Source organism: Pseudomonas sp. CK-NBRI-02 (assembly GCF_008124495.1).
Classification (GTDB): Bacteria; Pseudomonadota; Gammaproteobacteria; order Pseudomonadales; family Pseudomonadaceae; genus Aquipseudomonas; species Aquipseudomonas guariconensis.
In genome coordinates, this window is record NZ_VSJH01000015.1 from 226,679 (window position 1) to 454,821 (window position 228,143).

213 protein-coding genes, 7 pseudogenes and 1 riboswitch (2 of these 221 running past the window's edge) are annotated in these 228,143 nt (G+C 63.0%); of the genes and pseudogenes, 138 read left to right on the top strand and 82 right to left on the bottom strand.

What is annotated here, in order from left to right; translation table 11 throughout:
• On the bottom strand, positions 1-418 hold the 5' end (the start) of the coding sequence (locus tag DQ397_RS12005; RefSeq protein ID WP_043210748.1) for an MFS transporter. The gene continues 887 nt to the left of window position 1, outside the view; only the first 418 of its 1,305 coding nucleotides appear in the window; the start codon lies at positions 416-418; its stop codon lies beyond the left edge, outside the window.
• Positions 419-692: 274 nt separating this feature from the next.
• Between DQ397_RS12005 and DQ397_RS12010 the strand changes: the two genes are divergently transcribed.
• From DQ397_RS12010 to DQ397_RS12020, 3 genes are all read left to right on the top strand, one after another.
• Complete coding sequence (locus tag DQ397_RS12010; RefSeq protein WP_043210750.1) at positions 693-1,568, top strand: AEC family transporter; 876 nt, start codon at positions 693-695, stop codon at positions 1,566-1,568.
• Positions 1,569-1,709: 141 nt separating this feature from the next.
• Positions 1,710-2,528 carry a polyphosphate kinase 2 gene (ppk2, locus tag DQ397_RS12015; protein ID WP_043210753.1) on the top strand — a complete coding sequence of 273 codons (819 nt, stop codon included), beginning with the start codon at positions 1,710-1,712 and terminating at the stop codon, positions 2,526-2,528.
• 12 nt (positions 2,529-2,540) lie between these two features.
• Entirely contained in the window at positions 2,541-4,295 is a 1,755-nt protein-coding gene (locus tag DQ397_RS12020) for a SulP family inorganic anion transporter (RefSeq protein ID WP_043210755.1), read from the top strand.
• Between the two features lie 9 nt (positions 4,296-4,304).
• Here DQ397_RS12020 and DQ397_RS12025 read toward each other — a convergent pair whose 3' ends face one another.
• Entirely contained in the window at positions 4,305-5,432 is a 1,128-nt protein-coding gene (locus DQ397_RS12025; protein WP_043210758.1) for an HlyD family secretion protein, read from the bottom strand.
• Entirely contained in the window at positions 5,432-7,078 is a 1,647-nt protein-coding gene (locus tag DQ397_RS12030) for an MFS transporter (protein WP_043210760.1), read from the bottom strand. The genes DQ397_RS12025 and DQ397_RS12030 overlap by 1 nt, the downstream gene beginning before the upstream one ends.
• Positions 7,079-7,279: 201 nt before the next feature.
• On the opposite strand from DQ397_RS12030, the gene DQ397_RS12035 reads away from it, so the two are divergent.
• From DQ397_RS12035 to DQ397_RS12045, 3 genes are read left to right on the top strand one after another with little or no spacing between them, the layout of a single operon-like run.
• Positions 7,280-8,383, top strand: a complete 1,104-nt coding sequence (locus DQ397_RS12035) for a polyamine ABC transporter substrate-binding protein (RefSeq protein WP_043210762.1) — start codon at positions 7,280-7,282, stop codon at positions 8,381-8,383.
• A gap of 36 nt (positions 8,384-8,419) precedes the next feature.
• Positions 8,420-9,838, top strand: coding sequence for an aminotransferase (locus DQ397_RS12040; RefSeq protein ID WP_043210764.1), 1,419 nt, complete (start codon positions 8,420-8,422; stop codon positions 9,836-9,838).
• 53 nt (positions 9,839-9,891) lie between these two features.
• Entirely contained in the window at positions 9,892-10,713 is an 822-nt protein-coding gene (locus tag DQ397_RS12045) for a helix-turn-helix transcriptional regulator (protein WP_080642099.1), read from the top strand.
• A gap of 30 nt (positions 10,714-10,743) precedes the next feature.
• Here DQ397_RS12045 and DQ397_RS12050 read toward each other — a convergent pair whose 3' ends face one another.
• Positions 10,744-12,129 carry an aldehyde dehydrogenase family protein gene (locus DQ397_RS12050; RefSeq protein WP_043210770.1) on the bottom strand — a complete coding sequence of 462 codons (1,386 nt, stop codon included), beginning with the start codon at positions 12,127-12,129 and terminating at the stop codon, positions 10,744-10,746.
• A gap of 106 nt (positions 12,130-12,235) precedes the next feature.
• On the opposite strand from DQ397_RS12050, the gene DQ397_RS12055 reads away from it, so the two are divergent.
• The 4 genes from DQ397_RS12055 to DQ397_RS12070 all read left to right on the top strand — a co-directional run bounded on the left by DQ397_RS12055 (position 12,236) and on the right by DQ397_RS12070 (position 15,387).
• On the top strand, positions 12,236-13,102 hold the full coding sequence (locus DQ397_RS12055) for a LysR family transcriptional regulator (protein WP_043210773.1): 867 nt from the start codon (positions 12,236-12,238) through the stop codon (positions 13,100-13,102).
• Between the two features lie 84 nt (positions 13,103-13,186).
• Positions 13,187-13,630 carry a hypothetical protein gene (locus tag DQ397_RS12060; RefSeq protein ID WP_043210775.1) on the top strand — a complete coding sequence of 148 codons (444 nt, stop codon included), beginning with the start codon at positions 13,187-13,189 and terminating at the stop codon, positions 13,628-13,630.
• Positions 13,631-13,795: 165 nt separating this feature from the next.
• Positions 13,796-14,539 carry a phytanoyl-CoA dioxygenase family protein gene (locus DQ397_RS12065; RefSeq protein WP_043210777.1) on the top strand — a complete coding sequence of 248 codons (744 nt, stop codon included), beginning with the start codon at positions 13,796-13,798 and terminating at the stop codon, positions 14,537-14,539.
• Between the two features lie 386 nt (positions 14,540-14,925).
• The gene (locus DQ397_RS12070) at positions 14,926-15,387 is read left to right on the top strand and encodes an acyloxyacyl hydrolase (protein ID WP_371906675.1); all 462 of its coding nucleotides are present in this window, start codon (positions 14,926-14,928) and stop codon (positions 15,385-15,387) included.
• A 188-nt stretch (positions 15,388-15,575) separates the two neighbouring features.
• Here the strand turns inward: DQ397_RS12070 and DQ397_RS12075 are convergent, their stop codons facing one another.
• Complete coding sequence (locus DQ397_RS12075; protein ID WP_043210780.1) at positions 15,576-16,466, bottom strand: universal stress protein; 891 nt, start codon at positions 16,464-16,466, stop codon at positions 15,576-15,578.
• A 177-nt stretch (positions 16,467-16,643) separates the two neighbouring features.
• Between DQ397_RS12075 and hisN the strand changes: the two genes are divergently transcribed.
• From hisN to DQ397_RS12145, 14 genes are all read left to right on the top strand, one after another.
• Positions 16,644-17,435, top strand: coding sequence for a histidinol-phosphatase (gene hisN / locus DQ397_RS12080; RefSeq protein ID WP_043210782.1), 792 nt, complete (start codon positions 16,644-16,646; stop codon positions 17,433-17,435).
• Positions 17,436-17,713: 278 nt separating this feature from the next.
• Positions 17,714-18,445 carry a hypothetical protein gene (locus tag DQ397_RS12085; RefSeq protein WP_043210784.1) on the top strand — a complete coding sequence of 244 codons (732 nt, stop codon included), beginning with the start codon at positions 17,714-17,716 and terminating at the stop codon, positions 18,443-18,445.
• Between the two features lie 302 nt (positions 18,446-18,747).
• Complete coding sequence (locus tag DQ397_RS12090; protein ID WP_043210786.1) at positions 18,748-19,704, top strand: AraC family transcriptional regulator; 957 nt, start codon at positions 18,748-18,750, stop codon at positions 19,702-19,704.
• A 159-nt stretch (positions 19,705-19,863) separates the two neighbouring features.
• The gene (gene benA, locus DQ397_RS12095) at positions 19,864-21,222 is read left to right on the top strand and encodes a benzoate 1,2-dioxygenase large subunit (protein ID WP_043210865.1); all 1,359 of its coding nucleotides are present in this window, start codon (positions 19,864-19,866) and stop codon (positions 21,220-21,222) included.
• Positions 21,219-21,704, top strand: a complete 486-nt coding sequence (benB, locus tag DQ397_RS12100) for a benzoate 1,2-dioxygenase small subunit (protein WP_043210788.1) — start codon at positions 21,219-21,221, stop codon at positions 21,702-21,704. The genes benA and benB overlap by 4 nt, the downstream gene beginning before the upstream one ends.
• 73 nt (positions 21,705-21,777) lie before the next feature.
• The gene (gene benC, locus DQ397_RS12105; protein ID WP_043210792.1) at positions 21,778-22,788 is read left to right on the top strand and encodes a benzoate 1,2-dioxygenase electron transfer component BenC; all 1,011 of its coding nucleotides are present in this window, start codon (positions 21,778-21,780) and stop codon (positions 22,786-22,788) included.
• Between the two features lie 95 nt (positions 22,789-22,883).
• Positions 22,884-23,645 carry a 1,6-dihydroxycyclohexa-2,4-diene-1-carboxylate dehydrogenase gene (locus DQ397_RS12110; protein ID WP_043210794.1) on the top strand — a complete coding sequence of 254 codons (762 nt, stop codon included), beginning with the start codon at positions 22,884-22,886 and terminating at the stop codon, positions 23,643-23,645.
• A gap of 54 nt (positions 23,646-23,699) precedes the next feature.
• On the top strand, positions 23,700-25,028 hold the full coding sequence (locus DQ397_RS12115) for an MFS transporter (RefSeq protein ID WP_043210797.1): 1,329 nt from the start codon (positions 23,700-23,702) through the stop codon (positions 25,026-25,028).
• Positions 25,029-25,057: 29 nt separating this feature from the next.
• Positions 25,058-26,179: a muconate cycloisomerase family protein gene (locus DQ397_RS12120; RefSeq protein ID WP_043210798.1), complete on the top strand. Its 1,122-nt coding sequence runs from the start codon at positions 25,058-25,060 to the stop codon at positions 26,177-26,179.
• A gap of 128 nt (positions 26,180-26,307) precedes the next feature.
• The gene (catC, locus tag DQ397_RS12125; RefSeq protein WP_043210800.1) at positions 26,308-26,598 is read left to right on the top strand and encodes a muconolactone Delta-isomerase; all 291 of its coding nucleotides are present in this window, start codon (positions 26,308-26,310) and stop codon (positions 26,596-26,598) included.
• Between the two features lie 38 nt (positions 26,599-26,636).
• Positions 26,637-27,563, top strand: coding sequence for a catechol 1,2-dioxygenase (gene catA / locus DQ397_RS12130; RefSeq protein WP_043210803.1), 927 nt, complete (start codon positions 26,637-26,639; stop codon positions 27,561-27,563).
• A gap of 160 nt (positions 27,564-27,723) precedes the next feature.
• Positions 27,724-28,923: a benzoate/H(+) symporter BenE family transporter gene (locus DQ397_RS12135; RefSeq protein WP_148921553.1), complete on the top strand. Its 1,200-nt coding sequence runs from the start codon at positions 27,724-27,726 to the stop codon at positions 28,921-28,923.
• A gap of 76 nt (positions 28,924-28,999) precedes the next feature.
• Positions 29,000-30,250 carry an OprD family porin gene (locus DQ397_RS12140; RefSeq protein WP_043210805.1) on the top strand — a complete coding sequence of 417 codons (1,251 nt, stop codon included), beginning with the start codon at positions 29,000-29,002 and terminating at the stop codon, positions 30,248-30,250.
• A gap of 123 nt (positions 30,251-30,373) precedes the next feature.
• On the top strand, positions 30,374-31,456 hold the full coding sequence (locus DQ397_RS12145) for a metal-dependent hydrolase (protein WP_043210807.1): 1,083 nt from the start codon (positions 30,374-30,376) through the stop codon (positions 31,454-31,456).
• Positions 31,457-31,512: 56 nt separating this feature from the next.
• Here the strand turns inward: DQ397_RS12145 and DQ397_RS12150 are convergent, their stop codons facing one another.
• The 3 genes from DQ397_RS12150 to DQ397_RS12160 all read right to left on the bottom strand — a co-directional run bounded on the left by DQ397_RS12150 (position 31,513) and on the right by DQ397_RS12160 (position 35,578).
• Positions 31,513-32,523 carry an aldo/keto reductase gene (locus DQ397_RS12150; protein ID WP_043210809.1) on the bottom strand — a complete coding sequence of 337 codons (1,011 nt, stop codon included), beginning with the start codon at positions 32,521-32,523 and terminating at the stop codon, positions 31,513-31,515.
• Positions 32,524-32,615: 92 nt separating this feature from the next.
• Entirely contained in the window at positions 32,616-34,148 is a 1,533-nt protein-coding gene (locus DQ397_RS12155) for an FAD-dependent oxidoreductase (protein ID WP_043210812.1), read from the bottom strand.
• Positions 34,149-34,249: 101 nt separating this feature from the next.
• Entirely contained in the window at positions 34,250-35,578 is a 1,329-nt protein-coding gene (locus DQ397_RS12160; protein ID WP_043210814.1) for an MFS transporter, read from the bottom strand.
• Between the two features lie 162 nt (positions 35,579-35,740).
• On the opposite strand from DQ397_RS12160, the gene DQ397_RS12165 reads away from it, so the two are divergent.
• A complete protein-coding gene (locus DQ397_RS12165; RefSeq protein WP_043210816.1) occupies positions 35,741-36,838 on the top strand; it encodes a sugar diacid recognition domain-containing protein in 1,098 nt (365 codons plus the stop codon).
• 118 nt (positions 36,839-36,956) lie between these two features.
• Entirely contained in the window at positions 36,957-38,093 is a 1,137-nt protein-coding gene (locus tag DQ397_RS12170; protein WP_043210818.1) for a glycerate kinase, read from the top strand.
• Between the two features lie 43 nt (positions 38,094-38,136).
• Here the strand turns inward: DQ397_RS12170 and DQ397_RS12175 are convergent, their stop codons facing one another.
• Entirely contained in the window at positions 38,137-40,467 is a 2,331-nt protein-coding gene (locus DQ397_RS12175; protein WP_043210820.1) for an EAL domain-containing protein, read from the bottom strand.
• A 176-nt stretch (positions 40,468-40,643) separates the two neighbouring features.
• Between DQ397_RS12175 and hchA the strand changes: the two genes are divergently transcribed.
• Positions 40,644-41,519, top strand: a complete 876-nt coding sequence (gene hchA / locus DQ397_RS12180; RefSeq protein ID WP_043210822.1) for a glyoxalase III HchA — start codon at positions 40,644-40,646, stop codon at positions 41,517-41,519.
• Between the two features lie 12 nt (positions 41,520-41,531).
• Here the strand turns inward: hchA and DQ397_RS12185 are convergent, their stop codons facing one another.
• On the bottom strand, positions 41,532-42,518 hold the full coding sequence (locus tag DQ397_RS12185) for an NAD(P)H-quinone oxidoreductase (RefSeq protein WP_043210867.1): 987 nt from the start codon (positions 42,516-42,518) through the stop codon (positions 41,532-41,534).
• Between the two features lie 152 nt (positions 42,519-42,670).
• Between DQ397_RS12185 and DQ397_RS12190 the strand changes: the two genes are divergently transcribed.
• Positions 42,671-43,537, top strand: coding sequence for a LysR family transcriptional regulator (locus tag DQ397_RS12190; RefSeq protein WP_043210825.1), 867 nt, complete (start codon positions 42,671-42,673; stop codon positions 43,535-43,537).
• A gap of 4 nt (positions 43,538-43,541) precedes the next feature.
• Here the strand turns inward: DQ397_RS12190 and DQ397_RS12195 are convergent, their stop codons facing one another.
• On the bottom strand, positions 43,542-44,288 hold the full coding sequence (locus tag DQ397_RS12195; RefSeq protein WP_043210827.1) for an enoyl-CoA hydratase: 747 nt from the start codon (positions 44,286-44,288) through the stop codon (positions 43,542-43,544).
• Between the two features lie 204 nt (positions 44,289-44,492).
• On the opposite strand from DQ397_RS12195, the gene DQ397_RS12200 reads away from it, so the two are divergent.
• From DQ397_RS12200 to DQ397_RS12255, 12 genes are all read left to right on the top strand, one after another.
• Positions 44,493-45,137, top strand: coding sequence for a TetR family transcriptional regulator C-terminal domain-containing protein (locus tag DQ397_RS12200; RefSeq protein WP_043210829.1), 645 nt, complete (start codon positions 44,493-44,495; stop codon positions 45,135-45,137).
• Positions 45,138-45,211: 74 nt separating this feature from the next.
• Complete coding sequence (locus DQ397_RS12205) at positions 45,212-45,928, top strand: response regulator (protein ID WP_043210832.1); 717 nt, start codon at positions 45,212-45,214, stop codon at positions 45,926-45,928.
• A 5-nt stretch (positions 45,929-45,933) separates the two neighbouring features.
• Positions 45,934-46,707, top strand: a complete 774-nt coding sequence (locus tag DQ397_RS12210) for an ABC transporter substrate-binding protein (RefSeq protein ID WP_043210834.1) — start codon at positions 45,934-45,936, stop codon at positions 46,705-46,707.
• Positions 46,704-48,959 carry a hybrid sensor histidine kinase/response regulator gene (locus DQ397_RS12215; RefSeq protein ID WP_043210836.1) on the top strand — a complete coding sequence of 752 codons (2,256 nt, stop codon included), beginning with the start codon at positions 46,704-46,706 and terminating at the stop codon, positions 48,957-48,959. Before DQ397_RS12210 ends, DQ397_RS12215 begins: the two co-directional genes overlap by 4 nt.
• 199 nt (positions 48,960-49,158) lie before the next feature.
• Entirely contained in the window at positions 49,159-50,571 is a 1,413-nt protein-coding gene (locus DQ397_RS12220) for an amino acid permease (protein WP_043210838.1), read from the top strand.
• Between the two features lie 310 nt (positions 50,572-50,881).
• Positions 50,882-51,673 (top strand): enoyl-CoA hydratase/isomerase family protein, encoded by a 792-nt coding sequence (locus tag DQ397_RS12225; RefSeq protein ID WP_043210840.1) that lies wholly within the window; start codon positions 50,882-50,884, stop codon positions 51,671-51,673.
• A 33-nt stretch (positions 51,674-51,706) separates the two neighbouring features.
• Entirely contained in the window at positions 51,707-52,867 is a 1,161-nt protein-coding gene (locus DQ397_RS12230) for an acyl-CoA dehydrogenase family protein (protein WP_043210842.1), read from the top strand.
• Positions 52,868-52,885: 18 nt separating this feature from the next.
• Positions 52,886-55,003 carry an acetate--CoA ligase family protein gene (locus DQ397_RS12235; RefSeq protein ID WP_043210845.1) on the top strand — a complete coding sequence of 706 codons (2,118 nt, stop codon included), beginning with the start codon at positions 52,886-52,888 and terminating at the stop codon, positions 55,001-55,003.
• Positions 54,996-56,603 carry a 5-guanidino-2-oxopentanoate decarboxylase gene (locus DQ397_RS12240; RefSeq protein ID WP_043210847.1) on the top strand — a complete coding sequence of 536 codons (1,608 nt, stop codon included), beginning with the start codon at positions 54,996-54,998 and terminating at the stop codon, positions 56,601-56,603. The genes DQ397_RS12235 and DQ397_RS12240 overlap by 8 nt, the downstream gene beginning before the upstream one ends.
• A 36-nt stretch (positions 56,604-56,639) precedes the next feature.
• A complete protein-coding gene (gene alr / locus DQ397_RS12245; protein ID WP_043210868.1) occupies positions 56,640-57,866 on the top strand; it encodes an alanine racemase in 1,227 nt (408 codons plus the stop codon).
• Positions 57,867-57,886: 20 nt separating this feature from the next.
• Complete coding sequence (locus DQ397_RS12250; protein ID WP_043210850.1) at positions 57,887-59,077, top strand: pyridoxal phosphate-dependent aminotransferase; 1,191 nt, start codon at positions 57,887-57,889, stop codon at positions 59,075-59,077.
• A complete protein-coding gene (locus DQ397_RS12255) occupies positions 59,070-60,485 on the top strand; it encodes an aldehyde dehydrogenase family protein (protein ID WP_043210852.1) in 1,416 nt (471 codons plus the stop codon). The genes DQ397_RS12250 and DQ397_RS12255 overlap by 8 nt, the downstream gene beginning before the upstream one ends.
• Before the next feature lie 125 nt (positions 60,486-60,610).
• Here DQ397_RS12255 and DQ397_RS12260 read toward each other — a convergent pair whose 3' ends face one another.
• On the bottom strand, positions 60,611-61,051 hold the full coding sequence (locus DQ397_RS12260; RefSeq protein ID WP_043210854.1) for an Rrf2 family transcriptional regulator: 441 nt from the start codon (positions 61,049-61,051) through the stop codon (positions 60,611-60,613).
• A gap of 162 nt (positions 61,052-61,213) precedes the next feature.
• Between DQ397_RS12260 and DQ397_RS12265 the strand changes: the two genes are divergently transcribed.
• The 6 genes from DQ397_RS12265 to hemB all read left to right on the top strand — a co-directional run bounded on the left by DQ397_RS12265 (position 61,214) and on the right by hemB (position 68,116).
• Positions 61,214-62,815, top strand: coding sequence for an ABC transporter substrate-binding protein (locus DQ397_RS12265; protein ID WP_043210857.1), 1,602 nt, complete (start codon positions 61,214-61,216; stop codon positions 62,813-62,815).
• A gap of 27 nt (positions 62,816-62,842) precedes the next feature.
• Positions 62,843-63,805, top strand: coding sequence for an ABC transporter permease (locus DQ397_RS12270; protein WP_232111562.1), 963 nt, complete (start codon positions 62,843-62,845; stop codon positions 63,803-63,805).
• A 3-nt stretch (positions 63,806-63,808) separates the two neighbouring features.
• Entirely contained in the window at positions 63,809-64,636 is an 828-nt protein-coding gene (locus DQ397_RS12275; protein WP_043210859.1) for an ABC transporter permease, read from the top strand.
• A 2-nt stretch (positions 64,637-64,638) separates the two neighbouring features.
• Entirely contained in the window at positions 64,639-66,285 is a 1,647-nt protein-coding gene (locus tag DQ397_RS12280; protein WP_148921554.1) for an ABC transporter ATP-binding protein, read from the top strand.
• Entirely contained in the window at positions 66,282-66,986 is a 705-nt protein-coding gene (locus DQ397_RS12285; RefSeq protein WP_043213957.1) for an NAD(P)H-dependent oxidoreductase, read from the top strand. The genes DQ397_RS12280 and DQ397_RS12285 overlap by 4 nt, the downstream gene beginning before the upstream one ends.
• A gap of 158 nt (positions 66,987-67,144) precedes the next feature.
• Complete coding sequence (gene hemB / locus DQ397_RS12290) at positions 67,145-68,116, top strand: porphobilinogen synthase (protein WP_043213955.1); 972 nt, start codon at positions 67,145-67,147, stop codon at positions 68,114-68,116.
• 83 nt (positions 68,117-68,199) lie between these two features.
• On the opposite strand, the gene DQ397_RS12295 is transcribed toward hemB, so the two are convergent.
• Positions 68,200-69,315, bottom strand: coding sequence for a polyamine ABC transporter substrate-binding protein (locus tag DQ397_RS12295; protein ID WP_052352496.1), 1,116 nt, complete (start codon positions 69,313-69,315; stop codon positions 68,200-68,202).
• Positions 69,316-69,630: 315 nt separating this feature from the next.
• Between DQ397_RS12295 and DQ397_RS12300 the strand changes: the two genes are divergently transcribed.
• The 8 genes from DQ397_RS12300 to DQ397_RS12335 all read left to right on the top strand — a co-directional run bounded on the left by DQ397_RS12300 (position 69,631) and on the right by DQ397_RS12335 (position 82,324).
• Positions 69,631-72,456: an ATP-binding protein gene (locus DQ397_RS12300; protein WP_148921555.1), complete on the top strand. Its 2,826-nt coding sequence runs from the start codon at positions 69,631-69,633 to the stop codon at positions 72,454-72,456.
• Positions 72,443-73,636, top strand: coding sequence for an EAL domain-containing protein (locus DQ397_RS12305; RefSeq protein ID WP_043213953.1), 1,194 nt, complete (start codon positions 72,443-72,445; stop codon positions 73,634-73,636). Before DQ397_RS12300 ends, DQ397_RS12305 begins: the two co-directional genes overlap by 14 nt.
• A gap of 81 nt (positions 73,637-73,717) precedes the next feature.
• Complete coding sequence (locus DQ397_RS12310; RefSeq protein ID WP_043213952.1) at positions 73,718-76,927, top strand: hybrid sensor histidine kinase/response regulator; 3,210 nt, start codon at positions 73,718-73,720, stop codon at positions 76,925-76,927.
• 37 nt (positions 76,928-76,964) lie between these two features.
• On the top strand, positions 76,965-77,612 hold the full coding sequence (locus DQ397_RS12315; RefSeq protein WP_043213950.1) for a response regulator: 648 nt from the start codon (positions 76,965-76,967) through the stop codon (positions 77,610-77,612).
• A gap of 102 nt (positions 77,613-77,714) precedes the next feature.
• Positions 77,715-78,320 carry a fimbrial protein gene (locus DQ397_RS12320; RefSeq protein WP_043213948.1) on the top strand — a complete coding sequence of 202 codons (606 nt, stop codon included), beginning with the start codon at positions 77,715-77,717 and terminating at the stop codon, positions 78,318-78,320.
• Between the two features lie 74 nt (positions 78,321-78,394).
• Positions 78,395-79,147 (top strand): molecular chaperone, encoded by a 753-nt coding sequence (locus DQ397_RS12325; protein ID WP_043213947.1) that lies wholly within the window; start codon positions 78,395-78,397, stop codon positions 79,145-79,147.
• Between the two features lie 84 nt (positions 79,148-79,231).
• Positions 79,232-81,763, top strand: a complete 2,532-nt coding sequence (locus DQ397_RS12330) for a fimbria/pilus outer membrane usher protein (protein WP_043213945.1) — start codon at positions 79,232-79,234, stop codon at positions 81,761-81,763.
• An 87-nt stretch (positions 81,764-81,850) separates the two neighbouring features.
• Positions 81,851-82,324, top strand: coding sequence for a nuclear transport factor 2 family protein (locus DQ397_RS12335; RefSeq protein ID WP_043213943.1), 474 nt, complete (start codon positions 81,851-81,853; stop codon positions 82,322-82,324).
• A 32-nt stretch (positions 82,325-82,356) separates the two neighbouring features.
• Here DQ397_RS12335 and DQ397_RS12340 read toward each other — a convergent pair whose 3' ends face one another.
• The 3 genes from DQ397_RS12340 to DQ397_RS12350 all read right to left on the bottom strand — a co-directional run bounded on the left by DQ397_RS12340 (position 82,357) and on the right by DQ397_RS12350 (position 85,914).
• Complete coding sequence (locus tag DQ397_RS12340) at positions 82,357-84,444, bottom strand: acyltransferase family protein (protein ID WP_052352495.1); 2,088 nt, start codon at positions 84,442-84,444, stop codon at positions 82,357-82,359.
• 205 nt (positions 84,445-84,649) lie between these two features.
• Entirely contained in the window at positions 84,650-85,285 is a 636-nt protein-coding gene (locus DQ397_RS12345; protein ID WP_043213942.1) for a ferric reductase-like transmembrane domain-containing protein, read from the bottom strand.
• Between the two features lie 137 nt (positions 85,286-85,422).
• The gene (locus DQ397_RS12350; protein ID WP_043213941.1) at positions 85,423-85,914 is read right to left on the bottom strand and encodes a DUF1543 domain-containing protein; all 492 of its coding nucleotides are present in this window, start codon (positions 85,912-85,914) and stop codon (positions 85,423-85,425) included.
• Positions 85,915-86,090: 176 nt separating this feature from the next.
• Between DQ397_RS12350 and DQ397_RS12355 the strand changes: the two genes are divergently transcribed.
• Genes DQ397_RS12355 through DQ397_RS12375 form a run of 5 tightly spaced genes read left to right on the top strand, consistent with a single transcriptional unit; the run spans position 86,091 to position 89,158 of the window.
• On the top strand, positions 86,091-86,630 hold the full coding sequence (locus tag DQ397_RS12355) for a chalcone isomerase family protein (protein WP_043213937.1): 540 nt from the start codon (positions 86,091-86,093) through the stop codon (positions 86,628-86,630).
• 2 nt (positions 86,631-86,632) lie between these two features.
• Positions 86,633-87,169 carry a DUF3833 domain-containing protein gene (locus tag DQ397_RS12360; RefSeq protein WP_043213935.1) on the top strand — a complete coding sequence of 179 codons (537 nt, stop codon included), beginning with the start codon at positions 86,633-86,635 and terminating at the stop codon, positions 87,167-87,169.
• The gene (locus tag DQ397_RS12365; protein ID WP_043213933.1) at positions 87,166-87,471 is read left to right on the top strand and encodes a DUF6482 family protein; all 306 of its coding nucleotides are present in this window, start codon (positions 87,166-87,168) and stop codon (positions 87,469-87,471) included. Before DQ397_RS12360 ends, DQ397_RS12365 begins: the two co-directional genes overlap by 4 nt.
• An 8-nt stretch (positions 87,472-87,479) precedes the next feature.
• Positions 87,480-89,006 carry a cryptochrome/photolyase family protein gene (locus DQ397_RS12370; protein WP_043213932.1) on the top strand — a complete coding sequence of 509 codons (1,527 nt, stop codon included), beginning with the start codon at positions 87,480-87,482 and terminating at the stop codon, positions 89,004-89,006.
• Entirely contained in the window at positions 89,003-89,158 is a 156-nt protein-coding gene (locus DQ397_RS12375; RefSeq protein ID WP_080642134.1) for a DUF2256 domain-containing protein, read from the top strand. The genes DQ397_RS12370 and DQ397_RS12375 overlap by 4 nt, the downstream gene beginning before the upstream one ends.
• Here DQ397_RS12375 and DQ397_RS12380 read toward each other — a convergent pair.
• The 7 genes from DQ397_RS12380 to DQ397_RS12410 all read right to left on the bottom strand — a co-directional run bounded on the left by DQ397_RS12380 (position 89,123) and on the right by DQ397_RS12410 (position 94,630).
• Positions 89,123-89,614, bottom strand: coding sequence for a DUF2878 domain-containing protein (locus tag DQ397_RS12380; protein ID WP_043213928.1), 492 nt, complete (start codon positions 89,612-89,614; stop codon positions 89,123-89,125). The genes DQ397_RS12375 and DQ397_RS12380 overlap by 36 nt on opposite strands.
• Complete coding sequence (locus tag DQ397_RS12385) at positions 89,611-90,873, bottom strand: cyclopropane-fatty-acyl-phospholipid synthase family protein (RefSeq protein WP_043213926.1); 1,263 nt, start codon at positions 90,871-90,873, stop codon at positions 89,611-89,613. The genes DQ397_RS12380 and DQ397_RS12385 overlap by 4 nt, the downstream gene beginning before the upstream one ends.
• Positions 90,848-91,657 carry a DUF1365 domain-containing protein gene (locus DQ397_RS12390; protein ID WP_043213924.1) on the bottom strand — a complete coding sequence of 270 codons (810 nt, stop codon included), beginning with the start codon at positions 91,655-91,657 and terminating at the stop codon, positions 90,848-90,850. Before DQ397_RS12390 ends, DQ397_RS12385 begins: the two co-directional genes overlap by 26 nt.
• Positions 91,654-92,901 carry an NAD(P)/FAD-dependent oxidoreductase gene (locus DQ397_RS12395; RefSeq protein ID WP_043213922.1) on the bottom strand — a complete coding sequence of 416 codons (1,248 nt, stop codon included), beginning with the start codon at positions 92,899-92,901 and terminating at the stop codon, positions 91,654-91,656. Before DQ397_RS12395 ends, DQ397_RS12390 begins: the two co-directional genes overlap by 4 nt.
• 6 nt (positions 92,902-92,907) lie before the next feature.
• Complete coding sequence (locus tag DQ397_RS12400) at positions 92,908-93,660, bottom strand: SDR family oxidoreductase (RefSeq protein WP_043213919.1); 753 nt, start codon at positions 93,658-93,660, stop codon at positions 92,908-92,910.
• Positions 93,657-94,079, bottom strand: coding sequence for a nuclear transport factor 2 family protein (locus DQ397_RS12405; RefSeq protein ID WP_043213917.1), 423 nt, complete (start codon positions 94,077-94,079; stop codon positions 93,657-93,659). Before DQ397_RS12405 ends, DQ397_RS12400 begins: the two co-directional genes overlap by 4 nt.
• Positions 94,080-94,183: 104 nt before the next feature.
• Entirely contained in the window at positions 94,184-94,630 is a 447-nt protein-coding gene (locus DQ397_RS12410) for a PAS domain-containing protein (protein ID WP_043213914.1), read from the bottom strand.
• 154 nt (positions 94,631-94,784) lie between these two features.
• On the opposite strand from DQ397_RS12410, the gene DQ397_RS12415 reads away from it, so the two are divergent.
• Positions 94,785-95,672, top strand: coding sequence for a MerR family transcriptional regulator (locus tag DQ397_RS12415; protein WP_043213912.1), 888 nt, complete (start codon positions 94,785-94,787; stop codon positions 95,670-95,672).
• A gap of 77 nt (positions 95,673-95,749) precedes the next feature.
• Here DQ397_RS12415 and DQ397_RS12420 read toward each other — a convergent pair whose 3' ends face one another.
• Complete coding sequence (locus tag DQ397_RS12420; RefSeq protein ID WP_090342816.1) at positions 95,750-96,703, bottom strand: GlxA family transcriptional regulator; 954 nt, start codon at positions 96,701-96,703, stop codon at positions 95,750-95,752.
• Between the two features lie 105 nt (positions 96,704-96,808).
• Between DQ397_RS12420 and DQ397_RS12425 the strand changes: the two genes are divergently transcribed.
• Both DQ397_RS12425 and DQ397_RS12430 read left to right on the top strand, forming a co-directional pair.
• Positions 96,809-97,600 (top strand): SDR family oxidoreductase, encoded by a 792-nt coding sequence (locus DQ397_RS12425; protein ID WP_043210482.1) that lies wholly within the window; start codon positions 96,809-96,811, stop codon positions 97,598-97,600.
• Positions 97,601-97,938: 338 nt separating this feature from the next.
• Positions 97,939-98,361 carry an organic hydroperoxide resistance protein gene (locus DQ397_RS12430; protein WP_043210485.1) on the top strand — a complete coding sequence of 141 codons (423 nt, stop codon included), beginning with the start codon at positions 97,939-97,941 and terminating at the stop codon, positions 98,359-98,361.
• A 136-nt stretch (positions 98,362-98,497) separates the two neighbouring features.
• Here the strand turns inward: DQ397_RS12430 and DQ397_RS12435 are convergent.
• From DQ397_RS12435 to DQ397_RS12445, 3 genes and pseudogenes are all read right to left on the bottom strand, one after another.
• Positions 98,498-98,820, bottom strand: a pseudogene (locus DQ397_RS12435) (EmrB/QacA family drug resistance transporter); the annotation flags it as partial.
• Entirely contained in the window at positions 98,730-99,038 is a 309-nt protein-coding gene (locus DQ397_RS12440) for a helix-turn-helix domain-containing protein (protein ID WP_306106458.1), read from the bottom strand. The pseudogene DQ397_RS12435 and the gene DQ397_RS12440, both read right to left, overlap by 91 nt.
• Positions 99,039-99,213: 175 nt before the next feature.
• The gene (locus DQ397_RS12445; RefSeq protein ID WP_043210490.1) at positions 99,214-100,044 is read right to left on the bottom strand and encodes an oxidoreductase; all 831 of its coding nucleotides are present in this window, start codon (positions 100,042-100,044) and stop codon (positions 99,214-99,216) included.
• A 128-nt stretch (positions 100,045-100,172) separates the two neighbouring features.
• Here DQ397_RS12445 and DQ397_RS12450 point away from each other — a divergent pair, with 128 nt between their 5' ends.
• Positions 100,173-101,102: a LysR family transcriptional regulator gene (locus DQ397_RS12450; protein WP_043210492.1), complete on the top strand. Its 930-nt coding sequence runs from the start codon at positions 100,173-100,175 to the stop codon at positions 101,100-101,102.
• A gap of 65 nt (positions 101,103-101,167) precedes the next feature.
• On the opposite strand, the gene DQ397_RS12455 is transcribed toward DQ397_RS12450, so the two are convergent.
• Positions 101,168-101,665, bottom strand: a complete 498-nt coding sequence (locus DQ397_RS12455) for a helix-turn-helix domain-containing protein (RefSeq protein ID WP_043210495.1) — start codon at positions 101,663-101,665, stop codon at positions 101,168-101,170.
• A 210-nt stretch (positions 101,666-101,875) separates the two neighbouring features.
• Here DQ397_RS12455 and DQ397_RS12460 point away from each other — a divergent pair, with 210 nt between their 5' ends.
• The 3 genes from DQ397_RS12460 (at position 101,876) to DQ397_RS12470 (ending at position 104,932) form a co-directional block, all read left to right on the top strand.
• A complete protein-coding gene (locus DQ397_RS12460) occupies positions 101,876-102,502 on the top strand; it encodes an isochorismatase family cysteine hydrolase (protein WP_043210496.1) in 627 nt (208 codons plus the stop codon).
• 12 nt (positions 102,503-102,514) lie between these two features.
• Positions 102,515-103,732 carry an MFS transporter gene (locus DQ397_RS12465; protein WP_043210497.1) on the top strand — a complete coding sequence of 406 codons (1,218 nt, stop codon included), beginning with the start codon at positions 102,515-102,517 and terminating at the stop codon, positions 103,730-103,732.
• A gap of 177 nt (positions 103,733-103,909) precedes the next feature.
• A complete protein-coding gene (locus DQ397_RS12470) occupies positions 103,910-104,932 on the top strand; it encodes a D-cysteine desulfhydrase family protein (protein ID WP_043210500.1) in 1,023 nt (340 codons plus the stop codon).
• 114 nt (positions 104,933-105,046) lie between these two features.
• On the opposite strand, the gene DQ397_RS12475 is transcribed toward DQ397_RS12470, so the two are convergent.
• Both DQ397_RS12475 and DQ397_RS12480 read right to left on the bottom strand, forming a co-directional pair.
• The gene (locus DQ397_RS12475) at positions 105,047-108,172 is read right to left on the bottom strand and encodes an efflux RND transporter permease subunit (RefSeq protein ID WP_043210502.1); all 3,126 of its coding nucleotides are present in this window, start codon (positions 108,170-108,172) and stop codon (positions 105,047-105,049) included.
• Between the two features lies 1 nt (position 108,173).
• Positions 108,174-109,265, bottom strand: a complete 1,092-nt coding sequence (locus DQ397_RS12480; protein WP_043210505.1) for an efflux RND transporter periplasmic adaptor subunit — start codon at positions 109,263-109,265, stop codon at positions 108,174-108,176.
• 145 nt (positions 109,266-109,410) lie between these two features.
• Here DQ397_RS12480 and DQ397_RS24515 point away from each other — a divergent pair, with 145 nt between their 5' ends.
• The 3 genes from DQ397_RS24515 (at position 109,411) to DQ397_RS12490 (ending at position 111,395) form a co-directional block, all read left to right on the top strand.
• Positions 109,411-109,548, top strand: coding sequence for a hypothetical protein (locus DQ397_RS24515; RefSeq protein WP_167358057.1), 138 nt, complete (start codon positions 109,411-109,413; stop codon positions 109,546-109,548).
• Entirely contained in the window at positions 109,545-110,744 is a 1,200-nt protein-coding gene (locus DQ397_RS12485; RefSeq protein ID WP_043210507.1) for an MFS transporter, read from the top strand. The genes DQ397_RS24515 and DQ397_RS12485 overlap by 4 nt, the downstream gene beginning before the upstream one ends.
• 222 nt (positions 110,745-110,966) lie before the next feature.
• Entirely contained in the window at positions 110,967-111,395 is a 429-nt protein-coding gene (locus DQ397_RS12490; protein ID WP_043210509.1) for a cupin domain-containing protein, read from the top strand.
• Between the two features lie 83 nt (positions 111,396-111,478).
• Here DQ397_RS12490 and DQ397_RS12495 read toward each other — a convergent pair whose 3' ends face one another.
• The 5 genes from DQ397_RS12495 to araD1 are packed head-to-tail and all read right to left on the bottom strand — an operon-like array spanning position 111,479 to position 117,557.
• Positions 111,479-111,931 (bottom strand): redoxin domain-containing protein, encoded by a 453-nt coding sequence (locus DQ397_RS12495; protein ID WP_372240763.1) that lies wholly within the window; start codon positions 111,929-111,931, stop codon positions 111,479-111,481.
• Between the two features lie 53 nt (positions 111,932-111,984).
• Positions 111,985-113,571, bottom strand: a complete 1,587-nt coding sequence (locus tag DQ397_RS12500; protein ID WP_043210513.1) for an aldehyde dehydrogenase (NADP(+)) — start codon at positions 113,569-113,571, stop codon at positions 111,985-111,987.
• Between the two features lie 30 nt (positions 113,572-113,601).
• On the bottom strand, positions 113,602-115,155 hold the full coding sequence (locus DQ397_RS12505; RefSeq protein ID WP_043210515.1) for a UxaA family hydrolase: 1,554 nt from the start codon (positions 115,153-115,155) through the stop codon (positions 113,602-113,604).
• Between the two features lie 27 nt (positions 115,156-115,182).
• Positions 115,183-116,502 carry an MFS transporter gene (locus DQ397_RS12510; protein WP_178113787.1) on the bottom strand — a complete coding sequence of 440 codons (1,320 nt, stop codon included), beginning with the start codon at positions 116,500-116,502 and terminating at the stop codon, positions 115,183-115,185.
• A 56-nt stretch (positions 116,503-116,558) separates the two neighbouring features.
• Complete coding sequence (gene araD1 / locus DQ397_RS12515; protein WP_043210520.1) at positions 116,559-117,557, bottom strand: AraD1 family protein; 999 nt, start codon at positions 117,555-117,557, stop codon at positions 116,559-116,561.
• Between the two features lie 108 nt (positions 117,558-117,665).
• Here araD1 and DQ397_RS12520 point away from each other — a divergent pair, with 108 nt between their 5' ends.
• The gene (locus tag DQ397_RS12520; protein WP_043210522.1) at positions 117,666-118,583 is read left to right on the top strand and encodes a LysR family transcriptional regulator; all 918 of its coding nucleotides are present in this window, start codon (positions 117,666-117,668) and stop codon (positions 118,581-118,583) included.
• Positions 118,584-119,528: 945 nt separating this feature from the next.
• On the opposite strand, the gene DQ397_RS12525 is transcribed toward DQ397_RS12520, so the two are convergent.
• The 3 genes from DQ397_RS12525 to DQ397_RS12535 all read right to left on the bottom strand — a co-directional run bounded on the left by DQ397_RS12525 (position 119,529) and on the right by DQ397_RS12535 (position 122,842).
• The gene (locus tag DQ397_RS12525; protein ID WP_043210527.1) at positions 119,529-120,182 is read right to left on the bottom strand and encodes an HAD family phosphatase; all 654 of its coding nucleotides are present in this window, start codon (positions 120,180-120,182) and stop codon (positions 119,529-119,531) included.
• A 72-nt stretch (positions 120,183-120,254) separates the two neighbouring features.
• Entirely contained in the window at positions 120,255-121,586 is a 1,332-nt protein-coding gene (locus DQ397_RS12530) for an MFS transporter (protein WP_043210531.1), read from the bottom strand.
• A 209-nt stretch (positions 121,587-121,795) separates the two neighbouring features.
• A complete protein-coding gene (locus DQ397_RS12535; protein WP_148921556.1) occupies positions 121,796-122,842 on the bottom strand; it encodes an AraC family transcriptional regulator in 1,047 nt (348 codons plus the stop codon).
• A gap of 209 nt (positions 122,843-123,051) precedes the next feature.
• Positions 123,052-123,259, top strand: a riboswitch (cobalamin riboswitch).
• Between the two features lie 108 nt (positions 123,260-123,367).
• On the opposite strand from DQ397_RS12535, the gene DQ397_RS12540 reads away from it, so the two are divergent.
• Genes DQ397_RS12540 through DQ397_RS12550 form a run of 3 tightly spaced genes read left to right on the top strand, consistent with a single transcriptional unit; the run spans position 123,368 to position 126,131 of the window.
• On the top strand, positions 123,368-124,144 hold the full coding sequence (locus tag DQ397_RS12540; protein ID WP_043210533.1) for an ABC transporter ATP-binding protein: 777 nt from the start codon (positions 123,368-123,370) through the stop codon (positions 124,142-124,144).
• Positions 124,141-125,109: an ABC transporter substrate-binding protein gene (locus DQ397_RS12545; protein WP_043210535.1), complete on the top strand. Its 969-nt coding sequence runs from the start codon at positions 124,141-124,143 to the stop codon at positions 125,107-125,109. Before DQ397_RS12540 ends, DQ397_RS12545 begins: the two co-directional genes overlap by 4 nt.
• Positions 125,109-126,131, top strand: a complete 1,023-nt coding sequence (locus tag DQ397_RS12550) for an iron ABC transporter permease (protein ID WP_043210537.1) — start codon at positions 125,109-125,111, stop codon at positions 126,129-126,131. Before DQ397_RS12545 ends, DQ397_RS12550 begins: the two co-directional genes overlap by 1 nt.
• A 2-nt stretch (positions 126,132-126,133) precedes the next feature.
• Here DQ397_RS12550 and DQ397_RS12555 read toward each other — a convergent pair whose 3' ends face one another.
• Entirely contained in the window at positions 126,134-126,598 is a 465-nt protein-coding gene (locus DQ397_RS12555) for a sterol desaturase family protein (protein ID WP_043210605.1), read from the bottom strand.
• 132 nt (positions 126,599-126,730) lie between these two features.
• On the opposite strand from DQ397_RS12555, the gene DQ397_RS12560 reads away from it, so the two are divergent.
• Positions 126,731-127,237 carry a GNAT family N-acetyltransferase gene (locus tag DQ397_RS12560; RefSeq protein WP_043210539.1) on the top strand — a complete coding sequence of 169 codons (507 nt, stop codon included), beginning with the start codon at positions 126,731-126,733 and terminating at the stop codon, positions 127,235-127,237.
• On the opposite strand, the gene DQ397_RS12565 is transcribed toward DQ397_RS12560, so the two are convergent.
• Genes DQ397_RS12565 through DQ397_RS12575 form a run of 3 tightly spaced genes read right to left on the bottom strand, consistent with a single transcriptional unit; the run spans position 127,223 to position 129,862 of the window.
• Positions 127,223-128,785, bottom strand: a complete 1,563-nt coding sequence (locus tag DQ397_RS12565; protein ID WP_043210540.1) for a sensor domain-containing diguanylate cyclase — start codon at positions 128,783-128,785, stop codon at positions 127,223-127,225. The two genes, DQ397_RS12560 and DQ397_RS12565, sit on opposite strands and share 15 nt — an antisense overlap.
• A gap of 43 nt (positions 128,786-128,828) precedes the next feature.
• Positions 128,829-129,623 carry an exodeoxyribonuclease III gene (gene xth, locus DQ397_RS12570; RefSeq protein WP_043210542.1) on the bottom strand — a complete coding sequence of 265 codons (795 nt, stop codon included), beginning with the start codon at positions 129,621-129,623 and terminating at the stop codon, positions 128,829-128,831.
• Positions 129,620-129,862 carry a hypothetical protein gene (locus tag DQ397_RS12575; protein ID WP_043210544.1) on the bottom strand — a complete coding sequence of 81 codons (243 nt, stop codon included), beginning with the start codon at positions 129,860-129,862 and terminating at the stop codon, positions 129,620-129,622. The genes xth and DQ397_RS12575 overlap by 4 nt, the downstream gene beginning before the upstream one ends.
• A 167-nt stretch (positions 129,863-130,029) precedes the next feature.
• Between DQ397_RS12575 and DQ397_RS12580 the strand changes: the two genes are divergently transcribed.
• Both DQ397_RS12580 and DQ397_RS12585 read left to right on the top strand, forming a co-directional pair.
• On the top strand, positions 130,030-130,530 hold the full coding sequence (locus DQ397_RS12580) for a DUF4142 domain-containing protein (RefSeq protein ID WP_043210547.1): 501 nt from the start codon (positions 130,030-130,032) through the stop codon (positions 130,528-130,530).
• 24 nt (positions 130,531-130,554) lie between these two features.
• Positions 130,555-130,806, top strand: a complete 252-nt coding sequence (locus DQ397_RS12585; RefSeq protein ID WP_043210548.1) for a hypothetical protein — start codon at positions 130,555-130,557, stop codon at positions 130,804-130,806.
• Positions 130,807-130,838: 32 nt separating this feature from the next.
• Here DQ397_RS12585 and DQ397_RS24520 read toward each other — a convergent pair whose 3' ends face one another.
• The 14 genes from DQ397_RS24520 to DQ397_RS12650 all read right to left on the bottom strand — a co-directional run bounded on the left by DQ397_RS24520 (position 130,839) and on the right by DQ397_RS12650 (position 149,913).
• A complete protein-coding gene (locus DQ397_RS24520) occupies positions 130,839-131,006 on the bottom strand; it encodes a DUF6021 family protein (protein WP_167358058.1) in 168 nt (55 codons plus the stop codon).
• Between the two features lie 85 nt (positions 131,007-131,091).
• Entirely contained in the window at positions 131,092-132,048 is a 957-nt protein-coding gene (locus DQ397_RS12590) for a DNA-binding protein (RefSeq protein WP_043210551.1), read from the bottom strand.
• Positions 132,049-132,195: 147 nt separating this feature from the next.
• The gene (locus DQ397_RS12595) at positions 132,196-134,115 is read right to left on the bottom strand and encodes a diguanylate cyclase domain-containing protein (RefSeq protein ID WP_052352450.1); all 1,920 of its coding nucleotides are present in this window, start codon (positions 134,113-134,115) and stop codon (positions 132,196-132,198) included.
• Positions 134,116-134,136: 21 nt separating this feature from the next.
• Positions 134,137-136,677 carry a fused MFS/spermidine synthase gene (locus DQ397_RS12600; RefSeq protein ID WP_043210554.1) on the bottom strand — a complete coding sequence of 847 codons (2,541 nt, stop codon included), beginning with the start codon at positions 136,675-136,677 and terminating at the stop codon, positions 134,137-134,139.
• Between the two features lie 96 nt (positions 136,678-136,773).
• Positions 136,774-138,351 carry an arylsulfatase gene (locus DQ397_RS12605; protein ID WP_043210556.1) on the bottom strand — a complete coding sequence of 526 codons (1,578 nt, stop codon included), beginning with the start codon at positions 138,349-138,351 and terminating at the stop codon, positions 136,774-136,776.
• Positions 138,352-138,462: 111 nt separating this feature from the next.
• Complete coding sequence (locus tag DQ397_RS12610; RefSeq protein WP_148921557.1) at positions 138,463-139,473, bottom strand: HAD family phosphatase; 1,011 nt, start codon at positions 139,471-139,473, stop codon at positions 138,463-138,465.
• A gap of 35 nt (positions 139,474-139,508) precedes the next feature.
• Entirely contained in the window at positions 139,509-140,816 is a 1,308-nt protein-coding gene (locus DQ397_RS12615) for a BatD family protein (RefSeq protein WP_043210558.1), read from the bottom strand.
• On the bottom strand, positions 140,813-142,399 hold the full coding sequence (locus tag DQ397_RS12620; RefSeq protein ID WP_043210560.1) for a VWA domain-containing protein: 1,587 nt from the start codon (positions 142,397-142,399) through the stop codon (positions 140,813-140,815). The genes DQ397_RS12615 and DQ397_RS12620 overlap by 4 nt, the downstream gene beginning before the upstream one ends.
• A gap of 1 nt (position 142,400) precedes the next feature.
• Positions 142,401-143,402, bottom strand: a complete 1,002-nt coding sequence (locus DQ397_RS12625) for a VWA domain-containing protein (RefSeq protein ID WP_052352451.1) — start codon at positions 143,400-143,402, stop codon at positions 142,401-142,403.
• Positions 143,389-143,895, bottom strand: a complete 507-nt coding sequence (locus DQ397_RS12630; protein WP_043210562.1) for a DUF4381 domain-containing protein — start codon at positions 143,893-143,895, stop codon at positions 143,389-143,391. Before DQ397_RS12630 ends, DQ397_RS12625 begins: the two co-directional genes overlap by 14 nt.
• On the bottom strand, positions 143,892-144,839 hold the full coding sequence (locus DQ397_RS12635; RefSeq protein ID WP_043210564.1) for a DUF58 domain-containing protein: 948 nt from the start codon (positions 144,837-144,839) through the stop codon (positions 143,892-143,894). The genes DQ397_RS12630 and DQ397_RS12635 overlap by 4 nt, the downstream gene beginning before the upstream one ends.
• 12 nt (positions 144,840-144,851) lie before the next feature.
• Positions 144,852-145,817, bottom strand: coding sequence for a MoxR family ATPase (locus DQ397_RS12640; protein ID WP_043210567.1), 966 nt, complete (start codon positions 145,815-145,817; stop codon positions 144,852-144,854).
• Between the two features lie 130 nt (positions 145,818-145,947).
• The gene (locus DQ397_RS12645) at positions 145,948-148,185 is read right to left on the bottom strand and encodes a tetratricopeptide repeat protein (RefSeq protein ID WP_080642097.1); all 2,238 of its coding nucleotides are present in this window, start codon (positions 148,183-148,185) and stop codon (positions 145,948-145,950) included.
• A gap of 99 nt (positions 148,186-148,284) precedes the next feature.
• Positions 148,285-149,913, bottom strand: coding sequence for a mechanosensitive ion channel family protein (locus DQ397_RS12650; protein WP_080642096.1), 1,629 nt, complete (start codon positions 149,911-149,913; stop codon positions 148,285-148,287).
• Between the two features lie 143 nt (positions 149,914-150,056).
• On the opposite strand from DQ397_RS12650, the pseudogene DQ397_RS12655 reads away from it, so the two are divergent.
• A pseudogene (locus DQ397_RS12655) lies at positions 150,057-150,224 on the top strand (electron transporter SenC); the annotation flags it as partial.
• A gap of 9 nt (positions 150,225-150,233) precedes the next feature.
• Here DQ397_RS12655 and DQ397_RS12660 read toward each other — a convergent pair.
• Positions 150,234-151,139: a helix-turn-helix domain-containing protein gene (locus DQ397_RS12660; RefSeq protein ID WP_043210571.1), complete on the bottom strand. Its 906-nt coding sequence runs from the start codon at positions 151,137-151,139 to the stop codon at positions 150,234-150,236.
• Positions 151,140-151,290: 151 nt separating this feature from the next.
• Between DQ397_RS12660 and DQ397_RS12665 the strand changes: the two genes are divergently transcribed.
• The 4 genes from DQ397_RS12665 (at position 151,291) to DQ397_RS12680 (ending at position 157,052) form a co-directional block, all read left to right on the top strand.
• On the top strand, positions 151,291-152,649 hold the full coding sequence (locus DQ397_RS12665; protein ID WP_043210572.1) for a glutamine synthetase family protein: 1,359 nt from the start codon (positions 151,291-151,293) through the stop codon (positions 152,647-152,649).
• A gap of 160 nt (positions 152,650-152,809) precedes the next feature.
• Positions 152,810-153,898, top strand: a complete 1,089-nt coding sequence (locus DQ397_RS12670) for a polyamine ABC transporter substrate-binding protein (protein WP_043210574.1) — start codon at positions 152,810-152,812, stop codon at positions 153,896-153,898.
• Between the two features lie 14 nt (positions 153,899-153,912).
• The gene (locus DQ397_RS12675) at positions 153,913-155,205 is read left to right on the top strand and encodes an FAD-binding oxidoreductase (protein WP_043210576.1); all 1,293 of its coding nucleotides are present in this window, start codon (positions 153,913-153,915) and stop codon (positions 155,203-155,205) included.
• Positions 155,206-155,390: 185 nt separating this feature from the next.
• Positions 155,391-157,052: an alkaline phosphatase D family protein gene (locus DQ397_RS12680; protein WP_043210577.1), complete on the top strand. Its 1,662-nt coding sequence runs from the start codon at positions 155,391-155,393 to the stop codon at positions 157,050-157,052.
• Between the two features lie 128 nt (positions 157,053-157,180).
• Here the strand turns inward: DQ397_RS12680 and DQ397_RS12685 are convergent, their stop codons facing one another.
• Positions 157,181-158,557, bottom strand: a complete 1,377-nt coding sequence (locus DQ397_RS12685) for an L-serine ammonia-lyase (protein WP_043210579.1) — start codon at positions 158,555-158,557, stop codon at positions 157,181-157,183.
• Between the two features lie 146 nt (positions 158,558-158,703).
• Between DQ397_RS12685 and DQ397_RS12690 the strand changes: the two genes are divergently transcribed.
• The 7 genes from DQ397_RS12690 to DQ397_RS12720 all read left to right on the top strand — a co-directional run bounded on the left by DQ397_RS12690 (position 158,704) and on the right by DQ397_RS12720 (position 164,522).
• Positions 158,704-159,642: a LysR substrate-binding domain-containing protein gene (locus DQ397_RS12690; protein WP_043210581.1), complete on the top strand. Its 939-nt coding sequence runs from the start codon at positions 158,704-158,706 to the stop codon at positions 159,640-159,642.
• A gap of 109 nt (positions 159,643-159,751) precedes the next feature.
• Positions 159,752-160,669: a DUF72 domain-containing protein gene (locus DQ397_RS12695; protein ID WP_043210583.1), complete on the top strand. Its 918-nt coding sequence runs from the start codon at positions 159,752-159,754 to the stop codon at positions 160,667-160,669.
• Entirely contained in the window at positions 160,666-161,439 is a 774-nt protein-coding gene (locus DQ397_RS12700) for an endonuclease/exonuclease/phosphatase family protein (protein WP_043210585.1), read from the top strand. The genes DQ397_RS12695 and DQ397_RS12700 overlap by 4 nt, the downstream gene beginning before the upstream one ends.
• Positions 161,436-162,638 carry a cardiolipin synthase ClsB gene (gene clsB, locus DQ397_RS12705; RefSeq protein WP_043210587.1) on the top strand — a complete coding sequence of 401 codons (1,203 nt, stop codon included), beginning with the start codon at positions 161,436-161,438 and terminating at the stop codon, positions 162,636-162,638. The genes DQ397_RS12700 and clsB overlap by 4 nt, the downstream gene beginning before the upstream one ends.
• Entirely contained in the window at positions 162,638-163,597 is a 960-nt protein-coding gene (locus DQ397_RS12710; RefSeq protein ID WP_043210588.1) for a lysylphosphatidylglycerol synthase domain-containing protein, read from the top strand. The genes clsB and DQ397_RS12710 overlap by 1 nt, the downstream gene beginning before the upstream one ends.
• A 28-nt stretch (positions 163,598-163,625) precedes the next feature.
• On the top strand, positions 163,626-164,054 hold the full coding sequence (locus DQ397_RS12715) for a hypothetical protein (RefSeq protein WP_043210590.1): 429 nt from the start codon (positions 163,626-163,628) through the stop codon (positions 164,052-164,054).
• Between the two features lie 90 nt (positions 164,055-164,144).
• Entirely contained in the window at positions 164,145-164,522 is a 378-nt protein-coding gene (locus tag DQ397_RS12720; protein ID WP_043210592.1) for a Rho termination factor N-terminal domain-containing protein, read from the top strand.
• 32 nt (positions 164,523-164,554) lie between these two features.
• On the opposite strand, the gene DQ397_RS12725 is transcribed toward DQ397_RS12720, so the two are convergent.
• Both DQ397_RS12725 and DQ397_RS12730 read right to left on the bottom strand, forming a co-directional pair.
• Positions 164,555-164,785 (bottom strand): metallothionein, encoded by a 231-nt coding sequence (locus DQ397_RS12725; RefSeq protein WP_043210595.1) that lies wholly within the window; start codon positions 164,783-164,785, stop codon positions 164,555-164,557.
• 2 nt (positions 164,786-164,787) lie between these two features.
• Entirely contained in the window at positions 164,788-165,255 is a 468-nt protein-coding gene (locus DQ397_RS12730) for a hypothetical protein (protein ID WP_043210599.1), read from the bottom strand.
• 158 nt (positions 165,256-165,413) lie between these two features.
• Here DQ397_RS12730 and ligD point away from each other — a divergent pair, with 158 nt between their 5' ends.
• The 6 genes from ligD to DQ397_RS12760 are packed head-to-tail and all read left to right on the top strand — an operon-like array spanning position 165,414 to position 171,102.
• The gene (gene ligD / locus DQ397_RS12735; RefSeq protein ID WP_148921558.1) at positions 165,414-167,909 is read left to right on the top strand and encodes a DNA ligase D; all 2,496 of its coding nucleotides are present in this window, start codon (positions 165,414-165,416) and stop codon (positions 167,907-167,909) included.
• Positions 167,909-168,157: a hypothetical protein gene (locus DQ397_RS12740; RefSeq protein WP_043214486.1), complete on the top strand. Its 249-nt coding sequence runs from the start codon at positions 167,909-167,911 to the stop codon at positions 168,155-168,157. The genes ligD and DQ397_RS12740 overlap by 1 nt, the downstream gene beginning before the upstream one ends.
• The gene (locus DQ397_RS12745; protein WP_043214489.1) at positions 168,154-169,197 is read left to right on the top strand and encodes an acyl-CoA dehydrogenase; all 1,044 of its coding nucleotides are present in this window, start codon (positions 168,154-168,156) and stop codon (positions 169,195-169,197) included. Before DQ397_RS12740 ends, DQ397_RS12745 begins: the two co-directional genes overlap by 4 nt.
• A complete protein-coding gene (locus tag DQ397_RS12750) occupies positions 169,194-169,949 on the top strand; it encodes a PIG-L deacetylase family protein (protein ID WP_043214491.1) in 756 nt (251 codons plus the stop codon). Before DQ397_RS12745 ends, DQ397_RS12750 begins: the two co-directional genes overlap by 4 nt.
• A 17-nt stretch (positions 169,950-169,966) precedes the next feature.
• On the top strand, positions 169,967-170,566 hold the full coding sequence (locus DQ397_RS12755) for a bifunctional 2-polyprenyl-6-hydroxyphenol methylase/3-demethylubiquinol 3-O-methyltransferase UbiG (protein ID WP_043214493.1): 600 nt from the start codon (positions 169,967-169,969) through the stop codon (positions 170,564-170,566).
• Positions 170,563-171,102, top strand: a complete 540-nt coding sequence (locus tag DQ397_RS12760; protein ID WP_080642142.1) for a glycosyltransferase family 2 protein — start codon at positions 170,563-170,565, stop codon at positions 171,100-171,102. Before DQ397_RS12755 ends, DQ397_RS12760 begins: the two co-directional genes overlap by 4 nt.
• Here DQ397_RS12760 and DQ397_RS12765 read toward each other — a convergent pair.
• The 3 genes from DQ397_RS12765 to DQ397_RS12770 form a co-directional block, all read right to left on the bottom strand.
• Entirely contained in the window at positions 171,026-171,868 is an 843-nt protein-coding gene (locus DQ397_RS12765; RefSeq protein ID WP_043214494.1) for a Ku protein, read from the bottom strand. The two genes, DQ397_RS12760 and DQ397_RS12765, sit on opposite strands and share 77 nt — an antisense overlap.
• 10 nt (positions 171,869-171,878) lie before the next feature.
• A complete protein-coding gene (locus tag DQ397_RS24825) occupies positions 171,879-172,022 on the bottom strand; it encodes a PSPA7_2676 family Cys-rich small protein (RefSeq protein ID WP_279614947.1) in 144 nt (47 codons plus the stop codon).
• Between the two features lie 83 nt (positions 172,023-172,105).
• Positions 172,106-173,011 (bottom strand): SDR family oxidoreductase, encoded by a 906-nt coding sequence (locus tag DQ397_RS12770; RefSeq protein ID WP_043214496.1) that lies wholly within the window; start codon positions 173,009-173,011, stop codon positions 172,106-172,108.
• Between the two features lie 172 nt (positions 173,012-173,183).
• Here DQ397_RS12770 and DQ397_RS12775 point away from each other — a divergent pair, with 172 nt between their 5' ends.
• From DQ397_RS12775 to DQ397_RS12785, 3 genes are read left to right on the top strand one after another with little or no spacing between them, the layout of a single operon-like run.
• On the top strand, positions 173,184-173,687 hold the full coding sequence (locus tag DQ397_RS12775) for a CinA family protein (RefSeq protein WP_043214498.1): 504 nt from the start codon (positions 173,184-173,186) through the stop codon (positions 173,685-173,687).
• A 14-nt stretch (positions 173,688-173,701) separates the two neighbouring features.
• The gene (locus DQ397_RS12780) at positions 173,702-174,208 is read left to right on the top strand and encodes a hypothetical protein (protein ID WP_043214501.1); all 507 of its coding nucleotides are present in this window, start codon (positions 173,702-173,704) and stop codon (positions 174,206-174,208) included.
• Positions 174,209-174,218: 10 nt separating this feature from the next.
• The gene (locus tag DQ397_RS12785; RefSeq protein WP_043214504.1) at positions 174,219-174,662 is read left to right on the top strand and encodes a DUF421 domain-containing protein; all 444 of its coding nucleotides are present in this window, start codon (positions 174,219-174,221) and stop codon (positions 174,660-174,662) included.
• A gap of 48 nt (positions 174,663-174,710) precedes the next feature.
• On the opposite strand, the gene DQ397_RS12790 is transcribed toward DQ397_RS12785, so the two are convergent.
• The 6 genes and pseudogenes from DQ397_RS12790 to DQ397_RS12815 form a co-directional block, all read right to left on the bottom strand.
• Positions 174,711-175,853 (bottom strand): carboxylate-amine ligase, encoded by a 1,143-nt coding sequence (locus tag DQ397_RS12790; protein ID WP_052352505.1) that lies wholly within the window; start codon positions 175,851-175,853, stop codon positions 174,711-174,713.
• 4 nt (positions 175,854-175,857) lie between these two features.
• Positions 175,858-176,811: a class I SAM-dependent methyltransferase gene (locus DQ397_RS12795; protein ID WP_043214506.1), complete on the bottom strand. Its 954-nt coding sequence runs from the start codon at positions 176,809-176,811 to the stop codon at positions 175,858-175,860.
• On the bottom strand, positions 176,811-178,136 hold the full coding sequence (locus DQ397_RS12800; RefSeq protein WP_043214508.1) for an iron-containing redox enzyme family protein: 1,326 nt from the start codon (positions 178,134-178,136) through the stop codon (positions 176,811-176,813). Before DQ397_RS12800 ends, DQ397_RS12795 begins: the two co-directional genes overlap by 1 nt.
• Positions 178,137-178,152: 16 nt before the next feature.
• Entirely contained in the window at positions 178,153-178,347 is a 195-nt protein-coding gene (locus tag DQ397_RS12805; RefSeq protein WP_043214511.1) for a hypothetical protein, read from the bottom strand.
• A gap of 61 nt (positions 178,348-178,408) precedes the next feature.
• A pseudogene (locus tag DQ397_RS12810) lies at positions 178,409-178,528 on the bottom strand (KGG domain-containing protein); the annotation flags it as partial.
• A 302-nt stretch (positions 178,529-178,830) separates the two neighbouring features.
• On the bottom strand, positions 178,831-179,712 hold the full coding sequence (locus tag DQ397_RS12815) for a Dyp-type peroxidase (protein ID WP_043214515.1): 882 nt from the start codon (positions 179,710-179,712) through the stop codon (positions 178,831-178,833).
• Between the two features lie 152 nt (positions 179,713-179,864).
• On the opposite strand from DQ397_RS12815, the gene DQ397_RS12820 reads away from it, so the two are divergent.
• From DQ397_RS12820 to DQ397_RS12885, 14 genes are all read left to right on the top strand, one after another.
• The gene (locus tag DQ397_RS12820) at positions 179,865-180,773 is read left to right on the top strand and encodes a bile acid:sodium symporter family protein (RefSeq protein ID WP_043214517.1); all 909 of its coding nucleotides are present in this window, start codon (positions 179,865-179,867) and stop codon (positions 180,771-180,773) included.
• A 181-nt stretch (positions 180,774-180,954) separates the two neighbouring features.
• Positions 180,955-182,019, top strand: a complete 1,065-nt coding sequence (locus DQ397_RS12825) for an enoyl-CoA hydratase/isomerase family protein (RefSeq protein ID WP_043214518.1) — start codon at positions 180,955-180,957, stop codon at positions 182,017-182,019.
• A gap of 16 nt (positions 182,020-182,035) precedes the next feature.
• Complete coding sequence (locus tag DQ397_RS12830; protein WP_043214520.1) at positions 182,036-183,187, top strand: acyl-CoA dehydrogenase family protein; 1,152 nt, start codon at positions 182,036-182,038, stop codon at positions 183,185-183,187.
• Between the two features lie 613 nt (positions 183,188-183,800).
• Positions 183,801-184,862: a 3-deoxy-7-phosphoheptulonate synthase gene (locus DQ397_RS12835; protein ID WP_043214521.1), complete on the top strand. Its 1,062-nt coding sequence runs from the start codon at positions 183,801-183,803 to the stop codon at positions 184,860-184,862.
• A gap of 78 nt (positions 184,863-184,940) precedes the next feature.
• The gene (locus DQ397_RS12840; RefSeq protein ID WP_043214523.1) at positions 184,941-185,222 is read left to right on the top strand and encodes a peptidylprolyl isomerase; all 282 of its coding nucleotides are present in this window, start codon (positions 184,941-184,943) and stop codon (positions 185,220-185,222) included.
• A gap of 16 nt (positions 185,223-185,238) precedes the next feature.
• Positions 185,239-187,161 carry an extracellular solute-binding protein gene (locus tag DQ397_RS12845; RefSeq protein WP_043214525.1) on the top strand — a complete coding sequence of 641 codons (1,923 nt, stop codon included), beginning with the start codon at positions 185,239-185,241 and terminating at the stop codon, positions 187,159-187,161.
• Positions 187,158-188,216, top strand: a complete 1,059-nt coding sequence (locus DQ397_RS12850) for a microcin C ABC transporter permease YejB (RefSeq protein ID WP_043214527.1) — start codon at positions 187,158-187,160, stop codon at positions 188,214-188,216. Before DQ397_RS12845 ends, DQ397_RS12850 begins: the two co-directional genes overlap by 4 nt.
• Positions 188,216-189,232: an ABC transporter permease gene (locus DQ397_RS12855; RefSeq protein ID WP_043214529.1), complete on the top strand. Its 1,017-nt coding sequence runs from the start codon at positions 188,216-188,218 to the stop codon at positions 189,230-189,232. Before DQ397_RS12850 ends, DQ397_RS12855 begins: the two co-directional genes overlap by 1 nt.
• Before the next feature lie 73 nt (positions 189,233-189,305).
• Positions 189,306-190,700 carry a sigma-54-dependent Fis family transcriptional regulator gene (locus DQ397_RS12860; protein WP_043214532.1) on the top strand — a complete coding sequence of 465 codons (1,395 nt, stop codon included), beginning with the start codon at positions 189,306-189,308 and terminating at the stop codon, positions 190,698-190,700.
• A 277-nt stretch (positions 190,701-190,977) separates the two neighbouring features.
• Positions 190,978-192,369: a GntP family permease gene (locus tag DQ397_RS12865; protein WP_148921559.1), complete on the top strand. Its 1,392-nt coding sequence runs from the start codon at positions 190,978-190,980 to the stop codon at positions 192,367-192,369.
• 10 nt (positions 192,370-192,379) lie between these two features.
• Positions 192,380-193,150 (top strand): 3-hydroxybutyrate dehydrogenase, encoded by a 771-nt coding sequence (gene hbdH, locus DQ397_RS12870; RefSeq protein ID WP_043211908.1) that lies wholly within the window; start codon positions 192,380-192,382, stop codon positions 193,148-193,150.
• A gap of 56 nt (positions 193,151-193,206) precedes the next feature.
• Positions 193,207-193,686 (top strand): serine protease inhibitor ecotin, encoded by a 480-nt coding sequence (eco, locus tag DQ397_RS12875; RefSeq protein WP_043211906.1) that lies wholly within the window; start codon positions 193,207-193,209, stop codon positions 193,684-193,686.
• Positions 193,687-193,795: 109 nt separating this feature from the next.
• The gene (locus tag DQ397_RS12880) at positions 193,796-195,754 is read left to right on the top strand and encodes an acetoacetate--CoA ligase (RefSeq protein WP_043211904.1); all 1,959 of its coding nucleotides are present in this window, start codon (positions 193,796-193,798) and stop codon (positions 195,752-195,754) included.
• A gap of 34 nt (positions 195,755-195,788) precedes the next feature.
• Positions 195,789-196,064: a peptidylprolyl isomerase gene (locus DQ397_RS12885; RefSeq protein WP_043211902.1), complete on the top strand. Its 276-nt coding sequence runs from the start codon at positions 195,789-195,791 to the stop codon at positions 196,062-196,064.
• A gap of 2 nt (positions 196,065-196,066) precedes the next feature.
• On the opposite strand, the gene DQ397_RS12890 is transcribed toward DQ397_RS12885, so the two are convergent.
• Positions 196,067-196,690 (bottom strand): LysE family translocator, encoded by a 624-nt coding sequence (locus tag DQ397_RS12890; protein WP_043211899.1) that lies wholly within the window; start codon positions 196,688-196,690, stop codon positions 196,067-196,069.
• 135 nt (positions 196,691-196,825) lie between these two features.
• Here DQ397_RS12890 and DQ397_RS12895 point away from each other — a divergent pair, with 135 nt between their 5' ends.
• Complete coding sequence (locus DQ397_RS12895) at positions 196,826-197,656, top strand: AraC family transcriptional regulator (protein WP_102082063.1); 831 nt, start codon at positions 196,826-196,828, stop codon at positions 197,654-197,656.
• Between the two features lie 109 nt (positions 197,657-197,765).
• Positions 197,766-198,377 (top strand): LysE family translocator, encoded by a 612-nt coding sequence (locus DQ397_RS12900; RefSeq protein WP_043211897.1) that lies wholly within the window; start codon positions 197,766-197,768, stop codon positions 198,375-198,377.
• Here the strand turns inward: DQ397_RS12900 and DQ397_RS12905 are convergent.
• A complete protein-coding gene (locus tag DQ397_RS12905; protein WP_043211895.1) occupies positions 198,355-199,050 on the bottom strand; it encodes a metallophosphoesterase in 696 nt (231 codons plus the stop codon). The two genes, DQ397_RS12900 and DQ397_RS12905, sit on opposite strands and share 23 nt — an antisense overlap.
• A gap of 78 nt (positions 199,051-199,128) precedes the next feature.
• Here DQ397_RS12905 and DQ397_RS12910 point away from each other — a divergent pair, with 78 nt between their 5' ends.
• The 3 genes from DQ397_RS12910 (at position 199,129) to DQ397_RS12920 (ending at position 200,705) form a co-directional block, all read left to right on the top strand.
• A complete protein-coding gene (locus DQ397_RS12910; protein WP_043211893.1) occupies positions 199,129-199,641 on the top strand; it encodes a DUF3016 domain-containing protein in 513 nt (170 codons plus the stop codon).
• Between the two features lie 81 nt (positions 199,642-199,722).
• On the top strand, positions 199,723-200,466 hold the full coding sequence (locus DQ397_RS12915) for a carbon-nitrogen hydrolase family protein (RefSeq protein ID WP_043211891.1): 744 nt from the start codon (positions 199,723-199,725) through the stop codon (positions 200,464-200,466).
• Entirely contained in the window at positions 200,463-200,705 is a 243-nt protein-coding gene (locus tag DQ397_RS12920; protein ID WP_080642107.1) for a hypothetical protein, read from the top strand. The genes DQ397_RS12915 and DQ397_RS12920 overlap by 4 nt, the downstream gene beginning before the upstream one ends.
• A 6-nt stretch (positions 200,706-200,711) precedes the next feature.
• Here the strand turns inward: DQ397_RS12920 and DQ397_RS12925 are convergent, their stop codons facing one another.
• A complete protein-coding gene (locus tag DQ397_RS12925) occupies positions 200,712-201,212 on the bottom strand; it encodes a methylated-DNA--[protein]-cysteine S-methyltransferase (protein WP_043211889.1) in 501 nt (166 codons plus the stop codon).
• Between the two features lie 287 nt (positions 201,213-201,499).
• Between DQ397_RS12925 and DQ397_RS12930 the strand changes: the two genes are divergently transcribed.
• Positions 201,500-201,814, top strand: a complete 315-nt coding sequence (locus tag DQ397_RS12930) for a hypothetical protein (protein WP_148921560.1) — start codon at positions 201,500-201,502, stop codon at positions 201,812-201,814.
• 63 nt (positions 201,815-201,877) lie between these two features.
• Here the strand turns inward: DQ397_RS12930 and DQ397_RS12935 are convergent, their stop codons facing one another.
• The 3 genes from DQ397_RS12935 to DQ397_RS12945 form a co-directional block, all read right to left on the bottom strand.
• The gene (locus DQ397_RS12935; protein ID WP_052352471.1) at positions 201,878-202,204 is read right to left on the bottom strand and encodes a hypothetical protein; all 327 of its coding nucleotides are present in this window, start codon (positions 202,202-202,204) and stop codon (positions 201,878-201,880) included.
• A gap of 129 nt (positions 202,205-202,333) precedes the next feature.
• Positions 202,334-202,549: a hypothetical protein gene (locus DQ397_RS12940; protein ID WP_043211886.1), complete on the bottom strand. Its 216-nt coding sequence runs from the start codon at positions 202,547-202,549 to the stop codon at positions 202,334-202,336.
• A 152-nt stretch (positions 202,550-202,701) separates the two neighbouring features.
• Complete coding sequence (locus DQ397_RS12945) at positions 202,702-202,998, bottom strand: hypothetical protein (protein ID WP_043211913.1); 297 nt, start codon at positions 202,996-202,998, stop codon at positions 202,702-202,704.
• A gap of 183 nt (positions 202,999-203,181) precedes the next feature.
• Here DQ397_RS12945 and DQ397_RS12950 point away from each other — a divergent pair, with 183 nt between their 5' ends.
• Positions 203,182-204,021, top strand: a complete 840-nt coding sequence (locus DQ397_RS12950; protein WP_043211884.1) for a lipopolysaccharide kinase InaA family protein — start codon at positions 203,182-203,184, stop codon at positions 204,019-204,021.
• A 296-nt stretch (positions 204,022-204,317) separates the two neighbouring features.
• Here DQ397_RS12950 and DQ397_RS12955 read toward each other — a convergent pair whose 3' ends face one another.
• Both DQ397_RS12955 and DQ397_RS12960 read right to left on the bottom strand, forming a co-directional pair.
• Positions 204,318-204,689 (bottom strand): hypothetical protein, encoded by a 372-nt coding sequence (locus tag DQ397_RS12955; protein ID WP_043211882.1) that lies wholly within the window; start codon positions 204,687-204,689, stop codon positions 204,318-204,320.
• A 196-nt stretch (positions 204,690-204,885) separates the two neighbouring features.
• Positions 204,886-205,143, bottom strand: a complete 258-nt coding sequence (locus DQ397_RS12960; RefSeq protein ID WP_043211878.1) for a hypothetical protein — start codon at positions 205,141-205,143, stop codon at positions 204,886-204,888.
• Positions 205,144-205,697: 554 nt separating this feature from the next.
• Between DQ397_RS12960 and DQ397_RS12965 the strand changes: the two genes are divergently transcribed.
• The 7 genes and pseudogenes from DQ397_RS12965 to DQ397_RS12990 all read left to right on the top strand — a co-directional run bounded on the left by DQ397_RS12965 (position 205,698) and on the right by DQ397_RS12990 (position 211,774).
• Positions 205,698-205,889, top strand: a complete 192-nt coding sequence (locus DQ397_RS12965; RefSeq protein ID WP_148921561.1) for a hypothetical protein — start codon at positions 205,698-205,700, stop codon at positions 205,887-205,889.
• A 164-nt stretch (positions 205,890-206,053) separates the two neighbouring features.
• Positions 206,054-206,824 (top strand): EAL domain-containing protein, encoded by a 771-nt coding sequence (locus DQ397_RS12970; RefSeq protein ID WP_043211876.1) that lies wholly within the window; start codon positions 206,054-206,056, stop codon positions 206,822-206,824.
• 260 nt (positions 206,825-207,084) lie between these two features.
• Positions 207,085-207,786 (top strand): annotated as a pseudogene (locus DQ397_RS25020) (PAS domain-containing protein); the annotation flags it as partial.
• 117 nt (positions 207,787-207,903) lie between these two features.
• Positions 207,904-208,335 (top strand): annotated as a pseudogene (locus DQ397_RS25025) (methyl-accepting chemotaxis protein); the annotation flags it as partial.
• Positions 208,336-208,605: 270 nt separating this feature from the next.
• A pseudogene (locus DQ397_RS24750) lies at positions 208,606-208,810 on the top strand (site-specific integrase); the annotation flags it as partial.
• Between the two features lie 20 nt (positions 208,811-208,830).
• On the top strand, positions 208,831-210,417 hold the full coding sequence (locus DQ397_RS12985; protein ID WP_043211874.1) for an ABC-F family ATPase: 1,587 nt from the start codon (positions 208,831-208,833) through the stop codon (positions 210,415-210,417).
• 178 nt (positions 210,418-210,595) lie between these two features.
• Positions 210,596-211,774: an MFS transporter gene (locus tag DQ397_RS12990; protein ID WP_043211872.1), complete on the top strand. Its 1,179-nt coding sequence runs from the start codon at positions 210,596-210,598 to the stop codon at positions 211,772-211,774.
• Here the strand turns inward: DQ397_RS12990 and DQ397_RS12995 are convergent.
• On the bottom strand, positions 211,742-212,782 hold the full coding sequence (locus DQ397_RS12995) for a dienelactone hydrolase (protein ID WP_043211871.1): 1,041 nt from the start codon (positions 212,780-212,782) through the stop codon (positions 211,742-211,744). The two genes, DQ397_RS12990 and DQ397_RS12995, sit on opposite strands and share 33 nt — an antisense overlap.
• 131 nt (positions 212,783-212,913) lie before the next feature.
• Complete coding sequence (locus DQ397_RS13000; RefSeq protein ID WP_043211869.1) at positions 212,914-213,525, bottom strand: FMN-dependent NADH-azoreductase; 612 nt, start codon at positions 213,523-213,525, stop codon at positions 212,914-212,916.
• Between the two features lie 134 nt (positions 213,526-213,659).
• Between DQ397_RS13000 and DQ397_RS13005 the strand changes: the two genes are divergently transcribed.
• Positions 213,660-214,562 carry a LysR substrate-binding domain-containing protein gene (locus tag DQ397_RS13005; RefSeq protein WP_043211867.1) on the top strand — a complete coding sequence of 301 codons (903 nt, stop codon included), beginning with the start codon at positions 213,660-213,662 and terminating at the stop codon, positions 214,560-214,562.
• Positions 214,555-214,917, top strand: a complete 363-nt coding sequence (locus DQ397_RS13010; RefSeq protein ID WP_043211865.1) for an MmcQ/YjbR family DNA-binding protein — start codon at positions 214,555-214,557, stop codon at positions 214,915-214,917. The genes DQ397_RS13005 and DQ397_RS13010 overlap by 8 nt, the downstream gene beginning before the upstream one ends.
• 35 nt (positions 214,918-214,952) lie before the next feature.
• Here DQ397_RS13010 and DQ397_RS13015 read toward each other — a convergent pair whose 3' ends face one another.
• A complete protein-coding gene (locus DQ397_RS13015) occupies positions 214,953-215,405 on the bottom strand; it encodes a DUF1294 domain-containing protein (RefSeq protein ID WP_043211864.1) in 453 nt (150 codons plus the stop codon).
• Between the two features lies 1 nt (position 215,406).
• The gene (locus DQ397_RS13020; protein WP_043211912.1) at positions 215,407-216,237 is read right to left on the bottom strand and encodes an undecaprenyl-diphosphate phosphatase; all 831 of its coding nucleotides are present in this window, start codon (positions 216,235-216,237) and stop codon (positions 215,407-215,409) included.
• A 389-nt stretch (positions 216,238-216,626) separates the two neighbouring features.
• Between DQ397_RS13020 and DQ397_RS25030 the strand changes: the two are divergent.
• From DQ397_RS25030 to DQ397_RS13070, 11 genes and pseudogenes are all read left to right on the top strand, one after another.
• Positions 216,627-217,298 (top strand): annotated as a pseudogene (locus DQ397_RS25030) (cache domain-containing protein); the annotation flags it as partial.
• 138 nt (positions 217,299-217,436) lie between these two features.
• Positions 217,437-218,171, top strand: a complete 735-nt coding sequence (locus DQ397_RS25035) for a methyl-accepting chemotaxis protein (RefSeq protein ID WP_372240764.1) — start codon at positions 217,437-217,439, stop codon at positions 218,169-218,171.
• A gap of 139 nt (positions 218,172-218,310) precedes the next feature.
• A complete protein-coding gene (pnuC, locus tag DQ397_RS13030) occupies positions 218,311-218,877 on the top strand; it encodes a nicotinamide riboside transporter PnuC (RefSeq protein WP_043211861.1) in 567 nt (188 codons plus the stop codon).
• Positions 218,874-219,425 (top strand): AAA family ATPase, encoded by a 552-nt coding sequence (locus DQ397_RS13035; protein ID WP_043211858.1) that lies wholly within the window; start codon positions 218,874-218,876, stop codon positions 219,423-219,425. Before pnuC ends, DQ397_RS13035 begins: the two co-directional genes overlap by 4 nt.
• A 298-nt stretch (positions 219,426-219,723) precedes the next feature.
• Positions 219,724-220,161 carry a hypothetical protein gene (locus tag DQ397_RS13040; protein ID WP_043211856.1) on the top strand — a complete coding sequence of 146 codons (438 nt, stop codon included), beginning with the start codon at positions 219,724-219,726 and terminating at the stop codon, positions 220,159-220,161.
• A gap of 1 nt (position 220,162) precedes the next feature.
• A complete protein-coding gene (locus DQ397_RS13045) occupies positions 220,163-220,735 on the top strand; it encodes a hypothetical protein (RefSeq protein ID WP_043211853.1) in 573 nt (190 codons plus the stop codon).
• Positions 220,736-220,783: 48 nt separating this feature from the next.
• The gene (locus DQ397_RS13050; protein ID WP_090342979.1) at positions 220,784-222,271 is read left to right on the top strand and encodes a heme utilization protein; all 1,488 of its coding nucleotides are present in this window, start codon (positions 220,784-220,786) and stop codon (positions 222,269-222,271) included.
• A gap of 65 nt (positions 222,272-222,336) precedes the next feature.
• Positions 222,337-223,017: a C39 family peptidase gene (locus DQ397_RS13055; RefSeq protein ID WP_043211848.1), complete on the top strand. Its 681-nt coding sequence runs from the start codon at positions 222,337-222,339 to the stop codon at positions 223,015-223,017.
• A 32-nt stretch (positions 223,018-223,049) separates the two neighbouring features.
• Complete coding sequence (locus tag DQ397_RS13060) at positions 223,050-223,793, top strand: hypothetical protein (RefSeq protein WP_043211846.1); 744 nt, start codon at positions 223,050-223,052, stop codon at positions 223,791-223,793.
• A gap of 46 nt (positions 223,794-223,839) precedes the next feature.
• Positions 223,840-225,120, top strand: coding sequence for a transporter (locus DQ397_RS13065; RefSeq protein WP_043211844.1), 1,281 nt, complete (start codon positions 223,840-223,842; stop codon positions 225,118-225,120).
• Between the two features lie 170 nt (positions 225,121-225,290).
• Positions 225,291-227,447 (top strand): LTA synthase family protein, encoded by a 2,157-nt coding sequence (locus DQ397_RS13070; protein ID WP_052352470.1) that lies wholly within the window; start codon positions 225,291-225,293, stop codon positions 227,445-227,447.
• Positions 227,448-227,527: 80 nt separating this feature from the next.
• On the opposite strand, the gene pgm is transcribed toward DQ397_RS13070, so the two are convergent.
• Positions 227,528-228,143: the end of a phosphoglucomutase (alpha-D-glucose-1,6-bisphosphate-dependent) gene (gene pgm, locus DQ397_RS13075; protein ID WP_043211843.1), read on the bottom strand. Its footprint extends 1,022 nt past the window's final position; only the last 616 of its 1,638 coding nucleotides appear in the window; its start codon lies beyond the right edge, outside the window; it ends in the stop codon at positions 227,528-227,530.

Consider the following 228,143-nt stretch of genomic DNA (forward strand, 5'->3'; position numbering starts at 1 on the left):
AGGCGATCATGTACAGCGCCAGCAGACGGCCACGTATCTTTGGATCGCCGGCCAGCAGCAGCCAGCTCTCGATGACCAGGAACACACCGACCGCAGCCCAGCCGTTGATCAGGCGCAAAGCGAACCACCAGGTGGTGTCGTAGAACAGGCCCTGCAGCAGGATGGTCGCGGCGATCAGCGAGGCGAAGCTGGTGTAGGCACGAATATGACCAATGCGCAGGATCAACCGGTCGTTGAAGATCGCCCCGAGTGTCAGGCCGATGAAGTAGGCCGACGAGACGATGCCGATCATGGTGGCCGATTCGCCGGCCGAGCCCAGGCGCAACGTGGTGAGGGAGGACAGGAAGCCGTTGCCCAGGGCAATGATGAACAGCCCGAGCAGGGGTGCCAGCGCCATGGCCAGCAAACGCGGAGACATAGTTACCTCTAGTTGGAAAACGCCGAAAGTATGCCTTTTCGGTGGGCGCAAGGGCTGCGCGGGTATGCCTGGCTGTCGGTGCGAGCGAGGTGCGGCTCAACCGTCTGCAATGACGGCATGGCCGGGGGCGAAAAGGAGGCGCGATTCTAAAGCCTGGGCGGTGGCCGGGCCCTGCGACCAGAAGCCGCACCGGACCGGGTATAGGCCAACGCGTTTTCACCGTTCTGGGAGGAAAACCGCATAATGTCGCTTCGACTTCTGGGGGATCCGCTTCATGCTGGCTTCGCTGTTCGCCGTCCTGGCGCCTGTCTTCATCGTTGCCGGCATCGGCTATGGCTGGGCCCGCCGTGGTCTGGACTACCCCACCGAATTCATCGCCCGCATCGTCATGACGGTCGGCACCCCATCACTGGTGCTCTCGACCCTCAGCCGCACGCAACTGGACCCCGCAGCCTTCACCAGCATGGCCGTCGCGTGCGTGCTGTGCATGTTGGGCATGGCGCTGGCCGGGTTTCTCGTCAGCCGCGCTTCGGGCCAGCATTGGCGCGTGCTGATGCCGGCATTCATGTTCCCCAACACCGGCAACATGGGCTTGCCGATCAGCCTGTACGCCTTCGGCGAACATGGCCTGGCGCTGGCGGTGGCGTTCTTTCTGACCTTGTCGATCTTCCAGTTCACCTTAGGCATCGCCATGTCCGGGGCCAGCGCGTCGTTCAAGGCCCTGCTGCGCAACCCGATCGTGATCAGCCTGGCCGGGGCCCTGCCGATCATCTTCCTGGACCTGGAGCTGCCGCGCTGGCTGGCCAACACCGCGGACCTGCTCGGCGGCATGACCATCCCCTTGATGTTGCTCACCTTGGGCGTGTCCCTGGCCAGCATCCGCCTGCACCACGTGGGCAGTGGCCTGTTACTGGGTGGTCTGCGCATCGCGCTGGGGGCGGCAGTGGGGTGGGGCGTGGGTACTGCGCTGGGCCTGGAATCGTTGGAGCGTGCGGTGCTGGTGGTGCAGTCTTCCATGCCGGTGGCGGTGTTCAACTATCTGTTGGCGGTGCGCGCCAACCGGTCACCCGAACAGGTAGCCAACCTGGTGATGTGCTCGACGGTGCTGTCTTTCGCCTGGTTGCCAGCGGTGTTGGCCTGGTGGCTATAAGCCCCGGCTGCGGCATCCTGTCCTGCCCACAGGCAAAGTGCCATGGCTCATCCATACTCCACTGACCTGCCGCACTCAAGCGCCAGGCTCAGGCGTCTCGGCGCTGCCGGGACAACCAACGGTTTGCGAGGGGAGTAGGCGATGGCCAAGGCTGTGAACAAGAAGCACAAGGACGAGCTGCCGGAGAAACTGGGACGCAAAACCTACGAACAAGAGCTCAAGCGCCTGCATGTGGAACTGGTCAAACTCCAGCAGTGGGTGGTGGCCAAAGAGCTCAAGGTGTGCGTGGTCTTCGAGGGGCGCGACGGCGCCGGCAAGGGCGGGACGATCAAGGCACTCACTGAACGGGTCAGCCCTCGCGTCTTTCGTGTGGTGGCGCTACCGGCGCCGACCGAGCGCGAGAAAACCCAGATCTATGCCCAGCGCTACCTGACCCACTTGCCGGCAGCCGGCGAGGTGGTGATCTTCGACCGCAGTTGGTACAACCGCGCCGGCGTCGAACGGGTGATGGGCTTTTGCACCGAAGAGCAGGCGCACAAGTTTCTCGCCGTGGTGCCGCTGTTCGAGCGGATGATGGTCGACTCGGGGATCATCCTGATCAAATACTGGCTGGAGGTGAGCGCCGAGGAGCAGACCCGCCGCTTGCAAGATCGCATCAACGATGGCCGCAAGCTGTGGAAGCTCTCGCCCATGGACATCAAGTCCTACACCCGATGGGACGATTACACCCGCGCCCGCGACGATATGTTCGCAGCCTCCGATTCGTCCTGGGCACCGTGGTTCATGGCGCGCTCCGAAGACAAGCGCAAGGCGCGACTGAACATCATCAGCCACTTCCTGCAGCAGATCCCTTACCAGGACCTGAGTGCCAAGCAGAAGATCGCCCTGCCCAAGCGCGGCAAGATCGGCAAGTACAAGGCGGTGCCGTACCCGTTCAAGATGGTCTCCGAGCGATACTGAGGCCAGGCGGGCATGGACACCTCGACACCACCGCCAAAGCCCTTGGCCTATGCGGCGCAGCCGGTCGACCGTGGCTTGCAGCGCTGGATACCGGGCTTGCGCGTGGTACGTCAGTACCCGATGGCATGGCTGCCCAAGGACTTGGTCGCAGGGCTGGTGCTCACCGCCATGCTGGTGCCGGTCGGCATCGCCTATGCGCAGGCGTCCGGCGTACCGGGCATCCACGGCCTGTACGCGACGATCGTGCCCTTGCTGGCCTACGCCCTGTTCGGGCCCAGCCGCATCCTGGTGCTGGGCCCAGACTCGGCGCTGGTGCCGATCATCCTGGCCGTGGTGTTGCCCTTGGCGGCGGGCGACCCGGGGCGGGCGGTCACCCTGGCAGCGGCCATGGCGCTGGTATCGGGGCTGATCTGCATCGGCGCGGGCCTGTTGCGCCTGGGCTTCATCACCGAGCTGCTGTCCAAACCGATCCGTTATGGCTACATGAACGGCATCGCCTTGGCGGTGCTGGTCAGCCAGGCGCCCAAGTTGTTCGGCATCTCTGGGCAGAGCGCCGGGCCGCTGCGCGATACCCTGCAATTGGTCAACGCCCTGCTGGACGGCAAGGCCAACTGGCATGCCTTCGCCCTGGGGGCGGGTACGCTGGTGATCATTCTGCTGCTCAAGCGCTGGGAGCGCTTGCCGGGCATCCTGATCGCCGTAGTGGCCGCGACTGGGATCTGCGGGCTGATGGGCCTGGAAGCCGCCCACGCGGTGAAGGTGGTCGGGTCATTGCCCCAGGGCCTTCCAGGGTTCGCGTTGCCATTGATCGGTTTCAACGACCTGGCCACCGTGGCCATCGGTGGCGCGGCGGTGGCGTTGGTGTCGTTTGCCGACACCAGCGTGCTGTCGCGCACCTACGCCGCCAAGACCCGCGCCCAGGTCGACCCGAACCAGGAAATGGTCGGGCTGGGGCTGGCCAACCTGGCGTCGGGGTTCTTCCAGGGCATTCCCATCAGCAGCAGTTCGTCCCGCACGCCGGTGGCCGAGGCAGCGGGGGCGCGCAGTCAGCTGGCGGGTGTGTTCGGCGCCCTGGGCGTGGCGGCGTTGCTGTTGTTTGCGCCTGATCTGTTGCGCCACCTGCCGCAAAGCGCCCTGGCGGCGGTGGTGATCGCCGCGGCTATCGGGTTGTTCGAGTTCAAGGACCTGGCGCGGATCTACCGCATCCAACGTTGGGAGTTCTGGCTGTCCATCACCTGCTTCGTCGGGGTGGCGGTGTTTGGTGCGGTGCCGGGCATCGGCCTTGCGGTGGTCATCGCGGTGATCGAGTTTCTCTGGGACGGCTGGCGGCCGCACTATGCGGTGCTGGGCCGGGTCGATGGCATCCGCGGCTACCACGATGTGTCCCGCTACCCCGATGCACGCCGGGTGCCGGGCCTGGTGCTGTTTCGCTGGGATGCGCCGCTGTTCTTCGCCAATGCCGAACTGTTCCAGCGCTGCGTGCTGGAAGCTGTCGCCCGGTCGGACGGCGAGGTGCGGCGGGTGGTGGTCGCGGCGGAACCGGTGACCAGCGTGGACGTTACCTCCGCCGACATGCTCGTGGAACTTGAGCAGACCCTGCGCGAGGCCGGTGTGGAGCTGCATTTTGCCGAGGTCAAGGACCCGGTGAGGGACAAGCTGCTGCGCCTGGAGGTGCTGAGCCACATCGGCAGCGACATCTTCCAGCCCACGGTGGGCGCCGCGGTGGACACCTACTTGCAGGACCACGCTGTGGACTGGACACCTTGAGCAAGCGCATCACTGGCGGGTATCGATGCTCACCACCACTGACATCCCTGGCCGCAGCCGCTTGGCATCCGGCTGGTCGGGATCGACGGTGATGCGCACTGGAATGCGCTGGGCAATCTTCACGAAGTTGCCGGTGGCGTTGTCGGCCTGCAACAGGGCGAACTCGGAGCCTGTGGCCGGCGAGATCTGTTGCACTTGCCCCCGCAGCTCGAGGTGGTCGAGCGCATCGACGGTGAAGGTGGCCGGTTGACCGATGCGCACGTGGGCCATCTGGGTTTCCTTCATGTTGGCGATGACCCACAGCGTGTCGGGCACCAGCGCCATCAACTGTGCCCCTGAGTTGACATAGGCGCCCAGGCGCGTACCGATCTGCCCCAGCTGACCGTCGCGCGGCGCGGTCACGCGGGTGTTGTCCAGGTCGATGCGGGCCAGCTCCACCGAGGCCTTGGCGTTTGCCACGGCCGCTTCCAGGGCTGCGCGGTTGACGACCACGGTTTCTTTATCCTGCCGGGCGATTTCCAGTGCCGCCTTGGCCTGTTCCAGGTTGGCGACTGCGCCAGCGTGGGTGGCACGGCTCAGGTCCAGTTCCCGGCGAGACACCGAGCCATCGCTGACCAGTGCCTGGTTGCGGCGCAGGTCCGCCTGGGCCTTGTCGGCCTGGGCGGTGGCATCGAGGATGGCGGCCTCGCGCTGGATGATGGCCGCCTCTGCACTCTTGCGCTGTTGCAGGTTGTTGGCCAGCGCCGCCTGTTGCTGTTGCAGTTGAGCGATGGCTTGAGCCAGACGCTGGGTGTAGATGCGATCATCCAGGCGCACCAGCAAATCGCCGCGTTTGACGAACTGGAAGTCGTGCACCGGCACCTCGACGATATAGCCGGGCAGTTGTGGGCCGATGATCGTCACCTGGCCACGGACCAGGGCGTTCTCGGTGCTTTCGATGGCGCTGCTGAACGGCGGCAGGCGCCAGGCATAGAGCACCAGCAGGATGCCGGCCAGCGCCACGCAGGCGAAGCTGAGTGAGGAAAGCAGGCGCACACGGCGCGTGCGGGTCTGATCGCCCGGCCCGCTGGGCGGGGCGGTGCCCTCCGGGGTTTCGGCGATGGCGGTGGTGGTCGTGGACTGGGTGGGTTGGGTCATCAGGTCGAAGCGCCACTGGAGGTGTCGGGGGAGGCCATCGGCTGCGCCGCGCGGCGCAGCCAGTAGCTGCGTATCAGAATCCAGATCATCGTCGCCACGGCAATGGCGCCGATGAGCATGAATACATCGTTGTACGCCAGGATATTGGCCTCGCGGGTCGCCGCACTGGCCAACAGACGCGTGCCGACTTCGGTGCGCAAGGCGGGGTCGGCGATCAGGCCGGCGTAACCGGCACCGCCGCCCTGGACCCTGGCATTGACCAGCGGTTCGAGCGCACTCAGGCGCTCGACCAGGTTGCTGGAGTGGAACTTTTCCCGCGCGGTCTGGAAGGTGCCGAGCAACGCTGCACCGATCAGCCCGCCGAGGTTGTTGCAGATCCCGAACATCACCGAGAAGCTCACCAGGTTGCGCGGGTTGGCCCGTACGTGACTGATGCCCAGGGCCATGGATGGGCCGAGGAAGAACGTGCTGCCGAAGGCCAGCAGGAACTGGCTCAGGTACATCTGCTCGGGCCGGGTCAGGTTGCTGGAACTCGAATCCATGAAGGCCCCGGTGGCCATCGCCGCCAGCGAGATGAACAGCGGTGTGACCAGGTGCGCTGGGTTGATGGTCAGGGCGCTGGTGGCAAGGCCCGTGGCTGCGCCCAGCAGCATGATCCAGTACAGGCTGCGCATCTGCTCGCTGCTCATGTTCAGGGCCTGCAGAAAGCCCACCGCGCCGGTGGATTGCTCGGACGTGACCATGCGGATCAGCACCACGCACAAGGCCAATCGCACCACCGCGCCACTGCCCAGCCAGCGCGTCATCAACAACGGGTTGGTGCGGTTGTGCTCGATGGCAAGGCCCGAGCACACCAGGGCGATGGAAGACGCCAGGGCCACGCCGATCCAGGGCGCCTCAAGCCACCAGTCGATGCGCCCGAGCGAAAGCACGGCGCAGAGCAGGGCGGTGCCGCTGGCCATCAGCGAGAAGGTCAGAAAATCCAAAGGTTCGAAGGTCTTGAAGCGATCGCCCGGTGGCAATTTGAGCTGCAGCACGCAACCCAGCGCGGCCAGCGCCAGGCCGAGTTCGAACATGTAGAGGCCCCGCCACTCGGCGATTTGCAACAGGTCTTCGGAAAACACCCGGGCCAGGGGCACCGCCAGTTGCGAGGCGCCAAGGCCCAACACCATGGCCTTGAGTCGCCATTGGGCGGGGAAGGCCTGGATCATGTAGTAAAGACCCAACGAGCTCAGGGCCGCACCGACCATGCCGTGGGCGGCGCGCACCGCTATGGCCGAGTTCAGGTCGTTGACGAACAAATGGGCGAAGGTGACCAGGGCGTAGAGCACCAGGAACACTTCGGTGAAGGCACGCAGGCCGAACTGCTGACGAAACTTCACCAGCAGCAGGTTCATCGAGACGTTGGTCATCACGAACGCGGCGGGCAGCCAGGCCATCTCGGCGCTGGTCGCGCCCAGGGCACCTTGTAGGAAGGACAGATTGGCCGTGACCAGGGCATTGCCCAGGCCACCGGTGATCGCCACCAAAAGACCGACCGCGCCATAGGCCAGGCGTTTGCCGGGTGCGTGCAGGGGGGTGGAGGGTGAACCTGGCAGGCTGGGCTTTTCGTGGGGGAGCCACTGGCGCGGCGTGTATTTGTCCATGAGTGATGCAGCCCTTGGTCGCTTGGAAAAACTCTACGCGACTCGCGGTGGGAATGAAAATACCGGTGCCACGCCTGCGATGGGCCGCGCAGCGCCCCCAGAATCCAGGTGACCCACACATTCGGGGTATGTTCCCCTTCGCCGATTGTCCCGATAGTAGGTCCACCGGCTCATCCCGAGCAGTCACACGATGGAGTTGCTATGGGCAAGGCACTGAAGGTGATTGGCAGTCTGTTGCTGACGTGCGCCGCTACCGCCACGCAAGCGGCGCAAGAGGACACCAGCAAGACGCTGCGGTTGTACAACTGGACCGACTATATCGGCGAAACCACCCTGGCCGATTTCGAGAAGGCCACAGGCATCAAGGTGATCTACGACACTTTCGATGGCTATGAGACCGTGCAGACCAAGTTGCTCACCGGCCGCTCTGGCTACGATCTGGTCATGCTCAATGCCTCCCTGGTGCCGCCCTTGATCCAGGCGGGGGTGTTCCAGCCTCTGGACAAGCGTCAATTGCCCAGTTGGCACAACCTCGACGCCAAGGTGGTCGATGAGCTGCAAGGCTACGACCCAGGCTTGAAGTACTCGGCGCCTTACACCTGGGGCAGCTCCGGGGTGACCTACAACGTCGAGAAGATCAAGGCACGCATGCCCGACGCGCCGATCGGCTCGCTGGCCATGCTGTTCGATCCCAAGATCGTCTCGCGCTTCGCCGATTGCGGTGTCACCTTGATGGACGCGCCCAGCGAAGTCATACCGCTGGCCCTGCAATACCTGGGCAAGGACCCGCACAGCGCCGCACCCGCTGACCTGAAGGCCGCCGAGACGCTGCTGATGGGCATCCGCCCCTACATCAAGAAGTTCGATTCGGTGAACTACCTCACCAGTTTGCCCAACGGGGATGTCTGCATGGCCCTGACCTGGTCCGGTGACTACGCCACCGCTCAGGCCCGTGCCGAAGAGGCGAAAAAGAACATCACCTTGGATTTCTTCATTCCCAAGGAAGGCTCGCTGATCTGGTTCGACAACCTCTACCTGCCCAAGGACGCGCCCCACGTGGCCAATGCGCACCGTTTCATCGAGTTCCTGCTGCAGCCGCAAACCATGGCCAAGGTGACCAATTACATTCACTACGCCAACAGCAATGGCGCCGCCACGGCCTTGGTGCAGGCGGACATCCGCGACAACCCGGCCATCTACCCCGACGACGCTACCCGTGGCCGGCTGTTTGCCCAGAAGACCCAAGCCCCTCGGGACATGCGTGCCATCACCCGGGTGTGGAGCACGGTCAAGACCGGCTACTGAGTTCTTTTTCTTCGTATTCTGCCAAGGAGCTGCCCTATGGCCATGCCCAGCAAAGCATTCGCTTCGACACCTGCCCAGGACGCATTGGTTGAGGCCGACAAGGCCCACTACATGCACGGCTATCACATGTTCGACGAGCACCGTGAGCAAGGCGCGTTGAACATCGTGGCCGGGGAGGGCGCCTATATCCGCGACACCGAGGGCAACCGCTTCCTCGATGCCGTGGGCGGCATGTGGTGCACCAACATCGGCCTGGGCCGTGAGGAAATGGCCCTGGCCATCGCCGACCAGGTGCGCAAGCTGGCCTATTCCAACCCGTTCTCCGATATGGCCAACGACGTGGCCATCGCGCTGAGCCAGAAGCTTGCCCAGCTGGCGCCCGGCGACCTGAACCATGTGTTTCTCACCACCGGCGGCTCGACCGCGGTGGACACCGCCTACCGGCTGATCCAGTACTACCAGAACTGCCGTGGCAAGCCGAACAAGAAGCACATCATCGCCCGCTACAACGCCTACCACGGCTCCACCACCCTGACCATGTCGATCGGCAACAAGGCCGCCGACCGGGTGCCGGAGTTCGATTACGCACACCCGCTGATTCACCATGTCTCCAACCCCAACCCTTACCGCGCCCCGGATGACATGGACCAGGCCGAGTTTCTCGACTTCCTGGTGGCCGAGTTCGAGGACAAGATCCTCTCGCTGGGCCCGGACAACGTCGCGGCCTTTTTCGCCGAGCCGATCATGGGCTCAGGTGGGGTGATCATCCCGCCCGAAGGCTACTTCCTGCGCATGTGGCAACTGTGCCAGACCTACGACATCCTGTTCGTCGCCGACGAAGTGGTGACCTCCTTCGGGCGCCTGGGCACCTTCTTCGCCAGCGAGGAGCTGTTCGGCGTGCAACCGGACATCATCACCACCGCCAAGGGCCTGACCTCGGCCTACCTGCCGCTGGGGGCATGCATCTTCTCCGAGCGGATCTGGCAGGTGATCGCCGAGCCAGGCAAAGGCCGCTGCTTCACCCACGGCTTCACCTACAGCGGCCACCCGGTGTGCTGTACCGCAGCATTGAAGAACATCGAGATCATCGAGCGCGAGCGTCTGCTGGACCACGTCAATGACGTGGGTGGCTACCTGGAGCAGCGCTTGGCTAGCCTGTGCGACCTGCCGTTGGTGGGGGATGTGCGCTGCCTGAAACTGATGGCCTGTGTCGAGTTCGTGGCCGACAAAGCCAGCAAGGCGCTGTTCGACGACGCGGTGAACATCGGCGAGCGCATCCACCGCAAAGCCCAGGCCAAGGGGCTGCTGGTGCGGCCGATCATGCACCTGAACGTGATGTCGCCACCGCTGGTGATCACCCATGCCCAGGTCGACGAGATCGTCGAGATCCTGCGCCAATGCATACTCGACACCGCCCAGGAGCTGCGCAGCGAAGGGCTGTATCACGGCCAATGACCCACCTGAGACAGGCTGTGCGCGAGCATGTCCGGCAGGCTAGACTGCCGGGCATGACCCAGCCTACCCCCGACACGCCCATCACCCTGACCTTCGGCGCCCTGCAGCAGTGGCATGCAGCCTTGCAGCACGCTTTCGCCCACAGCGACACGCCCGATGCCCTGGCCCACCTGGCCGCCGCTATCGGCCAACTGGTTTGCGTGGAGTCGATGATGATCAGCCTGGAATGCCGGGGGCGGGCGCCGCGCTTGCTGTACCAGCAGGGTATTCCCGAATGCCATCGCGATGCGGTGCTCAATCGCTATTTTGCCGCAGGCTACCTGCTCGACCCGTTCTGCCTGGCGGTGGAGAACGGGCTGGCTGAAGGCTTCTATCACCTGGAAGACATCGCGCCGGACAACTTCTTCGACAGCGACTACTACAAGGCCTACTACCTAGGTACCGGCTGCAGCGAAGACAGTTACTTCATCGCCGATATCGCCGAGGACCGCAAAGTCTCGCTGAGCCTGTTCCAAGGCTGCAGCGGCACACGCCTTAGCGCTGCGCAGCTGGACGTGCTGCGGGCGGTGGAGCCGATGGTGCGTGAGCTGCTGGGGCGCTATGCCCGCGCGCATCTGCTGGAAGCCCCGCACGCCGCCGAGCCGGGCGGTTTGCAGGCAGCGTTCGACAGCTTTGGCTGCCAGGTTCTCACCGACCGGGAGCGCGAGGTGGCACACATGATCCTGCGTGGACACTCGGTGAAATCCACGGCCATCGAGTTGGGCATCTCGCCGGAAACGGTCCGCATGCACCGCAAGAACCTTTACCTCAAACTCGAGATCAACTCCCAATCGGAGCTGTTCGCCCGCTTCATCGACTGGTTGCGCCGGGGCTGAACCGGCGCAACCCAAGGGAACGGCAAAGGATCAGTTGCGATCCAGCCACACCGTCTGCACGTTACAGAACTCGCGCACGCCGAAGTGCGACAGTTCGCGGCCGAAACCGCTCTTCTTCACACCGCCAAAGGCTACACGGGGGTCGGAGGCGCAGTAGCCGTTGATGAACACGCCGCCGGTGTCCAGGGCGGCCGTCATGCGCTCGGCCAAGGCGAGGTCGGCGGTGTAGATGGTCGAGGCCAGGCCGAACTCGCTGTCGTTGGCCAGTTCTACCGCATGCTCGGCATCCTTGGCGGTGATGATCGCCGCGACAGGGCCGAACAGCTCCTGCTTGAAGGCGGTCATCTCGGGGGTAACGTCGCCGAACACAGTGGGTGCATAGTAGTTGCCTACGCCTTCGATCTTGTTGCCGCCGAGCAGCAAAGTGGCGCCTTCGGCCAGGGTCGCCTGGACTTGGCCGTCGAGTTCGTCACGCAAGTCGAAGCGGGCCATGGGGCCGATGTAGGTGTCGTCGTCCTGTGGGTTGCCGATCTTCAGCTGCCGGGTGGCCTCGACGAACTTGCGGGTGAATGCCTCGACGACGCCTTGTTCGACGATCATGCGCTTGGCGGCAGCGCAGACCTGGCCTGTGTTCTGGTAACGGCCGATCACGGCCGCCTTGACCGCCGCATCCAGGTCGGCGTCGGCCAGGACGATGAACGGGTCCGATCCGCCCAGTTCCAGCACGCATTTTTTCAGCGCCGCACCTGCCTGGGCACCGATGGCCATACCGGCACGTACGCTGCCGGTGAGGGTGACGGCGGCAATGCGCGGGTCATTGATGGCTCGGGTGACGCCTTCTGGGGTCACGTTGACCACTTCGAACACGCCCTCGGGTAGCCCGGCCTGCTTGAAGGCGTCGAGCAGCAGGTAGGCACTGCCCATCACGTTCGGCGCGTGCTTGAGGACATAGGTATTGCCGGCCAGCAAGGCAGGCACCGCGCCGCGCAGGACCTGCCAGATCGGGAAGTTCCACGGCATCACCGCCAGAATCGGGCCCATCGGACGGTATTCGATGCGGGCTTTTTCGATCTGGGTGGGTTCTGGCGCGAGCATGGCCGGACCGTGTTCGGCGTACCACTGGCACAGGCCGATGCACTTGGTGACTTCGCCGCGGGCTTGGGTGATCGGCTTACCGATCTCGCGGGTGATCATGTGGGCGAAGGCTTCATGATTGGCTTGCAGGGCATCTGCCAAGGCGAGCAGGTATTCGCTGCGCTGACCCAGCGACACCTGGCGCCACTGGCCAAAGCCTTTCTTGGCGCGTTGCAGCGCCGCTTCCAGTGCGGCGTCGGTGTCGAAGGGGTAATGGCCGATCCGCTCACCGCTATGCGGGTCGACGGAAATGGCATGGGTCAGGCTGCTGATCTCGCTCATGGCGGGCTCCTCGTTGTTGTATCCGACTGGCGCCCAGACTAGTGGTGTGTGGTTTTAATGAAAACTGAATAATAATGAGCGAAACATTCACGAATGGAGAAAGACCGTGGACCTGGTGCAACTGGAAATCTTCAAGGCCGTGGCCGAGCACGGCAGCATCAGCGCTGCGGCGCAGCAGATCCATCGCGTCCCCTCGAACCTGACCACGCGCATCAAGCAGCTGGAGGAGGACCTGGGCGTGGAGCTGTTCATCCGCGAGAAAAGCCGGTTGCGGCTGTCGCCGGCGGGCTGGAACTTTCTCGAATACACGCGGCGCATCCTCGACCTGGTACATGAGGCGCGCCTGACCGTAGCTGGCGAGGACCCCCAGGGCACTTTTGCCCTCGGGTCGCTGGAGAGCACCGCGGCGGTGCGCATTCCAGGGCTGCTGGCGGCCTATAACCAGCGCTTTCCCAAGGTCGACCTGGACCTGTCCACCGGGCCGTCGGGCACCATGCTCGAGGGAGTGCTGTCCGGGCGCCTGGTGGCGGCGTTCGTCGACGGCCCGGTGCTGCACCCGACCTTGGAAGGCATGCCGGTGTTCGAGGAGGAAATGGTCATCATCGCACCGCTCAACCATGCCCCGGTGGGCAGGGCCCGGGATGTGAACGGCGAGAGCATCTATGCCTTCCGGGCCAACTGCTCCTATCGGCATCACTTCGAGAACTGGTTCGTCCAGGACCAGGCGGTGCCGGGCAAGATCCATGAGATGGAGTCCTACCATGGCATGCTGGCCTGCGTCAGCGCCGGGGCCGGCCTGGCCCTGATGCCGCGCAGCATGCTCGACAGCATGCCGGGATGCAGCACGGTGAGCGTCTGGCCGTTGTCCGAGGATTTTCGCTACCTCAAGACCTGGCTGGTGTGGCGCCGAGGAACGGTCTCGCGCAGCCTGAGCATGTTCGTCAAGCTGCTGGAGGAGCGGCGCGCGGCCTGACCGACGGCTGTCCTCTGCTCGAACACCCCTGGCCCTATGGCGTCGAACATTGTGTAGACCATCCCTCGCAGGGAGGAATGCACCATGCGCAAACATCATTACGGGCTATGCGCCGCCTTGCTGGTGGCCATGGCCTTGCCTTGGACCCTTGCGGCCGCTGCCGACCTGAATGCGCCAATCGATCCGCAAGCGGTGCAACTGCAACCGCAAGAGCAAAACGGCGTGCGCTACCTGCAAGGCGGGATCGGCCAGGATGAAGCCAATGCCTTGCGTCGCACCCCTGGCTATGACCTGCATGTCACCTTGTCTGTGGGCCCGGAGGGCAAGTTCCAGAGCGGCGCAACGGTGGATATCCAGAACGCCCAAGGCCAGCAGGTCCTGGCGTTGCAGGACGTCGGCCCGCTGTTGTTCGTGCAACTGCCGCCAGGGCAATACCGGGTCACCGGCAATGCCGACGGCCAAACCGTGCAGCAGCAGGTGAGCGTGAGCGGCAAATCCCCCGCCAATGTGAGTTTGCACTGGCGGTAAAACGTCCCTGAATACCCGGGAGTACATCTGTACTCCTGTCGGATCCAGACCACAGGCCTGATCGTTGCTTCCTGCATGAGGTACCGATCGGGCCTATATTTTTTTGAACGATCTTGATTCCGCGTCCTTCTGATATTTCAGCAGAGCGCCTGCCGGAGCATGGCCATGAACCTGGAAACTCAGTTGAAATCGCTGGATGAATACGGCTACGTGCTGATTCCGGGCGTCCTGGAGCCATTGCGCATTGCCTTGCTGCGTTGTGCCATCGACGACCTGCAGCCACTTCACTGGGACTACCAAGGCCTGTTGGAACACTACAAATGTGTGTTCAACCGCAATCCGCTGTGGTTGTCGTTTCTGGATCTTCCGCCCTTGATCGATCTGGCCGAGGCCGTCCTGGGACAGGATTGTCATGTGATTGGCCAGACCGCCTGGCGCAGTCATCCCGGTTACCCCGGCATGGAGCTGCACCTGGATTACCTGCCCATCGAGTTGCCGGACTGGATCCGCGCTCGGAAGGACTACAGCCAGCCAGTCCAGATTCTCACCGCGCAGTTGTACTTGTGCGATATCGATGAGTCTGTTGGCCCGACCCGGGTCGTACCGGGCAGCCATTTCGCCGGTCGCTCGCCCCAGGAGGGCGAGGACAGCTGGCAGGGGCAAGGTGCCAGGGATGTGCTGTGTCACGCCGGCGACGCGTTGGTGTTTCGCAGTGACCTGTGGCATGGCGGGGGTGCCAACCATAGCGCCGCAATGCGCGACATGCTGCAAGTGCACTACGGCCGGCGCATGGTTGCGCAGAAGTTCTCACCCTACTTGGCCTGGCACTTCAACCCTGAAGTGCTGGAAGAAGCGACGCCCAGGCAGCGGCGCTTATTGGGGGAACACGAGGAGTCGGTGTATGACTGAGCGGGGGGCGACAGCATTAGCGAGAGGGAAAATCGTCAGCATGTTTAAAGTATTTCTGAGCGACCTTCGGACGCTGGGATATTAGATTCCGTGCGACATGCTCAATTGTTTACAAATATGCAACAGAGTGTTTTATCAACAAGCGGCAAATAGCCTTTCAACTTTTTGTTGGGTTGGCCGATAATCCAAAAAGTATTGCGTCTTGTAACTTGGTTGGATGCACCCGGTTCAGGGCACTAAGAAGGAGGGGCATAAGCCCCCAATCTGGAATCAAGCTGGCAGGCATTGCGCTGGCTTGTCCGTGAAGACCATCAGGAGATTCATAGATGAAAACCCGTCTCGCCGCTTCGCTGGCTGCCGCCGTCCTGGCTTTCGCCGGCGCCAACATGGCCCAGGCCGCACAAGTGTCTGGTGCCGTTGGCGCCACCGGCCAAGGCGATATGACCTACCGTATCGGCCTTTCCTTCGACTGGGACAAGAAGTGGTTCGAAAGCAACACTGGCCACCTGACCGGTTACTGGGATGCGGCCTACACCTATTGGGAAGGCGGCGAGGCCAGCGGCGCACACTCGCTGTCGTTCAGCCCGGTGTTCGTCTATGAGTTCAGCGGCTTTACCTACACCCCCTTCATCGAAGCCGGTATAGGTCTTGCGGCATTTTCCAAGACCGATGTGGGCGATCAGCGCCTGGGCTCTTCGGTCAACTTCGAAGACCGCATCGGCTTTGGCCTGAAGTTGCCGGCCGAACAGAAGATCGGTGTACGCGCAATGCACTATTCCAACGCCGGTCTCAAGCAGCCGAACGACGGCATCGAGTCCTACTCGCTGTACTACAGCAAGGGCTTCTGATACCCGTTGAGTGAGAGTGCGGCTGTCGGAGCGCTAGGCTTTGCCTGGCACCGGCTGCGCCGGTGTTCGCGGGTAAACCCGCTCCTGCAGGGATCACCGCCAATCCTGTGGGGGTGGGTTTACCCGCGAATTGGCCAGCGCAGGCTCGCGAGACAACGGCTTCTGCACGCCTGCGACGTCTCTGCATGTCAGCGCACCGCCTTGATCGCCAGCACATTGCACAACGGATGCTCCACCACATGGGCGGTGGTGCCGCCGAGGAAGGTCTGCATCGCATCGTGACGATGGCTGCCCATGACGATCACGTCGATTCGGCTATGGCTGACGAACTGGGCAATCGCGCGCGTGGCCGGCCCCTCCAGAAAGTGTCGACGCTCAAGATCGATCTGATGGTGATCGCCCAGACGGTTGAAAGCGGCGCGTTGGGCCGTGCGCACGCTACCGTCAAAGCCTGGCATGGTCACCGTGCCGGCGCCGAAGTCGGCGATGTGGGTCTTGGCCGCGTCGCACACATGCAGCAGGTGCAGTTCGGCGTTGCACTGCAGGGCCAGGGCATGGGCGCAGCGGATGACCTGTTCATCCAGATGCTCGCCTGCGCCATGGCAGTTCAGATCGACCGCGGCGGCGATCTGCCGGGGCAGGGGCAGACGGATGTCGCTGACCAGGTGCACGGCGACAGGGCTGTCCTTGAGCAGTTGCCAGTCCAACGGCGTCACCAGCAGGCGCTTGAGCACCGGTTCGTGCTGAACGTCCTTGATCAAAAGATCGCATCCCAGGCGCTCCACTTGTTCCAACACACTGCCCAGCGGGTCGCGAGTCAGTAGCAGCTCGGTGGACACATCCAGCCCGGCGTTGCGCAGCTGTTCGACTTCGTCGGCCAGCCACTGGCGGTTGTGCTCGAGCAGCCGCTCACGCTCGCGGGTATCGCTCATCAAGCCAAAGGTGTCGACATCGTCAACGAACACGTTGATATCCAGCAGTGCGCCGCTGGATTCGGCCAGCGCCGCGGCCCTCTGTAGGGCGGGTGTATGGCGCATCTGCGGGCCGAGCATCACGAACAATCGCTTGAACTGGCTCATCTCATACCTCCACGTGTGGCGGCCCCCAAACCGCCCGTGCCGGTTTACGCGCCAAGCGGCGCCCAAGTTCCTTTCTCAGTCTAGACCTTGGTGGCTGGTAGGCCTTGTGTCGATGCCTCCGGTGCCCGGCGACTGGGGTATGATGCGAGCCTTTTCTCCTACATCGAGGCCCGATCCATGTCCCTGAGCGTTGAACAGATTGGCGAATTCCGCGCCTTCGCCGAGCAGTTGGCCGATGCCGCCGCTGCGGCGATAAAGCCGTATTTCCGTGCAAGCCTGGACGTCGAGGACAAGGGCGGACGCCTGTACGACCCGGTCACCGTGGCCGACAAGGCCGCCGAAGAGGCCATGCGTGAGCTGATCCAGGCGCGTTATCCGGCCCATGGCATCCTCGGTGAAGAGCAAGGTGTGGCCAAGGGCAGCAGCCCATTGACCTGGGTGCTCGACCCGATCGACGGCACTCGCGCATTCATCACCGGCCTGCCGCTGTGGGGCACGCTGATCGCCCTGAACGACGGCGAACGTCCGGTGGTCGGGGTGATGAACCAGCCGTTCACCGGCGAGCGCTTCGTCGGCACCCCGGAGGGCGCCTGGCGCAGCGGCACGCCGCTCAAGACCCGCGCTTGCGTCGACCTGGCATCGGCGACCTTGATGTGTACCACTCCGGACATGTTCGACACGCCCGCGCGCAAGGCGGCCTTCGAGGCGGTTGCCGGCAAGGCGCGGCTGATGCGTTATGGCGGTGACTGCTATGCCTACTGCATGCTGGCGTCGGGCTTTGTCGATGTCATCGTCGAAGCCAGCCTGCAGCCGTATGACGTGCAGGCGCTGATGCCGATCATCGAGGGCGCAGGCGGTGTGATCACTGCCTGGGACGGCACCTCGGCGCAGGATGGCGGTTGCGTGGTGGCTTGTGGCGATCCGGCGTTGCATGCCCGGGTTATCGAGATGCTGCGTCACGCCATGTGATCGCTTCGCGGGTGAACCCTCCACGGGGTGCTGCGGCGCTTTCAACAACGCGGCAGTCCCTGTAGAGCGGGATTACCGCGAACAGGCCATTGCAAGCAACACAAGACAGGTGCTGCCACGGCGCAGCGCTGTCTTTGAGTCTGCTGTTTGGCCTGTGAAGCGTCCCAGCACTACAAGCGTTTCGCTTACCCGCCGCACTTTTCTCCATTTGCACGCTCTATCGATGGCCAGGCTGAGCCGATGCCCGACCCAGCCGTTGATCCCAGACCCCGGTGCCGATGGTTGTTTCACTGCCCAGACTTTTATCCCGCCTGCTCCTGGCTGGCGCCCTGACGGCCCTGTGCGCCTGCACCCAGGAGCAGGGGCGCGATGTCCTCACCCAGCTCGGTGACGGCAAGCCCAGCGAGCTGTTCCAGACCAGTGTCGACCGCATGGCGACGATTGCCATGCGTGACAACCTGCAGAGCCTGTACTTGCTGATGAACAAGCTCTACCAGCGCAATCCCAACCAGTGGAAGCAATCGGGCTACCTCGACGCCGCTACCGCCGAGCGCCAGATCCGCCTGGCCATCGAGCAGCGCCAACCCTTGGCACAGCTTGGCAATCGGCGCGACCTGGCGGCCTTGAGCTACGCCTTGAGCCCGGAATTTCGCGGCGACCGGGTCGGCGCCTTCATCTACGCCATCGGCAGCATGCTGATCACCGCTCATGGCGGGCGCACCGAGTTCTACATGACCGACACCATCGACCCGCTGTTCGTCAACAACGCCGCCCGCAACATCGAGAAGGCCACCTGGATGCTGAGCCAGCGGCAGGACGCCAATGGCGTATTGTTGCTGTTTTCCAATGAAATCTCCGAAGAGGGCAGCAACCTGAGCTTTGCCGTGGAGTTCGGCAAGATCGTCGCGCGGTTGGACCTGTTGGCCCAGATGCTTGACGAACGCTACCGGCGGATCGGTCTGAACTATGCGCAAAGCTTGCTGTTGCTGAACTTCCTGCCGGTGCAGTAGCCGGCCTCTGAAGTCGACAAGGTCTGGCAACCTTCCGGGGGCGGGTTTACCCGCGTTGCGCTGTGCGATAACCGAACGCGTCTCGCTTGCGGGACGTTCGCTATCCGCACGTCGTTTGCTTAAGTCGCATTGCCCAAGGTCCCGCTTTTTGCTTAGTGTGTGGAGAGCACCACGCCGGTGGTCGCCTGCCTCCATGTTCCCTCCACCGGCTCGATAGACTGACCGTGAATGACCGTAACCACTGGCCCCAGTGCCCGTAGGACGCGGCGACCAGAACAATAACGAAGCCGAGTGCCTTGCCTATGGAAAGCCGCCTGTTGAGCGAGCGCAGCAGCGTGTTTCATCGCGCCGATCCTTATGTCGTGTCCGACTACGTCAACCGGCACGTGGGCCAGCACTGCATCGGCCTGTCCCGCACCACCCATCCCCAATCGAGCCTGAGCCACCGCAAGATGGCCGAGCTCGACCTGTGCCGCATCAGCTACGGCGGCAGCGTCAGGGTCACATCGCCGGCGCTGGAGACCATCTATCACCTGCAGATCCTGCTCAACGGCAATTGCCTGTGGCGAGGGCACCAGCGCGAGCATTACCTGGTGCCGGGCGAATTGCTGCTGATCAACCCGGACGAACCGGTGGACCTGACCTACTCGGAGGACTGCGAGAAGTTCATCCTCAAGGTGCCCACCCATCTGCTCGATTCGATCTGCGAGGAGCAACGCTGGCAGCGGCCCAGCGGCGGGGTGCGTTTCTTGCGCAACCACTACCGGCTGGAAGAACTCGACGGCTTCGTCAACCTGCTGTCGATGGTGTGCCATGAAGCCGAGGTGAGCGATTCGCTGCCCAGGGTACAGGGCCATTACAGCCAGATCGTCGCCAGCAAGCTGCTGACGCTGATGAGCACCAATGTCCAGCGCGAACCCTTGGGCGCGGCGGGTGCGAGCCTGGAGCGCATCCTCGAGCACATCGACCGCAACCTCAAGCACGAACTCACCGCCGAAGGCCTGGCCGAGCAGGCCTGCATGAGCCTGCGCTCGTTGTATGCGTTGTTCGACCGGCACCTGGGCACCACGCCCAAGCAGTACATCCGCCAGCGCAAGCTCGAGCAGGTGCATGCCTGCCTGCGCGACGCCAGCTGTTCGGTCCGCAATGTCACCGAACTGGCGATGGACTATGGCTTCCTGCACCTCGGTCGGTTCTCCGAGCACTACCGGCAGCGCTTTGGCGAGCTGCCATCGGAGACTCTCAAACGCCGCAATTGACCTGTGCTCGCGGGCTTGCCCGCGATTGCGCAAGCCCTGCACCCTGCGCACCGATCTGCCTGCACAAACTGGATAGCACTCTGCACGATCCGGATATTGCCCCCGCCGCCCAATCCCTAACCTGACCTGGCCTGAACAATAACAATGGAGACCCTGGCCATGTCCCTGGGATTCGACTACGTCAATGCCATGCTCGAGGACGATCGGGAAAAAGGTGTCTACCGCTGCAAGCGGGAGATGTTCACCGACCCGCGCCTGTTCGACCTGGAGATGAAACACATCTTCGAGGGCAACTGGATCTACCTGGCTCACGAAAGCCAGATTCCCGAGAAGAACGACTTCCTCACCCTGACCATGGGGCGCCAGCCGATCTTCATCGCGCGCAACAAGGACGGTGAGCTCAATGCCTTCCTCAATGCCTGCAGCCACCGCGGCGCCATGCTCTGCCGTCACAAGCGCGGCAACCGCTCAAGCTACACCTGCCCGTTCCACGGCTGGACCTTCAACAACAGCGGCAAGCTGCTCAAGGTCAAGGACCCGGCCAACGCCGGCTATCCCGACAGTTTCAACTGCGACGGCTCCCACGACCTGACCAAGGTCGCCCGCTTCGAGTCCTACCGTGGCTTCCTGTTCGGCAGCCTCAACGCGGACGTCAAACCGTTGAGTGAGCACCTGGGTGAGTCGGCCAAGATCATCGACATGATCGTCGACCAGTCCCCCGAAGGCCTGGAAGTGCTGCGCGGCTCGAGCTCCTACATCTATGAAGGCAACTGGAAGCTCACCGCCGAAAACGGTGCCGACGGCTACCACGTCAGCTCCGTGCACTGGAACTACGCCGCCACCCAGAACCAGCGCAAGCAGCGCGAGGCCGGGGAAGAGATCAAGACCATGAGCGCCGGCGCCTGGGCCAAGCAGGGTGGGGGGTTCTACTCCTTCGACCATGGCCACCTGCTGCTGTGGACCCGCTGGGCCAACCCTGAGGACCGTCCGGCCTACGAGCGCCGCGAGCAGCTGGCCGCCGATTTCGGTCAGGCCCGCGCCGACTGGATGATCGAGAACTCGCGCAACCTGTGCCTGTACCCCAACGTTTACCTGATGGATCAGTTCAGCTCGCAGATTCGTGTCGCCCGGCCGATTTCGGTGAACAAGACCGAGATCACCATCTACTGCATTGCGCCCAAGGGCGAAAGCGCCGAGGCGCGGGCCAAGCGCATCCGCCAGTACGAGGACTTCTTCAACGTCAGTGGCATGGCCACCCCGGACGACCTGGAAGAGTTCCGCTCCTGCCAGACCGGCTACGGCGCGGGCACCGGCTGGAACGACATGTCCCGGGGCGCGACTCATTGGGTGGAGGGCGCCGACGAGGCGGCCAAAGAAATCGAACTCAAGCCGTTGCTCTCGGGCGTGCGCACCGAGGATGAAGGCCTGTTCGTGCTGCAGCACAAGTATTGGCAGGACACCATGCTCAAGGCATTGGAGCAGGAACAGCGATTGATCCCTGTGGAGGCCGTGCAATGAGCATTTACGAGACCGTGCGCGACTTTCTCTACCGCGAAGCGCGCTACCTGGACGATGCCCAGTGGGACCAATGGCTGGAGCTGTACGCCGCCGATGCGACTTTCTGGATGCCTTCCTGGGACGATGACGACACGCTCACCGAAGACCCGCAGAGTGAAATCTCGCTGATCTGGTACGGCAACCGTGGCGGTCTTGAGGACCGGGTGTTCCGCATCAAGACCGAGCGCTCCAGCGCCACGGTGCCCGACACCCGCACCTCGCACAACATCAGCAACATCGAGATCGTCGAGCAGGGCGATGGCCAATGCCAGGTGCGCTTCAACTGGCACACCTTGAGCTTTCGCTACAAGACCACCGACAGCTATTTCGGCACCAGCTTCTACACCCTCGATCTGCGCGGCGAGCAGCCGCTGATCCTGGCCAAGAAGGTGGTCCTGAAGAACGACTACGTCCGTCAGGTCATCGACATCTACCACATCTGATTTCAGGTCACGGCGAGGGCCGTTCGGGGTGCCGCAAGGCGCGCCGCGGCCAGGCTCGCCCCGGAGGTACGCCATGAGCTTCCAGATCGCACTGAATTTCGAAGACGGGGTCACCCGTTTCATCCAGGCCGACGGCCACGAAACCGTCGCCGATGCCGCCTACCGCCAAGGCATCAACATCCCGCTGGACTGCCGCGACGGTGCCTGTGGCACCTGCAAGTGCCAGGCCGAGGCCGGGCGCTACGACTTGGGCGACAACTTCATCGAAGACGCCCTGAACGAGGACGAGATCGCCCAGGGTTATGTCCTGACCTGTCAGATGCGTGCGTTGAGCGAATGCGTGATCCGCGTTCCGGCGTCCTCGCAGCTGTGCAAGACCGAGCAGGCCAGCTTCGAGGCCACCATCGCCGATGTGCGGCAGTTGTCCGAAAGCACCATTGCCTTGTCGATCAAGGGCGAGGCGTTGAACCGTCTGGCGTTCCTGCCGGGGCAGTACGTCAACCTCAAGGTGCCGGGCAGCGAACAGACCCGCGCCTACTCGTTCAGTTCGCTGCAAAAGGACGGCGAGGTCAGTTTCCTGATCCGCAATGTGCCGGGTGGCCTGATGAGCAGTTTCCTCACGAGCCTAGCCAAGGCGGGCGACCAGATGACCCTGGCCGGCCCTCTGGGCAGCTTCTACCTGCGCCCGATCCAGCGGCCTCTGTTGCTGCTGGCCGGTGGCACCGGCCTGGCACCGTTCACGGCGATGCTGGAGAAGATCGCCGAGCAGGGCAGCGAGCACCCGCTGCATCTGATCTACGGGGTCACCAACGACTTCGACCTGGTCGAGCTGGACCGCCTGCAGGCCTTCGCCGCGCAGATTCCCAACTTCACCTTCAGCGCCTGCGTGGCCAACCCCGATAGCCAGTACCCACAAAAGGGTTACGTGACCCAGCACATCGACCCACGCCACCTCAATGACGGCGACGTGGACGTGTACCTGTGCGGGCCGCCACCGATGGTCGAGGCGGTCAGCCAGTACATCCGCGAGCAAGGCATCACGCCGGCGAACTTCTACTACGAGAAGTTCGCGGCGGCGGCCTGAGGTTTCACGGGGCTGCCCGCATCGTGCGGGTGAGGGCGGCCCCCTTTTTATTTCGTTCGCGAACGCTGTGGCAGCGGCGCATCGGAGAAGTGCAGATGAACAACAGATTCCAAGGCAAGGTCGCCCTGGTCACCGGCGCCGCCCAAGGCATCGGCCGTGGCGTGTGCTGGCGGCTCAAGGCCGAGGGCGCCCAGGTGGTTGCGGTGGACCGCTCCGAGCTGGTCCACGAGCTGGCCGGGGAGGGCGTGCTGACACTCATCGCCGATCTGGAGCAGCACACTGACTGCGCCCAGGTGATGGCTGAGGCCGTGGCGACCTTCGGCCGTCTCGACATCCTGATCAACAACGTCGGCGGGACCATCTGGGCCAAGCCGTTCGAGCACTACGCGGTCGAGCAGATCGAGGCCGAAGTGCGGCGCTCGCTGTTCCCGACCCTGTGGTGCTGTCATGCGGCGCTGCCGTACATGCTCGAGCGCGGCAGCGGCGCCATCGTCAACGTTTCCTCCATTGCCACCCGTGGCGTCAACCGCGTGCCCTATGGCGCAGCCAAAGGCGGCGTCAACGCGCTGACCGCCTGCCTGGCGTTCGAAACCGCCGGCCGTGGGGTGCGCGTCAATGCCACCGCTCCGGGCGGCACCGAGGCGCCACCGCGGCGCATCCCGCGTAACAGCACCGAGCAGAGCGAGCAGGAAAAGGCCTGGTACCAGCAGATCGTCGACCAGACCGTCGCCAGCAGCCTGATGAAGCGCTACGGAACCATCGACGAGCAGGTCGGCGCGATCCTGTTCCTGGCCTCCGACGAGGCCTCCTACATCACCGGCGTCACGTTGCCGGTCGGTGGTGGCGATCTCGGCTGAGATCGCCTGCGGCAAGGTTTTCTTCACACAACAAAAACAACAGAGATAGATGCCATGCGAACCCTCGACGTCCAAGCGATCATCGACAACGCACGCTTCACGCCCTTTCACTGGATGGTCATGGCCTGGTGCGGCCTGCTGCTGATCTTCGACGGCTATGACCTGTTCATTTACGGCGTGGTCCTGCCGGTCATCATGAAAGAGTGGGGCCTGACCCCGTTGCAGGCCGGTGCCCTGGGCAGCTATGCGCTGTTCGGCATGATGTTCGGCGCCCTGGCGTTCGGCAGCCTGGCCGACCGCATCGGCCGCAAGAAAGGCATTGCCCTGTGCTTTGCGCTGTTTTCCGGGGCGACCATCCTCAATGGCTTTGCCAGCAGCCCTGGCGAATTCGGTATCTACCGCTTTATCGCCGGGCTCGGCTGCGGCGGGCTGATGCCCAACGCCGTGGCGCTGATGAACGAATACGCGCCCAAGCGCCTGCGCAGCACCCTGGTGGCGATCATGTTCAGCGGGTACTCCCTGGGCGGCATGCTCTCGGCAGGCGTCGGCATCTACTTGCTGCCGCGCTTTGGCTGGGAGTCGATGTTCTTTGCCGCAGCGCTGCCGCTGCTGCTGTTGCCGGTGATCCTCTACTACCTGCCGGAGTCCATCGGCTTTCTGGTGCGCCAGGGCCGCGTGAAGGACGCACGTGCGCTGCTCAAGCGTGTGGATCCTGACTGCGATGTGCAGGCGGACGATGTGCTGCAGGTCTCGGAGCGCAAGGCCAAGGGCGCTTCAGTGGCGGCGTTGTTCCGCGAGGGCCTGGCGGTGCGCACCCTGGCGCTGTGGCTGGCGTTCTTCTGCTGTCTGCTGATGGTGTATGCGCTGAGCTCCTGGCTGCCAAAGCTGATGGCCAATGCCGGCTACAGCCTGGGCTCGAGCCTGTCGTTCCTACTGGCGCTGAACTTTGGTGGCATGGCCGGGGCGATCTTCGGTGGTTGGCTGGGGGACCGCTACAACCTGGTCAAGGTCAAGGTGGCGTTCTTCTTGGCTGCGGCCTTGTCCATCAGTCTTCTGGGCGTGAACAGCCCAATGCCGGTGCTTTATGGGCTGATCTTCATCGCCGGCGCCACCACCATCGGCACGCAGATCCTGCTGTATGCCGGCGCCGCCCAGCTTTACGGCCTGTCGGTGCGCTCCACGGGGCTGGGCTGGGCGTCGGGTATCGGCCGCAATGGCGCCATTGTCGGCCCGCTGCTGGGGGGGGCGCTGATGGGCATAAACCTGCCGCTGCAATTGAACTTCATCGCATTTGCCATCCCTGGTGCCATTGCCGCGCTGGCCATGGCCGTGCACCTGGCCAGCGGCCGGCGCCACGGCCTGACCGCGCCTGCCCAGGCCTGACCGTTCACTGACGCAACTGGAGGCCTTGCATGACAAGCCCGACTATCGACCGGCTGGAGGCGATCATCGTCGACCTGCCGACCATCCGCCCGCACAAGCTGGCGATGCATACGATGCAGCAGCAGACCTTGGTGATCCTGCGCCTGCGCTGCAGCGACGGCGTGGAGGGCATCGGCGAGGCCACCACCATCGGCGGGCTGGCCTACGGCTACGAAAGCCCCGAAGGCATCAAAGCCAACATCGACGCGCACCTGGCACCGGCGTTGATCGGCCTGCCGGCAGACAACATCAACGCTGCCATGCTCAAGCTCGACCAGCTGGCCAAGGGCAACACCTTTGCTAAATCCGGCATCGAGAGCGCGTTGCTCGACGCCCAGGGCAAACGCCTGGGGCTGCCGGTCAGCGAACTGCTCGGCGGGCGGGTGCGCGACAGCCTGGAAGTGGCCTGGACCCTGGCCAGCGGCGACACCGCACGCGACATCGCCGAGGCCGAGCACATGCTCGAGGCACGTCGCCACCGGGTGTTCAAGCTCAAGATCGGCGCCAACCCGGTGGAGCAGGACCTCAAGCACGTGGTGGCAATCAAGCGTGCCCTGGGCGAGCGGGCCAGCGTGCGGGTCGATGTCAACCAGTACTGGGACGAGTCCCAGGCCATCCGTGCCTGCCAGGTGCTGGGCGACAACGGTATCGATCTGATCGAGCAGCCGATCTCGCGTATCAACCGCGCCGGCCAGGTCCGCCTGAACCAGCGCAGCCCGGCGCCGATCATGGCCGATGAGTCGATCGAAAGCGTCGAGGATGCGTTCAGCCTGGCCGCCGACGGCGCCGCCAGCATCTTCGCCCTGAAGATCGCCAAGAACGGTGGCCCACGCGCCGTGCTGCGCACCGCGCAGATCGCCGAAGCCGCCGGCATCGCCCTGTATGGCGGAACCATGCTCGAAGGCGCGATCGGCACCCTGGCCTCGGCCCACGCGTTCCTCACCCTGCGCCAGATCACCTGGGGCACCGAACTGTTCGGGCCGTTGCTGCTGACCGAGGAAATCGTCACCCAGGCGCCGGAGTACCGCGACTTCCAGTTGCATGTGCCGCGCACCCCGGGCCTGGGCCTGACCCTGGACGAAGCCCGCCTGGCGCGCTTCGCCCGCCGCTGAAAAACGCACGACCCTGTGGGTGCGGCTTCAGCCGCGAAGCAGACAACGCGGTGGATGGCACCGGCTGTGCCGGTGTTCGCGGCTAAAGCCGCGCCCGCAACGACTTAACCAGACTCAAGGAGAATCCCATGCTGTTCCACGTGAAGATGACCGTGAAGCTGCCGGTCGACATGGACCCGGCCAAGGCCGCGCAACTCAAGGCCGATGAAAGGGAACTGGCCCAGCGTCTGCAACGCGAGGGCACCTGGCGCCATTTGTGGCGTATCGCCGGCCACTACGCCAACTACAGCGTATTCGACGTGCCCAGCGTCGAGGCCCTGCACGACACCCTGATGCAACTGCCGCTGTTTCCCTACATGGACATCGAGGTCGACGGCCTGTGCCGCCACCCCTCGTCGATCCACAGCGACGATCGCTGATTCGAACCCTTGCACAAGAACAAGATGAGGTACGCACCATGACCGTGAAGATTTCCCACACTGCCGATATCCAGAAGTTCTTCGAAGAAGCGGCCGGCTTCGGTAACGATGATGGCAGCCCGCGCATCAAGCGCATCATCCAGCGCGTGCTGCAGGATACCGCGCGCCTGATCGAGGACCTGGAGATCACCGAGGACGAGTTCTGGCTCGCCGTCGACTACCTCAACCGCCTGGGCGGGCGAGGCGAGGCCGGGCTGCTGGTGGCAGGCCTGGGTCTTGAGCATTTCCTCGACCTGCTGCAAGACGCCAAGGACGCCCAGGCCGGCTTGACCGGTGGCACCCCGCGCACCATCGAAGGCCCGCTGTATGTCGCCGGTGCGCCTATTGCTGAAGGCGAAGTGCGCATGGACGACGGTAGCGAGGAGGGCGTGGCCACGGTGATGTTCCTCGAAGGCCAGGTGCTCGACCCGAACGGCCAGCCGGTGGCCGGCGCCACGGTCGATTTGTGGCATGCCAACACCCGCGGCACCTACTCGTTCTTCGACCAGAGCCAGTCGCAGTACAACCTGCGCCGGCGCATCGTCACCGACGCCCAGGGCCGCTACCGCGCACGCAGCATCGTGCCCTCGGGCTACGGCTGCGACCCGCAGGGCCCGACCCAGGAATGCCTGGACTTGCTCGGCCGCCACGGCCAGCGCCCGGCGCACATCCACTTCTTCATTTCTGCGCCGGGCCATCGCCACCTGACCACCCAGATCAACCTGGCCGGTGACCAGTACCTGTGGGACGACTTCGCCTACGCCACCCGTGATGGGCTGGTCGGCGAGATCAAGTTCCGCGAGGACGGCGCGCGGGGTGTACAGGGGCGGTATGCCGAGCTCACGTTCGATTTCCAACTGCAGAAGGCTGTGGACAGCGAGGCAGAGCAGCGCAGCGGACGGCCGCGGGCATTGCAGCAGGGCTGATACCCCGAGGTGTCCCCTTCGCGGGTAAACCCGCTCCCACAGGGACGGTGGGCGGGCTTACTCGTGAAGAACGCATCGCACACGCAACGCCAGCCTGCGATGCAGTCAACACAAAACAAGTGCCAGCCATCAAGGCCGGCCAGCGCTTGCGAGAGGTCCCATGAAAGACCTGTTCAAGGATTGCTCCGTGTCGGCCATCGTCGCCGGCATGATCGCAACGATGATTTCCTATGCCGGGCCACTGGTCATCATCTTCCATGCCGCCGAGGCAGCCGGCTTGCCCCACGCGGTGCTGTCCTCATGGGTCTGGGCGGTGTCCATGGGCAGCGCGCTGCTGGGGGCGCTGCTGAGCCTGCGCTATCGGGTGCCGGTGGTGATCGCCTGGTCGATCCCGGGCTCGGCGCTGCTGGTCACCGCCTTGCCGCAGTTGGGCCTGGAACAGGCCATCGGCGCCTACCTGGTGGCGAACCTGGTGTTGCTGGTGATCGGCATCAGCGGCGCCTTCGACCGCATCATCGCTCGCCTGCCAGGCTCCATTGCCGCCGGCATGCAGGCTGGGATTCTGTTCAGTTTCGGGGCCGAGGTGTTCCGCGCGTTACCGGCACAGCCAATGTTGGTGCTGGCGATGTTCGCCACCTATGTGCTGATGCGCGCGCGCCAGCCGCGCTATGCGGTGGCGATGGTGCTGCTGGTCGGTGCGCTTGTCACGCTATTGAGCGGGCAGTTTCGCAGTGATGCGTTGGTGCTGGAGCTGGCCTCGCCACGCTTGATCGCACCGCAGTTCAGTGTTGCAGCCCTGTTCAGCCTGGCGCTGCCCATGGTGCTGGTGGCCCTGACCGGGCAGTTCATGCCGGGCATGGCGGTACTGCGCAATGCCGGTTACAGCGTGCCGGCGAGCCCGCTGATCAGCGCCAGTGCCGTAGGGGGGGCGTTGCTCGCGCCCTTTGGCTGCCATGGACTGAACCTTGCGGCGGTCACCGCGAGCCTGTGCACCGGGCGCGAAGCCCATGAGGACCCACGCAGGCGCTATGTGGCGGCAGTATCCGGCAGCGTGCTGTACCTGCTGCTGGGTATCGCCGGCGCTACCTTGATGTCGCTGTTCGCGGCCTTTCCCGCCGCGCTCATTGCCGCGCTGGCAGGCCTGGCCTTGTACGGCGCGATCAGTGAGGCCCTGGTCAGGAGCCTGTCCGAACCGGGCGAACGCGACGCGGGGTTGTTCACTTTCCTGGTGACGGCCTCCGGTGTGTCCTTCCTGGGGTTGTCGGCGCCGTTCTGGGGTTTGTTGTTCGGTCTTGCCGCCCACGTCTTGCCACGCCTGCGTCGCCCCCGTGTTCAAGCGGCCTTGCGCCGCGCCCGCTGAAGAGGAGAGGCATCACTCAAGACCCACGCGTTCCCAGCGCTTTACCCATAAAAACAAGATCAAAGAGAGCTTCGGAATGAACCACACCCCTTGTGTCGCCCTGGGCATCACCTTGCTCAGCCAACCCCTGCTGGCCGCGGAAAACGGCTTTTTCGAGGATGCCAAGGCCAGCCTGAGCGCCCGCAACTATTACTTCAGCCGCGACTATTCGGATATCGTCGGGGCCAATCAGCAATCGAAGGCCCAGGAGTGGGCCCAGGGTTTCATCCTCGACTTCAAGTCGGGCTACACCCCCGGCACGGTGGGGTTCGGCCTGGACGCCCTGGGCTTGCTGGGCATCAAGCTCGACAGCAGCCCTGACCGGGTCAATACCGGGTTGTTGCCGGTTCACAGCGATGGCCGCGCCGCGGACGAATACAGCCGCCTGGCGCCGACCTTCAAGGCGCGTCTGTCCAAGACCGAACTGAGGTTCGGCGAACTTCAGCCCAACCTGCCAGTGCTGACGTTCAGCGACATTCGCCTGCTGCCGCCGACCTACCAAGGTGTGAGCCTCAGCTCCGCCGAGCTGGCCGGCCTGACCCTGCAGGCCGGGCACCTGACCTCCAGCCACCTGCGTAACGAGGCCGGTGACGACAAGATGATCGCCATGCTTGGGCATGTGCCCATGCGCCAGGCACAAAGCGACGCCTTCAACTACCTCGGTGGCGACTATGCCTTCAACGACAACCAAAGCAGCGCCAGCCTCTGGTACGGCCAACTGCAGGACATCTACGAACAGGGCTTCATTGGCCTCAAGCACAGCAAGCCGCTCGGCGACTGGGTGCTCAGCGCCAACCTGGGCTACTTCACCGCCCGCGAGGACGGTGATGCGCTGCTGGGCAACATCGACAACCAGGCGTTCTTTTCGATGCTCACCGCCCGGCAGGGCGGGCACAGCTTCCATGTCGGCTATCAGGGGATCTATGGCGACAGCCCGTTCCCTCGGGTATTCGCCAACATCTCGCCGCTGGGCAATGAAGTGCCGACGTACGAGTTCGCCTACACCGACGAGCGTTCCTACCAGGTGCGTTACGACTACAACTTCGCCGCGATGGGTATCCCTGGACTGACGGCCACGGTGCGCTACATCACCGGCAACAACGTCGACACCGGCCAAGGCTACGAGGGCAAGGACCGCGAGCGCGACCTGGATCTTGGTTACGCGGTGCAGGGCGGGCTGTTCAAAGGCTTGGGGATTCGCGTGCGCAATGCCATGGCACGCTCCAACTACCGCAGTGACATCGATGAGAACCGCTTGATCCTGGTGTATACCTGGCAACTGCTGTAAGCCTTCTTGAGCCTCTACGACGCAAGGCCCAGGTGCAGCCTGCGATAGGCTGCGCAGCCGCCCCTTGGCGAGTACGGTGAATGAGGGTAGGTTCCTGAAAAACACCGATCAGGGACTTTCACCTTGGACTCACTGACCCAAGCTGTCCTCGGCGCCGCCCTCCAAGGCGCGGTGCTGGGGCGTATCCAGGGGCGTCGTTCGTTGTTGTACGGCGCGGCCCTGGGCACCTTGCCGGACCTCGACGTGCTGATCCGCTATGCCGACCCGGTGTCGCAGATGACTTACCACCGAGGCTTTTCCCACTCCCTCTTCGTCCTCACCGCCCTGGCGGCGGCCCTGGCCTGGCTGGTCAGCGCGGTCGCCCGAAGGCGCTGGCCCGACAAAGGCTACCGCCTACCGCGGGTGTTCCTGGCGTTCTGGCTAGTGTTGGTGACTCACCCGATACTCGATGCGTTCACCGTTTACGGCACCCAGTTGTTCTGGCCCCTGCACCTGACCCCGCAGAGTTGGGCGGCGGTGTTCATCATCGATCCTGTGTACACCTTGCCCTTGCTCGGCGCTGTGCTGTACGCGGCGTTCAAAGGCATGAGTGGCAAGGCTGTCACCGTGCTAGGCGTGGCCTTGGCGTTCAGCACCGCTTACCTGGGCTATGGGCTGGCCGGGCGCATGGCGGCCGAACAGCGTTTTGCGCTCGCCCTCGATGAGCAGGGCATTGCCGTGACCCACGTGCGCGCCGTGCCCATCGCCTTCAACAGCTTGGTCTGGGGGGTATTGGCCAAAACCCCGGATGGCCAGTACTACGAAGGCATCAGCAGCGCCTTTGACCAGGAACCGCCGGAAATGCAGCGCCAGTCGCTGAACCTGGAGGCCGCCCAGGTACTGCGTGGCATGCCGCTGCACGAGCGACTGCGTTGGTTCACCGATGATTGGCTGCGCTACGACAGGGTGGGCAATGCCTTGGTGGTGACCGACCTGCGCATGGGCATCCCAGGCAACTACACCTTCCGCTTCCAGATGGCCAGCCGGGACAGTACCGGGCGCTGGAACGCGGTGACGCCGACCCTGTGGCTGGGCGATGGCGTGGGCTCGATGTTTAACGGCGAGGACCTCGCGCTGATCTGGCGGCGCATTGTCCAGCAGCAGCCTCCGCTGCCGCTGGCGGCCTGGACCGAGAAATACCTAGGGCAACGCGAGGCGGGGCGTTGAGCCTTGCCATCGCCCGAGGCTGAGGGATTGCAGTGGGGGCTGCGCGCGCCCAACGCCTATGGGCGAGCCAGGCGCCCGGTGACGAAATGCGCCACATCGTTGAACCCGGGCGTCGAGGCATGCCCCGGGGTGACCAGCGAATCGATGAAGGCCTCGTCCTCGGCGGTGATCTTCACCTCCAGCGCACCGGCATAGGTGTCCCACTGCGCCTCGGTGCGCGGTCCGACGATCGCCGAACTGACCAGTTGGTTGTTCAGCACCCAGGCAATGGCGAACTCCACGATCCCGACCCCTTTGGCCTGGGCGTAGGCCTGGATTTTCTGGGCGATGGCCAGCGATTCCTGGCGCCACTCTACTTCCATGATGCGTTTGTCCTGGCGCGCAGCGCGGCTGCCAGCCGCAGGCTCGGCACCCGGCGCGTACTTGCCGCTGAGCACGCCTCGGGCCAGCGGGCTGAACGGCACTACACCCAGGCCATGGTAGGCGGCTGCAGTCAGTTGCTCGGGCTCGGCCTGGCGGTTGACGATGTTGTACAAAGGCTGGCTCACCACCGGCTTGGCCACACCCAGGCGTTCGGCCAGGTTGCACAGCTCGGCGATGCGCCAGCCGCGGAAGTTGGACACGCCCCAATAGCGGATTTTGCCTTGTTGCAGCAGGTCGCCCATGGCCCGCACCGTCTCTTCCAGGGGCACCTTGTGGTCTTCGCGGTGCAGGTAGTAGATGTCCAGGTAGTCCAGGTCCATACGCGTGAGCGAGGCCTCGATGGCATTGAACAGGTGCTTGCGCGAGAGCCCACTGCGGTTGGGCAAGCCTTCTGCCGGGCCGAAACCGGCCTTGGAGGCGACGATCCAGTCCTGGCGATGGCGGGCCACGGCCTCGCCGACGATCTCTTCGGAGCGCCCGGCGTTGTAAACGTCAGCGGTGTCGATGAAGTTGATGCCTTGGTCCCAGGCCTTGTCGATGATGCGCAGCGAGTCCTCGGTGCTGGTCTGTTCGCCGAACATCATGCTGCCAAGGGTGAGGGCGGAAACCTGAAGGCCACTGTGGCCGAGGGGGCGGTAGATCATGCGCGGCGCCTTGTGTCGAGGAGTGTAGGGCTGTTTTACACACATCCACCTGCCATTGAAAGGATCCGGCTGGCCACAGGGCACGTGCAGGCTCAGCCCGGCCAGGCATCGATCAGTTCCCGCGCCTCGCGACTGTTCAAGGGGCGTTTCATCCGTTGCGACAGTACCGCCATGACGCGGGCGTAGCCTTTGGCGATCACGGCTTCGACCTGATCGTCGATGCATTGCAGGGCAATGAAATCGCCTTTCTCCGGTTCACCCACATACTCGATACGGTTCCAGTGCTGCCCATGACCGAGCACTTCATAGGTGCGTCCGTGTTGGTAGGTCCAGAAGAACGGCACGTCGTCGTAACGGCGCTGCTCACCGAGCATGTTGGCGGCGGCGATCACGCCGTGCTGTTCGGCCAGTCGCCAGTGCTCGATGCGCACGGGGCGGCCGGCCAAGGGGAAGGTGACGATGTCGCCGGCGGCCCAGAGCCCTTCGGCGGCGTGCAGCTCGGCGTCCACCGGCAAGGACTGATCGTCTGCCAGCTCCAGGCCCTGCACGAAACCGGTGGCCGGTCTGACGCCCACTCCCAGCAGCACCAGTGCGGTATCCAGGCGCTCGCCATTGGCCAGCACCACGGTCTGGACGTGGTCGGTGCCTTCGAAGCGTTCGACCTCCGTCGGCCCATGGAACACCACGCCCTTGCGCTCGTGCAGCTCGCGCAGGGTGCGGCCGATACGTTCGCCGAGCTGCCTGGCCAGGGGGATTTCATGGCGGCTGACCACATGCACTTGCGCGCCGTACTTGCGCAGGGCCGAAGCCGCCTCCAGGCCGATAAAGCCGTCGCCGACGATGACCACCGGCTGGCCCGGTTCGGCGGCATCGAGCAGGCGTGCGGCGTCGTCCCGGGAGCGCAACAAGCAGATGCCAGGCAACTGGACGCCGGGAAGGTCCGGGCGTTTGGGTTTGCCCCCGGTGGCCACCAGGGCCGCGTCGTAATCCAGGCGCTTGCCGTCGGCCAGCAGGATCTGGCGCTTGGCGACATCCAGCGTCCGCACCTTGGCGTGCCAGCGCTCCAGATGGCCCTGGCGCAGGGCTTCAGGCTCGAGCAGGGCGGGGACTTCGTCGGGGGCCATCTGCCCGGCGATGACGAATTTGCTCAAGGACGTGCGGTCGTAGGCAGGGTGCTGTTCCTGGTCGATCCACACCAGACGGCCGCCGAAACCATGGCTGAGCAGGGTTGCCACCGCCGCGCTGCCAGCCGCACCCGCGCCTATCACGGCAAAGCAGCGGGCGTCGCTGTGCCGGGGAGGGTTGGCCCTGGGCAGCGGCTGGTCGTCGACCAGGATCTCGCCGTTTTTCACCTGCACGGGATAACGCCGCAGGTCGGCCAGGGCCGGAGGCTCGCAGACCGCGCCTTCGTCCACGGCGAACGCCGCCTTGTGCCAAGGGCACACCAGCAACCCGCCACACAGGGCACCTTCGTCCAGCGGCGCGCCTTCATGGGGACAATGGGCCTGGTAGGCATGCACCAAGTCGCCCTGACGGATCAGGATGACTTCTTCGCTGCCAGCCTGGACGCGCAAAGGCGTGTGGTCGTCGAGCTGTTCGAGGCGGGCCACGCTGTGCTGGGTCATGGGGCGTCTCCGTAGAACCGTTCAGGTTCATTTGACGCCTTCGCCGAGCCGGGGATGCAACAGACCGACGATCGGAGGCGCTGAAGCGCCCCCGAACAGCTTCAGTTGGCGCGGGCAGCGCTCAGCGCGCCGGCACGGGTCGCACGCAGGGCCACGAGGCTGCCGAACACGATCAGCGCGGCCAGCGAATAGAGCGCAGCGTCGGTGGAGCCTGTCTGGTCCTTGATGAAGCCGACCAGGTAGGGGCTCAGGAAACCAGCCATCTGGCCCACCGAGTTGATGATCGCAAGGCCCGCTACGGCAGCGCTGGCACTGAGCAGGGCGGTCGGCATCGGCCAGAACATCGGCAGCCCGGTCAGCGCGCCCATGGTAGCGATTGACAGGCCCAGGATGGCGATGGTCGGGCTCTGGGCGAAATTCACCGCGATCAACAGACCGAGCGCACCCATCAGCATCGGCACCACAAGGTGCCAGCGCCGCTCGTTGCGCAGGTCCGCCGAACGCCCGACGACGATCATGAACACACCGGCCAGCAGGTAGGGGATGGCGCTCAGCCAGCCGATCAGCAGCGGATTGTCGAAGCCCAGGTTCTTGATGATCGAGGGCAGCCAGAAGTTGATGGCGTACACGCCGCTCTGGATGCAGAAGTAGACGAAGCCGAAGGTCCAGACCAGCGGATTGGTGAGCACGGCCAACACACCGTCACCCTGGGTGGTGGGCTTGCCAGCGGCATCGGCCTTGAGGTCGGCCTCGATCACCTGGCGCTCGGCCGGGCTCAGCCAGGCGGCTTTCTGGTAACCGTCGCTGAGCAGCAGCACGGCGAGGATGCCCAGCACCACGGTAGGCACGCCCTGGATCAGGAACATCCACTGCCAGCCGGCCAGGCCGTGCTGGCCTGCGGCGAAGTGATCGAGGATCCAGCCGGAGAACGGCCCGCCCAGCAGCCCCGAGACCGGGATCGCCGACATGAACAGCGCCATGATGCGGCCGCGGCGGTCCGCCGGGAACCAGCGCGAAAGGTACAGGACCACGCCGGGGAAGAAGCCGGCCTCAGCGGCGCCGGTGAGCAGGCGCAGGGCGTAGAACTCCGTGGGCGTGGTGACGAACAGCAGGCAGGTCGAGAGCGTACCCCAGGCGATCATCATCAGTGCGATCCAGCGCCGCGGGCCGAAGCGGTTGAGCGCCAGGTTGCTGGGCAGGCCGCACAGCACGTAGCCGATGAAGAAGATCCCGGCACCCAGGCCGTAGACGGTCTCGCTGAACTTCAGGGCGTCGAGCATTTGCAGCTTGGCGAAGCCGACGTTGACGCGGTCCAGGTAGTTGAACAGGTAGCAGATGAAGATGAAGGGAATCAGCCGCACGGTGATACGCCGGTACAGCGCATCGCGGGTGATGTCTTTGCCTTGGTCAGGGGCGGGGCTGTGTGCCATGATCGGATTCTCTTTTTTTATGGTTGTCGCGGCGTCGCGGGTTCCGGCGCTCGCCACGACGAGTCTCGGTGAGCGCGGCGCGGCTGTCTTTGTGCTTTTGCACAGCTTCTGGCACGGGCCGCTGTGCCGGCGACCAAAGCCTACCACCGCAAGGACCCTTGAATGTTCGAACTGGACCACGACCTGGCGCAGGACATCGTCGACCGGGCGATGGCTATCCTGCCGTGCAACGTCAACGTCATGGACAGCCAGGGTTTGATCCTGGGCAGTGGCGAGCCGGAGCGTATCAACACCCGCCATGAAGGCGCGCAATTGGTGTTGGCCAACGGGCGGATCGTCGAACTGGATGTGGAGGCCGCCAAGTGCCTCAAGGGCGTGCAGCCCGGGGTGAACCTGCCGCTGATGCTCGATGACCGCCTGATCGGCGTGTTGGGGCTTACGGGCGATCCGCAGCAGTTGCGTACCTATGGCGAGTTGGTGCGCATGACCGCCGAAATGCTCCTGGCCCAGCGCCACTTGCAGGTGGAGCAACAGTGGCGGCGTCAGCGCTGCGACGACCTGTTGGCCTTGTTGCTCGGAGGCAGCAGCGATTCCCCACGGCTGCTCGATGAAGCCCAGCAATTGGGCCTCAAGCCCCAGTTGCCTCGGGTGCCGTGCCTGTTCGAACTCGAGCCTGGGCCGAGCGCGGAGACATTGTCCGGCTGGTTGATGAGTCGTTTTCCCGACAGTTGGTGCGTCAGCCCGGCCCGGCATTCGTTGTTGTGGTGTCGGCCTGCAGGCGTCGCGCTGGATGAACAGCGCCTGGTCGAACGTCTTCATCGCCATGGCTGGCAGGTCCAGCGCCTGGCCATGGGCAATACGGCGCAGAGCCTGGAGCAACTGCGCCGGGGTTATCGGCGGGTGCGCGACCTGCTCGCCTACGGGCGCGAGGTCCTGCCTCAGGAACGGCTGCTGAGTCTATCGCGCTACCGCCTGCCTGCCTTGCTCTGGCGCCATCGCAACGATGACGCGCTGGACGAACTGCTCGAGCCCTTGCAGCGCATCCGCGCCAAGGATGCCAGCGGGCAGTTGCTTGCGACCCTGCGCGCCTGGTGTGCCCACGACGGGCAGAGCCAGGCCTGCGCCGATGCCCTGGGTATCCATCGCAACAGCCTGAGGTATCGCCTGGAGCGGATCGCCGAGGTGAGCGAGGTCGATCCGTTGCGCCTTGAAGGGATGCTCAGCCTGTACCTGGGCTTGCAACTGCTGCCGACGCAGTGATGCCCCCTGGCAAAAAAGGCATTCGCCCAAACAACACCGCAACGCTTTTGTGCATTCGACAGAGGCCCCGCTGCACCACAACTGGCAGCATGCGGGGTATCTGGACAGGAGAATCCCCATGAAAGTCGTCATCGCCCCCGATTCGTTCAAGGACAGCCTCGACGCTGCCGGTGTGGCCCGCGCTATCGGTGCGGGCCTGGCCGAAGTGTGGCCGGACGCCGAACGGGTCGAATGCCCCATGGCCGATGGAGGCGAGGGGACCATGGACGCGATCCTGGCCGCCAGCCATGGCGAGCTGCGTCGCCAGGTGGTACGTGGGCCGCTGGGCCATAGCGTCGAGGCCGGCTGGGGCTGGCTGGCCGAGAGCCGTACGGCGATCATCGAGATGGCCCAGGCCAGTGGCTTGCAACGGGTGCCGACCGACCAGCGTGATGCGTGCCGCAGCAGCACCTGGGGCACTGGCGAGCTGATCGCCGCCGCGTTGGCCGCCGGTGCGACGCGCATCGTCCTGGCCATTGGCGGCAGCGCCACCAACGATGGCGGCAGCGGCATGCTGCGAGCCCTGGGCCTGCGCCTGCTGGATGCCGACGGTCAGGCACTGGAGGAGGGCGGGTTGGCCTTGGGCCGACTGGCCCGTATCGATGCCAGCGATCTGGACCCCCGCCTGGCGGAGGTTCAGGTAGAGGTGGCGGCCGATGTCGACAATCCTTTGTGCGGCCCCAATGGCGCCTCGGCGATCTTTGGCCCGCAGAAGGGCGCAAGCCCCGCGCAGGTGCAGGCACTGGACCAGGCCCTGGGGCATTTTGCCGACCTGTGCGCACAATTGCTGGGTGACGATGTGCGTGAGTTTCCCGGATGTGGCGCGGCGGGCGGCATGGGCTTTGCGGCCAAGGCCTTCATGGGCGCGCAATTCCGCCCTGGGGTTGAAGTGGTGGCAGAACTGGCAGGGCTCGATGCGCTGGTGCAGGGGGCGGATCTGGTGATCACCGGGGAAGGGCGCTTCGATGCCCAGACCTTGCGCGGCAAGACGCCGATGGGCGTGGCCCGGGTGGCCAAGCGTCATGGTGTGCCTGTGGTGGTGCTGGCCGGAACTTTGGGCGAGGGCTACCAGCAGTTGTATGCCCATGGCATCGATGCGGCCTTCGCCTTGGCCAGCGGGCCGATGAGCCTGGAGCAGGCGTGCGCCCAGGCAGCGCAGTTGTTACAAGCGCGGGCCACTGACGTCGCCCGGTTGTGGCAGGTGGCGCGGGGCTGAACGCGATTCGCGGCGATGGGTCGCCTGGACGCAGGAGACGCCGTCAGAGGCTGCAACAGGCGCTGTCCCGGGCGCCACTGAAGGGCGGGTATTCCAGCAGTTGCGCCGGTGACAGAGGCCGGCTGAAGTGGTAGCCCTGAGCGCTGTCGCATCCGGCGAGTTTCAGGCACACCACCTGCTCGCGGGTCTCCACGCCCTCGGCGATCACTTCCAGGCCCAGGCGTTTGGCCAGGATGATGGTGGAGGAGACGATCGGGCTGTCGTCGTGGCTATTGCACAACGGGGCGATCAAGGCACGGTCGATCTTGAGTTTGGTCAGTGGCAGCGCATGCAGGTGGGCAAAGCCTGCATAACCTCGACCGAAATCATCCAGGCTGACGCCCAGGCCTGCCTGGCGTAGGCGGTGCAGGTGGTCCAGCGCGGTGCCTTCGGGGTCGAGCACGGTGGTTTCGGTGATTTCCAGCTCCAGCCGGTGTGCGTCGATGGCATGCTCGTGCAGCGTGGCCAGCAAGCGCTCGCTGAAGTCCATCTGGCGCAGTTGCAAGGCCGAGACATTGACTGCCAGGCGCTCATCACGCCCTTGGGCTTGCCAGCGGCCGAGCGCTTCGCAGGCAAGGCGCAGCACCTCCCAGCCCAGCTCTACGATGAAACCACTGCGCTCGGCCATGGCGATGAAGCGATCAGGGTAAAGCAAGCCGAACTCAGGGTGGTTCCAGCGCACCAGCGCTTCGTAGCCCTGCACCTTCAGGGTGTCGAGGCGAATCTGGGGTTGGAAATGGAGCAGGAACTGGCGTTCGGCCAGGGCGATGCCGAAGGCTTGCTCGAGGGTGAAGGCCTGGATGTCGGAAAGGTTCAAGGACGGGTCGAAGAAGCGGTACTGGGCGCGCCCGGCCTGCTTGGCCGAGTACATCGCAGCGTCGGCGCAGCGGATCAGTGTGTCGATGTCCTGACCATCGCGCGGGCAGATGCTCACCCCGACACTGGGGCTGGTATTGACCTCCTGGCCGTCCAGGGCATAGGTGGCCGAGAGCTTGGCGACCAGCTCGCGCACCCAGGTGTCGATCTGCTCCTCGTCGCGTTCGCCGGCCAGCAGCACCACGAACTCGTCCCCGCCAAAGCGCGAGGCCTCGTCGCCGAGTTCCAGCAGGCGCTGGATGCGCCCGGCCACGGCCTGTAGCAGCAGGTCGCCGATCTTGTGGCCGAGGGAGTCGTTGATCGATTTGAAGCGGTCCATGTCGATGAACAGGATCGCCATCAATCGGCGCTTGCCCCGTTGCCAGGCCAGGGCCTGGGTCGCCACTTCGACGAATTGTCGGCGATTGTGCAAACCGCTCAGGTGGTCGGTAGCAGCGGCGTGGCTGCTGCGTCGATGTTCATCCTCCAGGCGGCCGATCAGTTGCTGGTTGACCCGTTGGGCGTGCTCCAGGGCACTGAAGGCCTCCTGGCGCTTGCCCAGCAGGCGCAGGCTCCAGGCGAGGCTGGCGAGAATCATCAGGGTCATGCTCAGGTTCAGCCAGAACTGGCGGGCGTAGGTCAGCGCCGAGGGGGCGAGGATCTCATCGTGCTGCTGGCTCACCACCACGCTGAACCCCCGGTTGGCCACGCGCCGGTACAGGCTCTGGTAGGCGCCCTCGACGCTGTACTGGGTGAGCAGGCCGGCCTCCTCACCGGTTTCGGGCAGGTTCGGCATCAGTCGGTCGCCGGTCATCACCACGCCGCTGGAGTCGATGCGCAGGCGCTCCTGGCCATCGTCCTGGAGCACACGCATCAACCCGGTGCGGCCTAGGTCGATGTGCTGGAGCAGGACAGCGAGATAGCCGACATCCAGCTGTACCACCAGGAGGCTGTCGATCTCCCGCCCGCGCACGTCGGTCAGCGGCAGAATGAACGGCAGGCGCCAGTGGAGCCCGGACGTTGGGGTGTATGAAGGCGCGAGGTGGGGCATGAAGGGTTTGAAGCCATCGTGGGAAACCCGCACCTTGAGCTGGTCGAGCCAATCCGGGGGCAGCGCCTGGGGTTCGTCGGCGTGGCTGGAGGCGAGCAGCCGGCCCTGGCGGTCATACAGGCTCATGCGCTTGAACGCTGGGTCTTCGACCAGGATCCGCGCCAGGCTCAGATTGCCCTGGCGCAGGGATTTCATATCGTGCTGTGTCACCCGGCCCACCGCTTGGGCGCGGTCCACCAATTGGCCAAGGTTCTGCGCGACGATACTGGCCAGGTTCATGTGCTCGGCGGCCTTGGCCGACAGCGCATCCTGGCGCGAGGCGGCCTTCTGGGTAACGTGCAGCCCCCACAGGAAGGCGAGGGTGATGGCGCAGAGCGTCAGTATCAGTAGGGGGAGCAACCCTGCGGACGATAAGAAACGGCGAATCACAGCTGATGGTCCCGACCTTGGGTAGTGATCGGAAAATACGACAGAAAGATGACAGCTGGATGACTGGTGGCACATAGCCTTTATTGACCGACGCACCGCAAGTCGCGTCCTGCGATAGCTTTTACTGGGCTGGACTAGACTGCCCGATTGTCCCCACCAGCCTGTTGGAGAACGCCATGGCACAGCCGAACGATGACAAACGCCCCACGCCTGACCCGGCCGAGGACAATGCGTTTTTCCCCTCGCCCTATTCGCTGAGTCAGTTCACTTCGCCCACATCCGACCTCAGTGGCGCCGATTACCCAAGGCCCTACACGGGAGGCCGCTGGAAAGTGCTGATGATCGGTGCCGACGAGCGCTACTTGCTCACCGACAACGGCACGATGTTCTCCACCGGCAACCATCCGGTGGAAACCCTGCTGCCCATGTACCACCTGGACAAAGCCGGCTTTGCCTTCGATGTGGCGACGTTGTCTGGCAACCCGGTCAAGTTCGAGTTCTGGGCGATGCCTTCGGAGGATGCCGAGGTCAAGGGCCTGTACGCCCGCTATCGCGATGCCTTCAAACAACCGCTCAAACTCGAGGATGTCGTCGAGCGTGCATTGGGCCCTGACTCGGACTACATCGGTGTGTTCATCCCCGGTGGCCACGGCGCGTTGATTGGCCTGCCCGAAAGCAAAGCGGTGAAACAGCTGCTGCTCTGGGCGGCCAAGCACGACAAGTTCGTCATCACTCTATGCCATGGCCCAGCGGCGCTGCTCGCCGCGGGTCTCGGCGAGACGCGCGATAGTTGCATCTACAACGGCTACCGCATCTGCGCCTTCCCGGACGATCTGGATGCCAAGACCCCGGACATTGGCTACATGCCCGGGCACCTGACGTGGAAGTTCGGCGAACAGCTCAAGGCCCTGGGCGTGGAAATCATCAACAAAGACATTTCCGGCGCCACCTTGCAGGACCGCAAGCTGCTCACCGGCGACAGCCCGTTGGCCGGCAATGCACTGGGCAAGCTGGCGGCCGCTGCGCTGCTCAAGGAAGTCGGCGCCGGGTGAGTTTCTTTGGTGTCAGGCGTCGACGGTCAGCACCACCTTGCCCATGTGCTGGCCGCTTTCCATCAAGGCGTGGGCCTGGGCCGCATCGCCCAGGGCGAAGGTGCGGAAGATCAGAGGCTTGACCGCGCCACTGCGCACATGGGGCCAGACGTGTCGTTGCAGGTCGGTGATGATCTGCGCCTTGTCGTCTGCGGTTCGTGCACGCAAGGTCGAGCCTGTGTGGGTCAGGCGCTTGACCAGCATCGGGAACAGGTCAACCTGCGGCGCCGGGCCCTTGATGACGCCAATCTGCACGATCCGCCCGTTCATGGCCGCGGCCTGGAAGTTACGCGCTACGTATTCGCCGGCGATGATGTCGACGATCACGTCCACACCCTGGCCCTCGGTATGGCGCAAGACCTCCTCGACGAAGTCCTGGCGGTTGTAGTCGATCGCAACGTCGGCACCCAGGGCCTGGCTGGCCGCTTGCTGTTCGGGGTTGGCGACGGTGGTGAAAATCCGCGAGGCACCGAGGGCCTTGGCCAGCATCGTCGCGGTGGTGCCGATACCGGATACGCCCCCGTGGATCAGCACTGACTCGCCGGCTTTGAACCCGCCTCGCTGGAACAGGTTGACCCAGACGGTCATGAACGTCTCGGGCAGAGCCGCGGCTTCGATCATCGACAGGCCCTCGGGCAGGTGCAAGGTGGTACGCTCGTCGGCCACGGCGTATTCAGCGTAGCCGCCACCGGTCACCAGTGCGATCACCGGATCACCAACGGCAAAACCTCGGACTTCGCTGCCAAGGGCAACGACTTCACCTGCGATCTCCAGGCCAGGGATGTCCGAGGCACCTGCGGGTGGGTCGTACAGGCCCTTGCGCTGGAGCAGGTCCGGGCCATTGACGCCTGCGGCGCGAACCTTGATCAGGACCTCGCGTGCGGCAGGCTCGGGAATCGTCCGGCGAGTGGGTTGGAGGACATCGGGTCCGCCCGGTTGGGTGATCTCGATGGCGGTCATGTTGGAAACGTTGTTCATGGGTACTGTGCCCTTGTGAGGTGAAGGTTGGCCGCGTTGGCGACTTGCTCCCAAGGGTACGGAACTCGTCGGCCCCGGGCGCGCGGCGATTTCGCGGCGCGCTGTTGCACAAGTGCTGTGAGGAAAGACCATCGATGAATTGGGATGACGCAAGGATCCTGCTGGCCCTGGGCCGCGAACAGACATTGCGCCGGGCCGCGCGCGTGCTGCGGGTCGACCAGGCGACCGTAGGGCGACGGATCGCTGCGTTGGAGGCCGACCTGGGGTCGACCCTGTTCCTGCGAACGCCCGCAGGCTATCAACTGACCGCCATTGGCGAGGAGGCGTTCGCGCTCGCGCAGAAGGTCGAAAGCGCGGCGCTTGAGCTCACCCGGCGTATTCGCGGGGTAGACAATGAAGGCGCTGGGGAGGTGCGGATTTCCACCACCGATTCCCTGGCCTGCGATTTCGTGATGCCAGCCCTGCGTCAGTTGCACCTGGCCCACCCTGAGATCCGCGTGGTGCTGCATGGCTCCTCGGATTTGGTCAACCTGTCGCAACGCGAGACCGATATCGCCATCCGCAACCAGCGTCCGGACAACCCGGACCTGATCCTGCGCAAGCTGGCGAGCTGGCCGATGGGCCTGTACGCCAGCACCGACTATCTGGCCCGCCAAGGCGAACCGGTGCCGGCCAGTGGTTTCGCAGGGCACGATTTGGTGATGTATGAGCCGTACTGGCGTGATCGGACAGTGCCGACGCTGGTCGATGAGGTGATCGACCAGGGGCGGGTGGTGGCAGCGGTGAACTCCAGCATGATGGTGCGCCGCGCCATCGCCGAAGGCTTAGGAATCGGCGAGATTCCCATTGCCCTGGGCGAGCGCGACGGCTTGGCGCGGGTCTGGCCGTCACGTGAACGCAGCGCGCCTTACGAGGTGTGGATGGTCACCCACAAAGATTTGCGCCACACGGCCCGGGTTCGTCTGGTCATCGACCAGTTGGTCCGAACCTTCGAGGGCTGAGCGGTCAGTCCTTGAGCAGGGCGCGCAAGGCGGCCTTGGCTTCAGGGGTTTGCAGGCGTTCGACGAACAGTTGGCTTTCACGCTCGACTGTGGCCTCAAGTTCGGCGCGATGGGCCTCTTTGATCAGGCGCTTGCTGATGAGCAGTGACTCACGGGGCATCGCTTGCAGGCGCCGGGCAAGCTTCCGCGCCGCCGCCAGGCATTGCTCGCCGTCTTCGTGCAGTTCGTTGGCCAAGCCCCAGTCCACGGCCTGCTCGCCGGACAGCAGTTCATTGGCCAGCAGCAGGCGAGCGGCGCGGGCATGGCCGAGCAGGCGAGGCAGCAGCAGGCTGGAGCCGAATTCCGGACACACCCCTAGCGGTGCGAAAGGCATGCGCAGTTTGGCCGAGCGGCTGACCAGCACCTGGTCACAGTGCAGCAGCAGGGTGCTGCCGATGCCGATGGCCGCGCCGTTGACGGCGGCGATCAGTGGTTTCTTCACACCCATGACCACACGCATCAGGTGAAACACCGGGCTGTCCCGGTCACGTGGCGGGTTATCGAGAAAGTCGCGCAGGTCATTACCGGCGCTGAAGCATTGCGGGCCGCCGGTGAGCAGGATGACGTCCACCTGCGGGTCTTCGTCAGCCGCCAGCAGCCGCTCGGCGAGCTGCTCGTACATGGCGATGTTCAGGGCGTTGAGCTTGTCCAGGCGGTTGAAGGTCAGGGTCAACAGGCCTTGGTCCAGCTCGCGTGTGATCAGGTCGTTCATGGCAGCCGCTTTTGTTGTTGGAATCGGGGTCTTGGCGCGAGGGCGCCGTGAGGGTTTATCACGGTGCTTGGCTTGTTGTACAGTCGTTCAGCCAGACTAGTCCCCTTGTGGGAGCCCCAGTCGCCCTGGCGCACAGAGAATGAAAGTCGCCGCTGCCAAAGGCGCGTGCCAACTCGATAACGCTGTTTTTCTCCAGGAGCACCGATGAGTCAGGAAGCCCGTTACAACCGCATGCTGCCGGAACTGCGCAAGGCCAATCTGGTGGAGGCGACCTTGGTGTGCCTGAAACGCCATGGCTTCCAGGGCGCGTCGATCCGCAAGATCTCCGCCGAGGCAGGGGTGTCGGTGGGGCTGATCAGCCACCACTACTCGGGCAAGGATGAACTGGTGGCCGATGCCTACATGGCGGTCACCGGGCGGGTCATGGGCCTGTTGCGCGAGGCCATGGCCAAGGCCGCGCCCAATGCCCGCGAGCGGCTGTCGGCGTTCTTTCGCGCATCGTTCGGATCGGACGTACTGGACCCCAAGCTGCTCGACGCTTGGCTGGCATTCTGGGGCGCGGTCAAGACCGCCGAGGCGATCAACCAGGTGCACGACCATTCCTACGGTGAATACCGCAACGAACTGAGCCAACTGCTGGCGTCACTGGCCACGGAGGAGGGCTGGGAAGGCTTCGATGCGGACCTTGCGGCCATCAGCCTCAGTGCACTGCTCGACGGTTTGTGGTTGGAATCCGGCCTCAACCCGGGGACGTTCTCGCCGGAACAGGGGGTGTTGATCTGCGAGGCCTGGGTCGATGGTCTCCAGGCAGGCGGTCGACGTCGCTTCAGTGTAAGTGGGGGCTGTTGATCGCCTGTTCAGTAACGAGTACGCTGCGGGCGCGGGTTCGATGAACAACACCTATAAAAAAGAGACAACACGCAATGACGCCTCGGGTACTGATCGTCGATGACGATCCGATTATTCGCGACTTGCTGCACGCCTACCTGTCCCAGGAAGGCTACGACGTCCACTGTGCCGACACCGCCGAACAGGCCGATGCCTTCCTCGCCAGCCAGGATGTCGATCTGGTGCTGCTCGACATTCGCCTGCCGGGCAAGGACGGTCTGACGCTGACCCGCGAACTGCGGGTGCGCTCGGAAGTCGGCATCATCCTGATCACCGGTCGCAACGACGACATCGACCGTATCGTCGGCCTGGAATGCGGCGCCGACGACTATGTGATCAAACCCCTCAACCCACGCGAGCTGGTCTCGCGCGCCAAGAACCTCATCCGCCGCGTGCGCCACGCTCGTGTCGCCAAGCCTGCGCCGGCCTGCGTGCAGTCGCTCAAGCAGTTTGCCGATTGGGCGCTCGATACCGATCGCCGTCGCCTGATCGACCCGCGCGGCGCCGAAACCCTGCTCACGCACGGCGAGTTCCAACTGCTCAGTGTGTTCCTGCGCAACAGCGGCCATACCCTGACCCGCGACCAATTGATGGACCAGATCCGCAATCGCGAGTGGGTGCCCAACGACCGCTCCATCGACGTGCTGGTCGGCCGTCTGCGGCGCAAGTTGCATGACGATCCGGCCGAGCCGCACCTGATCATCACCATCCACGGCACCGGTTACCTGTTCACCGCCAGCGTGGCGGCGTGACGTCCATGGGCCGCCTGTGCGCCCTGGCCCTGATGCTGGTGAGCCTGCACGGTGTGGCCGGCGAGCGCATCCGCTACTGCGACTACCCGGTGTACCCGCCGATTTCCTGGAGCGATGGCCGCCAGGTCCGAGGCCTGGCACCCACCGTGGTGCGCGAGCTGCTCGGGCGCTTGGGCTACGAGGTCGAGATCGTTGTGCTGGGCAACTGGAAGCGCTGCCTGATGGACGCCGCCGCAGGGCGGGTCGATGTGGTGCTGGCCTACAACAGCGACCAGCGCGACCAGAGCATGCGCTTTTCCACGGTGCCGGTGCTGCGCGAGGAGGTGGCGGTGTTCGTCAATCAGCGCCGGCCGGTGCGCTTCGAGCACCTGGACGACCTGGCCGGCTACCGGGGCGGTCTGCTCTACGGCGAAAGCTATGGGCCTGAGTTCGACCGTTTCGTGGCGCGGCACCAGAACATCGAATGGGTGTCCTCCAGCCAGCAGAACTTCGGCAAGCTGATCCGTGGTCGTATCGACTTCGTGATCCAGGAGCGGCGTACCGGCCAGCTGTTCGTGGAGCACCTGCCTGGGGCCAAGGATATCCACGCCTTGCCCACCGCACTGAGCGTGGATTATCTGCGCGTTGCGGTTTCGCGACATTCCCCTTTGAGCCGGCGCATGGATGCCATCGACCAGCAGTTGCGCAAGATGACCGAGGCTGGCGAAATCCAGCGTTGGCTGGAGCAGAGCGAAGTGACTTACCGCGACATGATCAACCTGCCGGTGGACGCCCGATGATCCGCCTGCACACCGACGGCCTGCTGCGCCGCCTGCTGCTGTTCATCTTTCTGTTCAGCCTGTGCTTTACCGTGCTGGCAAGCTCCGTCCAGCTGTACTTCGAGTACCGCCGGGAAATGCGCGACATCGAGGCGCGCATGGCGTTGATCCGCGCCGGCTACCTGGCGAGCCTGGAGCGCAGCCTGTGGGATCTGGACGAGGCGCAACTGGACGTGCAACTGCGGGGGTTGGTGGACTTTTCCGACGTGGCGCGGGTGCGGCTGATCAGCGAAGACTTCAGGCTGCTGCGCGGCGACGCCACGCCCAAGGGGCCGCTGCGCATCGAACGTTTCGCCCTGGATTACCAACCGCCGTCCGGGCCTGCGCGGCACTTGGGCGAGCTGGAGGTCAGCATCGACCTGGGCGCTGTGCATCGGCGATTGTTTGCCACGGGGCTGACCAGCCTGTTGTGGATGGGCGTGTTCCTCTGCGGCCTTGCGGTGGCGCTGTCCGGGCTGTTCTACCGCCTGGTGACGCGCCACCTGCAAGTGATGGCCGAATTCGCACGGCGTATCGGTGCGGGGCAGTGGCAGGAACCGCTGCGCCTGGCCCGGCGCCGCTCGGCCCGTCCGGACGAGATCGACACCGTGGCCCATGCCCTGGATGACATGCGCCGGGCCATCCTGCGGGACATCGAGCGCCGCGAATTGGATCGCCTGGCCTTGCAGGACAAGCGCGACGAGCTACAGGCGATGGTCGAGCGGCGCACCGCGAGCCTGGCCAGGGCCAAGGACGAGGCGGAGGCGGCCAACCTGGCCAAGTCCAGGTTCCTGGCGACCATGAGCCATGAACTGCGCACGCCGCTCAATGGCATCCTGGGCATGGCCGAGCTGCTGCGCGGCGGCAGCCTGGCGCTGCGTGACCGCGAGCGCCTGGAAGCGTTGTACAAGGCCGGCGAGGGATTGCTGGCGATTCTCAACGAAGTGCTCTATTTCGCTCGCCTGGAAGAAGGCGAGAGCCGTCCGGAAATGGTCGACTTCTCCCTGCGCCAGTTGTGCCAGGAAGTCATGACCCTGCTCGAGCCCAGGGCTGTCGACAACGGCAACCGCCTGCACTGCCACATCGACGAACAGCTGGCCGAGTTCCAGCACGGCGCCGAACAGTACCTGCGCCAGGTACTGAGCAATCTGTTGGCCAACGCCATCAAGTTCACCGAACACGGGCAGGTCACGCTGCAGGTGCAGGTGCTGGAGCCGCGGATGGACCTGCAACGGGTGCGGGTGAACGTGAGTGACGATGGCATCGGCATCGCCCCGGCCATGCAGGCGAAGATCTTCGATCGTTTCACCCAGGCCAGCGAAGCCGTGGCCAGGCGCTACGGCGGTACCGGCCTTGGCCTGGCGATCTGCAAGCACCTGGTGAAGAAACTCGGCGGGCGCATCGGCCTGGACAGCGTCGAGGGGCAGGGCAGCTGCTTCTGGTTCGAGCTGGACCTGGCATGTGGCCGCCAGCCTCAAACTCAGGCGCCGGTACGCCAGGTCCTGTCACCACTGAAAATTCTGGTGGTCGAGGACGTGGCGCTGAACCGAGAAGTCGCCGGGGGGTTGCTCACCCGAGATGGCCACCAAGTCAGTTTCGCCGAGCATGCCCAGCAAGCCCTTCAAGCGTGCGCCGAGTGCCGGTTCGACCTGATCCTGCTGGACGTGCACCTGCCTGGGATGAGCGGGGTGGAATTGTGCCGCCTCATCCGCGCTACGCCAGGGCTCAACCGTGAGACGCGCATCCTGGCTTTGACCGCCGGTGTGCAGCCGGCGCAGGTGCCCGGTTACCTGGAGGCCGGGATGCAGGGCGTGCTGGCCAAGCCCTTGAAGCTGGACAGCCTGCGCGAGGCCCTGGTTGACCTGACGCCGGTGGTGGACGCACAAGTGCCTGAGGCGTCGATGGACTGGGCCTTGCTGCAGACCCACCGCACGTTGCTGGGCGAGCAGAAACTGCAAGGTCTGCTCGTGGTTCTGCGCCAGGCGATCGATCAGCACGAGGCGGCGCTGGGGGAGGCGCTGAAGGCAGGTGACTGCACAGAGGTGGTCCACTTGACCCATCGTCTGGCGGGCAGCTGCGATTCGTTGGGCTTTGCGGGCCTGGCGACGACGTTACGACACCTGGAGAACGTCGGGTTGAAGGGAGATGCTGGGGCATTCGAAGCCTTGAGCGAACCGCTGGCCGAGCAGATCCGCCTGGCCCGCACCACCTTGGAACAGCTGATCCAGGGCTGACGTACAAAAAAGTTACGACTTTTTACATCTTCGATCCGTCCGTACAACGGCACCTTACATCCGTTTCCAATAATCGATGGCAACCGTGCTCCACACGGTCCATGAGGCTTATTGGAGATAAGAATAATGAAATGCCGTAAAGCTCAAGACCTCCTGAATTGTCTTCCCGCCCAGCGCGCCTGCCAGGTCGAGGTGCGCCATGTCTGAATCCACTGACCGCAAAGGCATCCAACTGACCCGTGCGCTCAAGAGCCGGCACATCTTCATGCTGTCGCTGGGCGGGGTGATCGGCACCGGCCTGTTCATGGGCTCGGGGGTCACGATCAACCAGGGCGGCCCGATGGGGGCGATCCTGGCTTATTTGGTCGCGGGCCTTCTGATGTACCTGGTCATGGTCTGCTTGGGCGAGCTGTCGGTGCAGATGCCCGTGTCCGGTTCGTTCCAGGCCCATGCCACCAAGTTCATCGGCCCGGCCACGGGGTTCATGATCGGCTGGGTGTACTGGATGAGCTGGGCCACCACCGTGGGCCTTGAGTTCACCGCCGCCGGCATGCTGATGACCCGTTGGTTCCCCGAGGTGCCGATCTGGTATTGGTCGGCGCTGTTCGTCGCCGTGCTGTTCGGGCTCAATGCCCTGGCCACCCGCGCCTTCGGTGAGGCCGAGTATTGGTTCTCGGGCATCAAGGTCGCGACCATCCTGGGCTTTATCGTGATCGGCCTGTTGGTGATCTTCGGCGGCATCCCGCTGAACAATGGGGCGCCGGCCCCGATGCTCGACAACCTCATTGGCGATTCGCTGTTCCCCCATGGGCTGTCGGCGGTGTTCGCGGTCATGATGACCGTGGTGTACGCCTTCCAGGGTTGCGAGATCATGGGCGTGGCCGCGGGCGAGACCGAGCATCCGGAAAAGAGCATCCCTCGCGCTGTGCGCAACGTGGTGTTCCGCGTCCTGATCTTCTATGTGCTGGCCATCGCCGTGCTCTCGGCCATCGTGCCGCACGAGCAGGCCGGCCTGATGGAAAGCCCGTTCGTGCAAGTGTTCGACATGGTCGGTATCCCTTACGCGGCGGACCTGATGAACTTTGTGATCCTCACCGCGATCCTGTCGGTGGGTAACTCGGGGCTGTATGCCTCCACGCGTATCCTCTGGGCCATGTCCAAGACCGGCATGGCGCCCAAGAGCCTGTCGCCGCTTAGCAAGCGCGGCGTGCCGCTGCGGGCGCTGAGCATCACCTTGTGCTTCGCTTTGATCTCGCTGATGACCAGTTTCGTCGCCGCCGACACCCTGTTCATGGTGTTGATGGCGGTGAGCGGAATGTCCGGCACCGTGACCTGGATCGTCATTGCCCTGGCTCAGTACCGCTTCCGCAAAGCCTTCCTGCGTGATGGCGGCAAGCTTGAGGAGCTCAAGTACCGCGCGCCGCTGTACCCCCTGGTGCCGCTGCTGTGCATCACCTTGTGCAGTTCGTTGTTCGTGTTCCTGGCCTTGGACGAGACCCAGCGTCCGTCGCTGTACTGGGGCTTTGGCTTCATTGCCGTGTGCTACGCGGCGTACTTCCTGATCAACCGTCGTCGGCAGGGGGCCTTCGAGCCGAGCGCGCCTGGCGTATGACGTGACAGTGGCGGTGCCTATTCGCGGGTAAGCCCGCTCCTGCAGGGTGTTGCACAAGCCCTGTGGGAGCGGGCTTACCCGCGAATGCTTTGGCGCCGTCAGTGCAAAACCGTAGTTGTGCGAAGTTGTAACAGCCGACGCATCAAAGCCTTTTCTGTTGGAGAAATACTCTTATAAAACAATTAGATATAGCGCTTTATTGAGTTGTTACAGTAACTCAGGCCCCGATTGCCGTCTTGTTGAACACTTGTTTAGTATCTCTCCCAAGTCGTCCCCCTCATACCCACCAACAACAATATCGAGGCCTCCCATGACTAGCCCGTCCTCACTGCTGAGCAAGGTCGAAGCCGGCGTTGCCTGGATCACCCTGAACCGCCCCGAGCAACGCAACGCGCTTCACATCCCCAGCCTCAAGCAACTGCACGCACTGCTGGAAGCCTTCAACACCGATCCGGCCGTGCGGGTGGTGGTGCTGACCGGCACTGGGCGCAGCTTCTGCGCAGGCGCGGACCTGGCCGAGTGGGCCGAGGCCGAAGCCCGCGGTGCCCTGGAAAGCTACGGCTGGACCGAGACCGCCCACGCCTTGATGCAGCGTCTGCACAGCCTGGACAAACCCACCATCGCCGCCATCAACGGCACCGCCGTCGGCGCCGGGATGGACCTGAGCCTGTGCTGCGACCTGCGTATCGCCGCCGCCTCGGCGCGCTTCAAGGCCGGTTACACCAGCATGGCCTACAGCCCGGACGCCGGTGCCAGCTGGCACTTGCCACGGCTGATCGGTACCGAGCAGGCCAAGCGTTTGTTGTTCCTGGACGAGCTTTGGGGCGCCGAGCGCGCCCTGGCTGCCGGACTGGTGAGTGAGGTGTGCGCCGATGACCAGTTGCCGACCGTCACTGCCGAACTGGCCGCTCGCCTGGCCAAGGGGCCGACTTTCGCCTACGCCCAGACCAAGCGCCTGATCCGTGACGGAGCCCAGCGCACCTTGAGCGAGCAGCTGGAAGCCGAGCTTGCCGCAGGCCTGCTGTGCGGGCGCAGCCAGGACGGCGCCGAGGCGCTACGGGCTTCGGTCGAACGACGCGCGCCAGAATTCGTTGGTAAATAACCCCTTACACGACCTTCTTCAGGACGATTCCAGATGAATTTCCAACTGACCCAAGAACAAGAAATGTTGGTGGAAGCGGTACGCAGCTTCGTGACCAAAGAGCTGCTGCCCTATGAGGAAGAGGTGGACCGCGCCGATGCGGTGTCGCCGGAGCTGGCGGCGCAGATCCGCGGCAAAGCGATCGCGGCTGGGTTCTATGCCTTCAACATGCCCGAGGAAGTCGGCGGCGGTGGCCTGGATTATCTGTCCCAGGCGCTGATCGAGCGTGAGTTGTCCAAGGTTTCCTGGGCCTTGCACGTGTTCGTGGCGCGCCCCTCAAAGATCCTCATGGCCTGTAAGGACGAGCAGATCAACGACTACCTGCTGCCGTGCGTGCAAGGCGAGAAGATCGATTGCTTCGCCCTCACCGAGCCGGGCGCCGGCTCCGACGCCAATGCCATCAAGACCCGCGCTGTACGCGACGGTGACGACTTCGTCATCAATGGCAGCAAGCACTTCATCAGTCACGCCGGCCACGCCGACTTCGCCATCGTCTTCGCGGTCACCGACACCTACGAACACAACGGCCGCAAGCGCAATGCCGTGACGGCCTTCTTGGTCGACCGCGGTACGCCAGGCATGACCATCCGCCGTGGCCCCAAGTGCGTGAGCAACCGTGGCTACCACACCTACGAGCTGTTCTTCGACGACTGCCGCGTGCCGGCCAGCAAGGTGCTGGGCGAGGTGGACAAAGGCTGGGAGGTGGCCAACGCCTGGCTCACCGCAGGTCGGGTGATGGTGGCCGCCAACTGCGTGGGCCAGGCCCAGCGCGCCCTTGACCTTTCCCTGCAGTGGTCCGCCGACCGCAAGCAGTTCGGCCAGGCCATCGGCAGCTACCAGGGCGTGTCGTTCAAGCTCGCCGACATGGCCACCCAGATCCGCGCCGCGGAACTGCTGACCCTGCACACCGCCTGGAAGATGGACCAAGGCAGCATGACCGACGGCGAGGCCGGCATGGCCAAGCTGTTCGCCAGTGAAGTGCTGGGCAAGGTGGCTGACGAGGCGGTGCAGATCTTCGGTGGCATGGGCCTGATGGACGAGGGACCGGTCGAGCGCATCTGGCGTAACGCGCGGATCGAGCGGATCTGGGAGGGCACATCCGAAATCCAGCGACACATCATTTCCCGCGAACTGCTGCGTCCACTGCTGCGCTGATCGGCCTGGAGATTGCCCATGTCGCACTCGATTCGTGACAACCTCAAGCGCCTGCTGGCGCCTCGGCACCTGGCCTTCGTCGGCGGGCGCAGCATGGCGCGGGCGCTCAAGCGCTGCGCCGAAGGCGGCTTCGCCGGCCAGATGTGGCTGGTGAACCCACAGCATGAAAGCCTCGATGGCGTACCGTGCGTGCCCAGTGTGGCCGAGTTGCCCTGTGGGCCGGACGCGGTGTTCATCGCCACCAACCGTGACCTGACCTTGCAATGCGTCAAGGACCTGGCCGCGATCGGCGCCGGTGGCGCCATCTGCTACGCCTCAGGCTTTGCCGAGAGCGGCGAGCAAGGGCGCGTGCTGCAACAGCGCCTGCTCGAGGCGGCCGGCTCCATGGCCTTGCTCGGCCCTAACTGCTATGGCCTGCTCGATTACCTGCATGGCGCAGCCCTGTGGCCGGTTGCCCATGGAGGCAAACAGGTAGAGAAGGGCGTGGCGATCCTCACCCAGAGCGGCAACTTCGCCTACAACCTGTCCATGAGCGACCGCTCGCTGCCGGTGGCCTACATGGCCTCGGTGGGCAACCAGGCGCAGTTGGGCGTGGCCGAGCTGATGGACGTGCTGCTCGATGACCCTCGCGTTACCGCCATCGGCCTGCACCTGGAAGGCCTGAAGAACGTGCCGGGCTTTGCCCGTGCCGCACACAAGGCGTTGGAGCGGGGCATCCCGATCATCGCTTTGAAGACCGGCGTGTCGCAGATCGGCGCCGAGCTCGCCCTGAGCCACACCAGCTCGCTGTCGGGCTCCGATGCCCTGTACGACAGCCTGTTCCAGCGCCTGGGCGTGATCCGCGTGAGCGGCCCGGTCAGTTTTGCCGAAACCCTCAAGGCGGCCGCCTGCGGCCACTTGCCCCAGGATGGCCGATTGATCGCCCTGGCGTGCTCTGGAGGCGATGCGGGCCTGATCGCCGACTACGCCGAGCGCAACCACCTGGCCTTGCCCAAGCTTGAGCAAATGCAGGTGGATGAGTTGGCCCAGGTGCTGCCGGCCTACGCCAACCTGGTCAACCCACTGGACTTCACCACGGCGATCTGGGGCGATGGCGCGGCGCTCGAGCGCATGCTCGACAGCGCCCTGCAAACCGATGCCGATGCGGCCATGCTGGTGCTGGATTACCCGGCGGAGTTCACCGGCGAGCGCAAGGAGTGCGACCTGCTGCTGGGGCTGTACTGCGATGCCTTGCAGCGCCACGGCAAGATCGGCTTCGTCACTTCGGCCTTCCCTGAGCTGCTGCCGGCCAGCGCACGTGAACGCCTGCATGCGCGAGGCATCGCCGCATTGCAGGGCGTGGAAGATGGCTTGGCGGCCTGGGGGCGGATCGTTGCCTACCAGCGCAACCGCCAGCGCTTGCTGGAGCTGGGCGAGTCGGCCTTGGTGCCACTGTGCCCGCAGGCCCTGGGTGGCCAGGCGCAACTGCTCGATGAATGGCAATCCAAGCAGGCGCTGCGTGCCTTTGGCCTGCCGGTACCTGGCGGTGTGCTGAGCACGCCCGAGCAGGCGCTCAAGGATGCCGCACGCGTCGGCTACCCGCTGGTGCTCAAGGCGGTCAGCGCACAATTGCCGCACAAGACCGAAGCCGGCGCGGTGGCCCTCAACCTGCGCGATGCCGACGCCCTGCAAGCGGCGCTCGAGCAGATGCACGGGCGCATCGCGGCCTACGCCCCTGGCGTGCCGTTCGACCAGGTGTTGCTCGAGCCCATGGCCCAGGCGCCGTTGGCCGAGCTGATCGTCGGCATCAAGCGCGAGAACGATTTTGCCCTGGCCTTGGTGATCGGTGCCGGTGGGGTGCTGGTGGAATTGCTCAAGGACAGCGTCAACCTGCTGCTGCCGACCACCGACGGCGCCATCCGCAACGCCGTGCTGGGCCTGCGCAGCGCCGGCCTGTTGCAAGGTTTCCGTGGCCGCCCGGCCGCCGATCTCGACGCCTTGGTGGCGGCGATCCGCGCGGTGGCCGACTACGCCTGCGAAAACGCCGGCCAGTTGCTGGAGCTCGACGTAAACCCATTGATGGTCGGTGCCCAAGGCACCACCGCGGTCGACGCGCTGATCCGCCTCGGCCAGGCGCAAGGAGAACAACATGCATGAACGTCCTATGACCGGCGGCCAAGCCCTGGTACGGCTGTTGAGCAACTATGGGGTCGACACGGTGTTCGGTATCCCCGGGGTGCACACCCTGGAGCTGTACCGGGGGCTGCCGGGCAGCGGCATCCGCCATGTGCTGACCCGCCATGAACAAGGCGCGGGCTTCATGGCCGACGGCTATGCGCGGGTCAGTGGCAAGCCGGGAGTGTGCTTCGTCATCACCGGCCCTGGTGTGACCAACGCCGCCACCGCCATCGGCCAGGCCTACGCCGATTCCATCCCGATGTTGGTGATTTCCAGCGTCAACCACACCGCAAGCCTGGGCAAAGGCTGGGGCTGTCTGCACGAGACCCAGGACCAGCGCGCCATGACCGCGCCGATCACCGCATTCTCCGCCGTGGCGCTGAGCACCGAGGACCTGCCGGAGCTGATCGCCCGTGCCTGGGCGGTGTTCGACAGCGAGCGTCCGCGTCCGGTGCACATCTCGGTGCCGCTGGATGTGCTGGCCGCGCCGGTCACCCGCGACTGGAGCAATGACGTGGTGCGCCGCCCGGGGCGCGGCCTGCCGGATCGCGACAGTCTGCAGCAGGCTGCCGTCAAGCTGGCCAACGCCAAGCGGCCGATGATCATCGCGGGCGGTGGCGCTTTGCACGCGGCGGCTGAGCTCGCGCAACTGAGTACGCGCCTGGCCGCACCGGTGTTCACCAGTGTCGCCGGCAAGGGCCTGCTGGCCCCGCAGGCGCCGCTCAATGCCGGTGCCAGCCTGTGCGTCGAGCCGGGCTGGCAAATGATCGGCGAGGCCGATGTGGTACTGGCGGTAGGCACCGAGATGGCCGATACCGATTTCTGGCGTGAACGTCTGCCATTGGCCGGCGAACTGCTGCGGGTGGACATCGACCCACGCAAGTTCAACGACTTCTACCCCTGCGCGATTGCCCTGCACGGCGATGCCCGGCAGACCCTGGCCAGCCTGCTGGTGCATCTGCCGCAGGCCACCCGCGATGCCGGTGCCGCCATCGCGGCCGTCAACAACCTGCGCCAGGCGATCCGGGCAGGGCATGCGCCGCTGCAGGCGATTCACCAGGCGATTCTCGACCGCATCGCCGCCGCACTGCCGGAAAACGCCTTCATCAGCACCGACATGACCCAACTCGCCTACACCGGGAACTACGCCTTCACCAGCCGGGCACCGCGCAGCTGGCTGCACCCGACCGGCTACGGCACCCTGGGCTACGGCCTGCCGGCCGGCATCGGCGGTATGTTCGCCACCGAAGACCGCCCGGGCCTGGTGCTGGTGGGTGATGGCGGCTTCCTCTATACCGCCCAGGAACTGGCCACCGCCGTCGAAGAGCTCGACCGCCCGCTGGTGGTGCTGCTGTGGAACAACGACGCCTTGGGGCAGATTCGTGACGACATGCAGGGCCTGGACATCGAACCGATTGGCGTATTGCCACGCAACCCGGACTTCATCGGCCTGGCCCGCGCCTTTGGGTGCGCCGTGCGCCAGCCGCGCAGTCTGGACGAGTTGCAATCGGATCTGGTCGACGGATTTGCCACGCCAGGCGTGACCTTCATCGAACTCAAGCACGCCTGTGCCCGTTGACCGCACCTTCAGGACAACAAATAGAGAACAAGCATGATGCCATTCCGTCGTACCCTTCTTGCCGCCTCCCTGGCCCTGCTGGCCGCCCAGGCCCCGCTGTACGCCGCACCGCCGTTGTCGATGGACAACGGCATCAACGCCCTGACCATCCAGAACAGTAACGCCTGGGTCGAGATCAGCAAGAGCGCCATCGAACACAACATCCGGACCCTGCAGGCAGAACTGAACGGTAAATCCAAGCTGTGCGCGGTGCTCAAGGCTGACGCCTATGGCCACGGTATCGGCTTGGTAATGCCTTCGATCATCGCCTTGGATGTGCCGTGCGTGGCGGTGGCGAGCAACGAGGAAGCCCGTGTGGTCCGTGCCAGCGGCTTCAAAGGGCAACTGGTGCGGGTGCGCCTGGCCAGCGTGAGCGAGGTGGAAGACGCCTTGCAGTACAACATGGACGAGTTGGTCGGCAGCGCCGAGTTCGCCCGCCAGGTGGCGGCGATCGCCCAGCGCCACGGCAAGACCCTGCGTATCCACCTGGCCCTGAACTCCAGCGGGATGAGCCGCAACGGCGTGGAAATGGCCAGTTGGTCGGGCCGTGGTGAAGCACTGGAGATCGCCGAGCAGCCGAACCTGGAATTGGTCGCGCTGATGACCCACTTCGCCGTCGAAGACAAGGACGACGTGCGCAAGGGCCTGGCCGCCTTCAAGGAGCAGAGCGACTGGCTGATCAAGCATGCCAAGCTCGACCGCCGCAAGCTGACCCTGCACGCGGCCAACTCCTTCGCCACCCTGGAGGTGCCCGAAGCGCGCCTGGACATGGTACGCACCGGCGGCGCGCTGTTCGGCGACACCGTGCCCAGCCACACCGAGTACCGCCGCGCCATGCAGTTCAAGTCCCGCGTGGCGGCTGTGCACAGTTACCCGGCCGGCAACACCGTCGGCTATGACCGCACCTTCACCCTGAGCCGCGATTCGCGCCTGGCCAACATCACCGTCGGCTACTCCGATGGCTATCGCCGGGTGTTCACCAACAAAGGCCATGTGCTGATCAACGGTCACCGTGTGCCGGTGGTAGGCAAGGTGTCGATGAACACCCTGATGGTGGATGTCACCGATTTCCCTGACGTCAAGAACGGCAACGAGGTGGTGCTGTTCGGCAAGCAGGCGGGCGGTGAAATCACCCAGAGCGAAATGGAAGAAATCAATGACGCGCTGCTGGCCGACCTCTACACGGTCTGGGGCAGTGCCAACCCGAAGATCCTCGTCGACTGACGCCTTCATAGGAGACGCTCATGCGCTTTGCCAAGCTGACCCAACGCATCGCCGGCGACGGCGCCGCCGCCTGGGACATCCACTACCGCGCCCTGGCGATGCAGGCCGAGGGCAAGGACGTCCTGTTGCTGTCGGTGGGAGATCCGGATTTCGACACGCCGGCGCCCATCGTCGAGGCGGCCATCGATAGCCTGCGCGATGGCCACACCCATTATTCGGATGTACGCGGCAAGCTGGCCCTGCGCCAGGCCATTGCCCGTCGCCACCAGCAACGCAGCGGCCAGGCGGTGAGCGCCGACCAGGTCACGGTGCTGGCCGGTGCGCAGTGCGCGTTGTTCTGCGTGGCCCAGTGCGTGCTCGATCCAGGCGACGAGGTGATCGTCGCCGAACCCATGTACGTGACCTACGAGGCCGTGTTCGGCGCCTGTGGCGCGACGGTGGTGCCGGTGCCGGTCAAGCCTGAGAACGGGTTCCGCGTGTGCCCCGAGGATGTGGCGGCACGTATCACCCCGCGTACCCGTGCCTTGGCACTGAACAGCCCGCACAACCCTTCGGGCGCGAGCCTGCCGCGCGCCACCTGGGAGGCGCTGGCCGAGCTGTGCATCGCCCATGACCTGTGGCTGATCTCCGATGAGGTGTACAGCGAGCTTTTGTATGACGGCGAGCATGTCAGCCCCGGCAGCCTGCCGGGCATGGCCGAACGCACGGCGACCCTCAACAGCCTGTCCAAGTCGCACGCGATGACCGGCTGGCGGGTGGGCTGGGTGGTGGGTTCGACCGCGCTGGCGGGCCATCTGGAAAATCTGGCCCTGTGCATGCTCTACGGCTCCCCCGACTTCATCCAGGACGCTGCGGTGGCGGCACTGGAGCAACAGCTGCCGGAGCTTGAGGCAATGCGCCTGGCGTACCGCCAGCGCCGTGACCTGGTCTGCGAGCGTCTGGCTGGTTGCCCGGGCATCAAGGCGCTCAAGCCTGATGGGGGCATGTTCGTGATGGTCGATATCCGCGAAACCGGCCTCAGTGCCCAGGCCTTCGCCGACCGCCTGCTGGATAGTCAGGGTGTATCGGTACTGGCGGGCGAGGCCTTCGGCCCGAGCGCTGCCGGGCATATCCGCCTTGGCCTGGTGGTCGGTGCACAGGCGCTGGAAGAGGCGTGCCGACGCATCGCCCGGTGCGCCGCCGAACTGATGAAGGAGCAGACCCATGCGTGAGTACGCGCGGCTGTACATCGACGGCGCCTGGCAGGTGCCGAGCGGGCAGGGGATGGCCGAGGTCATCGACCCGGCCAGCGAAGTTGCCATCGGCCGTGTGCCGCTGGGTGACGAGCAGGATGTGGAGCGGGCGGTGAATGCGGCGCGAAGGGCGTTCGCTGAGTGGTCGCATACGCCATCGAGCCGGCGTGCAGGCTATATCCGTGCCTTGGCCGAGCAATTGCGTGCGCGGGCCGGAGAAATGGCCGATGTGATCACCAGCGAACTGGGCATGCCGGTGCAGTGGTGCCAGATGGTGCAGGTCGACGGGCCTGTCGAAGGGCTGGAGCAGTATGTCGAACTGGCTGGCTTGATGGATGAGGTGCGTGAAGTCGGTAACTCGCTGGTGTACCGCGAGGCGGTGGGCGTGTGTGCCTTCATCAACCCGTGGAACTACCCGCTGCACCAGATGATCGGCAAGCTGGCACCGGCCTTGGCTGCCGGTTGCACGGTGGTGGTCAAGCCGAGCCAGGAGACGCCGCTGCACGCCTTCTTGCTGGCTGAGATGATCGACGCCATTGGGCTGCCGGCCGGGGTGTTCAACCTGGTCAGCGGGCCGGGGTCGAAGGTGGGCGAGGCGCTGGCGCGGCATCCGCAGGTGGACATGGTGTCATTCACCGGCTCTACCGGCGCTGGGGTGCGGGTGTCCCAGGCGGCGGCGCCGACGGTCAAGCGGGTATGCCTCGAACTGGGCGGCAAGTCGCCGCTGCTGATCACCGCCGACGCCGACCTGGAAGCGGCGGTGCGCCATGGCGTGCAGGACGTGATGATCAACTCCGGGCAGACGTGCACGGCGTTGACCCGCATGCTGCTGCCGGTCGAGCGCTACGCCGAGGCCTTGGAGATCGCCTTGGCCGAGACGCGTGCGCTGGTCATGGGCGATCCGCGTGATCCGCAGAGTTTTCTGGGGCCGATGTGTTCGGCAGGGCAGCGGCGCACGGTGCTCGACTACATCCGCCTGGGGCAGGAAGAGGGCGCGCGGTTGCTGTGCGGTGGTGATTCGGCGCCTGGGCTGGAGCGTGGATTCTACGTTGCGCCGACGCTGTTCGCCGATGTCGACAACCGCATGCGCATCGCCCAGGAAGAGATCTTCGGGCCGGTACTGTGCCTGATCCCGTATGCCGATGAGCAGCAGGCCATTTCGATGGCCAACGACTCGCCGTTCGGCTTGTCCAGCGCCGTATGGGCGGGCGATCGCGAGCGTGGGCTGGCCTTGGCCCGACAGATGCGTGCCGGGCAGTGCTTCGTCAACGGTGGCGGGTTCAACTACCGGGCACCGTTTGGCGGCTACAAACAGTCCGGAAACGGGCGCGAGTGGGGCGAGGAGGGGTTGGGTGAGTTCATCGAAGTGAAGGCGGTTCAGCTCTGAGACCGGAGGGCTGCTGTGCAGCCCATTCGCGGGTAAACCCGCTCCCACAGCAACCTCGCTGCTTTAGGGCAACGGTGAACCTTTGGGAGCGGGTTTACCCGCGAAGAGGACGCGAAGGGGAAGGATCACCCCACCGCCACATCCTCCACGGGCCTGTCGAACGCCACGAACAATTGATCGGCCGTGATCGCCCCCAGATCCAGGCGCATGTTCGCCTCGAGCATGGCGAACAGACGGGTGAACACCTCGTACACCTTGCAGTGATCCTCCATCCCGGAAAACGGGTTGTCGATCTTCTCGGCGATCAATGAGCTTTCCTGCACCGCGTCGTACACCTCGCGCAGGGTGATTTCGCTGGCCGGGCGGGCCAGGGTCAGGCCGCCATGAGCGCCACGCCAGGACTTGAGAATGTCGGCCTTGACCAGTTGCGAGGCCAGGCTGCGCACGCGTGCCGGATGGACCTTGACCCACTTGGCGATGGTCTCCGTACGCAGTTTCTGCGGTGCGTTGGCGGCCACGAACGAGAGGATGTACGAGGCGGTGATCAGGCGAGTCGACTGGCTCATCGGCAAAGGTCCCTGGGTAAAAACCGAAGTCTACACCCCTGTGAAAATCTCACTTGGCAGGGGCGTGGCATTGAGTCTAATGTATTTGTCACGATGACAATTACAAATATTTGGTCGTCGGACGAACAAGACCTTTCCTGGCGGTTCAACAGAGGCGATGCCATGAGCGATAACAAGAACAAGATCACTCAAGCGATGCCCGATAGCGGCCTGCCGCGTCGGGATTTCCTCAAGTACAGCGCGGCGGCGGCCACCTTCGCCGGCGCCTTCTCGCTGGGCCTGCCGATGTCGGGCTGGGCCGAGGAGGGCACCCCTAAGGCCGGCGGCGTCCTGCGCATGGGCCTGGCGGGTGGCAGCACCACTGATTCCGGCGACCCAGGCTCGTGGAGCGATACGTTTACGTTTGTCGGGTTCTCGGCCGTATACAACACCCTGAGCGAAATCAGCGTCGACGGCACGGCGATTCCAGAGTTGGCCGAGCGCTGGGAGTCCAGCCCCGACGCCAAGGTCTGGACCTTCACCCTGCGCCAGGGCGTCACCTTCCACGATGGCAAGACCCTGGACGCCAACGATGTGGTCGCCTCGATCCAGCACCACCTGGGCGAAAAATCCACCTCGGCGGCCAAGACCGTGCTCGGCGATGTCGCCCAGGTCCGCGCCCAGGGCAACGACACCGTGGTGTTCGAGCTGCATTCGGGCAATGCCGACTTCGCCTATGTAGTCGCCGATTACCATCTGGTGATCATGCCGGCCAAGGACGGTGTGGCTGACTGGCGCTCCGGCAACGGCACCGGCGGCTACCGCCTCAAGCGCTTCGAGCCAGGCGTGCGCATGGACCTGGAGCGCAACCCGAACTACTGGAAGCCCGGTCGTGCGCATTTTGCCAGCGCCGAACTGCTGGCCATCGCCGATGGCGCTGCGCGGGTCAATGCCCTGGTCACCGGCCAGGTGGACGTGATCAACAAGGTCGATCTCAAGACCGTGGCGCTGCTCAAGCGCAACCCGCAGTTGGTGATCGAAGAGACCAAGGGCGCCCAGCACTACACCTTCCCCATGCTCTGCGACAGCACCCAGTTCAAGAACAACGACGTGCGTTTGGCGCTCAAGTACGCCATCGACCGCCAGGCCTTGTTGACTTCAGTGCTGCATGGCTACGGCCAGATCGGCAACGACCATCCGATCCAGCCGGGCAGCCGCTTCATCAACCCGGCGCTCGAACAGCGCGCCTACGACCCGGACAAAGCCCGTTTCCATCTGCGCCAGGCTGGGCTGGACGCGCTCAAGGTGCGTTTGCAGGCTTCGGACGCCGCCTATACCGGCGCGGTGGACGCTTCGGTGCTGTTCAAGGAGCAGGCGCGCAAGGCGGGTATCGACATCGATGTGGTGCGCGAACCGGCCGATGGCTTCTTCACCAACGTATGGATGAAGCAGCCGTTCACCACTTCGTTCTGGTACAGCAGCCTGACCGCCGACCGCATGTTCAGCATCGGCTATGCAAAAGGCGCAGCCTGGAACGAGACGCACTGGGACAACGCCCGCTTCAACCAGCTGCTCAATGCCGCCCGTGGCGAGATGAACGCGCCGCTGCGGCAGGAGATGTACAACGAAATGCAGGCCCTGTGCCGCGACGACGGCGGCGCCATCGTGCCGCTGTTCGCAAGCTCGGTGGCGGCGCGTTCGCGTCGGGTCACCCACGGCGGGGTCACCGCGCCCTATGGCGAACTCGATGGCCTGCGGCTGATCGAGCGCTGGTGGCAGGCCTGATCCCTTTCGTCACTGCACGAGGAGCCCATGGTGAATAGTCTTGGTTCATTACTCGCGCGACGCCTGGCCTTGGGCCTGCTGTCGCTGCTGGCCGTCTCGGTGATCATCTTCCTGGCCGTGGGCATGCTGCCTGGCGATGTCGCCCAGGCCATGCTCGGCCAGGCGGCCACCCCTGAAACCGTCGCGGCGCTGCGGGCACAACTGGGGCTGGACATGCCGGCCTGGAGCCGCTTCGGCCACTGGGCCTGGCAGCTGTTGCACGGTGATCTGGGTGTGTCGCTGGCCAACCAGCGGCCGATCGCAGAGCTGATCGGCGCGCGACTGGGCAACACCTTCAGCCTGGCGCTGCTGGCGGCGCTGGTCTCGGTGCCGTTGGCCTTGCTATTGGGCATGCTGGCGGCGCTGTACCGCAACAGTTGGTTCGACCGGTTGCTCAACACCAGTGCGCTGACGGCGGTGTCGTTTCCGGAGTTCTTCGTCGCCTACATCCTGATCCTGGTGTTCGCGGTGAAGCTGGCCTGGCTGCCGAGCATTTCCAACCTGTCGCCTGATGCCTCCCTGGGCGAAGTGCTGGAGCGCTCGTTGCTGCCGGTGCTGACCCTGGCCCTGGTGGTGGTCGCGCAGATGATGCGCATGACCCGTGCGTCGCTGATCAACCTGCTGGCCAGCCCCTACATCGAGATGGCCCGGCTCAAGGGCATCTCGCCGGCGCGAATCATCTTCCGCCATGCCTTGCCCAACGCCTTGGCGCCAATCATCAACGTGGTGGCGTTGAACCTGGCGTATCTGGTGGTGGGGGTGGTGGTGGTCGAGGTGGTGTTCGTCTACCCAGGCCTGGGCCAACTGCTGGTGGATTCTGTCGCCAAGCGCGACATCCCGGTGGTGCAGGCCTGCAGCCTGATCTTCGCCGCCACTTACATTCTGCTCAACACCAGTGCCGATGTGCTGTCGATCGCCAGCAATCCGCGCCTGATGCATCCGAAGGGGTAGCCGATGAGCCTGTTCAAGCAATTGCAGCGTGCGCCGCTGAGCGCCAAGTTCGGTTTGCTGGTGATCGTCCTGTATGTGCTGGTGGCGTTGTTTGCTCCGGTACTGGCGCCATTCGGCGAGACCGAGGTGGTGGGCGAGGGCTTCGCGCCCTGGGGCGGGCAGTTCCTGCTGGGCACCGACAACCTGGGTCGCGACATGTTCAGCCGTCTGGTCTATGGCGCGCGCAATACCTTGGGGATCGCTTTTCTGACCACTGCCCTGGCCTTTGCCGTGGGCGGCTTTTGCGGCCTGGTCGCGGCGATCAAGGGCGGCTGGATCGACCAGGGCCTGTCGCGCCTGGTAGATGTGTTGATGGCCATCCCGCAGTTGATCTTCGCCTTGCTGATCCTGAGCGTGGTCGGCACCACGGCCACTTCGCTGGTGCTGGTGATCGCGCTGCTCGATGCCACCCGGGTGTTCCGCCTGGCACGGGCGGTGGCAATGACAGTGGTGGTACAGGACTTCGTCGAGGCCGCGCGCCTGCGCGGGGAGGGACTGTGGTGGCTGGTCAGCCGCGAGGTGCTGCCCAATGCCGCAGCGCCGTTGATCGCCGAGTTCGGCCTGCGCTTCTGTTTTGTCTTTCTGTTCATCAGTGCCTTGTCGTTCCTGGGCCTGGGTATCCAGCCACCGACCGCCGACTGGGGCAGCATGGTGCGCGACAACGCCGTGTTGATCACCTTCGGGGACGTCAGCCCGCTGCTGCCGGCGCTGGCCGTGGCGCTGATCACCGTCAGCGTGAACTTCGTCGTGGACTGGGTGCTGCACACGGCCAGTGGCCTCAAGGAGTGCTGAACATGAGCCAATCATTGCTGGAAATCCGTAATCTGCGCATCGACGGCCACCACGACGATGCCTGGCACCCGCTGATCAAGGGCATCGACCTGACCCTGGCGCGAGGCGAGGTGCTGGGGCTGATCGGCGAATCGGGGGCGGGCAAATCGACCTTGGGCCTGGCGGCCATGGGCTACGTCCGCGACGGCTGTCGCATCAGCGGCGGCTCGGTGCGTTTCGATGGCCAAGAGCTGGTGGGCGCAGCGCCCGAGACCTTGCGCCGTCTGCGCGGCTTGCGCATCGCCTACGTGGCACAGAGCGCGGCAGCATCGTTCAACCCGGCCCATCGTTTGATCGACCAACACATCGAGACGGCGGTGAAGAACGGCGGCATCGACCGGGCCAAGGCCGAGGCCGAAGCGGTGGAGCTGTACCGGGTGCTGCGCCTGCCGGACCCCGAGCACATCGGTCAACGCTACCCGCACCAGGTCTCCGGTGGTCAACTGCAGCGGGTGATGACCGCCATGGCCATGGCCTGTCATCCGGACCTGATCGTCTTCGACGAGCCCACCACGGCCCTGGACGTCACCACCCAGATCGAAGTGCTGACGGCCATTCGCGATGCCGTGCGCACCTATGGCAGCGCCGCGCTGTACATCAGTCATGACCTGGCGCTGGTAGCCCAGATCGCCGATCGCATCATGGTGTTGCGTCACGGCAGCCTGGTGGAAGAGGCCCAGACCCGCGCCATGCTGCAAACCCCCACCCAGGACTACACCCGCTCGCTATGGGCGGTGCGCAGTTTCCACACCCAGCCCAAAGCGCGCCCACCCCAGGCCCAGCCCTTGCTTGAGGTGCGCAAGGCCAATGCCAGCTACGGCGCCCAGCCGGTGCTGCATGAGGTGTCGCTCACGCTGCATCGGGGCCAGACCCTGGCGGTGATCGGCGAGTCGGGCAGCGGCAAGAGCACCACCGCGCGGCTGATCACCGGCCTGTTGCCGGCCAGTAGTGGGCAAGTGCTGTACGACGGCCAGGCGCTGCCAGCGGACTATCGCCAGCGCAGCAAGGAGCAGTTGCGGCGGATCCAGATGATCTACCAGATCCCCGACACCGCCTTGAACCCCCGCCAGCGCATCGTCGACATCATCGGCCGTCCGCTGACCTTCTACCTGGGCCTCACGGGCAAGGCCTTGCGCCAGCGCGTGGCTGAGCTATTGGAGATGATCGAACTGGACCCGGCCAAGTACATGGACCGCCAGCCCCGCGAGCTATCCGGCGGGCAGAAGCAGCGCATCTGCATCGCCCGGGCCCTGGCGGCCGAGCCTGAGCTGATCATCTGCGACGAAGTCACCTCGGCCCTCGATCAACTGGTGGCCGAGGGCGTGCTCAAGCTGCTTGATCGCATCCAGCGGCAACTGGGCGTTTCCTACTTGTTCATCACCCACGACGTGGCCACGGTACGCGCCATTGCCGACGAAGTGATGGTGATGCAACGCGGCCGAGTGGTCGATCACGGCAGCCGCGAGGCCATCTTCTCGCCGCCGTATCGCGACTACACCGGGCTGCTGTTCTCCTCCGAACCGGAAATGGACCCTGACTGGCTCGACCGCCTGCTGGCCCGCCGCGCCGGAGACTCCAACCTGCAACCTGTGCAAGGACAACCTTCATGAATGTACTGATCGTCCACGCTCATCCCGAGCCGCAATCCTTCACCGCCGCCCTGCGTGACCAGGCGGTGGAAACCTTCAAGGCCCAGGGGCACCAGGTGCAGGTCAGCGACCTGTACGCGATGGGCTGGAACCCGGTGGCCAGCGCCGAGGACTTCGGCAAACGCGAAAACCCCGACTACCTGGTCTATGCCTTGGAGCAGCGCCTGGGCGTCAAGAGCGGTTCGATCGCCCCGGACATCCAGGCCGAGCTGGACAAGTTGCTGTGGGCGGACCTGCTGGTGCTCAACTTCCCGATCTTCTGGTTCTCGGCGCCGGCCATGCTCAAGGGCTGGATCGACCGGGTGCTGGTGTCCGGTGTGTGCTATGGCGGCAAGCGTTTCTACGACCAAGGCGGGCTGGTGGGCAAGAAAGCGCTGGTCACCGTGACCCTTGGCGGGCGCGAGCACATGTTCGGCGAAGGGGCGATTCATGGTCCGCTGGAAGACATGCTCCGGCCGATCCTGCGCGGCACCTTGGCGTACGTGGGGCTGGAGGTGCTGCCGCCGTTCGTGGCCTGGCACGTGCCTTACATCAGCGATGAAGCACGCAAGGGCTTTTTGCGCGACTACCAGCAGCGCCTGGAGCACCTGTCGGACGACCTGCCGCTTGAGTTCCCCAAGCTTTCGCAATTCGACGAGGCGCTGTACCCGCTGGCCAAATGATTGCGACCGATTGTCGCTGAGCGGACGCCGGGGAGGGCGGCGCAGGCCGTCTGCCCCGGTTTGTTGCCCGGCGCGCAACAGATATTCTTTGCGTCAAGACTTTTCAGTGGCGGCCCTACGACTTAAGGTGGCAGCAAGCAAAACTGTCTGGAGCTCCAATGTCGAACTTCCCCACTGTCCGCCCTCGTCGCCTGCGGCAGAACGAATCCCTGCGTACGCTGTTCCAGGAGACCGAATTTCGCCTTGACGATTTGATCCTGCCGATCTTCGTCGAAGAGGGTATCGATGATTTCGTCCCGATCACCAGCATGCCGGGGGTCAACCGCATTCCTGAGAAGATGCTCGCCCGTGAAATCGAGCGTTATGCCCGTGCCGGTATCAAGTCGGTGATGACCTTCGGCGTTTCGCATCACCTGGATGCCACGGGCAGCGACACCTGGAACGAAAACGGCCTGGTGGCGCGCATGGCGCGCATCTGCAAGGACACGGTGCCGGAAATGGTGGTGATGTCCGACACCTGCTTCTGTGAATACACCAGCCACGGCCATTGCGGCGTGCTGCACGATCACGGCGTGGACAACGATGCCACCCTGGCCAACCTGGGCAAGCAGGCGGTGGTGGCCGCGGCGGCCGGTGCCGACTTCATCGCCCCGTCGGCGGCGATGGACGGCCAGGTCCAGGCGATCCGCAGCGCCCTGGACGGCGCAGGCTTCCATGACACCGCGATCATGGCCTACTCGACCAAGTTCGCTTCCTCGCTCTACGGCCCGTTCCGCGAGGCCGGCGGCACCGCACTCAAGGGTGACCGCAAGAGCTACCAGATGAACCCGATGAACCGCCGCGAGGCCGTACGCGAGTCGTTGCTCGACGAGCAGGAAGGGGCGGATGTGCTGATGGTCAAGCCGGCCGGTGCCTACCTGGATGTCATTGCCGACATCCGCGCCGCCTCGCGCTTGCCGTTGGCGGCGTATCAGGTCAGCGGCGAGTACGCGATGATCAAGTTCGGTGCTTTGGCCGGTGCCATCGACGAAGCCCGCGTGGTGCGTGAGAGCATCGGCTCGATCAAGCGTGCTGGTGCGGACCTGATCCTGACCTACTTCGCGATGGACCTGGCGCGCGACGGTATCTGAGCCCTCGGGGCCGCGCTGCGGCCCTTTCACAGGTTCGCGGCTCAAGCCGCTCTGCAGGAACGGCGTTGCCCTGCGGATTCGCATCAGGTCCCGTTCTTGATCTTGCTCCAGGTCCGTGTGCGCATCCGCTCGTATTTGAGCGGCAACGTCTCCAGGGTGAACAACGTGCCCATCACCTCAGCCGGTGGATAGACCGCCGGGTCTTTCAACAGCCGTGGATCGACCAGGGACAGTGCGTCCTTGTTGCCGTTGGGGTAGCCCACATAGTCGGATGACTTGGCCACCACCTCCGGACGCATCATGTAGTTGATGAAGGCGTGCCCCTGTTCGGGGTGCGGGGCGTCCTTGAGCACCACCATGTTGTTGATCCACATGGGCGCGCCCTCGCGGGGGATGCTGTAGGTCACCTGCACGCCATTGTTGGCCCGCTCGGCCGCCTGCTTGGCGCTGTACACCGAGCCGCCCCAGCCTACCACCACGCAGATGTCGCCATTGGCCAGGTCCGTGGTGAACTTCGACGAATCGAAATAGCGCACATAGGGACGGATGCCCTGCAGCAGTTCCTCGGCCTTGCGGTAGTCGTCCGGGTTGCGGCTGTTGGCGGGCAGGCCAAGGTAGTGCAGGGCGATCGGCAGGATCTCCACCGGCGCATCGAGCATGGCCACGCCACAGGCGCTTAGCTTTTCGATGTTCTCCTTGCGCAGCACCAGGTCCCAGGAATCCACCGGCGCGTCCTTGCCCAGCAGTCGGGTCACCTTAGCCTTGTCGTAGCCGATACCGGTGGTGCCCCACATGTAAGGCACCGCGTAGCGATTGCCCGGGTCGTTGGTGGCGAGCTTGCGCATCAGCTGCTCGTCCAGGTGCGAGCGGTTGCCCAACTGGGCGAGGTCCAGCGGCGCGAGCACACCGGCCTTGATGAAGTTGGGCAGCAGGTCGTCGGGCACCATCACCACGTCATACCCGCTATGGCCGGCCATCAGCTTACTTTCCATGACTTCGGCGTTGTCGAAGGCATCCAGCACCAAGGTCGTGCCGGTGGCCTGCTCGAAGGCCTTGGGCGTTTCCGGTGCCAGGAAGTCGGACCAGTTGTAGAAATGCACGGTGGGTGCACCGGCGGCGACGGCATCGAGGCTGAGGAGCCCGGCCAGGCCGAGCGTGGCCAGGCGACGGCCGAGGGCTGGGGGACGTACGAGCTGCATTTGTAATCCTTGTTATCGCGCTGCAAAAGGGGTAGGGCGAATGTAGGCGCGTACCGAATGCTTTCCTATCCCGTCGAAGGGTTAACCCCTGGGGTAGGGGAGACTGGCATTGTCCTCAGGCGAAGTCAGCACATTAGGATTCGTCTCATGGGGCGCCGGATGGCCTGGCCTTAACCTTGAGGCTTTGATCGACGCTTGCTCGAGCCGTGGACTGGCAAGAAGAGGAGCCAGACCCATGGGAGATGGCAGGCAGTATGCGTCGGAACTAAGGATCGTCTGATGTCCATTGGCCAGCTCGAATCTTAGATTCGGCGGATGAGATTAAAAAGCTACCTGTTGCAGATCAGCCCTTTGCTTTCCAGTCCCGAAGCCGTCCGCCGACTGCTTCGGGTGTTCGCGATGGTGCTGTCGGTCGGCATCCTCAGCGGTGCCTACAACTTCCTGCTGTTCACCTTCAATAACGACATTTCCCAACGCCGCGGCTACATGAGCAGTGCCATCGCCGAGGCGCACACCTTCTTCACCACCCGCGAAGCATTGCTCGAAAGCCTGAGCCTGTCGGCCGTGCGCAAGGGCTGGCAGGCCGAGCCGCTGGTCTACCTGCCGTCCTTCGAGGAGGTTCACCTGCAACTAGGCGATGCGGCCGGCAAGCAGTGGAGCATCTGGTTGACCCGACGCATGTGCGACTACCTCAGGGCACAGCAGGTCAGTCTTTTGTATGTGGGTAATGGGGCGCATGACCACGGCGTGCGCCTGTCCAGCCCGTCCGGCGCAGAGCCGGCGTTGCCTCGCCGCATCCTCGAGCAATTGCAGGCGTTGCGCGACGACGATGGCTCACCGCTACAAGAACTGTGGCTGACCGATCAGGATCAACAGGCCACGCACCTGTATATCTTCAAGCGCCTGGACGAAGAGGATGCCGATTCCGGCTGGCTGGGCCTGGAGATGGACAGCCGGGCCGTGTCGGCAGCGCTGAGCGACCAGAGCGCCGGCGAATTCATGATGCTCAACGCCGATGAAATGCTGGTGTTCAGCAACATGCCGGGCGCGCGCTTGAGCCGATCGCTGCTGGAGCGCCGGGGCGACAATTTTTTCGGTTTCGTCGGCGACGGCCTGTTTCCGGATCATCTGGTCATCCGCAAGAACCTGATGTCCTCGGACTGGCAGCTGGTCTATTCGATCGATCTTGTCGACGTATTGCAGGGGCTGTGGAAGCAGTTGCTCGGCACTTTGCTGTTCTGTCTGCTCAATATTTTATTGATCGTGCTGTTGCTGCGCCGCTTCGAGCAGCGCCTGATCACCCCGACCATCCATCGGATCCAGGCGCTGATCGAAAGTGAGGCGTTCAGCCGTGACGTGATCCAGGCCGCGCCGGTGGCGCTGTGCGTACTGCGCCGCAGTGACGGTCAGATGGTGCTGGAAAATTCGTTGGCCCAGCAGTGGCTGGGCAAGGGATTGGACCGGGAGATCCTCTGCCCAGGCTGGATCCGCCAGGCATTCGACGCGCCCGAAGCTCCCCATGGCGAGACCTTCGAGACCTCAAGCGGTCGTCACCTGCACCTTAGCAGTGTGCCCACCCGCTACAAAGGAGAGGATGTGCTGCTATGTGCTTTCAATGACGTCACCGCCAGCAAGCAGGTGGAGGCGGCGCTCAAAGCGGCGCGGCAATCGGCGGATGCGGCCAACGAAGCCAAGACACTGTTTCTGGCCACCATGAGCCATGAGATCCGGACACCGCTGTATGGCGTGCTGGGGACGCTGGAGCTGTTGTCGCGTACACATTTGGATGCCCAACAGCGCGACTACCTGCAAGCGCTCGAAGGCTCTTCGGCCACCTTGTTGCAGTTGATCTGCGATGTGCTGGATGTCTCGAAAATCGAAGCCGGCCAGTTGGCCCTCGAGGTCAGTGAGTTTTCCCCGCTGGAGCTGGTGCACGAGGTGATCCAGGGCTACAGCGCCGCGGCCCTGGGCAAGGGCCTGGAGCTCTATGCCTGCCTCGATCCGCAACTGCCGCTGCGGCTGTTGGGGGATCGTGCGCGCATCCGGCAAATCCTGAATAACCTGCTGAGCAACGCCGTCAAGTTCACCGACTATGGCCGCGTTGTGCTGCGTGTGCGCCTGTCGCACCGGGAGGGAGAGCGTTCCTGTCTGCTGTGGCAGGTCGCCGACACCGGGCGTGGCATCGCCGAGGAAGAACACCCATTGATCTTCGACCCGTTCTACCAGACCGCAGGCAACATCCAAGGGGTGGCGGGTACTGGCCTGGGCCTGCCGATCTGCCAGCGCCTGACGCAATTGATGAACGGCCAGATGCGTATGGTCAGCGAACTCGGCTTGGGCACCAGCTTCACCTTGCTGTTGCCGCTGGAGGAGTCCTTGCGCACCCACGAGGCGGCTTTGCCCTGCAACCTGTTGGCCGAGCGCATCCATGTGGTGTCGCCGCTGCGCGAGCTGGCCGAGAGCCTGGCAGGGTGGTTGCGGCGCTGGGGCGCGCGGGCCCAGGTCGGGCAGCCGGTATCGATGAGTGCAGGCGGGGTCCTGCTCGAGGCGCATCCCGGCAGGTTGGACACTCAGCTGGTGCCGCAATGGAATGGACGCCGGGTATTAGCCAGCGCCGATGGCTGCAGCGAACCGCGCCAGGACGGCGAAAGCTGGCACGTCAACCTCAGCCACCTGGTCGCATTACACCAGGCCATCTGCCAGGCCCAAGGGCTTTGGGTGGCAGGTGATCAGACGCGCAGCGCTGGCCCGCAGATCCGCCACCTTGGCCTGAGCATTCTGGTGGCCGAGGACAACATCATCAACCAGTTGATCCTGCGTGATCAGCTCGAAGAACTCGGCTGCACCGTAGTGCTCGCTGGCGACGGCGAGCAGGCCCTGCGCTGCTGGGATCAGGGGGCGTTCGATGTGGTGCTGAGCGACGTCAACATGCCCCGGGTCAACGGCTACGAACTGGCCAGAACCCTGCGCCGGCGAGGCTGCACCGTACCCATCGTCGGTGCCACGGCAAATGCCCTGCGCGGGGAGGAGGAGCTGTGCGTGGCCGCCGGCATGAATCACTGCCTGGTCAAGCCCTTCACGTTGCAGACGCTGTACCACTGCCTGGCCGCCTACCAAGGAAACGCCCATGAGAGCCTTTGAAATCCTCATCGTCGAGGACCACCCGTTCCAGTGCATGTACCTGCAGCACCTGTTCAATGAACTGGGCGAGCTGCGTGTGGACACCGCCCGGGACGGCACTGAGGCGCTGTTGCGCCTGCAGCAGCGCGACTATGACCTGATCCTTACGGACCTGTTGATGCCAGGCATGGACGGTGTGCAGTTCATCCAGCACCTGGCCGCACTGCCAGGCAGGACAGGCCTGGCGATCATGAGCGCGGCATCACGGCGGATGCTGATGGCCGCAAGCTTGGCGGCCAAACATCTTGGCGTGGACGTGGTGGGGTTGTTGTCCAAGCCTGTCACGCCCGAGGCGCTAAGGGCTGTCGTCGAGCAACTGCGCGAGCAGCGGCGAACACCCGCCCATGCCACACCGCAGGCAGTCGATTATGACCGCCAGACTTTGCTCGAAGCCCTGAACAACCGGGCGTTCCAGGCCTGGTTCCAACCCAAGAAGTCTTTAAGCACCGGCCGTATCGTCGCCGCCGAGGCCCTGGTGCGCTGGATACATCCCGAGCACGGTGTGCTGTTGCCAGGGGCATTTCTGCCAGCGCTCAGGGCCTTCGATCTGGAGGAGCGCCTGTTGTGGTCGATGCTCAAGCAGAGCCTGGACGCCCAGGCCCAATGGCGCGCCCGGGGTTATGACTTGCCCGTGTCGATCAACCTGCCGACCCACCTGCTCAACAGTCATGACCTGGCTGACCGTCTGCTGGAATTCGTATTGCACCATGGGGGCAACCCAGCCCGGATCTGCTTCGAGCTGATGGAATGCTCCGTTCCTGACGAGGTGAGCAACTACTACGCGGGCGCCTGCCGTCTGCGCATCAAGGGCTTCGGCCTTTCACAGGATGATTTCGGCAAGGGCTACAGCTCTTACATGAATCTGGTGTCTACGCCGTTCACCGAGCTCAAGATCGATCGCGCGTTGGTGCAGGGCTGCCACGAGAACGACAACCTGGCCTGCGCCCTGGCCAGCATTGTCGCCCTTGGCCGCCGGCTGGGCCTTAACGTGGTGGCCGAAGGTGTGGAGAAACCTGAGGAACTGGCTTTGCTGCGCCGGCTGGAGTGCAGCCATGTGCAGGGCTTCCTGATTTCCCATGCGGTGTCCCTGGACCAGTTCCTGCATTTGCTGAAGGTCGATGGACCGGCAATGAGCCATTAATCGGACCTGGCGCAACGCTCGCGCCTAGCTTAGGAGGTAGACTCCCACCCTTACGCGTATTGCTGGCCCACGGACCCTTTGATGAAACACTCCAACGCGCTTCTGGACAATCTCACCCGCAGCTCGTCGCGCCTGAGCAAAGGCATCATGGTGCTGCTCGGGGTGGCGGTGCTGCTGGTGAGCACCACCTATTGGTCGTTCCAGCGGCTGATCGAGGAGCACCACGACACGGTGCGTTTCCACTTCACCCGGCTGATGCAGAACATTCAGGAGCAGGAGCTGTTCCTGACCTCGCTGCGCCAGCGTAGCCTGCGCGGCGAGTTGATGCCCCGCGATGCAGCCCAGATGCCCGGGGTCGAGCCGCGTCAATGGGAAGGCGATGGCATGTACCGTGGTCAGGAGAATCCCTTCTCGATGCCGTTCAGTGTCAGGCTCGCCACTCATGCCGAGGACACTGACAAGGCCGCCCAGGTCGCCGTCCTCGCAGCGCATCTGAGCGCTTATTACAGCGCCTTCTGGGCCACTTCGCATTTCCAGTCTCCCCAAGCCTTCCTGTTCAATCGACAGGGCGATTTCGACGTGGCCGTGCCCGCGAGAGGTGAGCACAGTACAGGTACGGGCACACGGGAGCCAATCGGCCAGATGTTCGACATGGTTCGCGCCCAGGCACCACAGGGCGATGGCCCCGAGGTCAAGTGGCGCGCCTATGGCAGCCCCGGAAACGGGGTGGTTGCCGCGCGCGTGCTGGCCTATGCCAACCTCGATTTGCTGCCTGAACAGCTGCGCATCAAGGATTCCGGTCCGCAAGCCACGGCTGCGGTAATGCTCGACCTGACCCATGCCAATGATTTTCAGCGCACCATGGACTGGTCGGTGTATGACCGTTTCACCTTGGTAACCCCGTCGGGGCAAGTGCTCTCGGGCATCCTGCGTCCCGAGATGACGTTGCATGAGGGGTTCAACCTCAAGTCCGACGGGCTGGTGTTCAAGCTGGTCAACCACGACGGGCCAGCCTGGACGGCGATCTACACCATCGGCTTCAAGAGCTTTTTCCGCTATGCGCTGGGTTCGTTGCTCAGTCTAGGCGCGGGGCTGGCCGGCCTGGGCGGCCTGGGTTGGGCGGCGAGCCGCTGGTATCGGCGCCAGGTGATCCTGCCGGCCAACCAGGCCCACGCCGCCATTGCCGAGAGCGAGGCCTTCAGCCGTGTGGTCATCGATACTGCCCCCACAGGGCTGTGTGTGGTGCGCCGGGCAGATCGCAAGGTACTGCTGGAAAACCAGCGCGCAAGGCAGTGGCAAGGGACCGCGGCGTTGGTGGCAGCTTTGGACCGTTGGCAGGACAGCGGCGAGGGGGCCGAGCATGCGCTCGAGATCGAGGGACGGCATCTGCAGGTTGGTTTCGTCGCCACTCGCTACCAGGGCCAGGATGTACGGCTTTATGCCTTCAATGACGTGACGCGTCATGTCGAGGATGCCCGGGCGCTGGAAGACGCGCGGCGCACGGCGGCTGCGGCCAACGAGGCCAAGACACTGTTCCTGGCCACCATGAGTCATGAGATTCGCACACCGCTGTATGGGGTGCTGGGCACCTTGGAGCTGCTCGGCCTGACGCCGTTGGCGCCTCGCCAGCAAGCCTACCTACAGACCATCCAGCGCTCTTCGGCCACGCTGTTCCAGCTGATCAGCGACGTGCTGGATGTTTCGAAGATCGAGTCGGGGCAGATGGCCCTGGAGCCCGTGGAGTTCTGTCCACTGGAGATGATCGAAGACACCCTGCGCACCTATTCAGCCTTCGCCCAGCGTAAAGGGTTGCTGCTGTACGGCTGCACCGATGCCCGGCTGCCACAGCGGGTATTTGGCGACCCGATCCGGATTCGGCAGATCCTCAACAACCTGCTCAGCAACGCTATCAAGTTCACCGACAGTGGCCGCGTTGTGCTGCGTACCCGGGTGTTCGACTGCGCCGAGGGCCAGGTGCACCTGGAATGGCAGGTCGCCGATACCGGCATCGGGTTGTCCGACTCGCAGCAGGCCAGGCTGTTCGAGCTGTTCTATCAGGTGCATGGAGGCTCCAATGAGGGCGGCGCCGGCCTGGGCCTGCCGATCTGCGGATGGCTGAGCGAAATGATGGGCGGGCAGATGAAAGTGGTCAGCGAGCCGGGCCTGGGCAGCAGCTTCACGCTGCGGCTTGCCTTGCCGGTGGTGACGGACGCGTTGCCCTCGCTTACCGAAGGCGTGCCGTCGGCGATGCCGGTGTTCGTCCGCGCGCCGATTCCGGAGCTGGCGCAGCACCATTGCGACTGGCTCAATCGCCTGGGACTGCGTGCCCATCTGGCGCCCTCTACGTCCGCTGCAATTCCTGCGCGGGCGGTGCTGGTCGATGTGCTGCCCGATGAAACGGCGCCAGCTTGGCCTGGCCCGCGCATTCGTTGCCATGCTACCGACTCGGCGCAAGCCGGGCGCGGCGACTGGGACATGAGCCTGCACGATGTGCAGGCCATAGCCCGGGCGGTTTGTCGGATCAACCAGGGGCAGATGGAACCTGCTGTGCAGCGGCAGGCCGGCACCGATAACGAGCTAGGCTTGCACATCCTGGTGGCCGAGGATAACCCGATCAACCAGGCGATCCTCAAGGAGCAGCTCGAGGCGCTGGGTTGCAGTGTCGTGGTTGCACGCAATGGCGAACACGCCCTGCAGCTATGGCAGCCGGAAGTGTTCGACCTCGTGCTGACCGATGTGAACATGCCAGTCGTCAATGGCTATGAGCTGGCCACCGCACTGCGTGAACAGGACCCTGAGCTGCCGATCATCGGCGTCACTGCCAACGCGATGCGCGAGGAGGGCGCACGTTGCCTTGAGGTGGGCATGAATGCCTGGATCGTCAAGCCGCTGAGCTTGCAGACCTTGCGCAGCCAACTGCTCAAACTGTGCCGGCCACACTGGCAGGGCGACAAGCAGGAACCCGTGGTGCCGCAAGCCGACACCACGGATGAGCAGCACGAGGATGTGCTGGCGAAGCTATCGCCGGCCATGCGCGCCCTGTTCATCGAGACCATGACCCAGGACATCCAGGCACTGGAGACCGCCTTGGAGCAGGGCGACCTGCAGGCGCTCGGTAGACAACTGCACAGCATCGCCGGCGCGCTGGGCGCGGTACAGGCGAGCAGCCTGGCGCAACATTGCATCGCGCTTGAGGTGTTGCTCGCCGACCAGGCGTACGATGAGGCCGCACACCTACAGGTCCGAAAGGTCATTCAACGCTTGGCGGCAATGATCGACGCGCTCAAGTAACATTAACCAGACTGTTCATCCACTCGCCTGAGGCTTTATGGAAAAACTCAAGGTCATCATTGCCGACGATCATCCCATCGTGTTGTTTGGCGTTCGCGAACTGGTCGAACGGGACCCGCATTTTTGCGTGGTCGGGGAGGCGGTAAGTTCCAGCGCATTGATCGCATTACTGCAGGAACAACCAGTCGATCTGGTGATTACCGACTACAACATGCCGGATGACTCGCCCTATGGCGACGGCTTGAAGTTGATCGACTATCTCAAACGGCACTACCCCGCAGTTCAAGTGTTGATATTGACGATGATATCCAGCTCGATGATTCTTGAGCGCCTGCACGAGTTGGGTGTGGTGGGCGTCATTCAGAAGAATCACCTGCACACCGAGATCGAGCGCGCGCTCAAGGCGATTCGCGGAAAACGCCCGTACTTGAGCCCTCAGGCGCCCAGAGCCTCAGTGGTTGATTCGGGGTTGGACACTGACCAGCGCCTGGAAACGCTGTCGCTCAAAGAACGTGAAGTGTTGCGCTTGTTCGTGGCCGGCAAGACCGTGGGTGATATTGCCCTTAGCCTCAGCCGCAGCCCCAAGACAATCAGTGCGCAAAAAGTCTCGGCCATGCGCAAACTTGAAGTCGATAATGACCAGGCACTATTGGCTTATTGCCTGGAGCGGCGTCTGTTCAATTGACGCTCGGCGGAGCTTATCAGGATCGTCTTATGGGGATAGGTGTCCGGGTTTATTAATGTGTTCTGGCAGTTCACTGCAGCACATTTCAACTAGGACATCATCATGAAAAACTATTCACTCGCCGCTTTGGCACTGTCGACACTCGTTACTTCCATGGGCACTTTGGCCGCAGGAGAACCACCTGTTCCTGTACAAGGTGGCAGCGGCAAGATCAGCTTCAGCGGCGTCATCAACAATGACGCGTGCTCGGTCGACGGCGCCAATGCCGATCGCGTGATCTCTGTGGATATGGGCAACGTTTCGATCAAAGACATGGGTAGCGCCGAAGCTCCAGCCTCGGGTCGTGTCACCAGCAAGGACTTCAACCTCAACGTCAACTGCAACCTGGGCACCAAGGTTTCCATGGTCTTCGACCCGACCATCCTCGGCGGCTCCGGTATCGTCACCGGCAAGGGCGTGCTGGCACTGACTCCAGGCAGTGGCGCAGCCAAGAACGTCGGTATCGCACTGCTCGACAGCACTGGGGCGAAGATCGACCTCAGCAGCAAGACCACTGCCACTATCCAGAGCGGCATGCATGGTGTCGGCGCAGCGGGCGGCGATGCCACCTTGAGTTTCTCGGCCGCCTACGTGACCACCGGCGCCGAGGGCACTGCCACCGCCGGTCGCGGTGATGCCACCCTGCCATTCATCCTGCAGTACGAATAAGTCGTCACCCAGGGTTCTGTACGCGCGAGGCCTCAGGGCCTCGCCGTCCGCTTAGATAAACGGGGTGATTGCACATGTTGACTCCCAGACTCATTGCCTGCCTGGGCCTACTGGGCATGCTCCTAGCGCCTCCGGCGATGGCCGGCATTTCGTTGAGCGCCACACGTGTGGTGTTCGACGGCGCCCACAAGGAAGCCAACGTGACCGTGCGCAATGGTGGCCAGGACGTCTTGATCCAGTCGTGGATCGACAGTGACGACGACCAGTACCGTACGGTCCCGTTCGCGGTGACACCGCCCTTGGCCAGGGTCATGGCCAAGCAGCAGCAATTGCTGCGAATCCTCTATGAAGGGACAGGCTTACCTCAGGATCGCGAGTCGGTCGTGTGGCTCAATGTCCAGGAAATCCCTCAGGCCAGCGAAAAGGCCAACACACTGCAACTGGCCGTGCGCCAGCGCATCAAGGTGTTCTTCCGACCGGCCGGGCTGCCTGGCGATGCGTTGCAGGCGCCGACGGAGCTGGGCTGGCGCTTGACCCGCCAGGGCGCCTCCACAGTCCTGTCGGTGACTAATCCGAGCCTGTACCACGTGTCGATGGCCGACCTCACGGTTACGGCCAATGGTCAGCGAACGCTGGCGGCCGATTCGGCGATGATCGCGCCCGGACAGACCCGGACCTTTGCCTTGGCCAAGGTTTCGGCCGATGCACCGGCGAACCTGTCCTTTCGCAGCATCAACGATTATGGGGCGCAGAGCGAGTACCACGCGGCGCTGATGCCGAGCACTGTGGTCAAGGCCAAGGCTGTCGAGCCCGCCGCTTCTTCTTAACACCCTCAAATATCTTGGGCGCATGCCGGCGCACGCGCGGCATCGCCGTGCCCGGTATTTGCCACGGATGAAAGGTTTCCACGCATGTTTCTGCCGTTCGACAACCGGGGATGCTTCCGTGCACCCGCGCCGCTCAAGCTCGCCGCCTTGTCTTTGGCCATTCACAGCGCCTGTGTACACGCCGATGCAGCTTCCGAGCAGGTTGCCGACCCGCAGTTGCTGGCCTTCAATACCTCTTTCCTGCAGGGCGCGGCCTCATCGGTCGATCTACAACTTCTGTTGGCCGGCACTCGTGTGCTGCCCGGTAGCTACCGTGTCGACCTGTACAGCAACCAAGTATTGGTCGGGCGACGGGACGTCGACTTTCAACGCAACCCCACCAGTGGCCGCGTCGAACCGTGCCTGACCGTCGAGCTACTCAAGCAGTTGGGGATCGACCTGGACAAGCTCCAGGCCCAGGGCAAGCTTGATCTTGAAAATGTTCAGGCCTGCCAGGACCTCTCAGCGCTCATCGACCAGGCCGCCGTGAGTTTCGATGCCAGTCGCTTGCGCCTGGAAATCAGCGTGCCGCAGGTGGCCATGCAGCGCGGTCTACGCGGCTACGTCGATCCGCAGCTGTGGGACAACGGGGTGCCGGCGGCCTTCGTCAACTACCAGATGAGTACCAGCCGCAACGCTGGCAGCACCGACACCCGCTACAACACCAACCTGGGCCTGCGCAATGGCATCAACCTGGGCGGCTGGCGGTTGCGCAACGAGTCCAACTTCAGCAGCGGCACTGGCCGCCCGGACACCTTCAAGAGCAACCGCAGCTACTTGCAGCATGATGTCACGGCCCTGAAAGGACAGTTCAGCGCAGGGGACATCTTCTCCGATGCACAGCTGTTCGACAGCGTGCGCTACCGGGGCCTGAAGCTTGAATCCGACGACGGCATGCGCGCAGACAGCGAGCGTGGCTATGCGCCGATCATCCGAGGTGTGGCGCAGACTAACGCAACGGTGGAGATCCGCCAGGACAATTACCTGCTCTACACCACCAACGTGCCTCCTGGCCCGTTCGAGATCAGCGACATCTATCCCAGCGGCTCAAACGGCGACCTGCAGATCACCGTCATCGAGGCCGATGGCAGCCGGCGGGTGACCCAGCAGGCGTTCTCCAGCTTGCCGATCATGGTCCGTGAAGGGCAGGTGCGCTACAGCGTCTCGGCCGGTCGCTACAACAGCAACAGCGAAGGGCTGGCCACACCGCAGATGCTCAGCGCCAACCTGGCCTATGGCATCGACAGCAACCTGACCGGCATCGTCGGCGTCCAGGCCACCGATCAGTACAAGGCGCTGGCCTTAGGCGTAGGACGAAATACCTCGCTGGGCGCAGTGTCGCTGGACATCACCCATTCCAGCAGCCAGGCCCAGGGCGAGCGCAAGACGGGCAACAGCCTGCGTGCCCTGTATGCCAAGACCTTCACCGGCACGGCCACCAGTTTCACCCTGGCGGCTTACCGCTATTCCACCGAAGGCTACCGAACGCTGAGCAACCATATCGAGGACCTCAGTAGCGGCCCGCTGCTGCGCTCGGGGCACTCCAAGACCCGCACCGACTTGACCATCAACCAGAGCCTGGGCGCGGATCGACAACTGGGCAGCCTCTACCTGAACGCCAGCGACCAGCGCTACTGGAACCGTGGCGGATCGCGCAGCTTCTCGGCCGGCTATGGCAACAACTGGGGCGATGCCAGCTACAACCTCACCTGGAGCCAGACACAGGACCTGAGCAGCGGCGCTGGCGGCACCGACACCCAGGTCAGCCTGTCGGTGTCGTTCCCGCTCGGTACTCGCCCACGTGCACCGCGGGCGTTCGTCACCACCAGTTCGCAGAAAAGCGGCAACAACACCCAGGCCGGTATCAATGGCTACTTCAACGAAAGTGCCGACACGTTCTATTCGCTGCAGGCCGGCAGCAGCGATGGGGGCGGGCGTTCGGCCTCGGCCAACGTCAGCACGCGGACATCGGTGGCCGATGTCAGCGTCGGCTACAGCCAGGGCAGGGGGTACGACTCGCAGAGTCTGAACGTCTCAGGTTCAGTGGTGGCCCATCAAGGTGGCATCAACCTCGGCCAGACCGTGGGCGAAACCTTCGCGTTGGTGGAGGTTTCGGGTGTGCGTGGTGCCAAGATCAGCAGCTACAGCGGCGTCGAGACCGGGCGCAATGGCTATGCGGTGATCCCGAGCGCACAGCCCTATCGAGTCAACTGGATCAGCTTGGATACCCGAGAGTTGGGCGCCGATATCGAGATCGACAATGCCACCCAGCAACTGGTACCCCGGCGCGGCGCCGTGGTGCTGGCGCGTTACGCCGGCAAGACCGGGCGCCGCGTGCAGTTCGAGCTGTCCGACAGCCAAGGTGGCAAGATCCCGTTCGGTGCCGCGCTGGAAGATGCCGAGGGCAAGCAACTGGCGATCTCCGACCCGAGCGGCAAGGCGTTGGCCTTGGTCGAGCAAGAGCAGGGCAAGCTGACGATTCGCTGGGGCGACCAGCAATGTCAGGCATCCTATGCGTTGCCCGCGCGCGATAAGGCGCTGAACTATGAGCGTTTGCCATTGCGCTGCGGGCAGTAGGCGAGGGGCAGGTGAGAGGCGGCGCTCCACGCGTCGCCCATTTGAGCTATAGCTTAAGGCCTCTGAACGCCTCTGGAGGTCATCGAAATGAGCGAGTCATCACGCCCACCCTTGCCGCCTTTCACTCTGGAAACCGCCATCGAGAAAGTCCGACGCGCCGAGGACGGTTGGAATACGCGCGATCCTGCGAAAGTGGTGCTGGCCTATACGGAGGACACCTACTGGCGCAACCGCAGCGAGTTCATCGAAGGGCGCGACCAGGCTCAGGCGTTTCTGGAGCGCAAATGGCGCAGGGAGTTGGATTACCGCCTGATCAAGGAACTCTGGACATTCGCCGATAACCGGATCGCCGTGCGTTTCGCCTACGAATGGCACGATGATTCAGGCAATTGGTTCCGCTCATATGGCAACGAAAACTGGGAGTTCGGCCCGAACGGCCTGATGCAGCGGCGCTATGCCAGTATCAATGACCTGCCCATCACCGAGCAGGAGCGCAAGTACCACTGGCCGTTGGGGAGACGCCCGGACGACCATCCAGGCTTGAGTGAACTGGGCCTCTAGCGCTTGGCTGTTCATGGCGGGGCAGCCCGGCATCAAGGGTTGGATTCGTTAAAGGGATTGCCCTTGGCCTGCAAATACATCTTGCCCATCGCCGTGGATGCGAAATCGGTGATGTGGCCGATGTCCCGATAGATCGGCAGGCCGTCGATCGACAGCTTGCACTGGCCATCGACGCACTGCACGTCCTTGGGGTCGATGACCAGCAAGTCCGGGTGTGCCTGCTTGGCGTCCCGGAACAGCTGCGCAAGCCAGGGGTTTTCTTCCGGTTGCGCGACGCTCGTCGCGCAATGATGCTCCTCGATCGTGCCCCTGAGCTTGATGCTGCGGTACAGGCAGTCATTGGCGCCTTCGGGCATGACGATGTTGCTCTTGATCAGCACGGGCCTGGCGCCGGAGCGCTCGATGATGTCGAGGCTCTTGAGCAGGGCGGCCTTCATGCGTTCGCGCGACAGGGCCTGGGAGCGTTGGTCATCGATCGACAGCACCACGGCGCTGCTGTTGGCGTAGGTTTCCCAAGTCAGGCCGATGATCACGTAGTCATAGTGGCTGCGAGCGATCAGCTTGTGGTACTCGGCGGCGGCGTCATGGCACTTCTTGTAGAGGGTGTTCTTGTACTTCCACCAGTCGTAGAGATAGACATCCGGCAGAGCCAGGCACCCTGGGCTGCCCTGGGCCATGACGGAAAGGTTGGCGTCCTTGGCCAAAATGTCAATGAAGCCCCAGAAGTGGTTGGAGTAGGAATCGCCCATCAGCAATGCGGTGGTGCTGGCGTTGGCTTGCCCCAGCACACAACTGCTGTCGGAGCCGTCGCTGGCACCGCCCAGGCACGGCCCACGCTGGGGTATTTCGCTTGCCTTCAGACGCGGCAGGATGTGCGTCGGGCCATTGCCGAAGCGCTCCATCCAGCCGCCGGCGGACTTGCCCGCCGAGTGCAGCGCCGAAAACGCGATGGCAGGTACGACCAGCAGCATGAACAGCGATTTGCCAAAACCCAGCCGGGTACGGCGCAGGGGCTTTTCGATGAGGTAGTACGAGGCGATGCCCAGGGCAAACGAGGCGATGAAGTAGCCGGCAAGGATGGCTGGCGTCTTTTCAACGCCCAGGTACTCCACGATGGCGATGACAGGCCAATGCCACAGGTACAGCGAATAGGAAATCGTCCCGATGAATACCAGCGGTGACCATGACAGCAGCCTGGACGTGATGCCCACCCGGCCAACCTGGCCCGAGATCAGTACCGCCGTTGCCAGGCAGATTGCGATGGCAGGGTAGCCTGGATAGGCAGTGGTCGGTATGGATTGCGTTGCGCCATACAGGAGCACGCCAAGGGCGCCCAGGCCCAGTGCGCAGGCACTGACACGGCCGAGTCGTTGGCGGTCGTTGCCGAACACGGCTGCGCACGACCCGATCAGCAGCTCGAAGCTGCGCGCCAAGAACGCGTAGTAGCTTTTATCCGGGGAAGTTTTTGCGATGAACAGCGCGACAGCCATGAAGACGACGGTCAGCATCACGACAGCGGCTTTCAATCGATGGGGCGCCAGGTAGCGCGTCAGCGCCATCAACCCGAGCGGCAAGAAGATGTACCACTGCCATTCGATGGCCAGCGACCAGGTGTGCAGCAAGGGCAGGGTCGCCGCCTCGGCGGTCGCATAGCCGTCGGTGGCTTTGGAGAAGTACTGGTTTGACAGCAGCAGGCTGGTGTACTTCTCGCTTTTGAGAAAGTCGATGAAGTCCTTGGGCAGATACAGCACGCTGGCCGCGCCGAGCGTGACGATCAACAGCGCCAGTATCGCTGGCTGCAAGCGCCATAGGCGCTTGACATAGAACTGTCCAAGGTTGAAATCACCCCGGCTTAGCGCGCCCAGGATGATCGAGGTGGTGAGGTAGCCGGAGATCACGAAGAAAATATCGACGCCAATGAACCCGGAAGGGAACAGCGCCAGCCCACCATGAAAAATCAGCACCAGCAGGACAGCAACGGCGCGCAGCCCGTCGATATCGGCGCGGTACGAGGCCGGTTGCACACCGGTAGGGGCCCCGTGTGCCTTGCCGCGGTCGGCGGCAGCCTGGGCGCCGGTGGTTGCAGGAGCTTTGAATACCAGGTTCTGATCGGTTGACACGGCACAACATCCTATCGCGTTGAGACTTCTTTGACGCGGCAGGGCTCGCGAGCAAAAGCGGCGAGTTTATCAAAGGCTCTAAGGATCGCTCCTGGCAGGCTATCCGATTGGCTGGATAAATATTACCGAATGTTTCCATGTGAGGGGCTGTCGGCCAAGCGGCTGCTCCATGCCATCGGCGATGGCCAGGGCTTGGCCGACACGATCAGGCCCTGACCTCGGTGCGCGCACTGCGACGCAGATGCGTGGCCAACTTGGCCGTGAGCTTGAAGACGATGGCACTGAAAATCAGCGCGAATGCCAGCGGATACCAGGATCCCATGGGAATGCGTTTGTAGAACGACAGCACGAAAACCCCCGCGATCACCCACGTACCGGTGCTGTGCAGCGCCTTCCAGGTGCGCGCGCCGAGCAGCCGGACGGCCGCAGGAAACGAGGTGAGGGTCAGCAAAATGATGAAGAAGTAGCCGACCGAGCCGGGGATGTTGGTCACGGCCGTGCGACCCTGCCAGAAGGTGTCGGGGAACGAGTTGGCGTACACGATGATCAGCACCGCATGCACCGCGTGGGAAAAGGCGAAAGCCAATCCGAGAAACCGTCGCTCGCGCAGTAGCCCGCGCGTGAAGGCACTGGGCACCAGGGTCGCTAGCGAGGAGGCCAGGAACGTCGCCAGAAACAACAGGAACGATGTGCGCGCAGTCACCCGGATCGCACTGCGCAACGCCTCCACCAGAGGCGATTGAGCCATCAGCGCCAATGCCGTGATGATCAGAACCGAAACAGACAACACACTGAACAGACGCCAGCCATGCAGGCTGGCAGGTTGAGCATGATGGTGCATGGCAAACTCCGTCGTGGGGCGGCGTGCAGGGTGCCACCGCGGTCCGGAGCCATGGTGTCCGAGGTGTTTATCTCAGATGTGTCTGGGATCGGTCTTTATGTATCGCTTTGTAGAGAGGCAGAGCCAGGCAGGCGGCGTCAGAGCAGCAGATAGTCGCTGTATTGACCGATCCCGCTGTGCGCACCTTCGACCAGGTGCACGTAACGGCCATCCACACAGTCGATCGGCAGGCAGTCATCCACCTCGAGTACTGCGTCGGTGTGAGGCTTGAGCCAGTGGGCGTGCAAGCGCTGCTTGCCCAGTTGCCTTGCCTGTTGCTTGTTCCGAGCGACGACCAAAAGGTAGCGGTGCGCTTCACCGAAGACCGCTGGCTCATAGCCGCCGAGGTTAATGAAAAACAGCCTTGGATCGTCTGGCCCAGGCGCCAAGTGGCTGAACTCGACGCGGTAGGCATCGATGCCATCGACTTCCAGCCAGCCGTCGATATGCAGGCCCTCACGGCTACCGAACCAGCCTTGGCGCAATTGCGGGTAGGTCTGCTCCAGGGTCTGCGCCTGGGCGAACACCACATCGTGCACCTCGATGCTGGCGCGTGGGTGGCGACCTCCGAGCATGACTATGTACAACATGAAGGCTTCCTTCTCGGTGCGCTAAGGGCCGCATTCTGAAGGTCAAGGACACCTGTTGCAAAGGGACAGAGCGGACATATGGATCTACCGCGAGATTTTTAAAATCTATACACAGTTTGATTTAAGTTGTACATGTGGCTAGCCTTTGTATAGATTCTGGTACATACAGGCTCGTCATGGCATACCTGGTTCGGATGGTCTGTCTCTGTTTGCTGCTCGGCACGATGTCATCGGTCTCTGCGGACTGGCGGGCTGCGTTGCCGGCCGCGCAGCGGCTCGGCGAGGGGGAGTTCACCTGGTTCGGTCTGCGCCTGTACAGCGCTCGGTTGTGGGCCGCCGGACCGGTTCAGGACTGGAGCCAGCCCTTCGCCCTTGAATTGACCTACCACCGCTCTCTATCCCGGGACACGCTGGTGCAGGCCAGCCTTCAGGAAATGCGGCGCCTGGGAGGCGGCAGTGTGACGGACCGGCAGATCAGCGCCTGGTCCGACACCATGGCAGCGGCCTTCGTGGATGTACGTCCGGGCATGCGCATCACGGGGGTGTACTTGCCACAGGAGGGCTGCCGCTTCTATGTCGACGGACGGCTCGCTCGTGAGGTCGCCGATCCGGCGTTCGCCCGGGCGTTCTTCGCTATCTGGCTGGATCCGCGAGCCCGGGATCCTCAATTGCGCCAGCGCCTGCTCGGCCTGGCCGATGACGACCGAGGAAACTGAACATGTACAAAGCGCTATTGCTGACCGCCTGCCTGCTGCTGGGCAGTTGTGGCAACGTCGGGGTCGAGCGGTATGCCGCTGAGCAGCCCCGCCTTGACCTGGCGGCCTTCTTCTCGCGGCCGGTACAGGCTTGGGGAATGTTCCAGAAGCGCTCCGGAGAAGTGGTCAAGCGCTTTGTAGTGCGTATCGACAGCCGTCGGGAAGGCGAGCGCTTGATCCTAGACGAGCACTTTCTCTACAGCGACGGCACACGTCAGCAACGAACCTGGACATTGGTGCCGGACGGCCCTGGTCGTTGGCGCGGAACAGCCGGGGATGTAATTGGGCAAGCCCGTGGAGAAGTAGCGGGCAACGCCCTGAGATGGCGTTACCAGCTCGATCTGCCGGTCGATGGAAGGCACTGGAAGGTTGACCTGGACGACTGGATGTACCTGATAGATGACGACACCCTCATCAACCGCTCGAGCATGAGCAAACTGGGCGTGGAGATCGGCCAGATCACGCTGTTCTTCCGCCGTCTGCCGGAGGGCACACTATGAACCTGAACACACTCTCCCAGCGGGTATCGGCCGGCGAGGTCGAGTCACTTGAGCTGCTGTCGCTCGAAGGCGGGTTCTATGTCCTGCGCGCGATGACCGGGACCAGCCCGGTCACCCTGAGCGATGAGCGCGGGCAGGCCATTCGATTGCGTTCTACCACTGAGCTGCGCGAGCTTCTGGCCAACCTGCCGCCGGTGCCGTGCATGCTGGTGCAGCAGGTGGTACATGATGAAATGTGCGGACAAAGGGACGGCCCCGTCGCGCCGTTGCGGATGCCGCTGACCTTGGCCAGCCAGTGGTAGCCAGGAAGGTGCGCCTGGGGCTGGTTCTGGGTGATCAGCTGTCATTCGACCTGGCCAGCCTCGCCGCGCTGGACCCTGCCCACGATGCGATCCTGATGGCGGAAGTGGCGCAGGAGGCTCGCTACGTGCCGCATCACCCGCAAAAAATCGTGCTCATCTTCAGTGCCATGCGCCATTTTGCGCTCGCTTTGCGAGCGCGCGGCTGGCAAGTGCATTACGTGGCCTTCGACGCGGCTGACAACAGCGGGACCATCGTCGGTGAGCTGCAACGTTGGCGACAATCACTGGGCGCTACGCAAATACATGTGACCGAGTGCGGAGAATGGCGCCTGGAACAGGCGCTACGGGATGCTCAGCTGCCGCTGGTGTGGCACCGCGACACCCGCTTTCTCTGCTCGCGCGAAGCGTTCGCGCGCTGGGCCCAAGGGCGCTCTGGACTGCGCATGGAGCATTTCTACCGGGGGATGCGCAAACGCTGCGGCTTGCTCTTGGAGCCAGACGGCAGCCCCGCTGGAGGCGCTTGGAATTTCGATGGTGACAATCGCAAGCCATTGCCACGAGGATTGCGCGGGCCGTTTCCAGCCCACTTCGAGCAGGACGCCATCACTTCGGCGGTCGTGGCCTTGGTTCGCCAACACTTCAGCGACCATTACGGCGCCGTGGACGGCTTCGACTACCCCGTGACCCATGACCAGGCGCAGCAGCTGTGGCGCCATTTTCTGGACTACGGCCTGGCGGCCTTTGGGGACTATCAAGACGCCATGGCCGAGGGCGAACCCTACCTGTTCCATGCCCGCATCAGCGCAGCCCTGAATATCGGATTGCTGGATGTGCGGCGTGTGTGCGAAGACGTGGACACCGCGTGGCGGGAGGGGCGGGTGCCGTTGAACGCCGCCGAAGGTTTCATCAGGCAGTTGATCGGCTGGCGCGAATATGTGCGAGGCATCTATTGGTTACGCATGCCGGCGTACGCTGAGCTCAACCATTTGCACAACACCCGGCCGTTGCCGGACTTCTACTGGTCCGGACGCACCCGCATGCGGTGCATGGCGCAGGTCATCGAACAGACCCTGAAGTTGGGCTATGCGCACCACATCCAGCGCCTGATGGTGACCGGCAACTTCGCCTTGCTCGCGGGCATCGCGCCGACAGCCATTTGCCAGTGGTACCTATCGGTGTACCTGGACGCGTTCGACTGGGTCGAGCTACCCAACACACTGGGCATGGTGATGCATGCCGATGGTGGTTACCTGGGGTCCAAACCGTACTGTGCCAGTGGTCGCTACATCCAGCGAATGTCCGATCATTGCAAGGCCTGCAGCTACAAGGTCGAACAGGCGACAGAAGCCGATGCCTGCCCATTCAATGCGTTGTACTGGCACTTTCTCATCCGTCACCGCGCGCAGCTCGCGCATAACCCTCGCCTGGCGCTGGTCTATCGGAACCTCGATGGCATGGCACCGGCGCGGCGCGAGGCTGTATGGCGCCGTGGTCAGGCGTTACTGGCGCGTCTCGATGCGGGGGACTGCCTGTGAACAAGCGTTTGTTGCCAAGCAAGGTCTGCGTGGTCTGTGGCCGGCCTTTCAACTGGCGCAAGCGTTGGGCCCGATGCTGGGAGCAGGTGCGATATTGCTCCCAGCGATGCCGTCGGTCAGCGCCACGCCGCGATGCGTACCAGCAGCGGTAGGGCCAGCGCCCACACCGGTATCAGTAGAAGGCCTGTTGCCAACGGGCCCAGCGGCAAGCTGACCTCGGCCAGACGGGCTCCGCACAGATAGGCCAAAGGACCTGTCAGCGCACCGGCCAGCGCACCGCGCCAGAAAGGCCAGCCCGCCCACGCCAGGCTGTGTCGCAAGCCGCTGGCCAACACCAGCCATAGCAACACCAGCCACAGCGGGAGCGGCCATGCGTCGAACCTGAACACACCCATTGCGCCCAATGCGCTATCGAGCACACTGCCAGCCAGCGCTGTGCGTGCTACGGCTCTGACCTCTTCCCTGAAGTCCGGGCACAGGCACAGGTGAATGGCCAGGCCGATGGGCACCACCAGCAACCACCCAGGGGCCTTGGCGCCCAGCACGCAGGCCCACCAGCCGGCCTGCAACCATAGGGCATTGGCGATCACCCCGTAGCGCTTGATCATCGAAGTGCGGGCAAGGGCGCACGTCGGGCCTGAGGCGCCGCCCACAACAACTGCGCTACGCCGATGGCCCGTTCCTCGAAGCCGCCCTGGCAATAACACAGATAGAACTCCCACAGGCGCTGGAACGTATCGTCATAGCCCTGGTCGGCCAGCAGCGTTCGACTTTTGCGCAGGTTGTCGCGCCAGTGCTCAAGGGTTCGGGCGTAATCCAGGCCAAAGTCTTCCAGGTGTATGAGGTTGAGCGCAGTCTGGCGGCTGGCGGTGTCCAGCAGCACGCTCAGCGAGGGAAGGGCGCCGCCGGGGAAGATGTAACGCTGGATGAAGTCCACCGAGCGCCGAGCCTGGGCGTAGCGCTGGTCACGGATGGTGATCGCCTGCAACAGCATCAACCCGTCGGGCTTGAGCAACGCGGCGCACTGGCGGAAATAAACCGGTAGGTAGCGGTGACCGACCGCTTCGATCATTTCGATGGACACCAGCTTGTCGAAGGTACCTTTGAGGTCGCGATAGTCATCGCACAGGACCGTGATCTGTTGTTCCAGTCCGAGGGCCCGCACGCGTGCTTGCGTATAGGCATACTGCGCTTGCGACAAGGTTGTGGTGGTGACACGGCAGCCGAAATGAGTGGCGGCGTGGATGGCCAGGCTGCCCCAGCCACAGCCGATCTCCAGCAGATGATCCTGTGCACGCAGCTCCAGTTTCTGGCAGATGCGCTCGAGCTTGTGCAACTGGGCCTGCTCCAGGGACTGCTCGGGGTATTCGAACTGGGCGGCCGAATACATCATGGTCGGGTCCAGCAATTGTTCGAACAGGGCGTTGCCCAGATCGTAGTGGGCGAGGATGTTGCGCCGGGCTCCTCGCCTGCTGTTACGGTTCAATCGGTGCAGTAGCCGCAGGGCAGGTCGCCCTAACCGCGCAAGCCCGCCTTCGAGTGCGTCCAGCACGTCCAGGTTGGCCACGAACAGGCGGGTCACCCGCGCAAGATCCGGGCTGCGCCAATACCCATGGATATAAGCTTCGCCCGCGCCGATCGAGCCGTTACCGGCGATCAGGCTCCAGGTTGCGTCATCGAGCACTTCCACTTCAGCCTGCAAGGGGCTGCTGGCCTCTCCGAAGCTCCATTGCTGTCCATGGCAGAGCAGCCGGAGATGGCCGTGACGGAGCTTGCCCAGTTGTGCGAGCACGACTGTTCGGGCCAATGCGCCAAGCAAGGGTGCCAGGACCGTGGTCTTGCTAACGCTCAGGGTGGGATTCGACATGATCAGGGGCCTCGCAAGGTTGGCCGAGTGCCAGGCTGCCCCGGCTGGCGGTGTGGTCATGGATGGGAGTGCGCTTGAACAAAAGGCGCAGGGCCTGCCAATAGATGGCCGAGACGGTGCGCAGGCTCATCCAGGGAAAGCTCAGCAGGTATCGATGCAACGCTTTGCGATCCAGCGGTTGGCGCTGCAAGGCCAAATCGGCTTCGAACACCTTTTGGCAGCCTTGCCAGTTCTCCATATGGATGCGCACCGACTTGAGGTTCAGGGACAACTGCAGTCGGTAGTCCATGTCCAAGGGCATGAACGGCGATACATGAAAGGCCTTGGCCATGGAGAAAGGCCTGTCCAGGCGGCCTTGCACCGGCAGGACATAGTGAAACCGCTCATGCCATGGGGTGTTGCGCACCTCCAGTAGGATCGCCGTCAGGTGTCCATGGCGGTCGTGGCAGAAATAGAAACTCACCGGATTGAACGACAGCCCCCAGCAGCGCAATTGGGTCAGCAAGTGGACCGGGCCTTCGGGCCTGTGCCCCGTTGCCTGTTCAACGAGCAAGCGGGCAGCCTCGGCCAGCGGCTCCCCCTGGCGGGTCAGCGCTGGCAGGTAGTCGGTCTGGCGCCAGTTCAGCGGCGACAGTCGTCTGCTACCCAGCCAACGGGATAGGCTCATCAGCCAGGCTTGTTCATCCAGGTCCAGATAGAACATGCCGATGCGGTAGCGGAACGCGTGGTACCGCGGGGACAGTCGGCGATGACTGAGCCAACCCAGGCAAAGACCACTGTTCACAGTGTTTCTCCAAAGTGCCGGGCCACCTGCAGCGCGCTGACCACACCGTCTTCGTGAAAGCCGTTGCCCCAGTAAGCGCCGCAGAAATAGCTGTGCTTGTAGCCTTGAAGTCGTGCTTGGCGCGTCTGGGCTTCTGACGCTGCGAGGCTGTACTGCGGGTGGGCGTAGCAGAAGCGGGCGATGATCTGTGCAGGGTCGATGAGCGCGGTCTGGTTGAGGCTTACACAGAACGTCACCGGTGCCTGGATACCTTGCAGGATGTTCATGTTGTAGGTCACCGCAGCTGGGGCATGCGCGGGGCCACCCAGTCGATAGTTCCAACTGGCCCAGGCCTTCTTTCGCTGTGGCAGTAGACGCTGATCGGTGTGCAGTACCACGTCGTTCTGCGCATAGCCGATGGCGCCCAGCACGGCGCGCTCTTCAACGCTGGGGGTCTCCAGCAGCGCCAGTGCCTGATCGCTGTGGCAGGCGAAGACCACACTGTCGAACCGTTCGGTGCCGGCGGCACTGAGCAGCGTGACGCCTCCCTCGTCGCGTCCGACCCGATGCACCTTGCAGTTCAGGCGAATACGCTCGGCGAACGGTCGGCAAAGAGGGGCGATGTAACTTCTCGAGCCGCCCTGGACGACCCGCCACTGCGGACGTCGATTGACCGAGAGCAAGCCGTGGTTACGACAGAAGCGCACGAAGAACTGCAGGGGGAAACCCAGCATCTGCGTCCGGGACATCGACCAGATCGCCGACCCCATGGGCACGATGTAGTGCTCGATGAAGCGCTGGCCATAGCCTTGAGCCTGGAGGTAGGCGCCCAGAGTGGTGGAGGTATCGATCCGCCGTGCGTCCAGATCGTCCAGTGCCTGCCGGTTGAAACGCAGGATATCGCGCAGCATCGCCCAGAACGGTGGGCTGATCAGATTACGGCGTTGAGCGAACAACGTGTTCAGGTTGTGACCGTTGTACTCCAGCCCGGTGAGCGGATCATGGACAGAAAAGCTCATCTCGGTTGGCTGTGAAGCCACCTGGAGCTGATCGAGCAAGCGAATGTAGTTCGGGTAGGTCCAGTCGTTGAAGACGATGAAGCCGGTGTCTATCGCATGGCGTTCGCCGCACCAGTCCACATCGACGGTATGGGTGTGGCCTCCGACCCAGTCGCTGGCCTCGAACACCGTGATTTCGTGTCTGCGAGACAGTAGGTGGGCACAGGTCAGGCCCGCGATACCGCTGCCAATGATCGCTATACGCATGGAGTTTCATTCCTGTTCATGACGTGCCAGACGCCGGCCCAGCGCCAGACGGGCGCGTGGCGGGAGTAGACCCAGCACACGCAACACCCAGGTGAAAAGACCTGGGAAGTTGATCTCCAGCGGACGTCGGTGCAGGTGCCTGACGATGTGCCGTGCGGCGCGTTCGGCTGACCACAGCTGTGGCATGGGGAAGTCGTTACGACGGGTCAGAGGCGTGTCGATGAAGCCTGGGCTGACCAACGTGACATCGATGCCTTCGTGGGCCAGGTCGATGCGTTGAGACTCCACCAAATAACGCACGGCGGCCTTGGAGGCGCCATAGGCGCCTGCCCGGGGCAAAGCCAGCCAGGTAACCGAGCTGCCCACCACCACCAAATGAGGATGTTTGCCAGCGCGAAGCAAGGGCAGGGCAGCGGCCAGGCACTGGCTGACGCCCAGAAAGTTGGTGCGCATCACCCGCTCGACCATGGCCGGGTCGAAATGACCAGGTTCCAGGTACTCGCACGTGCCCGCATTGAGGATCACCAAATCCAGCGCTCCCCAGGCAGCCTTGATCTGCGCTGCGATCCGAGCGATCTGGATAGGGTCATCGACGTCGCCGACAGCCAGCAGAACCTGCCCGGGAAACTGCTCCACCAAAGGGGCAAGGCGTTGCTCGTGACGACCGCCTAGGGCAACGTGATGACCCTGCTCCAACAGGCATTGCGCAAGCGCAGCGCCCAGCCCGCTGCTTGCTCCGGTCAACCAGCAGCGGCTCATGCCAACCTGCCTTTGAGCCAGCGGATCGCGCAGCCCATGACCGGAAGATGCTCATAGAGCAGGGCACCGGCATCGAAGTAGTCCTGGTGAAAATGGACACGTTCACGCCATCGCAGGTAGCTGCATCCTTGCAAGTTGACCGGCCGGTTGCGGGCCAGTCGGGGGTGGCGAAACTGCAAGCTCCAGCGTAGGTAGCCTTCGCCGGGTGACACTTCATTAGCGCCGCAGAAGACATAGCGGATGTCGTGGGTGTTGGCATACAGCTGGGCGAAGTAGGCCCTCAGGGCCTCAAGCCCCTGAATTTCATGCAAGGGATCACGAAAGGTGATGTCGTCGGCGTACAGTTTTTCCAGCCCATGGAGACGACTGCCATCGAGTTGGGCGAAGCGCTCGGCGAACTGTTGCAGATAGGCTGACATGCTTGGCTCCAGAAAAACCTGTACAACCGCGATTTGTTGTACAGGTATAGCTGAAGCCTGCCATAAAAGCTATACACAAAATGATAGCTGTACAGCTTTTTCGATCAGGACTTGGCCTCGCTCAGTTGCCGGCGCAGGTCGGCGACTTCCGCTTCCAGCTCCCGGACCCGTTCCTCGGCGAAGACCTGGGCCGAGACGTCACGCTGGATGCCAATGTAATAGGTCAACTGGTCCGCTTCGTTGCGCACAGGCGTGATGGACAGTTCATTCCAGAACAGGCTGCCGTCCTTGCGGTAGTTGCGAAGGACCTGGCGGCAAGGCTGGCCTGCACGAATCGCCTCACGGATCGAGGCGACGCCGGGCTGGTCATGGTCCTGGCCCTGGAGGAATCGACAGTCCTGATAAAGGATGTCGTCCGCTCGATAGCCGGTCAGGCGCTCGAAAGCGGGGTTGGTATAGATGAGGATGCTGTCGTTGCCCTCTTGCTCGGCGACGACGATGCCATCGTTGGAGTTTTCGACCATCAGTTGCAGCAGTTTTGCATTGATCATTAGCCAGCCCACCCGAATCTTCATGTGCGGTAAGCGCAGCGTAGCTTCCGAGCGTAGAGCTACGGCACGATTCGCTGCATGATGACCTAAGGTTGCACGGCGCAGAAGGTCTGTATAGGTTTAGAGTAATCCACCGTTCAGATGACTGCTCGCAATGACTGAGTCCGTACCAACCGACCTACTGCCCATGCGCGATGTGGTCAGCCTGACTGGCATCAATCCGGTGACCTTGCGTGCCTGGGAACGTCGCCATGGACTGATCCGTCCGCAACGCACCGAGGGCGGCCATCGCCTGTACACGGCCAAGGACGTTCAGCGAATTCGCGACATCCAGCGCTGGACAGCCAATGGGCTGCCGATCAGCAAAGTCGGCGAAAGGCTCACCGGTGACCATCAGCCAGCCCCGGAGCCGAACAGCGTCTTCCAGCAGTGGCGCGATGCCGTGGCGCGGGCTGCACGGGCATTCGATGGACGGGCGCTGGAAGCCGTGCACGGTCAATTGTGGACTGTTCTGCCTAAGGTGACTGTGTTGCGCGAGGTGTTGTTGCCGGTCTGGCATGAACTGGCTTCAGGTGACGGCTTCGGCGAACGCAGCCAATGGCTGTATCTGGATAATTTCCTGCGCGCCCGCTTGTTGATGCGCCTTCAAATGAACCAGCCTGAGGTGCCGCCCGTATTACTGGCAGGTCTGCAGGAGCAAGCCGAGTTCGAGCTACTGTGCGCTGGCCGGTTGTTGAGCAGCGATCAACAGCGCGTCGAGGTGCTCGGCTGCGGCCAACCGTTTGAAGAGCTGCCTTTGTTGTGCGCAACGCTGCAGCCGGCTGCCTTGGTGGTTGTGGTGCAGGGAGTGATAAGCCCACAGCTGGCCAAGCGACTGCGTTGGTTGCATATGGAGATTGCCTGTCCACTGGCGCTCATGGGAGAGGAACTGGACGCTTCCAAGGCGCTTCTGCAGGGCACTCCGGTGGGCTTGCTGAATGCGCAACGACCCGATGTTGCCCAGACGCTCGGGGCGTTGATCAGAGGTGAGCTGGATCTGTAATCCGGTCTTGGGAGTTGCCTTGTCCTTCGGACCGGTTCTAACTGAAAGCTTGCTTGTGAATGCCAACAACCGAGTCCTCAAGAGGGCATCGGGCGACGGGCATCCCGGCGTATCGCTTGCGGTGGTATGCCGAAGCCCCGCAGGAACACCTCGCGCATATGACGACGGTCGCGAAAGCCGGTTTCCTGGGCGACCACGTCCAAGGGATGCCGGCTTTGCTCGATCATCAGGCGTGCCGCCTCCAGCCTTAGTCCCTCGATCGCCTTGGCTGGGGAGTGCCCGGTTTCGGCGCTGAAGACCCTGGAGAACTGACGTGGGCTCAGGTTCACCACCTCTGCCAGCTCCTCGACGCCCAGTGGGCGGTTCAGATGCTGGCGTGCATAGTCCAGCGCACGCTGGATCCGGTCGGACTTGGGGGCGAGGTGCAGCAGTTCGGAGTGTTGGGACTGTCCGCCGGAGCGGTACTGCTGCATCACCAGCTTGCGTGCCACCGACCGCGCGATGTCCGCGCCGAGGTCCTTTTCCACCAGCCCGAGCGCCAGGTCGAGCCCTGCGGTCATGCCCGCCGACGTCCAGAGGGTACCGTCGGCGATATAGATGCGGTCTTCCTCGACGCTGATATCCGGATAACGCCGTTGCATCTCGCGGGCGAATGCCCAGTGTGTCGTGGCTCTACGCCCTGACAGCAGCCCCGCCTCGGCGAGGATGAAAGCGCCAGTGCACAGGCCCACGGTGCGCCTGGCATGGGTGCTCGTCTGGCGAAGGAACTCCAGGGTCGCCGCCGAGGTGGGCACCTCCAAGGGGTTGGTGACTCCGACGATGATCCAGGTGTCGGTCAGGCGGGGCGTTTCGAGTGGCTGGGTATCGAGGGCCAAGCCCAGGGACGAACGCACCTTGCCGCCTTCGAGCGAGAAGTTCTCGACGGTGTAGAAGGTGTCTTGCGCGGCGATGTTGGCCAGTTCGAACGCGGCCTGGGTGGCCAGCGAAAGCACTTGGAACCCGTCTGCCAGCAAATAGCTGATGCGATGCATTGCCTACTCCCCAGTGTCCGGAAACAGTACCTTATACGTCATTTGAGATACCGTCATCCCCCTGCATCCTGTTCTCCAGACCCACCCCAACCCTGGAGATGCATCATGACTCAGTCCCATCCTGGTACCGCCCTCATCACCGGCGCCTCATCCGGTATCGGCGCTCTCTACGCCGAGCGTCTGGCCCATCGTGGCTATGACCTGATCCTGGTCGCGCGAAACCGCGAACGTCTGAATGCCTTGGCCAAGCGCCTGACTGACGAGACTGGCCGTTCCGTCGAAGTGGTGGCAGCCGACCTTGGCAACCCAGATGACCTGCGCCAAGTGGAATTGCTGCTGCGCACTGACGCCAGCATTACCTTGCTGGTGAACAATGCCGGAGTGGGGGCCACGCAGCCGCTTCTGGAGTCGGACGTCGACAAAATGCAAGACATGATCACGCTCAACGTGAACGTGTTGACGCGTTTGACCTATGCCGCGGTTCCAGGCTTGGTCGCGCGCCAGGGCACGCTCATCAATATCGCCTCCGTCGTGGCCCTTGCGCCTGAACGGCTCAACGGCGTGTATGGAGGCACCAAGGCGTTCGTGCTGGCATTCAGCCAATCCCTGCACCACGAGCTTGCGGACAAGCACGTTAGGGTTCAGGTGGTACTGCCTGGTGCGACGGCGACCGACTTTTGGGCGGCAGCAGGCACACCCCTGGATTACCTGCCGGGCGAGATCGTCATGAAGGCTGACGACATGGTGGACGCGGCGCTTGCCGGGCTGGACCAAGGAGAGTTCATCACGATCCCGTCCTTGCCCGACCTGGGTGACCTGGAGCGTTACGAGGCGGCGCGGCAAGCGTTGATGCCGAATCTTTCATTGAGAACTCCCGCGACACGCTACCGCAGCTGACGTTCGTCATGCCGTACGAGGTGAAGCGGCCCTCGCGAGGGCTGCCTCATTTTCGGAAACGTCCAGTCACAGAACCGTATCACTGTGTGTACAGCGCCGATGTCCGACGCTCTGGCATACAAATGCCGCCACCTTCGGATACATCGGCGATACAGGCGGGACGTGAAATGGCCCCACCTGGACGAGGCCTGCAGTTCCGCAAGCCCCCATCGCGGACAACGACAACCCATTTTCCGCACACCTGTGCGGCAAACTGAGCCAGGCCAAGCACTGATCGCAGCCAACGCCCTCCCTGTGTGCCTGGTCGGGGAGGGCAGCATGCCCTTTGGAGAACTACCATGCCCAATACCCTGACAACGATCCTCTACACCGCCCATACCCATACGACCGGTGGCCGCGATGGGCGCGGCCAATCTGTCGATGGCGAGCTCGACCTGCCGCTGAGCCCGCCAGGCTCCGGTCGCCCGGGCACCAACCCCGAGCAGCTGTTCGCCATCGGGTGGTCTGCCTGCTTCATTGGTGCCCTGCGCCGCGCGGGGCAGAAGTACAACATTCGCCTGCCTGACGATGTAGCAGTGGATGCCGATGTTTCCCTAGGCAATACCGCAGATGGAGGTTTCGCGCTGGCTGCCCAGCTGACGGTGCGCTTGCCTGGCCTGGCCGCCGAGGAAAAGGAGAAGCTGGTAGCTGAGGCGCATCAGATATGCCCGTACTCGAAAGCGACCCGCGGCAATATCGAAGTGGGTTTCGTGATGCTGTGATGGCGTTCAGATACACCCCAGCCCGCGTAACTGATTAGGTACGCGGGCTTCTTGTTGTACGGGCTGCGCTGCTGCGCATAGCGCAAAAACTGAAAGCCTGTACCCACAAAAGACGAAGAGGGCGCTTCGAGAGGGGTCAATGGGCGTCAGCCGACGGTTGTGCTGGGGGTTGTACCTTGCGCATCAACGGCACGAGCAGCGTGGCCAACGCGAAACACGCCATGATCACCAGGAAGGCGTCGGCATAGGTCAACGTTTGCGCTTCACGCCACGTCAGTGCCCAGAGCTGGCGCAGTGCGGTGTGGCTGGCGTCCAGGCTGTCCTGGCCGAGAGCCTGGGCGTTGCTGCTCATTGCTCGAGCCAGGCATTCATTGTCTCGTTTTGACCGTTAAGGTGCTCGGCAAGGCGCAGGAAATGCAGGTTGAGCACGGTGGCGCAGGCGGCGATAGCTTTGCGCCCCAGGCCATCAGCGTCAGGATCACAGGCCGCAAGTCACGCCCGACCTCGGTGAGCAGGTACTCGAAGCGTGGCGGGTTGCTCTGGTAGGGTCGGTGCTCGAGCAAGCTGGCGGTGACCAGGTCGGTCAGCCGACGAGTAAGCGTGTTGGTGGCGATGCCCAGGCTGCGCTGGAACTCATCGAACCGACGCAAGCCATAGAGCGCGTCGCGCAGGACCAACAGGCTCTAGCCATCACCGATGTGTTCCAGCGCTCGGGCTACAGGGCAGGGCATGGGTTGAAAGCTGGCTTTTTTCATGACGTTGACCTTGGGTTTCATGCTTGGATGAGCCCACTATCCGCCACAAAAAACCTGAGCCGGCGCGCCCGGTTCAGGTTTAGTGCCCCAACGAAGGTTACGAGGCAAAGTCAGTGGACAGGGACAGCGCTCGCCACCGTGCCAGCTCCTGCTCGACTGCGCTGTGCTTGGCCTCGATACGCGCGACGGCATCACTGCCCAAGGCCAGGCGCAACGGCGGATTGGCCGCGTTGGCCAAGGTCATCAGGGCTTCGGCCAGCTTTGCAGGGTTGCCCGGCTGGGCATGGTTGGCCGCTTCGGCATAATTGCGCATGACACCGACGGTGGAGGCGTAATCCGGCAGTTCTAGAGCCGTTTTCACCAGGGACTGCTCATCCAGGAAGTCGGTGCGGAAAAAGCCTGGTTCGACCACAGTCACCTTGATACCCAAGGGGGCCAGCTCCTGATGCATCGCTTCGCTGATGCCTTCGACGGCGAACTTGGTCGAGCCATACACGCCCCAGCCCATATAAGCCTGGTAGCCGCCGAGCGACGAGATGTTGATCACATGACCACTGCGCTGCCGGCGCATATGGGGCAATACCGCACGAGTGACATTCAGTACACCGAAGACGTTGGTGGCGAACAACCGCTCGGTTTCGCTGGCGCTGGTTTCTTCGACCGCGCCGAGCACGCCGAACCCGGCATTGTTGACCAGCACGTCGATTTGCCCAAAGCGCTCGATGCCAGCAGCGACCGCTGCGTAAGCCTCTTCTTCGCCGGTCACGTCCAGGCGCACGGCCAGCAGGTTCGGGTGCTGACCAAGACGGGCCTCGATGTCCTCCGGTTTACGCGCCGTTGCGATGACTGCATCGCCTGCCGCGAGGGCCTGCTGGACGATCAGGGTGCCGAAACCACGGGAAGCGCCGGTAATGAGCCAAGTACGCATGTCAACTCCTCCTGTATCCGACCCTGCACCGTGCGGGGCCTTCTCGATGAGTTGAGCGAACTTTAAGATTTTTGATTTACTGTGATAATCCCATGAATATCGCATGGGCCTTTGAGTAATTTTCATCAATGAAGCCAGCCAGTACCGCCGATCTGTCGCTCTTCCTGTGCATTGCCCGCCATCTGAATTTCAGTCGTGCGGCAGTCGAATTGGGGCTTACACCTTCGGCCCTGAGCCATGCGCTGCGGGCCCTGGAAACCCGCCTGGATGTGCGGTTGTTCAACCGCACCACTCGCAGCGTCGCCCTTACCGAGGCCGGGGAGCGCCTTTACCAGCGGCTGCAACCGGCCTTCCGTGACATCGCCGACGCCTTGGAAGATCTCAATAATTTCCGCGACAAACCGTCTGGCAACCTGCGCATCACCGCCGGACGCGCCGCAGCGGAACTTGCGTTGCTGCCACTGGCCCAGCGTTTCCTGGTCGCGTACCCGGACGTACACCTCGAAATTCTCAGCGACGATGCCTTGGTGGATATGGTGGGTACCGGTTTCGATGCCGGTGTACGCCTGGGAGAGCGGTTACAGGCCGATATGGTCTCATTGCCCATTGGTCCTTATCTGCGCTCGGTGGTGGTCGGTTCGCCCGAGTTCTTCGAACGCCATTTCATTCCGCAACATCCACAAGACCTGAAAAAACTACCTTGTATCGGACACCGTTTTCCCAGTGGCGCACTTTACCGTTGGGAGTTCGAGCGGGGAGGTGTCCAACTGGAGGTCGACGTCCAAGGCCCGTTGATACTGGGTGATGTCAGCCTGATGCTGGCGCCTGCCTTGCAAGGTATCGGCCTGGCCTATGTGTTCGAGGACATGGTCAAGGAACATCTGGAGCGAGGCGATCTGCAGCAGGTTCTGGGCGACTGGTGCCACTACTATCCGGGGCTGCATTTGTATTACCCAAGCCGGCGGCAGGTGCCAGCAGCATTGAAAGCCTTCATCGAGTTCGCACGCGAATATAGCGCGAGCCCGGCCACTACAGCGTCGCCGACTGGATCGGGGTAGTGATCTATACCCAGTAGACGTTTGCAGCTTGCACCGCCGCTCCAGGAACGTCGTCTTAGCCTCAGCTACTTCCGCTTGAAGGCTTCTCGGCGAGACTCGCGTTCGGCAATGAAACGATCGCTGACCAGCGCTTCCAGGTCCTTGCGTTCCACAGCGTCGCCGCAGTGAGGACAAACGCTGGCCACACCCACATCATGGCCGCAGGCGCGGTGCACGAAATGCACGGCCAACCCCTCATCCGGGTTCTTGCACCACTTCTCACCCCAGGCGCGCAGCGCGTAAATCACAGGATAGAAGTCCCAGCCCTTGTCGGTCAGATGATATTCGTAGCGCAGCGGCTTCTCGCTGTAGGGCCGGCGTTCGACCAGGCCATTCGCCTCCAGCGCTTTGAGGCGCGAAGTCAACATCTGGGGCGTAGCGGTGGTCTGGATCTGCATTTCCTCGAAGCGTGTCGCGCCCATGTACAGCTCACGCAGGACCAAAATGGTCCATTTGTCGCCCACCAATTCCATCGAGCGTGCCACCGGGCACACCGTATCGCTTGTCACGTCCAGCCTCGGCATCACGCTGTTTTCTCCGTAGAAACTATTGTTTTCATAGTAACGCAGCCAGGTTAAGCATGTCGCATGGATTAACGCTCAAAGCCTCATTCCCGTTGACACTATGATTATCATAGTTAATATGAAGCCTATGCGGCTTGCGCTGTCGCAGCGCGGCATTTGTCGGTATAGCAAACGTCCTAGATCGCTTCTCCTTTCATCTGGAGCACTATCATGACCCATCCTGTGTATGCCTCGGAGCGGACCGCTCTGCTGCTGGTCGATCCCTACAACGACTTCCTGTCCGATGGCGGCAAGCTTTATTCCATGCTCAGAAGCGTCGCGGATGAAGTTCGACTGCTCGACAACCTGCGCACGACCGTTGCCGCCGCGCGAGCACAAGCAATTCAGGTGTACTACGTACCTCATCGGCGCTGGCAGCCCGGCGACTACACCCGCTGGGATCACCCCAATCCCACCCAACGCCTGATCCAGGAACGTCACACCTTTGCCAAGGGGTCCTGGGGCGGCGAATGGCATCCTGACTTCGTGCCACAGGAGGGCGACATCATCATCCAGGAACACTGGGGACAAAGCGGGTTCGCCAATACCGACCTCGACTTCCAGCTTAAGCAGCGAGGCATCACACACGTGATCGTCGTCGGCCTGCTGGCGAACACCTGCATCGAATCGACCGCACGCTTCGCCATGGAGTTGGGTTATCACGTCACGCTGGTACGCGATGCGACAGCCGCCTTCAACAAGGAAATGATGCACGCGGCGCACGAGCTGAACGGGCCGACGTTTGCGCACAGCATCGTCGACACCCGCGGGCTCGTGCAGACTTTGCAGCAGCAGTGAAGGGGCTGCGTCATGTCTGCCTCTTGCGCATCGCCAATGGGAGTTTCCAGCCGCCTTGTCACGCTTATGGCCCTGTGCTGCGCGCTGGCGGTCTCGACTATCTACTACCACCAGCCGCTTCTGCCCCAGATGGCCGCGTCCTTTGGCCTGGCGCCGACACAGGCCGGCCTGATCGCCACGCTGACGCAGCTTGGCTATGCGCTAGGCCTGCTGTTCATCGTGCCGCTCGCCGATTGTCGACAACCACGCCAACTCGCGCTGCTGGCCATCGCGGGGAATGCCGTTGCCTTACTTCTTTGCGCTGTAGCGCCGACTTTCACAATGCTGTGCGTGAGCAGCTTTCTTGTCGGCGTGACAGCGATCACTGCGCAGCTCATCATCCCCTGTCTGTCGGGGTTGGCCACTCCAGTTGAGCGAGGTCGCATCGTCGGGAGCCTGCTCAGCGGCCTCTCGGCAGGTCTTTTACTGGCGCGCATGCTCGGAGGCTTCGCCGGCGCACATGCCGGGTGGAAAGCCGTGTTCGTTCTGGCCTCGCTCAGCGATGTCCTGTTGCTGGTCATCGTTGCCAAGCGCCTGCCCGCCACCAGCAGTCTGCAGACGATAAGCTACGGGCAGCTCCTGGGTTCGTTAGGCAGCCTGGTCAAACAGGAAGGCGTGCTGCGTTACTGCGCGGCGAGCGGCCTGCTGATGTTCGCCGCATTCAGTGCACTGTGGGCTTCGCTTGCCGCGCTATTGGCACAACCTCCATACGGACTCGACTCCGCCACCATTGGTCTGTTTGGGCTGGTCGCGCTGCTGGGCATCGTCGCGTCACCTCATATTGGCGCGCTGACCGATCGCGTGGGCGCACGCACCATGGTCCTCGCCGGCGCAATGACCCTCGTCCTGGGTTTCGCCTGCATTGCAGCGAGCGGGCGAGATCTTGGCTGGCTGATCCTCGGCATGGTGCTGCTCGACATGGGCAATCGTGCAGGGCTGGTTGCCAACCAGGCACGCGTATTCACTCTGAGGAGCGAGGCCAGAAGCCGACTCAATACCCTATTCATGGGGTCGTATTTTCTGGGGGGAGCGATCGGCGCCGCATTAGGGAATTATGGCGTGCACCGGGCCGGCTGGATCGGCCTTGCCGCTGTTGGCATCCTGCTGTCCACTGCGGCCGCCGTGATCAATGCGCTTGCACCCCGTGAGTCGAGCGCTACGATCGGCGAGGGACCGAGAGCTATCCGATGACAATTGCCAGTCGGCAGTGTCACCGTTGCGGTGTCTCACAGTACGTTGAATTACAAAGATGCGCTTTGCATCTCAAGCCGCAGTCCGATCGCCCGGCACTTTCCCAGGTTTCCGGGGATTGATTTTGTGGGGGCTGGATCCGCTATCAAAGTGAAATACCAACCGGAGCACATATCAATGAGGGATGCTCAAAAGGATGTACTGGACGCTTTCGAGAAAGTGGCGCTCATCGAGGCGGCCACTCCGATTCAGCGGCTACAAAAGCTTGAACTGCGACTGGGTATCAAGCGAGTCAATCTTTACATCAAACGTGACGATCACATGGCATTCGCCGGGGGTGGCAACAAGCTTCGCAAGCTTGAGTTCCTGTTAGGTGAGGCGATTGCACAAGGATGCGACACAATCGTCACGACTGGCGGACTCCAATCCAACCACGCACGACTTACTGCCGCTGCTGCTGCGCGATTCGGCTTGGACTGCGAACTGGTCCTCGGCAGGGTGGTGCCGCGGCATGATGCAGAATACGAAAGCAACGGCAACGTGCTGCTTGATCAGATCTATGGCGCCAAGCTCCATGTACTTCCGCTAGGGGAGAAGGCAGCCGAATTCGCAGATAAAAGAATCCAGCTGCTCAAAGAAGAGGGCAAGAAACCCTACCTGATCCCTATGGGGGGATCGTCACCTCTTGGCGCGCTGGGTTACGCCAAATGCAGTGACGAGATAATGCAGTATGAACGGGATAACGACATCCGCTTCGAGAAGGTTCTTCTGCCTAACGGCAGCTCGGGAACTCATGCGGGTCTAGCCGCAGGTTTCGTCACGCGTGGACGCTCCCCGACGATCATTCGATCCTATACAGTGTTGGGAGACCAAGAACAGGCGGTGCAGCAAACCTTGAAGCTCGCTAACGACGCACTGGCATTGGTCGGGTTCTCAGAGGTCGCGCCCAATCAGATCGATGTAGATGGGAATCACCGGGGAGAAGGCTATGGGATTCCGACGGCTGAGGCTCTTGAGACAATTGCATCCCTGGCTCAGGCCGAAGGTATCTTGCTTGATCCGGTTTACTCTGCAAAAGCCTTTGCCGGCATGCTTCATGACATAGCGGCGGGAGATTTCATCGAGGGGGCTAACCTACTGTTCCTGTTCACAGGCGGCGGACCAGGTGTTTATGCCTATCGCAGCGCATTCGACTTCTAAAAAACCAGACTCCACAGGGAATCTGCTCATCACCGGAATGTGCCGGTGATGAGCATTCTGTCAATCAATGGCCTGCGCTCTGACTACCGTCGACGTGCAGGATCTCGCCGGCGCTCACACACCTTGGTGTGTATCCAGAGGCGCCTGTTGCACGCTCAGCTTTTCCCACTCAGGCTCGTTGCTGGCGTTGGCCCCGCGATTGGCACGCAACACCAGAGCGCAGAGTGCCGGTAGATAAAGCAGCGTCAGCACCGTGCCCACCTGAATTCCACCGATCAGTACAAACGCCAGGGACGACCAGAACACCGAGAAGGTCAGTGGGATGAAGGCCAGCGCGGCGGCCAGTGCAGTGAGCAGCACCGGCCGGGCGCGGCGCACCGTGGCTTCGATGATCGCCTCGTGCAGGGGGCGGCCGTGGGCCTGCTCCTGCTCGATCTGGTCGGTGAAGATCAGGGTGTTGCGCATCAGGATGCCGCCGATGCCGATCAGCGCCAGGATGGCATTGAAACCGAAGGGCTGATCGAACAGAAGGAGCACAGGAACCGCCCCGATCAAGCCCAGCGGTGCGGTGGCGAACACCATGAACATCAGGGCGAAGGAGCGCACCTGGAACATGATCACGACCAGCGTCAGCATGATCATCACCGGGAACAGGACTGCCAGAGCCTTGTTGGCCTTGGCGCTTTCTTCCACCGGACCGCCGATAGTCACCCGATAGCCAGCCGGCAGTTGGGCGATTAGCGGCTGCAGATCAGCGTACACGGCCTTTCCTACGTCCGGCGGCTGCGTGCCTTTGAGGATGTCGGCTCGTACCTCGAAGGTCAGGTCGCGGTCGCGGCGTTTAAGGATCGGTTCCTCCATCACCGGCTGGAAGCGCCCCACCTGCTCCAGCGGAATCGAAACGCCGGCGGCGTTGGTGATGGTCAGGCCCTCGATACCGCCGAGATTCTCCCGCTGGACATTCTGTGCTCGCACCATCACCGTCACGGTGCGGGTGCCTTCGCGCACTTCGGTCACTGGGTTGCCGGTGAGCAGGGCATTGAGCTGGCTCTTTACCTCATCGGGTGTGAAGCCCAGCAGACGCAGGCGATCCTGGTCCAGTACCAGGCGATAGGCGCTGACTCGCTCGCCCCAGTCGATGAAGGTATCGCGGGTCATGGGGTTGGAGGCTACCACTCGGCGTACCTCTTCGGTGATGTGCCGAAGCTGTTCCAGATTCTGGCCGGATACGCGGAATACCACTGGGAAAGGCACCGGCGGGCCGAACACCAGTTGAGTGACTCGCACCCGCGCGGAAGGAAACTCGCCAGCGGCGATGCGTGCCTGCATGCGTTCGCGCAGGGCGTCGCGGGACTTGGAGTCCGCCGTCTGCACGATGATCTTGGCGAAGGCCGGGTCCGGCAGCTCGGGATTTAAAGAAAGGAAGAAGCGCGGCGCGCCGCCGCCCACGTAAGCATCTACCAGTTTCGTCTGGGGCTCTTCCAGCAGTGCGTTTTCCACCTGGGCGACCACGCTTTCGGTAGCCACGAACGCGCTGCCTGGCGGCATGTACACCTCCACCAGCAGCTCGGAACGGTCGGAGTTGGGGAAGAACTGCTTTTTCACTGCACCCATGCCCAGGCCGCTGACGAGGAAGGCCGCTACCACCAATGCGGTAACAGTCTTGGGGTGGTTCACGCACCAGGTAATCAGGGCGCGCAGGCGCTGATAAAGAACTGTGGCGTAGATCGCGTCATGACCGCCTGCGACTGGCTGGATCTTCGGTAGCATCTTCACTCCAAGGTAGGGCGTGAAAAATACCGCCACTAGCCAGGAGGCGAGCAGAGCGAAGCCGACGATCCAGAAGATGTTGCCGGCATACTCCCCGGCTCCGGATTTGGCAAAGCCCACCGGCAGGAAGCCGATCACGGTTACCAGGGTGCCGGTAAGCATGGGGGCTGCGGTGGAGGTCCAGGCAAAGGTGGCGGCCTGGATGCGGTCGAAGCCTTCTTCTAATTTCACCACCATCATTTCGATGGCGATGATTGCGTCGTCAACCAGCAGGCCGAGGGATAGAATCAGCGCGCCAAGGGTGATGCGGTCGAACTCGCGCCCAGTCATCAGCATGATGACGAAGACGATGGCCAAGGTCAGCGGCACGGCGGCGGCCACCACCAGGCCCACGCGAAAGCCCAGAGCCAGTAGGCTGATCAGCATGACCACGCCGAGGGCAACGAAGAACTTGAGCATGAACTCGTTCACTGCGATGCGAATTTTCTCGGCCTGGTCGGAAACCTTGTCAAACATCACACCCAGCGGCAGTTCGGCATGGATGCGGTCTTCTTCGGCTTGCAGCGACTTGTCCAGCTCCAGGCCGTTGAAGTGCGGCTCCATGATCACGCCTAGCATCAGAGCGGGCTTACCCTGGTGGCGAATGCGGTAGGTCGGCGGGTCTTCGTAACCACGCTTAACCGTTGCGACGTCAGCGATGCGCAGCAATTTGCCGCCCGCATTGATCGGCACATTCTCGATCAGCTTCAGGCTGTCGAAAGCACCGTCCAGACGGATGTAGGCGCGCGGCCCGCTGGTCTCGACGAAGCCGGCTGGGGCCACACCGTTCTGCTTGCCCAGGGCTTCAAAGATCTGCTCCGGCTTAAGGCCCAGGGTGGCCAGACGCTCGTAGGAGAATTCGACGAAAATGCGTTGGGCCTGTTCGCCGAGAATGTTGACCTTCTTTACACCGGGCAGGCGCAGCATGCCTTGGCGCAGATCCTCGGCCATCTGCACCAGTTGGCGGTGCGGCATTCGCCCGGCTTCCAGGGCGTAGAGGGCGAAATAGACGTCGGAATATTCGTCATTGAAGAACGGACCGATGACGCCACGGGGCAGGCGCTTGGCCTCGTCGGAGAGCTTCTTACGGGTCTGGTAGAACAGTGCCTGGATGTCGCCCGGGCGGGTAGAGTCCTGATACTGCAGTTTCATGGAGACGAAGCCGGGCTGGGCGATGGTTTCCACCCGATCGTAGAAGTCCAGCTCCTGCAGGCGCTTTTCCAGGCGGTCAGCAACCTGCTCCTGCATTTCTCGCGCGGTGGCGCCCGGCCAGGCAGCAGTGATGGTCATGGTCTTGACCGTGAAGGATGGGTCTTCGGCGCGCCCCAGCTTGCCAAAGGCTATGGCCCCGGCAACCAGGGTGGCGAGGATCAGGAATAGGGTGACTGCCTGGTTGCGCACCGCGAAAGCGGAGAGGTTGAAGCGGCTCATTTCAGTGCTCCAGGGCCAGGGAGGGCCCTGGCAGTTGACGCACGCTGTCGCCGGGGCTGAGCAGGTTTGCACCGAGGGCGACTATGCGTTCACCCGGCTGCACGCCGCCCTGCAGTACCGCTTCTTCTTGTTCCAGTCGCACCACCTTGACGGAGCGCAGATCGATCTTGTCGTCGTTACCAATGACCCAGACGCCAGTGCCTTGGCCCCTGTCATGCAGGGCACCTAGTGGGACACGCATCAACTGCTGCTCGCTCGTGCTATCGAGGCGCAAGGTGATGGTAGATCCGATAGCCAGGGTTGTAGATTCATCCCCTAGGGTGTACCGGGCACGGAAAGTCCGCGTGATGGTATCCGCTGCGGCGGAAAGCTCTCGCAGGGAGGCAGATATGGCGACTCCGGAGGCGCCGTAGGGATAGGCCCGGGCCGGATGATCGGCTAGCGCTCGCTGGGTCTCCGGAATATCTATCACCGCCTCGCGGGCACCGTCGTGGGCCAGGCTGGCGACGATCTGGCCTTCGGCGACAACCTGACCCCGGTCCACCCGTACATCGGTGATCACCCCGTCTCCGTCGGCCTTCAGGGTGGAATAGGTTCTACGATTTTCAACCTGGGCCGCTTCCGAGGTGGCGGCGGCGTGCTCGGCTTCGGCCACCCGAAGACGAGTATGGGCCTGGTCATAGGTCTGCGCAGAGACCGCTCCGGTTCTAATCAGGCGACGGTAGCGTGCTTCATCATCATGAGCCTGGCGCAACTCGGCTGCGGTGGCGGTAACTCGGTTACGTGCTGTACGCAGAGCCAGCTCGAAGTCGGTGTTATCCAGCTCCAGTAGCACGTCACCTCGCTTGACACGAGTGCCCGGGTCGACCTTGCGGGCGATGACCTTACCACTAACCCGAAAGCCAAGGTCGCTGATCGTGCGAGCGGCCACCACACCGGTGTAGAGCGAGTCTTGCTGGGAAGCCGGTTGCACATGCGTTGCGATCACTGCCCGTGGTTGGGCAGCGAAGGCCAAGGTGTCGGCTTGGCTGTCGCAACCGTTTAAAGCCAGCGCAGATACAGAAACCAGGGCAAGTAGGGCAAGGTGTTTCATAGTGCGATCCTTGGGTGTAGGGCGGTCGTGGGGCTGAGCACCACGCGTCCAAAATATGATAGGCATAATAAAATTTCGTGTATATATTATGGTCATCATATTTTCCGACCCACCGGGTACGGTACGACCAATTGAGGTGTGCTCGATGAGTAATGAACGACAAGCGGTGCAGTGCGATGCGAAAAGCGTTTTGACGCTCGCCCTTAGCAACGACGGCAGGAATGCCATGGAATGGCAGCTGATTATCCTGGAATTGAAAGCCGCAGAAGGAACCAAGCCATGAACCCGTCCCGCCTGCTGCTTGCAATCCTGGTGGTGCTTACTGCGCTGGGGGAAATCTCCACACAGTTGTTGATCCCTGCCTTGAGCAGGATTGAACAGGGCCTCGGTGCGATGCCTGGAGCCAGCGTTGCGGCGTTGTCCGGTTTTGTCGCTGCATTTGGTCTGGGACAGTTGCTGCTCGGACCTCTATCCGATCGGATTGGCCGGCGACCGGTTCTGATCGGCGGTCTCACGCTCTACTTGGCCGCCACTGGTTTGATGCTTCTGGCCGACAGCATGATCGGCTTCATCGTCGGACGTGTGGCCCAAGGTCTTGGAGCCTGCGCCGCTTTGGTCCTGGCCCGAGCTATCGTCCGCGATGCTTGGAAGGCTCAGGCCGCGCCGGCCTTGGCGCTGACGGTCATTGGTATGCTCAGCGCAATTGCCCTGGCTCCGGTGGTCGGTGGTCTGCTGACCCAATGGGGGGGCTGGCACGCCCCCGTTCTGGCGTCGATGACTATAGGTAGCACTGCGTTGCTTTTGGTTATAGCGTTTTACCGTGAGTCCAATCTCAGCCTTGATCCTACAGCGGGGCATCCTGCGACCTTGGCACGTGACTACTTCTCCCTGCTAAAACAGCGTTCCAGTCGTGCCCTGGCCTTGACCCTTGCGGGCACCTACGGAGCGATGTTCGCTGTGATAGCAGGCTCATCCGCGGTCTACATTCATTTGCTGGGACTGAGCTCGGCGCAGTACGGAATGGTGTTTGGGATAACCATTTCGGGCCTGATCGCCGGTGCCCTGTTCACCCAGCGCAAGATCATGCAATTGGGGCCGCAGCGCATTGTGGGGTTTGGCATCAGTCTGGTTGCTGCCGGCGCCGCACTCTCTATTCTGGTGCACTCTGTACTAGGTCTGTCGGTGCTGGGCGTCTCCCTGCCGCAGGTACTGGTGACGCTGGGGGGTGGCATGCTGATCCCTGCGTCGGTCGCTGGCGTTGTCATGCCCAATGCTCATCGTGCTGGGCTTGCGGCTGGTCTCATGGGCTTTTCTCAGATGCTCGGTGCTACCTGCAGTGGCTTACTGCTGAGCGCGCTGCAAGATGGCACTGCGTCGCCGATGTTAGGCCTGCAGGGTGCATTCGCTATAAGTGCCTTTTGCTTGTTCCATCTGATGACCCGCAAGCCGCGTAGCGCGGATTTGACATCAGCGATTTAGACCTTGTCGAAGTCGAAGGGCTACTCAGTGAATACAGTTAAAGAGCGCGAAAGCCGCTGTAGTCAGTGCGCGGGTAGAAGGTCAACTTGCCGACTGTACCCTTATGTATCTCAAGTCCTTGCGCACACTCAGGCATATAAATCTGCACCCTTTCGAAATATCGACGCTACGGCGACTGGTTAGAGTAGCGCCTCCCTATGACTGCTCTGAAAGGAGACGACCATGCGTTATCCCCATGTGCTCGCCGCCGTCGTGACGTTCACTGCATTTGCCGCGCTTGCCCAGGCCGACCAGCACCAGACCGAAAGCGCTAGGAGCGCCAACTGGAAACAAGGTATCCAGCGCACGGATCTGACTCGCGATGATCTTGGCGACTCGGTTCACGAAGTGATTCAGGCGCGGGTCGATTTCGACCCGGGAGTGGCGTCGCCGAATCATTCACATCCGGGAGTGGAGGTCGCTTACGTGATCGAGGGCACCTTCGAGTATCGGCTCAAGGGGCGGGCGCCGGTGATTCTCAAGGCCGGCGAGTCCCTCTACATCCCAGCCGGCACGCCGCATATCGCCACCAATGTCGGTGGGGGCAAGGCCTCTGAGCTGGCGACTTACATCGTCAATAAAGGCAAACCGCTGCTCGTGCTGGAGCAGTGATCCCTGCCCGGCGAAGGGCATGACATGAGACCGCCACAGGGCGACGGGATGGCATATCCCGTCGCCCGGTTTCTATTCCTCTCTCAGTGTGTGACCTGAAGCAGTTGCCGAATCTTGGTTTCGGTTTCGGCATAGGCACCTTCGCCGAAGTGCTGGTAGACGATCCGACCGCCCTGGTCGATCAGGTAGAGGGCCGGCCGGTAGCGATTGCCGAAGGCGTTCCAAGTTCTGTAGTCATTGTCCTGGGCGACCGGATAGGTGATGCCGAGTCGGCCTACCGCCTCATCGAGATTGGCCGTTACCTGTTCATGTGCATACTCGGGCGTGTGCACACCAATGACGACCAGCCCCTGATCGCGATAGCGTTCGTGCCATTGCTGCACATGGGGCAGGGCGCGCTGGCAGTTGACGCAGTCATAGGTCCAGAACTCGACGAGAACGACCTGTCCGCGCAGCTGTTCCAGGGTCAGGGGCTCGCTGTTGATCCAGTGGGTGATCCAACGTGGGACGCGCGCTGCATAATCGCGCCGTCGGATCGAAACCCCGCCAACTGGCGGGGTCTTTTCATGATGGCTCCTGAAAGCGCAGGCTAAACTGCCACCGCTTCCCGACTATATTCCCCATCGATCAGTCGCAAAAGGCCCAATGGGTTGGCATTTTGCAGCGCAGGGGGCAGGAGGTCATCGGGGTAGTTTTGGAAGCACACTGGCCGCAGGAAGCGATCGATGGCCAAGGTCCCTACAGAGGTACCGCGGGCATCAGAAGTGGCGGGGTAGGGGCCGCCGTGTACCATGGCGTCGCAGACTTCCACACCGGTTGGATAGCCATTGAGCAGCAGTCGGCCGACTTTTTCCTGCAACAGATCGCTCAACCAGCCATAGGCCAGCAGCTCGGACGGTTCGCCGAGGAGGGTCGCAGTCAGTTGGCCACGCAGGGCCTTGATAGCATCGGCCAGCTGAGCCTGGTCTTCGATTTCGATCAGCAAGGTCGCGGGGCCGAAAACCTCCTCCTGCAACAGCTCATCACCTTCAAGCAGCAGGCTGACGTCAGCTGTGAACAGCTGTGGCGAGGCTTGTTGCATCCCTTGCGACGCGCCGGCCAAGTGCTGGATGCCTGGGTGGGCGTGTAGGTGCTCCAAGCCTTGACGGTAGCTGGCCAGGGTACCGACATTGAGCATGGTCTGCGCCGGTTGGTCGGCCATCTGGGCTTTGAGCTGCTCGACGAAAGCGCTGAATGCAGGGGAGCGCAGGCCGAGGATCAGGCCTGGATTGGTGCAAAACTGCCCACATCCCAGAGTGACCGAGGCGCTCAGCTCGCGTGCGATCGCCTCGCCGCGTACGCGCAACGCCTCGGGCAGAACGATCACCGGGTTGATGCTGGACATTTCGGCGAAAACCGGGATTGGCTGCGGCCGCTCGGCGGCCATCCGGCACAAGGCGTTGCCGCCCTTGAGCGAGCCAGTGAAGCCGACCGCCTGAATCGCCGGATGTTTCACCAGCCATTCACCTACGCCGCCTCCATAGACCATATTGAACACGCCCGCTGGCATCGAGGTGCGCTCAGCAGCACGCAGAATGGCATCGGCCACCCACTCGGCGGTGGCCATGTGGCCGCTGTGGGCCTTGAACACCACCGGACAACCAGCGGCCAGCGCCGAGGCAGTGTCGCCGCCGGCGGTGGAGAACGCCAATGGGAAGTTGCTGGCGCCGAACACCGCGACCGGGCCAATGCCGATGCGGTATTGGCGCAGGTCCGGGCGAGCTGCAGGTTGGCGTTGGGGTAGCGCACGGTCGATGCGGGCGCCATAAAAGTCGCCACGGCGCAAGACCTTGGCGAACAGGCGCATTTGCATGCTGGTACGACCACGCTCACCCAAGATGCGACCGTTGGGCAGCGCTGTTTCGCGGCACACCGTGGCGATGAAGTCTTCCCCCAGGGCGTCGAGTTCATCGGCAATGGCCTCCAGGAAGTCCGCACGTTTCCAAGCGGGCAGGCTGCGATAGGCCGGGAAGGCGGCCGCAGCGGCCTTGGCAGCGGCGTCCACCTCCATTTCGGTGGCCTGGCTGAACAGGCCTGGCAAGGGTTCGCCAGTAGTGGCGTCCAGGCTCTCGAGCTGGATGTTGCCTTGGGCCGAGCGTTGGCCGCCGATGTAGTTGTGACCGAGGATCCGGGTCATGAAAGGCTCCTGTAAGCGTAAACAAGGAAATCAGGTGATAGCGCCGATCTGCCACGGCACGAACTCGTTCTGGCCATAGCCGTGCTGCTCGCTTTTGCTGCGCTCGCCTGAGGCAATGCGCAGCATCAGTCGATAGATGTGTTCGCCACGCTCCTCGATGGTCATGCTGCCGTCAGCGATGCCGCCGCAGTTCACATCCATGTCTTCTTCCTGGGTTTCCCACAGACGCGTGTTGGTGGCCAACTTGATCGAGGGGGAGGGCGCGCAGCCGTAGGCCGAGCCGCGTCCGGTGGTGAAGGCGATCAGGTTGGCACCACCTGCGACCTGGCCGGTGGCGGAGATCGGGTCGTAGCCGGGGGTGTCCATGAACACCAGGCCATGGGCGCGTACCGGCTCGGCATATTCATAGACATCCACCAGGTCACTGGAACCGGCCTTGGCCACAGCACCGAGGGACTTTTCCAAGATGGTGGTCAGGCCGCCGGCCTTGTTACCGGCCGAAGGGTTGTTGTTCAACTCGGCGCCCATGCGCTGGCAATAGGCTTCCCACCACCGGATGCGGGCGATCAGTTTTTCGCCGACCTGCTGGCTCACCGCGCGGCGCGTTAGCAAATGCTCGGCGCCATAGATTTCCGGAGTTTCCGAGAGGATCGCGGTGCCGCCAGCGGCCACCAGGCGATCCACGGCATTGCCCAGTGCCGGGTTGGCGGTGATGCCCGAATAGCCATCCGAGCCACCGCATTGCAGCCCTACAGTGAGATGGCGAACGCTGACAGGTTGACGCTCGACGCGGTTGGCTTCCTCGAGCAGCGACTTCACCTGGGCGATACCGCTGGCGATGGTCTTGGATGTGCCTCCGGTACCCTGGATGGTGAAGGTGCGCAGCGCATTGCAACTCTTGAGGCCTTGGGCAGCGAGCAAGTCAGGAATCTGGTTGGTCTCGCAGCCAAGACCGATCAGCAGCACTGCAGAGAAGTTGGCATGTACGGCGTATCCGCCCAGGGTCCGACGCAGCATCGCCAACGCTTCACCACCGGGGTCGACGGCACAGCCGACACCATGGGTCAGGGCGACCACGCCATCGACATTGGGGTAGGGCGCCAGAGCTTCGGGATGGATGTCACGGCGGAAATGATCAGCGATCGCTCGGGCTACCGTGGCCGAGCAGTTAACCGAGGTCAGGATGCCGATGTAATTGCGCGTAGCAACCCGGCCATCCGGGCGCACGATTCCCATGAAAGTGTCTTCTACGGGGGCTTGCACGCCCCGAGCATCGATACCGAAGGCATAGTCACGGGCGAAGTCGCCCATCGCCAGGTTGTGCACATGCACATGTTCTCCAGCTTCGATGGCCTGGCTGGCGAAGCCGATGATCTGCCCGTAACGGCGCAGGGGCTGGCCGGCTTCGAGATCGCGAGCGGCCACCTTGTGGCCGGCGGGGATCAGTTCGCGCACCCGCACGCCTTCTTCCAGTTGCAAGTCTTTGGGCAGCGCCTGGCGGGCGATCAGCACGTCGTCCAGCGGGTTGAGTCGAATCACGGCATTGGCAGCACTTTCACTGCCCGTCTTTGTAATCAATTGCATGACATTTACCTCAAGGGGACGCGGCACTCAGGCCAGGCCGCGTTCGCGATAGTCGATCAGCCCCGAGAACAGCATCAGGCCGAACGCCATGACCACGAAGAAGATCAGGGCCAGGAAGTAAGAACCGGTGAACTGCACGATCAGGCCGATCAGGATCGGCACCAGAACACCGACCATGTTGCCGCAGAAGTTCATGCTGCCGCCCAGCACGCCCGCCTTGGACTTGCCGCCAAGGATCGCCGGCAGGCACCAGTACATGCCGCACCAGCGAATGAAGAACAGCGCGACGCAGAGCAGGGCGATGACCTTCACGGCATCCGGGGTATAGGCGACCAGAAGGATGCACAAGGCAGCCACGGCAGCAGAACCTGCGAACATGCTGCGCATCACGGTGTTCGGCTGGCCACCGTTGGTTTTCCATTTGTCGGCGATCCAGCCGCCGACCAACTCGCCGACGAAGCCGCACATGAAAATCAGGAAAGTCGCGCCGCCCATGGCCTTGATGTCGAGGTTGTGAGCCTTGTGCAGGTAGCTCGGCATCCAGGTCAGCAAACCGTAGAACACGCTGTTGTAGCAGGCATAGCCGGCAAACATGCACAGCACCGAACGGCTCTTGAGCAGTTCCCTGAGCACGGCCTTGCGGTTGCCGTTGTGCTTGCTGGCAGCTTCATTGGCCTGGGTGATGTAAGACAACTCGGCGGTGTTGACCTGCGGGTGTTCGCTTGGATGGTTGCGGATGTACCACCAGGCCCAGACACCCACGACGATGGTGCCGACACCCGCGATGATGAATGCGATGCGCCACGAGTCGAACCAGGTGATCAGGCCTGCGATGATGATCGCCCCCAGCGCGGTGCCCAACGGTGCGCCGCCATCAACCAAGGTCGCACCACGGCCGCGTTCGTTCGGGGTCAACCAAGCACCATTGAGCTTGGCGCCTGCCGGCATGATCGGCGACTCGGCAACGCCCAGGCCGACACGGGTGATCAGCAGGGTGATCCAGTGGTGGGCAAAGCCGCCTAGCGCCTGGAAGGCCCCCCAGCCGACCGTGGCCACGCCGATGATGTTGCGCACCTGGAAGCGGTCCAGCAGCATGCCGCTGGGAATCTGCATCAGAGCGTAGGACCAGAAGAAAGCGCTGAGTATCAGGCCCTCCAGCGCCGGGGTAAGTTCGAATTCGGCCGAAATCAACGGCAACGCTACCGACAGCGAGGCGCGGTCGATGTAGTTGATGGCAGCGAGCAACAGGAGAATCAGGAAGATCCGCCAACGTACGTTGGTCGGGCGGGCAGTGTCGGCACTCGCCAGGGACGACGAGGGTGACGCCGTGTAAGGGCTATTCTTCATGCTCATCTCTCTCTTATGGTTCTTATGAAATGCCGGCGCAGCTAAGCGCCGCTGAATCAGAGCGCCGTCACCTGTCCAGGTGCGAAGGTCGCTGGCGACAGGGCAATGCCGTTGCGCAGCGGGGCACCGAATTCCGGCAGGCTGATTTCGAATACGTCACCGACAGCTGTCCTGACGTGGTCGGCGAACGACAAGGTCGCGGTGCCGAAGAAGTGAATGTGCACATCGCCAGGGCGCAGGAACTGCGCATACTTGAAGTGGTGGTACTCCAGGTTTTCCAGGGAGTGACACATGTTGTCCTCGCCACTGAGGAACGCCTTTTCCCAGATCACGCTGTTGCCCCGAAGGATTCGGCTGACACCATCCAGGTGGCGCGGCAACTCGCCTATCCGCAGTTCCGGGCCGAACGAGCAGTTTCGCAGTTTGGAGTGAGCCAGGTACAGGTAGTTGCGCCGCTCCATCACATGATCGGAAAACTCGTTGCCGATGGCGAAGCCCAGTCGATAGGGGCGGCCATCGTCGCCGATGACATAAAGCCCGGCGAGCTCCGGCTCCTCACCTGCATCCTCGGCAAAGGCCGGGCTCTGGAACGCTTGGCCTGGACGGACCACTATCGAACCGTCGCCCTTGTAAAACCATTCCGGCTGCACGCCAGCAGTCCCAGGGGTAGGGCGCCCCCCTTCGATGCCCCACTGGAAAATGCGCGCCGTGTCGGTCAGAGCAGCGGCATCGTCGATTTTCTGCTGATGCATCTTGTCACGCGTCGAGGCGCTGCCCAGGTGGGTCAGGCCTGTTCCGCTGACCAGGCAATGGGCGGGATCTTCGTGGTCCAGCGGTGGCAGTACGCGACACTCCGCCAGCATCTGGGCGTAGCACTCATCGCTGTGCTCAAGGCCTCGCGCAATAACTTCGTCGCCCAGGCTGCGCCGGTTGCGGATGGCCGCCAGGGCCAGTTCGCGCATGTGTGTGGTATTGCGTACGACCTGAATTACGTCGCCTTCGACCACCCCGACACGGCGCTGGGCATGGCCAGTTTCAAATTGGATCAGACGCATACTGACTCCTGTTGTTCTTGTGAGATCAATTGCTGGCCACTTTATTTCTCCCTGTCGATGCTGCCTAATGAGAGCTGCTGACACCGCGATAACTTTTAGTGATCCCCTATGCTCCCATCTTTGACTTCCATGGCTTCGCGACTACGCCTTCGTCAGTTGCGCCTCCTGATCAGCCTCGATGAACTTGGCTCGATCCACAAAGCAGCCGAGGCAATGTCCATAACCCAGCCTGGGGCCACCAAGGCCCTGAACGAGATCGAGTCGACCCTGGGTGCAGTGCTGTTCGAGCGGACCAACAAAGGGTTGGAGGCCAATGACTTGGGTCGTTGCGTGGTGCGCTACGCACGTTTGATCAACACAGATCTCGCCCACCTGCGCGAAGAGATGTTGGGGATCCTCCAGGGGCACGGGGGGCGTCTCTCGGTGGGTACCATCATGGGGGCGGTGCCGATGCTGGTGGAGGGTTTAGCGCGCTTGCGCGAGGCCCAGCCGGATCTGTCGGTCACGGTGGTAGAGGACACCAGCGACCGCTTGCTCAGCTTGCTCGATCAGGGACGACTGGACGTGGTGATTTGTCGAACCAGCGTCAGCCATCGACCGGCAGCTTACGAAAGCCGGGTCAAGCACCAGGAACAACTCGTGTTGGTGGCCAACCCGGCACACCCCTTGGCTGGCAGCCAGTCCCTGAACTTGTCCCAGCTGACTGACTCGCGCTGGGTGGTGTTTCCGGTGAACATGCCCCTGCGCCTTACGCTCGAGCGTGAGTTTCGTGAGGCCGGGTTGAGCTTTCCGCAGTATCCCATCGAAACCTCATCGACCTTCACCACATTGTCGATGCTGCAGCAGGATGCCGGACTGCTCGCCGTCATGCCGTGGGATGTGGCGAAAGTGGCCGTGGAGCATGACATGTTGGTACGGCTGCCATTGCAACTGATGTCGCGAAGTGAACCTTACGAAGTAGTCACACGACGCGACGTGGAACTGAGCAGTCCTACCCAAGTGCTCATAGATATCTTGATGGACTGAGCTTCTTTGCTTACACGCTGCCACACGCAACTTAAAAAAGAATCAGGGTAGGGCAGAAAGAGTAAATACCAGCAGCCCGCAATAGCTTGCATGGCCGGTGGAGCCTCAATCTGCCGAAGATTAGAAAACGCAGGCATATATGGCTATCGCAAAATTCACGATTGCCTGAAAGCTGGGATGAATTGGAGGCAGCATCCATCTGGAATAAATACAATTTAACATAATACACATTATGCGCACTATCGTATTGACTGGCGAGCATCAATGGAGGCCAGATCTAAATCTCCACCATAGCCCTGACGGTCAGTCCAGTTCATCGGGTTGAATGTGTTCGTCGTCGACTTGCCTTCGATATCATCACAATCATCCTCTGCCAGGGTTCGCTTTTTCTCGCCGAAATGCCCGGTACAGAACCATCCCAATCGCCTTGGCTCTCGCTGACAACCATTTCGGCCAGAATCTCGCGCAACTGCGAACCGTCGCTCACGTACAGACTCAGGGTTTCGCTGCTGAACGGATTGACCCGTAACAAGCCTGTGTACCTGATACGCACGCCAAATGCTCGCAGCCCTGGAGCCAACTGATATCGCGCAGTATCCAAGTCACTCCTGAAAACTTCAGCGCGTCAGAGACAATCGCAGCCTCATGGCAACTGCGGGCAATGACTTTGCCGCTCACAGCATCGGCCACCAGCACATAGAGGACGTAATCGCCTTGCCCGTACTCATCGACGTTACCCTCACGGGCAAGGCAGCCAAGACCTGGCTAGCGTCTGCAGGATTGGTCTTGCAGGCGGCAAAATCGTTTTTGAAAGTCGGCCATGCTAATTGAATGAGGCGCAGCATTAATGAGTTCGGGACACCCTTCCCCATATATAACTACAGGATATAACTACACTAAATAGTCATTTTGTTGAGTTATATAAATCACCCATCATACTTTGCACTACCGCCACCGCAAAACCGGCCATCCCGTCGCGTCAGCGTGCGCTCGCAGCACTGGATCCGGATTGACGGTATGCGGTTTGGCGACCAGCGAAAGCAACGGCAGGTCATTGCGAGAATCCGAATAAAAATAAGCTCCTTCTAGCCCTTCGCCATGCTCCTGCAGCCAGCTGTGCAGCCGCGCCACTTTGCCTTCTCGATAGGTCAAGATCCCGCAGGTATTGCCGGTATAACTGCCCTGCTGCTGTTCAAGATCAATCGCCAGCACTTCTTCGACCCCCAGTTGCTTGGCAATACGACTCACCAAGAAGTGTGCCGATGCTGAAATGATCAACACCCGGTCACCCTCCTCTCGATGTCTCGCCAGGCACGCCATGGCGTCGTCGTGGATACGCGGGGTGATGATGTCCTCCACGAAGGGGTCCACCGCTTCGGCCACCTCCTCTATCGTTCGGCCGACCAGCGGGGACAGGCTGAACGTCATATACGCTTCCATCGCCAACTTGCCCTGCGCATAGAGCGCCATGAGTTCGCGATCGCGTTCGATGAAGCTGGGCCCGTCAACCCAGCCGAGCGCTGCCATATGGCTGCTCCACAAACTGGCGCAGTCGCCATCGATAAGGGTGTCGTCCAGGTCAAAAAGTGCGAGGGCCATTGGCCACCTCCAAGATACAGGTTCGTGGTGCGAAGGCCCTTCCAGCCTTCGCCCGGTGAAATGTCAGCGGCATCAGCGAGACGCGACGGTGGCAGGCGCTGCCAGGGGTTGGGCGTCGGCCGCCTGGTTTGCCGGGCGACTGTTCCAGAACGGGACCAGCAGCAAGCTTGCAAGCAGCGCCGCGCCCGTGAAGACGAAGAACACGGTAATGGTGTCGAAATAGCCAGGCAGCAGCCCGCCAAGGATGGCGCCAACCGAGCCACACCCGTTGACGAAGCCTGTGGCGGTACCCGCGGACTCGCTAGTGCCAAAATCGATGGCTGCGGCGCCGCTGATCATCGAGTCAGGGCCGTACAGGGTCACACCCATCATGAACAGCAAGCCGACGACCAGATAGATGTTGCCGCTTTGCATCGTCGGCACGAACAGTATTAGCCACAAGGTCAGCGCCATCAGGCTGAGGACGCAAGCCGGCATGCGCCGAGCGCCGAACAACTTGTCAGAGACGATGCCGATCAGGATTGGCCCGACCAACCCGGCGACTTCGAATGCGGACGGTACGATGGCCGAAGCCACTTTGCCGATGCTTGGCATGCGCTCGTAGACGATCACCGGCCCCCACATCAGGATTGCATAACGAGCAGGCTTGAGCAGGAAGTACGCCATCCCCAGTACCAGGACCGTACGATTGGCGAGCACTTTGCGCAGCGCAGTCCAGTAGTTCTCCCGGGGGACGTCGTCTCGACCGGTCGGCTGGACCTGCGCCTCGACCGCAGGCAACCCCACATCCTGCGGGCGATTGCGCTGCAGCAGGAAGAACAGCACGGCAACAACGATAACGACACCGGCCGAAGATACGAACGCCATGCGCCAGTCATGGGAGATCTGATAGGCCCACCACCCGGCGAACGGCGTGGCGACCAGGCCGCCAAAGGCATAACAGGTGCTCCAGTAGCCCAGCACACGTCCTCGCTCGCGTGTGGCGAAGAAGCTGCCGATGTTCTTGCACAACCCTGACCAGCCGGTGGATTGCGCCAGCCCCTGGATCACCATGCAGCTGGCGAAGATCGGCAACGTCGCGAAGGTGCCCATGGCCAGCGCGGCCAGGGCCGACACCACGAGCCCGCCGAGCACGACGACGCGGGTACCGTAGCGGTCGGCGAACACACCCCATGCGAACTGGCCGACGGCGTAGGCAGCCAGGTACAGCGCGTCGAGGTTGGCCATAGCCGCTTTGTCGAGCGTGAAAGTGGGGTCTTCGGCGATGCCCAGTTTGGCAACTGAAAATGCCTTGCGGGTGAAATAGAACGCGGCATAGGCCAGCCACGTGATGATGAATATCTGGACGCGCCAGCGTTGAAGGGATTTCCAGTAATAGCGGGCGTTCTCAGGACTCTTGTACATGTTGTTGTCCTCTGGTGATTACCGCAACGTAGGCCTGCCACCCTGCACTGCTCGATCAAGGCGCCGGCCGGGAGGTATCCGGAGCTTGCGACCTTGATGTTAACAACTGGTCTAGACCAAGAATTGACCCTGCGAGTGAGTTTCTACGTACAAAGTCAATTCGGGGCTTAGCGTGACTGGATTCAAGGCATGAGCCTGCGAACAAATCGTCAAGGCTTTTGGCTACGCCATTGTCGCGGGCTAACGCCAAACCAACGGCGAAAAGCCCGGGAGAACGCACTGGTTTCGGAGTACCCAAGCAACGCTGCCAGGTCAGACACTGGCCGCTTGGGCTGTCGTAGGTAATGCACCGCCACTTCGCGGCGCACCTTCTCCACCAGTTGGCTGAAGCTCACGCCTGCTTCGCGCAGATGGCGCTGCAATCCGGCGCCGCTGAGCTGCAGCGACTGCGCGATCGTTTCCAGGCACGGCTCTCCGCCGCTCAGGGCAAGGCGTACCTGAGCGTCCACCTCGTCCAGCAGGTTGCGCCGTTGATCGCGTGCGCCCAAGCGCCGGAGCACGTCCTGGACCAGAAACAGCAGATTGGCATCGCGCTCCGGCATGATCTGGTCCTTCAGGTCGATCTTGGGTACCAGCATCGAATTACAATTGCGATCGAAATAGACAGGCGCGCCGAACGCCCGCTGATGGGCTTGCCCGTCTAGTGGGCGCGCGTGCTCGAAGCTGACTGCAAATGGCGCCCAGTCCTTGCCCAATACGTGGCGCATCAGGTTCAGCACCATGCCCATGGTCAATTCGGCATCCTGCCGGCGCTCCAGGATGGCGCTGTGCCGAACCTGATAATCGAAGCGATAGCACTCGCCGCAGTCGGCCAGCCGTATCAAGGTATCGTGCTGATGATAAGGAAACGCTGCTGCGAAATTGCGCAAGGCCTCCTCCAACGTACTGGAAAACAACCCGACATAGCCCAGCAGCCCTAAGGCTTGAGGCTGAAACTGCAGACCGTAATGCAAACCGAAATTGTCGCAGTGCGATTGGCGGGCTGCCTCCTCGAGCACCTGGCAGTAATTGGTGAGCGGCAGGCTGAGTGTGGGTTGGCGCAGGCTTTCAGGATTGACGCCGGCACGTCCCAGCACCAGGTCGATGTCACCCCCAACTTCCGTCACGAACCCCTCCAGCCCACTGGCAGCAGCCGACAGGACGCCGAGGTTGCCCGCGACTGGCGAAACGGTGCAGCAGTGCAGTGGAGAACTCATGGTCTATTCCAGTCCGAATTCGTAGATTCGGTAATGCAAATGCTGTGCCCTTGTATCGCCCTCTCAAACAGCCCCTTGCAGTCGAATCAGCTTTCAGAGACCGCCCTGTACTTGGGGCAATGGGTAACATCGCGTAACAATCAGTCACGCAAGAAAGCCGGCAAAGCCAGAACGCCCTGTTCGGTTGACTGACCCGTCCATTAATGCTCAGATGCGCCCCAGTTTCAGGTGTCCCCTGCCGCCGTGCCGGGGATTAAACGGGAAGCCGGTGCCTCGCCTTGCGCGATCAGTCCGGCGCTGCCCCCGCAACGGTAAGCGAGCGATGCATTCGATACACCACTGTGCCGCCGGCATGGGAAGGTGAATGCCTCAAGCCCCTCGCAAGCCCGGAGACCGGCCTGTCACCTCTGTTGGCAACACCCGCGGTGGGCGGGCGCGGGCCGTCTTGGGCAGGCCACTGTCCGCGATTTCCTTGCGCGCCGTCTCCAGTCGGGCTTCATTCACCCCCCGGTACGGTTGGTCTGCATGTCATCCCCTACCCTACGTCTGGAAAGCGTGCACTGGGCTCCCTCGCCCGGCGGTCAACGCCTGCTCGACGACATCGACCTGCAAGTCCACCCCGGTGAATTCGTCGGCCTGATCGGCCCCAATGGCAGCGGCAAGACCAGCCTGTTGCGCTGCGCCTATCGCTTTACCCGACCCGATGGCGGGCGCGTGCTGCTGGAAAACGAAGACATCTGGCAACGGTCCCCACGCTGGGTCGCCCAGCGCGTGGCAGTGATGCTGCAGGAGTTTCCCGAAGATTTCGGCCTGAGTGTGCGCGACGTGGTCGCCATGGGCCGAACCCCGCACCAAGGTTGGTTCGACAGCCATGACGACCAGGCATTGATCGATGCCTGCCTGCAGCGACTAGGCCTGCATGCCCGAGCCGACCAGGGCTTTGCGCCGCTATCCGGCGGTGAGAAGCAACGTGTATTGCTGGCTCGGGCACTGGTGCAGCAACCGCACTTGTTGATCCTGGACGAGCCGACCAATCATCTCGACCCACGTTACCAACTGGCCTTGCTCGAACACCTGCGTGGTACTGGTCTAGGCCTGTTGGCGAGTTTCCACGACCTGAACCTGGCCGCAGCCTTCTGCGATCGCCTGTATGTGCTCGATGCAGGTCGCATCGTCGCGCAAGGGACACCGGAGCAAGTGCTGACCGAGCACCGCCTGGCGCAAGTCTTTGGTGTTCGCGCCCTGGTCGATCGCCACCCATTGGCGCCCCACCCACGTATTACCTGGATCACCCCCGCATGAAGCGACGCCTGACTCATCTGGCCCTGCTCGCCGCCCTGCCCTTCGCAGCCTGGGCTGACAGTTACCCCGTCACCGTGCGCAGTTGCGAGCGCGACATCACCTTCACCCAAGCGCCCCAGCGGGCTGTGAGTCACGACATCAACCTCACCGGGATGCTGCTGGCACTGGGGCTGCGCGAGCGGATGGTCGGCTACAGCGGTGTCAGCGGTTGGAAGACCCTCGACCCGTCCCTGCGTGAGGCCTTGACCGGCCTTCCTGAACTTGCACCGCGCTATCCGTCGCCGGAGAACCTCCTTGATGCCCAGGCCGACTTTCTGTTCGCTGGCTGGGGTTACGGCATGAACGTGGGCGGCCCGCTGACGCCGCAGACCCTCGCACCGCTGGGCATCCCCGTGTATGAGTTGAGCGAATCCTGCTCATGGATCATGCCCCGGCGCCAGGCAAGCCTGGAGGACCTGTACCAGGACCTGCTCAACCTGGGGCGCATCTTCGACGTTCAACCGCGGGCCAACGTGCTTGTCGAGCATCTGCAGCAGCGCGTTGCGCAGGTCCACGCGCAACTGGCCCCAGTGCAACACAAACCCCGCGTCTTTCTCTACGACAGCGGCGAAGACCGCCCCACCACTTCTGGCCGACTCGGCATGCCCCAGGCACTGTTTGAGGCCGCCGGTGCCGACAACGTGATGGCCGACGTGAATGCCAGCTGGACCCAGGTCAATTGGGAGAGCGTCGTGGCGCGGGATCCGGAAGTGATCGTCATCGTTGACTACGGGCCGACGAGTTGGGCGCAAAAACGCGATTTCCTGCTAAATCACCCCGCCTTGAGCGAGGTACAGGCCATTCGAGAGCGACGCTTCGTAGTGCTGTCGTACCTGCAGGTCACCCCATCGGTGGACAACGCAAGTGCCATCGAGCAATTGGCTGCGGCCCTGCATCCTCAACTGTTCGCCAAGGCAACGCACTGATGCCGGTTCGTAGCCCAGGGGGCTATCGCCTGCTGATGTCGCTGCTGCTGATCGGTGTGCTGTTCTCTTGCCTGCTGTCCCTGGGCTTTGGCGCGGCCCATGTGCCGCTGGCGAAGGTCACGGGCATCACGCTGTATCAGTTGGGTATGACCGATATGGGCGACTGGAGCCGGGGGCAGGCGCAAATCGTCTGGCAGATCCGCGCCCCACGGGTACTGCTCGGGGCATTGGTGGGGGCAGGCCTGGCCCTGGTTGGTGGTGCCTTGCAGGCCGTCACCCGCAATCCGTTGGCCGACCCGCACCTGCTGGGCGTCAGCTCTGGTGCGGTACTCGGAGCGGTGCTGGTGGTGCTTTTCATCGGCACCTTTGCAGGCCCTTTCAGCCTACCCCTGGCAGCCTTCGTCGGCGCCTTGGGCAGCATGTTGCTGGTCCTGGCAGTGGCTAGCCGGCGCGGTCGACTGGACAGCGACAGGCTACTGCTGGCCGGGGTGGCTGTGTCGTTCCTGGTCATGGCGCTGGCCAACCTGCTGCTGTACACCGGCGACCCTCATGCAGCCAGTTCGGTGATGTTCTGGATGCTCGGTGGCCTGGGCTTGGCACAGTGGCCGCTGCTTTGGCTGCCGGCGATCTGCGTGCTGGCTGGGTTTGTGCTGCTGATGAGCCTGGCCCGGGCATTGAACGGGTTGATGAGCGGTGAACAGACTGCCGTCAGCCTTGGCTTCGAGCCGCGCCGTGTGCGAGCTCAAGTGTTCGTTGGCTGTGCCCTGCTGACGGGGGTGCTGGTATCGCTTTCCGGCGCCATCGGTTTCGTCGGCCTGATGCTGCCCCACGTCGCCCGTCGCCTGGTCGGTGCCGAGCACCGTCGACTGCTGCCTGCCTGCGCCCTGCTCGGCGCGTTGTTCGTGGTGTGGGTGGATATCGGTGCGCGCACACTCATCGCGCCTCAGGACCTGCCCATCGGTATTGCCACGGCCGCCATCGGCGGGCTGTTCTTCATCGTCCTGCTGCGCCGCAAGGCCTGAACCTAGCGATGTTTGCGGGCCTGCACCTGACGCTTGAGTACACGCAAGGGTGGCGCGTAGAAGAATCCGAACGACACGCTTCCCTTGCGTCCAGGCATCGCATGGTGCAGTCGATGCGCCCGATACAGGCGCTTGAGGTAGCGGTTCACAGGTTTGGGCGCGCAAGGCCAGTGACGATGAAAGAGCCCATCGTGGGCCAGCACATACAACACGCCATACCCCGCCACACCGCCGCCAACCCACTGCAGCGGCGCGTAGCCCGCCTTGCCCAGCGCCACCAGGCCCGCTGCGACCAGCGCCAGGGCCACCAGGTAGACATCGTTGGTCTCCAGCATGCCCAGGTGCGGCTCATGGTGCGATCGGTGCAGCCACCAGCCCCAGCCATGCATGATGTACTTGTGAGCCAGCGTGCCGACGCCCTCCATGGCCACTAGCGTGCCGAACAGGATGGCGAGATTGAACAACATGTAACAGTCCGAGATGAGCAACGAGGTGGGCAAGGTTACCATTGCCGGCCCTCCCTTCGGAGGTTTTTCCATGAAGCTTGTGTCGGCCTGACAGACACTTTCAGCCGACTCTTTTTCGCCAAGGACAGCCCCATGCGTATCCGTCTCACACACTGCCACGACCTCGCCCAGCTCGCAGCGGTCGAACGCTCCGCTGCTCAAGCCTTCAAGCGCTTGCCTGAACTGGCCTGGCTGGCACAAGCCGATGTGCTGGAAGACGCCACGCATCAGTGCTGCATCGCGCAGCAGGCCAGTTGGGTCGCGGTGGACGAGCAAGATGTGCCGATCGGGTTCATCTGTGCGCAAACCACCGCCAGCGAGTTGCACATTCTGGAGCTCTCGGTACAAGAGCACGCCCAAGGCAAAGGGCTGGGCCGCCGCTTGTTGCAGACGGCTGTCGAGGCTGCTCGCAGCCGTGGATTGCAAGGTGTCACGCTGACTACCTTCACTGATGTACCGTGGAATGCGCCGTTCTACGCCCGCCAGGGGTTCACCATCCTGGAGCCTGCGCAGTTGGATGAACGCTTGCGGGGCATATTGCGCAGTGAACAGGCCTATGGCCTGTCCGGGCGTTGCGCCATGCGGTTAGCAATTGGCTAGCGCACTGCTCGCCAGGCTGTAGCGGTCACGCCCTTGGCGCTTGGCCTCATACAGGGCGGCGTCGGCGGCGGCTGTCAGGCTCTCTGGTGTGATCGCCTCCGCCCCCGGAGAGCCCACTGCGATTCCGGCGCTGGCCGATACCTGCCCCAAGGGGCTGCCAGCATGCTCGATCACCTGCCGACGCAGCAGCATGAGTATCTCCTGCACGATCGCCACCGCACCTTGGGCGTCGGTGTTGGGCAGCAACAGCGTGAACTCTTCGCCGCCGTAGCGCACCGCCAGGTCGCCAGGGCGCTTCAATGCGTGGCCCAGCAACTCGCCAACGCGCCGCAGGCATTGGTCACCCGCCAGATGGCCGTAGCGGTCGTTATAGGCCTTGAAGTAGTCCAGGTCGATCATCACCAGGGCCAAGGGATAGGCCTGACGCCGGGCTCGACGGATCTCCGCCTCGAACACCCCATCCAACCGACGGCGGTTGCCAAGGCCGGTCAGGCTATCGGTCAGGGCCAAGGATTTGAGCGTCTGATGCGCCTGGTGCAGTGCGCGCTCGATGGCAATGCGCTCGCGCAGCTGGCGCAGCACCACCCAGCCGAAGGCCGCGAGTCCCGACAGCAACAGCAATAACACCGCGGCCGACTTGAGCATGTCGTGGCGCCAAGGCGCGATGATCGACTCACGCGACAGTCCAGCCTCGACCACCAATGGATAATTGGCCAACGCCCGGTAGGCATACAGACGCGGCGTGCCGTCGACCACCGCGACGGCTTCCACCACACCCTGGTCGGCGTAAGGCAGGTGGTTGCGAAAGATCTCGCTGTCGGCCAGGCTGCGCCCCACCACCTGCTCCACGAAGGGCCGGCGCACGAGAATGGTGCCATCGCGCATGGCCAGCACGAGCGCACCGCGTTCGTCTATCTTGAAGTCGCCGTAATAGCGCACGAACCAATCCACCTTGATCGAACCCAGCAGCACGCCGGCGAAGCTGCCGTCGGGGTTGTTCAGCCGCCGTGAGATCGGAATGATCAGATCACCTGTGGAACGACTGCGCACCACCGAGCCAACGCGCACGCCTCGGTCGGCGTGGGTGCGGTGATAGATGAAGTAATCGCGGTCAGCATTGTTGGCCCGCGGGGCGATGGTCAGTTGATCGGTGACGATCCAGCGCCCATCGGCGCCGTAGACGAACAACCCATGCAATTGCGGCATGATCGCTTTTTGTTGCCTGAGCAGCGCATGCAGCCGAGGCCGGTCCAGGTGGTCGAAGCCATCACCCTCGATGCGCTCGGCCAGTGCGGCCGTAATCGCATCGACTTGGCGAATGGCATCTTCGGCATGCTGGGCTGTCGCCCGGGCCAGGTTGGTTACCGCATCTTCGGCGTTGAGGAAGGCATGCCGATAGTCGCGCCAGATCCGCCAGCCTTCGATCAGCACGAAGGCCAGCATCACGACCGCCATGAAGCTCAGTACCAGGCGGAACAAGGCAACGGCGCGGCCCTCGCCAGTCACGGCGAACGGTCCCTCCTCGTCCTGCCTCCTGCTTGCTGCCATTACAGTCCCTTGTGTCCAGCACCCTACCGCCCTTGACTATAGATCAGTGACGCGGGGGTGCGGACAGCTCGATCCAGGCCGGCGCATGGTCGCTGGCCTTCGGTTCGTTGCGCACCCAGGCGTGAACACCGGCGGCCAGGAGCCGCGCAGAAAGCGCTGGGCTGAGCAACAGGTGATCGATGCGCAGGCCCGCATTGCGGGGCCAGTGATTACGAAAGTAATCCCAGAACGTGAAAACCTGCGCATCAGGATGCAACTGGCGGATCGCATCGCTCCAGCCTTGTTCGAGCAGGCGTTGGTAGCACGCCCGGGATTCAGGCTGGAGCAACGCGTCCTTGAGCCAGGAGCGGGTGTTGTAGATGTCCTGGTCGGTGGGCACCACATTGAAGTCCCCCGCCAATACTGTCGGGTGGCCGCTGTCGAGCAGCGTTCTGGCGTGGCCGATCAGGCACTCGAACCAGCGCAGTTTGTAGTCGAACTTGGGGCCCGGCTGAGGGTTGCCATTGGGCAGATAAAGGCAGGCGATCAGGACGCCATGCACTGCGGCTTCCAGGTAACGGCTCTGGCTGTCGTCGTCCATGCCTGGCAGACCTCGGCGCACTTCGAGCGGTTCGCTGCCTCGGGCCAGGATGGCCACGCCGTTCCACGACGCTTGCCCGTGGTACAGGCAGCCATAGCCCGCCGCCTCCAGCGCCTCGCGCGGAAAGTCCTTGTCTGCAGCCTTGAGTTCCTGAAGGCAGGCCACATCCGGCTGCTCGCGCTCGAGCCAGGCCAGCAAGCCTGGCAGGCGGCTGCGGATACCATTGATATTGAACGTGGCAATTTTCAATGTCTTCATGCGTCAGGGTCGTCCACATGGGCCTGCACGGCTTCCTCGAGGGCGCGCACATGGGCCTGGTCGGCCAGGGCTTTGAGCGCCAGCCAGTCGTCCCAGTCGATCGCGCCGTCGTCACGCAGCGCCTCGGCGGTACGCACCAGCTCATGATGGTAGGCGTCTGGCGATTCGCGCCGATAGCTCGCGTCATCGTACTGGGCGTACCAGGCCTCAAGCTCCGGAATGCTACGTTCGATGCTCATGGACCGCTCCTCGATGCAACCTTTGAATCTCTGAGCCTCGTCTTGCCCCAATGTTCAAACCAATGACCGTTGGTGCCGCCACGGCACAGAAAAATCAAACCTTTGCCCATAGGCTGCGCTCAACCATAAGCGACACTGAGGTCGCGCCAATGGATAAGGAGTGACACATGAGCAATCTGTTCCTCAAGCGCGTCGGGTTGACCGTCGCACTCGGCATGGCGTCGATGCACGTGCTGGCCGCCAGCTCCAATGACTTTGTCGACGATGCGACCGAAGCCGGCATCGCCGAAGTCGTGGCCGGCAACCTGGCCCAAGAAAAAAGCAAAAGCCCTGAAATCAAGGCCTTCGCCCAGCAGATGGTTACCGACCACACTAAAGCCAACCAGAAGCTCGGCGACATCGCCCGCTCCCTGGACCTGAGCACACCGGATGAAGCCGCGCTGACCGACAAGGTCAAGAAAGTGATCCTGGAATGGCGCGACGAATCCTTCGACAAGTCCTACATCAACAACCAGGTCGACGCCCACGAGAAAGCCGTGAAGCTGTTCAAGGAAGAAGCCAGCACCTCCGACAAGGCCGAGCTCAAGGCTTTTGCCAGCGAAACCCTGCCTAAGCTCGAGCATCACCTGGAACAGGCCAAGCAACTCCAGGCCAAATACGGCAAATGACCTGCAACGAACGTGAGGCGCATCATGAGTAACGATGCATTGCGATCAGAAATCCTCACCCGCCTGCTCCATGCCCACCCGCAAGGGCTGGGCAAGGAGCTGCTGGATAACTATCGCGGCGAAAAGGCCGTGGCGGGGATGCTCAAGACCCTGCAGGAACAGGGCCTCATCCAGGACGGCAGTGTCGATGTGGACGCTGAGCACCAATTGAACGTCGTCTACCCGATCAAGCTATCGTCCGCGGGGGTCGAGGAAGCCAAGAAAGTAGACCAGTAATGAGCTAGGGGCCGCCTTGCGGCCCTTTGCGCTCACGCTTTCTTTTCGTCATCCCGGGGCGGCTTGGCCGGCCCTTGCGGGTCTACTTGTGGATCTTCGAGATCAGGTGAGTCCGGGTCGAAGCCCAGATCGTTCTTGTGGGTGGCGTTTTCGGAGGAATGCGGCCCCTGGTCGGGCTTGCGGGAATCAGACGGGTTCATGGCGAGTCTCCAGGCGAGTGTCTAGGGAAGAACCCGCCCTGGCGGATAAGTTTGATTCGTCTGCCGGTTCCCATGCCCAGCGGCATCACTGCTTGGCTTCCCTCTGCGCCAGCCGGGCCTCGCAGGCCGATAGTGCCTCGGTCCGCGCATCAAGCATGCCCTGCAGACGCTCGAGTTGGCGTGCCTGTTCGCCGCACAGCTCGCGCTTTTGCTCCAGTTGCACTGTCTGGCTCTGCAACTGACGGCGTATCTCGTCGCTTGCGCCTTGGGCCTGGGCTAGGATCGAGCGCAGCCCTTGCACTTGGGCATCGCGCTGCTCCAATTGCGCCTCCAGCGCCGTGCGCTGCTCCACAGTCTGACGATGCTCTGCGATCAACCGCTCGTTGTCCCGGTGAAGATGTGTGGCCTCTTCCTGGCGTACCTGCAAGTCCTGCTGCAGTTGATGCAGCTCCCTCTGCAATTGCTGTACCTGCGCCTCATGGCGGCGCTGATCCTGTTCGCGCTGTTCGCGGGCGTGGCGGTGCTTCTCTTCCAGTGAACGCACCTGCTCGTGCTTGTCGGCCAGGCGCACCTGCACCTCTTCCAGTGCCTGGTTAAGGCTGGCGCTGCGCAATTGTTCCGCTTGCAAGGTGCTTTGGGTCGTCAGCAGTTTTTCGGATTCGGCCTGCAGCGCACTCGCTTGAATCTGCAACTGTTGCTGCGCTGCCGCCAGTGCCTGCTGCGCCATCTGTACTTGGTCTTGCAGCTGCTCGCGCTGCGCCTCGAAAGCCGCTTCAGCCTCGCGCAGACGTGCCTGGGCCTCGTCGTTGAGCTGCTCGGCCAATTGCTCGACCAGGCCGCTCAGTTGGGCGCTCAGGCTCGCAGTGTCCAACGGGGCTGGAGGCTGCCCGTCCAACTCTTTGAGATACCGGTGGATCGTGGTCTTGGAACCGGTGTTGCCGAGCTCGATACGTACTGCGTCGATACTCGGGTGCTCTCCCCTGGCCAGTAGTGCCTGTCGCGCCTGCTGCACTGACGCCTTGTTGATGCCGACCCGGGCCATGTCCACTCCTAAAATCGTACCGTGGTACATACCACGTATTACGTAGGAATTCTGCCCTTATCCACAGCGACAATCAACCTGCCAGCTTGATCTCACAGCGCATCAGACATGGCGCGGTCAGTATCTGGAATGAGTCAGAGGACCTTTTCAGCGCGAACGCCCCTGTTGTTCAGGCTCGATAACGTTCGCCAAAGGCTGCGACTGGAACAAGCACACCTGATTACGCTGGCGCTTGGCCTCGTACATGGCCTGGTCGGCGGCCTTGACCAGTGAATCCAGATCCCGCGCATGCTTCGGATAGAGCGCGATGCCAATGCTGGGGGTGACGAAATCGATCACCTGCTCATCGAGCTGTACGGGCTCGCCCAGCACCTGCAGCAACCGCTGCGCCAGGCGCGCCGCATCCTGCTCGCCGGTGCCCGGCAGGATCAGCGTGAACTCATCCCCGCCCAGTCGATAGGCGCGGTCCGGTTTGCGCACCGCATCACGCAAGCGGTTGGCCGTGTGCACCAACAAATCATCACCGGCGTCATGGCCAAAGGTGTCGTTGACCTGCTTGAAGCGGTCCAGGTCGATGAACAACAACGCTAGCGGCCCTTTGCTATCGGCCAGGCTACGTTTGAGGTGTTCGTAGAACGCCTTGCGGTTGCCAAGTCCCGTCAAGGCATCCAAATAGGCCATGTCGTACAACTGGTTCTGATATTCGACGTGGTCGCTGACGTCATGCAGGATGCCGCGATAGCCCTGCAGCTGTGCCTGGGAGTCCAGGATGACCGACAGGTGCGTTTCGTAGTGGCCAACACTGCCATCGGCGCGGTACATGCGGCCCGCGAATGCCGGTACCTCGCCCTGCCCGTGCGTCTCGAACAGCGTGTGCAGTTGGCCCTCGTCGCACTCCTCAAGCCATTCACTGGCATTGCGCCCGGTGATGTCCTGTGATGACAGCCCCAGCAGCCGGCAGAATGCGGGGTTCGCCGATTGCAGCCGTCCTTGGGTATCGAGCTCGAAGTAGCCTTCCTGCATGGCTCGTAGAATGGCGCGGTCGCGGGCCTCGCTTTGTTCGAGGCGATCGAGCATGCGATTGGCCTCCTGCGCGAGCGACCCCAGCTCATCCTGGCCGCGATCACTCAAGCGTTGGCCGGCCGTGTCCGGGCCGATGCCTAAGAACTGTTGATGCATGCGCGACACCCTGCGCAACACGAACCGCTCCAGCCCAAGGTAGATCAGCAACCAAGCCAGTACAGCCAGCAGGGCTGACACGCTGAGGAACAGATGGATCTGCGCTTTGCCCTCCACGTAGAGGGACCGATCGCGCGTCAGCTCCAGTGCAGGCCTGCGTTTGTCGGTGGCATTGTTGAACAGCAGGAAGATCCGCTGACGGGTGTCATCGAGCACCTGACGCGCACTGATGGCGATCTGTTGCTCACCCTCGACGGGTTCGGAGGGCAACAGATGCAGCACGCCTTGGAGTTGACGTTGCAAATCGGCGATGCGGGTGCCGTTGAGAAGGTGCCCGGCATACAAGACCCCAGCGCTTGTCGATCCTGCTGGATCGACCGGTACCCCGACCAGAATCATCGGCACCCCCTGCACGGCCAGCAACTGCCCAGGCCCGGACAGCACCTCACCGCCTTGCGCCAGACGCTCGACCCTATGCAGCACATCAGCGCGCAACGTCTGTTGGCTCGGGTGCAAACCGGTATCGAGGTAGACCAATGAGCTCATGTCTACCGGTAACCACTGCGCGGCGCTGACGTGGCCTTGCGCGTCAAGGCGCACGAGAAAATCGACATTCATCCGGCCCAGAGTCACCTCCGGCACCGGCAGGATTGCGCCAGTCGCCGCCTCTGGCGCCAAGGTCTGCACAAAACTCTGCAGACGGTCATGGTCACGCTCGAACTGGTTGTTGAGCAATGCACGCATCTGCGCGGCTTCGGCAATCAATCGTTGCTCATCCTCCAGATCCAACCGGCTCAACAGCAGGCCATGGGCCAAGACGTAGATCAGCGCCAGCGCCACCACCAGAGGCGGCGCCAGCAGCCAAAGCAATCGCTTGCGTAGGGTCATCTAAACCTCCTGTCCATGGGGTCAACGCGGATTTCCGATAAACCAACGGTAGTAAGGGTTATCCCCGTCCTCGCGGACGACCGCACGTACCTCCCTGGCCCAGCCCTGACGGTCACCCCGGTAGGCCATGAGGCTCACATCATAGAAACGCCTCAGACGCTTCCACTGGTCATTGACGTCCGCCTGCAGCGAAGGCGGTGCATTGAGTAAAGGGGGATCTCGCCGCAAGGCCAGCAACGCAGGCAGTACCCGAGTGATTTCCTTGGCTCGTACCCAGGCGGCGTACTCGATGCGCGGTTGGTCATCGGTCACGGGGCGTGCACCGCCGGCATAGGTTTCCAGGCCCTCGCGATCGGTGATCCAAGTCGCAAGCAGGGCTGCCGCTGAGTCGATCCCGACTTCGCCCAGGGCGTCTGCCACTTGCGGCTGGGCAAAACGCGCCTGGATGCGCGACGCATCAAGTTGCAGCGGCTGCAAGGAGCCGATGAGCAGCATCTCGTGGAACTCGGTGGTCCACAGCGATGCATAGGGGAAGGTATCGATGAAGCTGCGCACCAGCGAGCGGCTGTCGTCGTCGTTCTGGGTCGGCAGTGGCAGCCACTGGGCAACGAGCCCGTTGTCGGCCAGTCGACTGGCGGCCAGGTCATAAAAGTCGCGTGAGTACAGGTTCACGACGCCTGCTGCTGACGGCGGTGGCGGCTCCAGCGTGATCATGTCGTAACGGTTGCTGTTACGCAGCAACTCGCGGCGGCCATCACGCAAGCGGATATCCAGGCGAGGGTCGTTGATGGCGTCGAAGGTCCCACGAAAATAGGGCGCAGCCTTCAGCACCTCGGGCAATAGTTCAGCCACTACGGGGTGTTGCAGATCCTGGTAGCGCAGCATCGCGCCTGCGGTGATGCCGGTACCAAAGCCGATGACCAAGGCCGAGCGTGGCTCGCCCCGGTGAATCAGCAGGGGCAGCAAGGCCTGCAGACGCATGTAGCGCAACGAAGGCATCGCATCCCCGGTGTTCGACACACCTTGGATGTACAGCCGGCTGAACTGCCGTTGGCCCGTGCCCTGGCGCACCACTGCCACGGTGCCACCGCGCCCTTCCTGATAGAACGCGAGCTGGCCGCTGCGGGTCGCCGGCATCAAGTTCGCCAAGTGCTGTGGGGGTGTAAATATTCCGCACGCCAGGGTCGCCAAGCCCATCAGGCTGACACTCACACGCATCCCGCGGCTCACCTGCACGCCCCGCCAGACGGCCAAGCCAGCCACCACCGCCGCGAGCAGTGCCAGCACCGCCAAGCTGCGTACCAGGCCCAGCACCGGCACCAGCACGAAACCGGTTAGCATCACGCCCAGAATGCCGCCGAGGGTGTTGAGGGCGACAACCACGCCGACATCGCGGCCGACATGGTCGCTGTCAACGGTCAATCGAACGACCAAGGGAAACGCGGCTCCCAACAAAGTCGTCGGCAACAGCACCACACTCACGCCGGCAACCGCAAAGCGTGCCGACATGCCCGCAAGTTCGTTGCCACCCATAACGCGTACCCACCGCTCGGCCAAGCTTTGCGCATCGACCAGCCACTGCCCGAGTCCAGCGACCTGAAGGATTGCCAACAACCCAGCGGTGGCGATCAGCAGGCCGAACATACCCCAAGGGTCACGGATCCGATCGGCCTGCCGGGCATATAACGCACTGCCGATCACCAAACCACACAGGTAAGTGGCCAGCACCACAGCGAACGCGAAGGCCCGCGTGCTCATGAACTGCACGATCGATTGGGTCCAGACCACCTCATAGCCGAGCGCTACGCCACCGGCGATACAGTAAAGAGCGATAGCCAAGCGGGCCGGACCGCTATGGGCTCGGCTGGCCATGGCTGTATGCGGCGCCGGTGCGATGCTCAAGCGTGCGACGCGCAGCGCCACGATGGCCGCCAGGACATTGAACAGTGCTGCGACACATGCACTGGCCAGCACGCCGAGACCCGGCAACAAGATGAACGCGGCTGCGAGGGTCCCTGCGATGGCTCCTGCGGTATTGGCGGCATAGAGTCCCCCGCCGGCACGCCCCGTCTGGTCCGAGTTTGGCGCCAGGGCCCTGACCAGCACCGGCAGTGTTCCGCCCATGAAAAAGGCAGGGAACCCCACCAGCGCAAAAGGCAGCATCCAAGCCAACGCCCCAACGCTCGCCTCCAACTGGGCAAACGCTCCGGCAGCTTTCCCCAAGCAAAGGGTCGCACCAAGGCCGAGCGCCGCGACCAGCAGTTCTAGTCCCGCATACAGCATCACTGGACGGGACAAGCGGTCAGCCCAGCGCCCGAAAGCCAGGCCGCCGAGCGCCAGGCCTGCAAAAAACGCACTGATGGCCGTGGTGACGGCATATACCTCCACCCCCACCACCAGGGACAATTGTTTGACCCAGAGCACTTGATACACCAGTGCCGCACCGCCGGACAGGAACATCAGCAAGGCCGGCAGCCAAAACTTCAGACGGGCCCGGGCGCGCACCTGCGCAGCAGCCGGGCGAGGTGTGTGCGAACGAGACGAACTGGCGGCTGAGGGCATTGGAAAGCCTTATTGTACGAAAGAGGCCTGCGTCGAAACTTCGCCGCAGGCCGAAAGACGGACGCAGGCGACGCCTGCATCCAGTTCCGTTGAGGCCTACTTGGCGCCCTTGCTCATCTTGGCCTCGATCTGCTTGTCCACATCGGCCCGGATCTGGTCGATGCTGAAGCTGGCCGGGCGTTGGCTAGGCGGGTAATCGACGAACGTCTGCAGGAAGGCTGCCGCTCGGCGGGTACCTTCAAAGATCAGGTAGTCGTTCTTCGCCACCCAGTCGTAGTACTGGTCAGATACCACGTCGGCCCGCTCATATGGGTCCATGCGCAGGTTGAACAGTTTCGGCACCCGCAGACAGGTGAAAGGCTCGCTCCAGACCTTGAAGCCACCGGGCGCGCGCTGCTCGCAGAACACCAGCTTCCAGTCGTTGTAACGCATGGCCACAAGGTCACCGTCATCGCTGAAGTAATAGAATTCCTCGCGGGCACTCTTGTCCTTCTTGCCCGTCAGGAAGTCCAGCTGGTTGTAGCCGTCCAGGTGCACCTTGAAGTTCTTGCCGCCCACATCAGCCCCTTTGAGCAGGCGCTCCTTGATGTCCGTGCTGCCTGCCGCTGCAAGCAAGGTGGGGAACCAGTCCAGCCCCGAGAACATCTGCGTGGTCACTTCACCTGCCTTGATCTTGCCCGGCCAGCGCACCATGGCCGGAACCCGGTAGGCGCCCTCCCAGTTGGAGTTCTTCTCGTTACGGAACGGCGTGGTGGCCGCATCCGGCCAAGACCACTGGTTTGGCCCGTTATCGGTGGTGTAGACGACAATCGTGTTGTCGGTCAGCTTGAGATCATCCAGCGCTTTGAGCAACTTGCCGACATCGCCGTCGTGCTCGAGCATGCCGTCGGCATACTCGTTGCCCACCATGCCGCTCTGCCCTTTCATTGCTTCGCGCACGTGGGTGAAAGCGTGCATGCGCGTGGTGTTCATCCAGACGAAGAAGGGTTTGTCAGCCTTGGCCTGTTTGTCGATAAAGTTGATTGCGGCCTGGGTAGTGTCGTCATCGATGGTTTCCATGCGCTTACTGTTCAGCGCACCGGTGTCTTCGATTTTGCCGTCGGCCGTGGAATGAATCACCCCGCGCGGAGAGGCAGCCTTGACGAAGGGGTCGTTTGGATCCTTCGGCCAGTAGGGGCGCTCGGGCTCCTCCTCGGCGTTGAGGTGATAGAGGTTGCCGAAGAACTCGTCAAAACCATGGTTGGTCGGCAGGTACTCATCGCGATCGCCCAGGTGGTTCTTGCCAAACTGGCCGGTCGCGTAGCCCAGGGCCTTGAGTGCCTGGGCGATGGTCACGTCGCGGTCCTGCAGGCCGACCTTGACGCCAGGCATGCCGACCTTGGAAAGGCCGGTACGCAAAGCCGACTGGCCCGTGATGAATGTCGACCGCCCCGCCGTGCAGCTGTTTTCGGCGTAATAGTCGGTGAACATCATTCCTTCCTTGGCGATGCGATCGATGTTGGGCGTCTGATAGCCGACCACACCATGCGCATACGCGCTGATGTTGGTTTGGCCGATGTCATCGCCAAATATCACCAGGATGTTCGGTTTGTCCGCTGCCGAGGCCATTGAGCATCCCACTATCGCGGTCGCCGCGAGGGCGAGACGCGATAACCACCGTCCTGAGTGTTTCATTGGTGCTTCTCCGTTCTGGTTGCTTGTCGTGTTCCACGACTACCTGAGCATCGAGACGCCGACGGCCTGACAGGTTTTCTCGTTGCACCGCTGTGGTTATGGGTATTGGCGTTATGGATGTGTTTCCTGATCGAAGGGGTAGATCCGATTCCATTCCTTGGCCATGTCCACGATTACCCACTCCTTGTGTCTTGCTTCATCGAGGGCCTTGTCCAGCCTCCCCACCCCGCTTTGCCGGTCGTATGCCCATTCCCGGCCCGCGTCGGTGTGGTGCACCAGGCCTGCCAGACGTCGGCCCGGTCCGGCCATGGTCCACTGCAGCATCTGCAGGTCTCCGTCGGAGTTGCCGAAAGCCAGGATCGGCCGGCGGCCGATATAGGCCTCGATACTCTCCGGCTTGCCTGGACCGTCGTCATTGTGGGTCAGCGGCGCAAGACGCTGGATGGTCAGTTCGCCGTCCAAGTCCTGGAAACGGCTGGCGAAGGTGGTGCCGATGACCTGCTCGGGCGGGATGCCGTAGACCTCTTCGGCGAAGGTACGCATGAACGCGACTTCGCCACCGGAAACGATGTAGGTCTTGAACCCATTGGCACGCAGGTAGGCGAGCAGTTCGAGCATGGGCTGGAAGACCATCTCGGTGTAGGGCCTGTGGGTACGAGGGTGAACATTGCTGGCGAGCCAGCGCTGGGCGTTCTGCCTGAAGGCTTCTGTGCTAATGCCGGTGTGGGTGGCGGTGACGATCTGCATCAGCCCTTTCATGCCACTGGCGGCCAAGGTCTTCTGGTCGTTTTCAAGCACCGCCTTGAACGGCTGCTGGCTTTTCCACTGCGGGTGGTGCGCAGCCAGGCGTCTGACTTCGGCCATGGCGAACAGCACCTGGAAATACATCGGTTGTTCGCTCCACAGCGTACCGTCATTGTCGAACACCGCGATGCGCTGGGCCGGGGCCACGTAGTCCTTGCTTCCCTCGGCACTGACTGCCTCGACAAAATCGATGATCGCCTCACGCGATGGCCCATCATTCCATGATGGCAAGGCCTCTGCCGCCCTCGCCAGCGCCGGCAGGAACAGCGCCAGGACCAACAACCAGTGAATCGAACGCGAGGTGGTCTTCAGATGCATACGCTTTCCTTGATGAATGCAGGGTCTGACACGTTTCAGGGATTCAGTGGTTTCAGCGCATGGCGATCAGGCGACGATCGCTGCGGCGGGTCCACTGCGCTGCGCAGCTCAGGCAACACCTGGGCAAGCTCGGCAGTGGCTTGTGGGTCAGCCGGACCGCTGCCATAGCGCGATCTAAAGAAAGCTAGCAAACATTCGGAAACAGCAAGGGGTAGCGGACGGGAAGCCGTTCTCATTTCACGACATCCCGTGACACGGCGGTACCAGACATACAATGCACTGAGCTGGGGTGGGTCCTGGGACAGCTGTCCAGCGACCTGGCGCCAGGCGTAGTCGGCCGAGGCCAGGCGAGCCTGCTCCCGCAGCTCGGACCACAGCCGCCAGCGGTTGCGCAGCGCCACTGCCCAGCGACGTCCGAAGCAGCCCACCCCTGCAAGCAGGACCAGTGCTGACAGCACCAGTAACCAGTGCCCTGCGACCCGTACCTGGGCTTTTTGCCCCAAGGCGCGCAGATCGTCGCTGATAGAAAAGGGTGCCTGGTAGGTAGCAGCGCCGGTCGCTTCGAGCTCTAGGGCAGGCACCGTGGCGGTCCGAGGTTGTGCCGTGGCAGCATCCCACCACTGCAGTTCGATGGCTGGCAACTGGTAGCGACCTGTCCGTGTCACCACATAGGTCACGGCATCCTCCCGCTGCCCGCCACTGACCCCACCTCGTCCATCGCTCAGCTCACTGACCAACGGCGTTTGAAGGTAACGCTTGAGCCCGTCGATCTGGGCAAATTCCGGAGGCGGGATCAACATCGCCTGGGCCGCCAGGGCCTGCACGTGCAGGCGCCGGGTGACGCTGTCCCCCACCCGCAGTGGTGTGTGTGAGCGTTCCAGGGTCTGGCTGAACTGGACGTGGCTTGCCACCAGTCGTTGCAGTTGGTCGCTGCCGGCAGGTTGGCTTGCGACGAAGTGCAGCGCCTGGCTGTGCACCGTGAGTGGCCCACTGCTTTGACCTGGCTGCACTTCGATCGCCAAGGGAGGAATGTCATACCCTCCCGCTTGCTCAGGGATGATCTGGTAGCTAAGGCGCAGCCCGAAGAATGCCTTGCCGTCGATCTGTTCATTCAAGTGCGTGGCTTCGCCACTGGGCCCGGAAACCACAGCGCCTTCCAACGACAGCTTCGGTAAACGAGGAGCCGCGTTGAACCAAGTATCGACCAGCAGATCGATCTGCAACACCACGGTACCGCCCACCAGTACCTTTTGCGCCGGCAGCAGTTGGCTGCGAACCTTGACTTGGGGTTCAGCGGCTTGGGCCAGCAGTGGAAACAGCATGACCAACAGCAGGTATTTCATGGGGTGGCCTCCCTGGCGGCATCCTGAAGAAGGAACTTGCGCTTGAGGAACTGGGCCGGCGAGGTATTGAGGTTGTCCAACCACACTTGATCGGAGCTGGCCTGCCCGGCGCTGCGCTGGATCGTCTTGCCTTTGCCTGAGGTGTTATCGAATTCGATCTTGTCAGCCTTCTCGTTGGGCGGTCCGGCCTGCTGTTGTTCGTCGCGGTCCTTCAGCAAGGCCTGCGCCAGGGCCAGGTTGGCGCTGGCCTCGGGAAAGGTCGCCTGCCGTTTCAGTGCCTGCTGGTAGGCGGCGATTGCCTGGTCGAACCGAGACAGACGCACATACGTATTGCCTTGGTAGAAGTACGCTGATGCGGTGTCCAAGCGGGCGAAATGTTCCAGTGCCACATCGAACTGCGCCGCGCGGTAGGCCGCCAGGCCTTTCCAATAAGGGTCGTTGAAATGGCGTGCGGCGTCTGGGTAGTGGCGATGTTCGAAGGCCCAGCGTCCCTGTTGGTCGGGAGTGAAGAACGCGTCGGCTAGGGGCCCGGCGTGGGCGGTTTGCCCAGTCGCCCCGACCAGCAGCGCCAACAACCATCCGCCTAGCCAGTGAACCCGCCAACCGCGGCGCACGGCCAGCAACGCCAATACCAATAGCGGCCAGCACAGCCAGTAGCCGGCGTCTTTCCAATGCGGCGGCTGCCCGGCCGCTTGTACGGACTGGAAATGCCGCTGGGCATGCAATTCGATCCAATCCAGATCTTCATCGCTCAAGGTCAGGCTGCCCAGCGGCGCATCAGCCGCCTTGGCCAGGCCTTCGAGGCCTACACGGTCGAACGGCGCGCGCTGAGTCTGGCCGTGCGCGTCGGTTTTGGGCCGGCCCTGGGCATCATGCACCACGACGCCGTCCTGACTGCCGACTGCCAGGACCAATACCTGCAAATCGCTGCCTTGCAAGTGTGTGCCAATGGCATCGAACTGAGTCGCATCGGCCCCGTCGGTCACCAACACCAGCGTGCCCGGTGCTTGTTCGGCGGCCAGCAAGCGCTTGGCCAGGACAATCACCCCCAAGGCATCCTTCCCCGGACGATCGATCAAGTCGCTCGACAACACTCGCAGAAAGCTGTCGAGCAACGCCACATCGTGGGTCGCCGGCAGTACCAGGTGGGCACTACCGGCGTAAGCGATCAACGCCACGCGACTGCCTGCGCGTCGCTGGATCAGATCGTGCAGGGTATGCCGCGCCGCGGCCAGACGCGAAGGCGGCACATCGTCCGCATCCATCGAAGGCGAAAGGTCCACGGCCAGGATGAGCGGCGCGCGGTTGTCCAGAAATGCCGGCGTATCCTGTTCCCACGTCGGCCCGGCGGCGGCCAGCGCACCGAGCACCAACATTGCACCGAGCACGTGTACCGGTCGTACTCGGCGACGGTCCTGCGGGGCAATCACCAGATGCTTGACCAGATGCGGCGCGATGATCCCATCAAGCTGGTGAATCAGGTCATGACGGCGCGCCCACAGAACCGGGAGCAGCACCCCAGGGATAATCATCAACAGCCACAGCGGACGCAGAAAGTGAAAAGCCGTCAGGTCGATGTTCATATCAGCCTTGCGCCTTCGCATCGGATGAGTGGGATGTGGCGCGCAGGCCCGCCCCTGCCGCCAGACCGTGACCGAACAGAAGAAACATCAGCGCAGCCCCCAGTGGCCACCAGAACAGATCGCGTTTGGGTTGATGGCTCAAGGTTTTGACCCGATGCGCCGTGATGCGATCGAGCGTGGCATATACCTGTCGCAATGCATCGCTGTCGCCGGCGCGAAAGAATTGCCCACCGGTCACCTGGGCTATGTGCTGCAAGGCCTGCAGATCGACCTTGGCCTCCCCGCTGGCCTCAGGATCGCCAATGCCGATCGTGTGCACCCGGATGCCCCGGTCGTGTGCCATGGCTGCGGCATGGTCCGGTGTGATGGCGCTGCTGGTGTCATTGCCGTCGGTGAGCAGGATCAGCACTTTTTCCTGCTCCGAGGCGCCATCAAGCAGCTTGATCGAAAGGCCGATAGCGTCGCCTAGGGCGGTATTGGGTCCGGCCATGCCAATACCCACTTCATCGAGCAGTATGCCCAAGCTGGTGTGATCGAGGGTCAGCGGGGCCTGCGGATATGCACCGGTGCCGAAGACGATCAGCCCGATACGATCGTCTTTGCGCCGTTGGATGAAGTCACGCACGACGTCCTTCACGGCGTGGAGACGATCGATCCGTTGCCCCTCTGGGGTGCTGTAGTCGGTGGTTGCCATGGATTGGGAGATATCGATCGCAAGCATGAGGTCGCGGACCGGCTGCTCCCGCACGATCGGCTTTTCCACCCAGACAGGCCGAGTACAGGCAAGCAACACCAGCACCCAGACCAGCCAAGCCAGAAGCAATTGCCAGCGACCACCGGCAACGGTGACGCGCCCGGGCTCCTGGCCCACGGCACGGCTCATCGCGGCGAAGAATGGCACCCGCATCGCGCTGCGCGACTCATGGTAGGCAGGCAGGTAGCGGTAAGCCAGCCAGGACACCGGCAGCAACAGCAACACCCAGGGGTATTCAAGCTGCCACATGGTGCACCTCGATCCACTGACGGCACGCATTTAACATTGCCTGGACCTCTTCGTCAGCCAATGCCATCAGGCGATCGGCCGGTGCATACGCCAGCAGGGCCAGATGCTGGGCGAAGGACGCAGGCAGCGGCTTGGAACTGTGGCGTTGCAGGAATGCCTGCCATTGGGCGTCGCGCAAACCGGTAGCGCGCGCACCGTCAGGCATCGACAATGCGACCCGTTTGAGCAATGGCGGGATCTCGCGTAACGCCGCCAGGCGCCGGGCTGGGTCTTGCACAGCCTGTTCCAGGCTCGCCAGACAAGCCAATGCTTCACGCCGGTAACGATTTCGCCGCCAATGCAAATAGCGCCAAGTGGCCAGCGCCCCCAAGACCACCACCACCATGCCCAGCAAAGCCAACCAGCCCCATGTCTGGGGCCAATAGCTGGTGGGCATGGCCGGCAGCCCAAGCTCGCTCAGTTGGTCGATGCTGGGGCCCGGTGTACGGCTCATCGCGGCACCGCCGATAACCGGCCCAGCTCCGCCCTCAGTTGCACAAGGCTGTCCCGACCAGTGCTGAACATCATCAAGGGAACCTGACTGCGCCGCAGCAAAGTGGCGACCTCCTTGAGCCTTGCACTAAGAAAGTCACCCAACGGGCGATGAACCTGGCGACGGGCGATTTCCAGCTCTACCTGCAGCTCCCCCTGGGTCACCCTCACCCTGCCCTTTTCAGGCAGTTGCAAAGCAATGGGATCGAACACCTGCAATGCCAGGACATCGTTATGGGCACGCAGCTGGCGCAGCAGCTGCAAGGTCTGGTCAGTCGTTCCGGAAAAATCGCTGATGACCACGATCAGGTGATCGTGCCCGGCAATGCCCAGGCACTGACGCAATACACGATCAAGCTGTTCCGGCTGCTCGTCATCGACGTGGCCGGCATGCAGCGCCTGGTTGTGACGGACCATGGCCGAGCACAGCGCCTCGACCCGGGCGCGGCTGCGCAGGGGACGCACTGTTTCGATGTGTTGGTCATTGAACACCAAGCCGCCCACCCGGTCCCCGGCACGAAATGCCATCCATGCGCCAATCGCCCCCAACTGCGCGGCCGTGACGGACTTGAAGCACTGCCGCGAACCGAAATACATGCTCATGCGCTGATCGACCAGCAATAATGTCGGACGATCGCGCTCTTCGGTGTAGCTACGTACGAACGGCTTGCTATAGCGCAGCGACGCTCGCCAATCGAGATGACGCAAATCATCTCCCGGCGAGTACTGTCGCAACTCATCGAAGCTCAGCCCACGGCCGCGCAAGCGCGAGGCATGGCTGCCGGACAGCACGCTGGACAACGGCTGTCGCGCGAGAAAACTCAGGTCGCGCACGCGGTACTCCAAGAGCATCAGCTGTTCGAGCGACACATACACCGAACCATCGGCGATAACGGGCCCAGACATGGCTGTCTCCTGTCAGGCCGGGACTGCGACCTTGTCCAACAAGCGGTCAAGCACCTGGTCGGCGTCAATCCCGTCGGCCACGGCGTCATAGGAGAGCAGCAGCCGGTGACGCAGCACCGGATGCAGCACTGTACGGACATCGTCCGGTGTCACGTAGTCGTTGCCCTGCAGCCAGGCATGGGCACGCGAGACCCGGTCCAGGCTGATGCCTCCCCGAGGGCTGGCCCCGACCTTGATCCAGCGTGCCAGGTCGCTGTCATAGTCAGCGGGATGGCGGGTGGCGTTGATCAGGTCCATCACATACCGGTCGATTGCCTCGGATACATGCACACCACCGACTTCACGGCGAGCGGCGAATATCGTCTCCTGAGGCATCGGTACCACCTCGCTCTGAGGCACGCGGTGCGAGTCCTCGCTTCGCACCATGCGCAACACCTGGGCTTCATCCTCTACTTTGGGGTAGTCGATCAACAGCTTCATCAGGAAGCGGTCCATCTGCGCTTCCGGCAAGGGATACGTGCCTTCCTGCTCGATAGGGTTCTGGGTCGCTAGCACCATGAACAGCCCGGACATCGGGTGGGTCTGGCCTGAGACGGTGATCTGACGCTCTTCCATCGCCTCTAGCAAAGCTGCCTGCACCTTGGCCGGTGCGCGGTTGATTTCGTCAGCCAGGATCACGTTGCCGAACAGTGGCCCTGGCTGGAAGCGAAGCTGGTTGCCATTTTCCGTCTGCTGGAGGATCTCACCACCGGTGATGTCGGAAGGCAGCAAGTCGGGCGTGAACTGGATACGGCTCATGCGCGCATCCAGATGGGTTGCCAAGGCCTTCACCGTGCGCGTCTTGGCAAGCCCGGGCAGGCTTTCGAGCAGCACGTGCCCGTTGGCCAACAGTGCCAGCATGATATGGCCGATGGTCTGCTCCTGGCCAAGTACCTGTTGGCCGACCCGAGCTTGCAGCTTGGCAATCTCATCACGCATGGTCCCGGTCCCTCTCCTTGACGTCCTGGCAATCGCTGCGCTGAATCGGTGGTAACTCTAGCGCACAGGCCATCGTTCGCCATTGAAAAGCCCGCCGATGCCTGTCGTGTAAAGCTTATGCAGTGACCTATCACTGCTTGGTCGGCGGTAGTCTCGGATCGTCCGGCACCACTTGGCGCATGCGCTCCACATAGTGTTCGACCTGGTCAAGTTCCCCTGCTTTGGAGTGCAGGTAGATCAAGGCATAGAGCAGATCGGGGTTGTCCGGTGACGAGGCCAGCCCTTGATGCAAGGCCTGCAATGCGTCATCGCGGCGATCCAATTGAGCCAGCAACAACCCTTGGTTATAGAAGACCCGCGCGTTGCCTGGCATTTCCCTCGCCGCCACGTCCAGCCATTTCACGCTCTCCTGAGCCTGGCCTTGCTCCGCCAGCAGCAAGGCCAGCATGTAGGCGAGGTTGCCATGATCCCCGGCGGGCATTCCCTCCAACGCCAGACCCTCGCGCAGTTGCCGCTGGGCGGCATCGAGTTGCCCCGTGTTGGAATACAGCGTCACCAGGTTCACCCGGGCAGGCGTGAAATGGGTATCCAGACGTAGAGCCTCCCGGTACTGGGCGATCGCTTCCTGCTCTCGGCCTTCGCGCTGCAGCAATACGGCGAGGTTGAGCCGGCCACCCGGCAAGTCGGCATTCTCACGCAGACGCCGCTCATAGTCGGCCAGTTGTGCCTTGAAGCCTGCGCGTCGCTCGGCAGGCAACGCGTCAAGCGGAACATCGGCCAGGCCTCGCAGCGCCTCGTCGCGCACGGCCAGTAGCGGATCATCCAGCAAGGGAAGCAGCTGTCTGATCCGTGCCTGAGGGGGAAGGCGAGCAAACCCGGCAGCGGCATAGGCGCGAACTACCCCATCTTTTGCGTTCAGGGCCCACCCCAGTGGAGTGATCGCAGGCGGACCAATCTCCGCGAGTTGCTGGGCGGCCGTCGCACGCACAATGGCAGGCTTGCCGATGTCGGCAATCACGGCGGTCAGCAGGTTGAGTCGATCGCCCTGCCCTGTTCTGGCGGAATGGAACGCCTCACCGTAATGGGCCGGTCGCTTTGGCGCGCCGAACCACCCTTCGATGGCCGTCGCGGCCCATCGCGGCGGTTTGTCAGCGTGGCAAGCGGTGCAGGCATCTGGGCTAGCCGTCTTGTCTGCCAAGTCTGGTCGCGGCAGGCGGAAGCTATGGTCGCGACGTGGGTCTACGACCATGTAGGTCTTGCTGGGCATATGGCAGTTGACGCATTGCGCGCCTGGAGAGCTTTGGACATGGTGATGGTGCTCTGGGGTGTCGTAGTTGCGAGCCTGCAGGCTGGGAAAGCGATTGGTGGGTGGATGTTGGTTGTGGCATTGCTGGCACAGCGCGTTGCCCTCGAGCTTCACCCGGGTGGTGTGAGGGTCGTGGCAGTCCGTGCAACTGACCCCTGCCGCATACATCTTGCTTTGCGTGAAGGACCCGTAGACATACACCTCACCATCGATCTGGCCATCGGCGTGGTACAAGCCTTCACGCAAGGTTGCAGGTAGCGAGGCGTCGAGCTGTGGCTTGCCCGGCTGTTGCCCTGTACCGAGTGACTGCCTGCGGCTGTGGCAGAACGCACATTGCTCGATCAACCCTTTGCCATCCAAGGCCTTGAAGTCCACGCTCAGTTGCATGTCGCTTGCCGTGGCGCGTGGCTTGTCGGTGTTCGCCTGCTTCGCCCAGTCCACATGAGCCTGCCCAGGGCCGTGGCAGCCTTGGCACCCCACCGTCTGCTCCTGCCAGGTGGTGGCGTAGCGGTCGTGCTGGTCATCGTAGTGTTTGAGCAGGCGCGTGGAGTGGCAATCGGCGCACATGCCGTTCCAGTTTTGGTAGCGCCCTGTCCAGTGTAGGGCGTCGTCCGGCGCAAACCGTTGGCCTGGGTACAGAGAGAACCAGCGCTGTCCTGCGTCCTGCTTGCTGCGACTGTCCCAGGCGAGGGTCAACGCCTGCAGGCGCCCCCCGGGAAATTCCACCAAATACTGCTGCAACGGTCGGTGGCCAAAGGTGTAGCGCACGCGAAAATCCGCCATCTTGCCATCAGCGCCTTCAGTCGTGACGTAGTAATGCTCGCCCTTGCGCCAGAAACGCGCCTTGACCCCTGCCTCGTCGAAGCTGCGGCCGTCGAAAGCGCCGAGTACATTGCCTGGAGTTGCATCGCGCATCGCCCAGGCATGGTCGGAATCCTTCCACAGCGCGGCCTGTGGGGCATGACAGCCTTTGCAAGAGGACGCATCGGCATAGCCCTCCCGTTCGTTGGCAGGGCCTGGAACGATATCCGAAGCCTTGGCCAAGGCCGGCATGGGGCCCATCACCAACAGAAACAGCGATAACAGCAGAAGGCGAAAATACACGTGGCGTCCTTACTCATGCGTGCGATGAGGTGTGTGAAGGCAATACGCGTTGCTGATTTATTCATCCAGCCTGGGCGCCGCCGGCGCGGCATGCCAGCGCTCCGGGGGGACGAACTTGGCCTGGTCTGGGTCCGCCAGGTAGTGCGGCGACATGATCTGTACACCGTACTCGTTGAACACGTCCTGGATGTTGGCGTGCAGCATGCTCAGCAGTTCAGCCCGGGGCCTGGGCTCGCTGGGGATCGCCTGGGCGACCAGGCGATACTCGGGATAGAAGTCGCTCAGCGCCGTCTGGAACACCTGCGGGCTGGGCTGCTCGACAATACCCGGCGTACGCCGCGCCGCCTCGATCAACATGGCGTGGACCTGGCGCCAAGGTGTGTCGTAGCCGATCGTGACCACGGTGTCGACCACATAGCCTTGGCCCTGGACGATGCGTGAGTAGTTCTTGGTCACCGCGCCTGTGATCATCGAGTTGGGCAAGGTCAGCACCTCCCCAAGGCCGGTGCGAATGGTGGTGGTGAACATGCCGACTTCCATCACCGTGCCCTCGTGATCGGCGATGCGCACGAACTCGCCTGCCCGCAGCGTGCGAGTGTACGTAAGGATCAAGCCCGCCATGCCTTGCCCGATAACGCTGGTGGCTCCCAGCGAGATCATCAGCCCGAGCAGCACCGACAGGCCTTTGAACGCATCGGTGTCGGACCCTGGTAGATACGGGTAGGCCATGACCAGAGCGAACAACCAGATTCCCAGTGACGCCAGGCGTGTGGTGGGTTTGAGCGTCTCGGCGGTCAGCCAGCGCAAGGTGCCGGGACGCGACATGCGCTCCAGCACACGCTTGGTGAAGCCGCTGATACCACGGGCGATGAAGAAAATCGAGATCGCCACCGCGATGCCAGGGATCGCGTCGAGCACTCCACCGAGCAGGTGTTCGACCAAGTTCCACAGGTACACGTTGAGGCTTTCGCCCCAAGGTCGGGTGTAGGGAAACCGCGAGAGCACAAAGCTCATCCATTGGTAGCTGAACAGCAGCAACAGCAGCCAGTACAGCAACCAGAGCAAGCGATCCACCAGGTAGTAGAGGTTTTGCAGGTCGAACAACGGCACGTGCCCCACCCGCAACACTTGGGAATGCTTGCCCATTAACGGCGGCAGCAGGCCCAGCAACTTGCGCCGCGCACCACGGGTGCCTTTGACCAGCGCCAGGTAGAGAATGGTGGCCAGTGCCGAAAAGCCCGCGGCCTTGAGCAGGTAGTCCAGGCTGCGTGCCTGCCCGGTTTCCTCGACCACCAGGCGCAAGGTCTGCGCAGCCTGTTCGGCGGTCTCACGCACCGACCCACCATCCTGGGCCACATCCAGGGGCGCGACGATGAACGCCCGGCGATTGCCCAATAGCACCAGGTAACTGTGCAAAATGGGCTCGATACTGACCTGCAACTCGGCCGGCTCTTGCAAGGCCTCGTCGATTACACCTTGCGCCCGCTTCACGCGCGCCGCCGGTGTCTCCCCCAGCAACGTGGCGCGGAACACCACGAGCGTGCGATTGGCGACCTTCAGCTCAGCGGGAGACGCCAAGACCCCTTCCACCGCTACGGCTGTATCATCGCTGGCGGCGTGACAGAACATCGAAAGCGACAGCAAGATTCCCAGCACCAACGATTTGCAGAGGGTCCAGCCCTTCATTGCCACGGCTCCTTGTGCCTCGACCGCGTTTCGATCGCGCGATTGGCTCTAGCGTAGACAATTTTTCAAGCCCGACTGCCTTGCACCTTGTTCACGTCACGACAGCCGCGAATCGCACCGGGATTGGGGCACCCTCCCCCGGGATGCTGGCCGAAAAAGACCCGCTGGCCCTGCTGCTGTACGCACAATACAAAAGCCTGGCGATGCCCAACCTGCGCCTGGGCGACACAGACGTCACGGCATTGCTGACCTTCATCGAAGAGCAAACCCGCCGCTTGCAGACACCTGCCACGGCAAAGAACGGTGACTGACGCCCGAAACTACCCGCGCCCGCGCTTGAGGGTTTCGCTCGGCAGCTCCTGAAACAGCTGCCGATAACTCTCGGAAAACCGCCCCAGGTGCCAGAATGACCAGCGCATGGCCACCTCGGCCACGGTGACACCCCCGGCCCCATGACGCAGCAGGTCGCGCCGCGCGCCATTGAGCCTGCGCAGGCGCAGCCACTGCCCCGGCGGCATGTCGGTGAAGGCCTTGAAGGCCTGCTGTAACTGGCGCAGGGAAACCCCGGCCACTTGGGCCAGTTCCATCAGATTGAGGGTTTCTTCCGGGCAGTCGGCGGCCCATTCGCTGACCCGGCGCATGATCGCCCGCTCCTCGTCGCGTCTGCCCAAGGCGTCGCCTTGCAGGCGCTGGCAGGCATTGTCGAGGATGAACAGACAGTCTTCGAGCAGTTGCTCGGCCAAAGCCTGGCCTTCGAGCGGGCTGTCGGCATCGGCCAGTCGCGTGAGGGTGGCGCTCAGCCAACTGCCGAACAGCGCGTTCTGGCCGCTGCCCAGCGGCACCATGAACAGCCCGTCGAGGCGTTTCACATCCAGGCCGTGACGGGCCATGAACGCCTGGTCGAACACCACGGCCACCTCTTGGTAGTTCTCGGGGGTGATCCAGATGTTGCGGCTGTCCTCGTTGAGCAGGTACAGGCTGTTCTCGCTGCGGTCGAAGCAGAACGCCAGCGACCCGCTCGGAGCGCGGAAGAACTGCTCCACTCGAGTATTGAGGCGTTCTTCGTAGACCTCCACGCCATCGAGCCCCAGGCAGCGCAACTGACCGTTGAAATGCCCTGGGGACATTTGCCGGTATTGCTGCTGCCAGCCAGGGGTCGCGCGCACCTGTTCGGTCACATCGTTGGTGTGGAAAGCCTGGACCTGCAAGGCATTGGGCGTTGTCACGCGCGTGTCCCTTATGCACTCTTTTGGTGCATTTGTTGCCGAAGAAAATGGATAGATCACCCCTGGGGGCTGCGACCAAGATAGTCCTCAGCGCGTCGCCTGGGAAGATTCCAACGCGGACTCGCCCATAAAACCCAACCAAGAGGTCTGTATGAACGCCCCCTTCGATCAGCTGTCCACCTGGCTGAAAGAACACCGGATCACCGAAGTCGAATGTGTGATCAGCGACCTGACCGGCATCGCCCGCGGCAAGATCGCGCCGACTGCCAAGTTCCTCCACGAGCGCGGTATGCGCCTGCCGGAGAGCGTGCTGCTGCAGACGGTCACTGGCGACTACGTCGATGACGACATCTACTACGACCTGCTCGATGCGGCCGACATCGACATGGTTTGCCGCCCCGACCCTTCGGCGGTGTACCAGATTCCGTGGGCCATCGAGCCGACTGCTATCGTCATTCACGACACGTTCGACAAGCACGGCAACCCGATCGAGCTGTCGCCGCGCAACGTGCTCAAAAAGGTCCTGAAGCTGTACGCCGACAAGGGCTGGCAGCCGATCGTGGCACCTGAAATGGAGTTCTACCTGACTCAGCGCTGCGAAGACCCGGACCTGCCGCTGCAAGTCCCACTGGGGCGTTCGGGGCGTGCCGAAAGCGGCCGCCAGTCGTTCTCCATCGACGCGGCCAACGAATTCGACCCACTGTTCGAAGACGTCTACGACTGGTGCGAAATCCAGGGCCTGGACCTGGACACGTTGATCCACGAAGACGGCCCGGCGCAGATGGAAATCAACTTCCGTCACGGCGACGCACTGGATCTGGCCGACCAGATCACCGTGTTCAAGCGCACCATGCGTGAGGCCGCGCTCAAGCACAACGTCACTGCCACGTTCATGGCCAAGCCGATCACCGACGAGCCGGGCAGCGCCATGCACCTGCACCAGAGCGTGGTCGACATCGCCACCGGCAAGCCGATCTTCGCCAATGAAGACGGCAGCATGAGCGAGCTGTTCCTGCACCACATCGGCGGCCTGCAGAAGTACATCCCCAAGGTGCTGCCGATGTTCGCGCCGAACGTCAACTCGTTCCGCCGCTTCCTGCCGGACACCTCGGCACCGGTGAACGTCGAGTGGGGCGAGGAAAACCGCACCGCAGGCCTGCGCGTACCGACCTCCAGCCCCGAGGCCATGCGTGTGGAAAACCGCCTGCCGGGTGCCGATGCCAACCCGTACCTGGCGATCGCCGCGAGCTTGCTGTGCGGCTACCTGGGCATGGTCGAGAAGATCGAGCCGAGCGCGCCGGTGCAAGGCCGCGCCTACGAGCGGCGCAACCTACGCCTGCCGATCACCATCGAAGACGCCCTGCAGCATATGGAAGACTGTCAGACCCTGCACGAATACCTGGGACGTCAGTTCGTCCAGGGCTATGTGGCGGTCAAGCGCGCCGAGCACGAGAACTTCAAGCGTGTGATCAGCTCCTGGGAGCGTGAGTTCCTGCTGCTGAGCGTCTGATTCCTGTCACGTCCGTGGGCACGGGGTCACCTGCGAAGGCACCGGTGTGTGTGCCATCGCATTCACGGGTGCCCCCGCGCCCACGGGACTACGTGCTGCCCTTGGGCAGTGAAACCTTTGTTACACCGCATTCAAAGAACAAGACCAACGAGGTGTCGACATGCGTCATTTGCAAACCCTGATTCCCGCTGCATTCGCCCTGGTGTTCGGCGCCGCCGCCCAGGCCCAGCCGAGCGTCAGCGTATACAACTGGACCGACTACATCGGTGACACCACCCTGGCCGACTTCCAGGCCAGCAGTGGCATCAAAGTGGTCTATGACGTGTTCGATTCCAACGAAACCCTCGAAGGCAAGCTGCTGGCCGGACGCACCGGCTACGATGTGGTCGTGCCTTCCAACCATTTCCTGGCGCGCCAGGCCCAGGCCGGCGCCTTCATGCCGCTGGAGCGCGACAAACTGCCGAACTGGAAACACCTGGATCCCGTGTTGCTCAAGCAACTGGAGCAGAACGACCCGGGCAACCGTTACGCGGTGCCCTACCTGTGGGGCACCAACGGCATCGGCTACAACGTCGAGAAGGTCAAGGCAGTGCTGGGCATCGACAAGGTCGATTCCTGGGCGGTGCTGTTCGAGCCGGAGAACCTCAAGAAGCTCAAGCAGTGCGGCGTGGCCTTCATGGACTCGCCTGACGAACTCTTTCCAGCCGTGCTCAACTACCTGGGCATGGATCCCCGTAGCGAAAGCGCCGCCGACTATGCCAAGGCCGAAGCGCGCCTGATGCAGCTGCGCCCTTATGTCACCTATTTCCATTCCTCCAAGTACGTCTCGGACCTGGCCAACGGCGATGTCTGCGTGGCCTTCGGCTACTCGGGCGACGTGTTCCAGGCCGCCAGTCGCGCGGTGGAGGCGAACAATGGCGTGAAGATCGCCTACAGCATTCCCAAAGAAGGCAGCAACTTGTGGTTCGACCTGCTGGCCATCCCCAAGGACAGCAGCAACCCCGAGCAGGCCCTGGCCTTCATCAACTACCTGCTCGACCCGCAAGTGATCGCCAAGGTCAGCGCCACCGTCGGCTACGCCAACGCCAACCCGGACGCCAAGGCCTACATGGACGCCTCCCTGGTCCACAACCCCGAGATCTATCCGTCCCAGGACGTGCTGGACAAGCTGTATGTCTCCAGCACCCCGAGCCCCAAGATCATGCGCGTCATGACCCGCTCCTGGAGCAAGATCAAGTCCAACCGCTGAGCCGAGCACGAGCCATGCCTACTACCCAACACACCGCGTCCTACTACGCTGCCACCGCACGCAGCTCGACGCCCTACCCCACGCTCGAAGGCGAGCTGAGCGCAGATGTCTGCGTGGTCGGCGGCGGCCTGACGGGGGTCAACACTGCGCTGGAGCTCGCCGAGCGTGGCCTTTCGGTGATCCTGCTCGAAGCCCGGCGCATCGGCTGGGGCGCCAGCGGGCGCAACGGCGGGCAATTGATCCGCGGCATTGGCCATGACGTCGGCGGCTTCGCCCGCTTCGTCGGTCAGGATGGCGTGCGCTACCTCAAGCAGGCCGGCATCGATTCGGTAGAGCTGGTAGCCGATCGCATTGCCCGCTACGGCATCGAGTGCGACCTACGCTGGGGCTTCTGCGAACTGGCCAACACCGCCGCGCAGTTCGCCGCCTTCAAGGACGAGCAAGACGATCTGGCCGCGCTGGGCTACCGCCACGAAACCCGCTTGGTCGGCCCCGAGCGAATCCGCGAGGTGGTCGCCAGCGACCAGTACGCCGGCGGCCTGGTGGACATGGGCTCGGGTCACCTGCATCCGCTTGACCTGGTCCAAGGCGAAGCCCGCGCGGCCGAGCAACTGGGCGTGCGCATTTTCGAGCAGAGCCCAGTGCAGCGCATCGAGCACGGCCCCACCGTGACCCTGCACTGCGCGCGCGGCAAGGTACGCGCCAACAGCCTGGTGCTCGGCTGTAATGCGCACCTGGACGAGCTGGAACCGCGCCTGAGCGGCAAGGTGCTGCCGGCCGGCAGTTACGTGGTCGCCACCGAACCCCTGCCCGAGCACGTCGCCAAGGCGCTGATCCCGCAGAACATGGCGCTGTGCGACCAGAAGGTCGGCCTGGACTACTACCGCCTCACGGCCGACCGCCGCCTGCTGTTCGGCGGCGCCTGCCACTACTCCGGCCGCGATCCCAAGGACATCGCGGCCTACATGCGGCCCAAAGTGCTCAAGGTGTTCCCGCAACTGGGCGAGGTGCGCATCGATTACCAGTGGGGCGGCATGATCGGCATCACTGCCAACCGCTTTCCCCAGGTCGGCAGGTTGAACCAGCATCCCAACGTTTACTACGCCCAGGGATATTCCGGCCATGGCCTGAATGTCACCCACTGGACCGCCAAACTGCTGGCCGAATCCATCGCCGTGGGCCACAGCCAGGGCCTTGATGTGTTCAGCGCCGTGCCCCACCTGACCTTCCCCGGCGGCAAGGCCCTGCGCTCGCCGCTGCTGGCCCTGGGGATGCTGTGGTACCGGTTGCGGGAAGTGCTGGGTTGACCGCCCTCTAGAGCCCCGCAGATCAGGTGCAGGCCTGGGCGACTTGCACCCGATCTGTGGGCTTGCCCATGACGTGAGGGGGCTGGCATTGAACATTGGCATGACACCGGCCAGTTCCGGAACAAGCGAAACGGCAAAACTCGGCTTTACTGGCCGGTAACACCGTGAGAACCCAGGATGGATCCATGCCCCTGCTTGACCCCACCTCCAACGAAAGCAAATACCCCAAACTTTCCAGCGCCGCCCTGATCGGCGCCACCACACCCAGCAGTACCCGCCTGTGGGTACGCCTGTACCGGCCAGGCACTTGGTACCTGGCGGTCACCACCGAGCCGATGCGCGGCGACATGGTCCGCCTGGGCGAGTTGCCCGTCCCTCGGTATTTCAAAGACCAAGGCGTCACGCCTGTTTATCTGCAGGCCAAGACGCTGAACTTCGACACCGATGTCACCGGCGTCTTCGACGTCACTGGCCTCAATCCCGGCACCACCTATTACTACGCGCTGATCAGCGACGAAACCGACGCCGGCAAGATCGGTCGGCGCACCGAGATCGGCGGCGATCGGCCCCGCTTCTTCGTGACCCCTCCGAAGGCGTCCGACACCCTCACCTTCGGGTTCTATAGCTGCCACGACCCGATCAGTGCCGACGGCAGTGCCGGTGCCTGGCCGCTGATGCATCAGCAACTGGCCGACCAGCGCGCCAGCTTCGTCATCGGCGGTGGCGACCAGGTGTACGTGGACACCAACAAGAAGAACGGCTTCCTGGATATCTGGGAATGGCTCAAGGACAACAAGGACGAACTGCTGCAGGCGTACAGCAAGGGCAAAGGCAAGGGTTACGACAAGGCGGGCATCGAGCGCTACCTATGCAACCTTTACCGCTGGTTCTACCGGGTCTACTGGAACGTGCCGGCCCAGCGGGAGATCTATGAACGCCTGCCCCAGTACATGATCTGGGACGATCACGAAATCATGGACGGCTGGGGCTCGCTGACCAAAGTCGAACGGCGCAAGCGCATCTCGCTGCTGTTCGAGCGCAGCAACAACACCACGACCAACCAAATGCTGGTGGATCTCATGTGGCGCGCCGCTTGCCGGGTGTACTACGAGTACGAGCACAGCCACAACCCACCCACGCCGATCGACTTGGACAATCCCGACGCCTGCCAGTGGGACTATGCCTTCGAGCAAGGCAAGTCGGCGTTCTATGTGCTGGACATGCGCGGCCATCACGACATCGAGGCCAAAGACCCCTGCAAGTTGCTTGGCAGCGAGCAGATGGCGCGCTTTGCCACCTGGCTCAAGAGCGCACCGGTGCAAAAAGCAGACGCAGTGTTCGTGGTGTCACCGGTGCCGGTCATGCACTGGCGCAACGCCGTGACCAACTACGCCGACATCGGATCGTTCAAGGACGATTGCATGGACGAATGGGACCATGAAAGCAACCAGGGCGAACGCAAACGCTTACTGGATGCGGTGTTCGAGGCCTTGGGCAACAGCGCAAAGCCGGTGGTGTTCCTCAGCGGCGATGTACATTGCGCGGCGGTGTTCCGCTTGCTGCACAAGCGCTATCCGGCTGCCAAGGTGTTCCAGGTCACCTCCAGTGCCATCTCTCGCATGCCGGCCCCTGGCGTGCTGAAGCTCGCTATCAGCGCAGGCGGCAGCATGCCCGGCGTCAAGGACATCGTCTGCGAGCGCTGGTACGCCATGGCCGGCTCGAAGAACTTCGCCATGCTTCAGGTGCGGCCCTCGTTGGACGGTAGCCAGACCGAGGTGTTGGTGGGGCTGCACTGGCCGGGCGGGGACGACGGGGAGCTGACCAAGCGCCGGGTATTGCTCAAATAAGCCCGTATCTGGGAGAGCGAACGGTCGCAGGTAAAGCTAGGCTCACCGGGATTGCGCCGCTTTCTAGACTTGCGCAATCCCTGTGGCGGCGGGTTTACCCGCGAACAAAGCTGGATGCAGGGTTTGCCTCAGCACTCGACAAACGCCACGGCCAGCCCGCCGCGGGAGGTTTCCTTGTAGTTGGCATGCATGTCAGCGCCGGTGTCACGCAGTGTGCGGATCACCCGGTCCAGGGAGATGAAGTGCTCGCCGTCGCCACGCAGGGCCATCTGTACCGCGTTGATCGCCTTGACTGCGGCAATGGCGTTGCGCTCGATGCACGGTACCTGGACCAGGCCACCGACCGGGTCGCAGGTCAGCCCGAGGTTGTGCTCCAGTGCGATTTCGGCGGCGTTCTCCAGTTGCGCGGGCGTAGCGCCCAGCACTTCGGCCAGGCCCGCTGCCGCCATGGAGCAGGCTGATCCGACCTCGCCCTGGCAGCCGACTTCCGCGCCGGAAATCGACGCGTTCTTCTTGCACAGGATGCCCACCGCCGCGGCCGCCAGCAGGAACGCGACCACATCGTCATCGCAGGCGCCTGGGTTGAATTTCATGTAGTAGTGCAGAACCGCCGGAATGATCCCCGCCGCGCCGTTGGTGGGCGCGGTGACCATGCGCCCGCCTGCGGCGTTTTCTTCATTGACCGCCAGGGCATACAGGTTGACCCACTCCATGGCGCTCAAGGTCGAGCCGATGACATTCGGCTTGCCCAGCTCCTGCAGGCTGCGGTGCAGCTTGGCCGCACGGCGCTTGACCTGCAGCCCGCCTGGCAGGATGCCTTCGTTGCGCAGGCCGTTGTTCACGCATTCGCCCATCGCTGCCCAGATCTTCAGCAGCCCCTCCCGGACTTCGGCCTCAGGCCGCCAGGCACACTCGTTGGCCATCATCAGCTGGCCAACGCTGAGTTGGTGGGCCTTGCACAGGGCCAGCAGCTCAGCCGCGCTGTTGAATTCGTAGGGCAATTTGACCAGGTCGGTATCGCCTTGGGGCGCATCGATTTCGGCCTGTTCGACGATGAAGCCACCGCCGACGGAGTAATAGGTCTGGGAGAACAGGCTGCCCTGTTCGGTGAACGCCTCCAGACTCATGGCATTAGGGTGGTAAGGCAGGCTCTCGTCGAGCAGCAGCAGGTCCCGGGCATACTCGAACGCTACGGGATGGCTGCCATCGAGTATCAGACACTGCTCCTGCAACACCTGTGCGATGCGCGGCTCGATGCTCTGCGGATCGATGCGATCTGGCCATTGGCCCATCAGTCCGAGCAAGCAGGCGCGGTCGGTGGCATGGCCGACGCCCGTCGCCGACAGCGAGCCATACAGCCGCACCTCGACCCGCGTCACCTGCGTCAGCACACCCCGTTCGCGAAGCGCCTGGGCGAAAGTCGCCGCCGCGCGCATCGGGCCCACGGTGTGGGAACTGGACGGGCCAATGCCAATTTTGAAGAGGTCGAAAACACTGATAGCCATGCTAATACCTGGGCGTGACGGGCCGTTTAGCCGTCGACCGCCCCTCCGAGAAAATTGAACGAGACTGCGATATTGCGTGATACTGACTCGTCCGTCGGGTAATGACCAACGAAAGTTCCTAAGCAAGGCTTTAGCAAGGCTAAACGATGAAGCGACAACTCAATGGCCAGATGTTCGTCTGGCTGCATGTGTTCTCCTGCGCGGCACGGCATCTGTCGTTCACCCGCTGCGCGCAGGAGTTGCACATCACCCCCGGTGCGGTGAGCCAGCAGATGCGCCAACTGGAAGAGCGCCTGGGCTATCGGTTGTTCCTGCGTCGGGCTCGGGGCGTGGAGCTGAGCGCTGAAGGCCAGCGCCTGGCGCAGACCGTGGCCGAGGCCTATGGCAACATCGAGGCCGAACTGCTGCGCCTGGACGCCGGCGAAATCCGCGGCACCCTGCGCCTGCGTTCGATCCCCTCGTTCCTGGCCAAATGGCTCACCCCTCGCCTGCCCCGCTTCCAGCAGCGCTACCCGGACATCGAATTGCGCCTGGTGGCCGAGGACAGCAACCAAGCCCTGAACCCAGAGGATTTCGACCTGGCCATCGACCTCAACGATGGCAGCTACCCCGGCATGCTCTCGACACCCCTGCTCGACGAGCAGATCTTTCCGGTCTGCTCCCCCGCCCTGCTGCGTGGCCGCCCGCCGCTGCATGGCCCAGCAGACCTTGTGCACTACCCGTTACTGCACGACATCACCGCCTGGCGTGGCAGCTCGGAATATGCCGAATGGGAGTTCTACCTCGAAGGCATCGGCGCCGGCAGCCTGGATGTGCGCCGTGGACACACCTTCAATCGCAACCACTTGACCATCGAGGCCGCCATCGCCGGCGTCGGTGTGGCCATTGCCCGGCGCACCCTGCTCAACGACGAGCTGGAGCGGGGCGCACTGATCGTGCCCTTCGGCGTGCCGATCGCCAACCACAAGCGCTACATGCTCCATTACCCGCCTGGCGGGCTGAGCCAGCCAGGCGCACGCGCCGTGCATGACTGGCTGGTCGAAGAAGCCGAAGGGTTCCGCGCCCTGCACCCTTTGCTGAGCTAGCGTGCGCCACTCGTCAAACATCCTGAACCCTCGCCAGGGCTTGCCGGTCGCACATCAAGAGTGATGCGGCACACGTCGCGCAAAACCACCCTGAGCGAAGGAAGGCACCGTGAGCGATATCCGTATCGGTATTTCCGGCTGGCGCTATGGCCCATGGCGCAAGGACTTCTACCCCAAAGGCCTACGTCAGGACGACGAACTGGCGTTCGCCTCGCGTGCGGTCAACAGCATCGAGATCAATGGCTCGTTCTATGCCCTGCAAACGCCCGAGCGTTATTGCAACTGGCGCGACGAGACACCTGATGACTTCGTCTTTTCAGTCAAGGCGCCGCGCTACATCACCCATGTACGCAGGCTCAAGGAGATCGAAGAGCCGCTGGCCAACTTCTTCGCATCAGGCCCATTGTTGCTGGGCGACAAGCTCGGCCCGGTGCTTTGGCAGTTCCCTGCGAGCATGAAGTACGACGAAGCACGTTTTGCCGAATTTTTCCAACAGTTGCCCCACGATCGCGCCGCAGCCCGTGCCTGTGCCAAACACTGCGCCGAACGCCTGCGCGACAACGGCGGCACCGATATCGACGGCAATGCACCGCTGCGCCACGCGGTGGAGATCCGTCACCCGAGTTTTCTCTGCGAAGGTTTCGTCGAATTGCTGCGCGCCCACAACGTGGCGCTGGTGGTGGCCGACAGCGCCGGCAAGTGGCCCTATGCCGAGGATGTCACCGCCGATTTCGTCTACATGCGCCTGCACGGGGACGTGGAGCTCTACAGCAGCGGCTATACCGCCCGAGCCTTGCGGCGCTGGAAGACACGCATCCTGGCCTGGAGCCAGGGTGGCCAGCCCGATGACGCCGAGTTGATCGTCCAGCGCGCGCCGCACAAGCGAGCCTCGCGGGACATCTACTGCTATTTCGACAATGACCAGAAAGTCCATGCCCCCTACGACGCCCGGCGGCTGCTGGAAAAGCTCGGCCTTGCCGGCGAGCTGGTGACCGAGCCCGGGGTGGAACCGGAGGTCGAACTGTGAACAAGACCATGCCTGCTCCCCGCTGCATCATCGACAAGGTCACTGCCGTGCGCCAGCTGAACGTGCTGACGATCAACGTGCACAAAGGCTTTACCCTGTTCAACCGGCGCTTCATCCTGCCCGAACTGCGCGAGGCGGTGCGCGCCACCGGTGCCGACCTGGTGTTTCTCCAGGAAGTCCACGGCAGTCATCAGCACCACGCCGAGCGACACCCCGCCTGGCCGGTGACACCGCAATATGAATTCCTCGCCGACAGCATGTGGCCGCAGTTCGCCTATGGTCGCAACGCGGTTTACCCCCATGGCGACCACGGCAACGCGTTGTTGTCCAAATTCCCCATTACCCGCTACCACAACCTCGACGTCTCCATTGCCGGCAACGAACAACGCGGCCTGCTGCATTGCCAGCTGGAAGTGCCCGGACACGAAGAGGTGCATGCCGTGTGCGTGCATCTGGGGCTGCGCGAGGCCCATCGGCAGAACCAAGTACGCCTGCTGCTGGAGCTGCTCGACAGCCTGCCGCCTGATGCCCCGGTGATCGTTGCCGGGGATTTCAACGACTGGCGGCGCAAGGCCGATGCGCTGCTCTCGCAGCGCCTGGTGGAGGCGTTCGGTACACCCGCCCGCAGCTTCCCGGCGCGCCTGCCATTGCTGCGCCTGGACCGCATCTACTTGCGCAACGCCACCTCGAGCAAAGCCCAGGTGTTGTCCAAATACCCGTGGTCGCATCTCTCCGACCACGCCCCACTCGCCGCGCAGATCAGCCTATGAAGCGGCCTTGGGTGGATGGCAACCAGGTCGAGCTGCTGATCAACGGCGAGGCCTACTACGAACGGGTGTTCCAGGCCATGACCCAGGCCCGGGAAGAGATCCTGCTGGAGACCTTCATCATCTATGACGACAAGGTCGGCCAACGGCTTCAGCAAGTACTGATCGATGCCGCCCGGCGCGGTGTTCGCGTGGAAATCGCCGCCGATGGCTACGGCACGGCCGACCTGCCGGACGCCTTCATCTCGGCGATGACCGAAGCCGGTGTCCGCTTTCATGCCTTTGACCCACAGCCGCGCCTGGCGGGCATGCGCACCAACCTGTTCCGCCGCCTGCACCGCAAGATCGTCGTGATCGACGGTGAGCGGGCGTTCATCGGCGGCATCAACTACAGCGCCGATCACCTGGGCGACTTCGGCCCCATGGCCAAGCAGGATTACGCCGTGGAGGTCACAGGCCCGGTGGTCGCCCAGGTGCATGCGTCGAGTCGTCGTTTGTTGTCCCCGGTGCTGGAACCACCGAGCCAGGTACGGCCTGTCACCGACCCTTGCGGTCCGGCCAGCGCCGTGCTGGTGGAGCGCGACAATGGCCGCCACCGCAACGACATCGAGGCCTACTACCTCGAAGGCTTTCGTCTGGCGCGTCAGCGTATCGTGGTGGCCAATGCCTATTTCTTCCCCGGTTACCGCTTGATGCGCGAGCTGCGCAATGCCGCCCGGCGTGGCGTCGAGGTCAGGCTGATCCTGCAGGGTCAGCCTGACATGCGTTGGGTCCGGGCCTTGTCGCGCCTGCTGTACAACTACCTGCTGCGCGACGGCGTGAAGATCCACGAGTACTGCCAGCGCCCGCTGCATGGCAAGGTCGCGCTGGTCGACGACCAGTGGGCCACGGTGGGTTCGAGCAACCTCGATCCGCTGAGCCTGTCGTTCAACTTGGAAGCGAACCTGCTGATCCGCGACCGCACCTTCAACCAGCGGCTTTACCAGCACCTTGACGAACTGGCCCATCAGCACTGCAAGGCGGTGACGTTGGAGCGCATGGTGCGAGGCTATTGGTGGCGGGCACCGCTGATCTTCCTGTGCTTCCACGTGATCCGGCGTTTCCCGAAGATTGCCGGCTGGTTCCCTGCCCACCGCCAGAAACTGCAATCGGTGACACCGGGCGCGCAGGCTTCAGGCACCTATCACGAGGGCAACACCTGATGGAACGCAAAGCCTGGCACACCTGGGGCAAGCGCCTGCTGACCCTGTTGTTCGTCGTCCTGATACCCGTGCTGCTCTACAGCCTTGCGCGCAACCTGGACTGGAACGAAGTGCGTCAGTCGCTGTTGGCCTACAAACCCGGCACTTTGGCCGTGGGCCTGGTGCTGGCGTTCACCAGCTACCTGGCGTTCGCCAGCTATGACCTGCTGGGCCGCGCCTACACTGGGCACCACCTGCCGGCGCGCCAGGTGTTGCCGGTGGCGTTCGTGTGCTACGCCTTTAACCTCAATTTCACTACCTGGGTCGGCGGCGTGGCGCTGCGCTATCGGCTGTACAGCCGGCTGGGCCTGGACACACCGACCATTACCCGAATCCTCACCTTGGGCCTGCTGACCAACTGGGTCGGCTACATGCTGCTGGCTGGCAGCGTGTTCGCCCTGCGCCTGGTCAAGCTCCCGGAAAACTGGGCGGTAGGCGCCACCGGGCTACAACTGATCGGCATCGCCTTGCTGGCTCTGGCGCTGGGCTACTTGCTGGCCTGCGGCTTCGCCAAACGCCGCACTTGGAGCCTGCGTGGCCACGAGCTGACCCTGCCCTCCCTGCGCCTGGCGCTGTGCCAGGTGGCCTTGGGCATGAGCAACTGGGCGTTGATGGCGGCACTGATTTACTGGCTGCTACCCCATGACCTGTTCTACCCATCGATCCTTGGCATTCTGCTGATCAGTTGCGTGGCTGGGGTGGTCGCGCACATTCCCGCCGGGCTCGGTGTGCTGGAGGCGGTGTTCCTCGCGCTGCTGCATGGCCAGCTCGGCCAAGGCAGCCTGGTGGCCGCACTGCTGGGTTATCGCACCCTTTACTACCTGATTCCCTTGTTGTTGGCGTTGGTCATCTACCTGGTGCTGGAAAAACGCGCCAAGACCCTGCGCCAACGTGGCAAGGCCGCCTTGCGCAAGACCTGACGAAGGCCCCCGGGCCGGGAGGTGTCCGATGCGTTTTCCCTTTGTGCTGTTGATGCTCGCCAGCCTGGCCAGCACCCAGGCGCTGGCCGAGGCCTGCGACGTGCTCACCCGCTCCTCCAGCGACGCGGTAAAGCCTGTGGAGCGGCACACCTGCTACAGCTACAGCAACATGCCCGCCGAAGCCATCGCCTGGTCGTGCAGCAACGAGAGCAAGGACATGCTCAGTACCCAGAAGCGCTCCGTCGCCCGCTGCGCCGATGGCAGCGTCGGTAGTTGCATCGCGCCGCTGACTCAAGAGTCGCTGGCCAACCCCAACGCTGCCGGGCGCGACCAACCTTCGACACGCCCGGCCCTGCCCAAGGACGCCCGAGTGATCACCTACTACTACGACACACCGAGCCTGGGCCAGGCACGCGCCGACTGCGAACGCAATGACGGGATCTGGCAAACCCATTGACCGTCGGTCGAAACCGAGGAACGACGGGGCTTGGCGAGCGTTCAGCCGTAGTAGTCGACAGCGATTTCCAACACCAGGGAGATAACCGCCATGCCACGTGGAGACAAAGACAAATACACCGACAAACAGAAACGCAAGGCCGAGCACATCGAGGAAAGCTACGAAGCCAAGGGCGTGTCCAAGGACGAAGCCGAGTCCCGCGCCTGGGCCACGGTCAACAAACAGTCGGGCGGTGGGGAGCGCAAGGGCGGCTCCGGCCAGAAGAAAAGCCCTCAGGCCAAGCAAAAGTCCCGTGAATCGTCGGCCAAACGCGCTGCGGCAACGCGCCGTGGCGTGCCTCGGCCTGGGCAGCAGTTGGAAGACATGACCAAGACCGAACTGATGGACCGAGCGCGCAAGCAGCACATCCCGGGGCGCTCGACCATGCGCAAGGCTGAGCTGATCGACGCGTTGCGGCGGGCGGCCTGAGCAAGGGGGCCGCCTGGCGGCCCCCACGACGGTCAAGGCGAGATCGGATCGCTGGCCGGGAAGGTTTCGTCCAGCGCGTTATCCACGTTGGTTTCTTTGGGCTGGACCATCTCGGCACAGTTGCAATCGGCCATGCGGCATGGCTCGCCATTGCGGTGACCGGTGGCGCAGGCTTCGCAGCAGTAGGCTTTGTCATCCTGCAGGATCGCATTGGCATCCACGGTGCAGGAACAATGATTACAGGCACAACGTTGCTCGGTCATGGTCAGCTCCTTTCATCGTCTTCATCGGTAGGCGAAACCTCGTCGGTCCACGGCTCGCCATCCAGGGGTGCGGAGCGGGCCAGTTCGGCCTCGTCCAGGCCAATGCCGCCACCGATCTCGTGCTCTTGCACTCTGCGCAGGGTCTTGTCTGCCGGGCCGCCGGCACCGGGTTCGTGCGGGTCACGGGCGCCGGTCTGGTCGTAGAGCGTGTCCGGGCTCAGGTCGTCGAGGGTGACGTTGTCTTCATGGAGGCTGTCGCTCAGGGCTTCGCCGCCGGTCATGCCGCTTTCGGCCACGCGTTCTGGTGGGTATTCCTGGGCGACTTCTTGGGCCGGGCGCTCGTCCCCCGCGCGGCCTTCGCGCTCGTCTTGGCGGTCGCTGAAATCCAGCTCACGCACACTGCCCATCCGGTCCTCGGTATCGTCGATTTCAACCGGGGTCCTGGTTTTCGGATCGTCTGGCTGGGGCATCTGGGCTCTCCGTCAGGTGGGTTCATGCGGTCGACTGCCGGGGCTGGACAATGATTCAGACTTTCTGCCCGGCGGCGCAGCCGCGGTAAAAAATCTGAACTCTCAAGCGTAACGCTCCCTCCCACATCTAGAGACCCGCGAACCTCCCGGAGCCCGCCATGGCCAAGCCCCTGCAGGAGTACCAGCGCAAGCGCGACTTCAACGCCACGCCCGAGCCGGCCGGCACCCGACGCCGAGGCAGGCCGGCGCATGCCTTGCAGTACTGCATCCAGAAACACGACGCCAGCCATCTGCACTATGACTTTCGCCTGGAGCTGGACGGCACCCTCAAGAGCTGGGCCATTCCCAAGGGCCCCTCGCTGGACCCAAAGGTTCGGCGCCTGGCCATCCATGTGGAGGACCACCCGCTCGACTACGCCGATTTCGAAGGTCATATCCCCGAAGGGCACTACGGGGCCGGCGATGTGATCGTCTGGGACCGGGGTGTCTGGGAGCCGGAGGGTGATCCTCGCAGTGCCTATGCCAAGGGCAAGCTGCGTTTCCGCCTGCAAGGCGAGAAGCTCGCCGGGGTCTGGAACCTGTTCCGCACCCACCTGGCCGGCAAGAAAGAGCAGTGGATGCTGGTCAAGTCCGACGACGACCAAGCCCGCAGCGAAAGCGACTACAGCATCGTCGAAGCCCAGCCCGACAGCGTGCTCAGCGAGCGCACATTGCTGCCGCGTCGGGCCAAGGCCCAGGCAACGCCAGCCAAGCGCGCGGCCAGCCCCCGAACACGGGTAGCCAACGCCAAGAAAGCCGAGTTGCCCGAGCATCTGCAACCGCAACTGGCGACGCTGGTGGATGCTCCGCCGTCCGGCGACTGGCGCTACGAGGTCAAGTTCGACGGCTACCGCATCCTCGCCCGTATCGAGGGGTCGGACGTGCGCCTGTTCACCCGCAATGGCCACGATTGGAGCGCGAAGATGCCGCACCAGGTGCAGGCCCTGCGCGATCTAAAGCTCAAGTCCGCCTGGCTCGATGGCGAGGTGGTGGTCGCCGGGGAAAACGGCCTGGCCGACTTCCAGGCCCTTCAGAACGCCTTCGATACCGAGCATGACGAGCGCATCACCTATTACGTGTTCGACCTGCCCTTTCTCGGCGGCCAGGACCTGCGCCAAGTGCCGTTGCAGGATCGACGCGAGACCTTGCGGCAATTGCTGGAGGGCCGTGAGTCGGAGCAGGTGAAATATTCGGCCGACTTCGACCAGCCCGTCGACTCGCTGCTCGACAGCGCCTGTCGCCTGGAGCTGGAAGGCCTGATCGGCAAGCGCGCCGACAGCCCCTATAGCGGCCGGCGCAGCAGCGACTGGATCAAGCTCAAGTGCAAGCAACGCCAGGAGTTCGTGATTGTCGGCTATACCGAGCCCAAGGGCAGTCGCAACGGCTTTGGCGCGCTGCTGCTTGCCCTGCACGACAACGACAGCGGCCAGCTGCGTTACGCCGGCAAGGTCGGCACCGGCTTTAGCACCACCACACTGGACAGCATCCACGCCCGACTCAAGCCGCTGGAGGTGGACAAGCCCGCCCTGGCCAAGCCGCCGACCGGTGCCGATGCCCGCGGGGTGCACTGGCTCAAACCCCAGCTGCTGGCCGAGGTCGCCTATGCCCAGATGACCCGTGACGGCGTGGTGCGCCACTCGGTGTTCCATGGCCTGCGCGATGACAAACCCGCCACCGCCATCGACCTGGAGCGCGCCATGCCCAAGACCCGCGTCGCCAAGCCCTCACCCGAGCCCACGCTCGGTGACCTGCGCCTGACCCATCCGGACCGGGTGATCGATGCCAGCAGCGGCGTGACCAAGCGCCAGGTCGCCGAATACTACGCCCAGGTCGCGCCGTGGATCCTGCCGCAGCTCAAGGATCGCCCCGTGGCCCTTGTGCGTGCCCCAGAGGGCCTGGGCGGCGAGCTGTTCTTCCAGAAAAACGCCGGGCAACTGCACATTCCAGACGTGGTGAGCTACAGCAAGGCCCAGGCTGGCCAGGCGGCGATGATCCTCAACAGTGCCGAAAGCCTTCTGGGGGCGGTGCAGATGAACATGCTCGAACTGCACACCTGGAACGGCACCGACAAGGACTTCGACAAACCCGATCGCTTCGTTCTCGACCTGGACCCGGACCCGGCGCTGCCTTGGAAGGCCATGCTGGAAGCCACGCAACTGACCCTCACCCTGCTCGACGAACTGGGGCTGAAAGTGTTTCTCAAGACCAGCGGTGGCAAAGGCATGCACCTGGTGGTGCCGCTGACGCGCCGCGCAGGCTGGGATGAGGTGAAAGACTTCAGCCACGCCATCGTCCAATACCTGGCCCGGCTCTTCCCCGAGCGCCTGAGCGCAGTGTCCGGCCCCAAGAACCGGGTCGGGCGCATCTTCATCGACTACCTGCGCAACGGCAAAGGCGCGACCACGGTCAGCGCTTATTCCCTGCGCGCCCGCGAGGGCCTGCCGGTGTCTGTACCGATCTGGCGCGAGGAGTTACCCCAGCTCAAGGGCGCCAACCAATGGCACATCGGCAACCTGGCCGAGCGTCTGGCGGAGGTGGACGACCCTTGGGCGGATCTTGCCAAGACACGCCAGTCGATCACCGCTCGCATGCGCAAGCAGATGGGGCTGAACTGATGGCGGTACTGCTCGACCTTCTGCAATGGCCCGCCATGCTGCTGACCGTGCTGGCCGCCTGGTGCATCGGTTCCCGTCAGCCACGTCGACGCCGGGCGGGCTTCTGCTGCTTCATCAGCAGCAATGTGCTGTGGGTGATCTGGGGTTGGCAAGTACAGGCCTGGGCCTTGATCGTGCTGCAGTTCTGCCTATGCGCCATGAACCTGCGCGGATGGAAGAAAAACACCACGGGGGAGCCCAGTACATGAGCATCGTCCAGGATTTCGACCTGACCAACCTCGACCGCCTGCTGCGCACGTTCACCGAACGCCCCCAGGCGTTGAACCTCGATACCCAGTTGCCTGTGCTGATGCAGGCCTTGCAGGCCGATCATCTCGACCTGCTGCCACTGCCCGGTCAAGGACACACGCTACAGCGCTGGCAGACACTCGCCCGCATTGCCGGCTGCGACCTGGCCCTGGCCAAGCTCTACGAAGGGCACACCGATGCCCTGGCGATCCTCGCCGAATGTGGTGCGCCGCACCTGGTCGGCGACGGCGTCTGGGGCGTGTGGGCCGCAGAGCCGCCGGATGCCCGGGCCCGTATCCTCGCCCGTCATGACGATCAGGTACGACTGGGTGGATGTAAAGCCTGGTGTTCCGGTGCGTTGCAGATCGACCGGGCACTGATCACGGCCTGGGGTGATGACGGCCAACCGCAGCTGGTAGCGATCGAACTGGCCCATCCCAACCAGCGTATCCAGGTGGAACAATGGCAAGCCGTGGGCATGGCCACCACGACCAGCGTGGAGATCAGGTTCGACGATGCACCGGGGATTGCCGTGGGCCGCCCCGGGCAATACCTCCAGCGTCCTGGGTTCTGGCACGGCGGCGCGGGGATCGCCGCCTGCTGGTACGGCGCAGCCGAGGCCTTGGCGGATTACCTGCGCGAGCATTGCCGCAAGCCGACACCGGACGCCCACGCCCAGGCACACCTGGGTGCGGTGGATGCCGCGCTATACGGTGCTCGCGCTGCGCTGCGCGAATGCGCCGGATGGATCGACCGGCAGCCGACCGCCGACGCCAGCTTCGAGGTGCGCCGCACCCGCGCCCAGGTCGAGCATGCGGTCGAGCAGGTCATCCACCATGTAGGCCGAGCGTTGGGTGCCACACCCTTTTGCCGCAGCAGCCACTTCGCCCGGTTGAGCGCCGACCTGCCGGTGTACCTGCGCCAGAGCCATGCCGAACGGGACCTGGCAGCGCTCGGGCAACAACTGGCCCAGGTGCCGGCCGGAGCATGGCAGCTATGACCGACGACCCGATCAGTAACAGCAGCGGCACACCCTGGCGTCAGTGGCAACAGGCCGCGCATCTGGCCCGGGCCACGTGGATCGCGCCCGATCAACTGTGCCCACCCGGGCGACGCCTGGTACTGGTGGCCCCTCACCCGGACGACGAAATCCTAATGGCCGGTGGCCTGCTCGCAGGTTTCGCCGGGCGCGAGCACGACTTGCTGTTGATCTCCGTCACCGACGGCGAGGCCAGTCACCCCGGCTCCAGCCAGTGGACCGAGCACCGCCTGCGCCGGCATCGGCCGCTGGAAAGCCGTCAGGCTCTGCAGCTGCTGGGCCTTGATCTTGCACAGCTGGACTGGCAGCGCCTGCACCTGAAGGACGGTGCAGTGCCCCGCGACGAAGCCTTTCTGGTCAATCACCTTAGCCAGCTGCTCAAGGCCGACGACCTGCTGTTGACGACTTGGCGCGGTGACGGGCATGCCGATCACGAAGCGGTCGGTCGCGCTGCCGCCCAGGCCTGCCAAGCCCGCAAGGTACAACTGGCCGAGGTGCCTATCTGGGCGTGGCATTGGGCACGCGCAGACGATCCTAGCCTGCCTTGGCCGCGTGCTCACCGCATCGCACTGGATGAAACCCGCCTGGCCCGCAAGCGCCAAGCGCTGTCCGCGCACCTGAGCCAACTGCAGCCTGACGGCGAACGAGCGCCAGTATTGAAGCCCACCTTGCTGGAGTGCCTGTTGCAGCCTTTTGAACTGGTTCTGCTTTGAATGGAAATGGAGTCGCCATGAGCCTCGATGCGCAGTATTTCGCCGACCTGTACGCCACCAGCGACGACCCTTGGGCCTTCCGCACCCGCTGGTACGAGCGGCGCAAGCGCGAGCTGGTGCTCGCCAGCCTGCCGCAACAGTGTTATCGGCGCATCTTCGAGCCCGCCTGCGCAAACGGCGAGCTGAGCATTCTGCTGGCTGAGCGTTGCGCCACGCTCCTGTGCCAGGACATCGACGCCACGGCCGTGAGCCTTGCACGCGAACGCCTGGCGACTGCCACCCACGTTCAGGTCGAACAAGGCCGCCTGCCGGGCGATTGGCCCGGCGGCCAGTTCGACCTGATCGTCCTGAGCGAGATCGGCTATTACCTGGACCCGACCGACTGGCTGCAGGTAATCGAACAATCGGTGGCCAGCCTCAGCCATGACGGCGGCTTGCTCGCCTGCCATTGGCGCCACCCGATCGTCGGCTGCCCGCAGGATGGTCGCGAAGTGCACGAACTGATCGCCCGTCACCTGCCGCTGTACCCAGTGTTGCGTCATGAAGAGGCGGATTTTCTGCTCGAATATTGGTCGTGCCAGCCCAGCGTGGTGGACCTGGACGAGACCTGCCCATGATCGGCGTAGTCATCCCCGCCCACAACGAGGCGCGGCGCCTGGGGCATTGCCTGCGCGCGGTGAAACGCGCCGCCCTCGAGGCCGAACGCACTGGCCGCACGGTGCAGATACTGGTGGTGCTCGACCGTTGCAACGACGCCAGTGCCGCGATTGCGTTCCGCCATGGTGTGGCAACCCTGGCGGTGGATGCGGGCAACGTCGGCATCGCCCGCCGCACGGACGCGGCATGGATGCTCGAACGTGGCGCGCAATGGCTAGCCTTCACCGATGCCGACAGCCGGGTACCGGCGCACTGGCTACTGTCTCAACTGCAAGGATTACCTGGCGAGCCTGGAGGGTTCGGTCCCAGGATGACGAGGGCCACTTCGCGCACCATCTCAGGCCTCGCCACGAAGGTGCGCGAACTCAGCTGTCGTGGGCGCTGGCGTAGCCTGCGATGGACCGCGATGCGGCCCTCGTTCAGGAGGCCTTGCGCGAACGCTTGGCCGGTTTTTTCTCCGGTGCGGCTTTCTTGCCACCACCGAGGCTGCGCTTGAGCAGTTCGGTAAGGTCGACGATATCGGCCCCCTTCTGCACCGCCGCGCCTTCGCCCTTCTCCACCACGCTGATCTTGCCCTTGGCGGCTTTTTCCTCGACCAGGTCCAGGATGGTCTGGCGAAACGCATCGTGATAGTTCTCAGGCGTCCACGGCCCGCTCATGTCTTCGACCAGGCGCTTGGCCATGTCCAGCTCGCGCTTGTCGACCTTGGCATCGGTGACGCTTTTGTCCAGTTCCAAGGTCTCCAGGCCACGGACCTCTTCAGGCCAGCGCAAGGTAATCATCACCAGTGCCTCGTCCAGCGGCCGCAGCAGTGCCAGGTGCTGACGGGTATGCAGCACCACGGTGGCCAAGGCCACTTTGCCGGTGCTCTCCAGGGTCTCGCGCAACAGGGCGTAGACCTTACCGCCGCGCCGGTCGGGGCTCAGGTAGTACGGGGTGTCGAAGTGTTGCAACGGGATGTCGGAGGCATCGACGAACGAGAAGATGTCGATCGTCTGGGTCGCCTCGGGACGGGCGTTACGGATTTCCTCCTCGCTGATGATCACATAACGGCCTTTTTCGTATTCCACGCCCTTGACGATGTGTTCCTTGTCGATTTCCTTGCCGGTGACCTTGTTCACGCGCTTGTAGCCCACCGGCTCCATGCTGCGTTTGTCCAGCCAGTCGAAGTCGACGCGCTCGGTGCGCACCGCCGTGTTGAGGCTGACCGGGATGTGCACCAGACCGAAACTGATCGCGCCTTTCCAGATTGCCCGGGCCATGGCTTAGCTCCTAGGTTCCAGGTTCAAACGGTTGACCGGGCCGGCAGTAGCGCAACGCGCCACAGCGCTCGCAGCATTGGCACTGCAGCCCGGGGAATTCACAGGTCAGGACGGCGCCCCACTGGCAGCCGCGCAACAGGCAGATGAAGCTCATCAGCCACCTCCTTGGCCCTAAGCACCTACAGGGCCCTTACTTTCAAGGACTGCACGGCGCCGGGAAGGTTTACTCGCGCCGGCTCATGGAAGCGGGTTGCCGCCAGTGACACCGAACACCTCACCTGTGATGTAGCTCGACTCCTGGGAAGCCAGCAGCACATACAGCGGCGCGCACTCCGCTGGCTGGCCGGGGCGCTTCATCGGGGTCTGCGAGCCGAACTCTGGGATTTTCTCCGGGGGCTGGCCACCGCTGGGTTGCAACACGGTCCAGATCGGCCCAGGGGCGACGGCATTGACCCGGATGCCACGCTCGATGACCTGCTTGGCCAAAGCCTTGGTGAAGGCCACGATGGCGGCCTTGGTGGTGGCGTAGTCCAGCAAGGTGGCCGACGGCTGGTAGGACTGGATCGAGGCGGTGTTGATGATGGTCGCGCCGGCCGGCATCAACGGCACCGCTGCCTGGCACAGCCAGAACAACGCATAGACATTGGTCTTGAGCGTGTGATCGAACTGCTCGTGGCTGATCTGGCTGATGTCCTTGCGGGCCTCCTGCTTGCCGGCGACGTTGACCAGGATGTCCAGGCCGCCCAACTGCTCGTGGGCCTGATCGACCAGTTCGCTGCAGAAACGCTGGTCTTTCAGATCGCCCGGCAGAGCGATGGCCTTGCGCCCTTCGGCCTCGATCAGCTTGATCACTTCGCGCGCGTCGGCCTGCTCGATGGGCATGTAATTGAGTGCGATATCAGCTCCCTCGCGGGCAAAGGCGATCGCCACGGCGCGGCCGATCCCAGAGTCGGCACCGGTGATCAGCGCCTTGCGTCCGGCCAGGCGGCCGAAGCCTTTGTAGGTGTCCTCGCCGTGGTCGGGCTTGGGCTGCATGTTCGCATCCAGCCCCGGTGGGGCCTGGGTCTGGTCGGGGAATGGCGGGTGCGGATACTGAGTCAGCGGGTTCTGCATGCTGAACTGGTCGCGGGGTTTGTTGGGCATGGTGCGCCTCCTCACTTGGCCAATCGATGGGTCACTAAAGCTTTCGAGACGGCGTCAGGATCGAAGGTTTGTTCGGCCCGTCATACGCACCGACGGGTGGTAAGGCGCAACGGTCTGAACCATTTGCCCGAGCCCGGCGTCCATCGCAAAAGGCCCCAACGAGGCAACCCCGATGCGCGAAGACCCTGTGCAGCACGTATTGGATTACCTGAAACGACACGCCCTGGTGCTGACCACCGCCGAATCCTGCACCGCCGGGCGCATGGTCGCGTTGCTAGCGGAACATCCCGGCGTGGGCGAATCGCTGGAAAGCGGCTACGTGGTCTATTCACCCAAGGCCAAGCAACGGCTGCTTGGGGTGAGCCCGGTGACCATCGAACGCTACGGCCTGACCAGCGAGGCCGTGGCCTGGGAAATGGCCCTCGGCGCGCTCAAGGACAGCACTGCCAACGTGGCCATCGCCACCACCGGCGTGGCCGGCCCGGACGGCACCGACGGTATCGCACCAGGCACCTTGTGCTTTGCCTGGGCGTTTCAGGATGAATCGATTGCCGTGTTCACCCGCAGCCAGCGCTTTTTCGGCGATCGCACCGAAGTGTTGCGCCAGGGCGCGCTGTATGGCCTGACGCGGCTGCTGCACTACCATGAACGCTGGTTGCGCGGCGAACGCGCCTGAGCGGAGTCTTGACCATGACCGAGGATGAACAGCGCTCACGGCACCAGCCGGTCGAGGAAAACATGGCCATGCAGCAGCGGGTCTGGCGCTTCGAGCGGGTCGGCTGGTACGTGTTGTCCTTGGTGATGCTGCTGGCCCTGGCGGGGCTGTTTGGCCGTGGCCCGTTGAGCCAGGGCCAAGCCAGCAGCGCCGACGGACGTGTGCAGGTGCAATACGCGCGCTTGAGCCGCAGCGGCGTGACGGAACACCTGAAGATCACGGTACGTGGCCCGCACAACGGGCAGGTACAGGTCCTGCTGGATGGAGAGCTGTTTCGCGAAGCGAGCCTCGAGACCCTGCAGCCCCAACCGTTGCGCTCCCGGTCCGAGGGCCAGGGGCTTGCGCTGCAGCTGGAGACCGGCACCGACGGCACCGCGACGTTGTATCTGACCCTGCGCGCCGACACGCCTGGCAGCCTGGAAGGCCGTGTGAGCCTGGGGCCGGACAGCGTGGTGCACTTTTCCAGTTTCATCTATCCCTAGGGGGGCAGCCATGGACTCGATTCTGCGCGCCGCTGGCATGTACCTTGCCTTGATGCTGCTGTTTCGCATCGCCGGTCGCCGCTCCCTGAGCGACCTGACCACCTTCGATTTCGTCTTGTTGATGATCATCGGCGAAGCGACCCAGCAGGCCTTGTTGGGCGAAGACTTTTCCTTCATCAATGCCATGCTGGTGATCGCCACCTTGATCGTGCTGGACGTCGGGCTGTCACTGGCCAAGCTCAATTCCAGGCGCCTGGCCCGGGTGCTGGATGGCCATGCCACGCTGGTGGTCGAGCACGGGCGTTTTTTGCATGGGCGAATGCGCAAGGCCCGCCTGACCGAGGATGATGTCCTCGAATCGGCGCGCGACAGCCAGGGTATCGAGACGGTAGAGCAGATCCGCTACGCCATTGTCGAACGCAACGGCAAGATCTCGATCATCAAAGAGCAATAAGCCAGATCTCTGGCGTTTGCTTAGACATCCAGCGTCTTCTTCGCAGGTTTACTCGCCAACGGGGTTCGAAGCGCTCTGCTGGGCGCCTTCTGCCAACACCTGATCGACCACCGCATGCAGGGCCTGGCGCACATCGCGCCCGCCACTTCGGGCCTGCTCCAGGCAATGGAGCTGGCGGTCGGCGCTGGTGCCTTCGCGCAGGATGCGCTGGGCCTCAAGCGCTGCACGCTGGGCATCCAGCGTGTCCGCCGGGAACTGCGCCAGCAGCTGGGCCAGCCAGCCCTCGGCAGTCACCTGCGCCTGATCGTGGACGCCAATGAACTGCCCGTGCCGACCATGGCGCTTGGCCCGCCAATAGTTTTCCTGGGTGATCCAGCGCACTTCACGGTTGACCGGCGTGGCGTCGTAGTGGTCCACCGCCAGGCCTTGTACCAGGTGACGGAACAGGCCAGCGATACACAGCACATCCTCCAGCCGTGGACAGGCGTCGCAGATGCGCAACTCCACCGTGGGAAACCGCCGCGACGGGCGAATCGCCCACCAGAAGTCCCCTTCCTTTGCCAAAGCACCGGTACGCTCCAGCAAAGCCCGGTAGCGCTGGTACGCCTCCCAATCCGCCAGTGGCTCCGGCAGCTCCATGTGCGGCCACTCGGCGCAGATCACCCGTCGATAGCTCATGAAGCCGGTATCCTGGCCGCCCCACAAGGGCGATGAAGTGCTCAGCACCAGAAACAGCGGCAGCCAGTACAGCAAGCGATTGATCAACTGAATCCGATCGCACCCGGGGGGCACGCCCACATGAACATGCAGCCCGGACAACAGGCTGCGCCGGGCCACGTGCTGGTAGTCATCGAACACTTGGCGATAGTGCGGTGTGGTCCGGGCGCGCTGGCGCAACCACTGGGCGCTGGGATGGCTGGCGGCGCAGTAAAGGCCAACACCTTCCTGGGCCAATGCCTTGCCAAGGCGCTGCCGGCTGTCGAGCAGAAAGCCCTGCGCCTCGTGCAGGTGGGTGAACACCGGCGAGGCGACTTCGATCTGGCTGCGAAACATCTCCTCGGCAAAATACTTGCCCATGACTTCTCGGCAGCGCCTGGCCACCGCTAGCGAAGGGGTGGCCAGCACCCGCGCGCTGCGCAGGTCCACCAGCAGGTATTCCTCCTCGATGCCAAAACTCAAAGGCTGCTGCACGCCCTCACCCATTGCGTGTCACGGTCAGGGCCACCGCGGCGATACGCTCGACCCGTTCGTAGCCCGGTTCCAGCAATTGTTCGCCGAACACGTCCGGATCCACTTCCCGGTATACCCAGCTCCATTGCGGCCCTGCCAGGCGCAGGCGGATGGCTTCGAGCAAGGCATCGCGTCCCTCGACGATGGCCACCCCCGTATAGAGCAGCAAAGTGCCTGCTGGACTGAGGCGCTCACATGCCTGTTCGACGATGCGCAAGGACAACTGCGCGCCCAGCGCCCCGCCACCATGGCGATACACGCGTTCGCTGGCATCGAGCATATAAGGCGGGTTGGCCACGATCAGGTCGAATGTGCCGCTGATACCGTCGAGTAGGTCGCTCGGCTCCACCGAGAGATTGCCCACACCGGCCAGCGCCGCGTTGATGGCGGTGTAGCGCAAGGCCAGCGGGTTGATGTCCACCGCGCTGACCTGCGCATGCTGCGCGGCACGGGCGATGAGCAAGGCGCCGACGCCGGTGCCGCAGCCGATGTCCACGGCATGTTGCACGGGTTTCGGGGTGCGCTGTAGGTGGTCATGAATGACCTGGGCGAAGCGGTAGCTGTCCGGGCCGAAGAACACCGCATCACTGGCGTCGGTGGGAAACGCCGAATGCACCAGCAGCAAGTCGTCCAGGCTCGACCAGCGCACGGTGCTGCGCAGCAGATCACCCTCGCCCGTCAACACTTGGGCCGCCTGCAACTGCTGCAACTCATCGGCCGAGATCAACCCAGGCGCAAATGGCCGGCTCCAACCGAAGACGTCGCGCAGCGTGCGGGCCCGCTCGCTGCCTTCACGGGCGTTGTTGCGGGCATGGGTTGCAGGGGTCACGCAGGTGAAGCGATAACCGTCCGCGCGCAGGCGCCGCCCCAATTGCAGCAGGGCTTGATCGGCCTGGACCTGTTCCGGGTTCAGTTGCATCAGTAGGGCTCCTCCTGGGCAAGGCCAGTGGCCTGGATGTAGGCGCGGGTGGCGCGCAGCCCCTCGGGCGAGGCGTGGCCATTGCCGGCCATGCGCGCGATCAGGTCTTGCACCGGCGCCTGGTCGAGCGACGCATCATCCGGAGCGAAGTCGAGCTGCCAACTGCCTGGCAGTACGCGACGCACAGCGTTGCCTTCCCAGTGCTGGGCGATCCAGTCGTGCCACAGTTGCTTCTCGTAGGCGCTGAACACGCCGAACATGGCCGCGTCAGGCCCCTCGATCAATTTCCACAAGCGGCTGTTGGCTGGATCTTCGCCGCGGCGCACCCAACCGTGCTGCTCGAACGCTTTGAGCAAGCCCGGCATGGCGCCCGGAGCGCTCAGCCACTGGTTGAGGGTGCGCCCCTGTAACCGGCAATGGTCTGAATGCATACGCTGACCGAACAGGCGCTTGCGCTCCAAGGCAGCGAGCAGTTCGCCCTCCAAGTCGAAGCTGGCGATCAGGCTGGGCGTGTCGGTGTCCAGGTCGTTCAGGCGATAGCCACGCCGGACGCGTCGGTAGAACGCCTCACCCTCTTGCCCCGGCCAGAGTTGGCGTAGCGCATGGATCGCCTTGCGGGCATGACCGCTGGCGGCATTGTCGATGGTCACATGCAGCTGAAAATAGTGGCCATCGATGCCCAGTTCCGCCAGTTCATGGGTGGTGATCAACAGGTGCAACGGGGGTTGCTCGTAGCCCAGGTTGTAGCCGATCACCTCAGGCAGGAAGGCATCGAAGTGCTGTCCCAAAGCCAATTGCAAAGCGCCCTGCAGATAACGCGCCGAGGGCAAGGGCAACAGCTCCTGACACCCCACACGACTGAGCAGCCGCTGGTAGATCAGCACGTGATTGCAACGCGGGTCGCCCTCGCCGAGTTCTTCGAGGTAGGTACGAATGAGGCCGTGGTAGCGCGGGTCATGCCAATGATGCAGGACACCCTGCAGCCAAGCACCGTCGACAGCCTTGGTTGGCGCAACCTGTTGCAAAAACCACAAAGCCTGGGATCGATTGGCAAAGTATCGGCGCGGCCCCCCTTGACGCCGTGCCTGAAGATACAGCGCGTACTGCTCGGCCACGCTGGCGGCACGGCAGGCGGACCAGTGGTCCAGCTGCGCAGGAGAAGCAGGCAGATCATCCGACAGCGCGTCGGCGCGATCGAGTTGGTCTTCCAGCCACTGCTGGCCATCGGTGCATCGCCCCGCCAACAAGGCCTGGTAGCGCCGCTCCAGGCTCTGGCTCGGGGCCGGCATCACCGGGACGGTGGTCTCGCAGGTCATCACCCTCATGCCTTACTCCTCGCGATCAATTGTCTGGATCCTGGGATGGCATCGGTTGCGATTGGGGAGCAGGCTCGGTGGCCGACTTGTCAGGTTGTTGCATTTGCAACGAAGGCTTGCTGGGGTCAGCATCCTTCGCCGGGTGGTCGTCGTCGCGATCGAAACAGCCGCCGAGCAGCGTCAGGCCGCCCAACAGGCAAAGCATTGGAGCTATTCGCATGGCGTGTCCTCCTGGCCAGTTGATCGCAGTGCCAGGCAGGCCCGGCACTGCGTTGCCTTGCTTACGAGCGGCCGCCCTTGCGGCTGGAGTCGCTCGACCGGCCACCGCCGGATTGCTGCCCGCCTTTGCGGCCGGCTTCGGAGGCTTTCTCCCGGTCGTTAGCGAAGTTGCCTGGGTTTTTCGATCCGCCCTGGCTGCCGCTTTTGCTGGTCTCTTTGTTAGCCATGGTCTTTCACCTTTTGTGGCTGAAGGGATGCACGGCGCCGGGCCGTACATAACGTGGGAGTACGGCCACTTAAGGGGATTCGCTTTATTAGGACACTTGCCAGACCGGTGGCATTAAATAAGCGGCGAGCGCTTATTTGGCGCGCCAAGCTTGTTTCTGTGCAGGGGGAAGCCGCTAGAGAGTGCGAAGAGGCGCAATTCACCGATGGAGGATGCGCGTAACGAAAGGCCGCCGGGCTTCGCCGGCGGCCATTGCCGTCAGGCCTGCAGCAACAGGCTCAGATCCAGCCCCGCCTCGCCCATCGGCGGGCACCAGTAGTAGCCACCGGTCAGCGGACGGCTGAAGCGGTACAGGCCATCGATGATGCCATCCTCCAGCCCGCTCATGCGTCGCAGCTGCACCTCGAAGGCATCCAGCGAATGGCCCAGGGCCACGAAGGCAAGGCCGGCGCCACGCTCGTCCGCCCAGGCCACCGAGCGACGCACGACGAACGCTTCGGGGGCGAAGCTTTCCTGGGCGGTGCGCTTGACGTGGGCCGATGCGGGGGCGTCATCCAGCTCTTCGTTGTCGCTCATGCGACGGCCAATGATGTTGTCCTGCTCTTGCTGGGGCAGCGACTTGAAGTAGTTCAGGTCGTGCTTCCACAGCTGGAACGCAGCAAAGCTGGAGCCGGCAAGACCCGGCTGCTCGCTGGCGACGATGGCAGCCTCGACGGCGTCGTCATCCACCGGGTTCTCGGTGCCGTCTTCATAGCCGCTCAGGTCATGGCCACCGCGGTGCAGGAAACCGTCGACGCTATCGACCAGGCGCAGCGCCGGGGCCAACGTCTGCTCCAACGCCTGGGCCTGCAGGAACAGCTCGCCTCGCTCCGCGCCGCGCAACCACAACCACAGGGCGTGCTGGGTGCTGGGGTTCTCGACCACGGCATCCAACTGCGGGAAGGCACGCAGGCCCGGTACGTCGCGGCCCAGCGCCTTGACCAAGGGGGTACCCACACCAAGGATCAAGCTCTGGCCATCGACTTGCGGCAGCAAGGCATCCAGCACGGCGGGCAGCGCCTCGACCGAGTGCAGGGAGAAGAACAGGTGACGGGCGTGGGCCGGCACGGGTTTGGCGAGCAGACCTTGCTGGAACGGCATAGGGGGCTAATCCTCGGTAAAAACGGGCATGCTAGAGGGGCGGCAGGCAAGCTTCAAGCGGCAAATCGCCTCGGTGATCGCCGTTTGGCCTGCAATCGGGCTGTCGCCAACTTGCGGCTAGACTCCTTTGAACTTGCCAAAGGAATGCCGCCATGACCGCCTCGCCGTTGCTCACCGCTATCCTGCCCATCGCCCTGGGGATCATCATGCTGGGTCTGGGGTTGTCGTTGACCCTGGCCGATTTCACCCGGGTGGTGAAATACCCAAGACCTGTGATCATCGGCCTGGCCTGCCAGATCGTGCTGCTGCCGCTGGTGTGTTTTCTGATCGCCAATGGTTTTGGCCTCGAGTCGGCCCTGGCGGTAGGCCTGATGCTGCTGGCCGCCTCCCCGGGCGGGACCACGGCCAACCTGTTCAGTCATCTGGCCCACGGCGATGTGGCATTGAACATCACCCTCACGGCGGTCAACTCGCTGATCGCCATCCTGACCATGCCGCTGCTGATGAATCTGTCGCTGGCCTGGTTCATGGCCTCGGACCAGGCCATTCCCCTGCAATTTGCCAAAGTCATGCAGGTGTTCGCCATCGTCCTGCTGCCGGTCGCCTTGGGCATGCTGATCCGCCGCGCCGCGCCCACATTCGCCGCCCGCATGGAAAAGCCCATGAAACTGGTGGCAGCGCTGTTTCTGGCGTTCACCATCGCGCTGGCCTTGGCCAAGGACTGGCAGACCGTCGTCCAGTACGCGCCGGTGGTCGGTGGCGCGGCGCTGCTGTTCAACCTGCTGAGCCTCGGCGTGGGCTACTGGGTCCCGCGTCTGCTGAACATTCCACGGCGTCAGGCGATCGCGATCGGCATGGAAATCGGCATCCATAACGGTACCCTGGCCATCGCGCTGGCCTTGAGCCCGTCGCTGCTCAACAACCCGACCATGGCCGTGCCTGCAGCGCTCTATAGCCTGATCATGTTCTTCACCGCCGCCGTGTTCGGCTGGTGGGTCAGCCGCACACGGCCGCAAACCGAGGTTGCAGGCAACACCCCGAAGCAAGCGACCGGCGACTGAGACGGCCCTGCTTGCTGTGGAGAAACGCCTCTGGAAGCAGCGCATCAGGTAAAAATGCAGAAACCCACTGCAGATTTACCAATTGTGCATGGCATATTCGCATGACAGGATCCTGCGATCCTCCAGCGCAACTTCCAGACTTCACTTGGAAAATCAATAACAAAGCAGGGAGACCGCGATCATGACCGCGCACGCTCATTCCGAGGCCCATGTCCTGGCCGAAATCCGCAATCACATCGGCCATCTGACGCTCAACCGCCCTGCCGGCCTCAACGCCCTCACCCTCGACATGGTGCGCAGCCTGCAGCATCACCTGGACCAATGGGCGGCCGATCCCCAGGTCCATGCCGTGGTGCTGCGCGGCGAAGGGCCCAAGGGCTTCTGCGCCGGCGGCGACATCCGCTCGCTGCACGACAGCTACAAGGCCGGCAGCAGCCTGTATCAAGACTTCTTCGTCGAGGAATATGCCCTCGACCTGTGCATCCACCACTACCGCAAGCCGGTGCTGGTTCTGATGGACGGCTTCACCCTCGGCGGAGGCATGGGCCTGGCCCAAGGCGCCGACATGCGCGTCGTCACCGAGCGCAGCCGCCTGGGCATGCCGGAAGTGGCCATCGGTTATTTCCCCGATGTCGGCGGCAGTTACTTCCTTTCGCGCGTACCCGGCGAGCTGGGCACCTACCTGGGCGTGAGCGGCGCACAGATCCAGGCCGCCGACGCGCTGTACTGTGGCCTGGCCGACTGGTTCCTGGAGAGCGACAAGATCGCCGCCCTGGACGCTGGCCTGGACAAACTGACATTCGGCGACCACCCCCTCAAGGACCTCCAGGGCCTGCTGGCCAAGCTCGGTACCCAGACACTCGACGATGCCCCGCTGGCCCGTTTGCGCCCTGTGATCGACCATTTCTTCGCCCTGCCCGACGTGCCCAGCATGCTCGAGCAACTGCGCACCGTGAGCATCGGCGACAGCCACCAATGGGCCTTGGCCACCGCCGATCAGCTGGAAAGCCGCTCGCCCCTGGCCATGGCCGTTACATTGGAGATGCTGCGTCGCGGCCGCCACCTGAGCCTGGAGGAATGCTTTGCAATGGAGCTGCACCTGGACCGTCAGTGGTTCGAGTATGGCGACATCATCGAGGGCGTGCGCGCCCTGATCATCGACAAGGACAAGCAGCCACGCTGGAACCCGCCGACCCTCACCGGGCTCGATCCCAAGCGGGTGAACCAATTCTTCGAAGGCCTGTGAGCCGGGGAGTACACAGATGCAAGACCTGGAACTGAGCGAAGAGCAGATCATGATCCGCGACATGGCCCGGGATTTTGCCCGTGGCGAAATCGCGCCCAATGCCCAGGCCTGGGAAAAGGCCGCCTGGATCGACGATGCCGTGGTGCGCAAGATGGGCGAGCTGGGCCTGCTCGGCATGGTCGTGCCGGAAGACTTCGGTGGTAGCTATACCGACTACGTGGCCTATGCCCTGGCCGTGGAAGAGATCGCCGCTGGTGACGGCGCCACCGGCGCGATGATGAGCATCCACAACTCGGTTGGCTGTGGCCCGCTGCTGGCTTATGGCACGCCCGAACAGCAACAGGCCTGGCTGCCGCGCCTGGCCAGCGGCGAGGTGATCGGCTGCTTCTGCCTCACCGAGCCCCAGGCCGGTTCCGAAGCCCACAACCTGCGCACCCGCGCGGAGCTGGTCGACGGCCATTGGGTCATCAACGGCGCCAAGCAGTTCGTCAGCAATGCCCGCCGCGCAGGGCTGGCCATCGTCTTTGCCGTGACCGACCCTGAGGCTGGCAAGAAAGGCCTGTCGGCCTTCCTGGTGCCGACCGACAACCCGGGTTTCAAGGTGGACCGCAGCGAGCACAAGATGGGGATCCGCGCCTCCGATACCTGCGCGGTGACCCTCGACAATTGCCGTATCCCCGCCGCCAACATCCTGGGCGAACGGGGCAAGGGCCTGGCCATCGCATTGTCCAATCTCGAGGGCGGACGCATCGGCATCGCAGCGCAGGCGCTGGGTATCGCCCGGGCGGCATTCGAAGCGGCCCTGGTCTATTCGCGCGACCGCATTCAGTTCGGCAAGCCGATCAACGAACACCAGAGCATCGCCAACCTGCTGGCGGACATGCAGGTGCAGATCAACGCTACGCGCCTGTTGATCCTGCATGCCGCACGCCTGCGCAGTGCCGGCAAGCCGTGTCTGTCCGAAGCCTCCCAGGCCAAGCTGTTCGCCTCGGAAATGGCCGAGCGCGTGTGCTCCATGGCCATCCAGGTGCATGGCGGCTACGGCTATCTGGAGGACTATCCGGTTGAGCGTTACTACCGTGATGCGCGGATCACGCAGATCTACGAGGGGTCGAGCGAGATCCAGCGAATGCTGATTGCGCGGGAACTCAAGCATTACGCCCTTTGAGTTTCATCGAGGGATGCGGCCCATCGCAGGCTTCGCCAGCTCCGCTTGCTGACCGAGCCTTGGATGGGCTGCAAAAATGATCGGAGCCATAGCATTTAGTCATTGAACATCCTGTTTGAGGTGCAGTAAGCTCGGGCTCATTCATTGGAGAGCAACATGACCCACAGCATCCGCAACCACGCCAACCTCACCGGTCGCACCGCGCGCCCAGTGCTGGCCGTTGCTGGCTGCCAGGCCGTTGCCAGCTTTTATTTTGGGTATTGGTTTAGCCACTAGGCGCCGCTGATACCCACACGGCGCCCACCTTCGAGGGGCCGCCGAACACGAGAATACTCAAACCCCCGGTCGGCCCCCCGACCGGGGGTTTTGCGTTTCAGGCTTCTGGAAAACACCGATTCACATTGAGGAAACAGACATGAACACCATCGCTTATTACTACGCCGACACCTACGCCTGGCGATTTAGCCAATCCCGTTCGGGCCAGCCTGCCGCCTCCGTTCGGTCGTCCACTGGTGGCAATGCTGCACGCAGTCATAAACCGAATATCTGTCGAACACCTCGATAGGGCCGACCACGCGGGCCTGAACCCGCCGTCCGCCCAGGGAAAAACGCCATGCAATCGTCGAACCTCGCCCTGCCCCTGACCCAACCCCAGGCTGCCAACACCGCCGTCAGCCAACGTCTGCCCTCACCGCACCTGCTCAAGCAGCAAATGCCGCTGAGCACTGCCCTGACCCAGCAAGTCCAGCAACATCGCCAAGCCGTGCGCGCCATCCTCGACGGCCTCGACCCGCGCCTGCTGGTGATCGTCGGCCCATGCTCGATCCATGATCCACGTTCGGCCCTGGAATACGCCGACCGCCTGGCCGCCCTGAGCCGCGAAGTCGATGACAAACTGCTGCTGGTGATGCGCGCCTACGTCGAAAAACCCCGTACCACGGTCGGCTGGAAAGGCCTGGCCTACGATCCGCACCTGGACGGCAGCGATGACATGCATGGCGGCCTCGCGCTGTCCCGCGGGCTGATGCTGAACATGATCGAGCGTGGCCTGCCGATCGCCACCGAGTTGCTGCAACCGATGGCCGCCGGCTACTTCGACGACCTGCTCAGCTGGGCCGCCATCGGCGCGCGTACCACCGAATCGCAGATCCACCGCGAAATGGTCAGCGGCCTGGCACTGCCCGTGGGCTTCAAGAATGGCACCGACGGGGGCGTCGGCATCGCCTGCGACGCCATGCGCAGCGCTGCCCACCCGCACCGCCATTTCGGCATGGATGCCCAAGGCTACCCGGCGATCATCGAAACCTTGGGCAACCCTGACACCCACCTGGTCCTGCGCGGCGGCCACCAGGGCCCGAACTACGATGCCTCGAGCATTGCCCAGGCACGCCAGGGCCTGTCCAAGGCCGGCCTGACCGGGCGTGTCCTGGTCGATTGCAGCCACGCCAACAGCGGCAAGGACCCGGCCCGCCAGCCCGCGGTATTCGAGGAGGTGCTGGAGCAGCGCCTGCAAGGTGACCGGGCGATCATCGGCATGATGCTCGAAGGCCACCTGTTCGATGGCTGCCAGACGCTGGGCAAGGGCCCGCTCAAGTACGGCGTGTCGATCACCGACGGCTGCCTGGGCTGGGACGCCACCGAGGCGCTGCTGCGCCGGGCGGCCGAGCGTTTGTGACCGGTACACCAAGCCTGGCGAGACATTTGCCGAACAAGTGCGCTAGGCTTGTTTTTTTCACCCAAGGAGTAGTACCCCATGGCCCGTGCCACCGCCCGCCACATCCTGGTCAGCAGCCTCGAGAAGTGCAACGAACTCAAAGCACAGATCGAAGCTGGTGCCGACTTCGCCGAAGTCGCCAAGGCCAACTCCACTTGCCCATCCAGCCGCCAAGGCGGCGACCTGGGCTCCTTCGGCCCAGGCCAGATGGTCAAGGAATTCGACACCGTCGTCTTCAGCGCCCCGGTCAACACCGTGCAAGGCCCGGTCAAGACCCAGTTCGGCTACCACCTGCTCGAAGTGACCAGCCGTCAGGACTGAGCCTGCGGTCCCGGTGATGTCCTCTGTGGGCGCGGGCTTGCCCGCGAACGTCGTCCCGTCGGCAACCGGGTTGCCAGCACGGACGCCTTCGCGGGCAAGCCTGCTCCCACAGTGCATGTGGGGTCTGCTCTTGCTGTGCACGGCCCTCGCAGCCCACGCCGCCCCCACCCACGCACTCACCGCCTACGGTGAGGCCCCGCGTTATCCCGAATCCTTCCGCCACTTCGACTACGTCAACCCCGATGCCCCCAAGGGTGGCAGCCTGCGGCGTTCAGCCCTGGAGATCGGGCAGTTCGACCATGTCCTGCCGTACATCGATAAAGGCATCGGTGTCAGCGAAGTCGATGGCTGGCTGTATGCGCCTCTGGCGCAGCGCTCATTCGATGAGCCCTACACCGTCTATGGTTTGATTGCTCGGCGCATGGAGCGTGGTCCAGAGGACGCCTGGCTGCGCGTTGAGATCGACCCGCGCGCGACGTTCGCCGATGGCAAGCCGGTGCGCGCCGAGGACGTGCGCTTTACCTTCGACCTGCTGATGAACAAAGGCAGTCTGCGCTATCGCACCCAGTTCGCCGAGGTCACCCAGCTCACGATCGAGGGTCCGCGGCAGGTGCGTTTCGAATTCAAACAACCCCATGGCCGCACCTTGGCCCTGGACCTCGCCACCCTGCCGGTGCTGCCCGAGCACGACTGGCAGCACCGCGATTTCGCCAACGGCGCCGGCTTCGACAGACCCGTCGGCAGTGGGCCCTACCGCATCGGCCGGATCGACAATGGCCGCAGCATCACGTTCGAGCGCGACCCCACCTGGTGGGCCGCCAGCCTGCCGGCCAGTCGAGGCCGCTACAATTTCCAGAGCATCCGCATCGAGTATTTCGGCGACACAGAAGTCGCCCGCCAGGTGTTGCGCGGCGGCGGGTTCGACTACAACCGCGAGTTCTCCGCCACGGCCTTCACCTTGGGCTACAAGGGTGACGCGCTGGACGATGGGCGCCTGCAACGCGCCCACCTCGGCCCGTCCAAGCCTCAGACGGCCCAGGGCTTCGTGTTCAACCTGAAGCAGCCGATGTTCCAGGATCGGCGCGTGCGCCAGGCACTGGCCATGCTCTGGGACTTCGAATGGAGCAACCGGCAGATGATGCGCAACCTGTACATCCGTCAGCAAAGCGTGTTCTCCAATACCCCGCTGGCCGCCCGCGCCTTGCCCGACGCCCAGGAACTGAAACTGCTCGAACCGTTGCGCGGCCAAATCCCCGATGAAGTCTTCAGCCAGGTCTATAGCGCGCCGGTGACCGACGGTTCGGGCATCATCCGCCCCCAACAGCTGCAGGCCCTGGCCCTGCTCGAGGCCGCCGGCTGGCGCCCCGACGGTGATCGGTTGGTGAACGCCAACGGTGAGCCGCTGAGCTTCACCTTTCTCAATGGCCAGTCGGGGCTCGAACGCCTGCTGCTGCCCTGGAAACGCAACCTGGCGCAGATCGGCATCACCCTGAACATCCGCAATGTCGACTCCGCCCAGTACGTCAACCGCCTGATGGCCCGCGACTACGACATGATCGTCACCGGCTATCCGGTCACGCTCTCCCCGGGCAGCGAGTTGTACAACTACTTCGGCTCGGCCTCGGCCGAAGACCCCGGGTCGAACAATTTCATGGTGCTGCGCGACCCGGCCGTCGATACCCTGCTCGACGGCCTCGTGCGGGCCGACACCCAGCCCGACATGCTGCGCCACGCCCATGCTCTGGACCGGGTGCTGCAATGGAATTACTACTGGATTCCCAACTACTACCCACCGGGCAGTTCGACCGTCTGGTGGAACCGCTTCGGCCTGCCCAAGGTCCAGCCGGCCTACGATGAAGGCCTGGATACTTGGTGGGAGATCAGCCCGACGCCGCTGACCAATGCACAGATGGCCGAGCGCCAGAAGGCCAGCCCATGACAGCCTATATCCTGCGTCGCCTGTTGCTGATCATCCCGACTTTGCTGGCGATCCTGCTGGTCAACTTCGTGATCGTCCAGGCCGCCCCCGGCGGGCCGGTGGAACAGGCCGTGGCGCGTCTGCAAGGTATCGGTGGCGGCACGCCGGGGGCGCGGGTCGAGACTGTGCATGGCGAGTCCCGCGCAAGCCGCGGCCTGGACCCCAAACTCATCGAAGAGATCAAGCGCCAGTATGGCTTCGACAAGTCGGCCCCCGAACGCCTGTGGCTGATGCTGGGCCAATACGCTCGACTGGACTTCGGCCAAAGCTTCTTCCGCGGCGCCAAGGTCACCGACCTGATTCTCGACAAACTGCCAGTGACGGTCTCGCTCGGCCTGTGGGCCACCTTGATCACTTACCTGGTGTCGATACCGCTGGGTATCCGCAAGGCCGTGCGCCACGGTAGCCGCTTCGATGCCTGGAGCAGCGCGCTGATCGTCATCGGTTATGCCCTGCCCTCGTTCCTGTTCGCCTTGCTGTTGATCGTGCTGTTCGCCGGTGGCACCTCGCTGAACTGGTTCCCGGTGCGCGGGCTGGTCTCGGAGAACTTCGACCAGCTCAGCCCGCTGGGCAAGGTCGCCGACTATTTCTGGCACTTGGTGCTGCCGGTCGGGGCGTTGGTGATCGGCGGCTTCGCCACCCTCACTTTGCTGACCAAGAATGCCTTTCTCGACGAGATCTCCCGCCAGTACGTGATCACCGCGCGGGCCAAGGGCCTGAGCGAGCGCCGGGTGCTGTACGGGCATGTACTGCGCAACGCCATGCTGCTGGTGCTGGCCGGGCTGCCCCAGGCGTTGATCACGGTGTTCTTCGCCGGCTCCTTGCTGATCGAGGTGATCTTCTCCCTCGATGGCCTGGGCCGACTGAGCTATGAGGCCGCGGTCTCGCGGGATTATCCGGTGGTGTTCGGCACCCTGTTCATCTTCACCCTGGCAGGGCTGTTGATTCGCTTGATCGGTGACCTGAGCTATACCGTGCTCGACCCGCGCATCGATTTCGATGCAAGGGGCCGCTGATGTTTTCGCCCGTCGCGCTTCGTCGTTGGCGCTGTTTCCGGCGCAATCGCCTGGGTTGGTGCTCGCTGTGGCTGTTCGCCGCTATCCTGGTGCTCAGCCTGGGCGCGGAACTGGTGGCCAACGACAAACCGCTGCTGCTCGTCTACAAAGGCGAGCTGTACACGCCGGCACTCAAGCGTTACACCGAGCAACAGTTCGGTGGCCAGTTGCCGTTCCAGCCCGATTACCGCAGCGCTTACGTACGCCAGTTGATCGCAGGACAGGGCGGCTGGATGCTGTTCGCACCGATCCCTTTCAGTGCCGACACGCCCAACTACGACCTGCAGGTGCCTACCCCCAGCCCGCCCAGCACCAGCAACTGGCTCGGCACCGACGATCAAGGGCGCGATGTGCTCGCCAGGGTGCTGTACGGCACACGGGTATCGCTGTTGTTCGCCTTCGCCTTGACCGTGCTCAGCGTACTGATCGGCATTGCCGCTGGGGCCGTGCAGGGGTACTACGGTGGCTGGGTGGATTTGTTGGGCCAGCGTTTGCTGGAGGTCTGGTCGGGTTTGCCGGTGCTGTACCTGTTGATCATCCTCAGTGGCTTTGTCGAGCCGGACTTCTGGTGGCTCCTGGGGATCATGGCGCTGTTTTCCTGGCTGACCTTGGTGGATGTGGTACGCGCCGAATTCCTGCGCGGGCGCAACCTGGAGTACGTCAAGGCCGCGCGTGCCCTGGGGCTGTCGGACGGGCAAGTGATGCTCAGGCATATTCTGCCCAACGCGATGACGGCCACGCTCACCTACGTGCCGTTCATGCTCACCGGGGCTATCACCACCCTCACCGCCCTGGATTTTCTTGGCTTCGGCATGCCGGCGGGCAGCGCTTCGCTGGGGGAGCTGGTGACCCAGGGCAAGCAGCATCTGGAGGCGCCATGGCTGGGCTTTACCGCATTCTTTGCCCTGGCGTTGATCTTGTCGTTGCTGGTGTTCATTGGCGATGCGCTGCGTGAGGCGTTCGATCCACGGGCCTAGCGGTCGATGGGTCTTCGCCAGTCTGGCCGACAGTCGTCATAATCACCGCCACTGCATTTCAAAGGCCCAGCCCATGCAAGAAAGCGACAGCCTCAAGGACTATCCCCAGGTTCGGCAACTGGCGATCCGCTCGCTGTTCGAGATCATCGAGCAGTCCAGCGAAGGCACGGTGATCGTCGATCGCCAGGCACGGATCGTCTGGATGAATGAGCGCTACGCCCGGCGTTTCGGCCTGCCCGATGCGGCCAGCGCCATTGGCCAGCCCTGCGAGGCGGTGATCCCGGGCAGCCTGATGCGCGATGTGGTGAGCAATGGCCGGCCGATCCTGCTGGACATGCTCGACACACCCAACGAGCCGCTGGTGGTGATGCGCCTGCCCATCCATGACGATCGCGACGAGCTGATCGGCGCCATCGGCTTTGCCCTGTTCGATGAACTGCGCAGCCTCTCCCCGCTGCTCAAGCGCTACGCGAGCATGCAGCAGGAACTGGCCTCGACCCGCTCGCAACTGCGCGCACGCCAGGCCAAGTACAGCTTCGCCCAGTTCGTCGGCACCAGCGCCGCGAGCCTGGAGGCCAAGCGCAGGGCGCGCCGTGGTGCAGGCAGCGATTCCCCGGTATTGCTACTGGGCGAAACCGGCACCGGCAAGGAGCTGCTGGCCCATGCCATCCATGCTGCCTCGGCCCGGGCGCACAAGGCGTTCGTCAGCGTCAACAGCGCGGCCATTCCCGAAACGCTGCTGGAGGCCGAATTCTTCGGCACCGCTCCTGGCGCCTTCACCGGGGCCGACCGCAAGGGGCGCAGCGGCAAGCTGCAATTGGCCGAGGGCGGTACGCTGTTTCTCGACGAGATCGGCGATATGCCATTGGCCCTGCAAAGCAAGCTGCTGCGGGTATTGCAGGAGAAGGAATACGAACCGGTCGGCTCAAACCAGATGCTGCGCAGCGACGTACGCATCATTGCCGCCACCTCCATCGATCTGCAGGCGGCCATGGCCAGCGGCGCGTTTCGCGCCGACCTGTACTACCGGCTCAACGTGCTGCCCATCGAGGTACCGCCCCTGCGCGAACGCCTGGGCGATCTGCCGGCGCTGTGCGAGGCAATCCTGGCCGAGCTTGGCACTCAGTACGAGCTCGAGCCCGACGCCCAGGCATTGCTGGCACGCCACGCCTGGCCTGGCAATATCCGTGAACTGCGCAATGTGCTGGAGCGTGCGACGCTGCTGGCGGATCAGCCGCGCCTGGGAGTGGACGATGTGCGCTCGGCGCTGGGGCCGTTGAGCCCCGTCGCGCCAGCGGGTGCAGTACCTCAGGGGTATCGGGAGGCGTGCGAGGCATTCGAGCGCAAATTGATCGCCGATGCCCTGGCCAGTTGCGCCGGGAATGTACCGCAGGCCGCGAAGGCGCTGGGGTTGGGGCGGTCTACGCTGTACAAGAAGATGATCGCCTTGGGGGTTCAGTCTCTATAAAGAGACCTAAGTCTCCAGCTAGAGACATTGTTGTAGGACCGTTTTTGCGGTCCATTGCAGGCCTCGCCAGCGCCTGCAGAGAGAGACGAAGCGCCACCTGTTGTGGGCGTTGGCAACGCCTGCGACAGGCTGTGCAGCAGCCCCAACCGTCTCGATTGTGAGACACCTGCAGGCAATAATTCGATAAAACCCTTACAAATCAATACGTTACAAATCTGGCACGAATCCCGCTATCTCCTCGGTCAACCATAAAAACAACGACTTGGAGACACCCTCGATGACTGTGCTCATCGCCCTCGCTGCCCTGGCCCTGTTGATGTTGGCTGCCTATCGCGGCTACAGCGTCATTCTCTTCGCCCCCATTGCCGCCCTCGGCGCTGTCCTGCTCACCGACCCTGCGGCTGTGGCCCCGACCTTCACGGGCGTGTTCATGGAAAAAATGGTCGGCTTCATCAAGTTGTACTTCCCGGTGTTCTTGCTCGGTGCTGTGTTCGGCAAGCTGATCGAGCTCTCCGGCTTCTCGCGCTCGATCGTCGCCGCCGCCATTGGCTTGCTGGGCACACGCCAGGCCATGCTGGTGATCGTTCTGGTGTGCGCGCTGCTCACCTACGGCGGCGTATCGTTGTTCGTGGTGGTGTTCGCGGTGTACCCGTTCGCGGCCGAGATGTTCCGCCAGAGCAACATTCCCAAACGCCTGATCCCGGCGACCATCGCCTTGGGCGCGTTCTCTTTCACCATGGACGCCCTGCCCGGCACCCCGCAGATCCAGAACATCATCCCCAGCACCTTTTTCAACACCACGGCCTGGGCCGCGCCCTGGCTGGGGCTGATCGGCACACTGTTCGTGTTCAGCGTCGGCATGCTTTACCTGCGCCGCCAGCGCAACAAGGCACAGCGCGCCGGCGAAGGCTATGGCAATGACCTGCGCAACGAACCGGAAACCGCCGACGACCTGGCCCTGCCCAACCCTTGGCTGGCGTTGTCGCCTTTGGTGATGGTGGGCGTGATGAACCTGGTGTTCACCCACTGGATTCCTCACTGGTATGGCGCCACGCATACGTTGCAGCTGCCAGGCATTAGTGCGCCGGTGCAAAGCGATGTGGCCAAGCTCACCGCGATCTGGGCAGTGCAGGCGGCCTTGCTGGTGGGCATCCTGATGGTGCTGGTATGCGCCTTCGGCGCCATCCGCCAACGCTTGGCCGAGGGCACCAAGAGCGCCGTCAGCGGTGCGCTGTTGGCGGCCATGAATACCGCCTCGGAGTATGGCTTCGGCGCGGTGATCGCCTCGCTACCGGGCTTTCTGGTATTGGCCGATGCCCTGCGCGCCATCCCCAATCCGCTGGTCAATGAGGCTGTGACCGTCACCTTGCTCGCCGGCATCACCGGCTCCGCCTCCGGAGGCATGAGCATCGCCCTGGCGGCCATGAGCGAAAGTTTCATCGCCGCAGCCCACGCCGCGAACATCCCGCTGGAGGTCCTGCACCGTGTGGCCGCCATGGCCAGCGGCGGCATGGATACCTTGCCGCACAACGGCGCGGTGATCACCTTGCTGGCGGTCACCGGGCTGACCCATCGCGAGGCCTACAAGGACATTTTCGGTATTACCCTGATCAAGACCCTGGCAGTTTTCGTGGTCATCGCCACCTTCTACGCCACCGGCATCGTCTAAGGAGATCTGCATGACGCTCAAAGGCAAGACAGCACTGGTCACCGGCTCCACCAGCGGCATTGGCCTGGGTATCGCCCAGGTGCTGGCCGGCGCTGGGGCGAATATCCTGCTCAATGGCTTCGGCGACCCGGCCCCGGCACTCGCCGAAATCGCCCGCCACGGGGTCAAGGTGATCCACCACCCCGCGGACCTGTCTGACGTGGCCCAGATCGAGGCGCTGTTCGCCCTGGCCGAGCGCGAGTTCGGCGGCGTGGACATTCTGGTCAACAACGCGGGCATCCAGCACGTGGCGCCGGTGGAGCAGTTCCCTGTGCAGACCTGGGACAAGATCATCGCGCTGAACCTTTCGGCTGTCTTCCACGGCATCCGGCTTGCCTTGCCGGGCATGCGGGCACGTGGCTGGGGGCGGATCGTCAACATCGCCTCGGTGCACGGCCTGGTGGGGTCCACCGGCAAGGCCGCCTACGTGGCTGCCAAGCACGCAGTGGTTGGCCTGACCAAAGTCGTAGGCCTGGAAACGGCCACCAGCAACGTCACGTGCAACGCCATCTGCCCCGGCTGGGTACTGACCCCTCTGGTGCAGAAACAGATCGACGACCGCGCCGCAGCCGGTGTCGACCCTCAGCAAGCGCAGCACGATCTTTTGGCCGAAAAGCAGCCTTCCGTGGCCTTTGTAACGCCCCAGCACTTGGGAGAGCTGGTATTGTTCCTGTGCAGCGAGGCCGCTAGCCAGGTCCGTGGCGCCGCCTGGAACGTCGATGGCGGTTGGCTGGCCCAGTGAGGGGCAGCCGGGATCTGGCGCGGTCTTGCATTCGTTTTCAATTGCAAGGAGGCCCTATGCGCCCATTCCCACTGACCGCGATTCTTTCCCTGACCTTGGCCGCCGCCGCGCCTGTGATGGCCGCCGGGCTCAAAGACGTCGCGCCCTACCCTGAGGCGGAAAAAGGCTTCACCCGGCAGGTCATCCACCTGCCGGCCCAAACCGACGAGTCGGCCTACCAACTGGAAATCCTCGCCGGCAAGACCCTCACCGTCGATTGCAACCGCCAGCGCCTGGCCGGCAGCCTCGAGGAACACAACCTCGAAGGCTGGGGCTACAGCTACTACCGGCTGGAAAAAGTCGGTGGCCCCGCCAGCACACTGATGGCCTGCCCGGACGGCAAGAAGACCGAGGCCTTCGTGCCGGTGGTCGGTGAAGGCTTCATGCTGCGTTACAACAGCAAGCTGCCGGTCGTGCTGTACGTGCCCAAGGACATCGAAGTGCGTTATCGCATCTGGTCGGCATCGCCGGACGTACAAAAGGCTAAAGTGGAGTAAAAGCCAAAGCCATTTGGCTGCGCATCGGCACTTTAGGCGCAGCCCCTGCAGGAGCGGATTCGCCCGCTCCTACAGACTCTGGATTCCATCGAAAGTGGGAGGTTTCGGCATGAACGATGTGCTCTGGCGCCCCTCCACGGCGCAGATCCAGGCCAGCCGGATGGACGTCTTCCGCCGCCAAGTAAACCTGCGCTACAACCTCCAGCTCAATGACTACGCCGCGCTGCACCGCTGGAGCATCGAGCAACGCCCGGCTTTCTGGCAGACCCTTTCCGACTATTTCCACGTCCAGTGGCACACCCCGCCCGCCCAGGCCCTCAGCGAAGGTCCACAGATGCCGGATGCGCACTGGTTCCCCGGCGCCACCTTGAACTACGCCGAACACCTGCTGATGCGGCGCGATGACCGCCCCGCCGTGGTCGCCGTACGCGAGGACGGCCAGCGCCAGGTGCTGAGCCACGCACAATTGGCGGCCCATGTGGCCGGCATGCAGAAAGCCCTGCAGGCCCTGGGCATCCAGGCCGGCGACCGAATCGCTTCGGTGATGCCCAACACCTGGGAAACCTTGGTCGCCATGCTCGCCTGCACCAGCCTCGGCGCGATCTGGTCCAGTTCGTCACCGGAGTTCGGCCTTCACGGCATCATCGACCGCTTCGGTCAGATCGCCCCAAAGCTTCTGATCGCCTGCGCCGGCTACCAGTACGCCGGCAAGACCATCGACCAAGTCGAAAAGATCAACCAGGTCACCGCCCAACTGCCCCAGCTCGAACACTTGTTGGTAGTGCCCTACACCCGCTCACACACCCACTGCGAAGAATTCACTGCCCCGCGCGTCAGCCTGTGGGGCGGCTTCTACCAACCCGGTGGTGAACCGCGCTTTACCGCCCTGCCGTTCGACCACCCGCTGTACATCCTCTACTCCAGCGGCACCACCGGCGTGCCCAAGTGCATCGTCCACCGCGCCGGCGGCGTACTGCTGCAACACCTGAAGGAGCACGGCCTGCACAACGACCTCAAGGCCGACGACGTCTTGTTCTACTACACCACTTGCGGGTGGATGATGTGGAACTGGCTAGCCAGCGGCCTGGCGGTCGGGGCCACCCTGGTGCTGTACGATGGCTCGCCCTTCCACCCAGGCCCACAGCGTCTGCTCGACCTGATCGACGCCGAACGCATCCACGCTTTCGGCACCAGCGCCAAATACCTGGCCGCCCTGGAGCAGGAAGGCCTCGAGCCTGCCAAAAGCCATCGCCTGAACAGCCTGCGCCTGATCATGTCCACCGGCTCACCGCTCTCGCCCCACAGCTACGACTACGTTTACCGCAAGATCAAACCCGACCTGTGCCTGGCTTCGATGTCTGGCGGCACCGACATCGTCTCGTGCTTCGTGCTCGGCAACCCCGTGCTGCCGGTACGCCGTGGCGAGATCCAGTGCAAAGGCCTGGGCATGGCTGTGGAGGTGTGGAACGAGCACGGCCAGCCCGTGATCGGCGAGAAAGGCGAGCTGGTCTGCACCCGCAACTTCCCGTCCATGCCAGTGGGCTTCTGGGGTGACAACGACGGCAGCCGCTACCACGATGCCTACTTCAGTCAGTACCCCGGCGTCTGGGCCCAGGGCGATTACGCCGAGCAGAACGCTGAGGGCGGCATGATCATCCATGGCCGTTCGGACGCGGTGCTCAATCCCGGCGGTGTGCGCATCGGCACGGCGGAAATCTACCGCCAGGTGGAAAAGGTCGAGGAAGTGGTCGAAAGCGTCGCCATCGGCCAGGACTGGCACAACGACGTGCGCGTAGTCCTGTTCGTGCGCCTGCGCGAGGGGCTGCAACTGGACGATGCCCTACGCCAGCACATTCGCCAGGTGATCCGTCAATACACCACGCCCCGTCATGTTCCGGCCGTGATCGTTCAGGTCACCGACATCCCGCGCACCATCAGCGGCAAGCTGGTGGAGCTGGCGATCCGCAACGTGGTCCATGGCCTGCCGGTGAAGAACACCGACGCCCTGGCCAACCCCGAAGCCCTGGCGCAATTCCGAGACCGCGCAGAGCTGCGCGATCAGGCATAATGGCGCCCTTTTTTGCCCGAAGCACAGGTGTCCCATGAAAGCCCAAGCCCGCCACATCCTGGTCAAGACCGCTGCCGAAGCCGAACAGCTCAAGCAACGGATCGCCAAGGGCGAAGCCTTCGATGTGCTGGCCAAGAAATTCTCCACCTGCCCCTCGGGCAAACGCGGGGGCGACCTGGGCGAAGTCCGCCCAGGCCAGTTGGTAGGCGCCATCGACCAAGTGATCTTCAAGAAGGCCCTGCGCGTGGTACATGGGCCGATCAAGACCAAGTTTGGGTATCACCTGGTGCAGACGTTCTATCGCGACTGACCTCAGCGCCGCGCCGCCAAAAGCCCCAACCCCGCACACCCCAACAACGACGCACTGACCCGGTTGAACACCCGGCGCGGCCCTGGGCGCTCGAACCAGCGCTGCATGTACGCCCCAAGGCCCGCATAAATCGCGATGGCCGCCCATTCCAGCAGCAGGAACATAACGCCCAGCCAGAGGAATTGCTCGGCGACCGGCATGGCACTGCCCACCGAGACGAACTGCGGCAGGAATGCGGTGAAGATCAGGATGGCTTTCGGGTTGCCCGCTGCCACCCAGAACTCCTGACGGGCCAGGCGCCAGGTACCACGTGGATGGTCACTCGCCACGACCGCCTCACCCACCGGCGCCCGCCACAGCTGCCAGGCGATGTAGAACAGGTACGCTGCGCCCAGCACCTTGATGATCAAGAACAGGTATTCGCTGGTGTGCAACACCACCGCCAGGCCCATGGCAGCCAGGGCGATCATGCCGCTGAAGGCGAGCAACCGGCCGATGCCGGCCATGCAGGCGGTGCGCAGGCCATAGCGGCTGGCGTTGTGCAGCGACAACAGGTTGTTGGGGCCAGGCGCCATGTTCAGGGCGAAACAGGCGGGGATGAACAGCAGCAAGCTCGACAGGTCCATTTTTCTTCTCCTTCGGGACCTCGGCAGCCTCGCGCCGGGTGTGCATTGCGTCAAGTACAGTGGCGCAGTGAATGGCCGGAACAGTGGCCAGCAGTTTAGACTGCGTGCTCCGGCACTCGGCGAAGCAGGCCCTGCATGACCCTCTCGAACAGCGAAATCTGGCGCGACCCGGCCCTGCCCTTCGTGGAAAGCCGGCGCGCCTGCCATAGCCGCGCCTGCTACAAGGCCCATAGCCATCCGACGTTCTCCATCGGTGCGGTAGATGCCGGCCTCAGCTGGTTCACCGGCGCGGGCGACGGCCAGGCGCGCCTGACGCCCGGCACCTTGGTACTGGTCCCGGCGCAGCGGGTGCATGCCTGCAACCCCGAGTCAGGCCAGGCCTGGAGCTATCAGATGGTGCATGTGGATGCGCAGTGGCTGGGACGCCTGCGACTGGAGTCAGGCGTTAGCGCTGCCGAGCCTGGAGCGCCTGCGCGAATCACGCGTTCGGCTGAAGTGTATCGGCAGTTCTGCCAGCTCAATGCATTGTTGTTTTCCGACGCGGCACCCTCGCAGAAGGAAGCCGCGTTGGTGGCCTTCATCGGTGACCACGACTTTGCTGCGCATGCGACGCTGGATGCTGCCCCGCCCCCTGCCTTGAGCGCCCCAGCCCTGCGCGAGCTGATTGCCATGCTGCAGACGTGCGAGCTGGCCGAAATCAGCCTGGAGCATCTGGCCGGGCACGTCGGGTTGGGGCGATACCAGTTGATCCGGGCGTTCCGCGCCGCGACGGGGCTCACACCACACGCCTACCTGCTCAATGAGCGGGTCAACCGGGCGCGGGGGTTGCTCGGCCAAGGCCAGGACCTTGCGCAGGTGGCTTATCGCCTGGGCTTTGCCGACCAGAGCCACTTCCAGCGGGTGTTCAAGGCGCACGCGGGCATGACCCCCGGACAATATCGACATGGCGTCGGGGCACGCGGGTAAACCTACCCACCCGCTCCGCGCGCTGGAGCACACGCCGTGCAATTATCTTCAATACCGCCCAAGGCTTGGGACGACAGACTGCGGCTTTCCTTGCCACAGAAGCCTACCCATGGAGCAATTTCTCGTCGTCGCCGCAGCCCATTTCCTGGCCCTGCTCTCCCCTGGTCCCGATTTCTTCCTCGTCGCTCGCGCCTCGGCCACCGCCGGCTGGCGCACCGCGAGCGGTGCTTGCCTGGGGATCGCCCTGGCCAACGGCGTATTCATCGCCATAGCCTTTACCGGCGTCTCCATTCTGCAGGAGGGCAGCGCGCTGTTCATCGCGTTGCAACTGGCCGGCTGTGCCTACTTGCTGTTTATCGGCGGGCTGTTCCTGCGCCATGCCGGGCGCAGCGACCTGCAATCGGCCGAGGTCGGTATTGGTCACGGCTGGGTACAGAACCTGGGAATGGGCTTCACCTCGGGCATCCTCAACCCGAAGAACGCTCTGTTCTATGCAAGCCTGGCAAGCATGCTCGCAGCTAGCAGCGCGGGCTGGAAGCTCGTCTATGGTGTGTGGATGTTCACAATCGTGCTGGGCTGGGACCTGCTGGTGGCGGTGGCCATCGGCAATCGCCGGGTGCTGCGGCGCTTCGCCCAAGTCTTGCCGTGGCTGGAGCGTGCTTCCGGTGTGCTGTTGATTCTGCTGGCCAGCGCGGTGCTCATGCGCCTGGCCTGGGGTTGATCACGCTCAGCGTCCTGAGGTCCACCACACTGAAAAAGCCGCTGGCCCAGCCGCCGGTGTCCAGGTGCCAGACGTTGCCCAACTGCTTGACCCGCAGCACTGGGGTATGGCCGACCAGCAAGGCGCGCAAGCCACCGACCGGCTCGGTGTCGCCCTCACGCAGGCGTCGACGCGACCATTGGCAGACTTCTCGGACTTCAGGATCGTCCATAGCCTCTAGAAAAGCCTTGAGCGTCGACCATTCGGGAAATGGACTATCGGCATGCAAGAGGCCGATCAGCCCAAGCGACGTCTGCACCTCGATCGCCAATGGCATCTGCGCGAAGCCTTCGACGTAGCGTTGTTGTTCGGCACGAGGAAGGTCGAGAAACCAGCCCCCGCCTGCAGAGCGGTACATCTCCAGATCGACTCTGCCACCGCGCAGGTGGGCGATGGCGAGCGCCTCATGGTTGCCCTGTACCGCGTGGAACCAGGGTTGCGCCAACCAGTCCAGCGCCTGCTCGCTGGCCGGCCCCCGGTCCACCAGATCGCCCACGCTGAACAGCCGATCCACCTCAGGATCGAATCCCACCTCGTCCAGGCATCGCTGCAACCGCTCGAAATGACCATGGATGTCGCCCACGGCCAGATCGCGGCCACGGTTATTGGCACTCACCCGCCGAAAACGGCTCATTGCTTCCACCCTCTGCTGCTGTCCCAGCGGCAGGCGTAAAATAGAGAGGCGATCCGTCCGTGCCCGTGGAGGTGCATCATGCGTACCACCCTCTCCTATGTCTTGATGCTGCTGGCCTCCAACAGCATGGCACAAGGCGCACCAACCGCGCAGGTGGACGTGCATTTCGATCATCCCGAGCAGTTCCGCGATGCCAGCCTCGATAGCCATGGCTACGAAAGGGGCGCTGATGCGTACGTCATCAAGACCCTCACCGAGCATCTGCACAGGCTCGGCCAGCGCTATCTGCAACCTGGGCAGCAACTGCGCATCGATGTGCGCGACATCGACCTGGCCGGGCGCTTCGAGCCGTGGCACAGCCGGGCCTACGATGTGCGCTTCATGCGCGAGATCACCTGGCCCAGCATCGACCTGAGCTACACCCTCGTCCAGCCCGGGCAACCGGAAAAACACGCCCAGGAGCGCGTCAGCGACAAGATGTACCTCAGCCGCCCCGGCCGCCAGGCCAGCAGCAGCGATCGTCTGTATGCGGAAAAAGCCATGCTCACCGACTGGTTCCGTCAGCGCTTCGCCCCGCACCCGGCCTCCTGAATCACTTCAGCGCGGGGTGGCCTGGGCGGGCTGGCCGATAGTATTCTCAGCCTTCCCGCTTTCTCCATGGATGGAATCGCCATGAAACTGTGTGCTGTACAACTGGCCTCCGGCAAGGGCGACCTGCCGGGCAATCTGGAGCGTCACCGCTACTGCGTCGAACAGGCAGTCGCACGCGGGGCGGAGTTGGTGGTATTCCCCGAGCTGTCCTTGAGCGGCTATGAACCCACCCTGGCCCAACAATTGGCGCAACCATCGGACACTTCCCTGCTCGATCCGCTGCAAGCGCTCTGTGACCGCCATGGCATCGCGGTGGCCGTCGGTCTACCGTTGCTGGCCCCCACCGGGATTTGCATTGGCATGCCCATCCTGCGCCCTGGCGCCCCGCCCCACTTCTATGCCAAACAGCGCCTGCACGATGATGAGCTGCCATTCTTCATCGCTGGCGAGCATCCGTTGGTGTTCACCGTGGGCAACCAGCGCATCGCACCGGCCATCTGCTACGAATCGATGTTCATCGAGCATGCCGAGCAGGCTCGTTCGGCAGGGGCAGACATCTATATGGTCAGCGTGGCCAAGACAACCAAGGGCATAGACGAAGGCTTTCGGCATTACCCGGACGTTGCCCAGCGTCTGGGCATGCCGGTGTTGCTCGCCAACTGTGTAGGGCCGGCCGATACCTTCGTCGGCGCCGGCCATTCCGCCGCCTGGGACCCCCAAGGGAATCTCTTGGCAGCATTGGATGAACACGCCCAGGGGCTGGTGCTGCTGGACACCACGTCGATGACTGCCCAAGCCATAACCTTGGGCGCGCTGGCGCCATGAAGTACTTAGCCACGGCGCTGGCCTGCTACGCCTGCACTCATTACCTGGTCGGTCTGTTGATTCATGGCCGAGTGGCCGAGATGGCCGAAGGACTACGCCACCGACCGGACGCTCCTACACCTGGAGAGTTCCTGCGAGAAACACAACCCTACGCGCGGCGTGCTCATCGGCAGTACAGCCTGGTGGTCGGGACGGCGGCGGCGGTGATTGGTTGCCTGATCGTGCTCTGGATGAGTTGAACGGGCTCAAAGATCCAACGCGAGGCTCTCTCGTCCTTCAAGGGCCAACAGGTACTGTTTGGCCTGCAGCCCACCGGCGAAGCCGGTCAGACCACCAGATGCGCCGATCACCCGGTGGCACGGAGCGATGATCGAAATCGGGTTGCGTCCGTTGGCCGCTCCCACTGCCCGCACGGCGCTTGGGTTGCCGATCTGCCGGGCAATATCGCTGTAGCTGCGGGTCTGCCCGAAGGGGATGGTCAGCAGCGCGGCCCAGACCTGGCGCTGGAAGTCCGTGCCGACAAAATCAAGCGGCAGCTCGAAACCCTGGCGGCTGCCGGCAAAGTACTCGCCTAACTGCCGAGCTGTCTCCCGTAGCGTCGGATGTCCATCGTCCCGGTGCAGTGCGCCCAGACGCACACGGTTTTCCCGCTCCTGCTCCCACAACACCGCAGCCAGGCAATCGCCTCGGGCAACCAGCGTGAGGGTCCCAACGGGAGACTGAATGAAGGTAAAGGCGCAGGACATCGGAGCTGCTCGCTTGAAAAAACTGGTGCAAGGCACTCTACCCTTCGAGGTTGCTTGGTGCATCCGCTTTCTTGCCCTGGGAATTACCGCTGGACTGGTTAATTGGATATCTGTAACGACATCAGTCAATTACAGTCCCCGATTGGCCACTGTCTGAAAACTGGCACATACCAAAGTAATAGCTATTCTGGGTTAAACATCGCGTTTGTTGTTGCAGGGTCATCGGCAGAAAGGCGCCTGACCCAAGGCAAACCGAAACCCACCGTATGCCGACAAACGTGGCCGCCATGGCTGAGTTTCTGCGTCAATGCTGGTTTCTGCTGCTAAGCCTCTACCAGACCATCCAAAGCCATGGCCTGATCGGTTGCGTGGTCGCGTTCATCCTGGCGTTGCTGATGAGCAAGATCGGCAGCAGGCTTACCGGACGCACCGAGCGTCTGAGTACCCTGCCAAGCGGTGAAGCGCACGTGCCGCCTGCTCCGGCCATTGAAAGCACCCTCAGGGCCTGGATCGGTCGCGTGGTCGGGACGCTGCTACAAATAGCGGCGGGCGTGCTGTTTCTGGTCACCGTGATCGCCACGGTGAATGTGCTGTTGTACTGACCTGCGTGACGGGACGTCACCGTCTGCCCAAAGACGGTGACGCTCCCAATGCGCGTGGACCACTCAACGCCCCCCGCAGACTGCTACGACTGCGGGCTTGCTGGCGCGCCCACCGGACTGCAATGCCGGGTCGCTTGCCACCCTCCTGGCGCGTCCGACACCCCAGGCCAGCGCCCGGGTCATCGATTCGCCTGGACGCGAGTCGAACGCCTCCTCATGCAAGGCCATGCCGGACGGTGCGTAAAGGCCGATGAACATCTGCGTCGCACCGGTTCGTGACAATCGAACCTGCACGTCAATACACGAGCCGCTGTCGAGCGTTTCGTCATGCGTTCGATGATGAAGAGTGGGGTCTGCCCAGGACCAGAACACGTCACCGCGAATTCTCATGCCGCCTCCTACGACTTTAGTCTTATGTGTGTTGGTAGTGGCACCATAGCGGATGGTTGCCAGCACGCAACCACGTACGACTGGTCAAGGGGGAGAATCGGACAACCGGTGCTGCACCTGCCGTGAAGGTCAGGAAGAGTCCGGGGTTTTGTCGCTGCCCGGTTCGAGCAACGATTCGGCGAACGTCATCCAATCCTCGAAGGCTTTGCGGTGTGCCTGGCACATCCCTTTCCACTCGGCGCCGCCCACACGACCGTAGGCGATCTGGTTCATGGTCGAGGAGGTCAAGGAATCGAGTTCTCTCAAAAGGTGGTAGGCACGGTAGCGCTTTTCTCTTTCAGGCATGGCTTTGTCTTCCAGCGGTGCACGACAGGGCAATACGAAGCCTTATGTAATGGATTTGACGGCTTCCTGGGTCTGGACCTCCAACGGCTCGAAAAGGTTCGCGCCGTGTTGTGAGCCTCCCGTCAAAAAGCCAGTATCGCACTTGTCACGGCTCACGTCCGGGTGCGAATCACGCCACTGATGGCCCAGCCGGCGAACACGAAAAAGGCATCGAGATAGAACAGCCCTGCATAGTTAGGTAGCAATGCTCCGCCAGTGGTTTGCAAAGGAGGAGCAGCGACGGCATGAATGCCGTTGGGGACCACTGCCAGCAGCACCAGGGCTGCATAGGTGGCGAGCCGAAGCGCATTCGTTCGCTTGCTGGAAACCTCGGCCATTTTCAATCCGAAATAGGCGATAACAGCCGCCACTGGCAGAACCCAGATATGCGTGGGCAGGCTGAAGAACACTTCGGCCATCAAGCTTTTCGTTTCCACGGATACAACACCTTGTCGTTGAACGGCCGGATTATCCATGGCCTGGCTGGGTTGTGGCTAGACAGGTAAAACCAAAGTGTTCCAGGGATAGGAAAAATGTGAAAGTAATGTGAAAATCGAAAATTGATAGCCTATTGACACCATCAAGGAAGAAGCGTGTTACGCAATGCTCAGTTTTGTTTCAACGAGTTCTGCCACAGCGTGAAACATCAGCGCACGACGCTGTATTTTCGCTCACCCGTCCCGTCACCCACTCGACAAGCGCTGATACGCCTGATTGAGCAACCCTCTGGCGCCAAACGGATGAGCGCCCCGCTCGAGTGCACCGATAGCGCGTTGTTCTTCAAGCGCGAGCCGCTTGATTCGTTCAAGAAAAAGTGGCGCATGCAACGTTTCACGGCCAAGCGCAATGGCATGTACGACTGGCCCCTGGAAGAGCTGATCAACACCCGCGAGGCAACCCGTCGCGGCGCCCGGGTTCCGCCTCTGGTTGGCTACGGCTACAGTCGTTGCAAGCTCGGCCTGATGAAGGACTTTTTCATCATCAGCCGATCCCTGGCCGACCATATCGATGGTATGGCGCTCATCCGGGCCAACCCACAAGCCGTTCGCACCGTCATCGAGGCCACCGCCGAGCTGTTGCATGAACTACACAACCACGGCATCTCCCACATGGACCTATGGGCGGCTAACGTCATGCTGCCCTTGCACGGCTCTGGACCTGCCCAGGCGATCGATCTGGAAAACGGCTTCTTCACACCGACTGCATACTTCAGTGAAACCCTGGGCTTTCAGTTTGGCTTCCTGTATCTGCGCCATATCTACCGCTACATCACAGAATCGGCTTTTGACGACCTCGTAGCGCACTGCCTTGCGAAGTACTTTCCACACGTGGACCGCAAGGCATTTGACCAGACCTATGAAGTTGCCAAGCATCAGGTGATTGATCGACTCGAACGTCGGGCGATTTTCACCAAAGGTATAGTGACGCGGTAAGTTGCCGCCAGGCCTGTGTGATGACCGCTCCACCTTTTGACGGCCGATGGTTTGGATCTTTCCCCGGACCTGGGTAATGGGATACCCAGGTTCATTGAACGAACAGCCCCTACGGTCTGCGCTTGAAATAGACGTACAGAGCCATCAGGTCGATGGCCAGTACGATCGAGACCACCACGACAGTGAAATAGATCTCCTCCCGAAGCATCGCGCAGCCCCCACGGCAAGATGTGTTCGAGAAGGAGCAATTCGCATTCCAGGTCCGCCGGACACTCGCTCGAAAAATCAGGAACCGCTTAGGCTGGCTTCGGATGCTCACTGGACACCGCATTGTTAGCGTCCACATCCTTCATCTCCTGCTCTACCGGAGCATCGTCATCCGCCGCCAGCGGTACTGAATCGCTGCTACGCGGCGCGGGGCCGCCCTGCTTTTCGTCGACTTTCGCCGTGTCGTCATCCTGCGAAGCCCCAACACCTTGGCCAGCCCCAGGGTCGCCAGGGGGAGGATTCCAATCTTCAGGCCGGTTATCCGACCATGCCTCGCCCACCCCTTGCTTGGGCTCAGATTTGGCCTTCTCCAAACCCGATCCATGGCCTTCTCCCGAGTCGGGAACGCTGTTGGGAACAGGTGGACGTGTCACGTCTGGATCGTTGCTTTCGATTGCCATGATCATTCTCCCGTTGGTGGCACAGGAAGCCTGTGCCTAAAACTGAGAATGATCGGTGCGCATAGAGTGCCCCGCGTTAGACGAGTGGCTTCAACCACGTTCGGTCTCACGGATGACTGTGTAGGCACCTAATATTGTCGTGGGGCCAACGTGTCGCATCTGGCGGTACACCGTATTGGGTTGCCCGGCGACCGCGTTACCCTCGGATCGCCTGCAGCCGCTCCCGGCCAGCCTCTGTAATCGCATGCTCCCCTTCATCGCTGATGCGATAACGACCGGACACCATCTTGGTAATGGAGAACCGGACCAGCCCGCTCTTGGAAAGCGCTTGCCCCGCTTCGAAGCTCATCGCCTGCTCTAGATCGAAGATCTTTATTTCTCCAATCTTGTATCGGGCAAACGCTACCAGGGCAGCATCCAATTCTGTTTGATTGATCTTTCGAGCGACTTCCATTCGACCCTCCAGGTCATGAGCGCCCCGGTCCATGGGCGTGAACGCAACGAACCGGGTGGTTTGTTGAAGGCGGACCGTACTACGGCCCGGCGGAGGTCGCCACTGGCTTTCCATCCATGCTGGATGGGCGGGCAGGTTGTCAGAGCGCCCTGCCGCATGAGCTCAGCAAAAGCGGTGCATGGTCGCGCTGAGGTGATTGAAGAATGCTGTTGCCAAGCAGCACGGTTTCGAAATCAGAGATCGCCAGGAAAGCGCAACGGTCGACGGCGTGACCGGCTCCGCCCATCAGGGCCACGTCCACTGGTCAGCCTCGGGGCAAACGTCATGCAATTAGGCGTTTACTGGTGATCAAGCCCTCTGGCTCACCAATAAAACGCCTATAGAGGGAGGCCCATCATGAGACCTCTGAACAAACTGGCGCAGCAGCGGCGCCACCAACTGCATGTCCACATGCCGCCCAGTGGATTGAAGGAGGATGCTCATGGCAATGGATCGGACGCCCCATTACCGCCCATAACGCGAGAACTCGACCAAGCTGGTGGAAGAAAACCCACGTGGCTGGCAAGACCAAGGCATTGATGCTTGAGAGAAGAATCGCCTTGTCTGATGAACGACGGCGCTTTGCTGCGAAATCGCCAGAGCTTATGCGAAGCGCCTTAGGTCACCAGGCATCAGTCGGGCCGATTTGTACAATAACTGACTTAAGTACAACAAAAAAAGCCATGACCGGCATTTTCACTGCCTGATTTGTCATATTCACCCCCATGAAATGTGAAAATATCTATACACTTGACTTACTTTTGTATAGGTATTGGCGCAATACTGCCGACACTGAGAAGCGCTTTTGAGCTCTCCAAGATGCCGGCATGGAGCCCTACCACCCCGTTCCCCTACCTGTGAGGCTCCAAAGATGTCTATACAACTCATATCTATCGAACCTCAAAGGCCCCATGGTTGCCGCAGCTGCCGGGATAAATCACCCATCGGTTTCGACTTCACGATGGCGTTCCAACCCATTGTCGATACGAGTAACAACAGCGTTTTTGCTTATGAATCATTGGTGCGGGGCGAGAATGGGGCGGGTGCAAACGCCGTCATGCAGCAGATAAATGACTCAAACAGATACAAATTTGATCAGGCGTGTCGGGTTAAAGCTGTCGAGCTCGCGGCCAAAACACGCATATCCGAACACTTGAGCATAAATTTTCTGCCCAATGCAGTTTATCAGGCAGAGGCCTGCATACGCACAACACTGATAGCCGCGGAAAAGTACAACTTTCCCATCGAAAAAATAATATTTGAAGTTACAGAGAACGAAAACATAACCGATAAAGCCCACATTAAAAAAATCATGGAATCTTACAAAAAACAAGGCTTCAAAACTGCAATTGATGATTTCGGTGCTGGATATTCAGGCTTGAACCTACTCGCCGACTTCCAACCAGACATCATCAAAATCGACATGGAATTGATTAGAAACATTCACAGAAGCCGAGCCAAGCAAGCGATAACCAGGAGCATAGTAACGCTGTGCAAGGACCTAAACATACAGGTGATAGCCGAAGGGATCGAGCACATTGAAGAACTGCAAACTCTACAGGAAGCCGGAATACACCTATTTCAAGGCTACCTGTTTGCGAAGCCGGAGCTCGAAACGCTCCCTCGTATAGCATGGCCTTAGGTCGAATATGGACGGCACTATAGGCTTCAATGCAGCACTCGAACTGACATCAGGCTAATTGAACTGCCACTCCTTATTCGTAATGAAAAGAAACGCCATAAGCGCAACTCTACGATTGAGCGCATTTGAGAACACCGCTTTACGCTCGACCACCCAACGGTCTGATTTAGCCATCCACATAACGGTGCGCCATGTTCAACAAACGTTTAAAACGCGAACTTGAAGAAACCTTGTCAACGCTCTACGCACAAGACGCGAGAATGTCAGCAGTGAACCGATCCACTGCAATCATTGAATTTACGCCAGCGGGACTCGTAACCACCGCCAATCAAAATTTTTTAGACGCGCTGGGCTATCACCTCGAAGAGATCATCGGAAAACACCACAGTATATTCTGTCTAGAACGTCACACCACAAGCTCTGAATACAGAGACTTCTGGAGAAGGCTTGCCGAAGGAGCGTCGATCCGCGACCGCGTCGTCAGAAAAAACAAGCTAGGGGAAGCGGTATGGCTGGAGGCAAGCTACAACCCAATCAGAGACAGCAACGGACGCATTATAAGCATTTTAAAATGCGCCACCCTCGTCACAGATCAGGTGAAAAACGAACAGGAACAGCGAAGCACAATCGAAGCCATAAGCCGATCGATGGCAATGGTTTCGTTCACCCCGGAAGGATATGTATTGGACGCCAATGAGAACTTTCTACGCACACTAGGCTATAGCCTGCATGAGGTTCTAGGCCAGCATCATCGACTGTTTTGCCCTCAGCAAGAGGTCGCGTCGCCCGAGTACAAAGAGTTCTGGAGAAACCTGAACAAAGGCGAGTTTTTCTCGGGTCGCTTCCAACGCGTCAACCGATCCGGCAATACGGTATGGCTGAGCGCCACTTACAACCCTGTATTTGATGCCAGCAACAAACTTTACAAGATCGTGAAATTTGCTCGCGACATTACCGCACAGGTTGAACAACAAACCATCGAATCCGACGCAGCCAAACTTGCCTACGAAATATCTTTAAAAACCGACCACAGTGCGCAGCATGGTGCATTGGTCATCAATGAAACCGTTGCCGTGGTACGCGGTATCGCTGATGAGATCACGAAAGCAGCAGACAATATAGCAGCGGTGAGCAAGCAGTCCGACATGATTACTGGCATTATCCAGACCATACGTGAAATCGCTGATCAAACAAATCTTCTGGCATTAAATGCAGCCATCGAAGCAGCGAGAGCCGGAGAGCAAGGTAGAGGGTTTGCTGTCGTAGCGGACGAGGTTCGTCATCTAGCAGTGCGCACCGCCCAGGCCACCGTAGAAATCAGGGACGTAGTAAAGCGCAATCATGAGTTATCGCAAGAAGCCGTGAAAGGTATGCAAACCAGTCAGCACAAGGTTGATGTCGGCGTAGGATTGGTCGGTGAAGCGGGAGAAATAATTGAGAGAATCCAAAGCGGTGCACGTCAAGTCGTGGAGACAGTTAAGCAGTTCAGCGAAACCATGAATAAAACCTGAAAATGTATTGCGATCTATGGCGCGGACCTCGGCGTCTAATATCTGCATCAACTAAAGCAATTGCCAATGATCGTCACTCACCCGCCCGCCAAGCGTGTCATGAAGTGCTTGCTGAGCGGAGTATTGTGCGCCTGACTGGCGTGGATTCATGGGCTGTTCATCCGCGGCTTGGCCACATCGCGCGATCACGGGGAGAGCAGCGGCGGCGAGGACCGCGAGGAGGCGGATGTTTGGTAGACAGGCTGTCGTTCAGACGCAGTAAAGGGGACGGCCCCGTATAACTGCCGTCACACCTATGCGACAATAGGCGCAATGTCTGGTCTGAACCCCACATTCATCGCCCAACAGCTCGGGCAAAGCGTGCAGATGCGCTCATCGACATGCACGCTGGATTAATTCGGCCAACGCCTGGCAGGAGCTCGAAAAGCTCTCGATTGGTCCGAAACGCGTCCGCAGCTGCGAAGAAGCCACGTAAGTTATTGATAGGTAAGCTCCTTGATCTCCACCGCTAATATCACCATGCAATTCGGCGCCAAGCCGCTCTTCGAAAACGTCTCGGTCAAATTCAACAACGGCAACCGCTACGGCCTGATCGGCGCCAACGGCTGCGGCAAATCGACCTTCATGAAGATCCTTGGCGGTGACCTGGAGCCGTCCGCTGGCCAGGTGATGCTCGAGCAGAACACCCGCCTGGGTAAACTGCGCCAGGACCAGTTCGCCTACGAGGCCTTCAGCGTGATCGACACCGTGATCATGGGCCACGAGCAGCTCTGGAAGGTCAAGGCCGAGCGTGACCGCATCTATTCCCTGCCAGAAATGACCGAAGAAGACGGCATGGCCGTCGCTGAACTGGAAACCGAATTCGCCGAGATGGACGGCTACACCGCCGAGTCGCGCGCCGGCGAACTGCTGCTGGGCCTGGGCATTCCGTTGGAGCAGCACTTCGGGCCGATGAGTGAAGTGGCACCCGGCTGGAAGCTGCGCGTGCTGTTGGCCCAGGCGCTGTTCTCGGATCCGGACGTGCTGTTGCTGGACGAACCGACCAACCACCTAGACATCAACACCATCCGCTGGCTGGAAAACATTCTGACCGCGCGTAACAGCACCATGGTCATCATTTCCCACGACCGCCACTTCCTCAACAGCGTCTGCACCCACATGGCTGACCTGGACTACGGTGAGCTGCGCCTGTTCCCAGGCAACTACGACGAGTACATGACCGCCGCCACCCAGGCGCGCGAGCAGTTGCTGGCCGACAACGCCAAGAAGAAAGCGCAGATCGCCGAACTGCAGACCTTCGTCAGCCGCTTCTCGGCCAACGCCTCCAAGGCCAAGCAAGCGACCTCCCGTGCCAAGCAGATCGACAAGATCCAGCTGGCCGAGGTCAAGCCGTCGAGCCGGGTCAGCCCGTTCATCCGCTTCGAACAGACCAAGAAGCTGCACCGCCAGGCGGTGACCGTGGAGAAGGTATCCAAGGGCTTCGAGGGCAAGACCCTGTTCAAGGACTTCAGTTTCGTGGTCGAGGCTGGCGAGCGCGTAGCGATCATCGGCCCCAACGGTATCGGCAAGACCACCCTGCTGCGTACCTTGGTCGGCGAGATGGCACCGGATACCGGCTCCGTGAAATGGACCGACAGCGCCGAGGTGGGCTATTACGCCCAGGACCACGCCCACGACTTCGAGGACGACCTGAGCCTGTTCGACTGGATGGGCCAGTGGACTCAAGGCGAGCAGCTGATCCGCGGTACCCTGGGCCGCATGCTGTTCTCCAACGACGAGATCCTCAAGTCGGTGAAGGTGATCTCCGGTGGTGAGCAAGGCCGCATGCTGTTCGGCAAGTTGATCCTGCAAAAGCCCAACGTGCTGGTGATGGACGAACCGACCAACCACTTGGACATGGAGTCGATCGAGGCGCTGAACCTGGCGCTGGAGAACTACCCGGGAACGCTGGTGTTCGTCAGCCATGACCGCGAGTTCGTGTCGTCGCTGGCCACGCGCATCATCGAGCTGACGCCGGATGGCGTGGTGGACTTCAGCGGCACTTACGACGACTACCTGCGTAGCCAGGGTGTTGTGGTCTGACAGCCTCCGCCTGAGCGCTCGATCCGATTCGCGGCTAAAGCCGCTCCTTCAGGTACCGCGCCGTTCTAAAGGACGGCACGGTACCTGCGGCTAACGAACAACTCGTTAGCCTGCTTTCTTTTATCCCGCGCAGACGCCATGATGGGCGACGCCCCACCGCCTGCCCGCGAACGTGCTTATGACCGCGCAACAACCTGCCTCCAGCGTCACCCTGCAGATCCTCTCGATCGTCTTCTATACCTTCATCGCCTTTCTGTGCATCGGTCTGCCGATCGCGGTGCTGCCCAGCTATGTCCATGATCAGTTAGGCTTTGGCGCAGTGATCGCCGGCCTGACCATTGGCCTTCAGTACCTGTCCACGCTCCTGAGTCGGCCATTCGCCGGACGGGTGGCCGATGGCCTGGGTGGCAAGCGAGCGATTCGCTATGGGCTTTACGGCATCGCCGGCTGCGGCGTGCTGACCTTGTTTTCGGCCTGGACCCTTGCCCTGCCTTGGCTGAGCCTGCTCCTGCTACTCGCCGGCCGAGTGCTGCTGGGCATCGCCCAAGGGTTAATCGGGGTGGCCACCTTGAGCTGGGGTATCGGTCAAGTCGGTAGCGAGCACACCGCAAAGGTGATTTCCTGGAACGGCATCGCCTCCTACGGCGCCATCGCCATTGGCGCGCCGGCTGGCGTGCTGCTGGTGGACGGGATCGATTTCAGCGTACTAGGCCCTGCATTGCTGGTGCTGGCACTGCTTGCCTTAATGGCGTTGCGCACACGCCCGGATGCCGTGGTGGTGCGGGGTGAACGTCTGCCGTTCTGGTCCGCCTTCGGGCGGGTAGCGCCTTTTGGCCTGGGGCTGACCCTGGCCTCGATCGGCTACGGCACCCTCACCACCTTCATCACCCTCTTTTACCTGGAGCGCGGCTGGATCGGCGCGGCCTGGTGCCTGAGCGCCTTCGGTCTGTGCTTCATCGTGTCCCGGCTGTTGTTCGTCAATGCGGTCAACCGCTTTGGCGGCTACAACGTGGCGATCGCATGCATGGCCACCGAAGTGCTGGGGCTGACCCTGCTCTGGCTGGCGCCCTCGCCTGCCTGGGCCCTGGTCGGCGCGGGCCTGACGGGGTTCGGGTTGTCTCTGGTGTACCCGGCGCTCGGGGTTGAGGCGATCCAGCAGGTACCGAGCAGCAGTCGTGGCGCGGGCCTGGGTGCCTATGCGGTGTTCTTCGACTTGGCCTTGGCCATCGCTGGGCCAGTGATGGGTACGGTGGCTGCGCACCAGGGCTATGCGTCGATCTTCTGCGTGGCCGCCTTGCTGGCACTGTCAGGGGTGGGTCTTGTGCTACTGCTCGCCCGCCGCGCCCATCGCGGCTGAGCGCTCGGCCGGCTGCGGCGCCCCTAGGGCTTGGCTGAAAAACAGCGCGGCCTCACGCTGCAACGAATGGTGAATATGGCGACGGTCGACGCCATCAGCGTCCTTGCACAGCGCAGGCATTCGGGCATGTTGCTCCTCGTCGCAGGGCGCCATGAACACGAAATGGCCGGCACCGGCCAGCAGGCGATAGTCAGGCGTTACCGGCAGTTTGCGCGCCAAGGCTTCGGCGTTGCGGTCCAAGGCCAGCAACTGGTCGCGGTCGCCGCTGTAGATCAATGCGGGGACCCTCACTCCGGCCAAGGCATGACGGCCGAACATCAGGCTCAGGGGCGCCATCAACATCACGGCCCCCACACGGGCGTCGGCCTGTGGCGTGAGCTCGGCGCGGTCGGCGATCAGCACCCCATGGGTCTTGCAGGCATCGGCATCGCTGGGGCGCTCCAGGCAATACCGGTGCAGACGGTCCAGGTCCGGTTGTGCTCCAGAAAGGATCAACGCGGTTTCCCCTCCTGCCGAGTAACCGACCACCCCAACCTTGCCCTCGTTCAGGTAAGGGCCAAGCAGGGCGTCGCCACGGGCTGCGCTGATCGCCGCGCTCAGTTGCAAGGGGCGTCCGTAGAGGTTGCTCAGGGTACCCAGGCGGCTGTGGTCACGGTTGTTGTCGCCGGGATGGATCACGGCCACGACGATAAAACCCCGGCGCGCCAGGGCGGTGGCCAGGTCGTGCAGTGCCAGGGGGCTGCCGGTATTGCCGTGGGACAACACCAGCAAAGGGAACTGCCCCATGGCGACTGGAGCCTCCTCTGCCACGGTCAGTGGGTAGCCTTCCAGGCGCAAGGCGCGTGTCGGGCCATTGGCCGGGTAGAACGCCAGCGCCTGCATGGGTCGAGCATCCAGCGGATCGGCCAGTTGCATCCGGTGCAGGCCACTGACCCAAGGTGCTGCCTCGGCGCGGGCCATCAAGCTGCCGAGCAACACCAAGGCCAACAGGGCATAGGTTCGCTTCATGGGCGGGGAGCTCCGCACAAGGCCGAAGGACAGCGCCAGCATAAAGCCAGCCAAACGGCAGGCAGATGAAACCTGAATGAAAAAAAACCGGCTGGCGCCCAGGGCGTCAGCCGGTTTTTTTCAGGCACCGATCAGGCAGCTGCGAACAGCTCGTTGGCGATCTGGGCCTGAGCGGCGTCGATGGCCTTGCTGCGGTGTTCCGGGCCGTAGGCCAGGCCGTGGGCGCGGACGATCTCGAGGTCGGTGATCCCGATGAAGCCAAGGAACACCTTGAGGAAGTCCTCATGCCCGACGCCAGTCGGCTGGCCGTGGTGCAGACCACCGGCGGTGGACACCAGAATCACTTTCTTGTCGCCGCACAGACCTTCAGGGCCGGCTTCGGTGTAGCGGAAAGTCTTGCCGGCGACGGCGACGCGGTCGATCCAGGCCTTGAGCTGAGTCGGCACGGAGAAGTTGTACATCGGCGCGCCGATCACCACTGCATCGGCAGCCAGGAACTCTTCCAGGGTCTCGGCGCTGAGCTTGGCTTCGTGGGCTTGAGCGGCGTCGCGCATTTCATCCGGGGTGCCGGCAGCAACCAGGGTCGCGGCGGAGAAGTGGCTGATCGCATCGGCGGCCAGGTCGCGGTACACCACCTCGATGCTCGGATCTGCAGCTTTCCAGGCTTGGACGACTTCACGGCTCAGTTGGCGGGAGGCGGAATTGTCGCCCAGGATGCTCGAATCGATATGCAACAGTTTCATGGGACTCTCCTGTGAGTGAAGACCGCATCAAGGGGCGATCGCGATGGAGAGAATCCTATAGAACCATCGAATGACTGATAAGCGGGCAAAAATGCGTTAGTTTGTCCTACAGATGGAACAATGAGACGTTAACCATGCAAGACCTCAATGACCTCTTCTATTTCGCCCGCGTGGTCGAAGCAGGCGGTTTCGCCGCGGCGGGCCGCCAGTTGGGCATTCCCAAGTCGCGTCTGTCGCGGCGCATCGCCGAGCTGGAAGAACGCTTGGGCACGCGCCTTCTGCAGCGCACCACCCGACAACTGAAGCTCACCGCCGTGGGCGAGCGCTACCTGCAGCATTGCCAGGCCATGCTGCTGGAGGCCGAGGCCGCGGACGAAGCGGTGGCGAGCATGAGCAGCGAACCGCGCGGGCGTCTGCGGGTGTCGTGCCCGGTGGCGCTGGCCCATGCGTTCCTGCCGGATGTGGTCAGCCGGTTTCTTGAGCAGTATCCGTTGGTGCAATTGGATTTGGTCCTGCTCAATCGGCGGGTCGATCTGATTTCCGAAGGGGTCGACGTGGCCCTGCGCGTGCGTGACCTAGGTGATGAGGACCCGGCCTTGGTCACTCGCCGCCTGCGCCCGGCGCAAACTCACCTGGTGGCCGCGCCGGGCTTTGCCGACCACTTGCGCGAGCCGTCGGAACTGGCCGGTTTGCCTGTGCTTGGTGCGGCGGAGGCAGATCGGTTGGTGCATCTGCGCCTGATCGGCCCTGGCGGACAGCAACAGGAGCTCGCCCTGGAACCGCGCCTGGCGGTGGACGATTTCTTGGTGCGCAAGGCGGCCGTGCGTGCAGGCCTGGGGTTTACCGCCCTGCCGAGCATGTTCTGCGAAGAGGAACTCGAACGCGGCGAACTGGTACGCCTGTTGCCGGATTGGTCGCTGCCTGGCGGTTGGCTGCAGGCGGTCTACCCTCATCGCCGGGGCCTGCTCCCGGCGGTGCGAGTATGGATCGATCATCTGGCGGCTTCGTTCGAAGCCTGTGGAGAGCGGTATGTCTGAGCGGCGGATGACGCCAGAACAGGTGGCAGCGTTCTGCCTGAACCTGCCCGGTGCCCGGGAGGACTATAAATGGGGCGGCGTACGGGTGTTTTCGGTCGCGGGCAACAAGATGTTCGCGGTACTCGACCTCGCGGGCGCGGGGTTGTCTTTCAAAGTGGCCGATGAGCTGTTCCTGGGCTATTGCGACCGCCCCGGCATCCGTCCGGCGCCTTATCTTGCAAGGGCGCGCTGGATCAGCATGGCCCCACCCTACCCCATGGGGCGCGAGGAATTGTGCGACCTGCTGCAACGCTCACACCAGTTGGTAGTGAAGCGGCTGCCCAAACGGCTGCAGGTTGGGCTGTTGCAAGGATGAAAAGACACGTCGGGGCAGTCATTGCCGCCTCGACATCAATGACCGGTCAGGACGCCGAGCGGACCACCCAGCCAGCGGCCGCCCAGCAGCAAATGGTCGGCCCAGAACGCCTGGTGCAACATCACGATGACCCAGAACGTCGCCTGGTAGGACACCTTGCGCGTCTTGTGTCGAAACAACTGCTGCGCCACCAGCGCGCCGGGCCAACCACCGCACAGCTCGCCGGCGTGCAGGACCTTCTCGGGCGTCCGCCAGGCCTGGGTGCGGGCTCGCTGTTTGTCCTGCCAGTAGAGCAACAGGCTGACCAGACTCGCCAGCGGATACACCACCAATGGCGCCCAGGACTGACCGCTGAAGGCCATTTGCGCGGCACCCACTGCCGGCAGCAGGCACAGCCCGGCCAGGGCCAGCAACTTCAGGTGCACGTTGCGTACGCCCTCCTGGGCGCGGCTGCCGCCACGCCGAGGTACAGTGTGCGAACGGGCCATCTCAGCCGTGCGCCGTGGCCCAGTTGACCCAGCCAAATTGCCAGGTCGCCAGGATCAGCAAGCCGAAAACGATGCGATACCAGGCAAATGCCGCATAGCTGTGGTTAGCGATGAACTTCAGCAGACCCCTTACGGCGATCATGGCGAAGATGAACGAGACCACGAAACCGATGGCGAACACCGGCAGATCGCCAGGCTGGAACAGGTCACGGTACTTGTAGCCCGAATAGACTGCGGCGCCGACCATGGTCGGCATGGCCAGGAAAAACGAGAACTCGGTCGCGGCTTTGCGCGACAGGCCGAACAGCAGGCCGCCGATGATGGTCGAGCCTGAGCGCGACGTCCCCGGAATCATCGCCAGGCACTGGACAAGGCCGATTTTCAACGCGTGACTCCAGCGCATGTCATCGACATGGTCGACCTCGATGCGGTGGTCGCGTCGCTCCGCCCAGAGCATGATCACCCCGCCAACCACCAGGGCTGCAGCCACGGTGACCGGGTTGAACAGGTATTCATGGATCAGATCGGCGAACAGCACGCCCAGCACCACCGCCGGGAAGAAGGCGATCAGCAGATTGGCAGTGAAACGACGCGCCTGGGGTTGGCTCTGCAAGCCGAGGACCACATCGAAGATCTTGCGCCGAAACTCCCAGACCACGGCCAGGATCGCGCCAAGCTGGATGATGATGTTGAACGCCATGGCGCGCTCGCCGCCGAAGTCGATCAGATCGGCGACGATAATCTGGTGCCCCGTGCTGGAGATCGGCAGGAATTCTGTCAAACCCTCGACCACGCCTAAGATGATTGCCTGCAAGGCACTCCAAAAATCCATCATTCCCCCGATGGAGCGCAGCTCCTGGCTGGCCCCTTGTACTTGATTTGCTTAGTGATTGCCGCGAAAGGCCCGGCCGTTTTACAGCGACTGCCGGCCGCATTGCCAGTGGAAATACGCCGATGCCTAAAGGTTTCATCTTGCGCGGCCGAAATCCTATCAGAGGTGCTTGTCAATCGCTCGCACGGCATGCGACACGAAATGCCTCTTCCGGCACTTAGCCCTTGGTCGAGTGTGTCGCGATGCGTAAAGCATGCTTGGATGCGCCTGATAACAAGAACAATGCGGGAGTACCTTTCATGAAGACCTTGAGGTCGATGTCGATCAGCCGTCGCCTGTCGCTGATCCTGCTGGTGGCGGTGGCCATGCTGGTGATCCTGGGCCTGTTGATGCTGCGCCAGCTCCACGGCGACCTGTATCAGGCCAAGGCCCAGAAAACCCAGCACGTGGTACAGACCGCTGCCGGAGTGCTGGCCTACTACCAAGGCCTGGAGGCCGCCGGCACACTCAGCCGTGAGGCAGCCCAACAACAGGCGTTGCAGGTGGTACGTGGCCTGCGCTACGACAAAGATGACTATTTCTGGATCAACGACCTGGGGCCGAAGATGATCATGCATCCGACCAACCCCAAGCTCGACGGCCAGGACCTGTCCGCCATCCGCGACCCTGACGGCTTTGCCGTTTTCAACGAAATGGTCGCCCTCGCCCGCAGCCAGGACGCAGGCTCGGTCAACTACCGCTGGCCCAAACCCGGCGCCAGCGAACCGGTGGCCAAGACCTCCTACATCCAGCTGTTCAAACCCTGGGGCTGGATTATCGGCTCGGGTGTCTATATCGACGACGTTCAGGCCGAATTCGCCCGCCAAGTGCGCGATGCCTCCCTGCTCGGCCTGGGTATCGCCGTGCTGATGGCCCTGCTGGTGCTGTTGATCGCCCGCAGCATCGCTCGCCCGTTGCAGGATGCCGTGCAGGCCATGGGCAACATCGCCAGCGGCGAAAGCGACTTGACCCGGCGCCTGGATACCCATGGTAGAGACGAGCTCACGCATTTGGGCGAGCACTTCAACCGCTTTAACGGCAAGCTGCAGGGTGTGGTCGGCCAACTGCAAGGCGCGGCCCATGCCCTGGCCCAGTCCGCCAGCCACGTCGGCGACAACGCGGGCCAAGCCCAGGCGCGCAGCGTTCAGCAATCGCTGCAGATGGACCAGGTGGCCACTGCCGTCAACGAAGTCACCTATGCGGTTCAAGACGTCGCCAAGACCGCCGAACAGGCAGCCAACGAGATGCACGCGGCCCAAGTGCAGGTCGATCATGGCCAGCAGGCCATCCACGGTAGCCTGGAGCAGATCGACCGGCTGTCGAGCACCATCGACCAGGCGGTGCAGGTGATCCGCGAACTGGCCGGGCACAGCACTCGGATCGGTGGCGTGCTGGAAGTGATCCGCTCTATCGCCGAACAGACCAACCTGCTGGCCCTCAATGCCGCGATCGAGGCGGCCCGGGCGGGTGAACAGGGCCGAGGTTTTGCCGTGGTCGCCGATGAAGTGCGGTTGCTGGCTCAGCGCACCGCCCAGTCGACCGCCGAGATCCAGACCATGATCGAGCACCTGCAAAGCCAGTCGGAAGCAGCCGTCAAGGCCATCGACACCAGCAGCGAAGCCTCGCGCCAGACCGTCCATCAAGCCCGCGAGGCCGGCACCAGCCTGGATGCTATCAGCCAGGCATTGAACAACCTCACCGCGCTCAACGCGTCGATCGCCAGTGCCACCTTGCAGCAAGCCCATGTGGTCGAAGAGATCAATCGCAATGTCCTCGACACCGCCGGACTGTCTCAGCAGACCGCCGAGGCGGCCCGCCAGTCCAGCGATGCGGGTGCCTCCCTGGCGCGCCTGAGCGAAGACTTGGAACAGTTGCTGCGCCAGTTCAAGGTCTGACAGCTTATCGATTTGTTCACGGGTGAACCCGCTCCTACCTTAGGAACGGGGTTGCCCGCGAACAGGCCGCCATCAGCCACTACAGCTTCCCCGCCCCACAGGCTACAATCGCGACCTTCCCCACTCCCAAGGATCGCCGATGTCCGGCCTCGAACTCTTCGCCGCCGTGCTCGGCGTCATCGCCGTGTGGCTCACGGTCAAGCAGAACCCGTGGTGCTGGCCGATCGGCTTGGTGATGGTGCTGCTCTACAGCTGGATCTTCTATGAGGTGAAGCTGTATTCCGACATGCTCCTGCAACTGGTCTATGCCGTACTGCAGTTGTACGGCTGGTGGCAATGGACACGCCCGGAGCGTGTCGAGTACGCCCGTCAGGTGTCCAGCCTGGCCACAGGGCCGATGCTTACTGGGCTTGGGGTCGGCCTGCTGGCAAGTCTTGCTCTCGGCGCGGCGATGGCACACTGGACTGACGCCGCCCAGCCCTGGCTGGACGCCGCACTGACGGGGTTCAGCCTGGTGGCGCAGTGGTGGATGGCGCAAAAGCGCCTGCAGTGCTGGGCACTGTGGATGGTTCTGGACGTGATCTTCGTTGGCCTGTTCCTCTACAAAGGCCTGTACCTGACCGCCGCACTCTACGCATTGTTCACCCTGATCGCCGTACGTGGCTGGCTGCAATGGCGGCGCGACCCGGCGCTGGTGGCGGCATGAAAGTCGTGGTGCTGTGCGGCCCGGAGTCCAGCGGCAAGAGCTGGCTCAGTGGGGAGATCCAGGCACATTTCGGTGGCGTGGTCGTCAGCGAATACGTACGCCATTTCATCGACCAGGAACAGCGTGACACCTGCTACGCCGACATCCCGACCATCGCCCAGGGTCAACTGGCCTGGGAGGACCAGGCCCGTCAGCTGACGCCAGAGCTCTTGATCCTCGACACCCATCTGCTCAGCAACATGCTGTGGAGCCATGCCCTGTTCGATGACTGCCCGCCCTGGCTGGAACAGGCCTTGCTTGCACGTCACTATGACCTGCACTTGCTGCTCAGCCCCCAAGGCGTCGGCTGGGTGGACGATGGCCAGCGCAGCCAGCCCGACCTCAATGACCGCCAACGGTTCTTCGACGACAGTCTGGCGTGGCTGGCACGGCATCGCCAAACGGTGCAGATCATCGGCGGAGAATGGCCGCAAAGAAGCGCGGCAGCCCTGAACGCGGTGCAACGCCTGTTAGAAGGCAAATCCCCCACCTGCCCAACCGAGTGTTAAGGACCTGACACACACTCAAGGGCGCCAGTCCCCGAATTCATGGGCTTTTCACCAGTTTTGGGGGTGGTGTAAGGCGCATGAAACACTTGTGAAAAAAGCCTCGTCAAGCAACACCGATGCAGGATCAGGCCACGCGCGAATGGATATCCGTCTCACGGCTGATACAACAAAATCCAAACATCCGTAGCTAGATTCTCCAACGCCTTGATTTAACGGGTAAATCCAAAAACGGCACACCTTCTGCTCTCATCAGGGCAACGCTGACCCAGGCCAGCGCTCAAGAGAAGGAATTGCCGTCGTGAGGACATTCGATAAAGGCCTGATTCACCACCTGCTGGTCGGTTGCGTATTCGGCTCATGCCTCAGCCTGCCCGCCCAAGCCGACAACGGCATCATCGTGATCACCCGCGATGTCCAGCCCCGCATGGCCATCCGTGCTCCTGTGGCCCCAGACCCCAATCCCACCACCGCCAATGCCAACCCGTCTGCGCACATTCTCAGGCAGACCAACGAACTCAGTGACGGTGACTTCGCCAGCATCACCAGCGGTACGGGCATTTCTTCGATGGTGACCCAGCAGACCACGAACCTGGGCGGCGCCATCGGCAACCAGAACCAACTCCCCAACATGGCCGCTGGCCGCGGCACCGGCTCGGGCAACGGCATTTCCAACATGGTCAACTCAAGCGTCCAACGCGGCCTGGCACCGCTGCAGATTCTGACCGGAGGCAAATGAGATGAGGCAGACGCTGTTAATCCTTACCGCGTTTTGCAGTGCATCGGCCTTGGCCCAACCTCCTGTGATCAACGACGCCACCATCGACAATTCCGGCGCGCAGTACCAGGGCAACTTCAGCCTCAACCAGGCAGCGGGCGACCTGCAGCAGCAGGCCAACGCACGGGCCTTCGCCTATGGCCACGAGGCCAGCGCAACCACGCAGATCCGTCAGGGCCTGCAGTCGGTGGTCGATCCCAACATGGGGGCCCGAGCCAGCATCCAGGGTAGCGCCTTCAGCCATGGCAGCGGCGCACTGGGCGTGAACCAGAGCGCAGGCGCCAGTACCCAACAAGCCAACGCACTGCGGATCAGCATCAGTGCGCATCCACAAGCCATCGACGACAGCGTCCTGCTGCAGCAGAACGTTGCGTTGATCAACAGCTCCGATCCAACCGATGCCTCTCCCGGCTATCGCCAGGTCACCACCGGTGACCAGGCCTTCACCGGTAGCCGTGGGGTCATTCAGTTGAATCAGAGCGCCGGGGTGGGAAACCAGACGGCAAACACCCTGAGCGTCCGGGTCGCTAACTGACCCAAACAGGTGGAACAACACTTAACCTAAAAAAGATGGAGAAACACCATGAAACCCTCGATGGCACTCAAGCCTCTGGTTTTCGCAATTGCTGCGGTCATGGCTGTTGCTGCACAAGCGGATCAGAACGATCGGCGTGGACATGGCCACAATGGCCACCACAATCCTCCACCAAAACCTATCTACACCAGCGCCACTGCCAATGCTGAGGACACTCAACGAAGTACCAACAACTTCATCCTCAATGAAGGCACCATCAACGAAGCCGAAATGAGCAGCTCCGCCGGCGGCGCGAGCGGCAACGTCGGGATCAACGTGGCGGCCGGTAACGGCAACCAACAAGATAACGCGGCGGCCATCGCCAACACCGCGTCCGACAACTCCGCGCTCGACAACAGCTTCGTCTTCGGCGAGTCCGTGGCAACCGCCAGCGTCGATCAGCGCAGCAACAACAACACCGTCAAGAACTGGTCCACTCAAAGCTCCGCAGTCATGAGCGGCTCGGCAGACGGCAGCAGCGGCAACGTGGGTATCAACATCGCTGGTGGCGATCTGAATCAGCAAAAAAACACCATGGCCATTGCCAACAACAGTGCGCCAATGGGTAACTCCACCGCCACCGCTACCGCCAACCAGAACGGCCCAGGCCTGACTGTCATCAACAAGGCAGACCGCACCTATCGGGTGGATACGCTGACCTACACCACCTCCAAGAGCGGTTCGTCCTCCAGTAGCGGCACGTTCGATTCCTCCATCGACAAGAGCTCCAGCTCGAGCTTCAGCGAGTCTGGGTCCAACAGCAGCAGTGCCAGCGGCTCCCACAGCAGCAGCGCCAGTGGCTCGAGCAGCATGACTGCCAGTGGCTCCCACAGCAGCAGTGCCAGCGGCTCCAACAACATGGCAGCCAACGGCTCCAACAGCTGGAATGCCAGTGGTTCGCACAACTCGAGCTCCAGCTCCTCGTCGAGTGCTTCGTTGAACGCGTCGCTGGATGCTTCGGCCAGTGCTGACGCCACCAGCACCAGCACGTTCGGTCCATTCGTACGGACTCGTAGCGAAAGCTTCGACGGTTCGCTTAACGCCAACCTCGACGTGAACGTCGACACCTCGCACGACCAGTCGCATGAGTCGGCGTTCGACAAGTCGTTCGATTCGTCGTTCGACAAGTCGTTCAGCTCCTCGTATGACCGCACCCGCGACTCTTCCTACGAGAAAGCTCGCGACTCTTCGTACGACAAGTCGCGCGAATCGGCGTGGGAAAAAGCGAACGCTTCGGCCTACGAGAAAGCCGGCGAAAAAGCCTCGCAATCTTCGGACACCATCTCGAAGAGCTACAGCGAGTCTAGCGAGTACGCGCTGAGCAACACCGTGTCGTTCCAAGTGCTGACCCCGACCGGCTGGGCCAACCCTGTGACCAACACCGCAACCCTCAGTGGTTCGGTCAATGGCGGCAGCGGCAACCTGGGCGTCAACGTGGCAGCCGGTGTGGGCAACCAGCAAAGCAACTCGCTGGCCATCTCCAACACCTCGATGTAACTGCGACCTGGAGGCCCCCTACGGGGGGCCTCTTCCTAACCAGAAATGCAAAGGGGGCGTGGGACATGCGTATTTTCGCCTTGGCGTTGTTGCTGTGCGTGACCAGCGTGGGTGAGGCTGCCCAGATGCCGCTGTCGGTCCTGCCAGGCGGCGCAGTGATCTACAAACCCATCCAAAGCATTCGCGAACGCAAGTTCGCCGACCTGGTGCAACAGAAAACCGACTTCAGTTGCGGCGCCGCGGCGCTGGCGACCATCCTGCGTCAGGCCTACTGGCTGGACGTCGACGAACAACAGATCATCGAGGGCATGCTCGCCCACGCCGACCAGGACCTGGTCCGGGTGCAGGGCTTCTCGATGCTCGACATGAAGCGCTACGTGGAAAGCCTCGGCATGCGCGCCCGCGGCTACCGAGTGGCCCCCGACACCCTGAACAGCATCCGCATTCCGGTGGTCGTGTTGATGGACATCCGGGGCTACAAGCACTTCGTGGTCATGCAGAAGGTCGACAGGGGCTGGGTCTACATCGGCGACCCGGTACTGGGCCACAAACGCTTCACGGTCGAAGATTTCCTTAAGGGCTGGAACGGCATCATCTTCGCCGTCATCGGCCAGGGGTATGACAAGAACAACATCCTGCTCGACCCGCCGCTGCCGCTGAGCGCCAAGAATCGCGTCAGCAATTTCACCCCTGTGCAGGACGCGGAGTTGATGGACTTTGGCTTTATCCAAAGCGACTTCTTCTAAATCAGAATGGGCATGACGCTCCGGGAGCTCCCATGAAGACTTCAACCTGGCTGGTCGCCGCTTGCCTGGCGGCCGCCCTGCCGACCCAAGCCGAGACGTTCAAACCTATCGAGCTCAAGGACCAGGAACTGGCCAACCTGCGAGGTCGGTACGTGATGCCGGGGCGGATCGTCAGCTTCGGCATCGTCATGACCAGCACCTGGCAGAACGCCAACGGCGAGGTGATCGGCGCGACCTCCGCGATGCAGATCCAGCAATCGACCATCAAGCCGCAGTTCTACGTGTCACTGATCAACGAAAAAGGCACCGGTACCTCCCAGCCCAAGAGCAATGGCACAGGCACAGTCACCGGTGGCAGCGGGCTCAACACCACCGAAGGCGTGACCCAGGTGGTGCGGGCCGCCGGTGACTTCAACACCGCCCACAACAATGTCGCCATCAACGTGACCAGGGGCGACAAGGCCCCCAGCGGCACACCCCAGGGGCAGGCCCTTGCCAATGGCTCCACGCTGCTCGGCAGCAACGGCGCGGGAACGCTGAAGGTCTCCTCCTCCGGCAGCGGCGTGCAGATGAACATCGTCGCCAACAACAACCAGGGCAACACCTTCCAACGCATTGGCCAGGGCGGCCTGATGCAGAACACCACGTTGCTCGGCTCAAGCAACCGCGTCAGCAACCTGACCTCGTTCAATGTCGTGCTGCGAGAGGCCCCTGCGGCCGGCTCGATGAACGTCAATCTGGACCAACTTAAAGGCCTCCGTGGTCTTGGATACTGATCTACGCTCAGTCTCATCGAATGCAGTCAGAAGGGACGGCTAACCCATGCACCGTTTGTTGACGCTAAGAGCTATCGTTTGTTTGAGTACCCTGACCCCGGCCACCCTGCTGCAGGCAGCAACCGATCCTCAGGTCGAAGCACTGAAACAGGAGCTGATGGCGCTCAAGGAGCGCTACGAAGCACAACAGAACGCATTGATGGTGCTGGAGCAACGGCTGCGTCAGGTCGAAGAGGCACCACCGGCCCCGGCCCCGCGGCGCCTGACCAAGTCGCCCGCCGAGGGCGTCAAGGGCAGCCAGACCGTCGCCTCCGGCGCGCCTGGCACCACCGGCAGCTCCTACGGGCAATCGCTACAGGACAACTCCGAGCCTGCGCAGAGTGTTTCCAACCTGTATGACGAGGCCAGCGGCTTCTTCGGCGGAGGCAAGTTCAGCTTCGAGACGGGCATCACCTATACCCACTACGACACGCGGGCCCTGACCCTCAACGGGTTCCTGGCGCTGGACTCGATCTTCCTGGGCAACATCAACATCGACCGCATCAAGGCGGACAACTGGACCTTGGACCTGACCGGCCGCTACAACCTGGATCAACGCTGGCAGTTCGACATAAACGTGCCCATTGTCTATCGCGAGTCCACTTACTCCTCCGGTGGTGCTGGCGGCGCCGCCGGGGTCACCTCGGACGATTCGGTAACCCGCGACCCGACCATCGGCGACGTCAACTTCGGCATCGCCTACAAGTTCCTCGACGAGTCGGAAACCTGGCCCGACGCCGTCGCAACCCTGCGGGTGAAGGCCCCGACCGGCAAGGACCCATACGGCATCAAGCTGATCCAGAGCCCGGGCAACGACAACCTGGCGGTGCCCGAGGATCTGCCGACCGGCAATGGTGTCTGGTCGATCTCGCCTGGCATATCGTTGGTCAAGACCTTCGACCCGGCGGTGCTGTTCGCCAGCTTGCAATACACCTACAACATGCAGGACTCGTTCAGCGACATCAGCCCGCAGGTGGGCACAAAGGTCAAAGGCGATGTGAAACTCGGTGATTCGTGGCAGATCGGCGGTGGTATCGCGTTTGCCCTGAACGAAAAGATGAGCATGTCGTTCTCGTTCACCGATCAGTTCTCCAGTAAAAGCAAGATCAAGCCCGATGGCGGCGATTGGCAGTCGATCTCAAACAGCGACTACAACGCCGCGAACTTCAACATCGGCATGACCTTCGCGGCCACCAACAACCTGACCATTGTCCCGAACCTTGCCATCGGCCTGACCGACGATGCACCGGACTTCTCGTTCAGCCTCAAGTTTCCCTATTACTTCTGATGACAGCCGGGGTGCCCAGCACCCCAATGCCATCCTTTATGCAATCTTTTGTAATGAGTCTGCAGGCCGCGCCACGCCTTGCCCTCTGTCCGCAAGCCCTGTCCAGCGCCGAACGCCTGTTATCATGGAGCACACTTGAGTGACTGTTTCATGACAAGAAGGAAGTCTTCGTGAAGAACATACTCGGTCATCCCCGTGCCCGACTGCTCGCCTTGGCAGTCCTGGTGCTGGTGATCCCACTGGGTACAAGGGCCTTGCTCGGCTGGTCCAACCCCTTCGGCTACCTGTCCGATATCGCGGTCGCAAGCCTGTTGGTGCTATTCCTGCATCGTCGCGCCTGGTGGCTGGCGCTGCCCGTACTGCTGATCTGGGGCGCCTTGTTGGTGGCTTCGGCAGAGCTGGTGAGCGCAGTCGGTCGACTACCCAACAGCGCAGACCTCACCTACCTGTTCGATCCGCAGTTCATGGAAAATTCAACCGGCGGCGCCCTGGCCCACGCCTGGCTGCCCTGGCTGTTGCTCGCCGGGTTGCTGGTCTGGTTGATCAGCGCCTGGCGCAGCCGTGGCCTGCGGGGAACGCCCCTGCCGCGCAAGGCCTGGGCCATTCCCGTCGTGCTGCTGGGCGTGCATTGGGCCGGCCAGCATCTGATCCCCTCCGACGCCGACCAATGGCGCCAGTACAACCTACCCCACCAGCTATTGACCGCCGCAGTGGGCAACGTGCAGCGCGCCACCTCCAGCGCCTTGGGCAACGAGCAACCCGTGCCCGTGCTGCCCATCGCCGGCCTGACCCAGTCGGACCTCAACGGGCGCAAGCTGCTGGACGCGCCGGGCAAGGCCCGCAACGTGCTGGTGATTGCCCTGGAAGGCATCCCTGGCGCCTATGTACGGGCCAACCGTCAAGCCCTGCACAGCCATTTTGACGAAGAGCTCATGCCCAACCTCAGCCGCTGGGCGGAGCGAGGCATGAACACGCCCGATTATGTCCTGCATACCCACCAGACGATCCGCGGCCTGTACGCCCTGCTCTGCGGCGATTACGACAAGCTCGCCAACGGCACGCCCAAAGGCATGGAGCTGCTGACCCAGGACCTGCGCAACCAGGCATGCCTGCCGGCGCAGCTGCGCCAGGCCGGCTTCAGCACCCATTACCTGCAAGGTGCTGGCCTGCGCTTCATGGCCAAGGACCGGATCATGCCGCACATCGGCTTCGGGTCAGTGCATGGCCAGGAGTGGTTCACCAACAAGAACTACCTGCATTTCCCTTGGGGCAAGGACGATCGCGCCTTCTTCGAAGGTGCCCAGAAGTACGTCGCCAAGCTGCGCAAGCAAAAGCAGCCCTGGATGCTCACCCTGCTGACCGTCGGCACCCATCAGCCCTATTCAGCGCCGGAGCGCTACCTGCAGCGCTACGAGACCGCCAAGCAGGCGGCAGTGGCCTACCTGGATGATGCCCTGGGCGCTTTCCTCGACAACCTCGAGCGCCAGGGCGTGCTCAAGGACACCCTGGTGGTCATCACCTCCGATGAGTCCCACGGTATCGATGGCGTACGCCTGGCCTCTTCATGGGGGTTCAATCTGACGTTGGCACCGGAACAGGCCCAACTGCCGCGCCTCAAGCAAGGCACCTACGGCCATGTGGACCTCGCCACGTCCCTGCTCGACTACTTCGCCTTGCCCATCCCGGCCGCCTTGAGCGGACGCTCGCTGTTCCGCGATTACGACACGGGGCGCGAAATGATCTCCTACACCAACGGCATGCTGCGCTATCACGACGGTCACGGCACCCTGACCGAGTGCGACTTCCAGGAGCGTTGCCGCCGTTACGCAAGCCAAGGTTTCATTGCCGACCATGCCCAGTACCTGGGCCGGGGCAACGAGATCGCAGGCCAGCAGCTCACTGCCCTGGCCAACACGCTGGACCAATCGCTGCTGCAAACCCCGCTCAATCTGCGCTACCAGTTTGGTGGCCCGGCAGCCATCACCCTGCACAAGCGCATCCGCGATGACTGGGCCGACAACCTCATCGGTGCTCAGTACCTGGAAATGCCCCAGGGCACCCATACCCGTGTACGCGTGAAGGTGCGCTCGCTCGACCCGAAACACGACGCCTACATCCAACTCAAGGCCAAGGAATTCGAGCAGGATGTGCCGTTGGGATTGCCCGAGGAAATCATCGTTACAGCCGATCAGCCGCTGGAGCTGGAATTCGGTTTCGACAACCCGTCGGTGCGAAAGGCGTTTTCGTTCCACCTGTTGGGTTATGGCGGGGGCAAGGTCGAGGTCAGTGACTTCAGTGTGGTCACCGGCTTTGCCGGTGGCGGTTGAATCACCTCCAAGACGCCCCCACCCCGTCGGTGGGAGCAGTCTCAGATCGTGATGGGGCTGCTGGACAGCCCCGCTGTCCATCAGGCGATTGCCGAATCCACCAACACCTGCGCTTCCTGCACCAGGCGCTGAAGGTGCGCTTCATCGATGAAGCTCTCAGCGTAGATCTTGTAGATGTCTTCGGTACCGGACGGCCGCGCTGCAAACCAACCGTTGGCCGTCATCACCTTCAGACCGCCAATGGCCTGGCCATTGCCTGGCGCATGGCTGAGGATCTGTTCGATCGGCTCGCCGGCGAGCTCGGTGGAGGTCACCTGCTCGGGCGCCAGCTTGCTCAACAGTGCCTTCTGCCGGGCATCGGCCTTGGCTTCCACACGCGTCGCGTACGGCTTGCCCAAGGCCTCGGTCAAGTCGGCATAGGCCTGGCTTGGATTACGGCCGGTACGGGCGGTCATTTCCGCAGCCAGCAACGCCGGAATCAGACCATCCTTGTCGGTGGCCCAGACCGTGCCGTCCTTGCGCAGGAACGAAGCACCGGCACTCTCCTCACCACCAAAGCCGAGCGAACCGTCGAACAACCCCTGGGCAAAGAACTTGAAGCCCACCGGCACTTCGTACAGCTCACGGCCCAAACGAGCGGTCACGCGGTCGATCAGGCCGCTGCTGACGACAGTCTTGCCCACCGCCGCATCGCTG

Coding starts and splice junctions, on each gene's coding strand:
- DQ397_RS12485 (WP_043210507.1), top strand. CDS start 109,545: ATGAACCCGTCCCGCCTGCTGCTTGCAATCCTGGTGGTGCTTACTGCG.
- pnuC (WP_043211861.1), top strand. CDS start 218,311: ATGTCCGGCCTCGAACTCTTCGCCGCCGTGCTCGGCGTCATCGCCGTG.
- DQ397_RS12785 (WP_043214504.1), top strand. CDS start 174,219: ATGGACTCGATTCTGCGCGCCGCTGGCATGTACCTTGCCTTGATGCTG.
- DQ397_RS12135 (WP_148921553.1), top strand. CDS start 27,724: ATGAAAGACCTGTTCAAGGATTGCTCCGTGTCGGCCATCGTCGCCGGC.
- DQ397_RS12915 (WP_043211891.1), top strand. CDS start 199,723: ATGAAACTGTGTGCTGTACAACTGGCCTCCGGCAAGGGCGACCTGCCG.
- DQ397_RS12890 (WP_043211899.1), bottom strand. CDS start 196,690: ATGGACCTGTCGAGCTTGCTGCTGTTCATCCCCGCCTGTTTCGCCCTG.
- DQ397_RS12750 (WP_043214491.1), top strand. CDS start 169,194: ATGACCGACGACCCGATCAGTAACAGCAGCGGCACACCCTGGCGTCAG.
- DQ397_RS12235 (WP_043210845.1), top strand. CDS start 52,886: ATGTCGCACTCGATTCGTGACAACCTCAAGCGCCTGCTGGCGCCTCGG.
- DQ397_RS12195 (WP_043210827.1), bottom strand. CDS start 44,288: ATGAACGACCTGATCACACGCGAGCTGGACCAAGGCCTGTTGACCCTG.
- DQ397_RS12775 (WP_043214498.1), top strand. CDS start 173,184: ATGCGCGAAGACCCTGTGCAGCACGTATTGGATTACCTGAAACGACAC.
- DQ397_RS24515 (WP_167358057.1), top strand. CDS start 109,411: ATGAGTAATGAACGACAAGCGGTGCAGTGCGATGCGAAAAGCGTTTTG.
- DQ397_RS12960 (WP_043211878.1), bottom strand. CDS start 205,143: ATGGAAGTCGCTCGAAAGATCAATCAAACAGAATTGGATGCTGCCCTG.
- DQ397_RS12780 (WP_043214501.1), top strand. CDS start 173,702: ATGACCGAGGATGAACAGCGCTCACGGCACCAGCCGGTCGAGGAAAAC.
- DQ397_RS12765 (WP_043214494.1), bottom strand. CDS start 171,868: ATGGCCCGGGCAATCTGGAAAGGCGCGATCAGTTTCGGTCTGGTGCAC.
- DQ397_RS12255 (WP_043210852.1), top strand. CDS start 59,070: ATGCGTGAGTACGCGCGGCTGTACATCGACGGCGCCTGGCAGGTGCCG.
- DQ397_RS13065 (WP_043211844.1), top strand. CDS start 223,840: ATGCACCGTTTGTTGACGCTAAGAGCTATCGTTTGTTTGAGTACCCTG.
- DQ397_RS12060 (WP_043210775.1), top strand. CDS start 13,187: ATGCGCAAACATCATTACGGGCTATGCGCCGCCTTGCTGGTGGCCATG.
- DQ397_RS12120 (WP_043210798.1), top strand. CDS start 25,058: ATGACAAGCCCGACTATCGACCGGCTGGAGGCGATCATCGTCGACCTG.
- DQ397_RS12205 (WP_043210832.1), top strand. CDS start 45,212: ATGACGCCTCGGGTACTGATCGTCGATGACGATCCGATTATTCGCGAC.
- DQ397_RS12030 (WP_043210760.1), bottom strand. CDS start 7,078: ATGGACAAATACACGCCGCGCCAGTGGCTCCCCCACGAAAAGCCCAGC.
- DQ397_RS12990 (WP_043211872.1), top strand. CDS start 210,596: ATGACCGCGCAACAACCTGCCTCCAGCGTCACCCTGCAGATCCTCTCG.
- DQ397_RS12930 (WP_148921560.1), top strand. CDS start 201,500: ATGGCTGAGTTTCTGCGTCAATGCTGGTTTCTGCTGCTAAGCCTCTAC.
- DQ397_RS12925 (WP_043211889.1), bottom strand. CDS start 201,212: ATGTCCTGCGCCTTTACCTTCATTCAGTCTCCCGTTGGGACCCTCACG.
- DQ397_RS12565 (WP_043210540.1), bottom strand. CDS start 128,785: ATGGCAGCAAGCAGGAGGCAGGACGAGGAGGGACCGTTCGCCGTGACT.
- araD1 (WP_043210520.1), bottom strand. CDS start 117,557: ATGCGTCTGATCCAATTTGAAACTGGCCATGCCCAGCGCCGTGTCGGG.
- DQ397_RS13050 (WP_090342979.1), top strand. CDS start 220,784: ATGAAACCCTCGATGGCACTCAAGCCTCTGGTTTTCGCAATTGCTGCG.
- DQ397_RS12065 (WP_043210777.1), top strand. CDS start 13,796: ATGAACCTGGAAACTCAGTTGAAATCGCTGGATGAATACGGCTACGTG.
- DQ397_RS12020 (WP_043210755.1), top strand. CDS start 2,541: ATGGACACCTCGACACCACCGCCAAAGCCCTTGGCCTATGCGGCGCAG.
- DQ397_RS12920 (WP_080642107.1), top strand. CDS start 200,463: ATGAAGTACTTAGCCACGGCGCTGGCCTGCTACGCCTGCACTCATTAC.
- DQ397_RS12470 (WP_043210500.1), top strand. CDS start 103,910: ATGAGGGATGCTCAAAAGGATGTACTGGACGCTTTCGAGAAAGTGGCG.
- DQ397_RS12955 (WP_043211882.1), bottom strand. CDS start 204,689: ATGGCAATCGAAAGCAACGATCCAGACGTGACACGTCCACCTGTTCCC.
- hchA (WP_043210822.1), top strand. CDS start 40,644: ATGGCACAGCCGAACGATGACAAACGCCCCACGCCTGACCCGGCCGAG.
- DQ397_RS12285 (WP_043213957.1), top strand. CDS start 66,282: ATGAATGTACTGATCGTCCACGCTCATCCCGAGCCGCAATCCTTCACC.
- DQ397_RS12685 (WP_043210579.1), bottom strand. CDS start 158,557: ATGGCTATCAGTGTTTTCGACCTCTTCAAAATTGGCATTGGCCCGTCC.
- DQ397_RS12720 (WP_043210592.1), top strand. CDS start 164,145: ATGCCACGTGGAGACAAAGACAAATACACCGACAAACAGAAACGCAAG.
- DQ397_RS12845 (WP_043214525.1), top strand. CDS start 185,239: ATGTCCTCTGTGGGCGCGGGCTTGCCCGCGAACGTCGTCCCGTCGGCA.
- DQ397_RS12480 (WP_043210505.1), bottom strand. CDS start 109,265: ATGAAACACCTTGCCCTACTTGCCCTGGTTTCTGTATCTGCGCTGGCT.
- DQ397_RS12010 (WP_043210750.1), top strand. CDS start 693: ATGCTGGCTTCGCTGTTCGCCGTCCTGGCGCCTGTCTTCATCGTTGCC.
- DQ397_RS12330 (WP_043213945.1), top strand. CDS start 79,232: ATGTTTCTGCCGTTCGACAACCGGGGATGCTTCCGTGCACCCGCGCCG.
- DQ397_RS13015 (WP_043211864.1), bottom strand. CDS start 215,405: ATGGCCCGTTCGCACACTGTACCTCGGCGTGGCGGCAGCCGCGCCCAG.
- DQ397_RS12270 (WP_232111562.1), top strand. CDS start 62,843: ATGGTGAATAGTCTTGGTTCATTACTCGCGCGACGCCTGGCCTTGGGC.
- DQ397_RS12500 (WP_043210513.1), bottom strand. CDS start 113,571: ATGACCCGGATCCTCGGTCACAACTACATCGGCGGCCAACGCTCGGCC.
- DQ397_RS12640 (WP_043210567.1), bottom strand. CDS start 145,817: ATGCGTGATGAGATTGCCAAGCTGCAAGCTCGGGTCGGCCAACAGGTA.
- hemB (WP_043213955.1), top strand. CDS start 67,145: ATGTCGAACTTCCCCACTGTCCGCCCTCGTCGCCTGCGGCAGAACGAA.
- DQ397_RS12140 (WP_043210805.1), top strand. CDS start 29,000: ATGAACCACACCCCTTGTGTCGCCCTGGGCATCACCTTGCTCAGCCAA.
- DQ397_RS12710 (WP_043210588.1), top strand. CDS start 162,638: ATGGAACGCAAAGCCTGGCACACCTGGGGCAAGCGCCTGCTGACCCTG.
- DQ397_RS12800 (WP_043214508.1), bottom strand. CDS start 178,136: ATGAGGGTGATGACCTGCGAGACCACCGTCCCGGTGATGCCGGCCCCG.
- DQ397_RS12725 (WP_043210595.1), bottom strand. CDS start 164,785: ATGACCGAGCAACGTTGTGCCTGTAATCATTGTTCCTGCACCGTGGAT.
- DQ397_RS12545 (WP_043210535.1), top strand. CDS start 124,141: ATGAAGCGACGCCTGACTCATCTGGCCCTGCTCGCCGCCCTGCCCTTC.
- alr (WP_043210868.1), top strand. CDS start 56,640: ATGCCATTCCGTCGTACCCTTCTTGCCGCCTCCCTGGCCCTGCTGGCC.
- DQ397_RS12460 (WP_043210496.1), top strand. CDS start 101,876: ATGACCCATCCTGTGTATGCCTCGGAGCGGACCGCTCTGCTGCTGGTC.
- DQ397_RS12615 (WP_043210558.1), bottom strand. CDS start 140,816: ATGAAATACCTGCTGTTGGTCATGCTGTTTCCACTGCTGGCCCAAGCC.
- DQ397_RS13060 (WP_043211846.1), top strand. CDS start 223,050: ATGAAGACTTCAACCTGGCTGGTCGCCGCTTGCCTGGCGGCCGCCCTG.
- DQ397_RS12855 (WP_043214529.1), top strand. CDS start 188,216: ATGTTTTCGCCCGTCGCGCTTCGTCGTTGGCGCTGTTTCCGGCGCAAT.
- DQ397_RS13000 (WP_043211869.1), bottom strand. CDS start 213,525: ATGAAACTGTTGCATATCGATTCGAGCATCCTGGGCGACAATTCCGCC.
- DQ397_RS12070 (WP_371906675.1), top strand. CDS start 14,926: ATGGCCCAGGCCGCACAAGTGTCTGGTGCCGTTGGCGCCACCGGCCAA.
- DQ397_RS12995 (WP_043211871.1), bottom strand. CDS start 212,782: ATGAAGCGAACCTATGCCCTGTTGGCCTTGGTGTTGCTCGGCAGCTTG.
- DQ397_RS12190 (WP_043210825.1), top strand. CDS start 42,671: ATGAATTGGGATGACGCAAGGATCCTGCTGGCCCTGGGCCGCGAACAG.
- DQ397_RS12050 (WP_043210770.1), bottom strand. CDS start 12,129: ATGAGCGAGATCAGCAGCCTGACCCATGCCATTTCCGTCGACCCGCAT.
- DQ397_RS12400 (WP_043213919.1), bottom strand. CDS start 93,660: ATGAGCCGCTGCTGGTTGACCGGAGCAAGCAGCGGGCTGGGCGCTGCG.
- DQ397_RS12320 (WP_043213948.1), top strand. CDS start 77,715: ATGAAAAACTATTCACTCGCCGCTTTGGCACTGTCGACACTCGTTACT.
- DQ397_RS12365 (WP_043213933.1), top strand. CDS start 87,166: ATGAACCTGAACACACTCTCCCAGCGGGTATCGGCCGGCGAGGTCGAG.
- eco (WP_043211906.1), top strand. CDS start 193,207: ATGCGCCCATTCCCACTGACCGCGATTCTTTCCCTGACCTTGGCCGCC.
- DQ397_RS12380 (WP_043213928.1), bottom strand. CDS start 89,614: ATGATCAAGCGCTACGGGGTGATCGCCAATGCCCTATGGTTGCAGGCC.
- DQ397_RS12465 (WP_043210497.1), top strand. CDS start 102,515: ATGTCTGCCTCTTGCGCATCGCCAATGGGAGTTTCCAGCCGCCTTGTC.
- DQ397_RS12410 (WP_043213914.1), bottom strand. CDS start 94,630: ATGATCAATGCAAAACTGCTGCAACTGATGGTCGAAAACTCCAACGAT.
- hbdH (WP_043211908.1), top strand. CDS start 192,380: ATGACGCTCAAAGGCAAGACAGCACTGGTCACCGGCTCCACCAGCGGC.
- DQ397_RS12225 (WP_043210840.1), top strand. CDS start 50,882: ATGACTAGCCCGTCCTCACTGCTGAGCAAGGTCGAAGCCGGCGTTGCC.
- DQ397_RS12405 (WP_043213917.1), bottom strand. CDS start 94,079: ATGTCAGCCTATCTGCAACAGTTCGCCGAGCGCTTCGCCCAACTCGAT.
- DQ397_RS12535 (WP_148921556.1), bottom strand. CDS start 122,842: ATGAGTTCTCCACTGCACTGCTGCACCGTTTCGCCAGTCGCGGGCAAC.
- DQ397_RS12510 (WP_178113787.1), bottom strand. CDS start 116,502: ATGAAGAATAGCCCTTACACGGCGTCACCCTCGTCGTCCCTGGCGAGT.
- DQ397_RS12200 (WP_043210829.1), top strand. CDS start 44,493: ATGAGTCAGGAAGCCCGTTACAACCGCATGCTGCCGGAACTGCGCAAG.
- DQ397_RS12475 (WP_043210502.1), bottom strand. CDS start 108,172: ATGAGCCGCTTCAACCTCTCCGCTTTCGCGGTGCGCAACCAGGCAGTC.
- DQ397_RS12425 (WP_043210482.1), top strand. CDS start 96,809: ATGACTCAGTCCCATCCTGGTACCGCCCTCATCACCGGCGCCTCATCC.
- DQ397_RS12450 (WP_043210492.1), top strand. CDS start 100,173: ATGAAGCCAGCCAGTACCGCCGATCTGTCGCTCTTCCTGTGCATTGCC.
- DQ397_RS12895 (WP_102082063.1), top strand. CDS start 196,826: ATGACCCTCTCGAACAGCGAAATCTGGCGCGACCCGGCCCTGCCCTTC.
- hisN (WP_043210782.1), top strand. CDS start 16,644: ATGTCCCTGAGCGTTGAACAGATTGGCGAATTCCGCGCCTTCGCCGAG.
- DQ397_RS12275 (WP_043210859.1), top strand. CDS start 63,809: ATGAGCCTGTTCAAGCAATTGCAGCGTGCGCCGCTGAGCGCCAAGTTC.
- DQ397_RS12690 (WP_043210581.1), top strand. CDS start 158,704: ATGAAGCGACAACTCAATGGCCAGATGTTCGTCTGGCTGCATGTGTTC.
- DQ397_RS12940 (WP_043211886.1), bottom strand. CDS start 202,549: ATGCCTGAAAGAGAAAAGCGCTACCGTGCCTACCACCTTTTGAGAGAA.
- DQ397_RS12350 (WP_043213941.1), bottom strand. CDS start 85,914: ATGTTGTACATAGTCATGCTCGGAGGTCGCCACCCACGCGCCAGCATC.
- catA (WP_043210803.1), top strand. CDS start 26,637: ATGACCGTGAAGATTTCCCACACTGCCGATATCCAGAAGTTCTTCGAA.
- DQ397_RS12745 (WP_043214489.1), top strand. CDS start 168,154: ATGAGCATCGTCCAGGATTTCGACCTGACCAACCTCGACCGCCTGCTG.
- DQ397_RS12490 (WP_043210509.1), top strand. CDS start 110,967: ATGCGTTATCCCCATGTGCTCGCCGCCGTCGTGACGTTCACTGCATTT.
- DQ397_RS12345 (WP_043213942.1), bottom strand. CDS start 85,285: ATGCACCATCATGCTCAACCTGCCAGCCTGCATGGCTGGCGTCTGTTC.
- DQ397_RS12825 (WP_043214518.1), top strand. CDS start 180,955: ATGACCGCGCACGCTCATTCCGAGGCCCATGTCCTGGCCGAAATCCGC.
- DQ397_RS12585 (WP_043210548.1), top strand. CDS start 130,555: ATGAGTAACGATGCATTGCGATCAGAAATCCTCACCCGCCTGCTCCAT.
- DQ397_RS12360 (WP_043213935.1), top strand. CDS start 86,633: ATGTACAAAGCGCTATTGCTGACCGCCTGCCTGCTGCTGGGCAGTTGT.
- DQ397_RS12215 (WP_043210836.1), top strand. CDS start 46,704: ATGATCCGCCTGCACACCGACGGCCTGCTGCGCCGCCTGCTGCTGTTC.
- DQ397_RS12505 (WP_043210515.1), bottom strand. CDS start 115,155: ATGCAATTGATTACAAAGACGGGCAGTGAAAGTGCTGCCAATGCCGTG.
- DQ397_RS12520 (WP_043210522.1), top strand. CDS start 117,666: ATGCTCCCATCTTTGACTTCCATGGCTTCGCGACTACGCCTTCGTCAG.
- DQ397_RS12630 (WP_043210562.1), bottom strand. CDS start 143,895: ATGAGCCGTACACCGGGCCCCAGCATCGACCAACTGAGCGAGCTTGGG.
- DQ397_RS12885 (WP_043211902.1), top strand. CDS start 195,789: ATGAAAGCCCAAGCCCGCCACATCCTGGTCAAGACCGCTGCCGAAGCC.
- DQ397_RS12715 (WP_043210590.1), top strand. CDS start 163,626: ATGCGTTTTCCCTTTGTGCTGTTGATGCTCGCCAGCCTGGCCAGCACC.
- benC (WP_043210792.1), top strand. CDS start 21,778: ATGAGCTTCCAGATCGCACTGAATTTCGAAGACGGGGTCACCCGTTTC.
- DQ397_RS12445 (WP_043210490.1), bottom strand. CDS start 100,044: ATGCGTACTTGGCTCATTACCGGCGCTTCCCGTGGTTTCGGCACCCTG.
- DQ397_RS12335 (WP_043213943.1), top strand. CDS start 81,851: ATGAGCGAGTCATCACGCCCACCCTTGCCGCCTTTCACTCTGGAAACC.
- DQ397_RS12385 (WP_043213926.1), bottom strand. CDS start 90,873: ATGTCGAATCCCACCCTGAGCGTTAGCAAGACCACGGTCCTGGCACCC.
- catC (WP_043210800.1), top strand. CDS start 26,308: ATGCTGTTCCACGTGAAGATGACCGTGAAGCTGCCGGTCGACATGGAC.
- DQ397_RS12525 (WP_043210527.1), bottom strand. CDS start 120,182: ATGGCCCTCGCACTTTTTGACCTGGACGACACCCTTATCGATGGCGAC.
- DQ397_RS12730 (WP_043210599.1), bottom strand. CDS start 165,255: ATGCCCCAGCCAGACGATCCGAAAACCAGGACCCCGGTTGAAATCGAC.
- DQ397_RS12650 (WP_080642096.1), bottom strand. CDS start 149,913: ATGAAGGGCTGGACCCTCTGCAAATCGTTGGTGCTGGGAATCTTGCTG.
- DQ397_RS12355 (WP_043213937.1), top strand. CDS start 86,091: ATGGCATACCTGGTTCGGATGGTCTGTCTCTGTTTGCTGCTCGGCACG.
- DQ397_RS13045 (WP_043211853.1), top strand. CDS start 220,163: ATGAGGCAGACGCTGTTAATCCTTACCGCGTTTTGCAGTGCATCGGCC.
- benA (WP_043210865.1), top strand. CDS start 19,864: ATGTCCCTGGGATTCGACTACGTCAATGCCATGCTCGAGGACGATCGG.
- DQ397_RS12600 (WP_043210554.1), bottom strand. CDS start 136,677: ATGCCCTCAGCCGCCAGTTCGTCTCGTTCGCACACACCTCGCCCGGCT.
- DQ397_RS12250 (WP_043210850.1), top strand. CDS start 57,887: ATGCGCTTTGCCAAGCTGACCCAACGCATCGCCGGCGACGGCGCCGCC.
- DQ397_RS12280 (WP_148921554.1), top strand. CDS start 64,639: ATGAGCCAATCATTGCTGGAAATCCGTAATCTGCGCATCGACGGCCAC.
- DQ397_RS12860 (WP_043214532.1), top strand. CDS start 189,306: ATGCAAGAAAGCGACAGCCTCAAGGACTATCCCCAGGTTCGGCAACTG.
- DQ397_RS12610 (WP_148921557.1), bottom strand. CDS start 139,473: ATGCATCTGAAGACCACCTCGCGTTCGATTCACTGGTTGTTGGTCCTG.
- DQ397_RS12395 (WP_043213922.1), bottom strand. CDS start 92,901: ATGCGTATAGCGATCATTGGCAGCGGTATCGCGGGCCTGACCTGTGCC.
- DQ397_RS12185 (WP_043210867.1), bottom strand. CDS start 42,518: ATGACCGCCATCGAGATCACCCAACCGGGCGGACCCGATGTCCTCCAA.
- DQ397_RS12680 (WP_043210577.1), top strand. CDS start 155,391: ATGCCCCTGCTTGACCCCACCTCCAACGAAAGCAAATACCCCAAACTT.
- DQ397_RS12805 (WP_043214511.1), bottom strand. CDS start 178,347: ATGCGAATAGCTCCAATGCTTTGCCTGTTGGGCGGCCTGACGCTGCTC.
- DQ397_RS12325 (WP_043213947.1), top strand. CDS start 78,395: ATGTTGACTCCCAGACTCATTGCCTGCCTGGGCCTACTGGGCATGCTC.
- DQ397_RS12555 (WP_043210605.1), bottom strand. CDS start 126,598: ATGTTGTTCAATCTCGCCATCCTGTTCGGCACGCTAGTGGCCATGGAG.
- DQ397_RS12085 (WP_043210784.1), top strand. CDS start 17,714: ATGGTTGTTTCACTGCCCAGACTTTTATCCCGCCTGCTCCTGGCTGGC.
- DQ397_RS24520 (WP_167358058.1), bottom strand. CDS start 131,006: ATGAACCCGTCTGATTCCCGCAAGCCCGACCAGGGGCCGCATTCCTCC.
- DQ397_RS12110 (WP_043210794.1), top strand. CDS start 22,884: ATGAACAACAGATTCCAAGGCAAGGTCGCCCTGGTCACCGGCGCCGCC.
- DQ397_RS12645 (WP_080642097.1), bottom strand. CDS start 148,185: ATGGGCCCCATGCCGGCCTTGGCCAAGGCTTCGGATATCGTTCCAGGC.
- DQ397_RS12560 (WP_043210539.1), top strand. CDS start 126,731: ATGCGTATCCGTCTCACACACTGCCACGACCTCGCCCAGCTCGCAGCG.
- DQ397_RS12310 (WP_043213952.1), top strand. CDS start 73,718: ATGAAACACTCCAACGCGCTTCTGGACAATCTCACCCGCAGCTCGTCG.
- DQ397_RS12820 (WP_043214517.1), top strand. CDS start 179,865: ATGACCGCCTCGCCGTTGCTCACCGCTATCCTGCCCATCGCCCTGGGG.
- DQ397_RS12300 (WP_148921555.1), top strand. CDS start 69,631: ATGAGATTAAAAAGCTACCTGTTGCAGATCAGCCCTTTGCTTTCCAGT.
- DQ397_RS13035 (WP_043211858.1), top strand. CDS start 218,874: ATGAAAGTCGTGGTGCTGTGCGGCCCGGAGTCCAGCGGCAAGAGCTGG.
- DQ397_RS12040 (WP_043210764.1), top strand. CDS start 8,420: ATGGCCATGCCCAGCAAAGCATTCGCTTCGACACCTGCCCAGGACGCA.
- DQ397_RS13020 (WP_043211912.1), bottom strand. CDS start 216,237: ATGGATTTTTGGAGTGCCTTGCAGGCAATCATCTTAGGCGTGGTCGAG.
- DQ397_RS12625 (WP_052352451.1), bottom strand. CDS start 143,402: ATGTGGCAGCTTGAATACCCCTGGGTGTTGCTGTTGCTGCCGGTGTCC.
- DQ397_RS12830 (WP_043214520.1), top strand. CDS start 182,036: ATGCAAGACCTGGAACTGAGCGAAGAGCAGATCATGATCCGCGACATG.
- DQ397_RS12430 (WP_043210485.1), top strand. CDS start 97,939: ATGCCCAATACCCTGACAACGATCCTCTACACCGCCCATACCCATACG.
- ppk2 (WP_043210753.1), top strand. CDS start 1,710: ATGGCCAAGGCTGTGAACAAGAAGCACAAGGACGAGCTGCCGGAGAAA.
- DQ397_RS12900 (WP_043211897.1), top strand. CDS start 197,766: ATGGAGCAATTTCTCGTCGTCGCCGCAGCCCATTTCCTGGCCCTGCTC.
- DQ397_RS12755 (WP_043214493.1), top strand. CDS start 169,967: ATGAGCCTCGATGCGCAGTATTTCGCCGACCTGTACGCCACCAGCGAC.
- DQ397_RS12540 (WP_043210533.1), top strand. CDS start 123,368: ATGTCATCCCCTACCCTACGTCTGGAAAGCGTGCACTGGGCTCCCTCG.
- DQ397_RS12305 (WP_043213953.1), top strand. CDS start 72,443: ATGAGAGCCTTTGAAATCCTCATCGTCGAGGACCACCCGTTCCAGTGC.
- DQ397_RS12835 (WP_043214521.1), top strand. CDS start 183,801: ATGCAATCGTCGAACCTCGCCCTGCCCCTGACCCAACCCCAGGCTGCC.
- ligD (WP_148921558.1), top strand. CDS start 165,414: ATGGCCAAGCCCCTGCAGGAGTACCAGCGCAAGCGCGACTTCAACGCC.
- DQ397_RS12670 (WP_043210574.1), top strand. CDS start 152,810: ATGCGTCATTTGCAAACCCTGATTCCCGCTGCATTCGCCCTGGTGTTC.
- DQ397_RS12170 (WP_043210818.1), top strand. CDS start 36,957: ATGAAAGTCGTCATCGCCCCCGATTCGTTCAAGGACAGCCTCGACGCT.
- DQ397_RS12315 (WP_043213950.1), top strand. CDS start 76,965: ATGGAAAAACTCAAGGTCATCATTGCCGACGATCATCCCATCGTGTTG.
- DQ397_RS12635 (WP_043210564.1), bottom strand. CDS start 144,839: ATGTCTGGGCCCGTTATCGCCGATGGTTCGGTGTATGTGTCGCTCGAA.
- DQ397_RS12455 (WP_043210495.1), bottom strand. CDS start 101,665: ATGCCGAGGCTGGACGTGACAAGCGATACGGTGTGCCCGGTGGCACGC.
- DQ397_RS12165 (WP_043210816.1), top strand. CDS start 35,741: ATGTTCGAACTGGACCACGACCTGGCGCAGGACATCGTCGACCGGGCG.
- DQ397_RS12230 (WP_043210842.1), top strand. CDS start 51,707: ATGAATTTCCAACTGACCCAAGAACAAGAAATGTTGGTGGAAGCGGTA.
- DQ397_RS12295 (WP_052352496.1), bottom strand. CDS start 69,315: ATGCAGCTCGTACGTCCCCCAGCCCTCGGCCGTCGCCTGGCCACGCTC.
- DQ397_RS12240 (WP_043210847.1), top strand. CDS start 54,996: ATGCATGAACGTCCTATGACCGGCGGCCAAGCCCTGGTACGGCTGTTG.
- DQ397_RS12970 (WP_043211876.1), top strand. CDS start 206,054: ATGTCTATACAACTCATATCTATCGAACCTCAAAGGCCCCATGGTTGC.
- DQ397_RS12260 (WP_043210854.1), bottom strand. CDS start 61,051: ATGAGCCAGTCGACTCGCCTGATCACCGCCTCGTACATCCTCTCGTTC.
- DQ397_RS24825 (WP_279614947.1), bottom strand. CDS start 172,022: ATGAGCTTCATCTGCCTGTTGCGCGGCTGCCAGTGGGGCGCCGTCCTG.
- DQ397_RS12850 (WP_043214527.1), top strand. CDS start 187,158: ATGACAGCCTATATCCTGCGTCGCCTGTTGCTGATCATCCCGACTTTG.
- benB (WP_043210788.1), top strand. CDS start 21,219: ATGAGCATTTACGAGACCGTGCGCGACTTTCTCTACCGCGAAGCGCGC.
- DQ397_RS12115 (WP_043210797.1), top strand. CDS start 23,700: ATGCGAACCCTCGACGTCCAAGCGATCATCGACAACGCACGCTTCACG.
- DQ397_RS12905 (WP_043211895.1), bottom strand. CDS start 199,050: ATGAGCCGTTTTCGGCGGGTGAGTGCCAATAACCGTGGCCGCGATCTG.
- DQ397_RS12605 (WP_043210556.1), bottom strand. CDS start 138,351: ATGAAACACTCAGGACGGTGGTTATCGCGTCTCGCCCTCGCGGCGACC.
- xth (WP_043210542.1), bottom strand. CDS start 129,623: ATGAAGACATTGAAAATTGCCACGTTCAATATCAATGGTATCCGCAGC.
- DQ397_RS12075 (WP_043210780.1), bottom strand. CDS start 16,466: ATGAGCCAGTTCAAGCGATTGTTCGTGATGCTCGGCCCGCAGATGCGC.
- DQ397_RS12530 (WP_043210531.1), bottom strand. CDS start 121,586: ATGTACAAGAGTCCTGAGAACGCCCGCTATTACTGGAAATCCCTTCAA.
- DQ397_RS12815 (WP_043214515.1), bottom strand. CDS start 179,712: ATGCCGTTCCAGCAAGGTCTGCTCGCCAAACCCGTGCCGGCCCACGCC.
- clsB (WP_043210587.1), top strand. CDS start 161,436: ATGAAGCGGCCTTGGGTGGATGGCAACCAGGTCGAGCTGCTGATCAAC.
- DQ397_RS12025 (WP_043210758.1), bottom strand. CDS start 5,432: ATGACCCAACCCACCCAGTCCACGACCACCACCGCCATCGCCGAAACC.
- DQ397_RS12415 (WP_043213912.1), top strand. CDS start 94,785: ATGACTGAGTCCGTACCAACCGACCTACTGCCCATGCGCGATGTGGTC.
- DQ397_RS12675 (WP_043210576.1), top strand. CDS start 153,913: ATGCCTACTACCCAACACACCGCGTCCTACTACGCTGCCACCGCACGC.
- DQ397_RS12045 (WP_080642099.1), top strand. CDS start 9,892: ATGACCCAGCCTACCCCCGACACGCCCATCACCCTGACCTTCGGCGCC.
- DQ397_RS12160 (WP_043210814.1), bottom strand. CDS start 35,578: ATGGCACACAGCCCCGCCCCTGACCAAGGCAAAGACATCACCCGCGAT.
- DQ397_RS12880 (WP_043211904.1), top strand. CDS start 193,796: ATGAACGATGTGCTCTGGCGCCCCTCCACGGCGCAGATCCAGGCCAGC.
- DQ397_RS12550 (WP_043210537.1), top strand. CDS start 125,109: ATGCCGGTTCGTAGCCCAGGGGGCTATCGCCTGCTGATGTCGCTGCTG.
- DQ397_RS12595 (WP_052352450.1), bottom strand. CDS start 134,115: ATGACCCTACGCAAGCGATTGCTTTGGCTGCTGGCGCCGCCTCTGGTG.
- DQ397_RS12935 (WP_052352471.1), bottom strand. CDS start 202,204: ATGAGAATTCGCGGTGACGTGTTCTGGTCCTGGGCAGACCCCACTCTT.
- DQ397_RS12910 (WP_043211893.1), top strand. CDS start 199,129: ATGCGTACCACCCTCTCCTATGTCTTGATGCTGCTGGCCTCCAACAGC.
- DQ397_RS12770 (WP_043214496.1), bottom strand. CDS start 173,011: ATGCCCAACAAACCCCGCGACCAGTTCAGCATGCAGAACCCGCTGACT.
- DQ397_RS12590 (WP_043210551.1), bottom strand. CDS start 132,048: ATGGCCCGGGTCGGCATCAACAAGGCGTCAGTGCAGCAGGCGCGACAG.
- DQ397_RS12150 (WP_043210809.1), bottom strand. CDS start 32,523: ATGATCTACCGCCCCCTCGGCCACAGTGGCCTTCAGGTTTCCGCCCTC.
- DQ397_RS12795 (WP_043214506.1), bottom strand. CDS start 176,811: ATGCAACTGAACCCGGAACAGGTCCAGGCCGATCAAGCCCTGCTGCAA.
- DQ397_RS12665 (WP_043210572.1), top strand. CDS start 151,291: ATGAACGCCCCCTTCGATCAGCTGTCCACCTGGCTGAAAGAACACCGG.
- DQ397_RS12760 (WP_080642142.1), top strand. CDS start 170,563: ATGATCGGCGTAGTCATCCCCGCCCACAACGAGGCGCGGCGCCTGGGG.
- DQ397_RS12220 (WP_043210838.1), top strand. CDS start 49,159: ATGTCTGAATCCACTGACCGCAAAGGCATCCAACTGACCCGTGCGCTC.
- DQ397_RS12840 (WP_043214523.1), top strand. CDS start 184,941: ATGGCCCGTGCCACCGCCCGCCACATCCTGGTCAGCAGCCTCGAGAAG.
- DQ397_RS12155 (WP_043210812.1), bottom strand. CDS start 34,148: ATGACCCAGCACAGCGTGGCCCGCCTCGAACAGCTCGACGACCACACG.
- DQ397_RS12740 (WP_043214486.1), top strand. CDS start 167,909: ATGGCGGTACTGCTCGACCTTCTGCAATGGCCCGCCATGCTGCTGACC.
- DQ397_RS25035 (WP_372240764.1), top strand. CDS start 217,437: ATGGACCAGGTGGCCACTGCCGTCAACGAAGTCACCTATGCGGTTCAA.
- DQ397_RS12620 (WP_043210560.1), bottom strand. CDS start 142,399: ATGAACATCGACCTGACGGCTTTTCACTTTCTGCGTCCGCTGTGGCTG.
- DQ397_RS12580 (WP_043210547.1), top strand. CDS start 130,030: ATGAGCAATCTGTTCCTCAAGCGCGTCGGGTTGACCGTCGCACTCGGC.
- DQ397_RS12575 (WP_043210544.1), bottom strand. CDS start 129,862: ATGAGCATCGAACGTAGCATTCCGGAGCTTGAGGCCTGGTACGCCCAG.
- DQ397_RS12090 (WP_043210786.1), top strand. CDS start 18,748: ATGGAAAGCCGCCTGTTGAGCGAGCGCAGCAGCGTGTTTCATCGCGCC.
- DQ397_RS13010 (WP_043211865.1), top strand. CDS start 214,555: ATGTCTGAGCGGCGGATGACGCCAGAACAGGTGGCAGCGTTCTGCCTG.
- DQ397_RS12420 (WP_090342816.1), bottom strand. CDS start 96,703: ATGCATCGCATCAGCTATTTGCTGGCAGACGGGTTCCAAGTGCTTTCG.
- DQ397_RS13005 (WP_043211867.1), top strand. CDS start 213,660: ATGCAAGACCTCAATGACCTCTTCTATTTCGCCCGCGTGGTCGAAGCA.
- DQ397_RS13055 (WP_043211848.1), top strand. CDS start 222,337: ATGCGTATTTTCGCCTTGGCGTTGTTGCTGTGCGTGACCAGCGTGGGT.
- DQ397_RS12865 (WP_148921559.1), top strand. CDS start 190,978: ATGACTGTGCTCATCGCCCTCGCTGCCCTGGCCCTGTTGATGTTGGCT.
- DQ397_RS12035 (WP_043210762.1), top strand. CDS start 7,280: ATGGGCAAGGCACTGAAGGTGATTGGCAGTCTGTTGCTGACGTGCGCC.
- DQ397_RS12210 (WP_043210834.1), top strand. CDS start 45,934: ATGGGCCGCCTGTGCGCCCTGGCCCTGATGCTGGTGAGCCTGCACGGT.
- DQ397_RS12265 (WP_043210857.1), top strand. CDS start 61,214: ATGAGCGATAACAAGAACAAGATCACTCAAGCGATGCCCGATAGCGGC.